The sequence below is a fragment of the Amycolatopsis sp. NPDC114505 genome, assembly GCF_055633615.1.
The window spans coordinates 224,445-452,611 of sequence record NZ_JBVKDV010000003.1; the positions used below are offsets into that span (position 1 = coordinate 224,445).

Here is a 228,167-nt window from a genome sequence, read left to right on the forward strand (position 1 = left end):
CGTGCGAGGTCGTCGCGACGGGGGAGCCGTCCTGGCGGCGCGCGGTCGTGACGGCCGCTCGCGAGACCGCGTCGGCGCCGGGGAACGCCCTGCTCCTGGCCGGGGCGATCGGCCTCGCGGTCGTGCTCGCGTGGATGCTGCCGATCCTGGCCCTGCTGGTCGCCGGGCCGCTGGCACTGGCCGCCGTGGCGACCGGCGGCCGCCGATGACCCCTGCGGTGGTGGTGTTCGGCACGACCGGTTACGCGCGCACGCACCTGCGCCGGGCCCGGGCGCTGCACGACCGGGGCGAGATCGTCCTGGCCGGCGCGTGCGACGTCCGCGAGCCGCCGGACGGGGCCGGCGAGCTGGTGCCGGTGTTCACCCGCGACCCCGCCGAGCTGCTGGCCCGCGTGCCGGCGGACATCGCCGTGATCGCCACTCCGCCGCACACGCACCTGCCCCTGGCCCGCCTCGCGCTCGCCGCGGGCTGCCACGTGCTCGTGGAGAAGCCGCCGGTGCTCGACCTGACGGCGTTCGACGAGCTGACCGAGCGGGCCCGCGGCCGGGCCTGTCAGGTCGGGTTCCAGAGCTTCGGCTCGCCCGCGGTCCCGGTGGTCCGGGCCGCGCTGGCCCGGGGTGCGATCGGGACGGTCACCGGGATCGCCGCCGCGGGCGCGTGGATCCGGCGTGACCGCTACTTCTCCCGCACCGCCTGGGCGGGCCGTCGCCGGCTTGACGGGCGGGCGGTCGTGGACGGCGCCCTGACGAACCCGTTCGCGCACGCCGTCGCGACCGCCTTGCTGCTCAACGGCACGGCCGGGGCGCTGCCCGAGCGCACGGCTGTCGAGCTGTACCGCGCCCGCGACATCGAGTCGGACGACACGGCGTGCGCCCGCCTGCGCTTCGCCGGCGCACCGGACGTCGTCGCCGCCGCGACGCTCGCCGCCGAAGCCGACCACGAGCCGTACGTGCTGATCCACGGCACCGAAGGCCGGATCCGGTGGCACTACAAGACCGACGTCGTCCTCGTCGGCGACGAGCCGGTGCCGGTCGGGCCGCCGCAGGACCTGCTGACGAACCTCGTCGAGCACCTGCGCGACGGCGTGCCGCTGCTCGCTCCGCTGGCCGCCACCCGCGCGTTCACCGCACTGGTCGAGGCGGTCCGCGACGCGCCGGAGCCGAGGCGGCTGCCCCAGGCCCGGGCCGTCGGCACCGGCCCGGAGCGCCGGTTCGTCGTGCCGGGCGTCGATCGGGCCGTCGACACCGCGGCCGAGCGGCTCGCGCTGTTCTCCGAACTCGCCCTGCCCTGGACCCTCGCCCGAGAGGAGACGTGATGGTGGTGCGCCGCTACGCGATCGTCGGCCTGGGCTCGCGCGCCCAGCTGTTCGCCCGCGCGCTGGCCGGCTCGCCGCGGGCCGAGCTCGCGGCCTTCTGCGACCACAACGAAACCCGCATGCGGGTCCACAATGGATGGCTCGGGGCTTCGGTGCCGGGCTACCGGCCGGCGGACTTCGCCGCCATGCTGGCGAAGGAGCGCGTCGACGTCGTCGTGGTGTGCACGCCGGACCACACGCACGCGGACTACGTCGTCGCCGCGCTGCACGCCGGCTGCGACGTCGTCACCGAGAAGCCGATGACGACGGACATCGACGGCGCGCGACGCATCCTCTCCGCCCGTCGCGAGACGGGACGCTCGGTGCGGGTCGCGTTCAACTACCGGTACAACCCGGTGCACCGGCGCGTGCGCGAGCTGCTGGCCGCGGGCGCGATCGGGGAGATCGGCTCGGTCGAGTTCAGCTGGCTGCTCGACACCGCGCACGGCGCCGACTACTTCCGGCGCTGGCACCGCGAGAAGGCGAACTCCGGCGGCCTGCTCGTGCACAAGTCCGGCCACCACTTCGACCTGGTCAACTGGTGGCTCGGCAGCGGCCCGGAGACGGTGTTCGCACTGGGCGGGCTGTTCTTCTACGGCGACGAGAACGGCCACCGGCACACCGATGACCGGTTCGCGCTGGACCTCGAGGCGTCGCCCCGGCTGCGCGCGCTCTACCGCGCCGCGGAGCACGAAGACGGCTACGTCCGGAACCAGGACGTGTTCGCACCCGGCGTCACGATCGAGGACGACGTGTCGGTGCTCGTCCGGTACCGCGGCGGGGTGGTCCTGAACTACCACCTGCACGCGTACTCGCCGCGGGAGGGATACCGCGTCGCGTTCTCGGGCAGCTCGGGGAGGCTCGAGCTGGACGTCCGGGAGAACGAGTACGCCACGGACTCCGGGGAAAGCGGCCGGGCCCGGCTGACTCGGCAACGACATTGGGAACCACCGGAAGTCATCCTGGACGAACCCCTCGGTGAGGGCCACGGCGGCGGGGACGAACGGATGCTCGCCGAACTGCTCGGCGACGCCGACCCGGACCCGCTCGGCTGCGCCGCCGACCACGACTCCGGTCTGCAGGCGCTGCTCACCGGGCTGGCCGCCAACCGGTCGCTGGCCACCGGCGCGCCGGTCCCGGTCGACGAGCTGCTCGGCGAAATCGGGGAACCGGCGTGAGCCGGGCGGCGGTCGGCAACGGGACGCTGGAGCTGGCCGAGGACGACGGCCGGGTGCGCGTCCAGCTCGGCGACGTCGTCCTGGCGGAGTACGTCGTGGCGCCGTCGACGCCGGCGGGGGACTCGCCGAAGCCGTACCTGCACCCGCTGCGCACCACCGCCGGCGAGACCGTGACCGCGGTCCGGCCGCACGACCACACCTGGCACAACGGCCTGCAGTTCACCATGGCCCACCTGTCGGGCGAGAACTTCTGGGGCGGCCGGACCTACGTGCGCGGACGCGGGTACACCCCGCTCGACAACAACGGCACCGTCGGCCACGTCCGCTGGGAGAGCGTCGTGAGCGCCGCGGAGTACTGCGAGCTGCGGCACGAGCTGGCCTGGCGCACCGCGGCGGGCCGGCGGTGGCTGACCGAGCACCGCACGCTGCGCTTCGGCGACGTCTCGGCGGACGGCTGGACCCTCACCTGGACGAGCCGGCTGTGCAACACCAGCGGCCGCGAGCTGCGCTGGGGGAGCCCGGTGACCGAGGGACGCGAGACCGCCGGGTACGGCGGGCTGTTCTGGCGCGGGCCGCGCTCGTTCGTCGGCGGCACGGTCCGCACGTCCGACGGCCGCTCAGCCGAAAGCGCGATGGGGCACCGCGCGCCGTGGCTCGCGTTCACCGGCCGGCACGACGAGAGCCTGCGGTTCTCGACGCTGCTGTTCGCCGACAGCCCGGCCGACCCCGGTTTCCCCACGGCCTGGTACGTGCGCGCCGAGCCGTTCCCGGTGGTCAGCTTCGCCACGACCTACCACCGGCCGTGGGTGTTCGCACCGGGGGACGAGCTGACGCTGACCCACCACGTCGTCGTCCTCGACGGCGATCCGGAGCCCGCCCGGCTGGCCGAGCTCGCGGCCCGGGCGGCCGAGTAGAAGGAGCCGACATGCGCTGGAAGGCCTTCGCGGGGTGCCTCGCCCTGCTCGGACTCACCCTCACCGCCGGGACGGCGGAAGCCCACGGCCACGACCCGGGCCGCGTCGTGCTCGGCGCGCACGACGGCTGGGGCGCGGGGACGACCGGGGGAGCGGCGGCCGCACCCGGCGACGTCCACACGGTGTCCCGGCGTTCGGAGCTGGCCGCCGCGCTGGCCGCGCACCCGGGCGCGCCGAAGATCGTCTACGTCCGCGGCACGATCGAGGGCAATGTGGACGGTCGCGACCGGCCGCGGACCTGCGACGACTTCGCCGACCCGGCCTACAGCCTGCCCGCGTACCTGGCGGCGTACGACCCGGCGACCTGGGGGAAGGTCGAGCCTTCGGGGCCGCTCGAGGAGGCGCGAGCCCGGTCGCAGGCGAACCAGGCGGCGCAGGTGGTGCTCGACGTCGGCCCGAACACGACGATCTACGGGCTCGGGGGTGCGACCCTGCACGGGCTGACGCTGCGGGTCACCGGGGACAACGTGATCCTGCGGAACCTGCGGTTCTCGGACGCGCACGACTGCTTTCCCCAGTGGGACCCCCTCGACGGCGCGGACGGGAACTGGAACTCCGAGTACGACAACGTCGACCTCGTCGGCGCGACGCACGTCTGGGTCAACCAGAACGAGTTCAGCGACGGCGGGAACACCGCGCAGCCCACGTACTTCGGGCGCAAGTACGAAGTCCACGACGGACTGCTGGACATCGTCAACGGCTCGGACCTCGTGACGGTGTCGGACAACCGGCTGCACGACCACGACAAGACGATGCTGATCGGCAACACCGACAAGCCGACCTACGACGTCGGGAAGCTGCGGGTTTCGGTGCACCACAACCTCTTCTCGGAGATCGGCCAGCGCGCGCCGCGGGTGCGGTACGGACAGGTGCACGTCTACGACAACCTTTATCTGGTGCGGGATCCGGCCGCCTACACGTATTCGCTCGGCGTCGGCGTCGAGTCGCGGATCTACGCGGAGAACAACTTCTTCCGGATCCCGGCGTCGGTGCCGCTCGGCGCGCTGGTGGAGTACTGGAAGGGGACGGTGCTGCACGCGACCGGGACGCTGGTTTCCTCCGGTGCGGCGCCGCCCCGGCCGGTGGATCTGCTGGCGGAGTACAACGCGGCCAACGATCCGGATCTGGGCCCGGACGTGGGCTGGACGCCGACGCTGGTCGACCACCTCGATCCGACGTGGGCGGTGCCCGCGCGGGTGCTGCTCGGCGCCGGTCCCGTTTTCTGAAAACGGCGGGCATCCGGGCGACAGGGTGATCCCTGCGGCCGGTGACATTGACACGCCGAACCCGGGAACCGGAGACTGAGAAAGCGCTTTCAGCACTCGCCAGGACCCTTTTCCGCAAGGGAAGACCCAAGGAGTGATGAGCATGTCCCCGATTTCCCGGGCCGCGGTCGTCGCCGCGCTCGCGGTGTCCACCGTGATCGTCGCCGGCCCGTCCGCGAGCGCCGCCTCGTGGCCGAGTCCCACCGCCAGTCAGGCGGTCGGCGCGACCATCAAGGTCACCAGCGGCACCTACGACGGCGGCCTCAAGCGGTTCTACGGCACCGGCGACCTCGGCACCGGCGGCCAGGACGAGGACCAGGGCCCGATCTTCGAGCTGTCCAACGGCACCACGCTGAAGAACGTCGTCCTCGGCAACCCGGCCGCCGACGGCGTGCACTGCCTCGGCACCTGCACCCTGCTGAACGTCTGGTGGGAGGACGTCGGCGAGGACGCGGCGACGTTCAAGGGCACCTCCGCCTCGCAGACCATGACCATCGACGGCGGCGGTGCGCGGAAGGCGTCGGACAAGGTGTTCCAGCACAACGGTCCCGGCACCATGTACATCCGCAACTTCCAGGTCAACGACTTCGGCAAGCTGTACCGCTCCTGCGGCAACTGCAAGACGCAGTACAAGCGCAACGTCGTCGTGGACAACGTCACCGCGACCGTGCCGGGCAAGACGCTCGTCGGCATCAACACCAACTACGGCGACACCGCCAAGCTGACCCGGATCACCATCGTCGGGGACTCGAGCCGCAAGATCGTGCCCTGCGAGAAGTACAAGGGCGTCACCAGCGGCGAACCGACCAAGATCGGCAGCGGGCCTGACTCGACCAACTGCCTCTACACCACCGCCAACATCACCTACCAGTAACCGTCCGGGGGTGCCGGCCGCCGTCCGGTACCCCCGGCGTCCCCGTGGAGGTGCCCCATGCTCGCGTTCCTCATCGCCTCGGCGCTGGCCGCGGCGACTCTCGCCCCACCCGCGGCCGCGAACGTCGTCGTCGCCAAGGACGGCTCCGGGAACTACACGACCGTCCAGGCCGGCATCAACGCCGTGTCCGCCGGTGGCACCGTGTCGGTCAAGCCCGGGACCTACCGCGAGGTGATCACCGTGCCCGCGGCCAAGACCGGGATCACCCTGCGCGGCACCACCGGCAAGGCGTCCGACGTCGTCGTCGACTACGACAACGCCGGCGGGACCCCGAAACCCGACGGCACGACGTACGGCACCACCGGCAGCGCGACCGCGACGATCGCCGCGAACGGCTTCACGGCGAGCGCGCTGACCTTCCGCAACTCCTTCGACCGCAAGGCCCACCCGGAGATCACGGCGACCCAGGCGGTCGCGGTCAAGACCACCGGCGACCGGATGGTCTTCGACAACGTCACGTTCCTCGGCCACCAGGACACGCTGTACGCCGACACCGCGGCGACCGGCACGGCCGGCCGCCAGTACTACCGGAACTGCGCGATCAGCGGGGACGTCGACTTCCTGTTCGGCCGCGCGACGGCGGTGTTCGACCGGGCGACGATCACCGCACTCGACCGCGGTTCGAACCCCAACGGCTACCTGACCGCGGCGAGCACCCGCCGGACGGACGCGTACGGCTTCCTGATCGTCGGCAGCAAGGTCCTCAGCCCGGCCGCGACCGCGAGCTTCTACCTGGGCCGCCCGTGGCACCCCGGCGGAGACGTCGACGCGATCGCGCAGGTCGTCATCCGCGAGACGGTCCTGCCGGCGGCGATCAAGCCGGTACCGTGGACCGACATGTCCGGCTTCTCGTGGAAGGACGCCCGGTTCTTCGAGTACCGCAACACAGGGCCGGGCGCCGGGACCGGCACCGACCGGCCACAGCTGACCGCGGCCCAGGCGGCGACGTTCACCGCGCAGCGCTACCTCGCGGGCGGCGACGGGTGGAACCCCGTGCACTGACGGGCCCGGTGCGTCCGGTGACGCACCGGGCCGCCGGGTCAGGTCAGCTTCTTCTTGGCCGCCTTGGCCTTGCCTTTCACGGTGCCTTTGGCGTCCTGGAGCGGGGCGTAGGTGCTGTAGAGCGCGGGGTCGGGTTTCGGAGCCGTGCCCGGGCCGCCGAGTGGTTCCGGTTCCATCAGGTACTCGATGTCCGCGTCCGTGGTCCAAGCCGTGCCCTTGGCGCCGTCGGGGCCGTCGGAAAGGTGCCAGATCGTGTGGTTGTGGGTCTGGTCTTCTTCGTCGAGGAGGGCGTTCGGCACGATTTCCTCTTCGAGGCCGTCGGCCTTCAGCTCTTCGATCGCGGCCAGCCACTGCTTCTGGTGGACGGTGTCGCGGGCGAGGTTGAACTGCAGCATCGCCTTGACCCCGGGGTCGTCGGTCATGCCGTAGAGCCGGGCGGTCTGCAGCCGGCCCTGGGCTTCGGCCGCGACGTTCGCGCGGAAGTCGGCGAGCAGGTTGCCCGAGGCGACGATGTAGCGGCCGTTCCAGGGGTAGCCGTTGCTGTCCGCCGGAAGCGCACCACCGCCGGCGACGATGGCCTGCTGGACGTCCATGCCGCCGAGCGTGGCGGCCATGACCGGGTCCTTGACGGCTTCGGCGGTCATCGTTGCGGGAGCGCCTTCGAGCAGGCGGGCGACCATGGTGGCGAGCATTTCGACGTGCCCGATCTCCTCGGTGGCGGTGTCCATGAGGAGGTCCTTGTATTTGCCTTCGATGCGGCAGTTCCAGCCCTGGAACAGGTACTGCATCGTCACGCTCATCTCGCCGAACGCGCCGCCGATGAGTTCTTGCAGTTTGTGGGCGTAGACGGCGTCGGGCTTTTCGGGCTTGGCTTCGAACTGCAGCAGCTTGGTGTGACGGAACACGCGAGGAATCCTTTGCTTCGGCGCCGATGGTTCCCGGGGCGGAACCGGTGGCCGGAAGCTGCGAATTCCCGGCCGCCCGGGCGATAATCACGAAAGCCGTGATTTCCCACATGATTCGTCGGGGAGCGGTCCTCACCGAGCCGCTTCGCCGAACCCGCGGGCCTCCTCCTCGGCCGCCGCCAGTTCGCTCGCCGCGGCCACCGCGTCCCCCGCTCCGCCGCGCCGGACCAACGCTTCGGCGTGGCGGCGGCGGGAGAACACCACCGCCGGCCAGTGGGCCAGAGCCAGGTTGTGCTGGACCGCCGCCCGCAGGTGGGCGACCGCGCGGTCCAGGTCGCCGGTCGTCAGGGCCGCCGTGCCGAGGGGGTAGTGGATCGAGCCGAAGCACGCGATGGCCAGGCTCGCCATCGCCGGCAGGTGGCCGAACGGCCGCAGCAGCTCGGAAACCCGCGTCGCCGTCTCGACGTCCTCCAGCAGGTATGCGGTTTCCGAGGCGCCGCACAGGGAAATCAGCCACGTGCTCGACCGCGGCAGCGCGCCCAGGTCGCCGCCGCACAGGCGGGCCAGGGCGCCCGCGGCCGTCCGGCGGTCGCCCGACGAAGCCGCCGCCACCGCCAGCGCCGCGTAGTACGAGTTGTCGATCGGGCTGAGCGTGGGGGAGTGCATCAGCCCGTCCAGCACCGGCACCAGCTCGCCGAGCCGGCCCTGGAACCACCGGATCGCCACCAGCTGCGCGCCGTACCAGCCGAGTGCGTCCAGGTCGCCGGCCGCCTGGCCGAGCTCCGCGCAGGCCTGCGCACCCTGCTCGGCCTCGCGGAACCGGCCCGCGCGGATGGCGAGCATGACCTTGACCGCGTCGGCGACGAACCCCGCGGCCAGGTGCTTGCGCGCCGCGAGGAGGTCGTCGAGCTCGCCGAGCCGCCGCTGGGCGTGCGGGTCGCCGGCGAGGAACAGGTCGACGGTGTCCCACAGCACGCCCATGACGAGGTCGGTGCGCCGCCCGGACCGCCCGCTCACCCCGACCAGCTCGGTGGCCAGCGCGTGCCGCCGGGCCGTGTGGTCGGGGCCGAGCAGGCAGTGGTGGGCCAGGCTCAGCGCCTCGGCGTGCGCGATCGGGTCGCCCGCTTTCCGGGTTTCTTCGGCCACGGCCAGGATCCGGTCGTGCCGCACGGCCTGGTAGTCCTCCTCGCCCGCGAGCCGCGTCCGCAGCCGGCGGGCGAGCGCCGACGCCGGGTCGACCTCCGCCAGCGCGTGCCGCAGGCGGGTCAGCAGCAGCTCCGACGCGGCGGCCGTCCGGTGTTCGTGCACCCACACCCCGCCCAGGCCGAGTGCCGCGCGGGCGAGTGCGTCCCCGTCCCCGGCCTGCTCGGCCCGGCGGTAGGCGGTCTCGAAGTGCTCGCGGCTGGTCCGCAGGTCGCCGTCCTCCAGCAGGGCGTGCTCGCCGGCGGCCAGCGCGTCGTCCGGGACGGTCACCACGGCGCCGGACCGGGCCGGGAGCAGCCCCGGGTCGTGGGCGAGCACCTGCCGGTGGACCTGGGCCAGCACCGGCGACGGCTCCACGCCGGACGCGGTGATCAGCCCGTGCCGAGCCCGGCGGAACGCCTCCAGCGCGTCGCCCTGGCGCCCGGCGCGGTAGAGCGCCGTCATCAGCTGTCCCCACAGCCGTTCGTGGCCGGGGAAGGCGGCGGTGAGCGACTCCAGCTCGGCGATCAGGCCGGTGTCCTCGCCGGTGGCCAGATCCGCGTCGATCCGGTCCTGGACGGCGTTGTGGCGCAGCCGGTCCAGCCGCATCCCCTCGGCCTGCAGGGTTTCCACCCCGGCGAACTCCTCGTACGCGGTCCCACGCCACAGCGCCAAAGCGGCGGCCAGGTGTTCGCGCGCGGTGCCGGGTTCGCCGGCGGCGAGCGCCCGGCGTCCTTCCGCGGCGAGCTGTTCGAACCGCGCCGCGTCGAGGGCCTCCGGCCCGACGCGCAGCACGTACCCCGGCGGGCGGGTCAGGATCAGGTGGGGACCCAGGGAGCCGCGCAGGCGTGACAGGTACGTCCGCACGGTCCGGTCCGCGTGCGCGGGCGGCCGCTCGCCCCACAGCGCGCGGCCGAGCGCGGCGACGCTCACGACGCGGCCCGCCTCCGCCGTGAGCACGGCGAGCAGGGTCCGCAGGCGCGGCCCGCCGACGTCCCGCGGTGCACCGCCGATCCGGACCTCGAACGGTCCCAGCACTCCGAGGTCCACTCCGCCGGTGGTGTTCCCGACCATCCCCGCCCCTCCGCCGCGGACGCGTCCGCGCTCAGGCGTACAGGAGCGGAGTGGGCGATGCGAGATACGTCGACCGGGTGAAAGGCGGACGATTCGTCGCCGGGCGCCTACGTGATCGGCACCGTCGCGACGCAGGACACCGCCCCGCTGTCGAACGTCGTCGACGCCGTGGCGCGCGCGGTGGCCGGGATCGCGAGCCCCGCCGGCAGCGACGTGGTGCCGTTGCTCGCCGGGCCGACCCGGGTGTAGACCGTGTGCGTGCCCAGCCCGTCCTGGTAGGAGATCTTCAGCGACTGGGTGCCCACGTCGCCGATGTACGGACCCGACGTGGTGTACGAGCCGAGCGGGTGGTGGAAGCCGCCGGAGGTGTCGTACCGCAGGGTGAACGTCCCGCTGAACGCCCCCGCACGGCAGATGCTCGTGACCTGCTTGATGGTCTGCGCCTGGGCCGGGACGGCGAGCGCCGCCGTGGCCAGCATCGCGACCAGCCCGGCTCGCACCACTGTCTTCATCTGATCCTCGCTCTCGGTCGCCGCCATCTTGCCGGAAGCCGCTTCCGTCCCGCTTCCCCTTTATCCGGCGGTGCGGACGAGCAGGACCGGGCACGCCGCGTGGTGCAGCAGCGCCTGGCCGGTGGAGCCGAGCAGCAGCCCGGGGAAGCCGCCGCGGCCGCGGTCGCCGAGGACGACCAGCTGGGCGGCCCCGCTGCGCTCGATCAGCTCCCGCCGGGGGTGGGCGTGGACGACGACCTGGTCGACCGCGACGTCGCCGAGGTCGTGGTCGCCGATCCGTTCGCCGAGCAGCCGGCGCCCGGCGTCGGTGACGCACCGCGGGTCCTGCCGCGGCGGCGGGACGTCGGTCCAGGCGTGCAGCACCACCAACGGTGCGCGGCGGACGCGGGCTTCGGCGAGCGCCGCCGCGAGCACGCGAGAACCGGCTTCGCTGCCGTCGATGCCGGTGACGACCGGGCGGTCTCCCGCGCCGGGCTCGTCCCAGCTGTCCCCGCGGACGACGACGGTGTCGCAGCGCGCGTGCGTCCCGACCGCCGCGGCCACCGAGCCCGCGAGGAGGCTGGTCAGCCTGCCGTGCCCGGCGGAGCCGACGACGAGCAGGGCGGCCGCCCGGGAAGCACCGATCAGCGCCTGGGCGGCGCGGTCGGGGTCGAGCCGGGTCGTCGCGCCGGGAACGCCTTGCGCGGCGGCCAGTTCCCGCGCGATCCGCAGCGCTCGCCGGCCGCGGGCGCGCAGCGCGTCGACCATCTCCTCGGGCGGCGGCACGACCCCGCCCGCGAGCAGGGCCGGGACGTCGAGGGCGTGCACGATCTCCAGGGGCGCGTCCCGCAGGCCGGCGGTCCGCGCGGCCCAGCGGACGGCGTCCAGGGACTCGGCCGACCCGTCCACCCCGGTGACGATCGGCGGCGCGGCTGCAGCGGTCATCCGCCGACTCTATGCCCGCCCGGCGGGCACCCACCCCTATTTGAACGTGTTCAACTCTTTCGGTACCGTGGTCTTCGGGCGGGCCGATGAGGGGGCTTCATGAAGATCGTGATACCGGGTGGCACCGGGCACCTGGGCCGGGTGCTGAGCCGGAAGCTGGTCGACCGCGGGGACGAGGTCGTCGTGCTCACCCGGCGGGACGCGCCGCCGGAACCGGGGGTGCGCCACGTCCGCTGGGACGGGCGCGCGGCGGGGCCGTGGACGGCGGAGATCGACGGCGGCGACGTCGTGCTCAACCTGGCCGGCCGGTCGGTGAACTGCCGCTACACCCAGGCGAACCTGCGGGAGATGTGGAACTCGCGGATCGACTCGGCGCGGGTCGTCGGCGGCGCGATCGAGCGCGCCGCGCGGCCGCCGCGGGTCTGGCTGCAGATGAGCACGGCGACGATCTACGCGCACCGGTACGACGCCCCGAACGACGAAACGACCGGCGTGCTCGGCGGCGGCGAGCCCGGGGTGCCCGCGTACTGGGCCTACAGCGTCGACCTCGCCCGCGCGTGGGAGCGCGAGCAGGAGGTGGCGGCCACCCCGCGCACCCGCAAGGTGGCGCTGCGGACGGCGATGGTGATGAGCCCGGAGCCCGGCGGCGCGTTCGCGATGCTGCTGCGGCTCGCCCGGCTGGGCCTGGGCGGCCCGGTCGCGGGCGGCGCGCAGTACCTGTCGTGGATCCACGAGGACGACCTGGTCCGCGCGATCGACTTCCTCGTCGCGCGGGACGACGTGCGCGGGCCGGTCAACCTGGCGGCCCCGGAACCCCTGCCGTCACGGGACTTCCTGCGCGCCCTGCGCACGGCGGCGGGCGTCCCGTTCGGGCTGCCGGCGACGCGGTGGATGGCGGAGATCGGGGCGTTCGTGCTGCGGTCGGACACGGAGCTGCTGCTGAAGAGCCGCCGCGTGGTGCCGGGCCGGCTGCTCGACGCGGGGTTCGCCTTCGACCACCCGTCCTGGCCCGCCGCGGCGGCGGACCTGCTCGATCGTCCACTGAGGACGGTCAGCTGAGGTCGCTGTTGTCCCGCAGCCTTCTCAGCATCAGCGCCAGGTGCAGCCGGAACCGGCCCGCGGGGGAGTCGACCTCGAAACCCAGCACGGCTTCGGCGCGGGACAGGCGGGCGGGCATCGTGCTGTGGTGGCGGTGCAGGACCGCCGCGGCCTTGCGGGCCGAGCCGGTCGCGCACAGGGCGTCGAGGGCGGCCAGCGTGTCGTCGCCGTGGGCTTCGGCCGCCAGCCGGTCGAGTGCGCGCACGTCGGGCAGCTCGGCCAGATCCGGCGCGGCGAGCTTGCCCGCGAGCGTGGCGAGGCTGCCGAGCCGGTCCCACCACACCACCGGCTCGGTGCCCGAGGTGAAGCGCAGCGCCGTCCGGGCCGCGGCCCAGGAGCGGGCCGCGTCGATGGCCGGCAGCTCCGGGCCGATCCCCGCCCGGCCGCCGTCCGGAACCGGGCCGGCCACGGCGTCCGCGAGGATCGCGCGCACCCCGCCCAGCTGCGCCGAACGCCCGGCGAGCCCGTCGACGCCGGTGCCGGCCAGCACGCGCAGCCGGGCCGCCGGCGAGATCCCCAGCAGGTGCAGGGCCCGCGACCGCTCGGCCGTCCCGGCGTCCTCGGACAGCACCAGCTCGACCAGCGCGGGGTCGCCCAGCTCGGGCCGGGGCACGCCACTCTGCTCGAGCAGGATCGCGGTGGCGATCGCGAACCGTTCGAGGAGCATGTCGTCGAGCGGGAGCGGCGGGCCGGCGCGGGCCACCCACACCTCGACGCCGCCCTCGAGCCGGCGGACGGCCGCGCCCGCGAGAGCCGTCCCCGGGGTGACGACGTCCTCGCCCGGGTCCGCGCGCAGCGACAGCCCTTGGCCGGGCGCGTGCACGCCGACGCGGCAGCCGGCGAGCTCGGCCGTGCTGCGCACCAGCGCGTCCAGGCCGGCGCGCCCGGTGATCAGGCGGTCGAAGAACCCGATCACCCGCACGGCGTTCTCGGCGTCGGCGTCGAGCCCGGACAGCCGCAGCAGCAGCCCCTTCATGCCGCCACGATAGGCGCGCCCGCCGCCGGATGGCGAGCTCCGGCCCGGCAACGCCCGCCGCGTGGCGGTGGCCGGAAGAGCCCCGGGCGGCCGAAGATCAGGTCATGACCTACGCGATCGATCCCGAGCTGCTGCCCTGGCTGGACATGCTCCCGGCCGTGACCCTGACCGACTACGAGGCACTGGTCGCCGCGCGCTCCTCGATGGGGCAGCTGGGCGAGGTCCTGCCGGCCTACGAGCCGGTGAACCCGGTCGACGTCCGCGACACGGCCGTGCCGGGGCCGTCGGACGCGCCGGACGTCCCGGTGCGCGTCTACTCCCCGGCGAACCGCACCGGCGCGGTGCCCGGCCTGCTCTACATCCACGGCGGCGGGTTCGTCCTCGGCGACCTCGACATGTTCCACGCGTCGCTGCTGCGGCTGGTCGACGAGCTCGGCATCGTGATCGTGTCGGTGGACTACCGGCTGGCGCCCGAGCACCCGTTCCCGGCGCCGGTCGAGGACTGCTACGCGGCCCTGCAGTGGGTCGAGGCCAAGGCGGCCGAGCTGGGCATCGACCCGGCCCGGCTCGCGGTGGGCGGCGAAAGCGCGGGCGGCGGCCTCTCGGCGGCGGTGGCGCTGCTGGCCCGCGACCGCGGCGGCCCGGCGCTGTGCTTCCAGTACCTCGGCATCCCGGAGCTGGACGACCGCCTGGACACGCCGTCGATGCGCGCCTACACCGACACGCCGCTGTGGAACCAGCCGAACGCGGTGTACAGCTGGACCAGCTACCTCGGCACGGAACCCGGCGGCGACGACGTTTCGCCGTACGCAGCACCTTCCCGGGCGACGGACCTGGCCGGCCTGCCGCCGGCGTTCGTCACGACGTGCCAGTTCGACCCGCTGCGGGACGAAGGAATCCAGTACGCGCAACGTCTCGCGCACGCGGGCGTGGCGACCGAGCTGCGTCACTACCCGGGCACGTTCCACGGCTCGTCGATGGTCGAGACGGCGGCGATCTCCCGCCGGATGTTCGCCGACGAGGTCGACGCGCTGCGCCGCGGGCTGCGGCTGAGCTGACTCAGGGCCCCGAGACGGCGCGCCGCTGAGTGCGGCGCGCCGTCCCACCCCCGGTCAGGGCACGACGTCGGTGACCGTGTCCTTGACGACCTGCCACCGGCCGTGGTCGCGCACCAGGGTCAGGCTGATCGTGTAGTGCCGGTCGATGCCGTGGGACGGCTCGAGGTAGTGCGCGTCGAGGATCGCGAAACCCATCTGGCAGTTCTCGACGACGGTGTGCACCACCGTCCACGGCATCGAGTACTCGTACGGCACCTTGAACTGCTCCAGCACCGGGTTCACGTTCGCGTCGTAGCCGAGGTAGAGGTTGCCCCGGCGGCCCACCGTGACCATGTCGCGGTGGATGATCGCGCGGTAGCGGGCGGCGTCGCGCTTGTTGTAGCTGTCCATGTCCTCCCACACCGCGTGGTCGAACGCCCGCCGGCAGTCTTGCCCACCCTGCCCGCCCGCTTCCCCGGCCGAAGCCGTGACCGGGACGGCGACCGCCGCCGCGGCCAGTGCCGTCCCCAACGCCGCGTAAGCCCACCTGCGCATCTGGTTTCCCTTCTTCGTGGTCCGGCCGGAAGGCTGCCGGGACGGCGCATCACAGCTGCATCACTTCCGCACCGGCGCCGCCCGGGGGGCCGTTAGCCTCGCTCGCGGGGTGAGCCATGGAGTTCCGCGTCCTGGGTCCGGTGCGAGTGCTCGTCGACGGCCGGCCGATCGGCCCGTCCGGGCCGCGGCAGGAACGCATCCTGGCGGCGCTGCTGCTCGGCGCCGGCCGGGTGGTGCCGGTGGCGCGCCTGGTCGACGTCGTCTGGGACGGCGAGCCGCCGGCGACGGCGGTGCGGCAGGTCCGCAACCTCACCACCGCCCTGCGCCGCACGCTCGTCGCGGCCGGCGCCACCCCCGGTGTCCTCACCGCCGACGGGCCCGGGTTCACGCTGCGGCCGGGCGCGTCCGACCTCGGCGCGTTCGAGGAGCACGCGGCGCGCGGCGAGTACCGGGAGGCCCTGGCGTGCTGGCGGGGTCCGGCGCTGGCCGGGGTGGACAGCGCCGCGCTGCGCCCGGACGCCGAGCGTCTGGCGGAGCGGCGGCTGGCCGTGCTTGAGCGGTGCCTGGCCGCCGAGATCGACGACGGCCCCGACGGTGACGCCGTCGCGGAGCTGACCGCGCTGGTCGCCGAGCACCCGCTGCGCGAAGGCCTGGTCGGGCTGCTCATGCGGGCGCTGCACCGGGCGGGGCGGCGGGCCGACGCGCTCACCGCCTACCAGCGCGCGAAGCGGCGGCTGGCCGAGGACCTCGGGGTCTCGCCGGGCGCGTCGCTGCGCACCCTCTACGAGCAGCTCCTGCACGAGGAGCCCGGCCGCTGCTTCCTGCCCTACGACGTCCCGGACTTCACCGGCCGCGCGACGGAGGTCGCCCGCGCGCTCGAGGCGTTGCGGGCCGGGCAGCCGGTGGTGGTCGACGGGATGGCCGGGGTCGGGAAGACGGCGTTCGCGGTCCGCGTCGCGCACCGGGCCGCCGGGGAGTTCCCGGACGGGCAGCTGTTCGTGGACCTGCACGGCCACACCCCGGCGCGGGACCCGCTCCCGCCCGAAGCCGCGCTCGTGGCCCTGCTGCTGCAGACCGGCGTCCCGGCGAGCCGCCAGCCGGACGGGCTCGACGAACGCGCCGCGCTCTGGCGTTCCCGTGTCGCCGGGCGCCGCCTGCTGGTCGTCCTCGACAACGCCGCGGACGCCGCGCAGGTCGTGCCGTTGCTGCCCGGCGACCGCGGCGTCGGGGTCCTGGTGACCGGACGGCGGCGGGTCGCCGAGGTCGACGGCGCGGTCGCGCTGTGCCTGGACGTGCTGCCGCCGCCCGAGGCCGAGGCGCTGTTCACCGCCGCGGCGGGCGGCCGGTCCGGCGCCGGGATCGCCCGGCTGTGCGGGTATCTGCCGCTGGCGCTGCGGATCGCCGCCGCCCGGCTCCAAGCACGTCCACTGTGGACGGTGGACGACCTGGCGGCGCGCCTCGGCTCCGAACGACGACGGCTGGGGGAGCTGCGCGCGGGCGGCCGGGACGTCGCGGCGGCGTTCGCCCTGTCCTACCGGGACCTCACGCCGCCGCAACGGCGGATGTTCCGGGTGCTGGGGTGCCACCCGGGCGGCGACTTCGCGGTCCCCGCGGCGGCCGCGCTGTACGGCACCGGCGTCGCCGAGGCCGAGCGGCTGCTGGAGGACCTGCTCGACGTCCACCTGCTCCGGCAGCCGGCCCCGGACCGCTACGGGTTCCACGATCTGCTCGCCGAACACGCGCGGGAAGTAGCAGAACCCGGTGAGGCCGCGGCGGCACTGGACCGGCTGCTGGACCACTACCGCGACGGCGAGTTCTCGTTCGCCGCCGAACGCGCCAACCTCGTCGCCGTCACCGCGCTCGGCGGCCGTGACGACCACGCCTGGCGCATCGCCGACCGCGCGGTGGCCGCCCTGCGCGAACAGGGGCACCGCGACGAGCTGACGGCGCTGGCCCGCGCCGGGGTCCGGGCCGCCGACCGGCTGGGCGACCCGCACGCGCGGCAGCTGAGCCTGGCGAACCTCACGATCGCGCACTGGGAAACCGGACGGCTCGCCGAGGCGGCGGCCACCACCGAGGAGCGGTTGCGCCTGGTCCGCGGGTCCGGCGACCGCGCGGCCGAAGCCGCGGCCCTCGCCCGGCTGGGCGCGGTGCACGGCATGCTCGGCCGCTACCCCGACGCGGTCCGGCTGTACCGGCAGGCATTGGTGCTGGCCCGCGAGACGGGCAGCCACGCCGTCGCCGGCCTGGTCTGGGCCAACCTCAGCAACGCCCAGGAGGTACTCGGGTCGTTCGAGGAGGCGTGGGTGTCGGCGTCGCGCGCCCGGGCGATCCGCGACGAGCTCGGTGACGGGGACGGCGCGATCCTGGCCGCGGCCCAGCAGGCCCTGGTGCTCGCCCGGCTCGACCGGCCCGCCGAAGCCCTCGACGTGGCGGAGCAGGCGGTGCGCGACGCGGTCGAGCGGGGCTATGCGTTCGGCGAGGCGTGGAGCCGCATCGACTGCGCGGAGGTGCTGCTGGTGACCGCGTGCCCGGAGCGGGCGCACGAGCACGCCGAGCGGGCGTGCACGATCCTGGCGCGGCTCAACCACCCGCTGCTGCTGGCCATGGCTACGAACAGCCTCGGCGCGGCGGCCCAGGCGCTCGGCGACCCGGCGGCGGCACTGGCGTCGCATACCACGGCCCTGACGACGTCGCGCCGCATCGGCTACCGCGCGCAGGAGGCGCGGGCACTGTTCGGCCTCGGGTCGGCGCACGCGGCGCTGGAGGAGCACACCGAGGCCCGGCGGCTGCTGCGGGCGGGCCAGGCACTGCACGACGAAATGGGTCTGCCACGGCTGGTCGTGAGTGGGAAACAGGGTTAGAACACTGTTTCTCACTCACGACGGGTAGGAAGGGAGCATGACCACTTCCGTCGGGTTGCTGCACCCCGGAGCCATGGGCGCCGCCGTCGGCGCGGTGCTCACCGCCCGGGGGACCCCGGTTCACTGGCTCCCCGCCGGTCGCGGGCCGGCGACGCGCCGCCGTGCCGAAGACGCCGGGCTCACCGAAGCCGGCGACCTCGCCGGCTGCGACGTGATCGTCAGCGTCTGCCCGCCCGCGGCCGCGCTCGACGTCGCCAGGTCGGTGGCCGGCTTCGAAGGCGTCTACCTCGACGCCAACGCCATCAGTCCCCGGCACGCCACCGAAATCACGCGGATCCTGGACAAGGCGACCGTCGTCGACGGCGGGATCGTCGGCCCGCCACCGCGGACGGCCGGGACCACCCGGCTCTACCTGTCCGGGCCCGCGGCCGCCGTCACGCGGCTGGAAGGTCTGTTCGCCGGCACCCGTCTCGAGCCCGTCGCGCTGGACGGTCCCGTCGGCAAGGCCTCGGCCCTCAAGCTGGCCTTCGCCTCCTACAACAAGCTCACCTTCGCGCTGGCCGCGCAGTCCCACGCCCTCGCGGAGCGCCACGGCGTCGGCGGCGAGCTGCGGGAGCTCGCCGCCGAGGTCCTGCCGCACACCCCGCTGGGCGCGCCCGCCGGGATCACCTCCGCCGGGCAGCGCGCTTGGCGGTGGGAAGGCGAAATGGCCGAGATCGCCGAAGCGAGCGCCGACGCCGGGCTCTCACCGGCCCTCGTGGCGGCCGCCGGAGCGCTGTTCGCCCGCTGGCGCGACCACCGCGACGACGACGGCGTCGCCCTCGACGACCTCCTTCAGGCGCTGGTCACCCCGCCGGGGTGACGTCGATGAGCACCTTCCCGGTCGCGCCTTCCTCGGACGCGATGTGGGCCTTCGCGGTGTCTTCGAGCGGGAAGCGGTGGACCGGCACGCCGCGGTCCTCGCCGAGCCGCAGCGCGCCGTCGGCGAAGGCCGCCGTGACGTCCTCGGCGCCGGCGCGGAGCTTGTCCGCCCCCACCGTGTAGAGCACCAGGAACTGGTACCGGGTGTTGAGCCACAGGTTCGCCCCGAAGTCGAGGCTGACCGTCCCGGTGCCGCGGTCGTCGCCGTAGATCGCGACCGTGCCGCGCGGGCGCAGGACCTCGGTGTGCAGCCTGGAGTTGACCCCGGCCGCGACCTCGACGACGAGGTCGACGCCGTCCGGGGCGACCTCGCGGATCCGGGTCGCGAGGTCCGGGTCGGGGTAGCGCAGCACGTGCTGGGCGCCGGCCGCGCGGGCGAGCGCGGCCTTCTCGTCGCTGCTGACGGTCGCGACGATCGTCGCCCCGGCCCAGCGGCCGAGCTGGATCGTGGCGTTGCCGACCGCGCCGGCGCCGCCGCTGACCAGCACCGTCCGGCCGGCGAGCGAGCCGGGAGCGAGCCGGGCGGGCCCGTCCTCGGCGACGGTCAGCGCCCGGTGCGCGGTCAGCCCCGGGACGCCGAACCCGGCGCCCTCGTCGAAGCCGGTGCCGTCGGGCAGGGGGACGACCTGCGCCGCCGGGAGCACGGTGTACTCCTGCGCGGTGCCCGCCGCCGGGCCGTGGGTGCCCGCGAGGATCAGCCACACGCGGTCGCCGGGAGCGAGCCCGGTGACGTCCGGGCCGACCGCGTCGACGACGCCGGCGCCGTCCTGGTTGGGCACCGTGTCGGGCGTTTCGGTCCCGGCTTCCGCGCCGCGGCCGAGCCGGGCCTTCCAGTCGGTGGGGTTGACCGCGGACACGACGATCCGGACGCGCACCTCGCCGGGACCCGGGTCCGCGACGGCCCGCTCCGACACCGACAGCACCTCGGGTCCGCCGTGGCGGCGGTAGACGACTGCTTTCATGCCGGGTGCAATCGCACGCCACCCGGGGTTATTCCCCGCGTCCGGAAATGAATCCGCGGTGCTTTTCCGCGTCGGCGGCCGGAAAAGGCGCGCCACGCGGGTGATCCCCCGGCCGGGCGATTTTCGGTGCTGCCCGAGCGAAAACGACCGCCGTCGCAGAAACTGGGCGCGTGGGAGAGGAAAAGCGCGGCCCGGGGGACGAACGGCCGAAGCGCGACGACGGAGAACCGACACCGATCTTCGACGCGGTGTTCAGTGCCACGCGCGCACGGGCCACTACGAAGAATCCACCGGGGGAGCCGGAGAAATCGGAACGCTGAATCGTGGGGGCTGCCCGGGCCGGAGACCGTCCTGAGGCAGTTTGTTCGACGTCCGCAGTGAACATGTAGCATGTCGGCTGCACGTGCATCTGCGGTTGAGGAGTGAGGCGTGGCCGGGGTCGTGAACAGCATGATCGCCGCCGAACACGCGGCCGGCGCGACGATCTCGGAGCTGGCCGAGCGCTGGGGCATCGACCCGCGCCAGGTGGTCGAGCGCTTGGCGGCGATCGCCGGGTCCTGACCGCCGCCGGCACCCTCAGATCGCGCGTTCCCCCTTGCCGAGCACGACGATCCCGCCCTCGCTGACGTGGTAGTGCCCCCGGTCCCGGGCCAGGTCGACCCCGATGTGCGCGCCCGGCGGCACCACGACGTTCTTGTCGAGGATGGCGCGGCGCACCACCGCGCCGCGGCCGACGCGGGCGCCGTCCAGCAGCACCGAGCCTTGGACCACCGCGCCCTGCTCCACGAGCACGTCCGGCGAGAGCACCGAGTCCACGACCTGCGCGCCCGAGATGATGCAGCCGTTGCTGACGATCGACTGGTTGGCCGAGCCGCCCTCGACGAACTTCGCCGCCGCCCGCTGGCCGGGGTGGGCCAGGATCGGCCACTTCCGGTTGTAGAGGTTGAAGATCGGGTGCGTCGAGATCAGGTCGGTGTGCGCGTCGTAGTAGCTGTCGATGGTCCCGACGTCGCGCCAGTAGCCGTGGTCGCGCTCGGTCTCGCCGGGCACGGCGTTGCCGTTGAAGTTGTAGACCGCCGCTTCGCCCGACTTGACCAGCGCCGGGATGATGTCGCGGCCCATGTCGTGGTGCGAGGCCGCGTTCTCGGCGTCGGCGTGCAGCGCCTCCAGCATCACCTTCGTCGTGAAGATGTAGTTGCCCATCGACACGTACGACTCCTCGGGGGAGTCCGGCAGCCCCGGCGGGTCGGCGGGCTTCTCCATGAACGCGTCGATCATCAGCCCGTCGGTGGTCCGGATGACGCCGAACGAGCTCGCCTCCGCCCGCGGGACGCGGATCCCGGCCACCGTCACGCCGGCGCCCGAAGAGATGTGGGCCTCCAGCATCTGCCGGGGGTCCATCCGGTAGATGTTGTCCGCGCCGAACACCGCGATGTACTCGGGGTCCTCGTCGTAGACCAGGTTGAGGCTCTGGTGGATGGCGTCGGCGCTGCCCTGGTACCAGCGCGGGCCCAGCCGCTGCTGCGCCGGCACCGGCGTGACGTACTCGCCGGTCAGTGCCGAGAGGCGCCACGTCGTCGAGATGTGCCGGTCGAGCGAGTGCGACTTGTACTGCGTCAGCACGCACAGCCGCCGGAACCCGCCGTGCACCAGGTTCGACAGCACGAAGTCGACCAGCCGGTGCACACCGCCGAAGGGCACGGCGGGTTTGGCGCGGTCGGCGGTGAGCGGCATCAGCCGTTTGCCCTCGCCGCCCGCGAGCACGATGCCCAGCACGTCCGCTCCAGTGTTCACGACGACCTCCCGCACGCTTCGTAGAGGGCGACCGTCCGCTCGGCGATCGCCTTCCAGCCGAACTCGCCGACCGCGCGCTCGCGGCCGGCCGTACCCATCGCGGCGGCCCGGTCCGGGGAACCCACCACCTCGTTCAGCGCGGCGGCCAGGCTCGCTTCGAACCCGCGCGCGTCCTGCTCGTCGTAGTGCACGAGCAGCCCGGTCCGGCCGTCGTCGACGACCTCCGGGATGCCGCCGACGTCGCTGGCCACCACCGGCGTGCCGCACGCCATCGCCTCGAGGTTCACGATGCCCAGCGGCTCGTAGACCGACGGGCAGGCGAACACCGTGGCGTGGGTGAGCAGCTGCACGACCTCGGGGCGCGGCAGCATCTCCGGGATCCAGCGGACGCCGGTGCGCGTCTTCTCCAGCTCGGCGACCAGCCCGCGGAACTCGGCGTCGAGCTCGGGGGTGTCCGCGCCGCCGGCGCACAGCACCAGCTGGGTGCCCGGGTCGAGCGACGCGGCCGCGCGGACCAGGTGCGGGACGCCCTTCTGCCGGGTGATCCGGCCGACGAACAGGACGTAGGGCCGATCGGGGTCGACGCCGTGCTTCACCAGCGCGTCGGTGCCGGGATCGGGGCGGTACAGGGTGGTGTCGATGCCGTTGTGGATCACGTGGACGCGCTCGGGCGGCACCGCCGGGTACGCGGCGAGGACGTCGCGGCGCATGCCGCCGCTGACCGCGACGATCGCGTCCGCGGCCTCGTAGGCCTCGCGCTCGATCCACGACGAGACGCGGTAGCCGCCGCCGAGCTGCTCGGCCTTCCACGGACGCAGCGGTTCCAGCGAGTGCGCGGTGACGACGTGCGGGATGCCGTGCGTCATCTTCGCCAGGTGCCCGGCCAGGTTCGCGTACCAGGTGTGGCTGTGCGCGAGGTCGTGGCCTTCGAGGGCGTTCGCCATCGACACCGCGATGTCCATGGTCGTGAACGCGGGCTGGCGGTACCCGTGCGGATCCGTGTGCCCGGTGGCGTCGGGGCGGTCCGCGCCCCAGCAGTGGACGTCGAGATCGACCAGCGGCCGCAACTCCCGGGCGAGGAACTCCACGTGAACCCCGGCGCCGCCGTAGACCTCCGGCGGGTATTCCCGGGTGAGCAGGCCGACCTTCATGACCGGAACCCTATGGCCTCACCGGCCTGTGGCGCAGTCTGGCGTCCAGGGGAATCTTCGGAGTTTTCGGTCACTGCTCAGATGAGCGCGGTGATCACCGCTCGCGGACGAGGGTGAAGTGACCGACGCCCTTCGCCGCCGACCAGACCTGCCAGCTGTCCGGTCCGGTCGCCGGGCCCGTGGCGTAAAGCAGCCGGTAGTCCGGCTTGCGCGGCGCGACCGAGCGGTCCAGCCAGTGGTAGTTGACCCGCAGCGCCAGGCTCATCAGCGGGCCCGCCTTGGCGATCCGCTGGTCGACGATCGAGACCGCCTGGCCGCGGTCGGAGAACTCGTCGAGGATCGCGCACTCGCAGTAGTAGGCGAGGGTGCCGATCTCGCCGGGACTGGCGACGCTCGCCCCGGCGAGCCGGGCGCCGAGTTCCTTCCCGACGCGGGCGTAGTCGGTCGAGCTGGCCCAGTTCCCGAAGATCACCGGCGACTTCCACGGCACGCCCTGCGCGGCGTCGACCCCGGCGCCGGCCAGCACCAGGACACCGGTCAGGCCGAGCGCGACCGCCGGGGGCCCGCGCCGCAGCGCCGGGCGTTCGCGCGCCTGCGCGGACCAGACGCCGAACGCGGCGACGGCGAACGCGCTCGTCGCGGTCACCGGGGCCACGTAGTACCAGTGGAACGGCCCGACCCCGAGGAACGCATACGCGACGTAGTAGAGGACCCCGCCTGCGGCCAGCGCCGCGACCGGACCGAGTGCGGGGAACTCCGGCCACCGGACCCCGAACCGCGCGGCGGCCCACCCGGCCAGCGCGACCACGCCGAGCGCCGCCGGGAGGAACGTGACGAGCACGGTGAACGGCTGGCCGGTGTAGTACATGACCGGCCCGGTGCTGAAGGTCCACGGCGCGAACAGGCCGCCCTGCGCCTGCTTGATCACCAGCGTGTCCGGCACGAACGACCCGAAGACGAACCAGCTGACGGCGAACCACGGCGCGGCCGTCAGCACCGCCCACCCGGCGGCGGGCAGCAGCCGGCGGCGGATTGCGGGCGTGCTCACCGCGATCACCAGGACGAAGACCACGAGGTCGAGCCGGGTGAGGACGGTGAGCCCGGCGGTCACGCCGAACAGCAGCGGCCGGCCTTCGGTCGCGAAGACGGTGAGCACCAGCAGCACCGCCGGGATCAGCAGGACCTCCAGCCCGATCGCCGACAGCACGAAGGGGTTGAGCAGCACGAGGGTGACGCCGAGGACGCCGGCGGCGAGCGGCAGGGCCAGGGTGCGGCTCAGGCGCTGCCACGCCCAGCCGAGTACGCCGCCGCACAGGGTGGTGAGGATCCCGAGCGCGATGACCGGGTGCGCGTCGCCGGAGATCCGCGTCACGACGGTCAGCGCGCCGAGGAGCAGGACGTTCAGCGGCGAGGTCGCGGAGTTCGCCGGCGAGCCGGGGATCAGGCCCCACTCACCGTGCAGGGCGAGGTTCTTCGCGTAGGCGAGGGTGATGTAGCCGTCGTCGGTCAGGCTGCCGCGGACGACGAGGAAGAGGGCGGCGCCCAGCACCGCCCCTAAGACCGGCAGCCACCGGCCTGCTGCGTTCCGGTGGTCCGCGGTCGTCCGTTCCGCGTCGGTTTCGGTTTCCGTTTGCGTTTCCGCCAGCACTTGTTCCCCTCGCGGAACCGTCGCCCGCTGTCCGACTGCCATGGCCCGGCACGGTAACGACGACGCGTTACCGGGGTGCTACGCCCGCGTCACGTCCGCCGGCTTCACCCGATGGTGACACGGCCCGGGCGGGCCCGCAGTGTGACTCCACTGTGGACGGGTGATCAACGTGTCCGTCGCCGGACGGTGACCAGGACCAGCGCGATTCCGCCGGTCAGGAGCAGGGCGCCGAGGCCGAGGATCGGGCCGAGGTCGACGCCGGTGTCCGGGAGGTTGCCGTTGCCCGGGGTGGTCGGCGCGGGGGCCGGGGTGGGTGACGTCGTGGTGGTCGAGGTCGATGGGGTTGTCGATGGCGTTGTCGTGGTGCTCGTGCTGGACGGGCTCGTGGTGGTCGACGTGGCCGGCGTCGTGGTGGCCGGGGTGCTCGTGTCGGATGAGGTGGTCGTGGACGGCTCGGTCGTGGTGGTCGAGGTCGTCGGCCCGGTGGTGGTGTTCGTGCTGGTCGGCGATGTCGTTGTCGCCGGCCCGGTCGTGGTCGGCGTGGTGGAGGTGCGCGTCGTGCTCGTGCCGGCGGTGGTGGTCGTCGTCGGTTTCGTCGTGGTCGGTTCGGGCTTGTCGTCGCACGAGGGCAGGTCGCCGACGAACGGGTACGCGTGGAACTCCTGGCCGCTGCCCGGCCCGGTGCTCGCGCCGTGCACGAGGCTGCCCGCCGTGAAGAAGCGGCCGTTGGTGCCGGGCAGCGTCACGGTCGTCGTCCCGGCGGGGTTGCCGGCCAGCACGCTGCCCTGGAAGCTGCCGCTGCCGATGAGGTGGACCGCCGTCGCGTCCGGGAAGTTCCAGAGCAGGCGGGGGCGCAGGCGGTTGAGCGGGTCGTTGTCGTCGAGGCCGCCGCTGTAGGTGTTGATCGTCCGAGCCGCGCCGGTGAGGTTGACCAGCACGGTCGCGCCGGCGGGGATGCCGGTGAACGCGATGCCCTGCGTGCCGCCGCCCGGCCCGGCGATGTCCTGGGTGACGATGAAGACCTGCAGCGCCGACTTCCCGTCGCCGGTGAAGAGCGTCTGGTGGTTCTGGTTCTGCACGGTCCCGGTGGCGGCGGCCCGCGCGTAGCACTCGCTCGCGGTGGTGAGCCGCTCCCGCAGCCCGGCGTACGGCTTCATCGCGGCGGCGTCGTGGACGAGCTTCCCGATGACGGTGCCGCTGACCGTCCCGGCGTGGCGGACCACCCCACCGGCCGAGTCGCCGACGGCATCGAGCCGCTGCCGCTCGGCGACCGTCAGATCCCCGCCGACGGTAAGGTAGTCGGCACCGTCCGGCGGCGGAACGCGGGAGCCGACCCCGGCGACCCCGACGTTGTAGATCGCCGAACCGGACGTCTTCCGCAGCGTGAAGCCACCACCGACGACCACCCGGCCTTCGGCCTCGGCGGCGCTCCCGGTGACCCGCATGCTGCCCCCGACGAACAGGTTGACAGCGTTGTCACGCCCAGCGAACGGCCCATTCCCGACCGGCGGGAAGGGATCGGGGCACGAACCGGGCACGCACGGCCCGAGACCACCGGGCAGCGGATCGGCGTGCGCGGACCGCAGGACCGGCACCGAGAGCATCACGAGCCCACAGGCCGCCAGCGCCGCGAAGGCGGCATGGGTCGCACGCACGGGACCTCCCCTGTCCACTGTGGACTCGTCAGTCCGGACGCTAGCGGCCGGTCACGCCGACCGCCCGCCTAGCCACCCGATCGAGGGCCCGCCGGCGTTCCGGAGGTGCAACCGCCCGGCACCGCAGCCCGCGGCCCCGGTCACGGCCCGTTCTTGACCACCGGCCACAGCAGCCGCCCGGCCCTTGGCCGCCGGCTGTGGCTGCCGCCCGGTCTTTGGCCGCCGGCCGCGGCAGTCGCCCGGTCCTAACCACCGGCCGCAGCAGTCGCCTGCCCCCTGGCTACCGGCCAAGGCAGCTGCCCGCCCTGACCACCGGCCAGTGGCCACAGCCGCCGCGCCTGACCACCAGCCACGGCAGCCGCCCGGCCCCTGGCTATCGGCCATGGCAGCCGCCCGGCCCCTGGCCATCGGCCATGGCAGCTGCCGGCCTCTGGCCCCGGCGACGGCAGCCGCTCGCCCGTGGGCCGTCGGCCGCGGCAGCCGCCCCGTCCCTGGCCGTCGGCCATGGCCGGTGCCCGGCCCCTGGCCGCCGGAGACAGCAGCCGCCCGCCCCTGACCACGCCAGCCGTCCGGCCCCGGCCACCGGCCACGCCAGCCGCCCGGCCCGCACCTCCCGTCGCCACCCACCCGCCTCCGCGGAGCGCCCGGCCACAGTGGACGGACCTGGGCCGATGAAATCCGGATGACCGCGACTTCCTCCCGGGGCGGGATGCGCCCGCACCGCCCCCTTCCTAGGCTGTCGGAGTGGGGGCGAGGGTGGTGAACGGGCTCCGGGCCCGCCTGGAGACGAGCCTCGGCCGCGCCGGGGTTGCGTTGCCGTGGTGGGTTCCGGTCGCCGTGACCGCCTTCGGGGTGGTGCTGGCGGTGGCGGCGGTGGCGCAACGAGGGGCGCTGACGCCGCCGGCACCGATCGCCCTGGCCGGGCTGCTCGCCGTCGTGACCGCGCTCGGCTGGGCCGTCACCGGACTGCTCGCGCCGCCGTGGCTCAAGGCGCTGACCGTGCTCGGCGCCGTCGGGATCCTGCTGGCTGAGCCGGTCGTGCCGGACTTCGCGCCGGTCGTGCTGGTGGTGCTGGCCGCCGAGACGGCCGCGATCGCCCGGCCGGTGGTCGCGTTCGGCGTCGCCGCCGCGAGCGTCGCGACGCTGAGCGTCGCCGCGGCCCGGGTCGGGCTGGTCGGGTTCCCGGTCTACGTCGCCGCCGTGCTGCTCGGCCTGGCCGCCGGGTTCATGCTCCGCTGGTACGTGCGCGCGCTGGCCGCCGAACGGGCCGCCCGGGACGCCGGGCGCGACCAGGCCGTCCTCGCCGAACGGCAGCGGATCGCCCGCGAGGTGCACGACGTCGTCGCCCACTCGCTGAGCATCACGCTGCTGCACCTGACCGGCACCCGGCACGCCCTGCAGCAGGACCGCGACGTCGAGGAGGCGCTCGAAGGGCTCGCCGAGGCCGAGCGCGTCGGGCGGACCGCGATGGCCGACATCCGCCGGACCGTCGGGCTGCTCGCCGAGGCGCCGGCCGGGACCCGCCCGTTGCCCGGCGCCCGCGACATCGCCGCGCTGGTCGAGCGCACCCGCGCCGCCGGGCTCGCGGTGGAGTACGAGCAGGAGGGCGACCTGGCCACCGTGCCGGACCTGGCCGGGCTCGGGCTCTACCGCATCGCGCAGGAGTCGCTGGCCAACATCGCCAAGCACGGCGGCGGCGCGCCGGCCCGGCTGCGGCTCGACGTCGGCCCGGCCGAAGCGCGGCTGGTCGTCCGCAACCGGCTGCCCGCCGGCGGTCCGCCCGGCACCGGCGGCTCGGGCCTCAAGGGCATGGCCGCGCGGGCCGGCCAGCTGGGTGCCGAGCTGACCGCCGGACCGGACGGCGCGGACTGGGTCGTCACGGTCGGCGTGCCCGCGGACGGCGCGCCGTGACGGCGGGCGAGGTCCGGGTCATGCTCGTCGACGACCAGGAGCTCGTGCGCTCCGGGCTGCGGCGGATCCTGCGCCGCCGCGACGGGTTCGTCATCGTGGGGGAGTGCGGCGACGGCGCGGACGTGCCCGCGGCACTGGCCGCCGCCGAAGCCGACGTCGTCGTGATGGACCTGCGGATGAAGCACGTCGACGGGATCGAGGCGACGCGGCGGCTCGGCGGCCGGCCGCCCGTGCTGGCCCTGACCACCTTCGACGACGACGAGCTGCTGGCGGGCGCGCTGCGCGCCGGCGCGGTCGGCTACATCCTCAAGGATTCGCCGGCGGAGGACCTCATCCGTGCCGTCCGGGCGGTCGCCGCGGGCGACGCCTGGCTCGACGCGGCGGTGACCGCCCGCGTCCTCACGACCTACCGGCGCGCACCCGCCGGCGACCCCGCGGGCCCGCCGCCGGGACTGCTGACGCCGCGCGAGCTGGACGTGCTGCGGGCGGCCGGGCGCGGGCTGAGCAACGCCGAGATCTCCGGCGCGCTGGTCGTCTCCGAGCTGACGGTGAAGAGCCACCTGAGCCGGATCTTCGCCAAGCTGGGCCTGCGCGACCGCGCCGCCGCGGTGGTCTACGCGTTCGACCACGGCATCGTCAGCCCGCGAGTGTCCATTGTGGACGACGCGCCGGTGCGGCCCGCCCTCGCCGAGCCGATTCCGGTACCGGGGCTGAGGTTCTCGGTGCTGGGGCCGTTGCGCGCGTGGCGCGGCGGCAGCCCGCTGGACCTGGGGCCGGTGCGCCAGCAGGCGTTGCTGGCGGCGCTGGTGCTGCGTCCCGGCGTCACGGTCAGCCAGAGCGAGCTGCTCGACGGCGTCTGGGGGCTGGAGCCGCCGGGCACCGGAGGCCGGGTGCTGCCGGTGTACGTCCACCGGCTGCGCAAGTGCCTGCGCGCGCCGGGCGAGCGGACCCCGGACTCGGTGATCGGCCGCACCCGCGGCGGCTACCGCTTCGACGGCGACGGCGTCCGCATCGACACGGCCCGCCTGGCCGAGCTGACGGCGGACGCGGGCGCGGCGGAGGAGGCAGGCGACCTGGCTGCGGCGGCATCATCGTGTTCGACGGCGCTCGGGCTGTTCCACGGAGAGCCGCTGTCCGGTCTGCCGGGCCCCTTCGCGGACGGCCAGCGGCTACGGCTGACCGAGCGTAGGAGCACGCTCTGGGCGCATAAGGCAAGGTTGCAGCTGCGGCTGGGCCGGTACGCGGAGACGGCCGACGAGCTGTCCGCGGTACTGGCTTTGGAGCCCTTGCGCGAGCCGTTGGCGGCGCTGCTGATGCGGGCGTTGCAGGCGACGGGCCGCCGCGGCGAGGCGATCGCGGCGTACGGCCGAATCCGCGACCGGCTGGCCGCGGACCTGGGTGTCGAGCCGGGCGAGGAGTTGCGGCGCATCCATCGGGCGGTGCTCGGTGACGGGCTGCGCCCGGACTTCCCGGGTTAGGCGACGCCGACCGCGTCGGACCAGGGGAGGCGCCGCGGTGGACCCGGACTTCCCGGGCTAGGAGACGCGACTGGCCGACGTCGCGGTGACCGCCGCGTGCGCCTCGGCGACTTCGGTGTGCAGCGGCAGCACCCGGTCCAGTCCGAGGATGGCCAGGGGCCGTGCGACCGCGATCCGGGCCGCCGCGATGGCGTACGGAATCTCGTGCGCCAGGGCCTCGCGGTACGACTCGACCAAGACGCTGAACACCGTCGAGTCGCAGAAGGTCGTCCCGGTCAGGTCGGCGATGACCGCCGTCGCTCCGCCGCGGAACGGGCCCAGCAGTGCGTCGCGGAGCCGGGGCTCCGCGGCCAGGTCGAGGTCGCCGGTGCAGCGGACGGTCACGACCCCCTCGGTGGTCGTCGTCGCGAAGCGGGGCAGGATGCGGTTTTCGGTCATCGGCGTTCCTCCTGCCCGGGCAGGTACCCAGCACGGCCGGGGTTCACTCGCCCGAGTGGGGCGAATCGCTCCGGCATCCGAGGGATAGCGATGCGCAAGCGTTGCGCACGGGTATAGCTTGGCCTGGCAGCACCCCTTCCGCCCCACGACTGGGCAGGCCGTGGCGGGTTGCCACACCCCGCGGCCGTCCGGATCCGGCTGACGCGGGCCGGATCCCCGGCGCCGGGCGGCGCCGAGGGGGACGCGGCAGGCCGACGCCCCGCCGCCGCGTTCCCCGTGGCCGCCGTTCCCGCCTCAATTGGGACTGCCGGCCGGCGGACAGCGGCACGACCAGCGGGACCGTCAGCCGGACAGCATCGGCGCGACCAGCCGGACGGGCATCGGCGCGATCGGCGACCTTGCCGCGAGCGCCGCGTGCTGGTCGGTCTCGCCCGGCCGGACGGCCAGCCGCACGGCATCGGCACGATCGGCGACTTCGCCGCGAGCGCCGCGTGGGGGTCGTTCTCGACTGGTCGAGGCGCGACCGACGACCCGCCCCGAGCGCCGCGTCCGGGTCGGTGAACGGAGGGCCACCGAACGTGGCTTCGGTTGCGGCGCGCCGGAGTTCGGGGGCCGGCCGTCGCCTGTGGATCTTCGCCGGGCGGTCCGGTGATCGCCGCGGCGGGGCGGAGCCGCCTGTCCCAGCCGGTCAGGTGGCCTGGCCGTCGCTAAGCTGCCGCGAGCGAGGTGAAGGGGAACGGTGGAACCGAAGAACGTCCAGACGGGTGCTTGGGCGCCGGGCAAGGTGGCCGAGCTGCTCGGCGTCTCGCCGGTGACCCTGCGCAGCTGGAGCGCGCGCTACGGGATCGGCCCGTCGGCCTCGACCACCGGACGGCACCGCCGCTACTCCGACGCCGACGTCCGCAGGCTGCAGCACATGCAGCGGCTCGTCGCGCGCGGGATGCCGGTGCGGGAAGCTGCCGCCGCGGCGTTCGGGGACTCGGCCGCCGAACCGCCAGAGGTACCGGCCGCCCGCCGGATGCGCGAGCTCGAGGACGCCGCCGACGAGCTGCGGTCCGCGTCGATCGCGGGACTGCTCGACGAAACCCTCGGCACCCTCGGCCCGGCCGCCGCCTGGACCGACGTCCTCGCTCCGGTCCTGCGCGGCCTGGGCGACCGCTGGCAGCGCGGCGACGTCTGCTTCGCGTCGGAATGGGCGCTGACGACGGAGATCTCGCTGGCGTACGAGCGGTTCAGCCGCGGCTTCCCGGCGGCCGTCCCGGGCCGGCCGGTGCTGCTGGCCTGCTGCCCGGCCGAGCGGCACTCCCTGCCGATGGAGGCCCTGCGCGCGACGCTGGCCGAGGCCGGGGTCCCGGTCGCCTACCTCGGTCAGCTCGTGCCGGCCGAGACGGTCGCCGACCTCGCCGAGCGCCTCGACCCGGTGCTGGTGCTGCTGTGGTCACTGGCGGCCCCGACGGCCGACGACCTGCTCGCCGCCCGCGTGCGCGACCTCGGCCGCGTGGTGGGCACGGCCGGCCCCGGCTGGCGGCACCTGGGCGACCGCGGCTTCGCCCGGGTCGACGACCTGGCGTCGGCGGTCGAGCTGGCAGTGGGGTACGCCGAGGCGTAGCGAGGAGCCGAAACCGAACTCAGCTCAGCCCTTCGAGCACCCGCTTCAACTCCGGCACCACCGCGTCCCCGAGCCGTTCGAACTCCCGCTTCAGCAACGGGCTCGCCAGTTTCGCCCATCCGTGGAACACGATCGTGGCGCGGTAACGGACCGTCGTCCCGTCCGGGCCCGCCGACAGGCCGAAGTCGTCGGTCGAGGTCGCCGTCTTGTTCTCGCCGACGAACGTCACGCGGCCGGCCTCGCGCCGGGTCAGGTGGTAGTCCAGCTCGGTCCGGCGGCCGCGGAACTCCGAGACGTTGTGCCACTCGGCGCCGACCGTGATGGGGCCGTCGCCGGTGCGGGTGCACGACACCGTGCCGGGGTCCCAGTCCTCGGTGTGCGCGAAGTCCGCGAGGTACTCCGCGACGCGCGCGACCGGCGTCCGCACCGTGACGGTGCGTTCGACCTGGACCATCGGACCTCCCGGAGTGGTTCGTTGCGCGGTCGCTGCAACCGTAACGGGCACCGCTCACCGGGGCACGGTGAACCACGCACCGACATCGATGTCATGTTTTCCGAATTCTTGTCTGCCTTGTCTTCTTGACGCTTCCGGCGCGCTCGGCGGAAGCTTCCTGGCAACGTTGTCATCCCCGCTCGCGGCGCCACCCCGCCAGGTCCGGCCGCCGCTCTCAGATCGGAGTCCGCATGGCGGAGGAGTACGGCATCACCGCGGATGTCGAGCCCGCGGAGGTGGCCGCCGTTTCCCGGCGGCACGTCCTGGCCGCCGGGACCGGCCTGCTGGCCGGGTTCGGCCTCGCGGCCGTCCTGCCCGGCGTCGCGTCCGCGGCGCCCGCCGCCGCCGAGGCCCAGGCGCAGAAGACCGACCTGGCCCTGTTCCGGCCGGTGCAGGTGTCCTCGACCGACTACGCCGCCACCCCGGCCGAGTTCGCCGTCGACGGCCTCGCCCAGGTCGGCGTCAAGGGCTCCGGCTGGCGCGCCACGGCGGGCGACGGCCAGTGGATCGTCGTCGACCTGCAGGGATCGTGCCGGATCGACTCGGTCGTGCTGACCTTCGAGGCGCGGCCCGGCGACCCGGCCTTCGACGGCGCCGCGTCCCGCAGCCACACCAGCGGTTTCGAAATCCAGTCCAGCTACGCGACGGCGTTCGACCTCGACGTCTCGGGCGACGGCAGGGCCTGGCGCACCGTCCACCACACCGACGCCGGCACCGGCGGCGTCGTGACGATCCCGCTCACCGCCGTCACCGCGCGCTGGGTCCGGTTCACCGCGTCGAGCCGCTCGACGACCAACCCGCTGGGCCTCAACGGCTTCCAGGTGTTCGGCACCGGCCCGCAGAACCGCCCGGCGGTGCACGGCTGGACCAGCTTCCCGGTCCGCCCGCACGACGACCCGCCCGCGCTCGCCGTCGCGGCCGACGGCACCGTGCCGCTCGAGTCCGGCTGGGTCCTCACCATGGACGACTGGGCGCCGGCCGGCGACGGCCAGGCGCTGTCCGGGGCGACGGTCGACACCCGCGGCTGGCTCCCGGCGACCGTCCCCGGCACGGTCCTCGCGTCGCTGGTCGAACAGGGCCAGCTGCCCGATCCGGTCTCCGGCATGAACCAGCTCCACGTCCCGGAAGCGCTGTCGCGCCACGCCTGGTGGTACCGCCGTCGCTTCTCGCTCCCGCGCGGCCTGGACACCTCGGCGGGCCGGCACGTCTGGCTCGAGTTCGACGGCGTCAACCACGAAGCTCAGATCTGGCTCAACGGCGCCGAAATCGGCACCCAGAGCCACCCGTTCGGCCGCGGCGCCTACGACGTCACGGCGGCCCTGCGCCGCACCGGCGACCAGGCGCTCGCCGTGAAGATCTCGCCGATGCCGCGGCCCGGCAGCCCCAGCGACAAGGGCTCGAACGGCAGCTCGTGGGTCGACGCCGGCAGCACGATGTTCGACAACTCGCCGACCTACCTCGCGGTGTCCGGCTGGGACTGGATGCCCGCGGTCCGCGACCGCGCGTCCGGCATCTGGGACCACGTGCGCCTGCGCTCGACCGGCGCCGCCGTCCTCGGCGACATCCGCGTCGACACGAAGGTGCCCGACGCCGCCACCGCCGTCGTGACGCTGACCGTGCCGGTGCGCAACGCCGCGTCGACGGCCCAGCGCGTCAAGGTCACGGCCGCCTTCGGCCCGGTGAACGTGTCGGCCACGGTCACCGTCCCGGCCGGGCAGACCACCGACGTCGCGTTCCCGGCGCAGCAGGTCAAGAACCCGAAGCTGTGGTGGCCCAACGGTTACGGCGACCCGAACCTCTACGACCTGACGCTCACCGCGGCGATCGGCGCGTCCACCAGCGACCGCCGGACGACGAAGATCGGCCTGCGCGAAATCGGCTACCAGTACGACCTGCCGATCGTCATCGCCGACGGCCGGGCCACCCAGTCCGTCGACCTCGCGCCGCAGAACGCCCGGTTCGTCCGGATGCAGGGCCTGAGGCGCGCCACGGGCTGGGGCTTCTCGCTCTGGACGATGTCCGTGGTCGACAGCAAGGCGCCGGACACGGACCTGGCGCGGGGCAAGACCGCGACGTCGCAGTCGGTCGCCGACGGCAACCCGCCCGAGCGGGCCTTCGACGGCGACCCGAACACCCGCTGGACGTCCGCCTACGAAGACAACCAGTGGCTGCAGGTCGACCTCGGCGCCGCGACCGCGTTCGACCGGGTCGTCCTGACCTGGGAGACCGCCTACGCGGCGACGTTCAAGATCCAGGTCTCGCCGGACGGTGACACCTGGACCGACGCCGCGTCGGTGGACAACAGCCCGAAGCCGCTGACCTTCCTCGTCAACGGCGTCAAGATCTTCGCCCGCGGCGGCAGCTGGGGCTGGGACGAGCTGCTGCGGCGGATGACGCCCGAGCGGACCGACGCCGTCGTCGCGATGCACCGCGACATGAACTTCACCCTGATCCGCAACTGGGTCGGCTCGTCGTACCGGCAGGAGCTGTTCGACGCCTGCGACAAGTACGGCATCCTGCTGTGGAACGAGTTCTGGGACGGCTGGTCGACCGACCCGGCCAACCACGACATCTTCCTCGCGCAGGCGAAGGACACCGTGCTGCGCTACCGCCACCACGCGTGCGCGACGGTCTGGTTCGGCTGCAACGAGGGCACGCCGCCGCCGGTGATCGACAACGCGTTGCGCGACATCGTCCACGAGAACACCGACCTGCTCTACCAGGGCAACTCGGCGGGCGGCGTGATCACCGGCGACGGGCCGTACTACTGGCAGGACCCGAAGCGCTACTTCACGGGCGAGGCGACCGGCGGCAAGTACGGGTTCTGGAGCGAGATCGGGCTGCCGACCGTGTCGGTCGTCGAGAGCATGCGCAACCTCGTCGGGAAGGACGACCCGGGCTGGCCGATCGGCGCGCCGTGGTTCCTGCACGACTGGTCGACGGGCGGCAACCAGTCGCCGCAGAGCTACCTGGCCGCGATCGACGCGCGGCTCGCGCCGTCGACGAGCCTGGCGGAGTTCTGCCGCAAGGCGCAGTTCGTCAACTACGAGAGCATGCGCGCGATCTTCGAGGCGTGGAACACGAGATTGTGGGCCGACGCGACCGGCGTGCTGCTGTGGATGTCGCACCCGGCGTGGCACAGCACGGTGTGGCAGACCTACGACTACGACCTCGACGTCAACGGCAGTTACTACGGCGCGCGCAAGGGCTGCGAGGCCCGGCACGTGCAGGCCGACCTGACGACGTGGCAGGTCCGGGTCGTCAACCACACGCCGTCGGCGTTGAGCGGGGCGACGGTCACCGCGCGGCTGTTCTCTTTGGACGGTGCCTCGCTCGGTGCTCCGGCGCAGCAGAAGCTGGACGTCGCGGCGAACGTCGGCGCGACGGCGTTCACGGTGCCGTTCGACGCGGCCCACCCGGACCTGCACCTGCTGCGCCTGACCCTGACCGACGCGCGTGGGGCGGTGCTGTCGGAGAACACGTACTGGCGCTACCGCGGCGACACGGCCATGCGCGCGCTCAACCAGCTCCCGGGCGCGCGGCTGACGTCGTCACTGAAGGCGGACGGCGACGCGTACACGGCGACGATCCGCAACGACGGCAAGACGGTCGCGGCGATGATCCGGCTCTCGCTGCGCGAGCGCAACGGCACCGACCGCGTCCTGCCGACCCGCTACGGCGACAACTACTTCTGGCTGCTGCCGGGGGAGAGCCGCGCGATCCGCGTCGAGCCCCGGCGGCGCGTGCCGGGCGCCCGGCTGCAGGTGGAGGCGTACAACGTGGCGGCGAAGCTGATCTAGCCGCGTTTTTGTCGGACCCCGCCGCTAGGCTCGCGGGGTCCGCGAGCGAGGAGTTCCGGTGCGTGGCTGTGGGTCGCGATCCGGAGCGAGTGGAGGGGTGCCGCGCGTTCCCCTCACCCTCCGCCGACGACCAGCCCGGAGCCGATCCGGGTCTCGGTTCTCCTCGCTCGCGGGCCCGACGCGGGGGAGGGGCGGTCATCGAAGAGCTGTACCGGACGGTACTGGCGAGGGCGGCGTACCAGGACGCGTTCTTCGCGTGGCCACAGCGGGAGCGGGAGCGGTACGTCTCGCTGATGCGGGTGGCGGATCCGTTGTGGGCGCCCGGGTTCCTGCACTGGCTGCGCGTCGCGACCCCGATGCGCTACCCGGCACTGGTCGGCGCGGCGGCGTTCGTGGCGGGAAGGCTGGAGCGGGGCGAGCACGGGGTGTCGCGGCAGGTGATCACGTCGGTGCTGCGCCGCGCCGACGACCCGGGGCACCTGCTGGCGTACTGGGCGGAAGCGTACGGGCCGTCGTTGCCGAAGCCGGTGAAGCGAGGGGTGGCGGACGCGGTGACGCGCTTGTACGACGAGCCGTCACTGCTGGCGTACGACGACGGAGGTCACCACTTCGAGCTGGGCTTCGTCCGCCGCGACCTGCCTCGGCATGGAGGGATCGGTACACCTCGGCCCGTCCGGTTCGGTGAGGTGATCAGGGTGGTCCACCCGCGTGCTCGCGATGGTGTGCAGGGTGATTTGTTTCGGTATGCGCTGGCGCGGCGGCATGGGAAGGTCCGTACGGTCCCGGCGACGTTGCCGCTGGTGCGGAGTTGGGCCGGGCTGGAGCCGCAGACCCTCGGCGCGGGGGACTTGCGGGGCGCGGGGGTTGCGGTGCCGGCCGTGGGAGGCGCCGGTGCGGCGGTCGCGGCGCGACCGATGGATGTGGCCCTGGCCGAGCGCGAGCGCCCGGCTGCCGATGCGGCTTCGCCGGGCCAGAGGGCTGCTGCCGAAGCGGCGGCCGCCGCTTCGGCGCTCGCCGACGCAGCGGTGCTGGCCGACTCCGCGGTGCTTGCCGATCCTGCGGTGCTCGCCGAGTCTGCGGTGGTTGTGGATCCGGCGGTGCCTGCGGACGCTGCGGTGCTTGCGAATCCTGCGGTGGTTGCCGATCGAGCGGTGCTTGCGGACCCTGTGGTGCTTGCTGATCCTGCGGCGCTTCCGGACTCTGCGGCGATTGCCGATCCTGCGGTGCTTGCCCACCCTCCGGTGCTTGCGGACTCTGCAGTACCCGCCCACCCTGCGTCACTCGCCGGGCCGATGCACCTCATCGCCGCACTGCGGCACGACACCGGCCACCCACCTCCCGGCCGGCTACTCGCCCGACTCCGCCGAGCCGGGACCGAAAACCACGCCCAAACCCTCCTCGCCACCCTCCCCATCCCCGACCTGGTGGCCGCGCCGGACAGTCTCGCCCGCCTCGAACCGCTCATCCCGCACCTGCCCCTCGCCACGCTGCTCGCCCACCTGCGCCGGTTGGACGCCGCCGGGATCGGGTTCGAAATCGCCATGGCCGTCGCCGCACGGATCTCCGACCCTGCCGAGGTCCGCGCTTCCGGGCTGGGGCCGCTGCGGTTCGCCGCGGCCTGGGGCGCCGTCGACAGCCGGCGGTGGGAACCCGCCCTGGCCGCCGGAGCCCGGCACAGCCTCGGTGCCGTTCCGCGCCTGCCCGGGCGCACCCTCGTCCTCGTCGAACCGCGCAGCGATACCCGGATCGTCTTCGGGCTCGCCCTCGCTCAGCGGTGCGAGGCCGCCGACCTCGCTGTCCTCGGCGGTGGGTGCTTCCCGCTCGATCCCGACGAATCACCGCTGCACGCCCTGATCCGCTGGCACTCCACCGACCTCCGCGGCGCGCCCGCCGTCCCCGCCGGGCACGATCGCGTCGTCCTCGTCACCGAGCAGTTCATCGAGGAGCCGGGCGTCCCCGCCGGGGTCCCGCTCTACGTCTGGGAGACCCGGCGGCACAGCGGGCACGAACACGAGCCGGAGTTCGCCGTCGGCTCGCGGCGCGGGTTCTTCCGCGGGCTCGGCGACGCTTCCTTCCGGATCATCCCCTGGTGGGAGGAGTTCGTCGCCGACGACAGAATCCAAAGCTGAATTCGTACCCGAAGACGAACTAGGCTGACGGTGTCGCGCCTAGCTTCGGGAGGTGCTCGTTTCGGTGAACCTGCGCCCGCACGCCAGCCTCGGCCGCGTCCTCGACGACCTGGGCGGCACCCTCCTGGACCTCGTCCTCGGGGACGCCGACCGCCCCGGTGGCATCGGTGGCGTCGCCATCCACGACCCCCTCGACGAGCCCGCCCTGCCCCAGCACGCCCTGATGCTGGGCGTCGGCCTCGCCGAACCCGACGAAGTGGTGCGCCAGCTGAGGACCCTGGCCCGCCACGACGCGGCCGGACTCGTGCTGCGCGCGCCCGTCACGGTCACCGCGGCGATCACCGCCGCCGTCGAGGAGACCGGCGTCGCGCTGCTGAGCCTGGCCCGCGGCGCGTCCTGGGCCCAGCTCGCCGCGATGCTGCGGTCGCTGCTGGCCGAGGGCGACGTCGGCGACGCCGAACCCGAGACCCTGGCCGGGCTGCCGTCGGGTGACCTGTTCGCCGTGGCCAACGCGATCGGGGCCCTCATCGACGCCCCGGTCACCATCGAGGACCGCCGTTCGCGCGTGCTCGCGTTTTCGGGACACCAGGACGAAGCCGACCCGTCGCGCGTCGAGACCATCCTCGGCCGGCAGGTGCCCGAGCGGTTCTCCCGGATGCTGGCCGACCGCGGCGTGTTCCGCGAGCTCTACCGCAGCGACCAGCCGGTGTACGTCGACCGGCCACCGGAAAGCCCCGACGGCTTCAAGATCCCGCGCGTGGCCGTCGCGGTACGGGCCGGCGACGAGATCCTCGGCTCGATCTGGGCCGCGGTGCGCGAGCCGCTGACGCCCGACCGCACGCAGGCCCTCTGCGACGCCGCCCGCCTGGTGGCGCTGCACCTGCTGCGCGTCCGGGCGGGCGCCGACGTCGAACGCCGGCTGCGCGCGGACCTGGTGAGCACGGCGCTCGAAGGCGGGGCCGCGGCGCGGGAGGCACTGAGCCGGCTGGGGCTGGCGGACCAGCCGGTCGTCGTGCTGGCGCTGGCGGTGCTCGAGCACGGTGCCGAAGACGCCGAAATCGCCACGGAGCGGCAGCGCCTGGCCGACGGACTGGCGATGCACCTGAGCGCGGTCCACCCGCGCTGCGCGGCGGCGCTGGTGGGGGACACCGCGTACGGGCTGGTGCCGGTGACCCGCGACGCCGACGGCGAACGCCGCGCCCTGCGCATCGCGAAGGACTTCCTGGACCGGGTGGGCGACCGCGTCCGCGCGGTGGTCGGGATCGGGCCGGTGGCGCGCAGCGCGGCCGAGCTGCCGGAAGCCCGCGACAGCGCCGACCGGGCGTTGCGGGTGCTGCGCTCGGGCAGCGGCCCGGGGCGCCGGGTCGCGTCCCTGGCCGACGTCCACGTCGAGGCGTTGCTACTGGAGCTCCAGGACCTGGTCGCCGCCCGCGGCGACCGCCCGACCGGCCCGGTCGCGCGCCTGCTGGACTACGACGAGCAGCACCACGCCCACCTGGTCGAGACGCTGCGGGCCTGGCTCGACGCCTTCGGCGACGTCATCGCCGCCTCGGCCGCGGTCCACGTACACCCCAACACGTTCCGGTACCGCCTCCGCCGCCTCGCCGACGTCGGCGGCTTCGACATGACGGACCCGGAAGCCCGGTTCGCGGCGATGCTCCAGCTCCGGGTGGTGGCCCCGCCCGCCTCCTGACCGTGCGCCAACGGGCATCACATGTGATCCGACAGGACACACGCGTGATCCCACGGGCATCACACGTGATCCGGGGGGCATCAGCGCGATGCCCGCTCAATCACGCGTGATGCCTGCCCGGACACGCGTGATGCCCCTTCGGTCACGCGGAAGGCCCGGCGTCCGAAATGTCGGTGATTAACTACCGACTTCTGGCCTGCACATGGTCAGTTACCTACTTTCGACCGGTGTGCGACCCCTTCGGGGCATGTGAACCTGCACGGACTTCACGTCAGGTGATCAAACTTCCACGGAGGTGTACCGGGTGTCACGCAAACGGGTCATCGCAGGGGCGGCGGCGGTGAGCGCGGCCGTCGTCGCGGTGTCGCTGCTCACGACCGGCTCGCCGGCCTACGCGACCATCGCGCAGCCGTCGATGCACGCGCTGAACTCCCTCGCGATGCCGTTCGGCAGCGTCGTGCGGTCGCAGCAGGAGATCGGCGGCGTGCCCGTGTTCGGCGGCCAGCTGATCCAGGTCCGCGACAAGGCCGGCGCGGTCCTCGCGACCCACGGCCGCACCACGAAGAAGACGGCGGGCGCGTTCCCGGCCGCCGCGACGGGTGCCGCCGACGCCGCCATCGCGGACGTCGCGAAGCGCACCGGCCTCGCCGCGAACACGCTGACGGCCGACGCGCCCCGCGCGTACTGGTACGACGCCACCCTCGGCGGCGCGAAGGGCGACGGCGTCGCGGTGCCGACCTACCAGGTCACCGTGCACGGCAAGAAGCTGAACGACAAGTGGACCGAGGTCGTCAAGGCCGGCACGGCGGACGTCCTGACGTCCTGGTCGGAGGTCCGCGAGGCCAACCGCGACGTCTGCGACGCCGACCACAAGGTCGTCAGCGGCAGCACCGCATCCGTCCGCTGCGGCACCGCCTTCGACGTCACCCGCAAGGAAGGCGGCGCGGAGTCGAGCGTCGCCGACGTCAACAACGTCTACACGTTCTTCGGCCAGGCCTCGGACTTCTATCAGAAGTACGTCAACGTCGACCTCTCGAGCCTCATCGGCGCCGACTACTCCGACGGCACCGGCAAGGCGCTGCGCGGCACCGTCCGGATCTGCGTCGACGGCGAGTGCCCGTTCGCGAACGCCTTCTGGGACGGCGAGCAGATGGCCTTCGGCGAGGGCGTCACCACCGACGACATCACCGGCCACGAACTCACCCACGGCGTCACCCAGCACACGTCCGGGCTGAGCGGCGGCCAGGCCGACTCGATCAACGAAGGCCTGTCGGACGTCTTCGGCAAGTTCATCGGCATCACCTCGAACGACCCCAACGACACCGGCGACAACCGCTGGCTGCTCGGCGCGGGCTCGTCGCTCGGCGCGATCCGCAACATGAAGGACCCGCGTTCGTCGCTGTCCCCGCAGCCGGACATGGTCAACGGCCCGGGCTGGCAGACGAACAACCCGGACGAGCACATCAACGACGGCGTCGTCAACAAGGCCGACTACCTGATCACCGACGGCGACACGTTCAACAACCAGACCGTGCGCGGGATCGGCCTCGAGAAGTCCGTCCAGGTCTGGTGGGGCGTCGAGAACACGCTCACCCAGAGCGCGACGTTCAAGGACGTCGGCGAGGCCCTCAACTCCTCGTGCGCGGCGCTCGCCAAGGCGGGCACCGCGGGCATCACCACCGACGACTGCACCCAGGTCGCCAACGCGGTGAAGGCCACGCAGCTGGACCAGGACCCGAGCTGATCCAACCCGCACGTCGAAGGCCGCTCCGGGAAACCGGGGCGGCCTTCGGCGTCGCGTAAACCGGTTGGCGGCCCGGGAAACCGACGTTATGCTGTGCGCCAGTCCAAGATCGAGGGGAGCCGGCCGTGCGCATCGCCGTCGCTCTCCGTCCTCGGTCCGAGGTGATCCTCGTGTCTTCGCGCTTCCGGTGTCCGCCGCGCGGCTGACACCGCTCCCGTGACGCGTTTCGTCGCGGCGAATTGCGCTGCCTTGACCGGATCGTCCACAAAGGACCGCGCCATGCGCACCCACGACCTGACCACCGTCCGCAACCTGGGCATCCTCGCCCACGTCGACGCGGGCAAGACCACCGTCACCGAACGGATCCTCCACCTGACCGGAGCCACCCACAAAACCGGCGAAGTCCACGACGGCACCACCGTCACCGACTTCGACCCGCAGGAACGCGACCGCGGCATCACCATCTTCGCCGCGGCCGTCACCTGTGCGTGGCGGGGCCACCGGCTCACCCTCATCGACACGCCCGGCCACGTCGACTTCACCGCCGAGGTCGAGCGGTCGCTACGGGTGCTCGACGGCGCGGTCGCCGTGTTCGACGCCGTCGCGGGCGTCGAGCCGCAGAGCGAAACCGTCTGGCGCCAGGCCGATCGCCACGGCGTGCCGCGCATCGCCTTCGTCAACAAGATGGACCGCGCGGGCGCCGATCTCGACGCGGCCGTCGAGTCGATCCGGGCGCGGCTGCACCCGGCGCCGCTGGTCGTGCAGCTGCCGATCGGGCGCGAGGACGGCTTAACCGGCGTCGTCGACCTGCTGCGCCTGCCGGCGGACGCTTCGGCCGAGGCGCGACGACGTCGTCGCGTGCTGGAGGAGGCCGTCGCCGAGCTGCACCCGCTGGCACTGGACGAGTTCTGCGCCGCCGGGACCGTCTCGGCGGAGACGCTGGAGAAGGCCCTGCGGGAGCTGACGCTCAGCGGCGACGGGCTCGTCGTGCTGTGCGGCGCGGCCTACCGCGACCGCGGGATCGAGCCGCTGCTCGACGCCGTCGTGGCCTACCTGCCGTCGCCGGCGGACGTCCCGCCGGTGCGCGCCGACCGGCCCGCCGACCCGGCGGCGCCGCTGGCCGCGCTGGTGTTCAAGGTCGTCGCGACGGCCACGGGACGGCTGACCTACCTGCGGGTGTACTCGGGAACGCTGCGGAAAGGAGACCAGGTAAGGGACTCGGGACGCACCGAGCGGATCGCGCGCGTCCTGCGCGTGCAGGCCGACCGTCAGGCGCAAGTGGACAGTGCGGTGGCCGGGGACATCGTGGCGGTGGCCGGGCCGAAGGCGACGCGCGTCGGCGCCACGCTCTGCGCGCCGGACGCCCCGGTGCTGCTGGAGCCGCCGCCGACGGCGGACCCGGTGGTCTCGGTGGCCGTCGAGGCCCGCCGGGCGGGCGACGGCGAGCGGCTGACGTCGGCGTTGGCGCGGCTGGCCGAGGAGGACCCGTCGCTGGTCGTTCGGGTCGATCCGGAGACCGGGCAGACGGTGCTGTCCGGCCTCGGTGAGCTGCACCTGGAGGTGGCGGTGGAGAAGCTGCGGCGCGACCGCGGGCTCGACGTCGCGGTCGGCCGGCCTTCGGTGGCCCACCGCGAGACCGTGGTCCGCGGGGTGTCCGGGCTGCTCTACCGGCACGTCAAGCAGGACGGCGGGGCGGGCCAGTTCGCCCACGTGGTCCTCGACGTCGCGCCGGCGGCCGAGGGGTTCGAGTTCGCCTCGGCGATCGTGGGCGGCCGGGTGCCGCGCGAGTACGTCCGCGCGGTCGAGGCCGGCTGCCGGGACGCGCTGGCCGACGGACCGCTCGGCGGGCACCCGGTGACAGGCCTGCGGGTGGTGCTGACCGACGGGGCGACGCACCCGAAGGACTCGTCCGACCTGGCGTTCCGGACGGCGGGACGGCTCGGCCTGCGGGAGGCGTTGCGCTCGTCGGTGCTGCGGCTGCTCGAGCCGGTCGCCGAGGTGACGGTGTCGGTTCCGGCCGACGCGGTCGGCGGCGTGCTCGGTGACCTGGCGGCGCGACGCGGCCGGGTGGCCGGCTCGGAGGTCCGCGGCGGCACGGCGTCGGTGACGGCGACGGTCCCGGTGGCGGAGCTGTTCGGCTACGCGACCCGCCTGCGCGGCCGCACCCAGGGCCGCGGCACGTTCACCGCCAGGCCCGCCGGTTACGCCCCGGTGCCGTAAGCGGTCGTGAGTGAGAAACAGTGTTCTAACCCTGTTTCTCACTCACGACCCGCCGCGGCAGACCTAGTTCCGGGGGAGGGACTTCACGGCGGCGAGGAGCGCGTCGACGTCGGCTTCCGTGGTGTACGGCGCGATGCCCGCCCGGACCGCGCCCGTGTCGCCGAGGCCGAGGTGGCGCGAGCACTCGATCGCGTAGAAGCTCCCCGCCGGCGCGTTGACCCCCTGCGTCCCGAGGTGCTCGTACACCGCCTGCGACGCGACCCCGCCGACCGAGAACAGCACCGTCGGCGTCCGGTGCCGCGAGGGGTCGCCGTACCGGGTCACCCCGGGGATCTCCGCGAGCCCCGCGTCGAGCCGGGCGAGCAGCGCGTCTTCGTGCTCGGAAAGCGCCGTCAGCGAAGCGACGAGACGCGCGCGGCGGAAACCGTCACCCGGGACGAGCGTCGCCAGGAAGTCGATCGCCGCGGTCGTGCCGGCCAGGAGCTCGTACGGCAATGTCCCCAGCTCGAACCGCTCCGGGACCGCGTCCGTCGACGGCAGCAGCTTGTCCGGGTGCAGCGTCTCCAGCAGCGCGGGTGCCGCCACGACCAGGCCGAGGTGCGGGCCGAGGAACTTGTACGGCGAGCAGGCGTAGAAGTCGGCTCCCAGTGCCGTGACGTCGACCGGCGCGTGCGGGGTCAGGTGGACGCCGTCCACGTACAGCAGCGCGCCCGCGTCGTGCACCGCCGCCGCGATCGCCGGGATGTCCGGCCGGGTGCCGAGGAGGTTCGACGCCGCCGTGACCGCCACCAGCCGCGTCCGCGAGGACAGCAGCTCGGTGACGGCGGACGGCGGCAGCAACCCGGTCTCGGGGTCGAAGTCCGCCCAGCGCACGGTCGCGCCCGCGGCCGCCGCGGCCTGGACCCACGGCCGGATGTTCGCGTCGTGGTCGAGGCGGGTGACGACGACCTCGTCGCCCGGGCCCCAGGTCTTCGCGAGCGTGCGGGAGAAGTCGTAGGTCAGCTGTGTCATGCTGCGCCCGAACACGACCCCGGCCGGGTCCGCCGCGAGCAGGTCGGCGACGGCCCGGCGCGCCTCGGCGACCACCGTGCTCGCCCGGCATTCGGCGGCCGTGACGACGCCGCGGTTGGAGATCCCGGAGCACAGCGTCCCGGCCACCGCCTCCCCGACGACGTCGGGCACCTGCGAGCCGCCCGGCCCGTCGAAGTGCGCGGCCGCGAGGGCGGGGAAGTGCTTGCGGATCGTCTGCACGTCGTAGCTCATGACGCCAGCGTGCCAGGAGTTCAGGCTCTCCGGACGGGGGTGGCCGCCGTGACGGGTAACTGCGGCGGTGCGGCCACCGGCCGCCGGACCGGAGCCGGGGTCTTCAGGTGACGCCGCAGCCGTTGCGTCGGCTTCTCGACGTACTCCCAGGACAGCCGGCCGACGACGTAGGAGGCCGGCACGGCCAGCAGCATCAGCAGCCACACCTGCCGCACGCCGGCGAGGATGAGCAGCTGCTGGATCGGGAAGCCCCAGATGTAGGTGCCGTAGCTCCCGTAGACGTGCGGCCCGCCCGCCTCCAGCCGCTTGGGCCAGTGCATCGCGAGCGTGATCGCGCCGTAGGACGCGCTGACCGCCAGCAGGTACCGGCCGGCCGGGGTCTGGCTCAGCGCCAGGTAGGCGGCGAACAGCACCACCGCCACCCACGGCCGGAGCGGGATCTTGTCCCGGTAGGCGTGCAGCACCATCCCGAGCACGAACGGCACCAGGAACGACACCGTCGACCCGAGCGGGACGAGCAGCAGCGAGCCGCCCGTGCTGTGCTGCTCGAACGTCGCCTGCAACACGCTGTCGGCGTAGACCATGCCGCCGAGGGCGAGGACGACGACCCAGCGCCCCGCGCCGGCCAGCACGACCAGGCCGGCGACGAGGACCAGGCCGTAGCCCAGCAGCTCCATCGGCAGCGTCCAGATCGCGCCGTTCACCGACCACGGGTACGGGTTGTCGGTGAACACGCCGGGCAGCAGGTGCTGCAGGTAGAACAGCACGGTCGTGCCGACCAGGTAGCGCCACGTCTGCAGGTTCGTCCAGTAGTCGGACGCCGTCGTCACCAGCGGGCCGATGACGAACACGGTCACCAGCACCACGACGAGCAGCGGCGGCATGATCCGCAGCAGGCGCCGCGCGGAGAACCGCCACCACGACGGGTCGCGCGCCCAGCTGTCCTGGATCTGGTAGCCGCTCATCGCGAAGAACGCCATCAGCGCGATGTAGCCCGGCGACATGTGCCAGGACGCGGGGAAGACCGTCAGCCGCTGCGGGTGCAGCAGCGGCATGCTGTGGTCGACGATGACGGTGATCGCGCCGATCATCCTCAGCCACGCGAAGCCGATGTTGGGATTGGCGTGAATTTTTGACGGGATCGGCACGGATCGCGATGTTAGCCCATCCGGCTCCCGCACCTGACCCGAACGGCGGAAATGCGGCTGCGCCTCAGGTCAGCGGCCGCGGTTGCGGGCGTGGTCGCGGGCCTGCCGCTCGTTGCCGTGCTTGTAGTTGCCGGTCGCGCGGGCCATCAGCAGCTGCTGGTCGTCACCGCGGTCGGCCGCGGCCAGGAAGCGCGCGGCGGCGGACCCGCGCAGCGTCCCGGCCGGACGGCCGTGGTGCGTGATCGTCACGGTGCCGTGTTCGTCGATGCGGTAGGTGAAGCCGGTCGGTGTCCCCATCCGCCCAGGCTGGCACGGCGGGCAAGCGGATTTCCGGAAGGGAGTCCGGGGGATTCCCGGATGGCGCTCCCGGGTGGACACGACAGAATGCGGAAGATGATCCGAGGGGGACGACAGGTGCGGGCCAAGCTGGGGAACGCGTACGTGCTGCTGGGCGCCCAGGTGCTCGTGCTGGTGGTGCTGCTCGTGTCGTACAACGACGGCAGGCTGCGGTTCCCCGCCTACCGCGTCGACCTGGACGTCTACCGGCTCGGCTCGGCGGCGCTGCTGCACGGCGACGCGCTGTACGGCACGCTGCCGCCCACCGGCGACGGCCAGCTCCTGCTGTTCACCTACCCGCCGTTCGCGGCGATCGTGCTGGCCCCGCTGGCGGTGCTGCCGTACTGGGCCGCCTGCCTCGTGGTCACCGTGGGCACGCTCGGGCTGCTCGCGGTGGTGCTGGTCACGGTGCTGCGGGCGCTGGGGGCGCGCAGCGACTGGCGTCGCGTCGGGGCGCTGCTGCTGGCCGCCGAGGTGCTCGAGCCGGTCCTGCGCACGGTGTACGCGGGCCAGCTCGACCTGCTGCTGCTCGCCCTCGTCGTGCTGGACGTCCTGGTCGACACGCCGCGGTGGCCGCGTGGCCTGCTGATCGGCCTCGCCGCCGCGATCAAGCTGACCCCGGCGATCTTCCTGCTGTACTTCCTGCTCCGCCGGGACACCCGCGCGGCCGTGACCGGCGTCGTCACGTTCCTCGCCGCGACGGCGCTGGGGTTCCTGCTCGCCGGGGCGGACTCGGTGCGGTACTGGACCAGCGCGCTCTGGGACACCGGCCGCGTCGGCGAGCCGACCTACGCCGGCGACCAGTCGCTGCTGGGGCTGCTCGCCCGGACCGGGGTGCCGGCGGACGCGCGGACCGCGTGGTGGCTGCCGCTGGTCGCCGTCGTGCTCGTGCTGACCGCGCTGGGGGTGCGGCGCGCGCTGGCGGCGGGGGAGAAGACCGTCGCGCTCGGCGTGAACGCCGTCGGCGGGCTGCTCGTCTCGCCGATCTCGTGGACGCACCACTGGGTCTGGATCGTGGTCGTGCTGCTCGGCTGGGCCGAGCTGGCGCGCCGCACCCGGCGACGCGGGTTCGCCGCGGTGGCCGGGGTGGGCGCGGTGCTGTTCGTCACCGGTCCGCAGTGGTGGTGGCCGCGCGGCGGCGAGGTGGAGCGCGACTGGACGTTCCTCCAGCAGCTGACCGGCAACGGCTATGTCCTCTTCGGACTCGCGGTGCTGGTCACCGCGGCGCTCGTCCGGTTCCCGCGGGCGGCGGACGACCTCAGCGGCGTCGTTCCGGCCGGCGCCACAGCCAGCCCGCTCCGAGGATGAGCATCGCCGTGCCGAACGCCAGCGCCAGGCAGATCCCGCCGGTGTTCAGCGGCAGCGCGTCCATCACCGCCTGGGGCAAGGGCAGCAGCCCGGCGAGGCCGACCACGGCGTAACAAGCCCCGGCGATGACGAGGAACCGGGCGGCCGCCCGCGAGGAGCGGGTGCAGAACACCGCGGCGGCGCCGGTCAGCAGGTGCACCAGCGTCCACGCCCCCGACACCGCGAAGACCCCGAACAGGGTCCGCGCGGACCCTTCGCCGACCGTGACCCCCGGAATCAGCTCGAGCGCGCCCAGCACCAGGAACAACAGGCCGATCAGCATGCCCATGCCCTGCACGGGAGCGGGGCCCGGCTTCGGCGCCCGGGCCTCGGGCTCGGTGGTCGTCATGCTTCCCGGATTCCCCGCGCGAGCTCTTTTAATGCACCGGTTGAGGGGTAACCGGGCAGAAATCGGACCGAGGAGCGAAACGATGACCGAGTACCGCCACACCGCGACCGCCGACGTCAACGCCGACGAGCTGTTCGCCTTCCTGAGCCACCCCGAGAACCTGCCGCGGTACTTCCCGGAGATGAAGGTCGCCGAGCCGAAGGGCGGGGACAGCGTGCACGTCGAGGCCGAGGTCCACGGCAAGCGGGTCGCCGGCGAGGCGTGGCTGCACACCGACGCGGCGAACCGCTCGCTGTCGTGGGGCGCGGAAGGTCCCGACGACTACCACGGCGAGCTGCGGATCGCCGAGGACGGCCCGGCGTCGTCGGAGATCACCGTGACGCTGCACAGCGTCCGCCAGGCCGGCGGTGGCGAGGTCCAGCAGGGCCTCGAACGCACGGTGGCCGCGATGACCCACGCGGCATCGGCCGACGCCGACGTCGAAGCCGCCGAGGGCCAGGGCGGCTGGACCTCCTACGACGCCAAGAGGGACTCGTCGAGCTGAGGCGGGAACGGCCCGTAGGCGTTGCTCCGCGCGCCACGGGTCCGGAGCGCGGGAACGGCGAACAGGAGCCTGAGCAGCGCCGGGGGTGCGGTGCCGCGGCCGCGTGCCCGCGCGGCGGCGGCCCGCTTCTCGACCCGCACCTGGTCGGCCTGGACGCGTTCGATCGCGCGGATGCGGTCGGCCTGGACGCGGGCGAGGACGTCCGGCCCGGCCTCGCCGGCGCGCAACGCCGGGATCAGGCGGTTCGCCGCCGCGACGGCGTCCTGGACCGCCATGAGGATCCCGTTGCCGCCGGTCGGGGAGATGACGTGCGCCGCGTCGCCGAGCAGGAGCAGGCCCGGGCGGTGCCAGCGCTCGACGCGGGAGATGTCCACCGACAGCAGCGTGGTCTGCGAGAAGTCGGTGAGCAGGGGGGCGCGGTCGGCCAGCCACGGCACGCGCTCGCGCAGGAACGCGCGGATCGGCTCGACACCGCCTTCGCACAGCGCCGGGTAGGCGCCCTTTTCGATGCTGTAGCCCACCTGCCAGTCGCGGACGCCGCCGAGGACGCCGACGTAGGCGTCGCGCCCGAAGTAGAGGTCGAGGTCGGCGTCGGGCGGGTCGCCGGGGGAGCGGGGCAGCCGGAACCAGAGCAGGTCGGTGGTGGCGCCGAGCGGCCGCGCGTCGAGGCCCGCGAGCCGCCGCACGGTGGAGAACCGCCCGTCGGCGCCGACGACCAGGGACGTCGCGAGCTCGCCGCCGCGGTACCGGACGCCGGTCACCTCGCCGTCCGCTTCGAGCAGGCCGGTCACCTTGGCGTTCGTCCGGAGCGTGAACGCCGGCAGCTCGGCCGCGCGCTCGGCGAGGAAGTCGAGGAACCGCACCTGCGGCATCAGCGCGACGTAGCCGAACGGCGTGTCCAGCCGGTCGTAGTCGGCGCAGCTGTAGACGCCCGACGGGGTGTGGAAGCGGAACGACCGCGCCTTGAAGTGGTCGAGCTCCAGGAGGTCGCCGGCCAGGCCGAGCCGGTCGAGGAGCTCGAGGGTGTAGGGGTGCAGCGAGTCGCCGCGGAAGTCGCGGTCGAAGTCGGAGCGCGCTTCGAGCACCGTGACCTCGATCCCGGCGCGGGCGAGCAGGTAGCCGAGCAGCAGCCCGCCGGGGCCGCCGCCGGCGATCGCGACGCTCACACTGTGTCCGAGGGGGTCCCAGTGTCCACTGTGGACAATCGGAACACCGCCATCCCGGGCACGTGCTCGAGGATCTGGGCGACACTCGCGTCCTGCGGGACCGGGAAGGCCTTGACCGCCCACGGCACCGACATCGCGGCCAGGTACGTCGCGACGACTCCGGCGGCTTCCTCGCCGTCGACGGTGTCGGCGCGGCAGTCCTGCCGTTCGCCGGCCGCGAGCAGCGCGCACTCCGGCGCGTCCAGGAGGTTCGCGACCCAGTCGCGGTCGCGCACGGGCGAGACGAGGTAGCGCCCGCCGTCCCGTGCGACGACGGCCAGCGGCACCCGCCGCGGCTCGCCGGTGCTGCGCCCGCGGGTCTCGACGACGCGCAGCGCGTACCCGCCCTCGGGCGGCGCCTCGCCGGGCGCGTCGATCAGCTTGGCGGTCATTTCGGCGTTCATCGCTCGGACGTCCACCCGGTTCACGGTAGCAAAACTCGCTAGATTGTCTAGCTACCATAGAATGACCAGGTGGAAGACAGCGTCGCGTTCCGGGTGAACCTCGCCCTGCGGGACCTGCTGGCGCTCGCCCACGACGTCCAGCTGTCCCTGGCCCGCCGGCTGGGCCTCGGCGCGACCGACGTGCAGGCCCTGCAGCACCTGGCCGCGGGCACCCCGATGGGCACGGTCGACCTGGCGCACGCCCTGAAGATCCGCTCCGCGTCGGCGACCGTCCTGGTCGACCGCCTGGAGGCCGCGGGCCACGTCCGCCGCGACCGCCACCCCAGCGACGGACGGCGGATCACGCTGGTCATCGCGGACGCCGCCCGCACCGAGGTCCGGGCGGCGCTGGCCCCGCTGGTCGACGCGGTGACCCGGCTGACGGCGGAGCTGGCGCCCGGCGAGGCCGAGGTGGTGGCGAAGTTCCTCGGCGACACCACGGAAGTGTTGCGAGCGTACGCGGACGAGTCGCCGTAGCCCCTCAGACGGCGCGCCGGTGGTAGACGGCGAGGCCGCGCCGAGATTGAGCGAGCGGAGCCGCCCGGGCCGGGTTAGCGTTCCGGCCATGCGAGACGAGCCCGCGCTCTGGCTGTTCGCCGACCAGCTCGGGCCGCACTTCCACAGCACCCCCGAACACCGCGGTCGCGACGTGCTGCTGATCCGGTCGGCCGCGGCGTTCGCCGCCAAGCCGTTCCACCGGCAGAAGCTGCACCTGGTCCAGGCCGCGCTGTACCGGCTCGCCGCCGACCTCGGCGACCGCGTCACCCTGCTCGACGCCCCGGACTACCGCACCGGCCTGCGCCGCTTCGGGCGGCCGGTGGTCGTGCACGAGCCGACGTCGCACGCGGCCGACGCCTTCGTCCGGCGGCTGCGCGACGAAGGCGTCGTCACGGAGATCCTGCCGACGCCCGGCTTCGTGCTGTCCAAAGAGGACTTCAAGTCCTGGGCCGACGGGCGCGGGCGGTTCGTCATGGAGGACTTCTACCGCGACCAGCGCCGCCGGTTCGGCGTGCTGCTCGAACCGGACGGCGGGCCCGAGGGCGGGCACTGGAACTACGACCACGACAACCGCCAGCCGCCGCCGAAGACCACCCGGCTCGACGTGCCCGCGCCCTGGCACCCGCGGGAGAACGAGATCGACGACCGCGTCCGGGCGGAGCTCGACGAAGCCGAACGCGCCGGGAAGATCCGGCCGGTCGGCGTCGACGGCCCGCGCCGGTTCGCCGTCGGGCACGACGAGGCGGGCCGCGCCCTGCGCCGGTTCCTCGAGCACCGCTTGCCCGTCTTCGGCCCGAACCAGGACGCGATGCTCACCCACGACTGGGCGATGGCGCACGCGCTGCTCTCGGTGCCGCTCAACCTCGGCCTGCTCGACCCGCTCGACGTCGTGCGGCGGGCCGAAGAGCGCTACCGGGCCGGTGACGCGCCGTTGAGCAGCGTCGAAGGGTTCGTCCGGCAGGTGCTGGGCTGGCGCGAGTGGGTGTGGCACCTGTACTGGCACCAAGGACCGGATTACTTGCGGCGCAACGCTTTGCAGGCGCACCGCGAGCTGCCGGAGTGGTGGCGTTCGCTGGACGCGGACGCCGTCGAGGCCGCCTGCCTGCGCACCGCGCTCACCGGCGTGCGCGACCGCGGCTACGCCCACCACATCGAGCGCCTGATGGTGCTCGGCAACCACGCGCTGCAGCGCGGGTACGACCCGGCCGAGCTGAACCGCTGGTTCGCCACCGCCTTCGTCGACGGGTTCCCGTGGGTGATGCCGGCGAACGTGATCGGCATGAGCCAGTACGCCGACGGCGGCATCGTCGGGACGAAGCCGTACGCCGCCGGCGGGGCCTACATCAGCCGGATGAGTGATCACTGCCCCGGTTGTGTTTTCGACCCGAAAAAGCGGACCGGGCCGGACGCGTGCCCGTTCACGGCCGGTTATTGGGCGTTCCTCGACCGCAACGCGGGCCGGCTGCGGGACAACCACCGGATGCGGCAGCCGTTGCGGGGCCTGGAAAAGCTCGCGGACCGTGACGAGGTTGTCGCCCGGGAGGCTGACCGTCGCCACTTCTGATTTCAAGCCAGTTGTTCACACTATTGTGTAACTAGCCGGGCGGGCTCCGCTCTTTTACGGTGATTGCCTCCCTTTCCCCGGCGAAGGCGATCCTCCGTGCCCGACGCAGACCAGCGCGCTGGCGTGCTGTCCAAACGCGCTTTGGTGACCGCGTCGCACGCGGTCGAACGCGCCGCGCTCGCCGACGGGACGGGTGCCGACACCGTCGTGTTCGCGCTGTTCCAGCGGTTGCCGTACTTCGAACGCGAACGCGACATGTACGCGCGGATCGCGCGGAAGGCGGCGGTCACGGTCGTCGGGATGGTCGACTCCGGCCGGCCCGACCTCCCGCACGGCGTCACGCCGGTGCTGCTGCGGCCCGACGAGCCGATGGCGCGGGAGTGGTCGGTCGCCGTGCTGTCGCCGACGTTCGGGGCCTCGGTCGTCGCGCAGGACCTGGACGAGGTCGACCCGCAGGCGACGTCGGTCGAGCGGGCGCGGCTGTTCCGCGGCCGCTGGGGGCTGCGCCGCGACGAGGCGTACGCGGAGGTCGTCCGGCTCCGCGACGCGATGGGCGACCGGCTGCCCCCGGCCGTGCGGCGGCGGGTCGGCGAGGTCCTGGAGTCGGTGGAGGCACCGGCGGCGGTCGACGTCGAGAGCCGGGCGGAGGCGGCCCTGCGGCACGTGGCGTCCCGGCTGGACGAGGCCCGCGCGTCGGCGCCGGCGGTCCCCGGCCCGGCCGTCGACCCGAACACGGGGCTCGAAACCCTGGCGGGCCTGACCCGGTGGCTCGGCGACGCGACCGACACGGTGCCGCTCGGGCTGGTGCTGGTCGCGGTCGACGATCTCGCCGCGGTCGAGCGGCGCCACGGCACCCGCGTCCGGATGCACACGGAGCAGAACATCGCCGACCTGCTGCGCGGGGGACTGCGCCCGCTCGACCGCGCGGTGCGGCTCGGGCCGGGGGAGTTCCTGGTGATCCAGCCGGCGGTGCCGGCGGCGGAGCTGACGTCCCGCAGCCGGAACCTGGAGCGCAGGCTGGCGGCGCTGCACGCGACGTACCCGTTCGTGGACCTGCACCCGCGGACGACGACGTTGCTGACCCGCCGGCGTCCGCTGCCGCTGCCGAAGCTCCGGGCTCAGCTGAGGGAGGTCCCGGCGATGACGCTGTGGCCGCCGAGCCAGGGGTCGTTGCCGATCCCGCCGGAGCCGCAGGGCCTGGCGATGCGCTCGGGAGCGGGCACCTGGTTCCGGTGACCTCGTACTCCGTATAACGACCTATACGGCCGGCGACGGTCCACGCTCGATCGCCGACACCCGCGCGCGAAGAGTCCGCTGACCACGCCGAGCACCCGGGTGCGTACCAGCCACGCCAGCCCGATCAGGCCGAACGCCCTCGCGGCCGCCTGGGCGTACGGCGAGCGATCGAAGCCGGGTCTGCGATCATGGCCGCGTGAAGCCCCGCCGCTGGAACCCGGACACCGTCGCGCCGCCGCTCGGGCGGTACAGCCACCTCGCCGAGGTGCCCGCCGGGCACCGGCTCGTCTTCCTGGCCGGGCAGCTCGGCGTGGCGCCCGACGGCACGCTCGCCGACGGTCCCGAAGCGCAGGGGCGGCAGATCTTCGCCAACCTCGAAGCGCTGCTCACGGCCGAGGGGGCCGGGCCGGAGCACCTCGTCAAGCTGCTGACGTTCGTCGCGGGCACCGAGCACCTCGCCGGCTACCGCGCCGCGCAGGCCGACGTGTTCGCCAAGTGGTTCCCGGACGGCGACTTCCCCGCGCAGACCCTCGCGGTCGTGGCGGCGCTGGCCGGCCCGGACTACGCCGTGGAGGTCGAAGCGGTCGCCGCCGTGCCCGGCTAGGCGAAGATCGCCAGCGCCAGGCCCGTGCCGACGATCAGCACGCACGCCGCGACCGTCGTGCGCCGGTAGTGGAGGATCAGCGCCGCGAACTCGCGCAGCAGCGCGCTCGGCAGGAAGTACCGCGCCGTCGGGGCCCCCGTCGCGTCGAACGGCAGGCCCAGGCGGCGGCACTCCACCGCCGTGCGGAACACGTGGTAGTTGCTGGTCACCGCCAGCACGCGGGGCGGCCGCACGCCGCCGGGCAGCAGCTCCGCCGAGAACGCCAGGTTCTCCTCGGTCGTCGTCGCGCGGTCTTCACGGCGGATCCGCTCGGCCGGGATTCCCCGCCCCTGCAGGTATTCGTGCATCGCCGCGGCTTCGGTCGTCGTCTCGCCGGGACCCCGGCCGCCCGACACCACCAGCAGCGGGGGAGCCGCTTCGCGTTCGTACAGCCGGATCGCGCGGTCGAGCCGGGCGGCCAGCAACGGCGTCACGCGGTTCTCGGCCAGCCCGCAGCCGAGGACGATGATCGCGTCGAAGCCCGTGCGCCGCCGCAGCCTGCCGTACAGGATCGAATACCCGAGCAGTGACGCGAACAGGAACCCGAAGTAGCACGCGAGCACCGCGGCCGTCGCCACCAGGGCCGAGCCCCACCGGCCGAGCGGCACGAAGAACAGCCCTTCGAGCGCCAGCATGCCGACGCCGAGCAGGAACGAGAGCAGGTTCGCGAGACTCCGGCCTTCACGCCGGACCATCCCGACGCCGTTGACGATCAGGGCCACCGGCAGCACCAGCGCGACGACCGCCACCAGCACGCCGACGACCGGGACGAGCCATTCCAGGTGCAGCGCCGCGCGCAACAGCCACAGCCCGGCCAGCAGGAGCGCGAGACCCAGCCAGACGGCGTTGCCGAGGCGACGCGGTTCGCGCACCAGCCGCACCGCGAACACCAGCAGGGCGGCCGCGGCGCCGCCGAGCAGCACGGCTTCGGTGACGTTCACCCTGCCTCCTCCCTCCCCCGGAGAGGCCAAGGTAGAGCACGCGGACCCGGTGTACGTCCACCGGGTCCGCGTCCACTGTGGAGCCGTCAGGCCTTGTGCTGCATGCTCGACCGCGCCGGGTTGCCCTGGTCCGCGGCCTTCGGGTCCTTCTCGTCGGCCTTGGCGCGCACGCCCGACTCGATCCGGTCGCCCAGGTCCTTGTCGACGTTGCGCCAGTAGTCGAAAGCCCGCAGCAGCACCGGTTCCGAGACGCCGTTGAGCAGGTGCCCGACGACGTTGTCGACGAGCCTGCCGCGCTGGTCGTCGTCGAGGACCTCGCGGACCATCGTCCCGGCCTGGCCCCAGTCGTCGTCGTCCTCGCGCAGCGTGTACGCCGTGCGGACCATGTCGCCGTCGGTGTGCCAGCCCGAAGGCTGCCCGTACTTCGCGACGTCCGCCTGCGGGCCGCCCTTGGAGTTCGGCGCGTACACCGGGTCCGACACCTTCGTGTACCGCATCGCGCCGTCCTTGCTGTAGCTGTGGACGGGGGAGACGGGCGCGTTGACCGGCAGCTGCTTGTAGTTCGCGCCGATCCGGTAGCGGTGCGCGTCCGGGTAGGAGAACAGCCGGCCGAGCAGCATCTTGTCCGGGCTCGCGCCGATCCCGGGCACCAGGTTGCTCGGCTCGAACGCCGCCTGCTCGATCTCGGTGTGGTGGTCGGTCGGGTTGCGGTCGAGCGTCATCCGGCCGACGTCGATCAGCGGGTAGTCGCCGTGCGGCCACACCTTCGTGAGGTCGAAGGGGTTGAAGCGGTACGTCTTCGCGTCGTCGAAGGGCATGACCTGCACCTTCAGCGTCCAGCTCGGGTGGTCGCCGGCTTCGATCGCCTCGTAGAGGTCGCGCGTGTGGTAGTCGGTGTCGGCCGAGGCCATCTGGTCGGCTTCGTCCTGGGTGAAGGTCTCGACACCCTGGTCGGTCTTGAAGTGGTACTTCACCCAGAAGCGTTCACCCGCGGCGTTGATCCACATGTAGGTGTGCGAGCTGTAGCCGTTCATGTGGCGCCAGGTGCGGGGGATCCCGCGGTCGCCCATCAGCCACGTCACCTGGTGCGCCGACTCCGGCGACAGCGTCCAGAAGTCCCACTGCATGTCGTGGTCGCGCAGGTTGTTGTCCGCGCGGCGCTTCTGCGACCGGATGAAGTGCTGGAACTTCAGCGGATCGCGGATGAAGAAGACCGGGGTGTTGTTCCCGACCATGTCGTAGTTGCCTTCGCTGGTGTAGAACTTCACCGCGAAGCCGCGCGGGTCGCGCCAGGTGTCGGGGCTGCCGCGCTCGCCGGCGACGGTGGAGAACCGGATCAGCAGGTCGGTCTTCGTGCCCGGCTGGAACACGGCGGCCTTGGTGTACGCGCTGACGTCGCCGGTAACTTCGAAGCGCCCGAACGCGCCGCTGCCCTTGGCGTGCGGCTGGCGTTCGGGGACGCGTTCGCGGTTGAACTGCGCCATCTGCTCGATGAGGTAGTTGTCGTGCAGCAGGATCGGGCCGTCGGGACCGACGGTCAGGGAGTGTTCGTCGCTTTCGACAGGGATGCCGGCGTCGGTGGTGGTCGGTTCGGTCACGGTGTTGCCTCTCTCCGGGAAGTGGTGGCGTGGCAGGCGGGGCAGACGCCCCAGAACACCACTTCCGCTTCGTCGATCAGGAAGCCGTGTGCGTCGGCCGGGGTCAGGCACGGGGCCGCGCCGACGGCGCAGTCGACGTCCTCCGTCCGCCCGCAGCGGCGGCACACGACGTGGTGGTGGTTATCCCCGGCGCGCCGTTCGAAACGTGCCGGGTGGCCCGGCAGCTCGATCCGCCGGATCAGGCCGGCCGTGGCGCACGCGCCCAGGACGTCGTAGACCGCCTGGGTGGACACCGATCCCAGCACCGAGCGGACCCCGGTGCCGATTTCGTCCACTGTGGAATGAGGATGCGCGGCCAGCCACGCGAGCACCGCCCGCCGGGGCGCGGTGACGCGCAGGCCGGCGGCCCGCAGCGTGGTGGTCACATCGCTCATGACACCCCACCGTGCGCGCTCTTCTGGATCGGGTCAAGTCCTCGGATGGACGGTTTCAGCGGCCGGAAAACGGGTAGAAGCGTGGCTTTCTGGCATGGTGAAGGGGTGAAACCGGCCTTCGTGCTGCACGAACACTGGCGCCCGCGCCACCACTTCGACCTCCGGCTCGAGGAGGACGGCGTGCTGCGGTCGTGGGCGGTGCCGCGCGGCCTCCCGCCGGACGCGAAGGGCAACCGGCTCGCGGTCGCCGTGCCCGACCACGCGCTGGACCACCTCGCCTACGAGGACGAGACGAAGAAGGTCGCCGACACCGGCTGGTGGGAGGAGCACGACCGGACGGACAAGCGGATCCTGTTCACCCTGCACGGGCGGAAGGAGTCGGTCCGGTACGCGCTGATCCGCACCGACCGCGACTGGCTCCTGCACCGCACGCGCGAACAGCCGGGTGACGCAGGTCAGGCCGTCCGGAGCTGACCGCCGGCCCGCATCGCCCGGTGGGCCCAGTGGCCGAGCACGGCGAGCAGCGCGATCTCCAGGACCATCATCAGGCGTTCCACCAGGCCGGTCGCCACGGTCGGGAGGTGGCCGCCGAGGACGACGTTCACCGCGAACGGCACGATGAACGGCAGGTAGAACGGGATCGCCGCCAGCGCCAGCCGTCGCGACCAGGTCGCGAAGCGGCGCCAGCGCGGGTCGTCGCGGTGGCGGCGGCCCAGCGACCAGCCGACGACCGGCAGGCTGAGGCACGTCACGGCCGAGGCGTACAGGTGGATCTTGCCGGTGGCCGTGATGGCGCCGCCCTGCGGATCCTTCGCGAAGACGGCGACCGCGAGCAGGCTGAGGCACCACAGCGCCTTCGCCGCCACCAGCGCCGGGTTGGCCAGCAGGCCGCGGCGGTAGAGCGCGACCAGCAGCAGCGCCGAGCCCGTGCTGGTGAGCAGCAGCGCGGCGTCCCACATCCAGCGGCCGGGGCTCAGCGCGTAGTCGCTGAGCATCGAGCTGACCGGGTCGAGCGGGGCGAGCCGCCGGTCCAGGTGCAGCACGACGAGCAGGCCCATCGCGAGGGCGAGCGTGGCCAGCGCACCCGGCACGAGCAGCCGGGCGGGGAGTGAGGGGCGGACCGGCGAAGACAACAGCATGTAAGGGGACACTCCCGGACGGCTCGGCTGGTTCAGGCGCAAGCCGGGGACGCTACCCGTGACCGTTTCGTGATCATCGCGGGACACGCCCGAGATGTGACGCAGGACACCGCCGGGGTCAGTGGTCGCCGTCCTGGGGGATCTCCGCGGAATCCGTGAGCCGCAGCTTGCGCCGCGCCCGCTGGTAGAACGTCGTCATCCCGAGCCGGACGACCCGCGCCGCGCTGGGCCGGGCGTGCAGGTCGAGGCGGTCGCCGGGGGAGACGTACCCCTGGACCTGGCCGTCGACCTCCACCGCCAGCCGGCCGCTGGTCGGCAGCAGCTCCAGCGTCACCTCGTCGTGCACCGACAGCACGATGCCCCGGCTGTACGCGGAGTGCGGCGCCGCGGGCGTGACCAGCAGCGCCTCCACCGACGGGCTGGTGATCGGGCCGCCGGCCGAGAAGCTGTACGCCGTCGAGCCCGTCGGGGTGGCGACGACGACCGCGTCCGCCGAGTAGCTGACGAACTGCTGGCCGCCGACGCGGACGGCGACCACCGCGCTGCCGTCGCCCGGCACGCGCACCACCGCGATGTCGTTGAACGCCGTGATCCGGCGTCCGTCCAGCACGGCGTCCACGGCCAGCCGCGGCTCCACCGTGAACTGGTGGTCGTCGATGGCCGAGAGCGCGCCGGGCAGGTCGGGGACGTCGACCTCGGCGAGGAAGCCCAGCTTGCCGAGGTTCACCCCGAGCACCGGCGCGCGCTGCCCGTCGGCCAGGCGCATGGCCCGCAGCATCGTGCCGTCCCCGCCCAGGCTGACCACCAGGTCGGACCGGCGGCCGAGCTCCTCGGGCGTCACCCCGATCGCCGCGCAGTTCAGGCGGACGATCTCGTCGGCGATGCCGAGGATCTCGATGTTGCGGTTGCCGGCCCAGCCGAGCACGGCCTCGACGGCGGCCGCCGAGTCGCGGCGGGGGTGCAGCACGAGTCCCGCGGAGTGCATGTCAGCGGTCCCGGACGAGCGAAGAGAGCGTCATGCGCTCAGTGTGCCCGCTCCCGCCTTGCGTCGCGAGAACCGGAGCGCGCCGTCGTCGATCCGGCCGTGCCGCAGTTTGACGACGTCGTGCGCGTAGCTCATGCCGAGCGTCCACGGCGCCCGCGAGCCGGCCTTCGGGAACTCGTCGATCGCCCGCAGCACGTAGCCCGCGTCGAAGTCGAGCAGCGGCCGCTCGGTGACCGCCGGGTCGTCGTTGACCGGCACGCACTGGTCGTACCCGCCGCGGCCGAGGTGGCGCAGGAGGCGGACGAAGTACTCGCCGACCAGGTCGGCCTTCAGCGTCCAGGACGCGTTCGTGTAGCCGATCGTGAAGATGAAGTTCGGCACGCCGCTGAGCATCATCCCCTTGTAGGCCATGGTTTCCGGCAGCTTGACGGGGTCGCCGTCGACGACCAGGTCGATGCCGCCGAAGGCCAGCAGCCGCAGCCCGGTGGCGGTGACGACGACGTCCGCGGCCAGCTCGTCGCCCGATTCGAGCCGGATGCCGGTCTCGGTGAAGGAGGCGATCCGGTCGGTGACGACCGAGGCGTCACCGCGCTTGATCGAGCGGAACAGGTCGCCGTCCGGCACCAGGCACAGTCGCTGGTCCCACGGCTGGTAGCGCGGCTTGAAGTGGGTGTCCACGGCGTACCCGGCCGGCAGCTGCTTCAGCGCGGCCTTGCGGATCATCGCCTTGACGACGCCGGGGCGGCGCCGGCTGAGCTGGTAGATGAGCGTGCTCACCGCGACGTTCTTCCACCGAGCGATCGGGTACGCGAGCTTCGGGCCGAGCAGCCCGCGCAGCCGGTTGGCCAGCGCATCCTCCGAAGGCAGCGAAAGGATGTAGGTGGGGGAGCGCTGCAGCATCGTTACGTGCTCGGCGCGGTCGGTCATGGCCGGCACCAGCGTCACCGCCGTCGCGCCGCTGCCGATCACGACGACCTTCTTGCCGGCGTAGTCCAGGTCCTCGGGCCAGTGCTGCGGGTGCACGACGGTGCCACCGAAGTTCTCGATGCCCGGGAACTCCGGCGTGTGGCCGCCCGCGTAGTCGTAGTAGCCGCTGCACAGGTAGAGGAACTTGGCGGTGAAGCGCACGGGCTCACCGTCGTGGGTGGCCTCGACCGTCCACAGTGCGTCCTCCGTGGACCATTCGGCGCGGACCACCTTGTGCCCGAAACGGATGTGCCGGTCGATGCCGGCGTCGGCCGCGGTGTCCCGGACGTACTGCAGGATCGACGGCCCGTCCGCGATGGCCTTCTCGCTGGTCCACGGCCGGAACCGGTAGCCGAGGGTCTGCATGTCCGAATCGGACCGGACGCCCGGGTAGCGGAAGAGGTCCCAGGTGCCGCCGATGGCGTCACGGGCTTCGAGGATCGCGTACGTCTTGCGCGGGAACGCCGTCCGCAGGTGGTGGGCCGCGCCGACGCCGGACAGCCCGGCGCCGACGATCAGGACCTCGACGTGCTCGGTCATCGCACGGCCTCCGTCCGCCGCGGGCGCCTCAGCAGGCGCGTGAGCACGGCGTTGTAGTGGGTGGGGGTGACGCGGGCGAGCGCGTCGAACAGGTAGGCGTCCGGGCCGACGAGGATCCGGGCCTTCCCGCGATCGACGCCGGTGTGGATGATCGCCGCGGCCTTGTCCGACGACGTCATCGTCATGGCCTCGAACTGCGCGGCCATCTCGTCGCGGGTCCGGCCGAGCCCGGTGGGGTCCTGGCGCACCCGGGCGTTGCGCGCGATGTTCGTCGTGATGCCGCCCGGGTGGACGGTGATCGCGCGGACGGCGCTCCCGGCCAGCTCCTGCCGCAGCGACTCGGTGAAGCCGCGGACGGCGAACTTCGCCGCGCAGTAGGCGCTCTGGTAGGGCACCCCGAGCAGCCCGTACACGCTGGAGGTGTTGACGATCGCGCCCTCACCCTGCTCGACGAGGATCGGCAGGAACGCCCGCGTCCCGTGCACCACCCCGCGGAAGTTGATGTCGTGCAGCCAGTCGTCGTCCTCGGGCACCGCGTCCAGCACGCTGGAGGTGACCGCGACGCCGGCGTTGTTAAAGACCCCGGCCAGCGGCGAAGGGAGCCACTCGCGCACCTCGCCGGCGAACCGGAGCTGGTCTTCGGCGTCGCGGACGTCGAGCACGCGCGTCAGGACCTTGCCGTGCAATGCCGACGCGGTGGCTTTCAGGCCGTCCGCGTCGACGTCGGCGATCGCGACCGGCGAGCCGAGCCGGGACAGCCGGGTGGCCAGTGCCCGGCCGATGCCGGACGCCGCGCCGGTGATCACCACCGGACGGCCGGTAAGGCTACGGGGCCGTGACATCGCTGCTCCTCACGTGCTTGTCGATGAGATCGAGCAGGGTGGGCCAAGCGCCTTCGGGCAGGTCGTGACCCATGCCGGGGACGGTTTCCAGGCGCGCGCCGGGAATCGCGCGGGCTGTCGCGGCGCCGCCGGTGGGGTGGACCATCCGGTCGCGGTCGCCGTGGATCACCAGGGTCGGCGCGGTGATCTTCCGCAGCCACGCCGTCCGGTTGCCGGACTTGAGGATCGCGCCGAGCTGGCGGCCCACGCCGCCCGCGGTCGGGTCGCGGTCCCAGCCCACCCCGGCCTTCTCGCGCACCCAGGCCTCGTCGAAGGGGAAGCCGTGCGAGCTGATGTGCCGGAACATCGTCACGGCGCTTTCGACGGCCTCTTCACGGGACTTCGGCGGCTTCGCGCCCATCAGCCGCAACGTCGAGAACGCCGGGCGGCCGAGCAGGCGGGACCCGGTCGTCGACATGATCGACGTCAGGGTCCGGACGCGCACCGGGTGCAGCGCCGCCACCGTCTGCGAGATCATGCCGCCCATGGACACGCCGGCGATGTGCGCGGTCTCGATGTCGAGCGCGTCGAGCAGGCCCACGGTGTCGGCGGCCATGTCCTTCAGGTCGTACTGCTCCGGCGGGAAGCGCCCGGCGAACATCGCGGGCAGGCTCGCCGGCCGGAAGCGCGGGTGGGTCGAGCGCCCGGCGTCGCGGTTGTCGAACCGGACGACCTCGAAGCCGCGCTCCGCGAGCCGCGCGCAGAACGCGTCCGGCCAGCTGTGCAGCTGCTGGCCCAGCCCGGCGACGAGGAGCAGCGGCTCGGCGTCGCGGTCCCCGATCCGTTCGTACGCCAGGGAAATCCCCCGGCCGGCGTCGGCGATCTCTTCGGTCACGAATCTCCTCCGGTGCTCCGGCGGCGCACGATCGCGCGGCCGCCCTTGGCGGGGGCGTAGGCCACGCCCCGAGAGTGCCAGCGTTCGCCGCGCTCGGCGGTCGGCACGAGGTCGAAGTCCCGCAGCAGCGTCCGCAGCACGACGGTCATCTCCATGGTCGCGAACGCGGCGCCGAGGCAGCGGCGGGTGCCGCCGCCGAACGGGATCCACTGGTACAGGTCCGGGCGCGCGCCTTCGAAGCGATGCGGGTCGAAGGTGGCCGCGTGCGGGAACACCGCGTCGTCGTCGTGGATCAGGGCGATGCTGACGAGCACCGCGTACCCCTTCGGCAACGTCCAGCGGCCGAGCCGGTAACCGTCCTGCTTGACCTGCCGGGCGGTCAGGTCGATGACCGGGCGGGTGCGCTGGACCTCGAGGATCGTGGCGTCGAGCAGCTTTCCGTCGCCGTTCTTCAGCTCTTCGAGCAGCGCGGGGTGGCGGCGGAGGCGTTCGACGGCCCAGGCCAGTGTCGTCGCGGTGGTTTCGTGCCCGGCGGTGAGCAGGGTGAGGAGCTGGTCGGCGATCTCTTCGCGGCTGAGCCCGGAGCCGTCGTCGTAGCGGGTCTGCAGCATCATCGCGAGGACGTCGTCTTTTTCTTCGACGCGGGCCTTGGCGATGAGCCGGTCGACGATCGCGTCGTACTCGCGGCGCATCCGTTCGAAGCGGCGCCAGGGGTTGAAGCGGCCCTTCTTGGAGATCGGCGCGACGGCCAGCCGGGAGCCGAGGGTGACGAACGGCGGGAGCAGCTCGCGCAGTTCGGCGAACTCGGCCCCCTCGGCGCCGAACACCGCGCGCAGGATGGCGTTGAGCGTGATCCGCATCATCGACGGCAGGGTGGCGAACGCTGTGCCGTCCGGCCAGCTTTGCAGCTCCCGGACGGTTTCTTCTTCGACGATCTTCTCGTAGGCGGCGAGCCGGCGGCCGTGGAAGGGCGGGACCAGGAGCTTGCGCTGCTTTCTGTGCTCGTCGCCGGAGAGGGCGAACATCGAGTGCGGGCCGAGCACCCGGCCCAGGTTGACCTCGAGGTTGTCGACGAGGTCGGGCCCGGAGGTGAAGAGCTGCTTGATCTCGCCCGGGTCGCTGATCACGACGGCGTGGCCGAAGATCGGCACGTTGACGGTGAAGGCGTCGCCGTAACGGTCTTTGAGCCGTCGCATGCCCCGGAGCGGTTGCGTCAGTGCGTAGGCGCCCTGGACGGCGCGGGGCGCGGCCGGCCCCGGCGGCAGCGTCACCGCGGTTGTCACGGTCGTCATCGACCCTCCCGAACTGGTGGTACGCGAGCGTACCGTCGGTACGGTACGCCGGTGTACCATCCCGTTTCAAGAGGAGGCTTGTACCGTGACTTCCGTGGACGTCGACACCCGCCGGCACCGGCAGCGGCTGCTGGACGGGCTGGCCGCGTCGATCACCGAGGACGGCTTCCGCGACACGACGGTCGCCGGCATCGTCCGCCGCGCCCGCACGTCCCGCCGGACGTTCTACGAGCACTTCGCGAGCCGCGAAGAGTGCCTGATCGCGCTGCTGGCGGACGCGAACCGCGCGATGATCCAGCAGATCTCCGACGCGGTGGACCCGGGCGCACCCTGGTCGCTCCAGGTGCGCCAGGCGATCGAGGCGTGGATCGCGTGCGCGGAGTCCGAGCCGGCGATCACGCTGAGCTGGATCCGCGACGTGCCCGCTTTGGGCGCCCCGGCGCGCGATCTGCAGCGCGACGCGATGGAGGGGTTCATCGCGATGACCCAGCGTCTGACGGACACACCGCCGTTGCGCGCTGCGGGGATCAGTCCGCCGTCCCGTCAGCTGGCGATCATGCTGCTGGGCGGGTTGCGAGAGCTGATCGCGACGACGGTGGAGGACGGCGGCCGGGCCGGCGACGTCACCGCGGTCGCGGTGCGAGCGTCGCTCGCGTTGCTCGGCCCGGCCTGACTAGCTGTATTGATCACGGAGGTTGGGTACGGGGCGACACGTGATCGGATGATCCTGGTGTGAGGGAGGACCTCCGGGTTCGGTGCGGATTGCGACGTCTACACCAGCCAACGGAGGCCCTGGTGACCCACGCTAACGCACCCCTGACACCCACCGGCAGACTGCGCGCCTGGCCCGCTGCGTCGTCGTCGACGACGACCGGCCGCTACGGCGAGCCGCCGAACGGTTCCCAGTGTCGGTCTCCACCGCCGCACGACGGGCCGGCCGCTACCGCAACCACGGCGAAGCAGGAATGACCGACCGTTCCTCGCGGCTCTGGACCAGCCCCAACCGGACACCCACCCGAACCGAACAACGCGTGATCAAAGTCCGGCTGGCTCGCCTCGCCCACCTCGACCGAGCCACCGGCAGCCCGGTCCGCCGCTACGAACACCCCGCACCCGGTGACCTGTCCACGTCGACATCAAAAGCTCGGCAACATCCCCGGACGGCGGCGGCCACCAGATCCACGGCCGCACCCCATCGGCGGACGCACCAGCGCCGCCCACCGCGACCCCGACCGGCCCCGCCGGATCGGCGGCCGCGCGAATCTGGGCTACAGCTACCTGCCAAACGCCGTCGACGACCACTCCCGGCTGGCCTGCACCGAGATCCTCGCCGAGGAGACCAAGGAAACCGCGGCCGCGTTCCGGACCCGGGCGCAGGCGTTCTTCACCAGCTGCGGGATCACCGTCGCGCGGGTTCTGACCGACAACGGATCCTGCTACCGCTCACTTCTCCGGCGCGACACGCTGCGCGAGCGGGCATCGTCGACAAACGCACCCGGCCTTACCGACCGCAGACCAACGGCGAAGTGAACGCTTCACCCGGACCCTGCTCGAGGAATGGGCCTACAGCCAGCCCTACCGCACCGAACCGAACGCCGAGCAGCGCTACCGAGCTGGCTGCACACCTACAACCACCACCGAGGACACACGTCACTCGCAGGTCAGCCACCCGCCAGCCGCGTCCCCAACCTCACGGGTCAATACAACTAGCCCACGTCGACGGTCAGTTTCGGCGGGTCGCGCAGTTCGCTGTCGACCTTGTCCAAGCGCGTGGTCAGCTCCTCGATCGCCGCGCGGGCGTCGTCGCAGATCCGGTTGGCGGCCACCAGGTACGCATCGCAGATCTCCCAGTAGTTCGCGCCGCCGATCGCCGCGGCGGGCTTGCGCTGCTGCGCGCCGTCGACCGCCTCGGCCAGCACCGTGTCCAGCTCGAGGATCTTGTCGAGCTCGAACGGGAACTTGCCCAGCACCCAGTCGCCGATGGCCTTGAAGACGGTCAGGCCGACCCGTTCGAACCCGGGGTCGGTGAACGTCGCGGCCTGCAACGCCCCGACGAACTGCTTCATGACCTTGACGATGTCGGCCCGCGCCTGCTCGAAGATCTGGGAGTACGCGATGAGGCACTGGCCGAGCTTGCCGACCGCGAGGATGTAGGGCTCGCTGTAGTTCTCGAGTTCTTCGCGGTAGGTCTGCACCCCCACCGCGACATCGCCTTCCCACCTCCCGAGTGCGGCACCGAGCGCGCTGTCGAGATTGTTGAGGACGTCGATGCTCGGGTGCTCTTCGCCGGCCGACTTGTAGCGCAGCCCGTCGATGGCCGGCCACGCCTGGTGCATGACCTTGATCTGCTGCTGCGCGATGACGTCGGACGGGTAGAAGAACCGTTCGAACGGGTAGTCGGCCCACCGGTCCGGGTGCGGACCGGTGGGACCGTGTTCGTGGAGCAGCCAGTCCACCCACCCGGCCACCCAGCGGGCCCAGAGCGCCACTTCGCCGCACTGGCTCTCGTACCGGTCGAACTGCGGGTAGTGCCCCGGCGGGCGGTCGGGGACGTACGGCGGCTGGTTCACCGGCTTCCCCCGTCCGCCCAGGATTCGCCGATGCGCCGCAAGTGCTCGCTCGCGGCCGCGTCGGTCTCGGCGTAGAGCTTGGACGCGCCCTGCAGGCCGCCTTCCAGCCGCCGGGCCGTGTCGACGAAGTTGTCGTTGTGCGAAATGAGCGTGTCGAAGATTTCTTTGAACTTGTGATCGAACCTCTCGCAGGCGTGGAAGAACACTCCGGCGTCGCCGTAGTCGCCCAGCAGGGCGGTATTCCCCTCGATCGTGGCCTGCGCTTTCTTGACGGCCGAACCGTGCGCTTCGAAATGCGTCACCGCCTCGGTCGCCCGCTCGGCGGCATGCTGCACCAGTTTGGGATCGACCTCGAAACCCTGCACCATCTTCCCCCTTCACGACCATGGGTCGTCGCCCGGACGTAATCCGGCAAATCGGTCTGAATGCTACGCCTGCCGAAGGCGTCCGGAGGGGGCTTCAGGCGAAACTCAAGCGTCCAGGTCCTGGGCGATCAGTTCGGCCAGTGCGTCGACGGACTCCCGAGCCGAGTCACCGTCGGCGGTCAATTCGACCTCGTCGCCATGACCGGCGCCCAGGGTCATCAACCCCAGGACGCTGGCCGCGTCGACCGGATCTCCGGCCACTCCGCCGGTGATCTTCGCGATGCGAACCTTCGCGGCCTGACCGGCGGCCGCGCGAGCGACCAGGCCCGCCGGGCGGGCGTGGAGCCCGACCGTGCTGGCGACGAGTGTGCGGCGTTGGTACACAGTGGACTCCTTCACGCGTTGACGGTCTGACCGGACACGGCGGCGGAACGTTCGGTCGCGCGGAAACGCACCTGCTTCAGCGCGATCACCGACCCGGCGGCCACCAAAGTCCCGGCCACCAGCGCCACCAGGAACAGCAGTGGGCTGCCGATCAGCGGGAGCACGAAGATCCCGCCGTGCGGGGCGCGCAGCGTCGCGCCGAATGCCATCGACAGCGATCCCGTGACCGCCGACCCGAGCATGATCGACGGGATCACGCGGAACGGGTCCGCCGCCGCGAACGGGATCGCGCCCTCGGTGATGAACGACGCGCCGAGCAGCCAGGCCGCGCGGCCGTTCTCACGTTCGGCTTCGGTGAACAGCTTCTTCCGGACGGTGGACGCGAGCGCCAGTGCCAGCGGCGGCACCATGCCGGCCGCCATCACCGCGGCCATGATCTGCAGCGACGCCGTCGCGCCGGTGGTCAGGCCGCCGACCGCGAACGCGTACGCCGCCTTGTTGACCGGGCCGCCCATGTCGAACGCCATCATCAGGCCGAGCAGCGCGCCCAGCAGCAGCGCGCTGGCGCCGCTGAGGCTGTTGAGCCAGTTCGTCAGCCCCGTCGTGGCCGCCGCCATCGGCTTGCCGACCACGACGTACATCAGCACACCGACCACAATGGACCCGAGCAGCGGGTAGACGACCACCGGCATGATGCCGCGCATCGCCTTCGGCACCTGGATCTTCTTCAGCGCCAGCACGACGCCACCGGCCAGCAGACCCGCGACGAGCCCGCCGAGGAACCCGGCGCCGACGGTGACGGCGATCGCGCCGCCCACGAAGCCGGGCGCGATGGCCGGGCGGTCGGCCATCGCGAAGGCGATGAACCCGGCCAGCACCGGCACCAGGAAGTCGAAGGCCGCGCTGCCGATCTGGAACATCAGCGCGGCCCAGCCGGCGACCGACCCCGCGTCGAAGTGCTCGGTGACCTTCGGCGCGTCGACGATCTTGTAGCCGCCCAAGGCGAAGCTCAGCGCGATCAGCAGCCCGCCCGCGGCGACGAACGGGATCAGGTAGCTGACGCCGGTCATCAGCCACTGGCGGACCTTGGTACCGGGCTTGTCGTTCGCGCCGACCTTCGACGTCAGCTCCGGGGCGGCAGCGGGGGCGACGGGCTCCCGGGCCGCGGCCTTCGCGCGTTCGAACAACCCGGCGGCGTCGTTGATCGCGGCCTTGACCGGCGCCTCGACGATCGGCTTGCCGGCGAAGCGGTCCCGGCCCCGCACCGCGAGATCCGCGGCGAAGATGACGGCGTCCGCGCTCGCGATGTCCTCGGCGGACAGCGGCTCGGACCCGGCCGAACCCTGGGTCTCGACGACGATCGTGTCGCCGTTGGCCTTCGCGGTCTGCTCGAGCGACTCGGCGGCCATGTAGGTGTGCGCGATCCCGGTGGGGCACGCGGTGATGGCGACGAACTTCATGGTCAGGACACCTCCTGGCGGATGTACGAAGCGACGTCGTCGGCGTCGGTGGCGTCGAGCAGGTTCTGCTTGAACTCCGCCCGGACGAGCCGGCGGGCGAGGGCGGCCAGGACCTTGAGGTGGTCGCTGCCGCCGCCTTCGGGTGCGGCGATGAGGAAGATCAGCGTCGCCGGGCCGTCCGGCGCGCCGAAGTCGACGCCCGCGGCGCTGCGGCCGAACGCCAGCGTCGGCGCGGTCACCGCGGCCGAGCGGCAGTGCGGGATGCCGATGCCGCCTTCGAGCCCGGTGGCCATCTGCTCTTCGCGCGCGGCGACGTCCTTGAGGAAGAGGTCGAGGTCGGTCACCCGCCCGGCGGAGACGAGCCGCTCGGCCAGCGAGCGGACGACGCCTCGCTTGTCGGTGGCGTCGAGTCCGAGGTCGACCAGGTCGGCGGTGATCAGGTCTGGGGTGGTCATGCGGCGGCTCCGCTGAGGGTGAGGGTGGGGTCGGTGTCGAGCACGCGCACCTGGTCGGGGTGCACGTCGTGCGGGGTGGGCATGCGGCTGCCCTCCTGCGTGACCGCGGCGGTGCCGTAGGCGACCGCGGTCCGCAGGGCTGTGGGGCCGGCTCCTCCCGCGTGGAGGAACCCGGCGAGCGCGGCGTCTCCGGCGCCGACGGTGCTGCGCACGGCGACCAGCGGGCCGAGCGCGTGGCAGGTCTCGGACTCCTCGACGAGCACCGCGCCGCGCGCGCCGAGGCTGACCAGCACGCGGCCGACGCCGCCGGAGATCAGCTCGCGGCAGAAGGCGACGACGTCGCCGAGCAGCGGCAGCGGGTGCCCGGCGAGCTCGATCAGCTCGTCGAGGTTCGGCTTGAGCAGGTCCGGGCCGCCCGCGCGGGCGGCGTCGAGCGGCGCGCCGGAGGAGTCGACCGCGACCTTCGCCCCGGCGTCGTGAGCCAGTTTCGTGAGCCGCGCGTAGAAGTCGTCGGGCACGCCGGCGGGGAGGCTTCCGCAGCACACCAGCCATTCCGCGCGCCCCGCCAGCTCGACGGCGCGGCGTTCGAGGGTCGCCAGCTCGGCGGGGGAGATCTCCGGGCCGGGCTCGTTGATCTTCGTCGTGGTCCCGTCGGCTTCGACGAGCGTGATGTTGCTGCGGGTCGTCCCGGCGATGGGCACCGCGACGACCGGGACGCCTTCGGGGGCGAGCAGGTCGGCCAGCCGTTCGCCGACCAGGCCGCCGGCGGGCAGGAGCGCGACGGTCGGGGTCCCGGCGGCGGCCAGCGCGCGGGCGACGTTGACGCCCTTGCCGCCGGGGTCGAGCCGCACGGCCTCGGCGCGGATCACCTCGCCGCGACGCAGCTCGGCGACGCGCGCGGTCCGGTCGAGGCTCGGGTTCGGGGTCACGGTGACGATCACGCCAGCACCACCTCCGGGCCCGCTTCTTCGAGTTCCGCCACGGCACCCGCGTCGAGGCCGCTGTCGGTGACCAGGACGTCGATCTCGGCCAGCCGCGCGAACCGGCTGAGCTGGTCGGTGCCGTACTTGCTGTGGTCGGCCAGCAGCACCCGCTTGCGGGCGGCGGCGACCACGGCGGCCTTCACCGCGGACTCGGCCAGGTCCGGTGTCGTGCAGCCGTGCTCGGCGGAAAAGCCGTTGGCGCCGAGGAAGGCGACGTCGACGAGCAGGCCGTCGAGCGCGTGCAGCGTCCAGGTTTCGACGGCGGCGAGCGTCGTCCCGCGGACGCGGCCGCCGAGGATGTGCAGCGTGATGCCCGGGCGGGTGGCCAGGATCGACGCGACCGGGATCGAGTTGGTGATCACCGTCAGCTCGCGGTCGGCGGGCAGGAGCGTCGCGAGCCTGCTGGTGGTCGTGCCCGCGTCGAGCAGGATCGAGCCGCGGTCGGGGACCAGGTCCAGTGCGGCCCGGGCGATCGCGTCCTTCTCGGCGGCGTTGGTCTGGTCCCGTTGTGCGACCTCGGGTTCGAAGTCGAGCCGGTCGACCGCGACGGCACCGCCGTAGACGCGGCGGACGACGCCTTGGCGTTCGAGGACGCCGAGGTCGCGGCGGATGGTCTCGGGGGCGACACCGAGTTCGGTGGCGACGTCGTTGACGTCGACCCGGCCGTCGCGCCGTGCGCGTTGTGCCAGGAGCTGATGCCGTTCGGCGGCGTACATGCCCGTTCCTCTCCGATGTTTGCCCGTTGCAGTTTGATTGTGCCCGTTGTTACCGTAGTGTCAATCCCTGGTTACTAGATCTTTTTCTCCCGGAGGTCTCGTCATGCAGTTGTCCGGAGTCGGAGTCAGCCCCGGCCGGGTCGCCGGTCCGCGCGTCGTCGTGGTCGCTGACCTGCGGGAACCCGCGGCTTTGCCCGTGCCGGACGATCTTCGGGCGGAAGCGGGCAAGATCGGGCCCGCGGCGGAGTCGGTCGCGGCGTCGCTGTCCGATCGTGCCCGTTCCGTGTCCGGCGATGCCCGATCGGTCCTGGAGACGACGGCGGCGATGGCGTCGGATCCCGCTTTGGTCGCGTCCGCGGAGAAGCGCGTGCTCGACGGTTCGCTGCCGGCACCGCGCGCGGTGTGGGAGGCGGCGGGGGAGTTCATGACGGCGTTGCGGGCGGCCGGCGGGTACATGGCCGAACGCGCCGCGGACGTCGCCGACGTGCGCGACCGGATCGTCGCCTCCTTGTCGGGCCTGGCCCCGCCCGGCGTCCCGGAGCTGACGTCGCCGAGCGTCCTGGTGGCGCGCGACCTCGCCCCGGCCGACACCGCCGGGCTCGACCCGGACCTCGTGCTCGCGCTGGTGACGGAAAAGGGCGGCCCGACGAGCCACACCGCGATCCTGGCGCGGGCGCTGGGGATTCCCGCCGTCGTCGCGTGCGCCGGCGTGCTCGGCCTCGCCGGGCCCGGGCTGGTGGTCGACGGTTCGGCGGGCACGGTCGCGCCGTCCGACGGCGAGGTGGTCGCCCCGGCGAGGACGTCCCGCCCGGAGTGGGACGGGGTCGGCCGGCTCGCCGACGGCCACCGCGTGAAGCTGCTGGCCAACGTCGGCTCGGCGTCGGACGCCCGCGCCGCCGCCGCGGCCGGAGCGGAAGGGATCGGGCTGTTCCGCACGGAGTTCTGTTACCTGTCGGCGACTTCCGAGCCGACGGAGTCGTCGCAGCGGGCGGCCTACGCGGCGGTGCTGGAGCCGTTCGGCGGAAAGCCCGTCGTCGTCCGGACCCTGGACGCCGGTTCGGACAAGCCGCTCGCGTTCCTGCCGATGGGCGCGGAGCCGAACCCCGCGCTCGGCGTCCGCGGGCTGCGGGTCGCGTTCGACCGGCCCGAGCTGCTGGACCGCCAGCTGACCGCGATCGCCGCGGCGGCGGGCGACACCGGCGTCGAGCTGTCGGTGATGGCCCCGATGGTCGCGACGGCGGCGGAAGCGGCCTGGTTCGCTTCGCGGGCGCGCGCGGCGGGAATCGCCCGTGTGGGTGTGATGATCGAGATCCCGGCGGCGGCGTTGTGCGCCGCGGAGATCCTGGCCGAGGTCGACTTCGTGTCCCTGGGCACGAACGACCTGGCGCAGTACGTGTTCGCGGCGGATCGCCAGCTCGGCGCGGTGGCCGCGTTGAACGACCCGCACCAGCCGGCACTGCTGCGCATGGTGGGCATGGTCGCGGAAGCCGGTGCGGTGGCGGGGAAACCGGTCGGGGTGTGCGGCGAAGCGGCGGCCGATCCGGCGCTGGCGCCGGTGCTGGTCGGGCTGGGTGTCACGTCGTTGTCGATGAACGCGGTGGCCCTGGCGGGCGTGGGCGCGGCGCTGCGCGCGGTCGACCTCGAGGCGTGCCGCGCGTCGGCTTGACGGGTGCGGAGGCCGGAGTCCGCGGAAACGTGCTGGCGATCGACGTCCCGCGGCGTCATGGCCCGCTATGCCTGAATCTCAAATTGCGACAGCCGGGCGGCGTCCCCGGTTCTAGCGTCGAGGGCGGCCGAGGCCCGGCCACGGGAGCCGGGCGGCCGACGGAGGCGACGATGAAGGCGCTGGTCTACCACGGTCCGGGTGCGAAGGCTTGGGAAGACGTCCCGGACGCCGCCGTCCAGGAACCGACCGACGTGGTCGTGCGCGTCGACACGACCACGATCTGCGGCACCGACCTGCACATCCTGCAGGGCGACGTCGCCGCGGTCACCGACGGCCGGATCCTCGGCCACGAGGCGGTCGGCACGGTGACCGCGGTCGGCGACGCGGTCCGGGCGTTCGCGGTGGGGGATCGGGTGCTGGTCCCGGCCATCACCCAGTGCGGGCGCTGCGAGTACTGCGGCCGCGGGATGCCGTCCCACTGCCAGACGGTCGGCGGGATCGGCTGGATCTTCGGCCACCTCATCGACGGAACGCAGGCCGAGCTGGTGCGCGTGCCCTACGCGGACACGTCGCTGTACGCGGTCCCCGACGGCGTCACGAACGAGCAGGCGATCTTCCTGGCCGACTCGCTGCCGACGGGGTACGAGGTCGGCGTCCTGGCCGGCCGCGTCCGCCCGGGCGACACGGTGGCGGTGGTCGGCGCGGGCGCGGTCGGGCTGGCGGCGATCCTGACGACGGGCCTGTGGGGCGCGTCGAAGGTGATCGCGGTGGACTCCAACAAGTTCCGCCTGGAGAAAGCTCTGGAGTTCGGCGCGACGGACGCGTTCGAAGCGGGTCCGGACACCCGCTCGGACGTGCTCGGCTTGACGGACGGCCTCGGCGTGGACGTCGCGATCGAAGCGGTCGGCTACCCGGAGACCCTGCTGACGGCGGCATCCCTGGTCCGCCCGGGCGGCCGCATCGCGAACATCGGCGTGCACGGCGTCCCGGTCGAGCTGCCGATGCAGGAGATGTGGATCCAGAACCTGACGCTGACGATGGGACTGGTGGACACGGCATCGATCCCGACGCTGCTGAAGATGGTGGTGTCCGGCCGCATCCCGGCCGAGCGCATGGGAACCCACCGGTTCACGTTCGCCCAGATGGAAGAGGCGTACGAGGTGTTCGCCAACGCGGCCGCGAACTCGGCGCTGAAGGTGGTCATCACGCCTTAGGTGACGGTGGGATCCCCGAGCGCGAGCTCGGGCGGCCGCCCCCGCCGCCGCGTGACGACGACGGCCGCGGAGCCGAAGGGCGACGCCGTGACGGCCGGCCGCGACATCTCGAGCCGGAGCTTCAGCGCACCGGTGACATCGAGGTCGATCGCGGCCGGCTTCCCGATGGCCACTTCGTGCTCGGATCGGGGCTTGCCGTCGACCAGCACGCGGAAGCGGCCGACCTGGAAGCGGTCGGCCGCGTCGTCGAGGACCCCGGCGATGGTCGAGAACCGCTGGTAGTGGCCGCCGAGGTCGACTTCGACGAACCCGGGTGCGGTGCCCGAGCGCAACACGATGCTGTCCTCGTACCGCCGGCCGTCGATCGAGGCCGCCATTCGCTGCACGCCCGAGCTGCTGCCTGTCCACCGCAGTTCACTCGCAGGGGTCGGGTGGAACTCCGGGGATTCGCCGTCGAGCCACCGGCCGCGCGCCGGCATGGGGTACTTGCCCCGTCCGGTGATCGCGGCGAGCAGCTCGGTGACACCCTCGTCGGTGAACGCCCCGATCTCGAACCGGGTCGTGGAGTAAGGAGCGAGGAAGGCGGGGATGTCGTCGATCGACCCGCCGGGCAGGACCACCGGGAGGACCCGGCGCGTGCCCTCGCGGTGGTCCTTGGTCAGCTTGTCGCGGATGATGGCGGTCTCGAACTGGGCCCCACGTCCTTCGTCCGGCGGCGCGTCGCCGTCGGCTCGCTCCCGGTACAGCGGAGACGCCACGACGATGATGAAGTCGGCCGCGGTGAGGTTCCGGGTGGCCCACAGCGACCAGTCGATGCGGATGTGGTCGTGCCACTGGTCGAGCACGACCTCGAGGCCGATCCGGCTGCGCAGGAAGGTCGCGAACGTCCGGACCTGGGCTTTGTGGTCCTCGGTGTCGTGTGAATAGCTGAAGAACACCCGGGGCGCCTCGTGGTCGGACATCGGTTCCTTTCGGGGATCGGTCGGTGATTCACCGATCCGGGAGATCGGTGTCGCGGAAATGCTTCGCGGCATCGTGCTCTACTGGTGCCTGTCGTCTATCCGGGCCCGGAAGATTTGTCAAGATGCATTCTCCGGCGGCACTTGAGGTGTGGCCAGTTATTGTCCTGGATCTGTCAGGTTTCCCGTCTTCTTTGCCGGTGTGCGGCCGATCTAGGATCGGATCCGCCTGGTGGGGAGCGGTGAGGAGCGTCGGCACGCGTGTACGAGTTCGACGTGTTCATCAGCTACCGGCGTGCGGCGAGTGACATATCGGCGTGGATTCGCCACCATTTTCACCCCCGCCTCCTGGAAGTGCTCGACAACAATCGGTACGAGGACGTCAAGATTTTCTTCGACGACCAGGTGCGGGTCGGAGCCGATTGGCCGGCGGAACTGAGTTCGGCGTTGCAGCGCTCGCGCGTGTTGCTCCCGGTCTGCTCGCCGAAGTACTTCCGGGACGAATGGTGCCTGGCCGAGTGGGCCTCGATGGAGGAGCGGGAGGCGCTCACCGCCGGCCCGCGGCGGGAACACGGGCGGCCCCTGATCTACCCGGTGATCTTCTGCGACTCCCGGAACTTCCCCGACTGGGCCCACGCACGGCGCCCGCGTGACCTGCAGCAGTGGAACCACCCCTTCGAACACTTCCAGACCGCGCCGGCCTACCTCGAGTTCAACCAGCAGATCAAGCAGATCGCGGCGGAGCTGGAGGAACTGATCGAACGAGCGCCGGAGTGGCGGGACGACTGGCCGGTGCGCACCCCGGCCCCGGAGCCGCCGAAGCGGGCGCGGATGCCGAGGTTCTGACCGATGCCGGGATCGATCTTCACCTTCTACTCCTACAAGGGCGGCGTCGGCCGGAGCTTCACCCTGGCCAACATCGCCGTGCTGCTCGCCCGGTGGGGTCACCGCGTGCTCTGCCTGGACTGGGACCTCGAGGCCCCCGGCCTCGGCGACTACTTCCGGCCGCGGCTGGCCACGCGGCCGAGCGGGGGCGTGGTCGACCTCGTCGACGACTTCCGGCAGGGCCGGTTCAAGCCGGAGGCGCACGTCCAGCGGCTGGCGGACGTCGGCGTGCTCGATTTCCTCGCGGCCGGCAGCGAAGAGCCCGGCTACGTCGCGCAGGTGCAGGAGATCGATTGGGACCGGCTGTACGACGACGGGTTCGGCGAGTACCTCGAGAAGTGCCGCGAGCAGTGGGTCGCGCGCTACGACTTCGTCCTCATCGACAGCCGCACCGGGATCTCCGACATCGGCGGGATCTGCACGGCGCACCTGCCGGACCACCTCGTCCTGCTGTTCACCGCGAACCGCCAGAGCATCTTCGGCGCGATGGAGGCGGCGCGGCGTGCCGACGTGGCGCGCAACCTGCTGCCGTTCGACCGCGCGCGGCTGACCGTCCTGCCGGTGCTGTCGCGGTTCGACAACCGGGAAGAGTACGACCGGTCGGAGACCTGGCGCCGCATCGTCGTCGACGAGACGGCCGAGCTGTACCGGCCGTGGCTCGACCAGACGGTGGAGCCCGCGACGATGGCCCGTCACCTCACCCTGCCGTACGTGTCGTACTGGAGTTTCGGCGAGCAGCTACCGGTGCTGTCGGAACAGACGCCGAGCGCCGACCAGATCGGGTTCGCACTCGAGACCGTCGCGGCGGTGATCGCCAGCCGGCTCGACCGCACCGACCTGCTGGCCGAGAACCGCGACGCCTACGTGGCCGCCGTGCGCGCGAGCCGGCGCGAGTTCAAGCACGACCTGCGGGTCAGCATCCCGCGTCCGGCGGTCGGCACGGCGGACGGGCTGGTCGCCGCGCTGAAGAAGCAGGGCGTCCGGGTGGTGAAATCGCTTTCCGGCGACCGGTCCCTGCTGGCACGGGCCGAAGACGACGCGCGGCACCTGTGCCTGCTCGTCGACGGCAAGGTGAGCCGCTGGCAGGCGGCCGAGGTCGAGCTGTTCCTGCACCGCACCCTCGGCCAGGACCGGCGTGTCATCCCGATCCTCACCGCGGGCACCGACGCGGCCGGGCTGCCGGGCTACGTCGGCAATCTCCGCTACCTGCGCCTCGGCGGCGCGCGCGGCCTGGACGGAGTCGCCCGCGACCTGGTCGGCCAGCTGAAGGGCTTCACCCAGCTCATCGACACGGACGACGACGTCGACCTCGCCGAAGTGCTCGGCCAGGCCCGCGACTCCCGGCTGCGCCCCTCCCGCTGGGACCTGGTGGACGAGCTGGTCACGGCCCTGCAGCCGGCGGTCGGCGGCGGCGACAGCGGACGAACCCGCGAACTGGCAGCGGACTTGGCGGTGGCGGTGAAGCCCCGCTTCCCCGGCGGCGACGACCACCACGCGGCCCCGCCGAGGGTCCGCCGCTCGATCGACTGGCTCCTGCGGACGCTGGACGCCCGCGCGCAAACCACGACGAAGCCGAACCACCGGAAGGATCTCGGATGACCGATCGCTTGAACCACAAGCAGACCGCGGCGATGTTCACGCTGATGGTGCTGGGCCGGGAGGTGCCGAACAAGGAACTGCAGGAACGGGTGGGCTTCACCCTCACCGGCAAGGACCGCACCCAGCTGAATGACAGCAGGTACGTCGCCAGCGAGAAGGTCGGGCGCTCGTTCGTCCACCAGCTGACCGACAGCGGATGGGCGTGGTGCGAGCAGGAGATCGGGACCGGGACACCGCCGCCGCCCCGGCCGCTGAGCACTCTCTGCTCGGCGCTTTACGTCGTGCTCGGCGGCTTCGACGAGTTCTTGCGCAGCCGCAAGCTGCGGCTGGCCGATGTCTTCACGCCTGGCGAGGGTCCGGTCGAGGCCACGCCGGTCCCCGAGCTCGAGGAACGCATCCGCGTCGCCTACCGCGAACTGGTGCGGGAACCCCGGGGCTGGGTCGGCCTGGTGGACCTGCGCCCGAAGCTCGGCGCACCCGCGGCGGAGGTCGACGCGGTGCTCAAGGAGCTCAGCCGCGCCGGCAAGGTGCACCTCGTCCCGGAGGACAACCGCAAGGCGCTCACCGCGGCCGACCACGAGGCGGCGATCCGCATCGCCGGCGAAGACAACCATTTCGTCGCTTTCGAGGCGTCATGATGGACGAGCTCAAAGCACTGGCGACGCTGAGCTTCGACTGGGCGGATACGCCGGACCACGTCTGGCGGGACTCGCCGTACCACGTCGACGGCTTGCACGACGACGCGCTCGCCGCGCTCGACACGGGCATCCGTGACGCCGTGGCCAGCGACGGGCCGAGCCCGATCGGGCTCGTGATGCAGGGGCAGAAGGGTGTCGGGAAGACTCACCTGCTGGGTCTCGTCCGGCGGCGGGCGCACCGCGCGCGAGGGTACTTCTTCCTCGACGACGTCACCGCGGCCGAGGCGTTCTGGGAGAACACGGCTGAGGCGCTGCGCCGGGGGCTGGCCCGCCCGGATGATTCGGGCGAGTCGCAACTGAAGAAGTTCCTGCTGCGAGTGTGCCTGCGTGCCCACGTCGATGCCGATGTGGAGGCGAGGATCAGGCGCGGACGCGGGCTCACACCTGAAGACGTAGAGGCATTCGTCGATGGGGTGGCGTCCCTGGATGAGATGGTCGCCGACGAGTGCGGGGACACCGCACGTGCCCTGGTACTGATCGCGAGCCGGGACCGCGGCGCCAAGTACATCGGTGAGGACTACCTCGACGGCGACGCCGAGCTGACGTCCGAGGCCCGCCAGTGGAACATCTACTCGCGGCCGAAACCCGCCCGAGTGCTCGTCCAGGAGATCACGCGGCTGCTCGCGCTCACGGGGCCGGTCGTGATCGCCGTGGACCAGCTCGACACCCTCGTCGCCCGATCGACGCAGGGCATGATGAAGGATGGCGTCGCGGATGACCTGCTCGTGGCGAAGATCGCCGACGGGCTCATGGGCCTGCGAGAGGTCACCCACAAGACCCTCACCGTTCTGGCCTGCTTGCCCAGCACCTGGGAGCAGATCAAGACGAAGGCGGCCGGCACCGTCCCGGACCGCTTCCGGGAGCAGGTGACTCTCGGACGGATCCTGGACCCCGAAGTCGGCCGGGCGCTGGTGGCGAAGCGGCTCGGAGTGGCTTACCAGGCCATGGGGTTCACTCCGCCGCACCCGACCTGGCCGGTCGCGTCCGAGGCGTTCGCGGGGCTCTGGGAGCAGTGGACACCTCGGCAGCTGTTGAAGCGCATCGGCGCGCACATCGAACTGTGCCTGCGTGCCGGGCAGGTCAAGGAACTCGCTTCCTTCGATGAGCAAGCCGTGGTGCCGATCGCTCCTCCCGTGCGGACGGCGGTCGAGACCGATCGGTTCGCCGATCTCGACACCGAGTTCGAAAAGCTCCAGGCGGAAGCGGAACCCGAGAAGCTGCTCGCCGAGAAGGCCGTGGACAAGGCGATGCCCGATCTCCTCTCCGCTGCCCTGCGCTGCTGGGTCACCGAGGTCGGGGACGACGACCTCGAATGGTCCTGTGAGCGCCAGAACGGGCGCAGTGAGGTGCACGCCTGGCTGTCCCGGACCCTCGACGAGGCCGCGGACCTGCAGGAGCACTGGGCGTTCCGGGCGATCGCGGCCCGGGATCCGCGGGCCGCGCTGAGCCGGTTCCGTAAGGCCCGGTCCGCCGCCGGGCAACTGCAAGGGGCCGACAACCGGCATCTCGTCATCCTCCGGGATGTTTGGGGGCGCGGAGCCAAGACGCGGGAGGAGGTCGAGAAGTTCACCGCCGCGGGTGGGCGGACGATCCGGCTCACCGACACGGATGTGCGGACCTTCTGGGCGTTGAAGACGATGCTCGGCACCGGTGGCCGTGAGCTGCACGAGTGGCTGATCGACCGGCGGCCCGCGAGCCGGTCCGACCTGCTCTCCGCGGTGCTCCCGGAGAAGCCGTCGGGGCAGCCCGCCGAAGGGACCCACCCGCCGCCGGCAACCGTGACGCCGCCGGTGACGGTGACTCCGCCGGCTGAAGGGGAGATCACGCTCGGCAGCGTCGTCGGCTCGGGGGCGCCGGTGCGGGTCGAGCTCTCCGCCCTCCGCAAGCACGCCGCCGTCTTCGCCGGGTCCGGTTCGGGGAAGACCGTGCTGCTCAGGCGGATCGTGGAGGAGTGCGCTCTGCTGGGGGTCTCCGCGATCGTCCTGGACCCGAACAACGACCTCGCCCGGCTCGGCGACGCCTGGCCCACGCCGCCCGACGGCTGGGGACCCGACGACGCTCAGCTCGCGAAACGGTACCTCGCCGAAACCGACGTCGTCGTCTGGACTCCGGGCCGGGCCACCGGGCGGCCGCTGGCGTTCCAGCCGCTGCCGGACTTCGGCGGCGTCCTCGACGACTCCGACGAGTTCGCGGCCGCGGTCGAGGTGGCCGTCGCGACCCTCGCACCGCAGGCCCGGCTGACCGGGACCACCGCGAAGACGAACATCGGCCTCGCGGTGCTGCGCCAGGCGGTCGTCCGGCACGCGCGGACCGGGTCGCGCAGCCTGCCCGAGCTCATCGAGCTGCTGACCGAACTGCCCGACGACGTCAGCAACCTCAACGACGCCCCGCGCATCGCGGCCGGGCTGGCCGAGGTGCTGAAGGCGGCGATGGTCAACGACCCGCTCTTCGCGGGCGGCGGCGAACCGGTCGACCCGGGCGTGCTGCTGACCCCGGCGGCCGGCAAGCGGGCCCGGGTGTCGGTGATCAGCTTCGTCGGTCTGCAGGCCGACGAGCAGCGGCAGAACTTCGTCAACCAGCTGCAGATGGAGCTGTTCGCGTGGATCAAGCGCAACCCGGCGGGCGACCGGCCGCTGGGCGCGCTGTTCGTGATGGACGAAGCCCAGACGATGGCGTCGTCGGGCAGCCTGACGGCGAGCACGCGCAGCACGATCGTGCTCGCGTCGCAGGCCCGCAAGTACGGTCTGGGCCTGCTGTTCGCCACCCAGGCGCCGAAGGGCCTGCACAACCAGGTGGTCGGCAACGCGATGACGCAGTTCTTCGGCCGCCTGAACAGCCCGGCCCAGATCGCCGCGGCCAACGAGCTGGCCCGGGCCAAGGGAAGTCCCGTCGCCGACATCTCCCGCCTGGAGCGCGCCCAGTTCTACGTGGCGGGGGAGGCGTTCGGGTTCCGCCAGGTGGCGACGCCGCTGTGCCTGTCCCACCACCCGGCCAGCCCGCTGAGGCTGGAGGAGGTGATCAGCCGGGCCCGCGGTGAGGAGGCATAGCGTGGCGGAAACACAAGGTGCCCCACTGGAAACCGGCGCCGATCGACGACACCACGTACGTGTCGCCGGTCGACACCGCGCCCGCTCCGAACCTCTCGTGCAACGCCGTGAACACGCCCGCCGAACCCGTGTTGCCCAGCCTCTCCACCGTCAGCGGGGCGCGGGCGCGGTCGACGCCGAGCTTGTCAAGGGCCGCCGTGATGATGTTCAGGTTCGCCTGGTGCAGGAAAGAAGTGCGTGACCTCCTCCACCGGCACGCCCGCGTTGTCCGTCGCGCGGAGCGGCCGTTCATCTTCAGGTACTCGCCCGCCGCCGGGATTTCGACGTCGTGGGACAGCTCCGAGCCGAAGTCCCAGCCCAGGAGGCCGCCCTGCGGTGAGGAGGCGCGCGTCAGGACCGCCGCGCCCGCCGCGTCGCCGAAGAACACCCTCGTCGTGCGGTCCTCCGGGTTCGTCACGCGGGACGCGCAGTCCGCCGCCAGCACCAGGACCGTCCGCGCCGCCGGCGTCTGCAGCAGGTGTGCGGCCAGGAACAGCGCCGTCCTTCGTGCCGGACGTGCCGATCATCGCCCGGGCGCCGAGGTGGTGGGCGGCGCCGACGGCCAGTGCGTTGAGGTACTGACCCAGCCCCAGTTTCCGGGCGCGGTGCTCGACCACGAGCCTGCTGTGCTCGAACACCTCCGCGGCCGGAAGTTCCTCGTAGCGCTCGCTGCCGAGGAACTCGCGCGACTGGTACGGCACGCCGGCATCCGGTGTGGACAGCCGGATGTAGCCGAGCGGCGGGCCGGCCGGGCTCCGCCGGGCGATGAAGTGCCACGCGCCGGAGTCGAGGGCCTGGTCGTCGACGTGGGTGTCGTCGGCGCGGCGGAAGTCCGGCCGGCGGCCGTGGTCGAACAGGATTCGCGCACGGAGCTCGCGGACGGTGTCGAGCAGCGCACGGTCGCCGCGGAACGCGGTGACGTGCCAGTCCGGCGTGGCCGACTTCGCGGCGGGGTGCGGAGGTCGCCCGGAAGAGGCCGGGCCGGACGACGTGGTCCGGACCAGGGCGGGCGAACAGCAGCAGCGCCCGCCCGCCTCGGCCCGATGGTGCGGACAGGGGTGGCGGACCGTTCCGGACGTCGATGAGCGCGCCGACCGGCGCTGAGTGGCTCACGACGATTCTTCACCCCGGCGGGGAGAGATCATCTCGCCGGGCGGTCGATCCGGGCGTCTCCCGTTCGACGCACTGGTGACGACGACACGGAGGAACCGATGACCGGACCGATCAGGCTGTACATGACCACGTCGCTCGACGGCTTCGTGGCCGGACCCGACGACCGGCCGGGTCAGGAGATGGGACGCGGTGGCTTCCGGCTGTTCGACTGGCTCGACGACCGTGACGGCGACGGGCCGAGCGGGCAGGTCTACGCCGAAGCGACGGCGACGGGCGCGCTGATCTCCGGCCGGCGGACGTTCGAGCTGGCCGGCCGCTGGGGCGGCGATCACCACGACGGCGTCCCGATCCACGTGCTGACCCACCACGTCGACCCGTCCGACGTGCCGCCCGGGAGCGCGCGGTTCTACACGGATGTGGTGGCGTGCGCGGAAGAAGCGCGCGCGGCGGCGGGCGACCGCGGAGTCATGGTCCACGGCGCGGGCGCCGCGCAGGCGTTGCTGAAAGCGGGACTGCTGGACGAGCTGGAGCTGCACGTGGTGCCGGTGCTGCTCGGCGGCGGCCGCCGGTTGTTCGGCGACGGGGACCGGGTCGAGCTGGACCTGGTGCGGCAGCTGGCGGATCGCGGCGTACTCCACCTGCGGTACGCCGTGCGCCGGTGACGGGGTGCCCGGTCCCGGGGATGCCGCCCCGGGACCGAGCGGGCGGTCAGTCGGCGTCCGGGAAGTGGATGTCGGCGACGTGGACGTCGACGGAGGCGACCTCCAGGCCCAGGTAGTCTTCGACGGCTTCGACCAGCTGGACGCGGATCTGCTCGGCCAGCGCCTTGACCGCGCGCCCGAACTCGACCACCAGCGTGACGGCGATCGTGGCGACCTCGCCTTCGACCTCGACGGAGGTGCCGGCCTCGTCCAGCTCGTACACGCCTTCGGCCTTGCGGGCGACGCGGATGACGATCTTGGAGACGACCCCGTCGGCGACCGTGGTGCTGCCGCGGTTGCCCGCGGCGGGCCGGGAACCGGCTTCTTCGGCCACGGCGGTCTCTTCGGTGGCGACCGCCACCGGCGCCTCCTCGGCGACCGCGGTCTCCTCCGCGACAGCTTCATCGGCGGTCTCGGCGGAGTCGATGTCCTCGTCGGACTCTTCGTCGGCGGCCTCGTCCGCGACCGCTTCGTCGGAAGCCTCGTCGGTGACGTCCTCTTCGGTCTCCGCCTCGACGGAGTCGGTGTCCTCGGTGGCGTCGTCGTCAGCGGAGTCGTCGGCTTCGTCCACGTCGGTCGTCTCGTCGACGGCGTCCTCGGTCTCGGTGGTGTCCTCGGCCGGCTCGACGGTCTCGGTGGTGTCGGCGGCCACGGTCTCGGTGGCGGCGGTGCCGTAGCCGTAACCTTCTGAACTGGGCGTTTCGTTCTGGGCGCGACCGAAGATGCTGTTGATGACGTCGGACATGTTTTCCCCTTTTCGGGAGCGACGACTGCGGATGGGGATCAGCGGAGACGGCGACACTATAGGGGTAACGACCGTGATCCCCGACACAGACCCCCGGGTTCGAGACTCGCTTGTGTCCCAACAGATATCCGGCGCGAGACAACGCTCTCCCGGTTGACTGGACCTGTGATCACGGTCCGTCAGGCCGGGGTGAGCGATCAGTGATGCCGACGCGGAAATGGCGTCCAGGAATTGTCCACTTTCCGGCCAGTGGGCATTCCGTCAGTCATTCCGGAATAGCCCTGCGGGAACGCTCGTGCCCAAAGCGCGATACCCGGCCGGGTTGAGGTGCAGGTGGTCGCCGACGTCGTACGCGGGCAGCAGGCGCGTCGGCGATGACGGGTCGCGGACCACGCGGTCGAAGTCCAGGACCGCGTCGAAATGGCCGCGGATCCAGGTATTCACCGTAATCCGGGCTGCCTCGCGCGAAGGGTTGTCGTAGGCGGAGTTGCCGCCGAACGGCGTCAACGTCGCGCCGTACACCTGGATGTCCGCCGCGTGGGCGCGGGTGAGGATCTGGTCGTACGCGTCGATCAGGTCCGACGCCGTGGCCGCGGCCGCGGCCGCGTCGGGGGCCGCCGTGCCGAGGTCGTTGATCCCCTCGAACACGATCGCCCGCGAAACCCCGCTCTGCGCCAGGAGGTCGCGGTCCAGGCGGGCCAGGACGTTCGGGCCCAGGCCGTCCTGCAGCACCCGGTTGCCGCCCGCGGCCTGGTTGACCACCGCCGACGACAGCCGCGACGCCAGCACGTCCGGCCAGCGGTCGTTGCCGTTGGTCGTCGAGCCGCGGCCGTCGGACAGCGAGTCGCCGATCACCGCGACCGCCGACGCCGGCGAGAGCACCTCGATGCCGCTCAGGAAGTACCAGTGGTCCACCGGGGTCGCGCCGGTCAGGTCCGCGGCGGCGACCTGGTTGCCCGGCACCAGGTAGGACGTCGTGCGGGAGCCCGGGTGGGAGGTGATCGACAGCGAACCCTGACCGTGCGCCAGGTACGCCGTCACCGTGATGTTCTCGAAGGGGCGCACCGGGAACGGCAGTGGGTCCGACACCACCTGCGCGCCCACCGGGACCGTCGCCGACGGCTTGCCGTGGAACGTCACCGGCAGCACGCCGCCGGGAGCCAGCGCCGAAACCCCCGCGCGCCCGTCGAGCGGACGGGCCACCGAGACGGCGGTCAACGGGAGCGGTGCCCCGCCGAAGGCGTTCGAGAACCGCAGGCGGATCCGCGGCCCACCCACCGTCACGTGCGCCGTCTGACGCAGGGAAGCGTTGTCCAGCACGCGGTCGGTGCCCGTGTACGGCGCCGGCGGCAGGTTCGACGGCTCGGTCAGCTGCGGCATCGACGTCCAGGTCGCCACCCAGCGCGAAGCGGGCGGGTGCCCGGACGCGCCGACGAACAACGCGGTCAACACGGCCAGGACGACGATGACCGCGGTCCGTCTCATGACCCGAACTCCGGCGCCAGGACGCGGTCGAAGCCGACGTAACGGCGATCCCCGGTGAGCGTGCAATGCAGGGTCGCCACGAACTGCTCGCTCGACGTCCCGACCCGCAGCTCGACGTCGCCGGGCTCGACCAGGCGCCGGCCCGACCTACCCGTGTACGACGTCAGGTCCGCGTGCAGGCCGATGTCGACGACGACCGTCGCGCCCGGCTCCAGCGAAACCCGGCGCGCCGCGATCAGCTGGCGCTCGGGGCGCACGACCTCCGCTACCGGGTCGTGCAGGTACACCTGGACGACTTCCGTCGCGGGCCGCGAGTGGTCGTTGCGCAGCGTCACGCGGACCCGGCAGACGCCGTCGGTCGGCCACAGCGAACCCGTCGCGCTCACGTCGACCCAGGTCGCGGGCGCGTAGGACAACCCGTGCCCGAACGGGAACAACGCCGTGGGGTCGACCGTGCTGACCTCGCTGCGGCGGCCGAGCGGCGCCGCGAGGTACGTCGAGGGCTGGCTCGCCCCGGCCGCCGGGAAGCTCACCGGCAGCCGGCCGGACGGGTCGATCCGTCCACTGAGGACACCTTCGAGCGCCGGAGCGCCCTCTTCGCCGGGGTAGAACCCGCTGACCACGGCGGCCAGCCGGTCGATCTGCCGGGAAAGCTCGTAGGGGCGTCCCGAGAGCAGGACCACGACGACCGGCGTGCCGGTGGCGAGCAGGGCTTCGAGGAGTTCTTCCTGCCGGCCCGGCAGCCGCAGGTCCGGCGCGTCACAGCCCTCCCCGGACGTCCCGCCGCCGAACAGCCCCGCGCGGTCACCGAGGACGGCCACGCAGACGGAAGAAGAAGCACAGGCCGCCACGGCTTCCTCGATCCCGGCGTCGTCGCCCCCGACGACCGGGACGCCCAGCGCGTAGGTGACGTCGAAGGACGACCGCAGCGCCTCCACCACCGTCGGCACCGAGACGCCGAACGGGACGTCCGGGTGGTGGACGCCGACGTGCAGCGGGAACGAATAGCAGCCGAGCATCGCGCCCGCCGTGTCCGCGCGCGGTCCGACGACGGCGACGGGGGTGCCGGGGGAGAGGGGCAACGTCCCGTCGTTGTGCAGTAGCACGATCGACTTTTCGGCCACCTCGCGCGCCAACGCCCGCGAAGGAGCGTCGTCCAGGTCGACCTCTTCGGGCACCTCCGGGGCCCAGTCCGCGTCGAGCAGCCCGAGCTCGCACTTCTGCCGCAGCACCCGTTCGAGGGCGCGGTCGACGGCGGCGGCGTCGACCGCGCCCCCTTCCACCGCGGCGAGCAGCGGCTCGCCGTAGCAGTCCATGGTGGGCAGTTCCACGTCGATGCCCGCGGTCAGCGCCTGGCCGGCCGCGTCGCCGCGGTCGGCCGCGACGCCGTGCAGCCGGTGCAGGAACGCGACGGAGAAGTAGTCGGCGACGACCGTGCCGGTGAACCCGTAGGTGTCGCGCAGCAGGCCGGTCAGCAGCGACGTGTCGGCGGCGGACGGAACGCCGTCGGTGTCGGTGTAGGCGTTCATCACCGACCGGGCGCCCGCGCGCAGCGCCAGCTCGAACGGCGGGAGCAGGACGTCGGCGACCTCGCGCGGCCCGGCCGAAACCGGCGCCAGGTTGCGCCCGGCGCGTGAGGCGGAGTACCCGACGAAGTGCTTCAGCGTCGAGATCACGCCGGCCGACTCGAGCCCGGCGACGTACGCGGCGCCGATCGTCCCGACCAGGTACGGGTCCTCGCCGATCGTCTCCTCGACGCGGCCCCAGCGCAGGTCCCGCGCGACGTCGAGGACCGGCGCGAGGCCTTGGTGCACACCCAGTCCGCGCATGGTCAGCCCGATCTGCGCCGCCATCCGCCGCACCAGATCCGGGTCGAACGTCGCGCCCCAGGACAGCGGGGCCGGGTAGATCGTCGCCTGCCAGGCGGCCAAGCCGGTCAGGCATTCCTCGTGCACGACGGCGGGGATGCCGAACCGGTTGCTGGAGACGATCTGGCGTTGCGTGCGCGCGAGGCTGTGCGCGCCGATCAGCGGGTCGACCGGCCGGGTGCCGAAGACGCGGGTCAGCTGCCCGATGCCGTGGCGGACGAGGTCGTCGAGGTCGACCGCGGCGTCGACGAAGTCGTGCTGGTGCGGCGCCATCTCCCCGCCGGCGTCGATGCCGACCCAGACGCCGTAGAGCTGGGCGATCTTTTCGCGCGGGGTCATGCGCCCCATCAGGGCGCGGACGCGTTCGCCCGGGTCGGCCGCGGGGTCGCGCCACGGCTCGGGGGCCGCGGCAGGCTGCGTGGTCAAGGCGTTCTGCCCTTCGTCAGGAGGGGGGTTCAGGGGAGGGCCCGGGTCGAGCTGCGCACCACCAGGCCGGTGTCGAGGGTGACGTGGGTGCGCTCGACCTCGTCGCCGTTGATCAGCGCGATGAGCATGCTGATCGCCCGGTGTCCCATCTCCCGGATCGGCTGGTCCACTGTGGTCAGTGGCGGGCTGCAGAGCGCGGACTCGGGGACGTTGTCGAAGCCGACCACGGAAAGGTCGTCGGGTACGGAAAGTCCCAGCTCGCGGGCCGCGCCGACGGTCGCGATGGCCGAGATGTCGTTCGCGGCGAACACCGCGGTGGGGCGGTCCGGGCCGGTCAGCAGGTCGTGGGCCGAGGCCGCGGAGACTTCCGGGTCGTAGGCGCCGATCCGGATCAGGTTCTCGTCGGCCGGCACGCCCGCGGCTTCCAGTGCCCGCAGGTAGCCTGCCTTGCGCAGCGACGCCGATTCGAGGTCGGGCCGGCCGGCGAGGAAGCCGATCCGCCGGTGGCCCAGGTCGAGGAGGTGCTCGGTGGCCAGCTGCGCGCCACGGAGGTTGTCCGAGTCGATGGTCGGCAGGTGCGACGGCCCGGTGTGCGGGTCGACCGCGACGACCGGCGTGCCGGGCACGGCTTCGAGCGAGACGGCGGGCGTGACGAGCACGGCGCCGTCGACGAGAGTGCCGGAAAGCCTGGACAGGTAACGCTTTTCCCAGCCCTTCGGGTCGCCGGTGCGCCCCCCGGCGGAGTAGACGACGAGCTCGAACCCGCTGCCGCGGATGGCGTCCGCGGCGCCCTTGAGCAGCTCGGTGGAGAACGGTTCGAGGTCGGCGACCAGGATCCCGATCACGTTGGTCCGGTGGTTTCTCAGGCTCTGCGCCACGAGACTCGCCTCGTACCCGAGCTCTTCGATCACCGCGCGGACCTTCGCGAGCGTCGCGGCGGAGACGCCATAGCGCTCGTTGATCACCTTGGAAACTGTGGCCACCGAGACGCCGGCGTGGGCCGCGACGTCACGGATGGTCACCCTCGAACTGGGCTGCATGGGGCTCAGACTAGCCATGTAAAACGTTATCGACAACGATTGACATCCGATTTGCCCGGGAGCAAACTCTTCGCCAACCCGGGTGCCGTCGCGCCCCGTCCTACTCGGCCGAAGTCGTCAGGAGTGGACCCACGATGTCTGTCAAACGCCGGATCCCCGTTCTCGCCGCCCTGGCGGCCGTCGTTCCGCTCGCGCTCTCCGCGTGCAGCGGGGGGAGCGACGCACCCGCGCAGCCGAGCGGTCCGGTCACCCTCACCTGGTGGCACAACGGAACCACCGACCCGATCAAGTCGATCTGGGAGAAGGTCGTCACCGACTACCACCAGGCGCACCCGGACGTCACGATCAAGGCCCAGCCGCTGCAGAACGAGGACTTCCCCACCAAGGTCCCGCTCGCCCTGCAGGGTGCCGAGCCGCCGGACGTCTACCAGTCCTGGGGCGCCGGTGACCTGGCCTCGCAGATCACCTCGGGCAAGGTCGCCGACATCACCGACGCCACGAAGCCGTGGATCACCCAGACCACCGGCAAGTTCGGCGAGAACTGGCAGGTCGACGGCAAGCAGTACGGGGTCCCGTTCGAGCAGCACTTCGTCGGCTTCTGGTACCGCAAGGACCTCTTCCAGCAGGCGGGGATCACCAGCCCGCCGAAGACGATGGACGAGCTGAACACCGCCGTCACGCAGCTGAAGGCCAAGAGCATCGCGCCGATCTCCGTCGGCGGCAAGGACCGCTGGCCCGACGCCTTCTACTTCAACTACTTCGCCATCCGCGAATGCTCGGTCGACGTGCTCAAGCAGTCGGTCAAGGCGGTCAAGCTCGAGGACCCGTGCTGGACGAAGGCCGGCCAGGACCTGAAGAGCTTCCTGGCCACCCAGCCGTTCCAGACCGGGTTCGCCGGCACGCCGGCCCAGCAGGGCGCGGGCAGCTCCGCCGGGCTCGTCGCCAACGGCAAGGCCGCGATGGAGCTCCAGGGCGACTGGGAGCCCGGCACGATGTCGGCGCTGACCGAGGACAAGCAGCTCGACTCGAAGGTCGGCTGGTTCCCGTTCCCGTCGGTGGCGGGCGGCCAGGGCGACCCGGCGGCCGTGCTCGGCGGTGGTGACGGTTTCGCCTGCACGACTCGCGCGTCCAAGGCGTGCGCGGACTTCCTGCAGTACCTGGGCAGCGAGCCGGTGCAGACGCAGCTCGCCGCGCAGGGGGCCGGCCTGCCGGTCAACACCGTCGCCGCGAAGTCGCTGAAGACCGACACGCTGCGAGCCGTCTACGACTACGGCACGAAGTCGCCGTACCTGCAGATGTACTTCGACCGGGCATTCCCGACCGCGGTCGGCGCCGCGCTGAACGACGCGGTGGCGAACATGTTCGCCGGCCAGGGCACCCCCGAAGGCATCGTGACCGCCGTCAACCAGGCCGCGGCGGGCAACAAGTGACCACGGCGACGACGCCGGTGCGGACGGCTGCCCGGCCGTCCGCACCGGCGGCGGGCCGCCGTGCGAAGCGTTCCGGCCTGGGCAAACGGCTCGAGCTGACGATCCTGCTCGGGCCGGCCCTGTTGGTGTTCGTCGGCTTCGTCCTGGTACCGATCGGGATCGCCGCGTTCTACAGCCTGTTCCAGTGGAACGGCTTCGGCCCGCTCGACGACTTCATCGGCCTCGACAACTACGTCGACGCCTTCAGCGGTGAAGTGTTCCAGGGCGCGATCGTGCACAACCTGATCATCGCCGGGCTGTCGATCGTGGTGCAGCTGCCGCTGTCGATCGGCCTGGCGATGCTGCTCAACCGCAAGCTGCGGGGACGCGCGGTGCTGCGCTCCCTGGTGTTCGCGCCGTACGTCCTCTCCGAGGCGATCACCGCGGTGATCTGGGTGCTCATGCTCCAGCCGGACGGGTTCGCCGACCAGGTGCTGAAGGGGGCCGGGCTCGGCGGCCTGGTCCACCAGTGGCTGGCCGACCCGGGCATCGTGCTCTACACGATGTTCGCGGTGATCACCTGGAAGTACATCGGCTTCGGCATCATCCTGCTGCTCGCCGGCCTGCAGGGGGTGCCCGCCGAGCTGCGCGAGGCCGCCGCGCTCGACGGCGCGTCGGCGTGGCAGACCACCCGGCACGTCGTGCTGCCGCTGCTCGGGCCGACCATCCGGATCTGGATCTTCCTGTCGGTGATCGGCTCGTTGCAGCTGTTCGACGTCGTGTGGATCATGACGCTGGGCGGGCCGGCGAACGCGTCGACGACGATGGCGACCTACCTGGTCGACCACGGCTTCAAGCGCTACGAGTTCGGTTTCGGTTCGGCGGTGGCGGTCATCCTCTTCGTCATCTGCTTCCTGTTCGCGCTGCTGTACCAGCGATTCGCACTGCGCCGGGACACCCAGGGCGCCCTGACGAGGATGGCGGGCTGATGCGGTCACGCAAGTTCGGCCTCTCGATCGGCTACCTCGCGGCGATCGTCGTGCTCGGCGTGACCGTCGTGCCGCTGCTGTTCGTCGTGCTCGGCGGGTTCCGCACCAACGCGCAGATCAACAACGACCCGGCCGGGCTGCCCGGCCCGTGGGTCATGGACAACTACGCTTCGGTCCTCGGCTCGGGCGCGTTCTGGGGGTTCCTCGGGAACAGCGCGCTGATCGCGGTGATCGCGACCGCCGTCGCCGTCGGCCTGGGGTCGATGGCCGGGTTCGCGCTGTCGCGGTACCAGTTCAAGGGCCGTGAAGCGCTGTACACGCTGTTCACGCTCGGCCTGTTGTTCCCGCTCACCGTGGCGACCCTGCCGCTGTACCTGTGGCTGCGCGAGCTGGGCATGCTCGAGAGCTTCTGGGGCGTGGCGATCCCGGAAGCGGCGTTCTCGCTGCCGGTGACGATCGTGATCCTGCGCCCGTTCATGCACGCCATCCCGGGTGAGCTGGAGGACGCCGCCGTGCTCGACGGCGCGAGCAGGCTCGGGTTCTTCTGGCGCATCCTGCTGCCGCTGTCGGCGCCGGCGCTCACCACGGTCGGCGTGCTCGCCTTCGTCACCAGCTGGAACGCCTACCTGTTGCCGCTGCTGGTGTTCAACGACTCCGCGCACTTCACGCTCCCGCTCGGCGTCGCGACGTTCCGGACCCAGTACTCCCAGGACACCGCCCGGGTGCTCGCGTTCACCGCGCTGTCGATGATCCCGGCACTCGCGTTCTTCGTGCTCGCCGAACGGCGCATCGTCGGCGGGCTGACCGGATCCGTGAAGGGCTGACTCAGGAGGTCTGCCGTGCCGTCCGAGGTCCACCGCCGTGCGTTCTTGCAGTTGATGGCCCTGGCCGGGGCGGGGTCCGCCGCCCTGCCCGGCCTCGCCGAGGCCGGGACCGGGTTCCCGTTGGTGTCGCGGGGAAAGGCCGCGACGATCGTGGTGGGGTCCGGTGATCTGCCGGGGGTCCGGCGGGTCGCGGGCGACCTGGCCGCCGACGTCGAGCGCGTCACCGGCATCCGTCCCGTCGTCGCCGAGGTGGCTCCCGCCGACGGGCCGGTGGTGCTGATCGGCACGCTCGGCCACAGCCCGCTCGTCGACTCGCTGGTCGCGGCCGGCCGGCTCGACGTCCGCGGCATCGCCGGGAAGTGGGAGACGTCGCTCAGCCAGGTCGTCGACGGACGGCTGGTGCTCACCGGCAGCGACCAGCGGGGCGTGATCTACGGCGTCTACGAGGTCTCGCGGCGCATCGGCGTCTCGCCCTGGTACTGGTGGGCCGACGTCCCGCCCGCCCGGAAGACGGAGCTGCACCTGCCGGGCGAGCGGTTCAGCCTGGGCACACCGCACGTGAAGTACCGCGGGTTCTTCATCAACGACGAGAACCCCGCGCTCGGCACCTGGGCCCCGGCGTACTTCGGGCCGGGTCTCGCTCCGGGCTATCCGGGCGGCTTCAACCACCTCTTCTTCGCCAAGGTCTTCGAGACGATGCTGCGGCTGCGGGCCAACTACCTGTGGCCGGCGGTGTGGGGCCGCGCGTTCGCCGAGGACGACCCGCTCAACCACGCGACCGCCAAGGAGTACGGCGTCGTGATGGGCACCTCGCACGAGGCGCCGATGATGCGCGGGATCGAGGAGTGGAACCGGCACGCGACACCCGGGCACGACCCGTACGGCGGCACCGGCGAGTGGAGCTTCCGCCGCAACGGCGAAGCGATCAAGGCCTACTGGACCGAGGGCATCCGCCGGATGGCGCGCGAGGGGTTCGAAGGCGTCGTCACGCTGGGCATGCGCGGAAACGGCGACGTCAGCCTCCCCGACGGCGACGGCATCGAGCTGATGCGCGAGATCATCGCCGCCGAGCGGGAGATCCTGGCACGCGAGCTGAGCACGGACGTCCCGCAGGTGTGGACGCTGTACAAGGAGGTCCTGCGGTACTGGGCGCAGGGCCTGCGCCCGCCCGACGACGTCATCGTGGTCTTCACCGACGACAACTGGGGCAACATCCGCAAGCACCCGGACCTCTCCCTGCCGCCGCACCCAGGCGGGTACGGGCTGTACTACCACTTCGACTACGTCGGCGGCGGCCGCAACTACAAGTGGGTCGACACGGCGCTGATCGCGAACACGTGGGAGCAGCTGCACCAGGCTTCGTCGTACGGGAACGACCGGCTGTGGGTCGCGAACGTCGGCGACATGAAGGGCAACGAGCTGCCCCTGCAGTTCTTCCTCGACTACGCGTGGGACCCGGCGGCACTGCCGGCCTCGCGACTGTCCACATGGGAGCGTGAGTTCGCGGCGGAGAACTTCGGTTCGGCTCTGGCGTCGGACATCGCCGGAGTGCTGCACGACTACGGGCGGCTGCAGTCCCGGCGCAAGCCCGAGCTGCTGAACCGGCGCATCACGCTCCAGCCGGACGGCACCATCGTCTACGACGACCAGGCGACGCCGTTCAGCCTGGTCAACTACGGCGAGCTGGACCGGGTCACCGACGAATGGCAGGCGCTGGCGACGCGGACGTCCCGCATCTCGGCGCGGCTGCCTTCCGGTTATCGGGACGCGTTCTACGAACTGGTCGGGTACGAGGTCACGGCGTCGGCGAACCTCTACGCACTGCGGCGCGCGGAGTTCACGAACCTGCTCTACGCGGCCCAGGGGCGGGCTTCGGCGAACGGGCTGGCGGCCGTCACCGAGGCCCGGTTCGCCGACGACCTCGCGCTGGCGGAGAAGTACAACACCGGGATCGCGGGCGGCAAGTGGAACGGGTTCCAGACCCAGCCGCACATCGACTACGGCGACGTCGCCCGCTACGGCCCGAACGCGCCCTGGCAGCAGCCGGAGCTGAACAACGTCGCGCTGCCGGACGTCATCTTCCCGGCGGTGCGACGGCTTTCGCTGCCGGCCGAGGCTTCGCTGGGGGTCGCCGTCGACGGGGCGTCGGAGGCGTGGCCGGGTGCCGCGGGACGTCCGGTGCTGCCGGAGTTCAGCCCGTACCAGAGCGCGCCGGCGCAGTACATCGACGTGTTCAACCGCGGCCGGACGCCGTTCCGGTGCACGGTTTCCGCCGGTGCGCCGTGGGTGCGGGTCGAGCCGCGCGGCGGCCGGGTGGGGGAGGAGCTGCGGATGACGGTGCGGATCGACTGGAGCCGGGCGCCCCGAGGCGCGACGACCGTGCCGATCACGGTGTCGGGCGCGGGGGAGTCGGTGGTGGTGGACGCGGTGGTGCGCAACCCGTCGGCGCCGCCGTTGTGGCGACGCGGGTTCGTCGAGGCCGGCGGGTACGTGTCGATGGAGGCCGAGCACTGCAGCGCGAACGTCGGTGCGCCGGACGCGTCGTGGCGCATGGTCCCGGACTTGGGGATGACGCCGTTCCCGGTGACGGCGGCGAGCCGGGCGGTGGGCGCGGGGCCGCGGCTGGAGTACCGGATGACGCTGTTCACGGCCGGCCCGGTGACGGTGTGGGCCCACTTGTCCCCGCGCAGCAACGTGTTGCCGGGCGACGGGCTGAGGTACGCGGTGTCGTTCGACGACGCGGCACCACAGGTCGTGAACATCACGCGCGCGACGGGTGCGGATGACATGACGATGAACCGCCAGTGGGAGCGGACGACGTCGGACAACGTGAACCTGACCTCGACGCGCCACGTGGTGGAGGCGGCCGGGCCGCACGTGCTGAAGGTGTGGATGGTCGACCCGGCGGTGGTGGTCCGGAAACTGGTGGTCGACACGGGCGGGCTGAGGCCGAGTTACCTGGGACCGCCGGAGAGCATGCGGTGGCCGGGATGAGCGCGACGGTCAGGCGGTCGGCGTGGCTGCTCCCGGCGACGAGGGGTTCGCGGCCGGGCTTGGTCCGTGGGGGAGCGCGGGTGGCCGAGCCGGGCCGGGTTGTCCTGCGAGTGGGACGTGGGCGGGGCCGCGGACGCGCGCGAGCGGCTGAGCGTGGCCGATTTGCCTGGGGTGGCCGAGGTGCGTTGGGCCGCGGATGCGCGCGTGAGCCTCGCCGAGGGGCCGCGGACGTGCGCGTGAGCCTCGCCGAGTTGTCTTGGCTGGCAGAGGCGCGCAGCGCCGCGAACACGCGCGAAGGGCTGCCCGTCGCCGGGTTGTTCTTGGCAGCGGACGTGCACCGGGGCGGGGTCCTCGCGGTGACAAGGCAGTCCGGCTCGCAACCCTGCCGAGCGGGCGCGCCCGTCTTCCACTCTACCGGTGGGCACCGACAGTTCCGGCGCCCGAAAGCCCATCGGCGCCCAGTTATCCCCGGCCGGCCGAGACCACCTCATGCGCCGGCGCGGCCGTACTGTGCCGGACCACCAGACTCGTCGCCAGCTCGAGCCGGTGGCTCTCGGGGTGCGTCCCCCTCGCCAGCGAAATCGCCAGCCTTGCCCCCGCGGCCGCCATCTCCTGCAGCGGCTGGCGGATCGTCGTCAGCTCGGGCGTCAGCCAGCGGGCCACCGGGAGGTCGTCGAAGCCGATCACGCTCAGGTCGTCCGGGATGCGCAACCCCGCGTCGCGGGCTGCCTCGTACACCCCCAGTGCCTGCAGGTCGCTGCCCGCGAACACCGCTGTCGGGCGGTCGGGGAGGGTCAGCAATGATGCCAGCTCGCGGTAGCCGGAGCGGACGTGGAAGTCGCCGCGGCGGACCAGGGCCGGGTCGAAGGCCAGACCCGCCGTCTCCAGGGCCGTGCGGTAGCCGTCGATGCGGGCTCGGCTGCACAGCACTCCGTCCGGGCCGCCGATCATCGCGATCCGGCGGTGCCCCAGCTCCACCAGGTGGCGGGTCGCGGTCAGGCCGCCCTGCCAGTTCGTGGCCCCGATCGAGGGCGTCTCCGGGCCCGGCGCGCCGGCCGGGTCGACCACGACCAGCGGGATGTCGCGGGCGCGCAGCTTCGCCAGCTGCCCGCCGGTGAAATCCGAACACACCGAAACGATGCCCACCGGCCGCCGCGCCAGGACGCTTTCCAGCCAGCTCTGCCCCGGCGTGTGGCGGCCCGACGATTCCGCGAGCACGACCGCCATTCCGTTTTCGCGGGCGACGCACTCGACCCCGCGGATTATTTCGAGCGCCCACGTGCTTTCGAGTTCGTGGAACATCAGTTCCAGCAGTCGCGAACGGCGGGACCGTTCGTCGGCGCGACGGCGGTAACCGTATTTGCCGATGACCGCTTCCACTCGGGCGCGGGTGCTTTCGGCGACGTCGGGACGGCCGTTGAGCACCTTCGAAACAGTCGGGACGGAAACGCCGGTCTCGGCGGCGATCCGGGCGATGGTGACCCGGGGGTCGGCAGTCTCGGGATCATCTGACTTCGTTGTCATGAAGGAGATTCTAGGTCATCGAAACCCGAATTGACACTCCTCGAAACTTTCGGAAAACGGAGGAAAACAGATGCTGAGAAGTATTCCTATTAAACGCGCTCTGGTGACGGTCGCGGTCGTCGCGGGCATTGCCGTGTGGCAGGCCCCCGCGGCTTCGGCCGCCGTTCCGCTGAAAGACATCACGCACCGCTACGTCGGCAGCGCGGTGGCGGCGGCGTACCTGGCGGACGAAAACGATTACCGGGCCGTCCTCACCCGTGAATTCGACAACGTGACGCCCGAGAACGAGATGAAATGGGGCACGGTCGAAGCCGTGCGCGGGCAGTACGACTGGTCGGGCGCCGACGCGATCGTCCGGTACGCGCAAACGCACCACAAGACCGTCCGCGGCCACACGCTCGTCTGGCACTCCCAGTTGCCGGACTGGGTGGCCGCGCTGCCCGCCGACGAGCTGAGACGCGTCCTGCGCGACCACATCACCACCGAAGTCAAGCGGTACAAGGGAAAGATTCGCGCCTGGGACGTCGTCAACGAGCTGTTCAACGAGGACGGCACGCGGCGCGACACGGTCTTCCGGCAGAAGCTCGGCGACGGGTTCGTCGCGGATGTGTTCCGCTGGGCGCACGCGGCCGACCCGTCGGCGACGCTCTACATCAACGACTACAACATCGAAGGCCGCAACCCGAAGAGCGACGCGGTGTACGACCTGGTGAAGACGCTCAAGCGACAGGGCGTCCCGATCGGCGGCGTCGGGGTCCAGGCGCACCTGTCGATCCAGTACGGCTTCCCGGGGGAGTACCGCGAGAACCTGACGCGGCTGACGAAGCTCGGCGTGGACGTCGCCATCACCGAAGCCGACGTCCGGATTCCGACCCCGCCGGACGCGGCGAAGCTCGACACACAGGCGAGCTACTTCGACCGGCTGTGGGACGGCTGCCAGGCGGTCCGGCGGTGCGTGGAGTTCACGACTTGGGGCTTCACGGACCGGCACTCCTGGGTCCCGGACGTCTTCCCGGGCGAGGGGGCGGCCTGCCTGTTCGACGAGAACCTCCGGCCGAAGCCGGCGTACCTGCGCATCAACCCCTGATCGGGACCGGGCGTAGGCCGCGGGCGGCGAGGGCCGCGAGGATCCGGGGTACCGCTTCGACCGTCGCCGGGCGGCCTTCGTGCATCAGGACGACGCCGCCCGGCTCGGCTCGCGACGCCGCGGCCTCGACCTCGTCCGCCGGGGCGCCCGCCCAGTCGCGGGTGTCGACGGTCCAGAGCACCTCGGTGAGCTCGTGTTCGGCGGCGGTCGTCCGGACGGCGTCGTCCGTGTCGCCGTAGGGCGGCCGGAACAGCGCCGGGCGCAGTCCGGTCAGCGTGACCAGGAGGTCCTGCGTCCGCCGGATCTCCTGGTCACGGGCCTCGGCGGACAGCCCGGTGAGGGGTGGGTGCGTCCAGGTGTGGTTGCCGATCGTGTGCCCCGCCGCGGCGATCGCCCGGACCAGGTCCGGGTGCGCCGCGGCGTGCTCGCCCCACAGGAAGAACGTGGCCCGCACCCCGCCGAGCGCGGCCAGCAGCGCCGGCGTCGTCGCGGGGTACGGGCCGTCGTCGAAGGTCAGCGCCACGGTGTCCATCCGGCGACGGTCACCCGGTACGGCCGCGGGGGCAAGGACTTTCGGCGTGCTTTCGTCAGCGGGCGAGGGCCGCCAGCCGCTTCGCGGTCGGCCAGCGGACGTTCCACGCCCAGCCGAGCTTCTCGAACGCCCAGATCACCCGGGCGGAGATGTCGATCTGGCCGCGCTGCGCACCGTGGCGGGCCGACGTCGGGTCCGCGTGGTGGGTGTTGTGCCACGACTCGCCCATCGACAGGATCGCCAGCGGCCAGAAGTTCGCCGAGCGGTCGCGGCTGGCGAACGGGCGCTCGCCGATCATGTGGCAGACCGAGTTCACCGACCACGTCACGTGGTGCTGGAACGAGATCCGCGCCAGGCCGGCCCAGAGGAACGCGGTCAGCGCGCCCCACCACGACAGCGTGATCAGGCCGCCGAGCAGCGGCGGCAGCAGCAGGCTCAGCACGATCCACAGCGGGAAGAGCCGGTCGACGACGCGCATGTCGCGGTCGGCCGCCAGGTCGGGGGCGAACCGGTCGATGTTGGTCTTGTCACGCCCGAAGAGCCAGCCCATGTGGGCGTGCCAGAAGCCGCGGGCCAGCGCCGCCGGGGACGTGCCGAACAGCCACGGCGAGTGCGGGTCGCCCTCGCGGTCGGAGAACGCGTGGTGACGGCGGTGGTCGGCGACCCAGCCGATCACCGGGCCCTGCGCCGCGAGGCCGCCGGCGACGGCCAGCGCGATCCGCAGCGCCCGCTTGGCGCGGAACGCGCCGTGGGTGAAGTAGCGGTGGTAGCCGACGGTGATGCCGAGCGTCGAGACGACGAAGAACGCGCCGCCGATGGTGAGGTCGAGCCAGCTGACGCCCCAGCCCCAGAACACCGGGACGGCCGCGGCGAGCGCGAGGAAGGGGACCAGCAGGAACGTGCGGATGGTGATCAGCTCGGCCACGGTCTGACGGCCGGAGAGCACCGGTTTCGCGGGGGGACGGGGAGCCTTCACGGAGGCTGTCATGCACTACTCGTTTCGGGGGTCGGCACGCGCGGAGCGAAGCTCACGCGCGGGAGGCCGGGGAGCGGGAACACCCGGCGGTCAGCGGTCTGCGGTGGGCCGGGCGTCACGCCGCTCCTGTCGGCGATCGGCCCGGTGCTGACCCGCGGTGTCGCCGCGGGCCGGGGCTCCGCCACCCGGAAGGGCGGTCGGCTGGCCAAGGTCGGGAGGGAAACCGGCGGGGCACCGGCGTCCGAGGGCTCTCGACCCTTCACATGTTACCGGACCGTTGTAAACCCGCAGTGTGGCCGACCACGAGAAAGGCCCCCGCCCCCCGGAGGGGGCGAGGGCCTTCGGTGCCTCGTGGCTCAGATAACGCTGACGCGCTGGGCCTGGGGGCCCTTCTGGCCCTGGCCGATTTCGAACTCCACGCGCTGACCCTCGTCGAGCGACTTGAAGCCGCTGCCCTGGATCTCGGAGTAGTGGACGAACACGTCCGGACCCCCGCCGTCCTGCGCGATGAAGCCGAAGCCCTTTTCACCGTTGAACCACTTGACACTGCCCTGAGCCATACCCATACCTACTCTTTTTTAGTGAGCCTGGGTGTCCCGTTCGGACACCCGGTCTCGGGACCATCCTCCCATTGACGGTCCGGACTGGCCAGCCCCGGTGGTCAAACTCCCCAATCGGGGCGCAGCGGCATCCTCATGCCGCCCTCGCTGTCGGTCCGCACCCCGAGAATCTGGTGCAGTTCGATCTCGCGGCGCTCGAACGCCAGGCGGCAAGCGGCCAGGTAGAGGGCCCAAACGCGGCTCCGGCCGGCCCCCGCTTCGGCGACCGCCTCGTCCCAGTGCTCGTCGAGGTTCGCGCACCACCCGGCCAGCGTCAGTGCGTAGTGCTCACGGAGGTTTTCCGAATGCCGGACCTCCAGGCCGGCGTCGTGCATGGCCGTGACGAGCTCGCCGGGCGCCTCGAGCTCACCATCCGGGAAGACGTAGCGGTCGATGAACCCGCGCGAGCGGTGGGCGACGCTGCCGTCCGGGTTGGTGATGCAGTGGTTGAGCAGGCGCCCGTGCGGCTTGAGCTTGGCCGCGAGGAACCGGAAGTAGCCGGGCACGTTGCGGGCGCCGATGTGCTCGGTCAGGCCGATCGACGAGATCGCGTCGAACCCGGTCTCGGTGACGTCCCGGTAGTCGAGGTGGCGGATCTCGGCGCGGTCGGCCAGGCCGAGGGAGACGATGTTCTTCTGCGCCCACTGGGCCTGCTCGCGCGAGAGCGTGACGCCGAGCGCCTCGACGCCGTAGTGCCGGACGGCGTGCGCGACCATCCCGCCCCAGCCGCAGCCGACGTCGAGCAGCTTCATCCCGGGTTCGAGGCCGAGCTTGCGGCAGACCAGGTCGAACTTGTGCTCCTGCGCCTGCTCCAGCGAGGCGCCGGCCTCCGGGTACACCGCGCAGGTGTAGGCCATCGACGGGCCGAGGACCAGCTCGTAGAACCGGTTGGACACGTCGTAGTGGCTGGCGATGGCCTCGCTGTCGCGGCTCTTCGAGTGCCGCAGTGCGGTCATCCCGCGCCGGATCCGGCTCGGGTGCTCCTCGGCGGGCGGCTTGACGACCCGCAGGTGGCGGGGGCCGAGCTTGCGCAGCAGCCACAGCCGGTCGGCCGGGGTGAGCTGGTCGACCTGGGCCGAGAGCGCGTGCAGCGCCGTGTAGAGGTCGCCGGTGACGTCGAGCGCGCCCGCGACGTACGCGCGGGCGAGGCCGAGGTCGCCGGGGGAGGACATGAGGTAGTCCAGCGCCAGCGGCGAACGGACCTGGATCGCGACCGGCGCGTCGGCCGGGCCGCTGCTGCTGCCGTCGTAGGCGGTGATCGAGACGGTCGCGCGGGGGCCGAGCAGACGCTCGAAGACCTCGCCGACCGGGGTGCTTGCCTGGGTCACGTTCTTTCCTTTCACCGGCGGCGGACACATTTCTCGTAGAGGCCGAGCAGCCGCTCGTCCGGGTCGTAGGTCCGCTTGAGCTCCCGGTAGGTGTCACCGTTGTAGAGCCGCCAGAACTCGTCTTCGGCGTAGAAGCTGTCCGAATAGAGCGACTTGTGCCCGCCCAGCCGGGTGACCTCGGCTTCGATCATCCGGTTGTGCACGCCGTCGCGCTCACCGGGGTCGAGCGGCACGGCCGACCAGAACCCGAAGTTGACGTAGAGCGCCTCGGGGTCCAGCTCGTAGAGCGGCCAGCGCACGCCGCCCGGGCGCTGCCGGAGCGGGCAGACCCACACCGGGCTGATCGGGATCTCCCGCTCGAAGAACTCGAGGAACTCCGCGGCGCGGCCGACCGGCACCTCGATGTCCTGCACGATCGTCTCTTCCGGCGGCATCCGCCGGAGCTTGAGCAGCCGCTCGGCGATCTTGAACCGGCGCTCGAGCGCCACGACCTTCCAGTAGACCGACGACCGCAGGAGCCGGCGGCCGAGCAGCAGCCGCGGCAGCCGGTGCTGGACGCCGAACGCGCGGGAGCACCAGAACCAGTCGGTGTCCCAGCGCCAGAGGTAGTCGCGGACGGTGAGGTGGTCGGTCTCCCGCTGCCGGATCGAGCGGTAGTAGATGTCCAGCCAGGTGTAGTCGCTGGTCGCGGGCGCCGTGTCGGCGAAGCTGGCCAGGGTCAGGTACAGCTCGTCCGGGCCGAACACCGTGCCGTCGACGAAGTCGTGCTCGCCGCTGTCACAGGCCTCGGTGAGGGCGCGGAAGTAGGTGTCCCGGTCGCGGTAGCGGACGTGGCGGAGCTCGACGAACGGCTTCACCGGCTCGAGGACGATCTTCAGGCGCAGCGCGTAGCCGAGGGTGCCGTAGGAGTTGGGGAAGCCGCGGAAGAGGGCCGCGTGCTCGTTGTCCGGCGTGGCGACGACGATCCCGCCGTCCCCGGTGAGCACTTCGAGCTCCAGCACCGACTCGTGCGGCATGCCGTTGCGGAACGACGAGGACTCGATGCCGAGCCCGGTGACGGCGCCGCCGAGGGTGATGGTCTTGAGCTGCGGGACGACCAGGGGCATCAGGCCGTGCGGCAGCGTCGCGTCGACGAGCTGCTCGTAGGTGACCATCCCTTCGACGTCGGCGGTCCGGGCCTCGGGGTCGACGCGCAGCACGTGGGAGAAGCCCGAAACGTCCAGTCCGGGGTGTTTCGCGGCGGCCCGGGAGCGGAACAGGTTGGACGTCCGCTTGGCGAGCCGGATGGTCGCGCCGTCACCCATGGCGGTGAGCTGCCGCCGCAGGGCGTCGACGCGGGCTTCGTGCTCGGGGAAAGCCGGGCCCGGACGGGCTTCCGGTACCCCGGCCTGATCGATGGTCACCTCTCGATCCTGCCTCACGGCGAAGGCGGGCGCACCGTCGTCGGGCCGCCACTTCCGGCACACTGGTCGGACGAGATGGGGGGCGAACGGGTGCTGACAGCGGAAACCGTGGTGGACCGGGCGATACCTCGTGAACCGCGGATCTCCCCGGACGGCCGGTGGGTCGTGTACGTCACGGCCCGGGTCGGCCGGGTGGGGGAGTACCCGGTGAGCGGGTTGTGGCTCGCGCCGGCAGACGGCAGTGAGCCGGCCCTGGAGATCGCGGGCGGCGAGGCCGGGCACCGGGCACCGCGGTGGGCGGCGGACTCGGGTTCGGTGTACTTCCTGTCGGACCGGGACGACCGCGGAACGTCGCAGCTGTACCGGATCGGCCTCGCCGGCGGCGCCCCCGAGCGGCTGACGGACCGGCCCGCGGGCATCAGCGGGCACGTCCCGCTGCCGGACGCCGTGGTGCTGATCGCGCCGGACCCGGACGAGCGTGGGGCCGATCCCCGGGTGCGGACCGTCCGGCCGGGCGGGGAGCGGCGGACCTGGGGCACCCGAGCCCGCCCCGACCGCCTCTGGCTGCTCGACCTCGCGACGTCCATCATCCGGCCGCTGGGCGACCTCGGCGACCGGCACGTCTGTGAAGTCGCCGTCCGGCCGGACGGCGCGAGCCTCGCCGTCTTGACCTGGTCCTGTGCCGATCGTGAGCCAGGGGTCTTCGAACCCGGCCTCCACCTCGTCGACCCAAGCACCGGCGAAACCCGCGACCTCGGCACCCCCGCCCTCGAAGCGTCCTCACCGGCCTGGTGGCACGACGCCACCGGCTGGCACCTCGCGCACCTCGGCCTGACCCCGCCCGGCCCGGTCGGCGGCACCGCCGTCTTCGCGGACGGCGCCAACCTCACCGAAGGCATGACGATCTGCCCGGCCGAACTCGTCCAGGTCGACGACGGCCCACCCCTCGTCCTGTTCGCCGAAGGCCTGGACACGACCATCCGCCGCCTCGGCCCCGCTTTCCCGCGGATCGCCGAAGTCCAGGGCGCGTCCCTCACCGCGAGTAGTGACGGCCGGACCATCGCCCTGGTGAAGAGCACCGCCACCGAGCCCGAGGACGTCTACGCCGGCACACCGCACGACCTGCGACGTCTCAGCTTCACCGCCCCGGACGGAACCTGGGGCACCCAGCACCGGCTGGACTACCGAGCCCCGGACGGCCTTGACCTCGACGGGCTCCTGGTCCTCCCGCCGGGCAAAACCAAGACCGACGGCCCCTTCCCCCTGGTCACCCTCGTGCACGGCGGCCCCCACGACCGGTACGCCGACCGCTTCCACCTCGGCTGGTACCCCTCGGGCCAGTGGCTCGCCGCCGCCGGTTTCGCGGTCTTCCTCCCGAACGCCCGAGGCGGCCTGGGCCACGGTCACGCCTTCGCGGCCAGCGTCGCGGGGGACGCCGGCGGCGCGGAGTTCACCGACGTCCTCGCCGGCATCGACCTGCTCGTGCGGGACGGCATCGCCGACGAGAGCCGGCTCGGGATCGGCGGCTGGAGCCACGGCGGCTTCTTCGCCGCCTGGGCCGTGACGCAGACCGACCGCTTCGCCGCGGCCCTGGTCGGCGCGGGCGTGATCGACTGGCCGGTGCTCGCGGCCACCGGCGAGCACACGCGGTTCGAAGCCGCGCTGGGCGGCGTGGACAACAGCCCCATCACCCACGCCGAGAAGATCCGCACACCCGTGCTCATCCTGCACGGCGAGGGCGACACCAACGTCCCGCTGTCGCAGGCGGAGCTCCTGCACCGCGCCCTCGCCGGCAAACACCACGAGTACGTCGTCTATCCGCGTGAGAACCACTCGATCCGCGAACGCGACCACCAGATCGACGTCCTGCACCGCACGCGCGCGTGGTTCTCAGACCTGCTCGCCTAGCTTGAACTCCGCTTCCCCGGCGCCGAAGGAGAACCCGTCCGCGCCGACGGTGACGTCGGCTTCGCGTGGCTCGGCCCGGGCGACGACCTCCCGCACCGCGCCGTCGAGGTCCAGCACCACCGACGCGTCGGTGTACCAGCTCGGCACCACCGGGTTGCCCCACCAGTCGCGGCGCTGGTTGTCGTGCACGTCCCAGGTGATCACCGGGTTGTCCGGGTCACCGGTGTAGTAGTCGTGCGTGTAGATCTCGACGCGGTGCCCGTCGGGATCCCGGACGTAGAGGTAGAACGCGTTCGACACGCCGTGCCGGCCCGGGCCGCGTTCGATCATGCCCGGCTTGCGCAGCGCGCCCAGGTGGTCGCAGATGTGCAGGATCTGGTGCCGTTCGTGCGACGCGAACGCGATGTGGTGCAGTCGCGGGCCGTCGCCGCCGGTCAGGGCGACGTCGTGGACCGTCGGCTTGCGGAACATCCAGGCCGCGTACACCGTGCCTTCGTCGTCCTGGATGTCCTCGGACACGCGGAAACCCAGGCCCTCGTAGTACTTCCGGGCCGCGGGGACGTCCGGGGTGTCCAGGTTGAAGTGGTCCAGCCGCGACAGCGCGCCGGCGCCGTGGACGTCGTAGCGCTGCGTGAACCGCTCGACGTGCTCGGCCTCGTGGAAGAACTCCACCGGGAACCCGAGCGGGTCGACGACGCGCACCGCCTCGCCGATCCCGCGCGTCGCCCCCGCCGCCCGGCGCTCGACCCGGCAGCCGAGCGCACGGTAGTACTCCTCGGCCAAGGCGAGGTCGGCGGCGCTCCGCACGCGGTAGGCGAGCACGGCCAGCGCGGGCGTGGATCCCTTGCGCAGCACCAGGGAATGGTGGAGGTACTCCTCGAAGGCCCGCAGGTACAGCGCGCCGGAATCCTCGTGCGTGACCACGAGCCCGAGCACGTCGACGTAGAACGCGCGGGACGCCGCCAGGTCGGTGACGACGAGCTCGGCGTACGCGCAGCGCAGGATGTCCGGCGGGGTCATGACTGTCCTTTCGGGACGCTGCCGAACCGGGCGGTGTGCACCGGCCCGAGCGAGACGTGGATCGCCTGCTGGTGGGTGTAGAAGTCGAGCGAGCGGTAGCCGCCTTCGTGGCCGAGCCCGGACGCCTTGACCCCGCCGAACGGCGTCCGCAGATCGCGGACGTTGTGCGAGTTCAGCCAGACCATCCCGGCTTCGACCGACTGCGCGAAGGTGTGCGCGCGCCGCAGGTCCGACGTCCACAGGTAGGCGGCCAGGCCGTACTTGACGTCGTTGGCCAGCGCCAGCGCCTCTTCTTCGGTGTCGAACGGGGTCAGCGCGACCACCGGCCCGAAGATCTCCTCCTGGAAGATCCGCGCGGACGACGGCACGTCGGCGAACACCGTCGGCGCCATGTAGTTACCACCGTCCAAACCGGATGGTCGGCCGCCGCCCGCGAGCAGCCGGCCTTCCGACTTGCCCAGCTCGACGTACCGCATCACCTTCTCGTAGTGCTCGGGGTGCACGAGCGCGCCGACCTCGGTGGCCGGGTCGTGCGGGTCCCCGACGACGATGTTCGCCGCCCGCGCGGCGTACCGCGCGCAGAACTCGTCGTAGATCGGCCGCTCGACGAGGATCCGGCTGCCCGCGGTGCAGCGCTCGCCGTTGAGGGAGAAGACGCCGAACAACGTCGAGTCGAGCGCGGCGTCGAGGTCGGCGTCGGCGAACACGATCGCCGGGGACTTGCCGCCCAGCTCCATCGACATGCCCTTGAGCCCGGCCGCGCAGTTGCGGTAGATCGTCTGCCCGGTCGTGGTCTCGCCGGTGAACGAGATCAGCGGGACGTCCGGGTGCTTGACCAGCGCGTCGCCTGCCTCCTCGCCGAAGCCGTTGACCAGGTTGAACACGCCGTCGGGCAGCCCGGCGCCGGCGAAGATCGCGGCCCACAGGCTCGCCGACAGCGGCGTGAACTCGGCCGGCTTGAGCACCACCGTGCACCCCGAGGCCAGCGCCGGCGCGAGCTTCCAGCTCTCCAGCATGAACGGCGTGTTCCACGGCGTGATCAGCCCGGCGACCCCGACCGGCTTGCGGTGCACGTAGTTCACCTGCCGCCCGGGCACCTGGTAGGTGTCGTCGGCCTGCGCGACGACGAGGTCGGCGAAGAACCGGAAGTTCTCGGCGGCGCGCTGGGCCTGCCCCAGGGCCTGGGTGATCGGCAGGCCGGTGTCGAACGTCTCCAGCTCGGCCAGCCGCCGGTCCTGGGCCTCGACGGCGTCGGCGATCTTGTTCAGCACCCGCGCGCGGGCCCGTGGCAGCATCCGTGGCCACGGCCCGTCGGTGAACGCCCGCCGGGCCGCCGCGACCGCCCGGTCGACGTCCTCGGCCTGGCCCGCGGCCGCGGTCACGTACGGGGAGTTCGACACCGGGTCGAGCACGTCGAACGTCTTGCCCGACACACTGTCGACGAGCTCGCCGCCGATGTAGTGCTTCAGCTCGCCCGGCAGTCCTTCCGGGACGTAGTGGGTCATGCTTTCCCTTTCACGGTGAAGCCTTCGGCCGGCGTCAGGTACTTCTCGCCTTCGGCCATGAAGTTCCGGATGCGGGCGAGACCGGCTTCGGTCGGCGTGATCAGCGGCGGCCGCACGTGGCCCGACGCGATCAGCCCGCGTTGCTCCAGCACCCACTTCCCGGGGGCCGGGTTGGTCTCGACGAACAGCAGGTCGACCAGCGGGTGCAGGCCGTAGTGGATCTCGCGGGCGCGTTCGTGATCACCCGACTGCCACGCGGTGTACATCTCGGCGCAGGCGGCCGGCGCGATGTTGGCCGTCGCGCTGACGAACCCGGCGCCGCCGAGCGCCAGCAGCGGCAGGCAGAGCAGCTCGATCCCGGACCACACGAGCAGCTCGCGGCCGCACAGGTGCAGCACCCGGGAGAAGTGCTCGAAGTCCTTCGTCGTCTCCTTGATCCCGACGAAGTTGTCGCACGAGCGGAACAGCCGGGCGACCGTCTCCGGCGCGAGGTCGACCGCGGTCCGGCTCGGCACGTTGTACGCGACGATCGGCAGGTCCGGGAACTCCCGGCAGACCGTGCGGTACCAGACGAACAGCGCGTCCTGCGTGGGCCGTGCGTAGTACGGCGTGATGACGAGTGCCGCGTCGATCCCCGCGTCGCGCGCGGCGGCGGTGAGTTCGAGCGTCTCGTCGAGCTTCGCCGAGCCGGTGCCGGGGATGAACGGGACGCGGTCGCCGACCTCCGCGGCCACCGTGCGGATCGCTGCGGCGCGCTCGGCGATCGTCTGCGACCCCGGTTCGCCGGTGGAGCCGCCGATCGAGATGCCGTGGGTGCCCGAGGCGAGCTGCCAGCGCACCAGGTTCTTCAGGCCGTCGTGGTCCACGGCGCCGTCGACGGTGAACGGCGTCATCAGCGGCGCGATCGACCCGCGGATGGCCTGGGGGTCGGAGCGGAAGCGCATGGGTTCCCTTTCTGCGTCAGGGATGGCGGTGGGCGAGGAAGGCGTCGAGCGTGGCGAGCCGGTGGGCGCGGACGGCCTGTTCGACGTCGGCGGCGGGAGCGCTCGCGTCGAGCAGGCGGAGGATCTGCTCGTGCTCGGCCACGGACTGCCGCGCGCGGCCGGGCACGAAGCTGAACGTCGAGGTGCGCAGCCCGCTGAGCCGGTCCCAGCCGCGCCGGACCAGGTCGAGGACCTGCGGGTTGGGGCAGGCGGCGAACAGCACGGCGTGGAAGTCCCGGTTGAGCGCGGTGAACCGGGCCGGCTCGAAATGCCCGAGGCAGTCTGCCAGGTCGGCGTTCAGCGCCCGGGCCTCGCCGAGCGCCCCGGCCGGCAGGTGGGGTGCGGCCAGCGCGGCGGCGTAGCCCTCGACCAGGGCGAGGGTCTGCATCGTGTGCTGGTATTCGCTCTCGTCGACCATGGCGACCTGCGCGCCGACGTGCCGTTCGAACGTGACCAGGCCTTCGGCCTCCAGCAGCCGGATCGCCTCGCGGATGGGGACCACGCTGACCCCCTGTTCCTGGGCGAGCTGGCCGAGCACGAGCCGGTAGCCGGGGGAGAAGGTGCCGTCGGCGATCCGGGCCTTGATCCACTCGTAGGCGATCCGCGACTTGCTCATCGCGGTGCCGTTCACCGTTTCGCGAGCCATGCGGCGTACCTCCCGCGCCAGTGCTCGTCCATCGGGTAGAGGCCTTCGACGCGCTCGCCCGCGGCGACCCGCTCGGCGATGAACGTCTCCCGCAGCTCTTGGTCGATCGCCGCGTCGACGACTTCCTCGACCAGGTCCGGCGGGATGACCAGCACCCCGTCGGCGTCGCCGACGATGACGTCGCCGGGGCAGACGGCCGCGCCACCGCAGGCGATCGCGACGTCGACGTCCCACGGCACGTGCCGGCGGCCGAGCACCGCCGGGTGCGGCCCGGCGTGGTAGGTGGGAATGTCCAAAGCGGACACCGCGGCGAGGTCGCGGACGCCGCCGTCGGTGACGATCCCGGCCGCGCCGCGCACCTGCGCCCGCAGCGCGAGGATGTCGCCGACCGTGCCCGTGCCGCGTTCGCCGCGGGCCTCCATGACGAGGACGTCGCCGGGCCCGAGGGCGTCGATCGCCCGCTTCTGGGCGTTGTAGCCGCCGCCGTGCTTTTTGAACAGGTCGTCGCGGTAGGGCAGGTAGCGCAGGGTCCGGGCGCGGCCGGTCAGCCGCGTGCGCGGGCGGGTCGACGTCAGGCCTTCGATGAAGACGTCGTCGAGCCCGCGCTTGCGGAGCTGGACGGAAAGCGTCGCGGTGCCGACGGATTCGATGCGTTCCCTGAGTTCCGCGGTCAGTTCGAAGTCCGATGTGGACGTCCCGTACGCGTCGGCTCGCTGCTGCTCGTCGGCGCGGGGGAGCGCGCCGTACGGCCCGAACGGGACGGTGCCCGCGGTGATCGGCGTGACCAGCCGCCCGGTGGTGTGCCCGGCGGTGTCGACCTCGACCTCGACGACGTCGCCGGGGACGGCGACCGAGGCGCCCGCGGGTGTGCCGGTCAGGACGACGTCGCCGGGGTCGAGGGTGATCAGCTGGGAGAGGTCGGCGACCAGGCGGCCGAAGCCGAACAGCAGGTCGGCCGTGGTGTCTTCCTGGACCAGCTCGCCGTTGAGCCAGGTGCGCAGCCGCAGCGCGGCGGGGTCGACGTCGGCGGCGGGCAGCACCGCCGGGCCGAGCGGGGTGAAGCCGTCGCCGCCCTTGGACCGCAGGTTGCTGCCCTTGTCGGCGTAGCGCAGGTCGTACACGCCGAAGTCGTTGGCCGCGGTGACGCCACCGACGTGGGACCAGCCGGCTTCGGGGGTGACGCGGCGGGCGGTGCGGCCGATGACCAGCGCGATCTCGCCTTCGAAGCCCAGCAGCTCGGTGCCGGCCGGGCGTTCGAGCGCCGCCCCGCTGGCCGCCACGGACGTCGGCGGCTTGAGGAAGTACGACGGCTGCTCCGGGACCCGGCCGCGCTGGGCGGCGCGCGAGCGGTAGTTGAGGTGCAGCGCGATGATCTTGCCGGGTCGCGCGATGCTGGTCATCCGGGGTTCCTGCCTGCCGGTACGGAAGATATCTCAAATGATATACGATCGGCGGCACAAGGGAACCCCCGATCGGGTTCCCTGCCTCGCGTGGGCTGCGCCGCTGGGGCGACTTGCGCCCGCCCGCAGGGCAGGAGCTTCCGCGTCCCTCGCCGCCGAGCCGAGTCGCGACCGCCCGCGTGGCCGGAGCCCCGTCGCCGGGGGTACTGATCGGCCCGCCTCCTGGCGTCCTCCCGCTCCGGCATGTGATCCTCGTCGGGGGAGGGGAGCGGGGATGGAGTCGTTCGGTACTCGGCTGCGCCGGCTTCGGCGGGCCGCGGAGCTGACCCAGGAGGCGCTGGCCGAGAAGTCCGGGCTCAGCGGCCAGGCCGTCGGCGCGCTCGAACGCGGGGACCGCCGCTACCCGCACCGCGAAACCCTCGACCGGCTCGCCGACGCCCTCGGCCTCACCGGCGACGAGCGCGCGGAGTTCGCCGCCGCGGCCACCAGGCCCGGCACTCCCGCCGGTACCAAGGTCGTCCCCCGGGAACTGCCTGGTGGGATCGCCGCCTTCACCGGCCGGGACGTCGAGCTCGAGCGGGTGCTCGGGCTGCTCGGCGAGGCACGTCAGGGCGTCGTCGTGGCGATCGCCGGGATGGCGGGCGTCGGCAAGACCGCGCTCGCCCTCGAAGCCGGCCATCGGCTCGCCCGGCGCTTCCCCGACGGCTCGCTGCACCTGGACCTGCGCGGACACGCCGCCGACCCGCCGGATCCGCTCGACCTGCTCGACCGGCTCGTCCGCGAACTCGGGGGCGAGCCGCCGACGCCGTTGTCGCTCGACTCCGCCGCCGCCCGCTTCCGGACGCTGCTCGCCCCGAAACGCCTGCTGCTCGTGCTCGACAACGCCCGCGACGCCGCGCACGTCGCGCCGCTGCTGCCCGGCTCCGGGGGCTCGGCGGCGATCGTCACCAGCCGCGTCGCGCTCACCGACCTCCCTCAGTCGCACCAGGTCCTGCTCGACGTCCTGCCCGAGCCCGACGCGCTGCGCCTGCTCGCGGCCGAGATCGGGGCCGAACGCGTCGCGGCCGAACCCACCGCCGCCCGGACGGTCGCGCGCCTGTGCGGGTACCTGCCGCTGGCGCTGCACCTCGTCGGCGCGCGGCTGGCGACCCGGCCGCGCTGGCCCGTCGCCCACCTCGCGCACCGGCTCGACGACGAACGCCGGCGGCTCGACGAAACCGGCGTCCGGACCAGCTTCGCGCTCGCCGTCGGCGCGCTGGACGACACCGCCGCCCGCGCGTACCCGCTCCTGTCGCTGCTCGACGTCCCGGAGCTGTCGGTGCCCGTCGCGAGCCGGCTGCTCGACGCGCCCGAGCCGGAGACGGAGGCGCTGCTGGAGCGGCTCACCGACGAGCACCTCCTGACCACGCCCGCGCCCGGCTGGTACCGGCTGCACGACCTGCTCCGGCTCTACGCACGGGAGCAAGCGCCGGCCGGCGAACGGGCCGCGGCGATCACCCGCGTCGTCGAGCTCTGCGCGGCGATGGCCTGGCGGAGCATGGCGCTCGTCTCCGCGGTTTCGCACCGCCACGACTGGGCGGCCGGGCGGTGGGCGGCCACCGGACCGGCCTCCGCCGACGAGGTGTTCGCCTGGCTCGACCGGCACCAGGCGCACCTCGTCACGGTCGTGCGGCAGGCCGCCGCGACGCCCGGGGTGCCGCCCGAGGCGATCGCCGCCGTCGGGCTCGGCCTGTACGAATACCACCGCGCCCGGGCCCGCTGGCGGGACGCCATCCAGGTCGACGAGGTCGCCCTGGAGCTGGTCGACGGCGTCGACCCGGTCGCGGCCGCGACCCTGCGCAACGACCTCGGGGTCGCCGAGGCCGAGCTCGCGCACGGCGGCGAAGCGGCCGGCTTCCGGCGCTCGCACGCGTTCCTCCGCCGGAGCCTCGCGGACTGGGAGGCGATCGGCGACGAGCGTCAGCTGGCGGGCATCCTCAACAACCTCTGCTTCGTCCACGGCCTCGGCGACGACGTCGACGCGGCGATCGGCTTCGGCGAGCGGAGCCTGGCGCTCAACCGGTCGCTCGGGCTGCGGCACGTCGAGACGCTCAACCTGGTCAACCTGGCGGTGCTGTACGGACGCCAGGGCGACCGTGCTCGCGAGCTGGCGTACGCGGCGGAAGCGGTGGCGGTCGGCGAGGAAACCGGCGATCTGCGCGGCATGGCGTACGGCCGGATGCGGATCGGGATCGTGCACCGGGAGCTGGGCCGGTTCGACGTCGCGGTCGAGGAGCTGAGCCGGAGCGCGGACCTCTGGCACGAGTCCGGGGTCCGGCTGTACGAGGCGATGGCGCTGGCCGAGCTGGGCCGCGCGCACGTCGGCCGCGCGGACCGCGACCGGGCGCGCGAGGTGCTCACGGACGCGCTGGAGCTGCTGCGGGAGTACGGCGGTGCGGAGCGCGTGGCCGAGGTCCGAGCGGAGCTGGACCGATTGTGACCACCGGCGTCAGGTAGGGCCGGGGACGGTGCACGGCGACGCACGAGATCAGGCCGTCGTGCTTCGCGCAGGCGACTTCGACGGTGTCGCGCACCCGCTCGACGACCACGATGTGCGTCCGCGCTTCCGCGGCCGCGGCGGGCACCGCGATGAGCGGGGACGCCGCGACGAGCGCGGTGAGAAGGATCCTCCAGGCTGCTCTCACCGGTGCCTTTCTCATCGGGAGTGGCGGCAGGAGTGATCTTCGCGGCGGGCGGCCCGGCGCGACAGCGACAACCTCTACGAAGGACCTCTACAAACGCGGCGTCAGGCGACCGTGTCCTCGGCCAACGTGCGCAGCAATGCCGCGAGACCGTCCGGGGCCCGGCCGTGCAGCCTCGCGCTCGTCACCACCGGCGCGCCCGACTCGTAGCAGCGGCGGAAGCCCGCCTGGCCGAGCCGGCGCCACAGGTCGTGGTCCTCGCCCGTCGCCCGGCGCCCGAAGCCGCCCACCCCGTCGAACGCGTCCGCGCGCACGCCCAGGTTCGCGCCGTACACCGACCCGTGGCCCTCCGTCGTGCGCGCGTGGTCGAGGACGTCGTCGTACCGCGAAAGGGCCCGGGCCGACGTGCTGAACGGGGCCGACAGCTCCGCCGTCCCGGCGATCGCGTGGTACCCCTGGCGGGCCCGGGCCAGGTGCGCTCGCGCCCAGCCCGGCGTCACGCGCGAGTCGGCGTCCGTGCTCAGCAGCAGCGTCCGCGCCGCCGGGGTGCCCAGCAGCGCGCGGACCCGGGTGACGCCCAGGTCGCGGACCTCCCCGATCGTCCACGCCGACCGGGAGACCACGACCACGCCGGGCACGGCACCGAACGCCGCGCGGGCCACCTCCGCCGTCGCGTCGCCGCAGCGGTCCGCGACGACGCAGACCGCGCGCGCGACTCCGGCGGGCAGCCGCCTCAGCGCGAGATCCACCGCGCGGACGCAGGCACCGACCAGTGTCGCTTCGTCGCGCGCGGGCACGACGACGCCGACCGCCGTGATCACCGGCGCCTCAGCACGTGCAGCAGGAACTGCTCGTCGGTGTGCTCGACCAGGGGCTCGAACGCGGGGTGCGCGAGCAGCCGCGCGTGCGCGTCCCGGGCATCGCGCGGTGCTTCGGGCGCCCACGGGAGCCAGTGCACGGCCAGCAGGTGCCCGCCGGGTCGCAGGGCCGCCGCCGACGCCTCGATCGTCTCGTCGAGCTCGCGATCGTCCAAGTAGTACAGAAGCTCGCTGTGGACCAGCAGGTCGGCCGGCCCTTCCGGGATCCCCGACGGAACCGCTCCGATGTGGACGTCCACATGGGACAGGTCGGCGACGGCCGCGCGGGTGCGCTCCACCGCCGCGGGCACCGGGTCGAACGCGAGCACGCGGCCGGCGCGCGCCGCGAGGTCGCGGGTCAGCACGCCCACGCCGCACGCGGGCTCGACGACCGTGTCGTAGTGCTCGTCGGGCAGGCAGGCCAGCACCATCGCCCGTTTCCGCCGCTCGTACCACTTCGTCCCCACCGACCACGGGTCTTCCGCGGCGGCGTACAGCGACGCGAACCGGCTCACCGGCGCCGACGTCCGCGGCGGCTCGCGGAAGAACACCTCGGTGTCGCCGCCGAAGTGGGCCAGCACCTCCTCCGGCAGGATCGGCTCCTCGCCGCGCGGGCCGGGCTCGAGCTGGGAGGTGAACGTCGCGATCGCGGCCGCCTTGGCGTGCCGCTCCGCTTCCGTGAGCCGCAGGGACCGCGCCCGGGGCCACGGGATGGCCGGGTCGTCGGGGCGCAGCCGGTGCCAGAGCCAGATCGGGTACGACCAGCACTGCGCCGGCACCGGCGCCGCGGCGAGCGTGGCCAGGGCGGCCGCCCGGTGGTCGGGGTGCGGGTCGTCCGGCCAGGGCAGCAGGCACAGGTCGCGTCCGTCCGCGTGCGGGCGCAACGCCGAGGTCAGCTCGTCGGCGTGGGACGCCAGGTCGGAGTCCGGCAACCCGAGCCACACCGGCTCGACGGTGGAAAGCCCCTGCGCCCGCAGGGAATCCGCCAGTTCGCGACGGCGCGTCCTGGCCAGCTCACGACGTTCGCCGGCACCGGAGGCGGGGAACGCGGCCTCGCCGTCGGTCGCCACGACGAGCGTCACCGCGGTCCCGGCGGCGTGCAGGCGCTGCAGGAGGCCGCTCGCCCCGAGCGTCTCGTCGTCCGGGTGCGCGGCCACGATGAGGGCGTGCTCGAACGGCTCGCCCGGCCAGTCCGGGGTCATGCCGCGCCCAGGACGGTGCGGCCGAGGGCGGCGAGATCGCGTTCCGCGTGGTGCTGCCGGACGTAGACCGGCAGGTCGGCGACTCGCTGCGCGAAGCGCCGGTCCCGGCAGGCCGGCGTCGGCCCGGTCACCTTCAACGCCCGTTCGAGCACCTCGACGGCGGTGCGCTCCGCCGCGGCGCGGCAGGTTCCCGCGAGCAGCGCGTCGACCACACCGGGAGCGGCGAGCGCGAGTACGGCTTCCGCGCAGCTCAGCGCGGTGTGCATCGCGCCGACGTGGGCCAGCTGGTGCTCGTCGGCGGCACCCCGGTCGCGCAGGTGGGCGAGGGCACCGTCGAGGACACCGGCGGCTCCGCCGAGCCAGACGGCCGCGACGCCGGCCCCGCCGAGCGAGAACCCGGGCCGGGCCACGTACCAGCCGGGCGGCCCGACGAGCGTGCCGGGCACGCCGTCGAACTCCACGTCCCCGCTGTCGGAGGCGTCCATCCCGACGGCCTGCCACGCGTCCGGGTGCCGCCGGACGCGCGGATCGGCGAGGTCCACTTCGACCAGCCGGTCGCCCGCGGCGACCAGTGCGCGTTCGAGCAGGGAGAGCCCGGAGCAGAAGCGGACCGTCCCGGTGAGCGCGCCGCCTTCCAGGACGGCCCCGGTGCCGCCCGACTTCGCCGCCCACACGCCGTAGAGCGCGCCGGCGGCGGGTGAGCGGCCTGCCTCGGCGAGGATGGCGACGGCGTCGGCGTGGCCCTCGGCGAGCCGGGCGAGCGTCAGGTCGCGGCGGCCGAACGCGGCCAGCGCCGCCCAGCGGTCCGCGGTCCGCGAACCACCGGGCAGGGGGAGGTCGAGCTCGCCCGCGGCGTGCAGCGAGCGCAGCTCGGCACCGACCGACGCGATCGTGCGGGGGAACGGCAGGGGTTTCGGAGGGGTCTCCGCCAGCAAGGCACTCACAAGATCAACGGTTACCCGTTTCGCCGCGAGTTACGCGGGAGTGTGAACAATTCGCCCGTCGGGCATCCTCGGACCATGACGAAAACCCGCGCCTACCGCGACGGCGTGCTGCACAAGGAAGACTTTCCCGTCGCGGAGGTCTCCGATTTCCTGGCCGAGCCGGACACCGCGGTGTGGGTCGACCTCTGCGAACCGTCCGAAGCGGACCTGACCGAGCTCGCCGGCGAGCTGGGCCTGCACCGGCTCGCCGTGGAGGACGCCGTCCAGGAGCACCAGCGGCCCAAGCTCGACCGCTATGACGGGCACGCCTTCCTGACCGCCTACGCCGTCCGGTTCGACGCGGAGACCGGCGAGGTCGAGACGTCCGAGCTGGCCGCGTTCCTCACGCGGCGGGCGCTGGTGACCGTGCGCAAGGACGACGGCTTCGACATCGACGCGGTCGTGCGCCGGTGGGACCAGAACACCGAGCTGGCGAAGTCGGGTGTCCCGTTCCTGGCGCACGGCCTGCTCGACGTCGTCGTCGACGGCCAGTACGAGGCCGTGCAGGCGCTCGACGAGCAGGTCGAAGCCCTCGAGGACCTGGTGTTCGACGACCGCCCGGACCAGTCTCTGCTGCAGCGGCGCTCGTTCCGGCTGCGCAAGAGCCTCACCGCGCTGCGCAAGGTGGTGCTGCCGATGCGCGAGGTGATCAGCTCGCTGATGCGCCCGGACCTGCGGCTGGCCGACGAGCTTACCCGCCCCTACTTCGAGGACGTCCACGACCACGCCCGGCAGGCCGCGGAGCAGACCGAAGCGCTGCGCGAGCTCGTCACCACGATCCGGGAGACGCAGCTCAACCTGCAGAGCAACCGGCTGAACCTGGTCATGAAGAAGGTCACCGGGTGGGCCGCGGTGATCGCGGTACCCACCGCGGTGACCGGGTTCTACGGCCAGAACGTCCCGTACCCGGGCTACGGCGCGACGAGCGGGTTCTGGGCTTCGACGGTCGTCGTACTCGTGCTTTCGGTGGGGCTGTACGCGCTCTTCAAGAAGAAGGACTGGCTATGACGCGGGCACCGGGTCGCCGCGCCGGATCAGCTCCCGGCCGCGCTCGTAGTCCTCGTCGGCTTCGTGGGTGAGGACGCCGACCGCCTTGCCGTCGCGTTCGTACCAGACCGTGAACCCGCCGTCGTCGCGCGGCAGCGGGCGGGCGCGGTCGAAGCCGTCACCCCACGCCGCGTACTTCAGCACCCGGTCGCCGACCACCGACCAGAAGCCCGGCACCTCGTCCCACACGGCGTCTTCGCCCGCCGCGGTCCGGCCGGCCACCTCGCCCATCGCGAGACCTTCGCCCCAGTGCTCGACGGCCAGCGCGCGGCCGGCCGCAGGGTTGTGGGCGAACGCGACGTCGCCCGCCGCGAGCACGCCGGGCGCGCTCGTGCGCAGGTGCTCGTCGGTGCGGATCCGCCCCTGCTCGACGGTGAGCCCGGCCGCCTCGGCCAGCTCGATCCGCGGCTGGACGCCGGTGGCGAGCACGACGAAGCCCGCGTCGAGGATCGGCACCAGGTCGGTGCGGATCCGGTAACCGCCCTCGATCGACGTCAGTTTCGTGCCGCGAAGCACGCTCACGCCCTCGGACTTGAGCCAGCGCAGGAGGAATTCGCCCGCCTCGTGACCGAGCCGCTTCTCCTGCGGGACGTCCTCCTGGCAGACGACGGTGACCTGGAGCCCGAGCCGGGAGAGGGACACCGCGGCCTCGCAGCCGATGAACCCGGCGCCGACGACGACTGCGCTGCGCACACCGGACGCGGCCGCGCGCAGCTCACGGGAGTCGGCGGCCGAGCGGAGGGTCCGGACGTCGGGGTGGTCGGCGCCGGGAATCCCGGGCCGGACGGGCTCCGCACCGGTGGCGAGCACGCAGGTGGTGAACCGGTGGACCGTGCCGGAGGCGGTGCGGAGCCGGCCCTCGCCCAGCTCGGTGACCGGGTCGCCGAGGGTGACGGTGACGTCGTGTTTCGCCAGGAAGCCGTCGTCGAGCGACGGAAGCCCGGCCTCGCCGCGCAGGAACTCCTTCGACAGCGGCGGGCGCTCGTAAGGCGGGTCGGCGTCCGCGGTGAGCAGGTGCACCGGACCACTGCCACCCGCTTCCCGGTAGGCACGGGCGGCGGACACACCGGCCGGTCCACTGCCGACGACGACGAGATTCTGGGCATCCATGCGGCGGGAGTACCCGGTCGGTGCGGCGCGCACACTTAAGTCCACAGTAGACGCTCCACTGTGGACATCGGAAGGAACGACCGGGGCTCGCGTCACCGGTCCCCGGGACGGCGTTCAGCCGAACGGGTCAATGCGGCCGGATGGCCTGGGGGGAAAGGAAAGGCTCGGGAGCACCGCCTGGAGAGCACGCACGGACACGGGTGCGGCTGGTTGCTCAACCGTTGCCGCTGAGCATAGTGCAGCTGCACTATGCTGGACCATCCCGGTGGGCACACCGGGACGGCGCCGGGGTGCCGACAAGCGAAGAAACGGGTGGCGGATGGGTGGGGCAATGGTCGAGGGGACGCGCCCGGGTGCGGGGGCGGACGCCTCGGGCGTCGGCGAGGCGGGGGAGCAGGAGCTGCGCCGGTTGCTCGCCGGCCTGACCGCGGTCCGCGACGGCGACTTCGGCATCCGGCTGCCCGGCGGGGCCGACGGCCTGCTCGGCGAGATCGCGACGGTCTTCAACGGCATGGCCGACCAGCTGTCGCTGTTCACCTCCGAGGTCACCCGCGTCGCGCGGGAGGTCGGCAGCGAGGGGCAGCTCGGCGGGCAGGCGAAGGTCCCGGGCGTCTCGGGCACCTGGAAGGACCTCACCGACTCGGTGAACGCCATGGCCGGCAACCTCACCACCCAGGTCCGCGACATCGCGCAGGTGGCGACCGCGGTGGCGAAGGGCGACCTGTCGCAGAAGATCGACGTCGACGCGCGCGGTGAGATCCTCGAGCTCAAGGACACCGTCAACACGATGGTGGACCAGCTGTCGTCGTTCGCCGACGAGGTGACGCGCGTGGCGCGGGAGGTCGGCAGCGAAGGCCGGCTCGGCGGCCAGGCCCAGGTGCCCGGCGTCGGCGGCGTGTGGCGCGACCTCACCGATTCGGTGAACTTCATGGCCGGGAACCTGACCGACCAGGTCCGCAACGTCGCCCAGGTGACGACGGCGGTGGCGAAGGGCGACCTTTCCCAGAAGATCACGGTCGACGCCCGGGGCGAGATCCTCGAGCTCAAGAGCACGATCAACACGATGGTGGACCAGCTGTCGTCCTTCGCGGACGAGGTCACCCGGGTGGCGCGTGAGGTCGGCACCGAGGGCCGCCTCGGCGGTCAGGCCGACGTCAAGGGCGTCTCCGGCACCTGGCGCGACCTCACCGACTCGGTCAACTTCATGGCCGGGAACCTGACCGACCAGGTCCGCAACATCGCCCAGGTCGCCACCGCGGTCGCGAAGGGCGACCTTTCGCAGAAGATCAACGTGACCGCCCGCGGCGAGGTCCTGGAGCTCAAGGACACGCTGAACACGATGGTGGACCAGCTGTCGGCGTTCGCGGACGAGGTGACCCGCGTGGCCCGCGAGGTCGGCACGGAAGGTCGGCTGGGCGGCCAGGCCGACGTCAAGGGCGTCTCGGGGACCTGGAAGGACCTCACCGAGTCGGTCAACGTCATGGCCGACAACCTCACCGCGCAGGTCCGCTCGATCGCCCAGGTCACCACCGCCGTCGCGCGCGGTGACCTGTCGCAGAAGATCCGGGTCGACGCCCGCGGCGAGATCCTGGAGCTGAAGGACACCATCAACACGATGGTCGACCAGCTCTCCGCGTTCGCGGACGAGGTCACCCGGGTGGCGCGCGAGGTCGGCACCGAGGGCAACCTCGGCGGCCAGGCGACCGTCCGCGGCGTGTCCGGGACCTGGAAGAACCTCACCGACAACGTCAACGTGATGGCGTCCAACCTGACCGGCCAGGTGCGCTCGATCGCCCAGGTCGCGACGGCGGTCGCGCGCGGCGACCTGTCCGGCAAGATCACCGTCGAGGCCAAGGGCGAGGTCGCGGCGCTGGCCGACGTCATCAACACGATGGTCGACACGCTGTCGGCGTTCGCGGACGAGGTCACCCGCGTGGCCCGCGAGGTCGGCACCGAAGGCATGCTCGGCGGCCAGGCGCGCGTGCCGAACGTCGCCGGCACGTGGAAGGACCTCACCGACAACGTCAACTCGATGGCGAACAACCTCACCGGGCAGGTCCGCAACATCGCCCAGGTGACCACCGCCGTCGCGCAGGGCGACCTGACCCGCAAGATCGACGTCGACGCCCGCGGCGAGATCCTGGAGCTCAAGACCACGATCAACACGATGGTCGACCAGCTCTCGGCGTTCGCCGCGGAAGTCACGCGTGTGGCGCGGGAGGTCGGCAGCGAAGGCCGCCTCGGCGGCCAGGCCGAGGTCGAAGGCGTGTCCGGCACCTGGAAGCGGCTGACCGAGAACGTCAACGAGCTGGCCGGGAACCTCACCCGGCAGGTCCGCGCGATCGCCGAGGTCACCAGCGCGGTCGCCGAGGGCGACCTGACCCGCTCGATCACCGTCGACGCCTCCGGCGAGGTCGCCGAGCTGAAGGACAACATCAACTCGATGGTCGGGTCGCTGCGCGAGACGACGCGGGCGAACCAGGAGCAGGACTGGCTCAAGTCGAACCTGGCCACCATCACCGGGCTGATGCAGGGCCGCCGCGACCTCGCCGTCGTCGCGGCCGCGGTGATGGACGAGCTGGTCCCGCTGGTCAACGCCCAGTTCGGCGCGTTCTACCTGGCCGACGACACCGCCGAGGTCCCGGAGCTGCGGCTGGTCGGCGCGTACGGCCACCCGGAATCCGGCGCTGTCGGGGACGGCCCCGCGATCCGGTTCCGGATCGGCCAGTCCCTCGTCGGGCAGGCCGCGCGCAGCCGGCGGCCGATCGCGGTCGACGACGTCCCGCCCGGCTACGCGACGATCTCCTCCGGGCTGGGCAGCACCGTGCCGGCCAGCCTGATCGTGCTGCCGATCGTCGTCGAGGACCAGGTCCTCGGCGTGCTCGAGCTGGCGTCGGTGCACGGCTTCACGGCGGCGCACCGGGCCTTCCTCGAGCTGCTGATGGAGCAGATCGGCGTCAACGTCAACAGCATCGTCGCCAACGCCCGCACCGACGAGCTGCTCGGCGAGTCGCAGCGGCTGACCGCCGAGCTGCAGACGCGGTCCGAGGAGCTGCAGGCGCGCCAGGAGGAGCTCCAGTCGTCGAACGCCGAGCTGGAGGAGAAGGCGGCGCTGCTCGTCACGCAGAACCGCGACATCGAGACGAAGAACCTCGAGATCGAGCAGGCGCGCCAGGAGCTGGAGGCACGCGCCCAGCAGCTGACGATCGCGTCGAAGTACAAGTCGGAGTTCCTGGCCAACATGAGCCACGAGCTGCGCACCCCGCTCAACAGCCTGCTGATCCTCGCCCAGCTGCTCGCGCAGAACCCCACCCGCAACCTCAGCGCGAAGCAGGTCGAGTACGCGGGCATCATCCACTCCGCGGGCTCGGACCTGCTGCAGCTGATCAACGACATCCTCGACCTGTCGAAGGTCGAGGCCGGGAAGATGGACGTCACCCCGGAACAGGTGTCGCTGCGCGGCCTGCTGGACTACGTCGAGGCGACGTTCCGGCCGATGACCTCCCAGCGCAACCTCGACTTCCGGATCACCGTCGCCCCCGGCTCGCCGCCCGAGCTGCTCACCGACGACTCGCGGCTGCGGCAGGTGCTGCGCAACCTGCTGTCCAACGCGGTCAAGTTCACCGAGGTCGGCGGGATCGAGCTGCACATCGAGCCCGTCGACCCGGACCGGCTGCCGCGGCCGATGCGCGTGCACGGCCCGGCCGTCGCGTTCCGGGTCATCGACACCGGCATCGGGATCGCCGAGCACCAGCTGGAGTCGATCTTCGGCGCGTTCCAGCAGGCCGACGGCACGACCAGCCGCAAGTACGGCGGCACCGGCCTCGGCCTGTCGATCAGCCGCGAGATCGCCCAGCTGCTCGGCGGGTTCATCACCGCCGAGAGCACACCCGGCGAGGGCAGCTCGTTCACGTTCTCGCTGCCGGTCGCCCGGCCGGACTTCGCGACGCTCCCCGCGGGCGAGCACCCCGGCACGGCCATCACGATCGGTGACGCCGGAGGCGCCCTGACGGCCTCGGTGCCGCGCGCCCACCGGCGGCTGCTGGTCGTGGAGGAGCGTCAGCACGGGCTGCTGACGCTCGTCGCCGAGAGCGCCGCCGCGGACCTGGCCGACAGCCGCGACATCGGGATCTCGCCCGCCGAGGTCGAGGTCGTCACGGCGGTCGGGACGCAGGAGGCCGCGGCCGCGCTCGCCACCGACGCCTACCACTGCGTCGTGCTGGACCTGGACCTGCCGGACCGCACGGCGTTCGGGTTCCTCGACGCGATGCAGGGCGACAGCGCGCTGCGGCTGGTGCCGGTGCTCGCGCACAACAGCCGCCGGCTCGACGGCGAGCTCGAGCAGCTGGTGCAGTCCCGCGCGGACGTGCAGTCGCTGGAGGTGCTGTCCGGTCTCGACGAGCTGCGCGAGCGGATCGCGCTGCACCTGTCGGCGGAGGAACCGGGGGCGGTGCTGCCGCTGGTCCGCCCGGACGAGCCGGCCGCGCCGGTGCCGGTGGCCGATGTGGACACGACCCTGGCCGGGCGCACGGTGCTGATCGTCGACGACGACCCGCGCAACGTCTTCGCGCTGACGGGAATCCTGGAGCTGCACGGCATGCAGGTGCTGCACGCCGAGGACGGCCGCAAGGGCGTCGAGACCGTGGCCGCGCACCCCGGCATCGACCTGATCCTGATGGACGTCATGATGCCCGAGATGGACGGCTACACCGCGACGGCGAAGATCCGCGCGATGCCCGAGCACGCCGCCATCCCGATCGTCGCGGTCACGGCGAAGGCGATGCCCGGCGACCGCGAGAAGAGCCTCGCCTCGGGGGCCACCGACTACGTCACCAAGCCGGTGGACGCGGACGACCTGATCGCCCGCATCAAGCGGCACGTGACGGCGTGATCGGCGACGAGCGGCCGGTCGAGGAGCAGGTCGTCCCGGTGCCGGCCGTGCAGGTGTCGGCCAACCTCGCCCGCCTCGCCGACACCGTCGCCCGCCTGCGCGGCGAGGTCGACCACGCCCACGCCGTCGCCGACGGCCGCGCGCTGATCGAGCTCGCCAAGGGCGTCCTGATGGAACGCCTGCACTGCACGCCCGCCGACGCCGCCCGGCAGCTGGACACGCTGGCGGCGCGGGCCGGGCTGACCCCGCTGGAGTTCGCCGCGGACGTCGTCGGCGAGGCCGCCGAGGACCGGATCACCGAGGTGACGCAGGAGTTCCTGGCGCGCGCCGAGGGCGAGGAGTCCGTCGCGGTGCGGCTGCGCACCGCCGAAAGCGGCGTGCTCGCGGCGGGGGACACCCAGCGCGTCGCGGAGTCCATTTTGGAGCACGCGCTGCGGCCCCTCGGCGCGACCGCGGTAGCGGTGTGGCTCGCCGGGCCGGACGGGTCGCTCACGCTCGCCGGGTCGGCCGGGTTCTCGGCCGAGGAGGCGGCGCGCTGGCGTTACGTCCCGCCCGGCGTCGCGACCCCGGCCCGCAACGCGCTGTTCGAGCGCGACACGGTTTGGTACCCGACCCTGTCCGGTGGCGGGCTGCCGTCGATCGGGCAGCACACCCTCGCCGACGGCGGCCGCGTCGCGGTGCCCACCGGCACCGGCGGCCGGATCATCGGCGTCGTCGAGATGTGCTGGCCGGACCCGCTGCCCGCCGAGCCGGGGCGCCAGCGCAAGCAACTGGAGGCCTTGGCGGAGCTGTGCGCGCACACGCTCGACACCTGGGACGGCGTCCTCGCCCCGGTGGCCGGCGGGTCGGGGGACTTCCTCGGCGAGCTGGTGGACTTCGTCGACGGGCTGCACGACCCGGCCGTGCTGCTCTCGCCGTGCCTCGACGGCGGCCGGCTGAGCGACTTCCGCATCCACCACGCCAACGTCCGGTTCGCCGACCCCGGCGGGCGGCCGCGCAGCAGGCTCGTCGGCGCGCGGCTGCTGGAGACGTACCCGCTCGCGGCCGGGGAGAGCGGCCTGCTGGACAAGATCCAGCGGGTGTACGCGACCGGGGAGCCGTTCCGCGCCGACAACATGGCGATCACCACGCTCGTGGACCAGGTGCCGCTGACGGTCCTCACCGACATCAGCGTGACGCGGTTCGCCGGCAACGTGCTGCTGATCCTGCGCATCCAGGACGACGCGGCGAAGCTCGCCGTGCTGCTGCAGCACGCCCAGCGGCTCGGCCGCATCGGCGGCTTCGAAGAGAACGTCGTGACCGGCGCGATCACCTGGAACACCGAGCTGTTCGCGTTCTACGGGCTGCCGCCGACCGCGACGCCGCTGTCGCTGAACGAGCTGGCCGCGCACGCCCACTCCGACGACGCGCAGGCGATCGGCCGGTTCCTGCGCGCGGTGCTGCACCACCGGCGCCCGGCGTCGACGGCGTTCCGGCTGCAGCGCTCCGACGGCGTCGCCCGGCACATCCGGGTGGTCGCCGAGCCGGTCGTGGACGGCCGGGGCGAGCTCGTCGCGGTCCGCGGCGCCTACCAGGACGTCTCGGCGCAGCACTGGACCGAGGTGGCGCTGGCCGCGACGCGGGACAGGCTGGCCGAGACCGAGCAGGAGGCGATCGAGCGCAACCGGCTCGCCCTGCAGCTGCAGCACGCGATCATGCCGCCGGCCAAGGGCCCGATCGACATGCCGGGCCTGCGGGCCGCGGTCCGCTACCGGCCGGCCGAGAAGGAGCACCTGGTCGGCGGCGACTGGTACGACGCGGTCGCGCTGCCGACCGGCGAGGTGCTGCTGTGCGTCGGCGACGTCGCCGGGCACGGCATCGACGCGGCCACCGGGATGGTGAGCCTCCGCAACGCCCTGCGCGGCCTGGCGGCGACCGGCGCCGGGCCCGCGCAGCTGCTCACGTGGCTCAACCTGGTGGCCTACCACCTGACCGACCACGTGACGGCGACGGCGGTCGCGGCGGTGTACGACCCGGCGACGGGCAAGCTCCGCTGGGCCCGCGCGGGGCACCTGCCCCCGATCGTCCGCCACCGCGACGGCGGCGCGACGACCCTCCCGCTGCTGCGCGGCTCCCTGCTGGGCGCGGTCCGCGACGTGGTGTACCAGGAGGAGGAGCTCCAGCTCGACGAGGGCGACATCCTGCTGATCTACACCGACGGGCTGATCGAGCGCCGCGACCGGCCGGTCCAGGAGACGGTGTCGCGCCTGGTGAGCCTGGTGAAGGGCCACGAGGGCGGGCTGGAGCACCAGCTGGACACGTTGCTGACGTACAGCACGGCCGACACCGACGACGACACGTGCGTGGTGGGGATCGAGGTAACAAGGGGCACTTGAGTCGCCGATCGTATCATCGCAGGATGACCGACGACCGCGTCAAGCGTCTTCAGCATCTCCTGGAAACACCTGCCGAAGCAGAGGTATCAACGGTAGAGATACTTGAGTCGAACGTGTTTGCAGCGCAGGTGATACAGCTTTCGCGCCTCACAGCTGTCGTAGGTGCTCATGGTTCTGGGAAGTCGCTGTTATTGCGTACCATTGAGGTTGCCCTTGGACATGAGCGATGGCTGCAGATGCCGCCCTTCATGCGCGGACATTTTCATGTTGAAGACGCTCAACCGTCGGTTATTGCGGGTGTAGTGCGGGTGACGGTAACAGTCGACGGTGCTCGAACGACTTGTGACGTCGACATCGCTAAGTCGGCCAAAGCTCGCCAGGAATCGTGGGCTAATGCGGGAATAGAGGAGTTCGGCGCATGGTACACGAGCGCGCCCGAAGCCCTGAGTGAGCTTTTCATGTACTATCAAGAGTATCCGTACTGCAAGGATCCGAAAAACTTCGATGAAGATATAATCCGGTACAGCTCAGCTGACCTGAAGGGAATTCGAAGTATTCTTGGGAAGAAGTACGAAGAATTCGAAATTAAGGCTACGACTGATAGTCCTGGTATCGGCGTCGAGCCGCACATGATCGGAACTTTTCAAGGCGGTGAAGTCGATGCAACCATGATGAGCCTGGGGGAGATTTGGACCCACTATGCACTGGGTTGGACAATGGGGCGGTCTGGTTGTGAGCCAGTTCTCATCGATGAGCCTGAATCTTTTATTGCGAGAGGAGCGCATCGCGCATTCATTAATGAGATTGTCAGAAAGTGTTTGGTCAATAAATCTCAGGTTGTGGTCGCCACGCATTCTCCTGAGCTGCTGAGCGGGATTCCTCTGGAGTGTGTCCGGATTTGTGTTCCGACGAGCAAGGGTGTCTTGCTTACAAAGCCGAGTTCGGTGCTGCAGATCATGGATTCTGTGGGCATGAGATTTCCGGTGAGAGCACTGGTTCTCGTCGAGGACGCCTTCGCGAGTTCCGTCTTCGGGGTACTTGCAGGCAAGTATGACCCGCCGCTTGCTCGTGAGGTGGAGATCTTGAAGGGGGGTGGCACGTCGGAGGTCTTGGCGGCGATGAAGGTTATGCGTGGAGCTCGCCGGTTGTCGTGCCTGGCCATCCTCGACGGTGACGCAAGGGAGATCGCCGCTCGCAGGTCCGGCGATGGTGCCCGCGTGTTGTTTCTGCCCGGTGCCGCAGCTCCGGAAGATGAATTGGCGCGAGCCGCGGAGCTGCACTGCGAGTGGGTCGCCGAACAGCTCTCCTGTCGACCAGAGGATGTTCTTCTGGCTCTGCACTCATGCTCGACGCTGGATCACCAGTACTGGCCGGAGGCGATGGCGACCCGTCTAGGGAGTAGTGATGAATCGCTCGTGCGCATTCTGGTCCTGGCTTGGCTGAGGGACGACGCGATCCGAGAGCAAGCCGTGGCGTTGGTTGGCGAAATTCGAGAAGTCATCGACAGTTTACCCCGTGGATGAACATGTGAGGACGTCTGACAGTTGAGATCAGGGGTTGACGGCCAGCACCAGGAACCCGGCCAGCAGCACCAGGTGCACGCCGCCCTGCAGGCGCGTTGCCCGGCCCGGCACGACCGTCAGCACGCTCACCACCACCGTCAGCGCCAGCAGCACGATCTGCGTCGAACCGAGGCCGAGCAGCAGCTCGCTCGGCAGCCACACCGACGCCAGCGCGATCGCCGGGATGGTCAGGCCGATGCTCGCGATCGCCGAACCGTAGGCGAGGTTGAGGCTGATCTGCATCCGGTCGCGCTGGGCCGCGCGCGTCGCCGCCAGCGTCTCCGGGAGCAGCACCAGCAACGCGATCACGACACCGACGAACGACTGCGGGAACCCGGCCGCGCGCACGCCGGCCTCGATCGCCGGCGACTCCACCTTCGCGAGGCCGACCACCGCGACCAGCGCCACCAGCAGGAGCGCGAGGCTGCCCAGCGCCGCCCGGTTGGTCGGCGGCTCGGCGTGGTCGTCCTCCTTGACCTCGCCGTCGGCCGCCACCGGGAGGAAGAAGTCGCGGTGGCGCATGGTCTGCGTCAGCACGAACGTCGCGTACAGCGCCAGGGACGCGATCGCGGCGAAGGTCAGCTGCGCCGTCGAGAACGCCGGACCGGGGGTGCTGGAGGTGAACGTCGGCAGCACCAGGCTCAGCGTGGCCAGGGTCGCGACCGTGGCCAGCGCGGCGCCGCTGCCTTCGGAGTTGAACAGCGTGACGCCGTAGCGGCGCGCGCCGACGAGCAGGGAGATGCCGACGATGCCGTTGGTCGTGATCATCACCGCGGCGAACACGGTGTCCCGCGCGAGCGATCCCGCTTCCGGGCCGCCCGAAACCATCATGGTGACGATCAGCGCGACCTCGATCACGGTGACGGCGACCGCGAGCACGAGCGACCCGAACGGTTCGCCGACGCGGTGCGCGACGACCTCGGCGTGGTGCACCGCGGCCAGCACCGTCGCGCCGAGCGCGATCGCGACGAGGGCCACGAAGAACGGGCCGAGGTCGCGGCCCCAGGCGAGCGCCAGCACGAGCAGGCCGAGCACGGGGGTTACGGAGGTCCAGGACGTCAGGAAGGATCTCAGCGTGGCGGCCATGTCACCACCCTGTCACACCGGCGGTCACTTTGCGTGGTCGTACGGCCATTCTCACATCGTCCCTTGTGGACGGTCGAGGCCGGCGGCGAGGACGTACCGCCGGAAGGTTTCGCTCAGCGGCGGGAGAGTCCGCCCGGCCGCCCACCCCAGGCCGATGTCGCGCGCGGCGTCCACATCGGTCAGCTCCAGGTGCGGCGCCGGGGATTCCGCCGCATGCGGCAGCGGCAGCACGGAAACGCCGAGCCCGGCGGTGACGAGCCCGCGCAGCGTCTCGACTTCGGCGCCCTCGAACCCGATGCGCGGGGTGAACCCGGCTTCGGCGCACAGGCGCTCGGTCGTTTCGCGCAGGGCGTAACCCGGGCGCAGCAGGATGAACGTCTCGTCCGCGAGGTCGGCGAGGCGGGCCCGCCGCCGCCCGGCGAGCCGGTGGTGCGGCGGGACCGCGAGCCGCAGCGGCTCGACGAGCAGGCGGTCCCAGTGCAGCTGCGGGTGCCCCGGGTCGCCGCTGGTGAGGACGAGGTCCGCGGTGCCGTCGAGGAGCTCCGCTTCCAGCCCGGCCTCGCCGTGCTGCCGCAGTTCGAAGCGGGCGCCGGGGTGCTCGCGCAGGAAGCCGCGCAGCACCGAGGGCACGAGCCAGGTGCCGAACGTGTGCAGGAAGGCCAGCGGCACGACCCCGGTGCCCGGCGCGACGATCTCGCCGACCTCCCGCAGGCCCTGGTCGAGCTGGTCGAGCACAAGGTCGACGTGCCGCCTGAAGGCGTGCCCGGCCGGGGTCAGCCGCAGCATGCGCCCGGACCGGCGGAACAGCTCGGCGCCCGCGTCGTGCTCCAGCCGCCGCAGGGCGCGCGAGAGCGCCGGCTGGGTCAGGTGCGCGCCGGCCGCGGTCTCCGTGACGGTCGCGCCGCCGGCGACCTCGCGGAAGAGCCGCAGCGTCTGGACGTCCATGCCTCCAGTGTATGGATGTTCATCCCATCAGGCATTGGACGCATCGGTCGGCACGGTCCACGCTGGAGGTATGGCAACCGTGGCAGAACAGCTGGTCAGGACCCTGCGGGACGCGGGCGTCGAACGCATCTACGGCATCGTCGGCGACAGTCTCAACCCGATCGTCGACGCGGTCCGCCGCACCGACGGCATCGAGTGGGTGCACGTCCGCCACGAGGAGACGGCCGCCTTCGCCGCGGCGGCCGAAGCGCAGGTCACCGGCAAGCTCGCGGTGTGCGCGGGCAGCTGCGGGCCCGGCAACCTGCACCTGATCAACGGCCTGTTCGACGCCCATCGCTCGGGCGCGCCGGTGCTCGCGATCGCGTCGCACATCCCGTCCAACCAGATCGGCACCGGCTTCTTCCAGGAGACCCACCCGGACCGGCTCTTCGCCGAGTGCAGCCACTTCAGCGAGGTCGTGGCGGACCCCGCGCAGCTGCCGAGGCTGCTGCGGATCGCCACCCAGGCCGCCGTCGGCAAGGGCGGCGTCGCGGTGCTGACCATCCCGGGCGACCTCGCCGACCGCAAGGCCACCGGCCCGCTGACCGAACGCCTCCCGCTGGTGACGCCGTCGCCCGCGGTGCCGTCCGCGGAGGTCGTCCAGGAGCTCGCGGACCTGCTGAACTCGGGCGAGAAGGTGATGCTCTTCGCCGGCGCGGGAACGCGCGGCGCGCACGACGAGGTCATGGCGGTGGCGGAGAAGCTCGCCGCGCCGGTCGGGCACTCGCTCGGCGGCAAGGAGTGGATCCAGTACGACAACCCGTTCGATGTCGGCATGAGCGGCCTGCTCGGCTACGGCGCCTGCTACGACGCGATGCACGAAGCCGACCGGATCCTGTTGCTGGGCACGGACTTCCCGTACGACAAGTTCCTCCCGCAGGCCCGCACGATCCAGCTCGACCACGACGCCTCACGTCTCGGCCGGCGGACGCCGCTGGAGCTGGCGGTGCACGGCGACGTGCGCGAGACACTGCGCGCGCTGCTCCCGCTGCTGCGGCCCCGTACCGAGCGCGTGTTCCTCGACCGGATGCTGCGCGAGCACGTGCGGAAGCTGGAGAAGGTCGTCGGCGCGTACACGGGGAAGATCGAGCAGCGCCGGCCGATCCACCCGGAGTACGTCGCCTCGGTGCTCGACGAGGTCGCGGCGGACGACGCCGTGTTCACCGTCGACACCGGCATGGGCAACGTCTGGGCCGCGCGGTACCTGACGCCGAACGGCCGCCGCCGGGTCATCGGCTCGTTCCGGCACGGCAGCATGGCCAACGCGCTGCCGCACGCGATCGGCGCGCAGCTGTCCCAGCCGGGCCGCCAGGTCGTGTCGCTCTCCGGCGACGGCGGCCTCGCGATGCTCATGGGCGACCTGCTGACGCTGCCCGCCTACGACGTCCCGGTCAAGGTCGTGGTGTTCAACAACGCCACGCTCGGCATGGTGAAGCTGGAGATGCTCGTCGACGGCCTCCCGGACTTCGGCACCGACCACGCGCCGGTGAACTTCGCCGCGATCGCCGCCGCGTGCGGGATCTTCGCCGAGCGGGTCGAGGACCCGGCCGACGTCCGCGGCGCGCTGGAGAAGGCGTTCGCCCACCGCGGCCCGGCCGTGGTCGAGGTGGTGACCGACCCGAACGCGCTGTCGATCCCGCCGCGGATCACCGGCGAGATGGTGCGCGGGTTCGCCCTGGGCGCCACGAAGACGGTGCTCAACGGCGGCGTCGGCAAGATGGTCGACCTGGCGCGCACCAACCTGCGCAACGCGCCGCGTCCCTAGGGGTCGGCGACGATGAGGCCCGTGTCGGCCAGGGCTTCCAGGTCGGCGAGGATCCGCGCCCGCCGGGTGCCGCCCAGCTCCGCGGCGTCGAGTGCGTCGCGGAGCGAGGCGTGCATCGCCAGCGCGCGGACGAACCGCACCAGCTCCGGGCACGTCAGGTAGGACAGCTCTCGCTTGCCCGCGTGGTAGGCCTGCGCCCCGAACGGCTCGGGGCGCAGCGCCACCAGCGGGTTCAGCCGGTACGCGATGTCGAGGTCCATTGTGGACTTCGGAGCACCGGCTATGCGGAGTGGACGATGACGCCGCGGATGTTCTTGCCGTCGCGCAGGTCCTGGTAGCCCTCGTTGACCTGCTCGAGGGTGTACTTGCGGGTCACCAGCTCGTCGAGCTTGAGCTTGCCGGCGTCGTAGAGCCGCAGCAGCCGGACGATGTCGTACTGCGGGTTCGCCGACCCGAACAGTGTGCCCTTGATCGTCTTTTCGAACAGCGTCATCACGCCGCCGGAGACGTGCACGGTGAGCTTTTCCGGGTTGGCGAGGCCGGTGATGACGACGGTGCCGCCCTTGCCGACGACGTTGAACGCCTCGCTGACGACGTCCTCTTCGACCGTGCCGACGGTGATCAGCGCCTGGTCGGCCAGCTGGCCCCAGGTCAGCTCGTTGACCTTCTCGGCGGCCTCGGCGGCGGTCGCGAAGGCGTGGGTGGCGCCGAACTTGAGTGCCGCCTCCCGCTTGAACTCCACAGGGTCGACCGCGACGACGTACTTCGCGCCGGCGTGCGCGGCGCCCTGCACGGCGTTGATGCCGATGCCGCCGATGCCGTAGACGACGGTGGTGTCCCCGGCGCGGACGCCGCCGGCGTAGTTGGCGGTGGCCCACCCGGTCGGGACGCCGCAGCCGACCAGCACGGCGGTCTCCAGCGGCAGCCAGTCGTCGACCTTGACGACCGAGTGCTGCGAGATGGTGGCCCGCTCGGAGAACGTGCCGAGCATGCACATGGCGCCGAAGTCCTGGCCGCCGCCGTGGAAGCGGAAGGTGCCGTCCGGCAGGTGGCCCTCGAGGATGGTGGCGCCCATGTCGCACAGGTTCTGGCGGCCGGTCGAGCAGTAGCGGCAGGTGCCGCAGTTGGGGATGAAGCTGCAGACGACGTGGTCACCGGGCTGGACCTTGGTGACGCCGGGGCCGACGTCCTCGATGATCCCGGCTCCCTCGTGGCCGCCGATGATCGGGAAGCGTGGCACGAGGTCGTTGTCGATGAGGTGCAGGTCCGAGTGGCACAACCCGGCGGCGGTGTACTTGATGAGCACCTCGCCGGGGCCGGGGCCGTCGAGGTCCAGCTCCATGATCTCGAACGGCTTCCCGGCATCGAACAGTACGGCTGCCTTGGTCTTCACGGCCATCTCCTCCACGTGCGGCGGTGCACCTTCGTGCCCTCGATTGTGTGCAGCCGCCGGTTCCGTGAAGTGTCCGAATCCCGGACACCGGTGCTCAGCGGACCCGCAGCGCCCGCATCCGGTTGTAGAGCGTCGAGCGGCTGATGCCCAGCTGCTTCGCCGCCCGCACCTTGTTGCCGTCGCACGCGCGCAGCGTCCGGACGATCACGTCGTACTCCGCCTGCTCCCAGCCGCTCAGTGCCGCTCCCGGGGCCGTGTCCGCGCAGCCCAGGTCCGCGGCCGCCAGGTCGCCGGCCGAGCGGCGGTCGGCCGCGCTCGCCAGGACTCCCGCCAGCTCGCGCAGGTTGCCCGGCCACTGCTGGGACCCCAGCAGCTCCAGCGCCCCCGGCGTCAGCCGGAGCGAGCCGCGGAAATCGCGGAGCAGCGCACGGGCGATCGCCGGGATCTCGTCGCGGCGCTCGCGCAGCGGGGGCAGCTCGATCCGCCGGTGCACGCGGGCCGCCAGCGTCGCCTGCTCGCCGCGCAGCTCCGAAAACGGGCCGCTGAGCAGCGCGAACCACGCCGTCGACGTGTCCAGGAGCCGCGCCAGGCGGACCGCCGCGAGCGGGGGCAGCAACTGGATGCCGTCGATCACCAGCAAGCCCCGCGACGACGCCGCGGCCTCCACCCGCGCGCACCACTCGGCCGCTCCGGCGACGACGTCGGAGGCGTCGAACTCGTGCACCGGCTCGTCCCCGGCGACGACCCGGGCCGCCGTCGTCCGGCCGGCTCCCGGCTCGCCCGAGATCAGCACTCGCCGCCGGGCGCGGCCCGCGCTGCGGAGCCGCTCGTCGATCTGCGCGGGGAAGAGGCCGTGCGAGCTCGGCGGCGGCGACACGACCGGGCTCGACGTCCGCACCGGCGCCAGCTCGAACAGCAGACCGGCGCTCGCCGACACCGCTTCGACGCGCACCTCGACCGGTGTGCCCGACGTCAGCCGGAGGCGGCCGAGGCCGCGCTGCGTGCGGCCCAGCTCGCGCAGCAGCCGGTGGTCGGCGGTGTCGACCAGCTCGGTCGCCGCGGTGTTCGCCAGCACGACGTCCTGGCCGAGCGCCAGCACCGCGCACGCCCGGTGCTGCACCGACTGGAACGCGGCCAGCAGCTGCTGCTCGGCGAGCTTGGCGCCGTCGAGCAGCCGCCGTTCGATGTCGGCGACCGCGCGCCGCAGGAACGGCCCGAGCAACGGGTTCGCGTCGCCGGCCGGGCCGGTGATGTCGAGGACGCCGGCCAGCCGCCGCGTCGTCGGGTGCACGACGGGGTGGCCGTAGCAGGTGAACTGCTTCATGGCTTCGAGGAAGTGCTCGTCGCCGTCGACGGAGACGCCGCGGCGGGTCTCGAACGGCGTGGCGAGGGAGTTCGTCCCGGTCCGCTCCTCGAGGAACTGGCAGCCGGGCACCGCGCTGATGTTCTCCAGCGCCACCTCGACCGACCGCTCGGAGAACCGCCGGGCCACGATCCGGCACTCGTCGTCGGCGAGCACGACGCAGAACCGCGTGCCGGCGAGCTGCCGGGCCAGCTCGTCGAGCACCGGCGAGGCGGCTCGCAGGAGCCGGCTGCGGCTGTCGACGTCGGTGACGTCCAGCCGGTCGACCGACGACGCCGGCGAGAGCCCGGACAGCTCCGCCCGCCGCCATGACTGCGCGATCTCGGTCCGCAGGTCCACTCGCACTCCTCGCCGAGCCGATCGGTGTCCCCGGATTTCCATCATCACACGGCGCGCAAGCGCGGTGGACCTCTCCGATCGGGCAGGTGCCCGCCCGCTCCGTCCGGACGGTTCCCCCGCCCCGCCCGGACGGTTTCCGCGGCGAGCTGTTTCCCCGGTGCCGCACCGCAAATAGCGTCGGCCGGGCACCAGCCGCTCGCGAAGGGACGCACCATGCAGGTCGACGAACTGATCAAACCGTTCCCGCTCAAGGAGTTCCACCCGATGCCGCGGGCGCTGCTCGGTCCGGGCGCGCACGAGATGATCGGCCCGGAGGCCCTCAAGATGGGCATGAAGCAGCCGCTGGTGATGACCTCGGGGCTGCGCGGCACCGGCATCGTGCACAAGATCTTCGAGTCGCTGAAGTACCACGGCCTCGACCCGGTGCTCTACGACCAGGTCGAGTCCAACCCCAAGGACTACAACGTGATGGACTCCGTCGCGCTGTACCAGGAGAACGGCTGCGACGGCTTCGTCTCCATCGGCGGCGGCTCCTCGCACGACGCCTGCAAGGGCGCCCGGATCTCGGTCGCGCACGACGGGCGCAACATCAACGAGTTCGAGGGCTTCAACAAGAGCGAGAACCCCAAGAACCCGCCGCACATCGCGGTGTCCACGACGGCGGGCACCGGCTCCGAGACGTCGTGGGCCTACGTCATCACCGACACCACGACCGACCCGGACAACCCGCACAAGTACGTCGCCTTCGACGACGCGTCCGTCGTCACCCTCGCGGTCGACGACCCGGTGCTGTACTACGACTGCCCGTCGCACTTCACCGCCCAGTGCGGGTTCGACGTCCTCGCCCACGCGTCCGAACCGTACGTCTCCCGGCTGAACTTCATCCCGTCGCTGGGCAACGCGCTGTACTCGGCGGAGCTCGTCGGGCAGCACCTGCGGGCCGCGACCTGGCACGGCGACAACCTCGAAGCCCGCGAAGGCATGATGTACGCCCAGTACACCGCGGGGCAGGCGTTCAACTCCGGCGGCCTCGGCGTCATCCACTCGGTTTCGCACGCGGTGAGCGCGTTCTACGACACCCACCACGGCCTGAACAACGCCATCGCGCTGCCGCGGGTGTGGGCGTGGAACCTCCCCGTCGCCTACCAGCGCTACGCGAAGCTGGCCGGCGCGCTCGGCGTCGACACCACCGGCATGACCGAGGTGAAGGCCGCCGACGCGGCGGTCGCGGCCGCCATCCGGCTGCTGCGCGACGTCGGCATCCCGGAGAAGTTCACCGACGTCACGCCGGACACGCACCCGAAGAACCGGCTCGGCACCGGCCCGACGAAGTACTACGAGCAGGCGGCCGTGATCAAGGGCGACGACCACGACGTCGACCGCGTGTCCCACCACATCCTCGGCGACTCCTGCACGCCGGGGAACCCGAAGGAGACGACCTTCGAAACCGTCCGCCCGGTGGTCGACCACTGCTTCAACGGCGACCTGGACGACTTCCTCTCCTGAATCTCCGGAAAACCGGCCCGCGGGTGCTCGGGAGCACCCGCGGGTCCCGGCTTCGAAAGGGACACCCGTGACGAGTTTCGCTTCGGTCGACGACGTCGCCGCGCGGCTGGCCGAGGTCGGCTACCTCGCCGACCGGCGGCTGGCCACCACCGTGTTCCTGCAGGCCGAGCTGGGCAAGCCGGTGCTGCTGGAAGGCCCCGCCGGCGTCGGCAAGACCGAGCTGGCCAAGGCGCTGGCCGCGGCGACCGGGCGGCGGCTGCTGCGCCTGCAGTGCTACGAGGGCCAGGACGAGACCAAGGCCCTCTACGACTGGGACTACGGCAAGCAGATGCTCTACACGCAGCTGCTGCGGGAGAAGATCGGCCAGATCGTCGACGACGCGGCCGACCTGCGCGAGGCGGTCGACCGGATCGCCGCCCAGGACAGCGTCTTCTTCTCCGAGCGTTTCCTCGCCGCTCGGCCGCTGCTGGAAGCCGTGCGGTCGCCGGAGCCGGTCGTGCTGCTGGTCGACGAGGTCGACCGGGCCGACGAAGCCCTGGAGGCCGTGCTGCTGGAGATGCTCGCCGAGCAGCAGGTGTCGGTCCCCGAGCTGGGGACCTTCGTCGCCGAGCACCCGCCGTACGTCGTGCTGACGTCCAACAACACGCGCGACCTTTCCGCCGCGCTGAAGCGCCGCTGCCTGCACTTGTTCCTCGACTACCCGTCGGCGGCACGGGAGCTGGAGATCATCCGGAGCAAGAAGACCGGACTGGCCGACGCGCTCGCCGAGCACCTCGTCGACGTCGTCCGCGGGCTGCGGACGCTCGGCCTGCGCAAGCCGCCGAGCATCTCCGAGACCATCGACTGGGCCCGCACCCTGGCCGTCCTGGGTGCGACCGAACTGGAACCCGGCCTGCTGGAAGACACGATCTCGGTGGTCGCGAAGTACGACAAGGACGTCGAACGCGCGGCGGGCGCCCTGCCTCGGCTGGTCGCGGGGGAGCGGGTCGAGGCGGAGAACGAAGGCGCGGCGCTGCGCGGGGAGCGTGACCGCCCCGGGCGTCACGGACCTGGCTACTACGGCGAGAAGCAGGCGCCCGCCGACGAGCACGCGCGCGTGCGGCAGGTCAGCACCAGCCAGGGCTCGCGGTCGTTCACGGCGAACCTCGGCCGGCACCGGCGGGCGTGATGGAGGCGACCGTCCACCGCTTCGCGCGGCTGCTGCGGGCGAGCGGCGTCCGCGTCTCCGTGTCCGAGACGCTCGACGCCCTCGCCGGCGCCGCCGCGCCGGGAATCCTCGCCGAGCGCGGCCTGTTCCGTGAGGTGCTGCGGACGTCGCTGGTCAAGGACCACCGCGACGACGACCGGTTCGAGGAGCTCTTCGATGCCTTCTTCACCCTCGTCCGGTTCTCCGGCGAGCCGTCGCGGCGCCGGGCCCGGGACCTCGGCGAGTTCACGATCGCCGACGAGCTGGGCCAGCGCCCGCCACGCGCGGACATGGAGAGCCCGGACGCCGAGGCCGGCGACCTGTTCGACCGGTCGAAGCTGGTCGAGCGCCACAGCCCGCACCCCGAGCTGAACCCGATCGTCCTCGACAGCGACACCACCGACGAAGTCGTGTTCTCCCAGCAGGAAGTCGGCTCGCTGCCGGACTCGAACTCCGTCCGGCTCGACGTCGACCGGACGCACGGCGCCGACCCGGGCGCGGTGAGCGCCGCGCCGGGGACCCGGCTGGACACCGAGCTGAGCCTCACCGAGCAGGACGCGCTGCTCGGCTGGCTCGACGACGCCGCCGACCCAAGTGGCGACGAGGACGACGCCGCGGCCGTCCGGGCCCGCCTCGCCGGGGTCCTGGCCGGCCTGCCGGAAGCGCTGAAGCGCCACCTCGAGTACCTGATGACGCTGCAGCACACCGTGGAAGGGCGCCGCGTCGCACCGGTCGGCGAGCTCGGCGGCCGCGAGCAGGACCAGCTCGAAGCCGCTGTCCGACGCCTCGTGCGGAGCCTGCGCGGTGCCCCGACGCACCGGAAGCGCGAAGCGGCGCGCGGGCGCGTCGACTCGGCCCGGACGATGCGCCGGAACCTGCGCTACGACGGCGTCCCGTTCCGGCCGGTGACGGTCGCGAAGGCCGAGGACAAGCCGCGGCTGGTCGTGCTCGCCGACGTCAGCCTGTCGGTGCGCGCGACCGCCCGGTTCACGCTGCACCTGGTGCACCGGCTGCAGGGGATGTTCGGGCCGGTGCGGACTTTCGCGTTCGTCGCGGACCTGGCCGAGATCACCGGACTGTTCGGGCAGTACCACGTCGAGGAGGCGCTGGGGCTGGTGTTCGGCGGTGACGTCCTCGACATCGACGCGAACTCCGACTACGGGCGCGTCTTCGGCGCGTTCCTCGACGAGTACGGCTCGTCGGTCACCCGCCGCACGACCGTGCTGGTGCTCGGCGACGGCCGCGGCAACGGCAACGACCCGAACCTGCCGGCGTTCGAGGAGCTGACCCGCCGGGCCCGCGAGACGATCTGGCTGACGCAGGAGCCGCGCTACTCGTGGGGGCTCGGCCCGTGCGACCTGCCGGCGTACGCGGAGTTCTGCGACCGCGTCCGCGTGGTGCGCGACCTGTCCGGTTTGGACAGTGCGGCCACCGACTTCGCCAGGACCGGCCGATGACCGCGATCCTGGACCCGCTGGCCCCGGGCCACCGCGGCTGGTGGGAGAGCGGCGAGCTGCTGGTCTGCCACGAGGACGGCGTAGCGGTGCCGAACGCGCTGACCGCCCGCCTGGCGCCTTCGCACGTGACGTCGCATTTCCGGGTGTACTCGCTGGGGCGGCGGACGGTGGTGTCGCACCGCTACCGCGGTGACGAACTGGACGACGACCTGGCCGGCCACCTGGCGGCCGAGCTGGGGTTCCTCGCGGCGCACTTCGAGGAGCTCTTCACGGGGGTGGTGCGCACGACGGTCCACGACCCGCTGCTGGCGTGGACGGTGTTCTACGCGAACACGTTGGCGGCCTTGCGGCGCCCGGGTCCCGTGGGCGCGATCGCATCGTTCGCCCCGGTGCACTCGCGGGCATTGGAGCTGGTGCGCGGGCGTTCGGTGCTGGATCTGGGGTCCTGCTTCGGGTTTTTGCCGCTGCAGATGGCTTCCCGCGGGTTGCGGCCGATCGCGTCGGACATTTCACCTGGCTCGATGGGGCTGCTGTCCCGGGTGTCGTCGTGGTTCGGGACTCCGCTGCCGGTCCTGGCCTGCGACGCGGCCGCGGTCCCGCTGGCTTCGCACAGCGTCGACACGGTGACGGCGATCCACCTCCTGGAGCACGTGCCGCCGGAGCACGGAAGGGCGGTGCTGCGGGAGATGCTCAGGGTGGCGCGGCGCCGGGTGGTGGTGGCGGTCCCGTTCGAGCGCGAGCCGAACCCGGCGTTCGGCCACGTGCGGTGCTTCGACGCCGCGGCACTGCGCGAGTGGGGCCGGGCATCGGGGGTGCCGTTCACGGTCTTCGAGCACCACGGCGGCTGGCTGGTCCTCGACGTCGGTCGTGAGTGAGAAACAGTGTTCTAACCCTGTTTCTCACTCACGACCCCGGGCACGCTCAGATCAACGCCCGCTTCGAGGCCGCGTACACCGCTTCCGCCCGGCTGCCCACCTCGAGCTTCCGCATGATGTTCCCGACGTGGAACTTCGCCGTCGTGGGCGAGATGAACAGCTCGGCGCCGATCGCCTGGTTCGACAACCCCTGGGCCAGCAGCTTGAGCACCGTCAGCTCCCGGTCGGTCAGCCGCTGCACGTCCGGCTGGGGCCGCCCCGAGAGCGTCCGGACCACCGACGTCACGCTCCGCGAGTCGAACGCGCTCTCGCCGCGGGACACCGCCTTGATCGCGTTCGCCAGCGCCGTCGTGTCGACGTCTTTGACGACGTACCCGCGGGCGCCAGCCTGGACCGCCTCCATCACCAGGTGGTCTTCGAGGAACGTCGTCAGCACCAGCACCGCCAGCGCCGGGTACGCCGCCGTCAACGACCGGCACAGCACCAGACCCTCGGAGTCGGACGACATCGACAGCTTCAGGTCCAGCAGCACCACCGCCGGCCGGTGGGCGGCGATCACCGCCTGGGCTTCCGACGCCGTCGACGCTTCGCCCACGATGCGGAACAGCGGGTCGCGCTCCAGGACCGACCGCAGGCCCTGGCGCAGGATCGCGTGGTCGTCGACCAGCACGATCGTGATCGGCTCAGCCAAGGGGCACCCCCACCACGATCTTGACGCCGCCGATCCGCGACCGCCGCACCGAGAACGTGCCGCCCAGCTCGCGGGCGCGGGCGTCCATGTTGGCCAGGCCGCGGTGGGCGCCGTCGAGGTCGTGCCCGCCGGCCACCTGCAGCACCCGGCGCAGCACCTCGGGCTCGCCGCAGCCGTCGTCGGACACCGCCAGCACCACCTCGTCGGTGCGGTAGTTCAGCCGGATCAGCGCGCGACGCGCGTGGCCGTGCACCGCGCTGTTGAACAACGCCTCCCCGCAGATCCGGAACAGCGAGTGCTCGGCCGCGGCGGGCAGGTCGACCGGCTTGCCGCCGATCCGCAGCTCCACCACCAGCTCCGTCGGCAGGTGCACGCTGGTCAGCTGTTCCAGCAGCTCGGGCAGGCTGGTGTGCGGGCCGTCCCGGTCGTGGCTGAGCGCGTGGATGACCGACCGCAGCTGGTCGACCGCGCCGCGGGTGAGGTCCTTGGCGACGGTCAGCCGTTCCGCCGCCTCGCCGGTGGCCTCGGTCCGGCACAGCTCGACCTGCATGCCCGCCGACAGCACGGACTGGGTGACGCTGTCGTGCAGCTCGCGCGCGATCCGGTGCCGTTCCGAGTCGATCACCTCGCGCTGGCGGGCGGCCAGCAGCTCCTGCTGGGCGCGTTCGCTGCGCCGGTGCAGCGACGAGTTGTGCAGCGCGACCACGCTCTGGCTCGCCAGGATCCGCAGCACGGCCTCGTCGGTCGTGTCGATCTCGCGCCCGTGCGGCGCCCACAGCAGCAGCCCGCCGACGACCTCGCGGTCGAGCGTCACCGGCACGCGCAGGTGCCGGCCGGGCTGGCTGTCGGGCGCCTCGAAGTCGAGCCGGCCGGCGAGCATCCGGGTCAGGCAGCTGCGCACGTAGCCGGGCATCGGGTCCACAGTGGACAGCTGACGGCCGCCGGGCCCGATGATCGTGCACCGCGGCTCGGCCTCCGGCAGGACCGAGTCGGCGACGGCGAACAGCGCGTACTCCGCGTCGACGTGCTCGGCCGCCGTCCGGACGGTCGCGCGCAGCAGGTTGTCCTGCTGCTCCACGGACCGCACGAGCGTCCGCGAAATCCGGTCCAGCGCGTGGATCACGCCCTCGAGGCGCTCGATGGACGTCACGTACGCCGGGTAGAACGACCGCTTGCCCGAGCGGACGCCGGTCAGCTCGGCCAGGTACCCGGGCCGGTCGTGGTCGCCGAGCGGCGCGCGGGTCACAGGGCCGCCCGGAACAGGGCTTCGATCTCGGCCACGTCGGCCGTCCGCGGGTTGGTCGCCAGGCACGCGTCGTGCAGGGTGTTGCGCGCCAGCACGGGCACGTGGGCCGCGGTCACGCCGAGCTCGCCCAGCCCCTTCGGCACGCCGACGTCGTCGGCCAGTGCCCGTACCTGGTCGGCGACGGCGAGACCGGCCTCTTCCGGCGGCGTCCCGTCCGGCGCGAGCCCGAGGGCGCGGGCGATCGGCACGTACCGCTCGGGGTGCGCGCGGGCGTTGAACCGGACGACGTGGGGGAGCAGCACCCCGTTGATCACGCCGTGCGGCAGGTCGAGCAGCCCGCCGACCTGGTGGCTCATCGCGTGCGCGGCGCCGAGGATCGCGTTGGTGAACGCCAGTCCGGCCTCCAGGCTGGCCTGGGCCATCAGCATCCGGGGCGAGCGCTCGCCCCGCCGGTCGATGCTGCGCACGAGATTGCCGTGCACCAGGGCGATCGAGTTGAGCGCGTGATGGTCGGTGAGCGGGTTGTGCGCCTTCGACACGAACGCCTCGATGCCGTGCGTCAGCGCGTCGAGCCCGGTCGCCGCGGCCAGCCAGTCCGGCATCGTGGTGAGCAGCCGCGGGTCGGTCACCGAGACGTCGGGCACCAGGGTGCGGCCGATGATGGTGATCTTGGTGTTGTGCGTGGTGTCGGTGACGATGCAGAACTGCGAGACGTCGGCGCCGGTGCCCGCCGTCGACGGGATCATCACCATCGGCGGGATCGGCTGGCGGCTGCGGTCGACCCCTTCGAAGTCCAGGATGTCGCCGCCGTTGGCGGCCAGCAGCGCGACGCCCTTGGCCGCGTCGATCACCGAGCCGCCGCCGAGGCCCATGATGACGTCGCAGCCCGCCTCGGCGTAGCGCGCGTGCCCGGCCGCGATCTCGTGGTCCTTCGGGTTCGGCGTCGGGTCCGCCCAGACCGTCGGCGTCAGCCCGGCGGCACGCAGGTGCCCGATCAGCTCGTCGACCCACGGCGTCGTGAGCAGCCCGGCGTCGGTGACGAGCATCGGGCGTCGCGCGCCCAGCCGCGCGGCGACGTGGCCGGCTTCGGTGAGGGCACCGTCGCCGAACATGATCTCGGGGGCGTGGAACTTGGCGATGGCGAGCCCCTCGGGCTCGGCCGCCGGTGCCGCGGCGCTGTACAGGCCGGCGGGCTGGGTGAGGCCGGTGTCCGGCCAGGCGCCGCCGTCGTCGGCCACCCGGGAGGGCGAGGGCCGGCGAGTGAGGACCACGGGCACTCCCGATGACGCGTCGGCGATGACTTCCGGCCAGGCTACCTCGCCGTCCCGGCCCGCCGACCCGTCCGATCGGGTAGGTCGGCCCACTCCGGCAGCCGGACGCCGTGCAGGCCGCGGTAGGCCGCGCGCTCCGGTTCTCGCCAGCCTTCCAGCAGGTCGGGGCGGGGTTCGAAGACCTCGACGCCGATCGGGTGGCAGACGTCGATCGGGTCGCGGGCGCCCGGTCCCCAGAGCGGGACGGAGAGGTCGCCGCCCGGGCAGGTGGACAGCGCGCACAGCAGGTCGACCTCGGCGAAGAACTCGAAGTGGTCGCCCGGGCGCGCCGGGCAGGCCTTCATGAAGTACCGGTCTTCGTCGTTGAGACCGGTGCACTGGAAGACGTTCAGGACGTCGTGCACGTCGAACTCGGTCAGCCCGAACGGCGCGACCGCGCGCACGAGGTTCGAGTGGCAGTGGAAGTCGAAGTCCTCGCCGGTGAGCAGCCGGTTGACGTAGGGGTCGCAGCGGGTGCCGAGCAGGTCGTGCACGCGGCCGCCTTCGGAGTCCTCACCGTGGTCCTCGAGGGTGTCGGCGGTGATGGTCGCGAGCGGGCGGAGGAAGGGGAGCGTCGACCAGAGCCGGTCGAAGGTGCTGACGTGGGCGCGCTGGAGCTGCCGGGTGCGCGCGGCCCAGAGGCGCTCGCGGGGGTCGTCGGCGTGCCACAGGTTGAGGTCGCCGACCTGCGGGCCTTCGACGGTGCTGAGCCGGCAGAGGTGCCCTCGGGGGACCCGCCAGGCGCGGCCGGAGCGGACGGGGATTTCGAAGGACTCGGTGAGCCGCCGGCCTTCGTCCTGGGCGAGCCGCCGGTAGAACGGCCGGTCGACGTCGAGCGCGCGGCCTTGGTAGGCGGCTGGGGGCATCGGGGTCTCCCTCGTGCGGGTGCGGGTGCCGGCTCCAGCATGCCCGCAGTCACGCACGGTGGCGTTCGACCACTCGTTCGGCTGCTGGGGCGGCGACGGGTCGGGCTCTTACCGTCGAGGGAGTTGTTTTCCCGGGAGGAGTGACCGGCGGTGCTCGTGAGCTTCCAGCGCACCGGCGACGAGCGGCGCCTACCCGCCGCGGCGGCGCACCTGGTGGGATTGCTGCGTTCCTGGGGGCCGGGACCAGCACATTTGACGGGGTTGGCACTGGCTGGGATCACGCTGCCGAGCCGTCTCGGGCCTCGCTTCGTGGACGCGCTGGTGTTCACCCGGTCGGGGGTGGTGGTGATCGCGGCGCACTCACCGGGCCTGTCGCCGGGACCGGCGGAGCGAGCCGAGGCCGGAGTGGCGGCGGCAAAAGGGGCATTGGCGGCCCATGACGGCGGGCGGTATGTGACGGGGCTGGTCGCGGTGGTTCCGGAGGCGGGGTCGCCGGCGGTGGTGGCGGTGGCGGAGCGGCAGGACCGGGTGGCGGAGCCGGGCGAGGGCGGCTCGGTGGCGGGACAGCCGGCGGCTGCGGTGCCGGAGCATGACTCGGCAACGGGCTTGCCCGTGGCTGGGGCGGCTGCGGTGCCGGAACAGCAAGATCGGGTGGCCGAGCCGGGTGAGCGCGACGTCGCGGCGGGTCCGCCTGCGGCTGAGGTGGCTGCGGCCGAGGCGACCGCGGTGCCGGAGCAACGAGACCGGACAGCGGAGCCGGGCGAGAGTGGCGCGGTACCGGAGCAGCAAGACCGAGTGGCCGAGCCAGCCGAGCACAACTCGGCGCAGGGTCTGCCCGCCGCAGTCCCCGAGCCCCGAGAACCCCCGGCGGAGTCGCTTCTCCCGGGACCCGGTGAGCGGGACCCGGATTCGGTCTGGCGCGAGCCGGACCCGGACCACCACGCCCCCGACCCATTCTGGCCGGAAGCCTCCGTCCCCGGCGTCGCCGTCGTGCTCGCCGAGCCCCGGGGTCTTCGGCGGATCATCGGGCAGCACAACCGGTGGCGGACCGTCTGGTCGGCCGACGACGTCCTCGACGCCTGCTACGCCCTCTCCCTCGCCCACCTCGCCCCGCCGCGGGCCGCGCTGCTCGCCGATGGCTTTCCCGCGCGGCTCCCCACTCGATCCGCCCTCCCCGTACTGCCCGCCGTCGTGCCGCTGCCGCCCGATCCGCCCGCACCCGCCGTCGAAGAGGTGCCCGGGCCGCGGGTGCTGCCGAAGCGGGGGACGGCCGTCTTCCCCCGGCAGCGGCCGATCCGGGAGGTGCCGTGGGGCCTGCTCTTCGTGCTGGGCCTGCTCGTCACCGTGGGCGTGATCGCCGCCGTTTTCGTCGCACAGGTCTTCCACGGCTCGTGAGTTTCGCGCCAACTAGGCCATCTGCACCGTTTCCCCGCCGCGTCGCCTGGGCACCTCCCGGTAGACGTGAAAGGGGTTCACGATGCCGCGCACCCGAGCGCTCGTCCTGCTGGCCGTCCTCACGGGCGCGTCCCTCACCGGCTGCAAGGTGCCCGACGGACTCGCGTCCGGGTCCACCGGGGCCCAGCCCACCGGCACCGCCGCCGCGGCGCCGGTCGCGCCCGCCGAGGCGCGGGCCGAGCTGGCGAAGCTGAAGGTCGCCGTGCGCGGCACCATGGACGGCTACAGCCGCGACAAGTTCCCGCACTGGGACAAGGTCGAGGGCGCCTGCGACACCCGCGAACAGGTCCTCAAGCGCGACGGCAAGGACGTCACCACCGACGCGCAGTGCGCCGCGAAGTCCGGTACCTGGGTCAGCGCCTACGACGGCGAGACCTGGAAGAAGGCGTCCGATGTGGACATCGACCACATGGTGCCCCTCGGCCAGGCCTGGGTCAGCGGCGCGAAGTCGTGGACGCAGGAGCGCCGCGAGCAGTTCGCGAACGACCTGACCCGACCGCAGCTGCACGCCGTCACCGACAACCTCAACGAGCAGAAGAGCGACAAGGCCCCGGACCAGTGGAAACCGCCGCTGGTCTCCTACTGGTGCACCTACGCCACCGACTGGATCGTGGTCAAGAACGCCTACGCCCTCACGATCACCGTCCCGGAGAAGACGGCCCTCGAAAGCATGCTCGGGCACTGCTAGAACGAGCGCGCCGCGGCCACCGCCTGCCCGGCGTACGACCGTCCGAACAGGACGGTGTGCACGAGCAGCGGGAACAGCTGGTGCAGCCCGATCCGCCCGGCCCAGCCCTCGGCCAGTGGCGCGACCTCCTCGTACGCGCCCAGCACGCTGCCGAGGTGCGGGCAGCCGAACAGGTGCAGCATCGCCAGGTCCGTCTCGCGGTGCCCGCCGTGGGCGGCCGGGTCGATCAGCCACGCCTCGCGTCCGTCCCACAGGACGTTGCCGGTCCACAGGTCGCCGTGCAGCCGGGCCGGGGGTTCGGCCGACGCCGGGATGCGCTCGCACGCGCGCTCGAACAGCGTAACGTCGTCCGCGTCGAAGGTCCCCGCGTCGAACGCCCGCCGGACGTAGGGCAGCACGCGGTGCGACGCGTACCAGGCGGCCCAGTCCTCCCCGGGCACGTTCGCCATCGGCGCCCGGCCGATCCACGCGTCGGCGGGCCCGCCCGGGGGAGCCGCGCCGAACGCCGGCGCCCCGGCCGCGTGCAGCCGGGCCAGGCCCCGCCCGAGCCGTTCGGCCGCCGGCGCCGACGACCGGCCCGTGGTGACCCGGTCGACGACCAGCAGGTTCTCGTCGTGGCCGGCCACCGACGGCACCGGGACCGCCTCCGCCGAAGCCAGCCAGCGCAGGCCCGCCGCCTCGGCCGCGATCGCGCCCGGGCCGTGCCCGCGCTTGACCACGACCACGCGGCCGTCGTCGAGGACGGCTTCGCGGAGATCGCCCGCCATCGGACGCCACTCGGTGACGGAGTGCCCGGTGAGGCGGGCCATGGGCACGGTCATGTCCCGCACGCTACCGGCGCGCTACGGTGGGCCGGTGCAGGACTTCGAACGGGTGCTCGGCGAGCTGGCGGACGTCGAACGGTCCGAAGCACGCGACTACTCGTCGTTCAGCGTGCGCGGCAAGCGCTTCGGGTACTACTGGCCGCGGACGCGGACCCTCGGCCTGAAGCAGACGATCTCCGAGCAGCTGGCCCTGGTCTCCGAACGCCCGGACGTCTTCGAGGTGCAGTTCACCGCGGGCGGCTTCGGCTGGGTCGTGGTGTACCTCGACGGCGTCGAGCCCGACGAGGTCGCCGAGCTGATCTACGAGGCCTGGCGGCTCTCCGCCCCGGACGACCTCGTCGCCGAAGTGCCCTTCACCAGGATCGCCCGGGCGTAGAGCAGGTCGAACCCCTGCCGCTGCACGTTCTGGTGCGACTTCGACCCCGGCTGCGTGGTGACGACGGCGACGTCGCACCCGGCCGCGGTGGCCGCCGCGAGCCGGGCCCGCAGCAACGCCGTCTGCACGCCGCGGCGGCGGTGGGCCGGCACGGTCGCCGCGCCGGTGAACTGCGCGATCCCGTCGGTGACGCGGAAACTCGCGCCGCCGGCGAACTCGCCGTCGCGCCACGCGGCGTACCGCGTCACCCCGGCCATGTCCCGCATCGCGTTGACGACGGTCTCGCGCGGGAAGTCCTCGTGCGAAGGCAGGCCTTCGGTGTCGGCCACCGCGACGGCGTCGGCGACCTCGGACAGCCACCGCTCCAGCTCGTCGTCGCGGCTGAGCCGGACGTCGCCGGGGAAATCGGCGTCGTCGAGCCGCCGGCCCAGCACGTTCTCGAACGACTCGAGGCGGTAGCCGCGCTCGGTCAGGAACGCGCCGACCGAGGAGTCGGCGAGCTGGCACAGCTCGACCTGCACCGGCGCGCCCAGCTCGGCGAAAGCGGCTTCGACCTCGTCGAGCGCGTCCGGCAGGCCGTCGAAGCCGAGCCCGATGACCTTGTTGAACGGCGAGTCCGCCTCGGCGAAGCTGGCGACGCCACCGGCGAGCGGCCGCGCGAACCCGACCGCGTCACCCCGGCGTGCCCGCGCGGCGTCGCTGCTTTCCGCCGTCAGCCGCGCTTCGGCGCGTTCGATCCGCGCCGCCAGCGCGATGTCGCAGAAGAGTCGTTCCCCGCCCATGCGCCCAGCGTGCCGGACGCAGGGGCGGGGAACCAACCGGTTTAGCCCTCGACGCGGTGCGTGGCCCAGAACGACGTCAGGTCGGTCGACCCGGCCGCCGCCTGTGCCGCGGCCTTGAACTCGGCCGTCGTGGACACGCCGTACCAGTGCGACTGGGCGTACGACTTCAGCAGGTTCGCCATCGCCGTGTCGCCGATCAGCCGCCGCAGGTCGTGCAGCGTGCACTTGCCGTAGTTGTAGACCACCGTCGAGTAGCGGGACGAATGCGCGTCCCAGTAGGCCATCGAGTTCGTCAGCTTCTCCGCGCTCGACTGCCACGTGATGCCGCAGCCGCTGCCGGTGACCCCGCGGTAGAGGTCGGTGGCGTAGTCGGTGAAGCTCTCGTCCAGCCACGGGGCGTTGTACTCGTCGTCGCCGACGATCCCGTAGAACCACTGGTGCGCCAGCTCGTGCGGCAACGCGGTCGTGGACACGAGGTCGAGCACGAAGCCCGGGTACTCCATGCCGCCGAACCAGAAGTTGTTGTCCAGCACCACGTCCACCTCGCCGTACGGGTAGTCGCCGAAGCGGCCCGAGTGGACGTCGATGGAGTCGGCGGCCAGTGTCAGCATCTGGTTGGCGCTGCTCGTGGAGATCCCGCTGACCGAGTAGACGTTCACCCGCACGCCCTTGCCGGACGTCGTGGTGATCTTGGCGAACGGTCCGGCGGCCCACGCGAAGTCACGGACCTTCGACGCGGTCGCGTGCGTGGTGGTCGTGGTGCCGCTGGTCGTCTCGGTCGACGAGCCGGTGGCCGGGGTCAGCAGCGACGTCGGGTGCACCAGCGTGACGTCGAAGTCGCTGATCACGGTGTAGAAGGACTCGCCGTTGTTGGTGTAGGGGTCGAGGTGCCAGCCCGCGCCGTCGCGGACCGCCAGCACTGGCAGAGCGTTGCCGATCATGTTGTACGCGCCGTCGTGGCCGAACCGGTCGGCGCCGCTGGGCACGACGATGCTCAGGTCGAACCCGATGGTCGCCGACTGGCCCTGCGCCAGCGGGGTCGGCAGCGTGATCTTCATGGCGGTGCAGTCGACGCTGAGCGCGGACGCCGTGCCGCCGGTGACGTTCGTGACCGTGATCGGCGTCGTCGGGCAGCTGCCGTGGTAGTTGTCCCAGAGCCGCAGGTAGACCTCGGGCAGCGTGGACGCGGAGCCGTTGGTGAAGCTCACGCTCTGGTGGCCGGTCCACGTCGTGCCGGCGGTGTTCGAGGTGAGGTTCACCGTGTAGGCGGGGTTGATCGGTGTCCGCGTGGAGTCCGCGGGCGCCGTCGTGACCGTCCAGGCGAACGTGGCGCTGCCGCTGTTGCCGGCCGGGTCCTTGGCCGTGACGGTCACCGACGACGTCCCGGCGGTGGTCGGCGTGCCGGTGATCTTGCCGGTGCTCGCGCCGATCGCCAGCCCGGCGGGCAGGCCGGTCGCGGTGTAGGTCAGCGCGTCGTTCTGCGGGTCGCTGGCCTGGACCTGCAGCGACACGGCCTGGCCGACGGCGCTCGACTGCGCGCCCGGCGACGTCACGACCGGGGACTGCGGGTTGCTCGTGCCGGTCGTGGTCAGCGAGAAGTCGTCGAGGAGGAAGTTGGTCGCGAGGCTCGAGTCCTCGGTGCCGGTGATCTTGAGGGTCACGGTCTGGCCGAGGTAGCGCGAGACGTCCACGGTGCGCTGGACGTAGCCGGTGTTCTTGTCGAGGTTCGAATAGCTCGCGAGGGTGTCGGTCCCGGCCTGCACGACGAGCTTGTCGTAGGCCGTGGTCGTCGACGTCTCCTTGGTGTCGATGTGCGACCACCAGGTCAGCGACGCCGAAGCGCAGCCCGCCGGGAGCGTCAGCGCCTGGGAAAGGGTGTCGGTGTGCGTGCTGCCGTAGCCGTCCAGCCAGGCGTCCATCGTCCCGCCGTGCGCGGGCTCCGCCGAGGTGGCGGCGGAGATCACGCCACTGGTCTGCGTCCACGGGGTGGTACCGCTCTCGAACCCGCCGTTGCCGACGACCTGGTCACCGCAGACCGCGGCGGCTTCGGCCGGCGCGGCGACGACGACTGCGCCCAGCAGGCCGACAGCGGCACTGAGCGCAGCAGAAAGCACCCTCGATCTCATGGGGGAGTCCTTTCCCGGCCCCGCCGGTCGGGGCCAGGAGAAGCGTGCGCTGCCGCCGGGGCGGCAACAACCCGCCATGAGTCGGGTTCGGTGAATTAGGCCTGCTGGAGCACGTTGAGCAGGATGAAGAGCAGGACGAGGGCGCCGGCCACCGCGAGCAGGGCCGAAACCCCGGACCGGATCATCTCCCCGAACCCCTTGGCCGTGCGGGCCCGGTAGGCGGAGTAGTTGGCGCGGGCCTCGCGGGCGCTGTGGACGCGGCTGCCGACGAACAGCCCGGCGCCCAGGGCGAGCAGAACGGCGAGGAAAACGGACACGGGAGGATCCTTTCGGGGTTCGGGAACGAGGAACGGCCTCATTACTAGACCCGACGGACGTCGCGCGCCATGGCTTTTGGCTATCTCGTTTCCGGGCCGGTCGGCCCTGGTGGGACAGTCGTCCCGCGTTCCTCGGAAAGCGGCGCCGGTGACCCGACGGTATCCGTGGTCTTCCCTGGCACGCAAGGAGTTTTCGGTGGCTCAGCCCTCGGTCGCGAGTCCTTTGTGCCGCTCCCGCAGTTCCCGTTTGACGATCTTCCCACTGGGATTCTTGGGAAGCCGGTCCGCGAACACGACGTACTTGGGACATTTGTAACCGGCGAGGTGTGCCTTTGCGTGGTCGACCACTCGCGCAGCGTCGAGAACGACGCCTTCGCGCGGCACGACGACGGCCGTCACCGCTTCGATCCAGTGTGGATGGCCGATCCCGAACACGGCCACCTCGGCGACGCCGTCGAGCAGGTACAGCGCTTCTTCGACTTCGCGGCTCGCGACGTTCTCGCCGCCGGTCTTGATCATGTCCTTCTTGCGGTCCACGACGGACAGGTAGCCGTCTTCGTCGACGACGCCGAGGTCGCCGGAGTGGAACCAGCCGGCGCGGAACGCTTCGGCGGTCTTGGCCTCGTCGCGGTAGTAGCCGAGCGTGGCGTGCGGGCTCCGGTGCACGATCTCGCCGACCTCGCCCGGCGCCACGGGGTTGTCCTCGTCGTCGACGATCCGGGTCTCGACGTTGAGCGACGGCCGCCCGGCCGAGCCGGCCCGGTCGAGCTGTTCGTGCGGGCGCAGGATCGTGGCCAGCGGCGCCATCTCCGTCTGGCCGTAGAAGTTCCACAGGGCGACGTCGGGCAGGCGCCGGCGCAGCTCGCGCAGCACCTCGACGGGCATCGCGGACGCGCCGTAGTACCCCTTCCGCAGACTGGAGAGGTCGGTCCGGTCGAAGTTTTCGTGACGCAGCAAGGAGATCCACACCGTCGGCGGCGCGAACAGCTTCGTCGCGCGCTCCCGCTCGACGGCGGCGAGCAGCGCGGCGGGGTCCGGGCCGGGCAGGATCACGCTGGTCGCGCCGAGGTAGACGTCGACGGAGAAGAAGCAGTCCAGCTGGGCGCAGTGGTAGAGCGGCAGCGAGTGCACCTCGACGTCGTCCGCGCTCATGCCGCCGTCGATGACGCACGAGACGTACTGCGCGAGCAGCGACCGGCTCGACAGCAGCACCCCTTTGGGGCGCGACTCGGTGCCGGAGGTGTACATGATCCGCAGCGGGTCGTCGTCGGCGACGAGGACGTCGGGCGCTTCGGTGTCCCCTTCGGACAGCCAGGTACCGACGTCCTCCCACGCACCGCCGCCGCTCTTCGGGATCCGGGCGCGCACGACGTTGCCGAGTCCGGCCAGTTCCAGGGCCTTGGCGGCGGTCGGTTCGAGAGCGTCCTCGGCCACGAACGCCGCGACCTCGGCGTGACGGAGGATGAAGGCGATCTCTTCGGCGCCGAGCATGAAGTTGACCGGCACGAGGAGGACCCCGAGTTTTGCGGCGGCGAAGGCGAGGACGCCGTACTGCCAGCAGTTGTGGCTCAGCAGCGCCAGCCGGTCACCCTTGCGCAGTCCCCGCGCGGCGAGCGCGTGGGCACAGCGGTTGGCGGCGGCTTCGAACTCGGCGAAGGTGAGCTTGACGTCACCGTCGACGACGGCGAGCTTGCCCGGCAGCCGCAAGGCGGTGCGGCGAAGCAGATCACCGAGCGAGTGCTGCCGGGCGCGGTCGACGAGGTCCTGGTCCATTCCGGCAGTCTCGATCGCGATGGGCCGACTGGCAAGAGTGGCCCGCCGGCGCTGACCGCGGGGATGCTGTTGGGGCCGCCCGGCGCGTTCCCGGCGGCCGACTCGGCACCGCGTTCTTCAGCCGGGCAGCTTCGCGAGAACCTGTGCCGCTCGCGTCTCGAGGGGACGGTAGCCGGACTGGGCCGCGAGCTTCGCCGCCGCCTCGCCGTGCAGCCGGGCCTGGCCGGCGTCCCCGGTCGCCAGCGCAGCCTCCGCCAAGCCCGTCAACGCCGCCGCTTCGCACCACGTGAAGCTCGTCTCGCGGGCGATCTCCAGCGCCGCGGTCAGGGGCTCGGCCGCCGGCTCGCCCAGCCGCACAGATGCCTCGCCGAGCGCCGCCAGCGCCGAGGCCTCGGTGCCCCGGTCGCCGATGCGGCGGGTCAGCTCCACCGCTTCGGCCGCGTCGGCCAGTGCCCGCGTTCCGTCGCCCGCCCGTGCCTCCAGGACCGCGCGTCCGGACAGGGCCGCCGCTTCGCCGTACTGGTAGCCGAGCTCGCGGTTGGCCGTCAGCGCCCGCTCGTAGAGGTCGGTGGCGGACGCGTTCCCGAGGTCGCGGTGGATGTGGGCGAGGTCGACCAGCACCACCGCCACGCTGAACCGCGCGCCGTCGCGTTCGGCGATCTCCAGCGCGCGGCCGAAGTGGTGCAGGGCCGCGTCGAGGTCGCCGACCTGGCCGCACGCGAAGCCGAGGTTGGCCAGTGCCATCGTGACTCCCGGAATGGCCAGTTCCTCGCACAGCCGCAACGACTCCTCGCCGCACGCGATGGCCTCGTGCGGGTCGCCGAGCCGCTGGTGCACGGCGCTCAGGTTGTTGAGCGCCGCCGCGCGCCCGGCCGGCCAGTCCGCCGCCAGCCCGCCGTCCAGGACGGTCGTCAGGTGGCTGCGGGCGTCGGCGTAGCGGCCGTTGTTGACGCCGGCGAGCGCGATGGACAGGCGCATCGCGGCCTGCGCCTGCCGGTCCCCGGCGGCCTCGGCCGCGGCCAGCGCCGTCGTCGCCGTGTCGATCCACTCGGTGTGGTGACCGCGGTGGTGGAAGAACGCCCGCAGCGCGTCGGCCAGGTGCCAGGCGTACTCGCGGGCCGCGGGGTGCTCGACGGCGGCCGCGAGGTTCGGCCACTCGGTGTCCAGCCAGGCCAGCGCGTCCTCGGTGCCGTCGAAGACCTGCTCGGGATCGGGCCGGGGCAGGCGGAGGAAGTGCGGGATCAGCCGCCGCCCGGCCGCGTCGGCCGTCGTGAGGTAGTGGTCCAGGAGCCGTCGCCGGGCCGCCCCGGCGTCGGCGGGGGAGTCGTCGGCCGCGACCCGGCCGCTGGCGTAGCTGCGCAGCAGGTCGTGGAAGCGGTAGCGCCCGGGCAGGTGCCGCTCGACGAGGTGGGCCGCGGCCAGCGCCTTGAGCTGGTGCCCGGCCCGCCCCTCGGTGACGTCCGCGAGGCCCGCGGCCGCGGGTGCGGTGAACGTCTGGCCCGGCACGAGCGCGAGCCGCCGGAACAGCAGGCGGTGCTCGGCGGGCAGCGCGCGGTAGGACACCGAGAACGCCGTCGTGACGGCGCTTTCCTCGGCGCCGTCGACGGTCAGCCCGGACAGGGGATCGCCGTCGGCGAGTTCGCGGGCGAGCTCGGCGATCCCGTCCCCGGCTTCCAGGTTGGCCGCGGCCAGCCGCAGGGCCAGGGGGAGGTGCCCGCACAGCCGCGCCAGTTCCGCGGCCGCCGCGGGTTCGGCCGCCACGGCGGGCTCGCCGAGGACGTTTTCGAGGAGCTGCCGGGAGTCGTCCGCCGGCAGCACGGACAGCGGAACCGGGCGCGCGCCGGTGCGGGCGATCAGGTCGCCGAGCCGCTGGCGGCTGGTCACCAGCACGGTGCCTGACGGCGGCAGCAGCGGCGTCACCTGTGCGCTGTCGCGGGCGTTGTCGAGCAGGACGAGCACGCGGCGGTCGGCCAGCAGCGAGCGCCACAGCGCCGTGCGCCCGGCCGGGTCCGGCGGGAGCGCGCGCGGGTCGGTGCCGAGGGCCCGCAGCAGCTGCGCGGCGGCGACCGCCGGCGTGAGCGGCTCGTGGTCGGGGTCGAAGCCGCGCAGGTCGAGGTAGAGCTGGCCGTCGGGGAAGCGGTCGCGGACGCGGTGCGCCCACCGGACGGCCAGCGCGGTCTTGCCGACGCCGGCGGTGCCGGTGACCACGCGGAGGTCGAGGCCGGCGTCGGCGGGCTCGTCGAGCCGGGCCAGCTCCGCGGTACGGCCGGTGAAGCCGCGGACGTCGTGCGGCAGCTGGGCCGGGCGGACCGGGACGGCTTCCAGCGCGGGGTCGGCGGCGAGGACGGCGTCGTGCAGGCGGACCAGCTCGAGCGATGGGTCCAGGCCGAGGTCGGTCGCGAGGCGGGTCCGCAGGTCGCGGTACGCGGTGAGGGCGGCGTCGGTGCGGCCTTCGCGGTGCAGGGCGAGCATCAGCTGGCCGACGAACCGCTGCCGCAGCGGGTGCGCGGCGACCAGCGTCGTCAGCTCGGCGAGCACATCCCGGCCGCGGCCCAGCCGCAGCTGCGCGTCGATCCGGTCTTCCAGGGCGCTCCAGCGGGCTTCGTGCCACCCCGCGAGCAGCCGGTCGGCGAGGTCGGCGGAGGCGGCGCCGGCCAAGGCGTCGCCCCGCCACAGCGCAAGTGCCTCGTCGAGCAGCGTCACGGCGGTTTCGTCGCCGGCCTCACGGGCTCGCCGGACGAGCGCGGTGAACCGGTGGGCGTCGATCGCTTCGGCGTCGGCGCGCAGGACGTACCCGGGACCTTCGGTGGCCAGCTCGGGGCCGTTCGCAGCGCGGAACACCGCGCGCAGCCGCGAAACCAGCGCCTGGACGGTGTTGCGCGCGCTCGCCGGGGGAGCGACGGGCCAGAGCAGATCCACGAGCCGGTCGAGCGACACCGGGCGGCCGGCTTCGAGGAGCAGGACGGCGAGGACGAGCCGCTGCTTGCGGGAACCGAGGTCGACCGGGGCGCCGTCCGCCGTCGCCTCGACGGTGCCGAGGATGCGGAACTCCACCCCGTCACCTCCGTTCACCCGGCCGGGTGACCACCGTACTGCAAGCGGGGTGCAAGCTTGATCGATGATGCTGGCCCGGTCGACGGACATCACCCCGACGATGTCCACGGTCGGCTCACCTCGCCGGCACGGATCGGCGGGCTGCCGCTCCCTCAGGCGGCGCGAGCTGGGGGTAGGGCCACCCCGGCGACCTTCCACCCCCGGTCGCCGTGGTGGCCCTTCGCGCGTTCAGCGGGCGCTGTCGTCGATCTGCACGGGGTAGCCGGCCCGCAGGACGGCGATCGTGGCCGGCGGGGTCAGCACCGGGACGGTCCCTGCCGTGGGCAGCAACTGTTTCCGGCCGTAGCCCGACGTCGTCCACGGGGTGAGGTGCCCGTCGACCTTGAGCTCGGGGTGGTCGCCGCGGAGGACGAAGACGCCGTCCGGCAGATCGGCCCAGCCCAGTTCGTGGAGACGCCTGTCGTGCGTTCCGCGGACCAGGCGTTCGGCGTGCAGCCGCCGGTTCATCGCGGTCGCCGACGGCGTGCCGGGCCAGGCGTCGCGGTAGGCGGTGTACGCGGGGCGGCGGCACTCGCCGCAGGGCCGGTGCCCGGCGGCGAACGAGACGGCCTCGTCGTGGAAGTACAGGTGCGTGTAGCGGTTCGGCAGCCACTGCTCGCGCCACCGGCCCCGGAACGCGAGCGCGCAGGTGATCCACAGGTCGCCGCCGTGGAAGCGGACGATCTCGCGGCCCTCGTGCAGGACGCCCCGGTTGCCGGTCCAGGCGCCCCGCAGCGGGACGTCGACGATCGCTCCGGCGGGTGTCACGCGGTTGCGCACCAGGTCACCCGCCTTCCGGAGTGGCGGCGCGGCCGGGCGCGACGCAGAATGCGCGCATGCAGCCGACGGTCGTCCGGGTGGCGCGCCTGGCCGACCCGGCCGGGCCCGCCGACGGCGTCCGCGTGCTCGTCGAACGGCTCTGGCCGCGCGGCACCGCCCGCACGGCGGTGGTCCTGGACGGCTGGTACCGCGGGCTGGCCCCCTCCGACGAGCTGCGCACCTGGTACGGCCACGACCCCGAGCGGTTCGCCGAGTTCGCTTCGCGATACCGGGCGGAGCTGCGGGAGCCCGAGCGAGCGGCGGCGCTGGAGCGGCTGCGAGAGCTGGCGGCGGGTGGCCCGGTGACGTTGCTGACGGCGAGCGGGTCGCCCCCGATCAGCCAGGCGGCGGTCCTGGCGGAGATCCTCACCGGCGGCGGGTGACGGGGAGGTCGCCGCGAGCTTCCGGCTGGTCGGCGAGGTGGGCCGCCAGGCCGTGGGCGACGAGGCCCCCGCGGCGAGCCCACCGCTCGGCCGGCGGCGAGGCCCCGCTGCGAGCCAACCGCCCGGCCGACGGCGACGTCGCGGCGGGCCCCCGGCGGCGATGCCCGAGACCTCGCTGCGGCCGGTCATGTGCGCGGCCCGGTTTCCGAGCCACTCGCGGTCGTCGTCACCGTCGCGGTCGCCGTTCCCAGGGTGTCGTGGTGGGCGGTCAGCGTCAGCGTCCCCGGCGGCCCCGCGAACGGCCGTAGCCACACCGCCGCCGCGCCGCCCGTCGCGCCCAGGTCCATCCTGGTGTCTCCGACGAGCTCGCCCGGGCCGGTCAGCGTCACCGTCACCGGACCGGTCGCGCCCGCGCGGATCGTCCCGAACCGGTCCAAGGCGGACACCACGACCCGGGTCGCGTCGCCGCCGTCGGCGCGGAGCTGGGTGTCGTCCGGGACGCAGCCCAGCACGTCTCGGGTCCGGTCGCCGCTGAACCGCCGGGAGACGACCAGCCGGTCACCCACGTAACCGTCGATGCGCAGCTGGGGACGCTGTCCGCGCGGCACCGTCAGGTCGACGGCGAACGGCGGGTACTTCAGGTGCGGGAACTCCGCCCGCCGGCTGCGCGCCTCACCGGCGGGCCGGTCGTCGAGGAACAGCACGAGCCGGTCGCAGTTCGACCAGATCGTCGCGGCCCGCCCCGGCCCGGACGGCGACGCGGTGAAGTCCCAGGTGAAGCCGGGTTCGACGACCGCCCGCGCCCGCGGGTCGCCTTGCGAGGCGTAGAACGCCGCCGCGGGCTTGGGGATCCGGAAGAAGTCCGAGACGCCGCAGTACTTCGACCCGCCCATCGAGCGTTGCCAGCCCGACGGGTAGTCGAACGCGCACCACGCCAACAGCCCGCAGTACCGGTCGTCGGCCGCGGCCAGGTCGTGGGCCTTCGCGTGCAGCTCGGCCTGCAGCTGCTGGGTCGCGTCGGGGTCGGTCCGGCGGTAGGCGCGGGCGCCGGCGATGGTGCCGATCGTCTCCGTGACCAGGTACGGGACTCCCGCGTGCGGCGGGCGCAGCTGAAAGGGCGCGCCGCGGCGGGCGGTGTAGTCGTTGTAGGCCAGGATCTCGACGTCGCTGCCGGCGTACCGCGCGCCCGTCGAACTGGCCAGCGCGCCGCTCGTGGGCCGCGACGGGTCGAGCTTCCGCGCGAGCCGCCCGGTCCGGTCGTACATCGCCGTCGTGCCGTTGGCCTCGTTCACGCGGGTGCCCCACACGATGATGCTGGGGTGGTTGCGGTCCCGGGTGATCATCCCCGAGACGTCCCGGAAGTTCTGCTGCTGCCAGGCCGCGTCCCCGATCCGGCCCCAGCCGGGGATCTCCTCCCACACCAGCAGGCCCAGCTCGTCGCAGGCGTCGAGGAACGCGCTCGACTGCGGGTAGTGCGAGCAGCGGACCATGGTGCAGTTCAGCTCGCGCCGCAGGATCTCGGCGTCGCGCCGCTGCACGCGGTCGGGCATCGCCCCGCCCGCGAACGGGTACCACTGGTGCCGGTTGAGGCCGAACAGCTTGAGCCGCCGTCCGTTGAGGAAGAAGCCGTCGGGGGTGAACGTGGCTTCGCGGAACCCGATCCGCACCGTCCGCTGGTCGAGCACCACGGGCCCGGACCGCACCGTGACGACGACCTCGCACAGCGCCGGATCCTCGACGTCCCACAGCCGGGCCGCGCCGAGCCCGCAGATGTCGAACGCCACCGTGCGGCTGCCCGGCGGGACCGGCGCGCCACCGCGGGCCAGCTCGCGTCCCGCCTGCCGCACGGACGCGCTCACCTGGGCCGCGGCCGGCGCGTCGAGCGTGCACTCCACGTGCAGCGACCGGGCGGGGGAGAGCACGTCGTCGGGCCGGGCGAAGACGTCGGCCAGCCGGGTCCGCGGCACCGGGCCGACCGTGGCCGGGCGGTAGATCCCGGCCGGCTGGTAGAAGTCGATCACCGACGGGCCCGCGCTGTTCGGCAGGTTGGGCGGCACGTCCAGGGCCCACCGCCCGTCGACGACCACGGCGAGCACGTTGTCGCCGTCCACGACCCCGGGCAGACCCACCTCGAAGGGCAGGTAGCCGCCTTCGTGGGTGGCGACGAGGGTGCCGTTGAGGAACACCGCCGCGTTCGTCATGACGCCGTCGAAGCGGGCGGCGCACCGCTCGGCCGCGGTCGCGGTGAAGTGCTTGCGGTAGATCCACCGGTCCTGCCAGGACGCCGGGTCCCAGCCGGTCCACGACAGCGGGGTCACGCAGTGGGGCAGTTGCACGGGGGAGAGGTCGATCTCGTCGAAGCCGAGGTCGGTGCAGCCGTCGGAATACCGCCCGAAGAGCCAGAAATCGCCCAGCCGCACGCTGTCCGGACCGGGAGCGGCGTGTCCGGCCGAGCCGACGGCGGCCACCCCGAGCAGCGCGGCCCCGCCGGCGGCGAGGAACCCACGCCGCGTCAGGCGCGGCTTCTCCTCGGCCATCGACGACCTCCGTGCTCGGTGTCCTACCCGGGAATCGCTTCTCACCACTCAGACGTGACAAGCGATCAAAGGGTTGGCTCTCAGCGCAGAGTCGAGGCGCGGACCACCAGCTCGGGGGTGAAAACGACCTGCCGGTGCTCGTGATCCGGTTCGGACTCCGCCAGCAGCAGCTCCGCCGCCGTGCGGCCGAGGCGCCGGCGGGGCTGGCGGACCGACGTCAGCGGCACCGCGGCCGCCGCCGCGAACTCGATGTCGTCGTACCCGACGATCGCCATGTCCTCCGGGACGCGCATGCGGAGGTTCGCGCACGTCTGCAGCAGGCCGAGCGCCACCAGGTCGTTGGCGCAGAACGCCGCGGTCGGGCGGATCGAGGCCGGCAGCCCCGCCAGCCGCTCGCCCGCGCCGCGCCCGTCGGCCACGGTCAGGGCCGTCGTCGTCAGGTCGACGAGGTGGTCCGGGCCGAGACCGGCCGCGCGCAGGGCCCGCAACGCGCCCAGCCTGCGGTCGCGGACCTGCCCGACCGTCGTGTGGTTGCCGATGAACGCGATGCGGTCGTGGCCCTGCTCGACCAGGTGCCGCACGGCGATCTCGCCGCCGTAGACGTCGTCGACCGCGACCGAGCAGTGCGCGGTGCCGCCGGGGGTCCGGTCGACGACGACCACCGGCGTCCCGCGGTGCGCGATCTCGTGCAGCAGCGGGGCGTCCGGGTCGACCGGGGTGATGAGGATGCCCTGCACCCGCTGCTGTTCGAGCCGGCCGAGGTAGGCCGCCTCGCGCGTGGCCTGGTGGGCGCTGTTGCAGAGGAACAGCGAGAGGTCGCCGGCGTCGGCGGTGTCTTCCATGCCGGCCGCGACGTCGGTGAAGAAGGGGTTGCTGCCGTCGAGCATCACGTACGCGAGCACGCGGCTGCGCCCGGCCCGCAGCTGCCGCGCGGACTCGTTGCGGACGAACCGGAGCTCGGCCATCGCGGTCTCGACCTTCACGCGGGTGGCGGGGCTGACGCGGTCGGGCCGGTTGAGCACGTTGGACACCGTGCCGAGGGAGACGCCCGCGGCGGCGGCGACGTCCTTCATGCCTGCCGACTTCGGCTCGGCACCGGACTCCTGGACCGACATGGAACCCCCTCATTGAAACGTAACATCGCCACGAACAGTCCGGCCTTGAAGACGTTCGGCCACGGTTCGGCTGATTCATTGACTTGTTCTTCGCTCGCATAGTAGCGTCACCGCACCAGATTTGTGAAACCTTTCAATCCGGAGGTCGCGATGACGCGGCAGGACTCGGACCGACCGCCTCTGCTGGAGGTGCGCGGCGTGACGAAGTCGTTCGGCGCCGTCGCGGCGGTCGCCGGGGTGAGCTTCGGCCTCTACCCCGGCGAAGCCCACGCGCTCGTCGGCGAGAACGGCGCCGGCAAGTCCACGATCGTGAAGATGCTCGCCGGGGTGCACAAGCCCGACGACGGCACGCTGCTGCTGCAGGGCCGGCCGGTCGAGTTCGGCTCACCGGCCGACGCCAAGGCCGCCGGCATCGCGGTGATCTACCAGGAGCCGACGCTGTTCCCCGACCTGTCGGTCGCGGAGAACATCGTGATGGGCCGTCACCCGCGCAAGAGCATGGGCCGCATCGACCGCGCGGCGATCCGGGAAGAGGCCGAACGGCTCTTCACCCGGCTCGGCGTCCGGATCGACCCGGGCCGCCCGGCGCGCGGGCTGTCGATCGCCGACCAGCAGATCGTGGAGATCGCCAAGGCGCTCAGCGCCGACGCCCGCGTGCTCGTGATGGACGAGCCGACCGCCGCGCTGAGCCGCGTCGAGGTCGACCGGCTCTTCACCGTCGCGCGGACGCTGCGCCAGGAAGGTGCGGCGATCATGTTCATCTCGCACCGCTTCGAGGAGATCACCGAGCTCTGCCAGCGCGTCACGATCATGCGCGACGGCAAGCACGTCTCCACCGACCTGGTCGCCGACGTCACGGTCGACGACATGGTCAAGCGCATGGTCGGCCGCGACCTCGACGCCCTGTTCCCCAAGCAGGACGTCGAGCCCGGTGCGGTCGTCCTCGAGGTCGAAGGCCTGGCCCGTGAAGGCGTCTTCCGCGACATCTCCTTCTCGGTGCGCGCGGGGGAGATCGTCGCGTTCGCCGGGCTCGTCGGCTCCGGGCGTTCCGAAGTCGTCCAGGCCGTGTTCGGAGTGGACGAACGGGACGCCGGCGTCGTCAAGATCGGCGGCAGAAAGCTCAAGGCGCACTCGTCGCGGGCCGCGATGGCCGCCGGGATGGCGCTGGTCCCCGAAGACCGGCGCCAGCAGGGCCTGATCATGGACCTCTCGATCGAGCGGAACGTGACGCTGCCGCGGTCCCGCGCGCTCTCGAAGCTCGGCTTCCTGACCGGCGCGAGCGAGCGCCAGGAGGCCCGGCACTGGACTGAGCGCCTGCGCACCAAGTACCGCCGCCTCGGCGACCCCGTCGGCACGCTTTCCGGCGGCAACCAGCAGAAGGTCGTGCTCGCCAAGTGGCTCGCGATGGCGCCGAAGGTGCTCATCGTGGACGAGCCGACGCGCGGGATCGACGTCGGCACGAAGGCCGAGGTGCACCGGCTGATGTCGGCGCTCGCGGCCGAAGGCGTCGCGATCGTCATGGTGTCCTCGGAGCTGCCGGAGGTGCTCGGCATGGCCGACCGCGTGCTCGTGATGCGGGAGGGCAGGCTCGTTGCCGAGCTCCCGCGCGCCGACGCGACCGAAGACGCCGTCATGTTCGCCGCGATGGGCCAGGGAGCCGCCGCATGACCGTGACCAAGGAGGCCCCCGTGACCGGGGAACCGACCGTCCACAAGCGACAGTCGTGGACCGCGAACGTGTTCAAGGCCCGCGAATCCGGCATCGTCCTCGCCCTGATCGTCCTGGTCGTGTTCACCGCGACGCAGAACTCGCGGTTCCTGTCCGGCCAGAGCATCCGCGACATCCTGCTCGGCACGGCGATCCTGGCCGTGCTCGCCGTCGGGCAGGCGATCGTGATGATCACCCGCAACATCGATCTGTCGGTCGGCTCGGTGCTCGGCCTCGCCGCCTTCGCCGTCGGCTCGCTCATGCGCGACAACCCCGGCCTGCCGGTGATCGTCGCGCTGCTCGTGGGTCTCGGCGTCGGCGCGGTCTGCGGGCTCGTGAACGGCTCGCTGGTGCGCTTCGGCCAGGTGCCCGCGCTGGTCGTCACGCTGGGCACGCTCTACGCCTTCCGCGGCGTCAGCTTCTTCTGGGCGGGCGGCCAGCAGATCAACGCCGACAAGCTGCCCGCGTCCTTCCTGGACTTCGGCACCTCGTCGGTGCTCGGCGTGCCGTGGCTGGTGCTGATCGCCGTGCTCGTCCTGGTCGTCGCCGGGATCGTGCTGCGCAGCTACCCGGCGGGGCGCGAGCTGTACGCGATGGGGTCGAGCCCGCAGGCCGCGCAGCTGGCCGGCATCCGGGTCGGCCGCAACACCACCGCGGCGTTCCTGGTCAGCGGCGCGCTCGCCGGCGTGGCCGGAGTCCTGTTCGCCGCCCGGTTCGGCACCGTGGACGCGGCCGCCGGCACCGGCTACGAGCTGAACGTGGTCGCCGCGGCGGTCGTCGGCGGGGTCGCGGTGTTCGGCGGCAGCGGCTCGGTCTGGGGCGCGGGCCTCGGCGCGCTGCTGCTGACGGTCATCGGCAGCGCCCTCGCCGTGCTCGACATCAACCAGTTCTGGCAGCAGGCGATCGTCGGCGCGCTGATCCTGCTGGCCATCGGCGCCGACCGGCTCGTCGCGGTCCGGGTCGCCAAGGCACTGAAGAAGAGGGACTCCCATGTCTGACCAAGGGAACCGGCTCGGCCGGCTGCTGAGCTGGGACGCCGCCGTCGTCCTGGTGACGGTCATCGTGCTGATCATCGCCTCCGGTGCCGTCGACAACTTCGGCACCAGCCGCAACTTCACCTTCCTGCTGCTCGACCTGCTGCCGATCGCCCTGGTCGCGCTGCCGATGACGTTCATCATCGTGACCGGCGAGATCGACCTCTCGGTGGCGAGCACGCTCGGGCTGACGTCGGCGGTGATGGGGTCGCTGTGGGACGCGGGCCTCTCGATCGAGACGATCATCCCGCTCTGCATCCTGCTCGGCGCGGTCCTCGGCGCGCTGAACGGCTTCTTCGTCACCGTGCTGAAGCTGCCGTCCCTGGCCGTCACGATCGGCACCCTGGCCCTCTACCGCGGGCTGGCCTTCGTCGTGCTCGGCGACGGCGCGGTCGCGGACTTCCCGCGGGCCTACACCACCTGGGTCACCGGAACCATCGGCGACGGGCCGATCCCGAACGTGCTCGTCCCGCTGCTCGTGGTGGCCCTGATCTTCGGGGTCGTGCTGCACGCGACCCCGATCGGCCGCGGCGTCTTCGCGGCCGGCGCGGGGGAACAGGCGGCCCGGTTCGCCGGGATCCGCACCGGACGGCTCAAGTTCTGGCTGTACGTCGTGAGCGGCGCGGTCGCGGGGCTCGCCGGGATCCTGTGGACCCTGCGCTACTCCAGCGCCCGCGCCGACAACGGCTACGGCATCGAACTGGCCGTCGTGGCCGCCGTGCTGCTCGGCGGCGTGTCCATCTTCGGCGGCAAGGGCACTCTGCCCGGCGTGCTCGCCGGAGTGGTCCTGCTGGCGTCCCTGCAGAACGCGTTGCGCCTGCAGGACGTCTCCAACGAGGCACTCAACATCGTGACCGGCGTGCTCCTCATCGTGTCGGTCCTGCTGCCCAACATCGTGTCCTCGGCCCGTACGGCGCTCCGGCGCCGGAGTCGAGCGACTGCTCCGGTTTCCCCAGAAAGGTGACGAAGATGTCCCGACGGTTCCTCACCGGCGCAGTGTCGGCCGGGCTGGTGCTCGTGCTGGCCGCCTGCGGCGGCACCACCAAGGACGACAGCAGCGGCTCCGGCGCGCAGCAGCCGTCCGCCACGGCGAACCCCAACGCCGCGGCCAAGGAAGGCGTCAAGATGGCCTTCCTGCCCAAGCAGCTCAACAACCCCTACAGCGACATCGAGGTCAGCGGGGGCAAGGCCGCGCTCGAAGAGCTGAAGGGCGAGTACAAGCTCGTCGGGCCGAACGACGCCAGCGCGTCGTCGCAGGTCAGCTACATCAACACGCTGATCCAGCAGCAGCAGAACGTGATCGGCATCGCCGCCAACGACCCGAACGCCGTGTGCCCGTCGCTCAACCAGGCCCGCAGCGCCGGCATCAAGGTCGTCGCGTTCGACTCCGACGCCGCCAAGGACTGCCGGGACGTCTTCATCAACCAGGCCACCACCCAGGGCATCGGCGAGGCGCTGGCCAAACAGGCCAAGGACCTCTCCGGCGGCTCCGGCGAGATCGCGGTCCTGTCGGCGACGCCGAACGCGACCAACCAGAACGCCTGGATCGAGGTCCTGAAGAAGGAGCTGGCCAAGCCGGAGTACGCGAACATCAAGCTGGACAAGGTCGCCTACGGCAACGACGACGACCAGAAGTCGTTCCAGGAGGCCCAGGGCCTGCTGCAGTCCTTCCCGAACCTCAAGGTGATCGTCTCGCCGACGACCGTGGGCATCGCGGCCGCCGCGCGCTACGTCAGCTCGTCCAGCTACAAGGGCAAGGTCGCGGTGACCGGGCTCGGCACGCCGAACCAGATGCGCGCCTTCGTCAAGGACGGCACCGTCAAGCAGTTCGCGCTGTGGAACCCGGCCGACATCGGCTACCTCGCGGCCTACGCGGGCGTCGCGCTGAGCTCCGGCCAGATCAGCGGCAAGGAAGGTGAAACGTTCAAGGCGGGCAAGCTCGGCGACTACAAGATCGGCGCGAGCGGTGAGATCGTCCTCGGCCCGCCGACGACGTTCGACGCGAACAACATCGACAAGTTCAACTTCTGACGAGTCTCCGCGGCCGGACCGGATCGCCGCCCCGGTCCGGCCGCGGGTTCCACAAAGGACTGACTGTGCCCCGTTACTGCTTTAGCCTGCAGGTGAAGCCGGACCGGAGAGCCGAGTACGCGCAGCGGCACCGCGCGGTGTGGCCCGAAATGCGGCAGGCACTGCTCGACACCGGCTGGCGCGACTACTCCCTGTTCCTGCGCGAGGACGGCCTCCTGATCGGCTACGTCGAAGCCGACGACCTCGACGCCGCGCAGGCGGCCATGGCGAAGACCGAGGTCAACGCCCGCTGGCAGGCGGAGATGGCGGAGTTCTTCACCGGCCTCGACTCCCGTCCGCCCGACGAAGGCTTCCAGCTGCTCGAAGAGGTCTTCCACCTCGAACCCCCCACCGTCGCGGAAGGACAGTGATCGCCGTGGGCGACTTGACGGCCGTGAAACAGGCCCTGCGGGCCCAGCGCATCGAAACGCCGTCGTGGGCGTACGCGAACTCGGGCACCCGGTTCAAGGTGTTCCCCCAACCCGGTGTCCCGCGGACACCCGAAGAGAAGATCGCCGACGCCGCGACCGTGCACCGCTTCACCGGGGTCGCCCCGGTCGTCGCGCTGCACATCCCGTGGGACAAGGTCGACGACTACGGCGCCCTGACGGCGTACGCGCGTGACGCGGGTGTCGAAATCGGTGCCATCAACACCAACGTGTTCCAGGACGAGGACTACAAGCTCGGCTCGGTCACCAACCCGGACGCGGGCATCCGCCGCAAAGCCACCGACCACCTGCTCGAGGCCATCTCCATCATGGACGCGACCGGCTCGCGCGACCTCAAGCTGTGGTTCTCCGACGGCATCAACTACCCGGGCCAGGACGACATCCGCGACCGCCAGGACCGGCTGGCCGAGGCGCTCCGCGAGGCGTACGACCGGCTCGGCCCGGACCAGCGGATGCTGCTGGAGTACAAGCTCTTCGAGCCCGCGTTCTACGCCACCGACGTCCCGGACTGGGGCACGTCGTACGCGCACTGCATCGAGCTGGGCGAGCGGGCGACGGTGTGCATCGACACCGGCCACCACGCACCCGGCACGAACATCGAGTTCATCGTGGCGTTCCTGCTGCGGGCCGGGAAGCTCGGCGCGTTCGACTTCAACTCGCGCTTCTACGCCGACGACGACCTCATGGTCGGGGCGGCGGACCCGTTCCAGCTGTTCCGGATCATGTACGAGATCGTCCGCGGCGACGCGCTCGACCCGGCGTACGGCATCGCGTTCATGCTCGACCAGTGCCACAACATCGAGGCCAAGATCCCGGCGATCATCCGATCGGTGATGAACGTCCAGGAGGCCACGGCCAAGGCACTGCTCGTCGACCGCCCCGCGCTGCGCACCGCCCAGCAGGCGGGGGACGTGCTCGGCGCGAACGCCGTGCTGATGGACGCCTACAACACCGACGTCCGGCCGCTGCTGGCCGAGCTGCGCGAGGACTCCGGGCTCGACCCGGACCCGGTCGCGGCCTACCACCGCAGCGGCTACCAGGAAAAGATCGTGGCCGAGCGCGCCGGCGGCACGCAGGCCGGATGGGGAGCATGACGATGACCGTGCCGGAGCAGCTCATCGCGCGCAGCAACGCGCTCGGAGCCGACCCGCGCAACACCAACTACGCCGGCGGCAACACCTCCGCCAAGGGTGCCGTCACCGACCCGGTGACCGGCGCGCCGACGGAGGTGCTGTGGGTCAAGGGATCCGGCGGCGACCTCGGCACGCTGAAGGAGTCCGGGCTCGCCGTGCTGCGGCTCGACCGGCTGCGGTCCCTGGTGGACGTCTACCCGGGCGTCGAGCGCGAGGACGAGATGGTCGCCGCGTTCGACTACTGCCTGCACGGCCGGGGCGGTGCGGCGCCGTCGATCGACACGGCGATGCACGGCCTGGTCGAGGCCCCGCACGTCGACCACCTGCACCCGGACTCCGGCATCGCCCTGGCCACCGCGGCCGACGGTGCCGCGCTGACGAAGGAGTGCTTCGGCGACCGCGTCGCGTGGGTGGACTGGCGGCGGCCCGGCTTCCAGCTGGGCCTCGACATCGCCGCGGTCAAGGCGGCGAACCCGCAGGCCATCGGCGTCATCCTCGGCGGGCACGGCATCACGGCTTGGGGTGCGTCCTCGGAAGAGTGCGAGCGCAACTCCCTCGACATCATCCGGACCGCCGAGGCGTTCCTCGCTTCGCGCGGGGTGGCCGAGCCGTTCGGCCCGGTCGTCCCGGGCTTCGAGGCGCTTCCCGAAACCGAACGGCACGCCCGTGCCGCCGCGTTGGCGCCCGTCGTCCGCGGGCTCGCCTCGACCGACCAGCGGCAGGTCGGGCACTACACCGACAGCGACGTCGTGCTGGAGTTCCTGGCCCGCGAGAAGCTCGCCGCGCTGGCCGCCCTCGGCACGTCGTGCCCGGACCATTTCCTGCGCACCAAGGTCCGGCCCCTGGTCGTGGACCTCCCGGCGACCGCGCCGCTGGACGACGTCGTCGCGCGGCTGAAGGAGCTGCACGCCTCCTACCGCGAGGAGTACCGCGCCTACTACGAGCGGCACGCCGTCGCGGATTCGCCCGCGATGCGCGGTGCCGACCCGGCCATCGTGCTGGTGCCGGGCGTCGGGATGTTCTCCTTCGGCAAGGACAAGCAGACCGCGCGCGTGGCGGGGGAGTTCTACGTCAACGCGATCAACGTCATGCGCGGCGCCGAAGCGGTCTCCACCTACGCCCCGATCGCCGAAAGCGAGAAGTTCCGGATCGAGTACTGGGCGCTGGAAGAGGCGAAGCTGCAGCGGCTGCCGAAGCCGAAGCCCCTCGCCGGACGGATCGCCTTGGTGACCGGAGCCGGGTCGGGCATCGGCAAGGCCATCGCGCTGCGGCTCGCCGCCGAAGGCGCCTGCGTCGCGATCGCCGACCTGAACGGCGACGCCGCGGCCGAGGTCGCCGCGGAGGTCGGCGGTGTCGCGGTGACCGCCGACGTCACCGATGCCGAGGCCGTGCAGGCCGCGGTGGACGCCACCGTGCTCGCCTTCGGCGGCATCGACCTGGTGGTCAACAACGCCGGGCTGTCCATCTCGAAGCCGCTGCTGGAGACCACCGAACGCGACTGGGACCTGCAGCACGACGTCATGGCCAAGGGCTCGTTCCTGGTCGCGCGAGCCGCGGCCAAGGCGATGATCGACCAGGGGATCGGCGGCGACATCGTCTACATCTCGTCGAAGAACTCGGTGTTCGCGGGCCCGAACAACGTCGCCTACGGCGCGGCCAAGGCCGACCAGGCCCACCAGGTGCGGCTCCTGGCCGCCGAACTGGGTGCCCACGGCATCCGCGTCAACGGCGTCAACCCCGACGGCGTCGTCCAGGGCTCCGGCATCTTCGCCGGCGGCTGGGGCGCGCAACGCGCCGCGGTGTACGGCGTCGAGGAGGAGAAGCTTGGCGAGTTCTACGCCCAGCGGACCATCCTCAAGCGCGAGGTGCTGCCCGAGCACGTCGCGGCCGCGGTGTTCGCGTTGACCGGCGGCGACCTCACCCACACCACCGGCCTGCACGTCCCGGTGGACGCCGGGGTGGCCGCCGCGTTCCTGCGCTGAAGGAGAACTCATGACGCTCGACCGCATCACCCCGCGCCGGACCCGCGTCGGCCTCGTCGCGGGGGGCCTGGGCGCCTACTGGCCGCAGTTCCCGGCCCTGCTGCCGCAGCTGCAGGCGTCGGCGCGGCGCGTGTCCGACCGACTGTCCGAAATGGACTGCGAGGTCGTCGACGTCGGCTTCGTGTCGGACGCGCAGGAGGGCGCGGCCGCCGCGGAGAAGCTGCGGGTGGCCGGGTGCGACCTGATCGTCGGGTTCCTCACGACGTACCTGACGTCCAGCATGCTGGCGCCGGTCGCGCATCGCTCGGGCGCGCCGGTGCTGCTGCTGAACCTCCAGCCGACCGAGGTGATGGACCACGAATCCTTCGACACCGGCGCGTGGCTGGCCTACTGCGGGGCCTGCCCGCTGCCGGAGATGGCGAACGCGTTCCGCCGCGTCGGCGTCGAGTTCCGCTCGGTGTCCGGCTACCTCGAGGACCCCCGGGCGTGGACGCGGATCGAGCGGTGGATCAAGGCGGCGGGCGTCCGCGCGGCGCTGCGGCACGGGCGGCACGGCCTGCTCGGGCACCTCTACCCGGGCATGATGGACGTCTCGACCGACCCGACGCTGGTGTCCGGCCAGCTCGGCGGGCACGTCGAGATCCTCGAGATCGACGACCTGCGCGTGCGCGTCGAGAAGGTCACCGACGACGAGACCGCGGCCCGGGTCGCGCTGGCCCGCGACGTGTTCACCGTGGACGAGTCCGTGGTGGACGAAGACTTCGCGTGGGGCGCGCGGGTTTCCGTGGCACTCGACCGGCTGGTGTCGGATTTCGACCTGGATTCGCTGGCCTACTACCACCGCGGTCTCGACGGCGAGACGCACGAACGCGTCGGCGCCGGGTTCATCCTCGGCGCGTCGCTGCTCACGGCGCGCGGCATCCCGGCGGTCGGCGAGTACGAGCTGCGGACGTCGCTGGCGATGCTGGTCATGGACCGGCTCGGCGCGGGCGGCTCGTTCACCGAGCTGCAGGCGCTGAACTTCCGGGACGACGTCGTCGAGATGGGCCACGACGGGCCGGCCCACCTCGGCATCAGCGCGCGCAAGCCGCTGCTGCGCGGCCTCGGCGTCTACCACGGCAAGCGCGGCTGGGGCGTGTCGGTGGAGTTCGACGTCAAGCACGGGCCGGTGACGCTGTGCGGGCTGGCGCAGGGACTCGACGGGACGTTCAAGCTCGTCGCGTCCGAAGGCACGGTCGTGCCCGGCCCGCTGCTGCGGATCGGCAACACGACGTCCCGCGTCGACTTCGGGTGCGACCCGGGGGAGTGGACCGACGCGTGGTCGGCCAGCGGGATCGCCCACCACTGGGCGCTCGGCACCGGTCACCGGGTCGCCGAGCTGACGGCCGTGGCGGACCTGCTCGGGTTGGAGCTGACCGTGGTGCGCGCGTGAAGCGAGTCGCGGCCGTCGACCTCGGCGCCTCCAGCGGGCGCGTGATGGCCGGGACGGTCGGGCCGTCGGTCCTGGAGGTGTCCGAGGTACGGAGGTTCGCCAACGGCGGAGTGCGGGCGGGCCCGGTGCTGTACTGGGACGTCCTGGGTCTCTACCGCGAGACCCTGGCGGGGATCCGCGAAGCCGGTCGCTTGGACGGCGTCGGGATCGACTCGTGGGCGGTCGACTACGGCCTCCTGGACGAGCGGGGCGCGTTGCTCGGCAACCCCGTCCACTACCGCGACTCGCGGACCGACGGGGTGCCGGCCGCGGTGGCCGCGTCGGTGTCCGCCCGCAAGCTGTACGACGTCACGGGGTTGCAGCAGCTGCCGTTCAACACGCTGTACCAGCTGGTGTCCGAGGGCGACCGGCTCGACGCGGCGCGGACGATGCTGCTCATCCCGGACCTGCTGAACTACTGGCTGACAGGCTCGGTCGGTGCGGAGCGCACCAACGCGTCGACGACCCAGCTGTACGACGTGCGCGCGCGGACGTGGGCTACGTCGCTTGCTGCGCAGGTCGGGATCCCGCCCCGGTTGCTGCCGCCGTTGCGCGACCCCGGCACGGTGGTGGGTACAGCGGCGGATCTGTCCGGGCTGCCGGTGGTCGCGGTGGGTTCGCACGACACGGCGTCGGCGGTGGTCGCGGTCCCGGCTTCCCCGGGGACGAACTTCGCCTACATTTCCTCGGGCACGTGGTCCCTGGCGGGTCTGGAGCTACCCGCGCCGGAGCTGAGCGATGCGGCTTTGGCGGCGAACTTCACGAACGAAGGCGGCGTCGACGGCACGATCCGGTTCCTGCGCAACGTGATGGGCCTGTGGGTGCTGTCGGAGAGTTTGCGGACGTGGTCCACTTCGGACCTTCCGGGGTTGCTTCGCGCGGCCGCCGATTCGCCGGGTTTGGCGGCGGTGGTGGACATCGACGCCCCGGAGTTCCTGCCACCGGGGGACATGCCAGCCCGTCTCGCGGCGGCCTGCTCGGCGACGGGGCAGCGTCCGCCGTCGTCGCGGGCGGAGGTGGTTCGGTGCATCTTGGACAGTTTGGCGTTGGCGTACCACCGGACCCTTCGGGCGGCGTCCGCGGTGACGGGCCGTACGGTCGACGTGGTCCACATCGTCGGGGGTGGGGCGCGGAACTCGTTGCTGTGCCAGCTGACGGCGGATGCGTGCGGGGTGCCGGTACTGGCGGGGCCGGTCGAGGCGGCGGCGCTGGGGAACGTGCTGGTCCAGGCTCGGGCGTTGGGGGAGGACCTGCCGGATCTGGCGGCGATGCGGGCGCTGGTGCGGGAGACGCAGGAGGTCCATCGGTATGAGCCATCGGGAGCGGGCGACTGGGATGCGGCGGAGGCACGCCTGACCCGCTGAGGCGGATTCCTTGCCGCGCCGGCGTGCTCGCTCGGCCAGGGGCGCCCGCACTGCTCGCCCGGCCGGTGTGCCGGCCCGCCCGCACCGCTCGGTCCGCACTGCTTGGCCCGCTCGGCCACCCGCACCATGCGCGTTGCCGGTCTGGCCGCACCGCTTGGCCCGCTCGGCCAGCCGTATCATCCGCGTTGCCGGTCTGGCTGCACCGCCTAACCCGCCCCGGCCGATCCGCCCGCACCGGTCCGCACCTCGCACCGCCTGGCCTGTCCGCCCAGCCCGCCAACCGCCGGCTCGCGCTGCCAACCCGCCCGACCGGCCGGCCCGGCCCGCTCGCCCCACCTGGCCTGCCTGCTCGCCCAGTCCGCTCCGCCTGGCCGGACCGCTCGGCTGGCCCGTCCCGGCCGCGAGTCGTTCACCGCATCCCCGGCCCCCCGGAATTCGCGCATCCTCTGTCCGCAGTGCCGCTCACCGGACAGAACTGCGCGGAAGTCCCCTTCTCCCCGCGCTTTCCGGGCACACTCCTCGCAGCACGGTTGCGGGCCCGAGGCGCCCGCGGCGAGCCTGAGCACGGATCCCGGTCGGAAACTTTCCGACCAAGACCGAGGGAGTACCGCGATGGCGCACCGAACCCGCACCCTGACCGCCGCTGCCGCCGTGGCCGCCCTCTGCGCGCTGGCGTTCCCGGGCGTCGCCGCCGCCGATCCGCCCGGTGCCCTGCCCGGCAACGCCTCCGACTTCGAAAAGACCTTCCAGCCCGCCTTCGACTACGACAAGGACGGCTGCTACCCGACCCCGGCCATCGGCCCGGACGGCACCATCGCCCCCGGCCTCTCCCTCGGCGGCGACACCAACGGCCACTGCCGCGACTCCTGGGACCTCGACAACACGAACTCCTACTCGCGCCAGAAGTGCGACAACGGCTGGTGCGCCGTCATGTTCACCCTCTACTTCGAGAAGGACCAGGCCTCCCTCGGCCCCGGCAGCGCCGGGCACCGCCACGACTGGGAACACGTCGTCGTGTGGGTCAAGGACAACCAGGTCGAGTACGTCGCGACGTCGCAGCACGGCGGCTTCGCGATCCACGACCGCGCCAGCATGCGCTTCGAGGGCACGCACGCGAAGGTCGTCTACCACAAGGACGGCGGCTCGACGCACTGCTTCCGCGCCGCCAACGGCAACGACGACCCGCCGGAGAACCACAAGGGCACCTGGCAGTACCCGACGCTCGTCGGCTGGGACGGCTATCCCGCCGGGATCCGGGACAAGCTGACCCAGGCGAACTTCGGCAGCGCCACCTTCGGCATCAAGGACGACCAGTTCGCCGGCAACCTCGCCAAGGCCAAGCCGTCCGGGATCCCGTTCGACGAGAACGCCTAGGTCGTCACCGGCGCGCCGCGGCCGCGCTTCAGCTCGAAGAACCCGGGCGTGCCGGTCACCAGCAGCACGCCGTCCCACAACCGCCCGGCTTCCTCGCCGCGCGGGACCGGGCTGACGACCGGGCCGAAGAACGCGTTGCCGTCGACGTGGATCGCCGGGACGCCGAGGTCCTCGCCGATCGGGTCGAGCGCCGCGCGGTTCCCGGCGCGCAGGTCCTCGTCGAGCTCCGGCGATTCGGCGGCGTCCGCGAGCGAGGCCGGCAGGTCCACCGACGCGAGCGCGGCGACGATGGTCTCGCGGGTGACCGGCGCCTTGTCGTGGTGGAACCGCGTGCCGAGCGCGGTGTAGAGGTCGCGCAGCACCCCGTCGCCGTGCGCCCGCGACGCGGCCAGCGCGACGCGCGCGGGGCCCCATCGCTCGTCGAGCCACTTCCGGTACCAGTCGTCCACCGGGCGGCCTTCGTTGTGCAGCGCCAGGCTGAAGACGTGGAACCGCGTCCGGACGTCGCGGACGGCCTCCACCTCCAGCAGCCAGCGCGAGGCGATCCACGCCCACGGGCAGACGGGGTCGAACCACAGGTCAACGGTTTTCACCGGGCTCACGCTAAGCGGGGGAGCGGCCCGGCAGAAGATCCAATTCCGGCGGGCCGGACCGGGCCAATCAGAGCCAGCCGCGCTCGTCCGCGATCCGCACCGCCTCGACGCGGTTGCGCGCGCCGGTCTTCGTGATCGCCGCCGAGACGTAGTTGCGGACCGTGCCTTCGGACAGGTAGAGCCGCGACGCGATCTCGGCGACCGTGGCACCGGTCCGGGCGGTGATGAGGACGTCCCGTTCCCGCGCGGTGAGCGGTGATTCGCCCGCGGCCAGCGTGGCGACCGCCAATGCCGGGTCCACCACGCGTTCCCCGCTCCGGACGCGGCGGATCGCGTCGGCCAGGACGTCCGCGGGGGCGTCCTTGACGACGAACCCGGCGGCGCCCGCGTCCATCGCGCGGCGCAGGTAGCCCGCGCGCCCGAACGTCGTGAGCATGACGACCCGGCAGTCCGGCACCTGCGCGGCGAGCACCGCCGCGGCCGCGAGCCCGTCGAGCCCGGGCATCTCGATGTCCAGCAGCGCCACGTCCGGCCGGTGTTCGCGCGCGGCCGCGACGACCTCGTCGCCGCGGCCGACCGACGCGACGACCTCGAAGTCGTCCTCGAGCGCGAGTAGCGCGCACAGGGCCTGACGCACCAGCGCCTGGTCGTCGGCGAGCAGCAGGCGGATGGTCACAGCGTCACCCGCAGCCGCCAGCCGCGCGGCCGGACCGGTCCGGCTCGGAACTGCCCGCCGGCGGCCTTGACGCGTTCGCGCAGGCCCGCCAACCCGGAGCCCTCCTCGGGGGTGCCGCCCACGCCGTCGTCGACGACCTCCACAGTGGACTCCGTGAGCGTCACCGCGCACCGTGTCGCGCGCGCGTGCCGGGCCACGTTGGTCAGCCCTTCGCGGACCACCCAGCCGAACAGCTCCTGCCGGGCCGGGTCCACGACGTCGGCCGCCGTCGGCAGGTCGGCGGTGACGCCGCACGCGCGCAGCAGCTCACGGCCGCGGGCCAGCTCGCCGGCGAGCGTGACGTCCCGGTAGCCCGACACCGCCGCGCGCACGTCGGTCAGCGCCTGGCGGGCGAGGTTCTCGACCGCCGTCATCTCTTCGCCGGCGCGGGGGCTGTCGGTGTCGAGGAGCCGCCGCGCCAGGGTGCTCTTCACGGTGATCGCGGTCAGCGAATGGCCGAGCAGGTCGTGCAGGTCGCGGGCGATCCGGGTCCGTTCGGCCTCGGACGCCAGCCGCGCGACCTCGGCCCGGGCTTCGACGAGGGCGGCGTTGGCCCGGACGGCTTCGGCGAAGACGTGGACGACCAGCACGGTGAACACGAGCGCGACCGTCTGCGTCCACCCCGCGGTACCCCACGCCACCCACGGGACGACCAGCGCCGCGAGCGCGGCGACGACCACGAGCGCGCCGGAGTGGCGCGGGAGGCGGGGTACGGCGAGGGACACGACGACCGTGGCGAGGAAGAACGCCTCGGCGTGGGCGAAGGGGAGTGCGGCGGCGAAGAGGACGGCCAATACCCCCAGGAGTGGCCAGAACCGGCGCGGCGCCCGCTGCGCCGCGGCCCGCGCCGTGAGGACGTAGCAGCCGACGAAGACGGCGACGAGCACGCAGCCCGCGACCGCCGCGCGGCCGGTGGAGTGCTGCAGCACCCCGGGCACGGTCACCGCCGGGTAGACGAGCATGCCCGCGTCGAGCACCATCACCCGCCAGCCGCGCACCCAGCGCTGCACGTCGGCCGGTTCCGTCCTGTCCATCACCGGCACGCTACCGGCCCCGCGCCCGCCGGCCGTTGACGAGCACCGTGACACCCAGCAGGAGCAGCCCGCAGACGGCCTGTTCGATCCGCAGCCACAGCGGGAACAACCCGGGCAGGGCGACGATGACGACGATCGCCACGAGCATCACCGCGGCGACGATCCGCAGTCTCAGCAGCCCTTTGCGCGACCCGCGGGCCGCGCTACGGGCGAAGGCGAACGTCAGCAATGAGCTGGCGACGACGAGGGTGGCGCGCACCCAGACGGCGTCGGTCACCATCGCGTGGTCGTTCCGGAAGAGCACGATCGCGATCAGCGTGAGCACGGAGAGCGTGGCGTAGCCGCCGGTGAGCAGCAGCACCGGCCGGAAGCGGACGGGTTCGGTTCGAGTCGTGGTGGTCATGCCGGAAATGCTCGTCGCGAGGGGTGTCCGGACGGCAGTGCCGTCCCGCAGCGGCTGCCCATGACATTTGTCATCGGCGCGGCACTGGGAGAGCGCTCTCACAGCGTGCTACAAAGAAGGGGTGACGACGCATCCGCCCCCGGCGCCGCCGACCCTGGAGGACGTCGCGCGGGTCGCCGGTGTCTCCCGGGCCACGGTGTCCCGCGTGGTCAACAGCGTGCGCAACGTCGACCCGAAGCTGCGGGAGACCGTCGAACGCGCCATCGCCACCACCGGGTACGTGCCGAACCGCGCGGCCCGGTCGCTGGTCACGCGCCGGACCGGTGGAGTGGCGCTGGTGGTGTCCGAGCCGGAGCGGCACGTCGAGGCGTTCACCGGCGGCGTGTTCGGCGACCCGTTCTTCGGCCGGGTGGTCGAAGGTGTCGTCGCCTACCTGCGTCCCCGGGGGATGCACCCGCTGCTGATGCTCGTCGACAGCGACGAGGAGCGCGAGAAGCTCGTGGCGAAGCTGCGGCAGGAGCAGGTGAGCGGGGTGCTGCTGATTTCGCTGCACCCGGCGGAGGACCCGTTGCCGCGCATGCTGACCGACGCGGACGTCCCGACGGCGTTGTTCGCGCGCCCCGGCCGCCCGGCCCCGGTGAGCTACGTCGACGTCGCCCACCAGGACGGCGCCCGGCTCGCGGCGGACAGGCTGGTCGAGCGGGGCTGCGCCCGGGTCGCGACGATCGCGGGCCCGGCGGGCACGCCGGCGGGCCAGGACCGGCTGGCAGGGTTCCGCGACGCGATGGCAAGGCATGGCCACGCGTACGTGGCGGTCGCGGAGGGCGACTTCACCGAGCACGGCGGCGAGCGCGCGATGGAGCGGCTCTTGGCGGAGGAACCGGCGCTGGACGGGCTGTTCGTGGCGAACGACCTGATGGCGTACGGAGCGTTGACGGTACTGCGCGAAGCGGGCCGGCGAGTGCCGGAAGACGTGGCGGTGATCGGCTTCGACGACAGCCGGGTGGCCCTGAGCTGCCGCCCCCGGCTGACGACGGTCCGCCAGCCGGTGGAGGAGATGGGCGCGGCGATGGCGAGGATGGTCCTGGACCGCATGGCCGACCCGGCGGGCCGAGCGGAGTCGGTGATCTTCGACCCGGAGCTGGTGGTCCGCGACTCGGGTTGAGTGAGGGATGGCGCCGGTTTTGGGTTCCGGCCCCGGCGCGGGGGTGGGTGGTTCGCCCGGTTACCGACTCCGGCTACAGACCTCGGTCGCCGCGCTGCTAGCCGCCGACTTCTGCTGACAGGCCGCCGACCCAGCTTGGCCCGCGGAGCCCTGAGCGCGGCTCCGGCGCCGGTGCGGTCCCCGGCTTGAGGCCGGTTGGTCCGGCCGGCATCCCGGGGCCATCACATGCCGATCATCGACGCTGGCCACTGAGCTGCCAGCTGCCGCGCCACCAGCCGCCGCTCGCCGGGGCGCCAGCCGCCAGGCCGCCGATTGCCGGCCCGTCGACCGCGAGCCGCCGGGTCACCGTGGCCACCGCACGTCGGGCCAGCCCTGGCTGCCGACCACCAAGCCGCCGACTCCGGCCGCGAACCTCGGCCGCCGGGCCAACGGCAGCCTGCCACCAGCCCGCCGGCCGCGGGCCCGCCGACCGCCAGCCACCGGGTCACCGCCACCACTGGGCCGCCAGCGGCGGGTCACCAGCCGCCAGTCGCCGGGCCGCCGACCGCCGGGCCGCCGATCACCCCTGGTCGCTGACCACCAGCCGCCGAGCCGGCAACCCACGCAACCGCCGCCCCGATACTCCGGCCGCGTGGCCTGCCGGGCAAGGAACCCGGCCTGTCCGGACAGTTCCGCCTCATGGTCTGGACATCCGGCCGATCACTGTGCTCAGATCGAAACCGCCTTTTCCAACGTTGTAAAACTGGCTGGGTCCCCCTGACCGGAACGGAGTTCCGCCGTGCGGACGAGAGCACCGAAAATCCTCCATCTAGTGAGCGTCCTGGCCGTCGCCGCGGCGGTGGTCGCCGTCGGGACGCCGGCCGAGGCCGGGCATGCCGCGCGGCAGTCCGTCACCGCCGGAAACGCGCGTTTCCAGGTCCTCTCCCCGACCCTGATCCGCACGGAGTACGCGGGCGACGGCCGCTTCACCGATGCCGCCACCTTCAACGCCGTCGGCCGCGGCTCGTTCACGCCTCCCGCGTTCACCTCCACGACCTCGAACGGCGTGCTGACCATCCGCACCAGCGCGACGACCCTCACCTACAAGCTGGACTCCGGCCCCTTCGACTCCTCGAACCTCCAGATCCGCACCACGGCCGGCGCTCCGGTGACCGCGGCACCCTGGCGTCACCTGACCTGCGCGACCGGCGCCCTCTGCGAGGCCGAAGACCTGACCGCCGACGGGCTGGGCGTCGCCACCGACCACCCCGGCTACACCGGGGAAGGCTTCCTCGCCGGCTTCGAGAGCACCGGCACCTCGGCCACCGCCGACGTCCTCGCCGCCACGGCCGGGACCTACAACGTCACCGCCCGGTTCGCCAACGGCCAGGGCGGGGACGGCCAGCACGTCACGCGCACGCTGAGCGTGTCCGTCGACGGCGGCGCCGCGCAGAAGCTCACCCTGCCCACGACGGCCGACTGGAACAGCTGGGCCACCGCGTCCGTGCCGGTCACCCTCGGCGCGGGGCGGCACAACCTCCGCCTCGAGCGGACCGCGACCGACTCCGGGAACGTCAACATCGACGCCCTCGCGGTGCTGACCGCCGGTGCGGCCTTCCCGCCCGCCTCGGCCCGCGCGTTCACCGGGTGCGCCCTGGATGTCAGCTGCGAAGCCGAAGCCGGCCTCCGCGCGGGCTCGGCCGTCGTCGCGACCGACCACGCCGGGTACGCCGGACGCGGGTTCGTCGCCGAGCTCAACCGCGGCTCGGCGCTGACCCACCGGGTCGTGGCCGTCCCGTCCGCCGGCACCTACCAGCTGGACGTCCGCTACGCCAACGGCACCGGCGGCGACGGTCTGCACCAGACGCGGGCCGCGACGGTCGCCGCGTCCGGCGTCACCCGCACGCTGTCCATGCCCGCCACCGCGAACTGGGACACCTGGGGGAGCGCGTCGGTCCCGGTCGACCTCAAGGCCGGCACCAACGACGTCGTCCTCGGCTGCCCGGACGACGCCAGCTGCCACGTCAACATCGACACCGTCGCGGTCACCCGCGCCGGGGCGGCGGTACCTCAGCCGCACCTGACGCTCGGGGGCTACCGGCGCGGGCTCGACGGCGTCAACGGCGTCAACGGCACGCCGTCGCTCACCGAAGGGCTGCTGCACCAGGACGGCTGGTACCTGCTCGACGACACACCCTCGGCGCTCTACGACACCGCGGCCGGCAAGGTGACGCAGCGGCCGTCGCACGGCGGGAACCCCTACCAGGACGGCTATGCCTTCACCTTCGGCCACGACTACAAGGCGGGCCTGCGGGACCTGGCGACCCTGACCGGGCCGTCGGAGCTGCTGCCGCGCTGGGCCTACGGCGTCTGGTACTCGGAGTACATCGACCGCACCGCGGCCGACTACCGCGACAAGATCCTGCCGAAGTTCCGCAGCGAGGGCGTCCCGCTGGACGTCCTGGTGACCGACACCGACTTCAAGGCGCCGGACACGTGGAACGGCTGGCAGTTCGACAAGAACAAGTTCCCGGACCCGGCGGGGTTCTTCGCCTGGTCGGCGTCCCAGGGCCTGCACAACACCCTGAACATCCACCCGAGCATCATGGGCTCGGACCCGCAGTTCGCCCGCGCGCAGGCCACGGCGAAGGGCAAGCTGGCGAAGTCCGGGTGCGGCACCGACTGCTACGTCTTCGACTGGGGCGACCCCGACCAGCTCAAGGCCTACCTCGACCTGCACGGCGACATGATGAAGCAGGGCAACGACTTCTGGTGGCTCGACTGGTGCTGTGACGCCGCGAAGTCGAGCCTGCAGGGTGTCACGCCGGACGCGTGGATCAACCAGAAGTACGCCGACCTGTCCGCACCGGCGGTCGAGCGGGGCTTCGTGACGTCGCGGGCGTACGGCTCGCTGCAGGCCGGCGGCTACGGCGGCCCGGTCGGGCTGTCGACGGGACCGTGGGCCGACAAGCGCAGCACCGTCCACTTCACCGGCGACACCTCGTCGACGTGGGGCACGCTGCGGATGGAGGTCGGGATCACCCCGGCCGAGTCGGCCGCGACCGGCCTGTCGCCGATCAGCCACGACATCGGCGGCCACAACGACACGACCGGCCTGCGCGGCAGCGAGACCTACACCTCGGGCGGCCAGCAGCACCAGACGTTCAAGCTGCCCGACGACCTGTACGCGCGATGGGTCCAGCTCGGCACGTTCCAGCCGATCGACCGGCTGCACAGCAACCACAGCGACCGGCTGCCGTGGCAGTACGGCGACGCGGCGAAGGCGTCGGCGACGAAGTTCCTGAACCTGCGCGAGACCCTCGTTCCCTACACCTACACCCTCGCCCAGCAGGCGGCGGCGACCGGTGTCCCGGTGGTGCGGCCGACGTACGTGGAGTACCCGGACGAGCCCGCCGCGTACGCCGCGGCCGGGAGCGAGTACTTCTACGGGCCGGACATGCTGGTGGCGCCGGTGACGTCCGCCGGGACGTCGGCGACGACGTCGGTCTGGTTCCCGCCGGGCCAGTGGACGGACTACTTCAGCGGCAAGTCCTACGCGGGCGGCACGACGCAGCAGGTCACGTCGGACCTCGGCACGATGCCGGTGTTCGTGCGGGCCGGTGGCATCGCGGTGACGCGGACGGCCGACGTCCCCAACGACGTCCAAAGCCCGCTGAACCAGGCGACCATCACGGTGGCGCCGGGCGCGTCGGGGTCGTTCTCTCTGTACGAGGACGACGGGACTTCGGCCAAGCACAGCTCGACGACCCGCATCACCTACACCGAGCGGCGCGGCGCCCACACGGTGACGGTGGAGCCGACGCGGGGCCGGTCCCAGGTCGCGTCACGGGACTGGACGGTCAAGTTCCTCGGCGTGACCTCGGCACCGTCCCGGGTCCGGGTCGGCGAGGGCTGGGCACCGTCGCGGAGCTGGAAGTGGGACGCGGCGACGCAGACGTTGACGGTGACGGCCCACGGCGGGCACGGGCCGGTGACCGTGGCGTACTGAGACTACCGGCGGGCGGAGCCGGTATGGCCGTCGAGGCCACCACGTGGGGTGGTGGCCTCGACGGCGCCCGGCTCGGCCACCCTGTGGGATGAGTGGCCTCCACGGCCCGAGCCGCGCGTGCTCGACGCGCGGCTCGGGCCGTTGCTTTGTTGCCGGGTCACTCGAGCCCGGTCAGCACTTTCTCCTGTCGCGTTCCTTCGGAGCCGGTCTCGCCCGCGAGCCGCTTCGTCTCGGCGTCCGCACCCGAGTTCTGTTCGCCCTTCGCCAGGACCACGACCTGCGCCGCGTGGGCCCGCAGCAACGCGACGAGCCGCCGGTCGAACTCGGCGCCGCCGGTGCGCAGGGCCACCAGGTCCGCTTCGGTGACCATGCCCGGCATCTTGTGTCCACTGTGGACGTCGGAGGCCGGCAGCCCGGCCCGGTCGCGAGCCGCCTTCAACCGTGTCAGCAACCGCTCCGACGGCGTCGCGACCGACTCCGCGGCCGAGCGCACTGCCGGGTCGGCCGCGTGGGCGGGAGCCAGCCGCGCCGCCGCCAGGGCGTTCTCGGTCATCGGCACCACGAGCTCCAGCCACGCGACGTCCGTCGGGTTGAACGGCGAAGTGGGGCCGGCGGTGGGGGCGGGGCCGGTGGTGGCGCACCCGCCCATGGTCGCCACCACCGCCGCCCCCACCAGGAGCAGCCGTCTCACGGACGGCCGGGCAGCCGGTAGTTCGGCCCGAGCACGGTGCCCCGGTCCGGCTTGTACAGGTCGAACCCGCGCGGGTCGCACTGGAGCCCGCCGTTGATGCAGTGCGTCACGAGCGCCGCCAGTGTCGCGGGGTCCCACGCGTTGAAGAAGTCGTAGTGCCACGAGTACCCGCGCCCGCTGGCCAGGTGCACGGCGGACATATCGCCGCTCACGGGGAACGCCATCTTGAACTCCAGCATCGGCACCGGCACCGGGTGGTCGCCCGGGCACGTCAGCGTCGCCCGGTCCGGGTACGCCATGTGACTCTTGTGGTCGGCCGAGTCCAGGTGGACGCCGTCCCAGCAGCTCGGCGCCTGGTAGCGGATGTTCAGCTGGCTACCCGGCGTGCACTGCACCGGGATGTCCCAGTTGTGGAAGCTGTCCCCGCACTCCCAGCCCTCGATGGCGCCGGGCGCGTGCTGGAACTCGTCCTGCGTCGCCGTCACGCTCCCGGCGACGTAGCGCAGGCCGGGCGGGAACGGCACGACCTTCGTGTAGTCGAGGATGCCGGACTTGTAGTAGACGACCTGCGCGAAGTTCGGCAGCACCACCTGGTTCCCGTTGTAGACCGTCGGGAACCAGTACGCGGACAGGTCGTCCGGCGCCAGGCACGTGGTGTTGCCGACGCCCGAGTTCTGCAGCGACTGCAGGGTCGTGGCCGCGTTGGTGGTCTTGTTGCCGATGAACGTGTGGTCGTGGGACGCGCCGGGCAGCCCGGGAAAGACGATCGGGTCGTCCGGCTGGTGGTGGCTGGGGGAGCAGTTGACCTGGAACTCGTGGTGGGTCACGAGGTCGTCGGCCCCGGCGGGCGACCAGGTGGCCGCGGTCAGGAAGGCGCCTGCCAGCACGGTGGCGGCGGTGCAGGCGAGGAGCGCGGCTTTCGTTGCCAAGGGTCCTCCACGGTGAGGTGCCAAGGATGGGAGAGCGCTCTCCCACAGCATGCGCAGCGAGCCGCCGCCGTGTCAAGGACCGCCCGGATGCGCGACCGGACAGCCATTGTCCGATTCCCGGCCGGGATCTTGACAACGCGAGGCGCGGTGACGAACCATCGGAAGTCCTGGAGAGCGCTCTCCAATCTCCGTCCCCTGTCGTACGGGAGTCATCGTGGACCGACCGTCGCTCCTCCGTGCCGTCCCGGCACTGGTGGCCCTGCTGGTGCTGGGGCTGCTGGCCGGCCCGTCCCCGGCGCACGCCGCCACGCTGCTTTCCCAAGGCAGACCCGCGACCACGTCGAGCAGCGAAGGCGCCGGTACCGCGGCGTCGGCGGCGGTCGACGGCGACGCCGGCACCCGCTGGGCGAGCGCCTGGAGCGACCCGCAGTGGCTGCAGGTCGACCTCGGCGCGCCGGCCGACATCAGCCAGGTCACGCTGAACTGGGAAGCCGCCTACGCGACCGCCTACGAGATCCAGGTTTCGGACAATGCCGCGTCTTGGCAGACTGTGTACAGCACGACGACGGCGACCGGCGGGATCCAGAACCTCGCCGTCTCCGGTCATGGCCGGTACGTGCGCTTCTACGGCACCCACCGCGTCGGCGGCTACGGCTACTCGCTCTGGGAGTTCCAGGTCAGCGGCACCCCCGGCACGTCGACGCCGGGCGGCCCCGGCGTCACGAAGGTGACCGGCAGCCAGGGCAACTGGCAGCTGAGCGTCGACGGCGCGCCGTGGACCGTCAAGGGCCTCACCTGGGGACCGCCGGTCGGCGAAGCGGCCGCGCGGATGCCCGAGCTGCACGCGATCGGCGTCAACACCGTCCGCACCTGGGGCACCGACGGCAGCAGCCAGCCGCTGTTCGACGCCGCCGCGGCCAACGGGATCAAGGTGGTCGCCGGCTTCTGGCTGCAACCCGGCGGCGGCCCGGGCAGCGGCGGCTGCGTCGACTACACGACGGACACGAACTACAAGAACACGATGCTCGCCGAGATCCAGAAATGGGTCACCGCGTACAAGGCGAACCCCGGCGTGCTGATGTGGAACGTCGGCAACGAGTCGGTCCTCGGGATGCAGAACTGCTACTCCGGCACGCTGCTGGAGCAGAACCGGATCGCCTACACGCGCTTCGTCGACCAGGCCGCGCAGGCGATCCACGCCCTCGACGCGAACCACCCGGTCACCTCGACCGACGCCTGGACCGGCGCGTGGCCGTACTACAAGGCGTACGCGCCGAACCTCGACCTCTACTCCGTCAACTCCTACGCCCAGGTCTGCCAGGTCAAGCAGGACTGGCTCGCCGGCGGCTACACGAAGCCGTACATCATCACCGAGACCGGCCCGGCCGGCGAGTGGGAGGTGCCGAACGACGTGAACGGCGTGCCCGCCGAGCCGACCGACCAGCAGAAGCGCGACGGGTACGTCAATGCCTGGAACTGCGTCCTGGCCCACACCGGCGTGGCGCTGGGCGCGACGCTCTTCCACTACGGCACCGAGGGCGACTTCGGCGGCGTCTGGTTCAACATCACCACGGGCAACGAGAAGCGGCTGTCCTGGTACGCCGTCCGCCGGCTCTACAGTGGACAGACGAGCGGCAACACGCCGCCGGTGATCTCGTCGATGAACCTCAGCCGGACCACCGACGTCCCGGCGGGCGGCACGTTCACCCTGACCGCCGGGGTGTCCGATCCGGACGGTGACCCGATCACCTACACCATGGGCTACAACAGCAAGTACATCAACGACGCGGCCGGCCTGATCCCGGCGCAGTTCACCGGGACCGGGACGTTCACCGTCACCGCGCCGCAGCAGCTGGGCGTGTGGAAGATCTACCTCTACGCCCGCGACGGCCACGGCAACGTCGGCATCGAGACGCGCTCGCTGCGCGTGGTCGCCCCGCCGGTGCCGGGCACGAACCTGGCCCGCGGCGCGGCGACCACGGCGTCGACCTACCAGGCCGACGGTCCCGGCGCGCCCTACCCGCCGCAGGCCGCGACGGACGGCAACACCGCCACGCGCTGGGCGAGCGCGTGGGCCGACCCGCAGTGGCTGCAGGTCGACCTGGGCAGCCGGCAGGCGTTCGACCACGTCCAGCTGGTCTGGGAGTCCGCCTTCGGCAAGGCCTACGAGATCCAGGTCAGCGACGACGCGGCGAACTGGCGATCGGTCTACGCGACGACGACGGGCGATGGCGGCGCCGACGACCTGGCGATCTCGGCCACGGCCCGGTACGTGCGCATGTCCGCGACCCAGCGCGGCACAGCGTACGGCTACTCGCTGTACGAGTTCGGCGTCTACCGTCGCTGACACCCGGTCGGCGCCACCAGCCCGGTGGCGCCGACCGCGCGTGATGCCCCCGCAATCACGCGTGATGCCCGCCCAATCACGCGTGATGCCCGCCTGATCACGCGAGATGCCCCTCCGGGCACGGACCGTCCCCATTCCACTGCGCACCGCACCCGACCGGAGTCCGTTGCCAGGACGGTACTTTTGCCGCACCGCCCCGAAATCCGACTCTCTACGCTCCGATCCATGGCGGACACCCCGACTCCCGAGGTACCGCTTTCCCGCGCCCGCCGCTGGACCTGGGTGCTCGTCGCGGTCGCCGCCGCGTACGGCGGCTGGCACGGCTACGGCATCACCGTCGCACCGGAACGCCCCTTCTTCTGGCTCGGCGTGGCGTTCGACGTCTTCGTCGGCGTCGTCGCCTGGCTGCTGGGCCGCGCCTGGCCGCCGGTGGCGCGCTTCCGCCCCGACGCCATCGCCTTCGACCACGACGTGCTCCCGTACGCCGAGATCACCGAGGTCCGGCGGGGAGCCGTGTCGGCCAAGCCGTTCTGGCTCGCCTTCTGGCTGCCGACGTCGCTGGTGATCGGGCTGATCGTCGCGCTCCGGTCGCCCGGGGACTTCGACCGCGAAGTCGTCGAGCTGCACACCGGCCGCGGCGCGCGGCTGCGCACGCGCTGGCGTCACTACCGAGGGGCGGATGCGTTCCTCGCCGCACTGCACGACAAACGGCCCGACCTCGAAGTCCGCTACGGCGTCGACGCCGGCATCTACGCGCGGGACCACGCGCCGCGGCTGGGTGTCGGCGGTGGCTTCCTCGCCTTCGGGCTCGGGCTCTGGCTGTTCTTCGGCAGCTGGTTCGGGGTGCAGCTGCTCGACCAGTCCCTCGATCGCGGTCCTTACCCGGCCGGGCCGACGTCCGCCGCGATCACCCGGCTGACCTCGGACCTCTCCGGCTTCGCGCCGCTGCCCGGCGTCGCCCGCGACTTCACCGAGTGGCCCTGCGACCGCACGAACGACCTCATCCTCGGGCCGGACCCCGGCGCCGCCGATCTGCACCTGAAGCTCGAGGGCCGCACGGCACAGGCCGGCGCCGTCGAAGCGCGGCTGCGGCAGGCGGCCGGGATGGACGTGGGCCAGTACCTCGACCGGCTCGGCCCGGACGACCTCGACTTCGAGCTCGACATCCCCGAAGACGACGACCTCTACATCGAGTTCTCCACGGGCTGCGTCACCGACGACGCGGTACCGGGCCTGCGCGACGACTTCACGAAGCTGGCCGCGGCCTTGGGAGTGCGCTGAGGTGGGGCGGCGCGGCGGGAACGGGAGCTGGGCGCGTGGCCACCCCCAGCGGCCACGTGACTTCGCCCCGCGGCCGCTGCGCCACCCCGGGGTCCGATGTCCTGTTTTCGAAACACCGAACGGGAGTATCGTAGTCTTTCCGGGACAGGCCGTGTCAAGTTTTCGGAACAGCTACGCTGACGGTTGTCACGTTTCCTGGATGAAGGTGGTGTGTGGTGAGCGATGAGCGCAGTTTCGCCGAAAGACTGGCGCACCTGATCGCGACCGTGCACCCGCCGGACCGCAAGCCGTACTCCTACCGGGAGATCGCGCACGGCGTCGCCGAGCAGACCGGCGTGACGATGTCGGCGACCCACGTCCAGCAGCTCGCCGTCGGCGCGCGCAAGGATCCCAAGCGCTCGCACATCCAGGCGCTCGCCCAGTTCTTCGGTGTGCCGGTGACGTACTTCTTCGACGACGAGGTCGCCGGGCAGGTCGATCGCCAGGTCGGGGACGTCGTGGCGTGGCGTGACAGCGAAGCGCGGAACCTGGCGCAGCGGGCCATGCAACTCTCGCCGCGTGACCGCGAGACCGTGACGGCGCTGCTCGACCAGCTGGCCGGCTACGACGAAACCCGGCGCCGCGATCGCCGGCGGAAGCCCGAGTGACGACGGAAGGTCGGCTACGATGACCTCGTCCGTGCTGGCGCCCCGGTGCATCCGGCTGGCGCCCGGTGACCGGGGAGGACCCATCGACGAGCGCGGCCTGACGGACCTCCGAGTCCGGGCCCGGCAGCGGGTGCGGACGGTGCTCGCCGCCGTCCCCTTGCCCCGGCCGTGGTCGATGAACGCGTGGGTCGACGGTCTCGAGGCGTGGCGTGGGCGCGAGATCGACCTCGTGCCGGTGGAGTACCGGCCCGGCCGGCCCTCCGGCGCGTGGCAGGCCCGCCCGGACTACGACCTGATCGCCTACGTCGAGCACACGTCGGCGCTGCACCAGGACCACATCATCGCCCACGAGCTCGCCCACATGCTGTGCGCGCACACCGGGACCTGCCAGATTTCGGAGACCGAGGCCGCGCAGCTCGCCCCGGACCTGGCGCCGCGGGCGCTGTCGCACCTGCTGACCCGCGTGACGACCGGAACCGACGAGTACGAGGCCGAGCTGATCGCGGTGCTGCTGATGAGCGCGGCGACGAGCGAACCGCCCGCCGTTCAGCCGGGTGCGTCCGGCCGGGCGGCGGATCAGGCTAGGCGGCTGGCCGCACTCCTGGGATAGTCGCGTCTCGTGATCGACATTCTGTTCGTCGGGGTCGGGCTCTTCGCGTTGGCCATCGGGATCTGGCGGGCGGTCCGCGCCCGGCGCACCGGCGCGGGCATCGGCCTGGCCGTCTCGCTCATCGCGCTCGGAGCGGCGTTCTGCTTCCTGTCGAACCGCGCGCAGGTGTTCGAGAGCGAGATCCACCCCAGCCTCGGACGGCTGCTGTCGAACCTCGCGACGATGGTCGCGGCCTACGGCATCGGCCTGACCGTTGCGGAGATCAGCGGCACCCGCGACCGCGGCCGGCGCACGCGGCTCGTCGCGCTGGGCGTCGCGTTGACCCTGCTGACGGTGATGTTCTTCAGCACGTCGGGGCTGCCGCGCGGCATCGGCCTGTTCGACGAGCTCTACCGCACGCACCCGACGCTCGTCGTCTACGTCTTCGTCTACACGGTGTACCTCGGGCTCGCGGTCCTCGACATCGGCGTGGTGGCGGCCGTGACGATCCGCGCGAGCGGCGGCGCGCTGCGGGCGGGGCTGACGTTGCTGCTGCTGGCGTCGGCGTTCGCGGTCGCCTACCTCGGGGGGAAGATCGTCGCGACGATCCGGGCACTGCAGGACGACCACCCGGCGAAGGCGCTGTGCCGCGGGCCGTTCTCGACGCTGCCGTGCACGCTCGACGTCGGCTTCCCGGCCGTCTCGGTGCTGCTGATCGTGGTGGGGCTGACAATCCCGTCGATCCCGGGGCTCGTGGCCGGCCGCCGCGACGCGAAGACGCTTCGCCTGATCCGGCCGTTGCGTGAGCACCTGACGCGGCGGTTCCCGGAGATCGTCCGCATCGACCCGGGCGGGCCGTCCCGCCGTGAGCGGTTGCTGACGGCGATGAGCGAAACGAACGACGGCCTGATCCTGGCCGGGGTGACGCCGGAGCTGGCGCCGCCGACGGCGGCGAGGCTGGTGCGCGACCTTCCGGACGAGCCGGGGGAGGAGGCCCCGCCGGTCGCTCAGGCGGAGCCGTTCGCCGCGGACGTCGCCCGGCTGCGGGCGATCGCGCGTGCGTACCGCAAGGTGGACGGCGGGACGGTGGACGTGGTCACCAGCCCGGCCCGGTGACGCGGCTCAGCCGGCGAAAGCCGCCTCGAGCCGCGGCTCCCAGCCGCGGTCGGTGAGCGCCACCAGCTGCAGCGCCGTCGCGCGCCCGGTCAGCGGCAACAGCGGCCGCACCTCGTCACCCACCCGCGAAAGGGTCTCGTCATCGCCGCCCATCGCGACGGTGACGTGCGCCGGCGGGCGAGGCCCGAACCGTCCGCCGTAGGGCGAGATCTCCGGCCATCGAGCGCACACCGCGTCGGTGATCGGCTGGAGCGACGGAGCCGGGAGCGCCGCGAAACCCGGTGCGCTCAGGAACTCGCCGAGCCGCACCTCGGTCGGCGACACGGCCGAGGCGAGCGACCGGACCGCGTCCAGCACCGCGGAAGTCAATTGAGCATCCGGCAAGAAGGGGTACAGCGCCGTCACGTGCGCGGGCAGACCCGGGCGGACCAGAGCGGGGTCGACGAGCCGAGCCGCGTCCAGCGCGGGTTCGGCGGCGGGCAGCAGGATCACCAGCGCGGTGGTTCCGGGTTCGGGCACCCCCGCATCATGGCAGTCAGGCGGCCGCGCTCTCCGAGAACCGCCCGTCGCGGGCCAGGGCCAGGCTGCGCCGGCACAGTTCCACGAGCTCCAGGTTCGCGCGGCTGCGCGGGCTGCGGCCGCAGAGCCCGCACTCGATCACGACGTCGCCGGTCAGCTCGTCCACCGCGACCAGCGCCTGGTGGTCGCAGCTGCGGCACCAGCGGTAGCCGATCGCCGGGTTCGTGTGCACCGGGGACGACACGCAGTCGTGCAGCCAGCGGCGGTGCGTGCGGCACGTGACGCGGTCGGTCGGGTCGATCCGGCCGTCGTCCTCGGCGTGGTCTTCGCCGGCCAGCGTCGCCGCGAGCAGTGGCTGCCGCGCCGCGGCGGGCCGGTCCTGCGGGTTCGGACTGGCCCACGCGTGGTGGTCGCCGCATCGGCACTTCTCGGACATGTCGCCCCCAGTGGTCGGGTGGTTCGATCCGTCGAGTGTGACCGCGGCAACAGAGGGTGGACAACCGGGAAAACGCTCAGTTTCGACCAGCGGCAGGGGTGTCGCGGCGGGCGGATGAGCGGACTTCGGCCCCCGTGTATGCGAACATATGTTCTATGACCGACGAGGGGCCCATCCTGCATGCCGACCTCGACTCGTTCTACGCGTCGGTCGAGCAGCGCGACGATCCGGCGCTGAAAGGGCGGCCCGTCATCGTCGGCGGCGGGGTGGTCCTGGCCGCGAGTTACGAGGCCAAGGCCTATGGAGTGCGCACGGCGATGGGGGGTGCGCAGGCCCGGCGGCTGTGCCCGCACGCGGTCGTCGTGCCGCCGCGGATGTCGGCCTATTCGGCCGCGAGCAAGGTCGTCTTCGAGGTCTTCCACGACACCACTCCGTGGGTGGAAGGCCTTTCGATCGACGAAGCCTTCCTCGACGTCGGGGGGTTGACCAGGATCGGCGGACGGCCCAGCCACATCGCCGAACGGCTGCGCGTCGCCGTCGCCGAGCGCGCCGGGCTGCCGATCACCGTAGGGGTTGCGCGGACGAAGTTCCTCGCGAAGGTGGCCAGCCGCGTCGCGAAGCCGGACGGCCTGTTGGTCGTCCCGCACGACGCGGAGCTGGAGTTCCTGCACCCGCTGCCGGTCGGCGCGCTCTGGGGCGTCGGCAAGGTGACCGCCGAAAAGCTGCGCGCGCGGGGGATCACGACGGTCGGTCAGCTGGCCGCGTCCGAGCCGGTGGACCTGGTGAGCATGCTCGGCCGGGCGGCCGGCGGCCACCTGCACGCCCTGGCGCACAACCGGGACCCGCGCCGCGTCGAGCTCGGCCGGCGCCGCGGGTCGATCGGCGCCCAGCGGGCCCTCGGGCGCGGCCGGCGGACCCCGGCCGAGCTCGACGTCGTGCTGGTGGCCCTGATCGACCGGATCGCCCGCCGGCTGCGCGCCGCTCACCGCGTCTGCCGGACGGTGACGATCCGCCTGCGCTTCGCCGACTTCACGCGGGTGACGCGCTCCCACACGCTGAACGAACCGACCGCGGGCACGGGCGTCCTGCTCGCCGCGGCGCGGGAGCTGCTCGTGGCGGCGCTGCCGATGATCGCCGACCGCGGCATCACGCTGCTGGGCGCGGCGCTGTCCAACCTGGCCGACGAAGACCCGTTCCAGCTGGCGCTGCCGTTCGAGCGGCAGCGGGCGACCGAGCTCGACACGGCGCTGGACGCGGTGCGGGACCGGTTCGGCAAGGCGGCGGTCACCCGGGCGGTCCTGCTCGGCCGCCCGGACGACCTCGAAGTGCCCCTGCTGCCGGATTGACGCGCGAAAGCGCTTCAGCTCCCGCCGTCCGCCATTCCGGGCCGATCGGGAATGCGGGCGTGCGCGAGCGCGGAAAGCGCGGCGGGCCGCAGCGCGTCGGTGCGGTTCCACAGCCGGGGGTCGACGCTCTCGCGCTGCCCCGCCTGTTCGACGACTTCGAAACCGGCTTCCCGCAGGAGGCCTGCCATCGCCGCGGGGGAGAGGAAGGTGCGCCAGGGCTCGCCCTGTTCCGCCGCGACCGGCGCGACGGCTTCGGCGTAGCCGTTTCCGGCCGCGTCCCGCAGTTCCGCGGGAAGCAGGTGATCGGTGACGATTTCCGATCCGGGTGCGAAACCGCCGAGATCCGTCAATGTGGCGAGAATCGCCTTCCGGGTCAGGTACATGGTGACACCGAGCCAGCTGACGAACACGGGGCGAAACGGGTCGAGTCCACTCTGGACGAGCCGTTCCCGGAGCGGATCGGCTTCGAAGTCGACCGGGACGAAGGTGACCGAAGCGGGCACGGCGACGCCGGCGCCCCCGAGCAGTTCTCGTTTGGCGGCCTGGGTCGCCGGCCGGTCGACCTCGAACACGCGGAATCGTGCGGGCGCGTCCCGATAGGCGAACGAATCGAGCCCGGCGCCCAGAATCACATACTGGTCTATACCGGAATTGGCGCGCCGGAGCCGGTCTTCGGTGAACCGGCTCCGGCACACCGCCTGGGCGCGGGCGCCGGCCAGGACGGGATGGGTACCGTGGAGGTGGTGATAGGCCAGGAGTTCTTCGGCGTGCGCGCCGAGGAGAGCCGCGGCGAGGGTGTCGGAGAAGACGATCGGCTCGGCGTCGACGAGCAAATGTGCCGCCCGCGCGGCGGCCGCGGTGAACGCCGTGCGACTGACGCGAGGCGCAATACCGGGAAAATCGGCAGTGGTCATGCGCACACGGTACCGATTCGATTTCGACTATATCACAAAAACAAATATTCAACAAGATGACGCGCATTTCGGCTAGGTTGCGGTCATCCTGGACGAGGGCGAGGCGGCCACCGGGCGGCCATTGTGGACGCTTCGCGGGTGTCGGGCGTGCCGGACGGGATTCGACAGGTTAAGGTCTGTCCGACCGTGTTCTGGAGAAGATGAGGAACCACGAACCATGGCACAACGGGTGCACGTCGAGATGGTGGACGACCTCGACGGGAGCGAGGCTTCGCAGACCGTCCCCTTCAGCCTCGACGGCGTGACGTACGAGATCGACCTTTCCGAAGACAACGCGTCCGCGCTCCGGGACGAGCTCGCCCGCTACGTCGCCGTCGCGCGCCGCATCGGCGGCCGCAAGGTGCGGCTGGCGACCGGTCAGTCGCTGTCGGGCTCGTCGAGCTCGGGCACCGACCGCGAGCGCAACCGCCAGATCCGCGAATGGGCGCAGGTCAACGGCTACGAGGTCGCGGAGCGAGGCCGTCTGTCGAGCGAGATCATCGCGGGCTTCGAAGCGGACGAGGCCGCGGCCGCCGAGCCGGCCGAAGCCAAGCCGGCGCGCAAGCGGGCGTCGCGCAAGAAGGCCTGACGCCGGAACCGGTTGCGGGACAAGGAGTTCTCGCGGCCGTGCGGTAGTGGTGTTTCGCGCGCCCGGGGTCGGGGAGATCCCGGGCGCGATACGCATGCTCGTTTGTTTGTTTCCCACCGGGCCGGCTTCGTCGGCGACTGTCCTGATCGGCTCGTCCTGGGGCGCGCGGCCGGTCTTCCGTCGCGTGTGGATCTTCCGATTCGTGTCGCCAGCGCGAAAAAACGCGGCGAGCGGACATTTCCCGGCCGGTAAAGCTTGTCGGAGGGTGGGTCCGATGGCCAGACTGGCAGTGCTCCACGCGGCCGGTACCGCGCCGGAGCACGGCCCGGTGGCCGCCTCCTCCCTCGATGGCCACCGGGCCGCCTTACTCTCGCCCCTCCGGGCACCGTCGCCGCGAAGCGCTTTCCGCCTCTCGCGTGCCGCCGTTCGGGCATTTCTGTAGACAATCGACCGCGACGAGCGCACACTCAGACTACTCCATACTGTATACAAACTTCAGTCGAGGGTTCTGAGGAGGCGGTCGCGATGACCGAAGTCCGCGAGCTCCGGGACGTCTACGGACGGCGGTACCGCGTCGGGGAGTCCGACCGGGAGCTGCTCGGCCGGCCGCGGACGTGGATCACGTGGCTGGCCGCGGCGTCGATGCTCGCCGCCGGGGTGCAGCAGTACGGCTTCGGGGCGATCGTCCCCGCGCTGAGCCGGGACCACGGCTGGACGTTCGGCGGGATCGTCCTGTCGCTCGCCCTCTGGGCGATCTGCCAGGCCGGCACGGCTTTCCCAGCCGCCTGGCTGCGGGAACGCGGCCTGCTTCCGGCCCCCGCGGCGATGGCGGCCGGCGCGGTGCTGTGCGCCGCCGGGCTCGTGACGCTCGGGCACGCGACCAGCCTGCCCGCCGTCTTCCTCGGCTATTCGGTGCTCGGCGGGCTCGGCACCGGCCTCGTCTACGCCACCTGCGTCGGCGCCGTGCTGACCTGGTTCCCGGACCGGACGGCGCCGAGCGCGGGCATCGTGAGCGGCGCGTTCGCCTACGGCAGCGTCCCGTTCGTCGTGCTCGCCGCCGCGTTGCCGGGCGCGCGGCCGGTGCTCCTGGACGTGACCGCGGGCGTCGTGCTCGCCGTGATCGCCGGGTGCGCCGTCCTGCTCCGGTACCCGCCGCGGCACTGGTGGCCCGCGACGCCCGAGCCCCGCACCTGGGCGCTCGACCGCGCGCACAACCGGCGGCCGGCCGTCCGGCACTACCGGCCGGCGGAGCTGTTCCGGTGCGGGACGACCCTCGCGCTGTACCTCGTCGTCGTGCTCGCGGCCGCCGTGCTGCTGTTCGACCTCGCCTACCTGGCGACCTTCGTCGCCGAGCGCAGCGGGCCCGGGCTCGCCGCGGCCGCGTTGGCGCTGCTCGCCGCGGCGACCGGCAGCGGACGGGTCCTCATCGGCCGCCTCGCCGACCGGCTCGGCCGGCACCGCATCCTGCGGTTCGCCCTGCTCGCGGGCGGTGTCGCCCAGTTCGTCCTCTTCTACTCGGGCGAGCACCGGCACGCCGTCGGGCTGTTGCTGGGTGTCGCGCTCGCCGGCCTCGGGAACGGCTGCTGCTACACGCTGCTGCTCGGCCTCGTGCGCGAGTTCTTCGGCGAGGAGTCGCCGGCGCAGAACTTCGGGATCCTCTATTCCGCCAAGGCCGTCGGTGCGGTGGTCGGGATCGGGCTCGCCGCGCTCGTCGTGACGTCGCACGGGTTCGTCGGCGCGTTCGCCGCGGCCGGGGTGCTGAGCCTGGCCGGCGCGGTCCTGTCCGGGCGGCTGACCCAGCCGGGCCGGCCCAAGTCGCTGCTGCCGGCGGCCTGACGTGGGGCGGATGACCAGCCGTCGCCGGGTGTTGCGCGTCCGCGACGGCGTGCCGACCGCGCGCCCGGACACGCTGACCGTCGAGGAGCCCCTGGAAATCCGGGTGACCGGGAAAGCGCTGTCGATCACGATGCGGACCCCCGGCGACGACTTCGACCTCGCCGCCGGGTTCCTGGTCGGCGAGGGCGTGGTGCGGGCGGCTCCGGACGTTCACTCGATCCGCTACTGCGCCGGAGCCACGGCCGACGGCGGCAACACGTACAACGTGCTCGACGTCGTGCTCGCGCCAGGCGTCGCGCCGCCGGACGCGTCGGTGGAGCGCAACTTCTACACGACGTCCTCGTGCGGCCTGTGCGGCAAGGCGAGCCTGGACGCCGTCCGGACGACGGTGACGTGGCCGATCGCGGACGACCCGTTCAGAATCGACCCGGCGACGCTCGCCGGACTGCCGGACGAACTCCGCGCGGCACAACGGGTTTTCGACCGCACGGGCGGCCTGCACGCGGCGGGGTTGTTCGACGCGAACGGGAAGCTGCTGTGCCTGCGCGAGGACGTCGGCCGCCACAACGCGGTGGACAAGGTGATCGGCTGGGCGACCCGCGACGGCCGCCTACCGCTGTCCGGAACGGCGCTGATGGTGAGCGGGCGGGCGTCGTTCGAGCTGGTCCAGAAGGCGGCGATGGCGGGGATACCTTTGCTGGCAGCGGTTTCCGCACCGTCGTCACTGGCGGTGGACCTGGCCGGAGAGCTGGGGCTGACGCTGGTGGGCTTCCTGCGTGGCACGTCGATGAACGTCTACACGCGACCCGACCGGCTCGGGTTTCAGCCGAGCTGAGCGAGCAGCGCGGCGACCGCGGGGGAGGGATCGCCCCGGTGCAGTGCGGCAAGCTGCCACGACGGCGGCCGATCGAACCGCCGGACGGTGAGATCGGGAAACCGCGAGGCCGCCGACGCGGGTAGAACACAGGCGGCCAGCCCGGCCCGGACGAGCCCGGCGGCGACGCCGAGATCATCGACTTCGAGCGAGAGCCGTCGGCAGGGAAACGCCCGGTCGACGGCTTCCCGGATGGCCCAGCCGAGCGGGAAGTCCACAAGGGACAGCTCGGAGAGATCGGCGGGAGCGGACCGCGACCCACCGGGCGCGGTGGCGAGGACGAGTTCTTCCGCGGGGAGCGGAGTGGCGACCAGCCCGGGCGCGAGTGCCGGATCTCGTGTCGCTGACCCGGCCGCGAGCTCGGCACCCGGCACGGCCGCGAAACCGTGCAGCACGGCCGCGAAACCGTTCAAGCTCGCGGAATCCGCGGCCGCACCACACCCCGCACCCACCGTCAGCACCACGTCCACCGTGCACTCCGCCAACAACCGCTCCACCTCACCGGCCTGAACCTGCCGCACCTCCACCACCAACCCCGGGTGCACGTGCCGCAACGCGGCCAGCACCCGGTGCAAGTCCGCCAGCAACCCCGGGCACACCCCCAACCGGACCCGGCCGCCCACCGGGGACACCGCCGCCCTGGCCCTCGCCACCGCCTCCAGAGCCGCCCGCGCGGCGGGCAGGAACGCCTCGCCGGCGGGCGTCAACACCACTCGGTGCGTCGTGCGGTGGAACAACGGGGTCCCCAAGTCACGCTCCAACGCCCGGACCACCGTGGACACCGTCGACTGGACCGTCCGGAGGCGGTGCGCGGCCGCCGTGAAGCCGCCTTCCTCCGCGACCGCCACCACCACCGCCAGCTGACGCAACTCCATCACGGCACCTCGTCCAGCGCCCCGGTCCGCTCGTCCAGGACGTAGCCGCGGACCACCTCCGTATGAGACAGGAACGGCGACGCCCGCAGCCGCGCGATGCACTGGCGGACGTCCTGGGCCGGGTCGGTGAACGTCTCCGCCGCCCAGCCCGGCCGCATCCCCGTCGACGACTCCAGGCGCCGGGCGAACTCCGTGTCCGTGAACGTCCGCATGCCGCAGTCGCGGTGGTGGATCAGCACGATCTCGCGCGTGCCCAGCAGGTGCTGGCTCACCGTCAGCGAGCGGATCGCGTCGTCGGTCACCGCGCCGCCCGCGTTGCGGATCACGTGCGCGTCGCCCTCGCCGAGCCCGAGCAGCCGGTGGACGCTGAAGCGCGCGTCCATGCACGCGAGCACCGCCAGCTTCAGCCGCGGCTTCGCGGACATCAGCCCAGCACCTCCCGGACCAGCGCCGCCGTCTCGCTCGGCGTCCGTCCGACGCGGATTCCCGCGGCCTCCAACGCTTCCTTCTTCGCCGACGCCGTCCCGGCCGAGCCGGAGACGATCGCGCCCGCGTGGCCCATCGTCTTGCCCTCCGGCGCGGTGAACCCGGCCACGTACCCGACGACCGGCTTCGAGACGTTGGCGCGCACGAACTCCGCCGCCCGCTCTTCGGCGTCGCCGCCGATCTCGCCGATCAGCACGATCAGGTCGGTCTCCGGGTCCTTTTCGAACGCTTCGACGGCGTCGATGTGCGTCGTCCCGATGATCGGGTCGCCGCCGATCCCGACGCACGTCGAGAACCCGATGTCGCGCAGCTCGTGCATGAGCTGGTAGGTCAAGGTGCCCGACTTCGACACCAGCCCGATCCGCCCGGGGCCGGTGATGTCGGCCGGGATGATCCCGGCGTTGGACTTGCCGGGGGAGATGATGCCCGGGCAGTTCGGCCCGATGATCCGGGTCCGCCCACCCGCGGCGACCGCGTGTGCCCACAGCCGGGCGGTGTCGTGCACCGGGACGCCCTCGGTGATCACCACCGCGAGCCCGATCCCGGCGTCCACCGCCTCGACCACGGCGTCCTCGACGAACGGTGGCGGCACGAACAGCACGCAGACGTCGGCCCCGCTCGACGCGATCGACTCCGCGACGCTGCCGAACACAGGCAGCGAACGGCCCGAGATTTCCACGTGCTGCCCGGCTTTGCGTGGGTTCACCCCGCCGACGACGTTCGTGCCGGCGGCCAGCATCCGGCGGGTGTGCTTGGCGCCTTCGGACCCGGTGATGCCGGAGACGACGATCCGGCTGGTCTCGTCCAGGAAGATGGCCACGTCAGACCTCCGCGATCGCGAGCTTCGCCGCCTCGCGGGCGGCGTCGTCCATGGTGGCCACCACGGTGACCAGGGGGTGGGCGGCTTCGGCGAGGATCCGCCTGCCTTCGGTGACGTTGTTCCCGTCGAGCCGGACGACCAGGGGTTTGGTGGCGCGGGAACCGAGGATCTCCAGCGACCGCACGATCCCGGTCGCGACGGCGTCGCACGCGGTGATCCCGCCGAAGACGTTGACGAACACACTGCGCACCTGCGGGTCGCCGAGGATCACGGTCAGCCCGTTCACCATCACCTCGGCCGACGCGCCGCCGCCGATGTCGAGGAAGTTCGCCGGCCCCCGCGCGCCCGCTTCGAGAGCGGCCGCCGCCACGACGTCCAAAGTGGACATCACCAGGCCGGCGCCGTTGCCGATCACCCCGATGTCGCCGTCGAGCTTGACGTAGTTGAGGCCCAGAGAATGCGCTTCCCGTTCCCGGGGGTCGCCGTCCAGCGGGTCGTCGTAAGCGCCGGATCGGCGGAAGGACGCGTTGTCGTCCAGGGTGATCTTGCCGTCGAGCGCGACGATCCCGGTCGACGTACTGGCCAGGGGGTTGACCTCGACGAGTGTGCAGTCCTCGGCGACGAACACGTCCCACAGCTTTTCGACGACGCCGGCGACCTCGCCGCGGACGTCGGCGGGGAACGCGGCGGCGACCGCGGCCGAGTCGACGCCGGAGAGGGGGTCGACCGGCACCCGGACCAGGGCGTCCGGCCGGGTGGCCGCGACCTCCTCGATCTCCATCCCGCCTTCGGTCGACGCCATGGCGAGGAACGTCCGCCCGGCGCGGTCGAGCAGGAAGGAGATGTAGTACTCGTCGGCGATCTCGCTCGCTTCGGTCACCAGGACGCGGTGCACGGTGTGGCCCTTGATGTCCATGCCGAGGATGTCGTCGGCGGCCTGCTCGGCGTCGTCGGCGGTCCGGACGACGCGGACGCCGCCCGCTTTGCCGCGCCCGCCCGTCTTCACCTGGGCCTTGACCACCACCGGCCCGCCGAGTGAAGCGGCCGCAGAACGGGCCGAGGCGGGATCGGCGGCGACCCGGCCGCGGGGGACGGGTATGCCGTGCTTCTCGAAGAGATCTCGGGCTTCGTGTTCGAAGAGGTCCATGCGGGGGCGTCCTTTCCGTGGCGGGGCAGGGCAAGGGCGTGAAGTGGTGGTCCGCGAGGGCGGGAGCGAGGCCCGGAAAAACCCTGCGGATAGCCCTGGACACGGGCTGCTTGAGGAGTGACTATATGCCTACCCCATACGGTATGCAATCTACAGTCTGCCGCGGCGAGGCCGCTGACCTCGACGGACGCCGGCAGCGGCGATGAGCGGACCGGATACGGAGCGCCGGACAAGAGAGATCCGGCGGCGGACCAGAGGAGTTGAGCAATGGCGCTGACAACGACCGGCACCACCGCGGGGGAGAGTGCCCGAGCGACGAACGGCGCCGAGCCCGCGCCCGCCGAGATCTCCGGCGGCCACCTGGTGGCGAAAGCGCTGAAGGCCGAGGGAGTCGACACGATCTTCACCCTGTGCGGTGGCCACATCATCGACATCTACGACGGCTGCGTCGACGAAGGCATCCAGGTCATCGACGTCCGCCACGAACAGGTCGCGGCCCACGCGGCCGACGGCTACGCGCGGATCACCGGCAAGCCCGGCTGCGCGGTCGTCACGGCCGGCCCCGGCACCACCGACGCCGTCACCGGCGTGGCGAACGCCCTGCGCGCGGAGAGCCCGATGCTGCTCATCGGCGGCCAGGGTGCCTTGACGCAGCACAAGATGGGGTCCCTGCAGGACCTCCCGCACGTGGACATGATGACGCCGATCACCAAGTTCGCCGCCACCGTGCCGCACACCGCGCGGGTTGCCGACCTCGTGAGCATGGCCTTCCGCGAGGCCTACGCCGGCGCACCCGGGCCGTCGTTCCTGGAGATCCCGCGTGACGTCCTCGACGCGCGCGTGCCGCTCGCGAACGCGAGGATCCCCGAGGCCGGCCGCTACCGCGCGTCGACGAGGAACGCGGGCGACCCGGCCGACATCGAGAAGCTCGCCGACCTGCTGGTGCACGCGAAGAAGCCGGCCATCCTGCTGGGCAGCCAGGTCTGGACGACGCGCGCCACCGAACCGGCCGTGGACCTCGTGCGCACGCTGAACATCCCGGCGTACATGAACGGCGCCGGCCGCGGCACCCTGCCGCCCGGCGACCCGCACCACTTCCAGCTTTCGCGCCGGTACGCCTTCGACAACGCCGACCTCATCATCATCGTCGGCACCCCGTTCGACTTCCGGATGGGCTACGGCAAGCGGCTGTCGAAGGACGCCACCGTCGTGCAGATCGACCTCGACTACCGCACGGTCGGCAAGAACCGCGACATCGACCTCGGCATCGTCGGCGACGCCGGCCAGGTCCTGGCCGCGGTGGCCGAAGCCGCGTCCGGGCGCACCGACAACGGCGCCGTCGGCCGCAAGGCCTGGCTCGAAGAGCTGCAGGCCGTGGAGGAGAAGGCGAAGCAGAAGCGGCTGCCGCTGCAGCACTCCGACGCGAGCCCGATCCACCCCTACCGGCTGGTCCACGAGATCAACGAGTTCCTGACCGAGGACTCGATCTATATCGGCGACGGCGGCGACATCGTCACGTTCTCCGGCCAGGTCGTGCAGCCCAAGTCGCCCGGCCACTGGATGGACCCGGGTCCACTCGGGACACTCGGCGTCGGCATCCCGTTCGTCATGGCGGCCAAGCACGCGCGGCCGGACAAGGAGGTCGTCGCGCTCTTCGGCGACGGCGCGTTCAGCCTCACCGGCTGGGACTTCGAGACGCTGGTGCGGTTCGACCTGCCGTTCGTCGGGATCGTCGGCAACAACTCGTCGATGAACCAGATCCGCTACGGCCAGGCCGCGAAGTACGGCCTGCCGCGCGAACGCATCGGCAACACCCTCGGCGACGTCCGCTACGACGAGTTCGCGCGGATGCTCGGCGGCCACGGCGAAGAGGTCCGCGACCCGGCCGACATCGCGCCGGCGCTGCAGCGGGCACGGGAGTCGGGCAAGCCGTCGCTGATCAACGTCTGGGTCGATCCCGACGTGTACGCCCCCGGAACCATGAACCAGACCATGTACAAGTGAGCGGAGGCCTAGGCATGGGTAAGGCACTGGAGGGCGTGCGCGTCCTCGACATGACGCACGTGCAGTCCGGACCGTCCTCGACGCAGCTGCTGGCCTGGCTCGGCGCGGACGTGATCAAGCTCGAGACCCCCGGCCGGGGCGACATCACGCGCGGCCAGCTGCGCGACCTCCCCGGCGTCGACAGCCTCTACTTCACGATGCTGAACTCCAACAAGCGCAGCATCACGCTCAACATGAAGAGCGATGAGGGCAAAGAGGTCTTCGAGAAGCTCGTGTCCGGAGTGGACATCCTGGTCGAGAACTTCGGCCCGGGTGTCGTCGACCGGTTCGGCTACCCCTGGGACAAGCTCTCGGCGCTCAACCCGCGGCTGATCTACGCCTCCATCAAGGGGTTCGGCCCCGGCCGCTACGCCGACTTCAAGGCCTACGAGGTCATCGCGCAGGCCATGGGCGGCGCGATGAGCACCACCGGCTTCGAGGAGGGGCCGCCGACCGCGACCGGCGCGCAGATCGGCGACTCCGGCACCGGCATCCACCTGGTGGCCGCCATCCTCGCCGCGTTGTTCCAGCGGACCACCACCGGCCGCGGCCAGCGCGTCCAGGTCGCCATGCAGGACGCCGTGCTCAACCTCTGCCGCGTCAAGCTGCGCGACCAGCAGCGGCTCACCCACGGCCCGCTCGGCGAGTACCCGAACGACCAGTTCGGCGACGAGGTCCCGCGCTCGGGCAACGCCTCCGGGGGCGGCCAGCCCGGCTGGGCGGTCAAGTGCGCGCCCGGCGGGCCGAACGACTACATCTACGTGATCGTCCAGCCACCCGGCTGGGCGCCACTCGCCCGGCTGATCGGCAAGGACGAGCTGGCCGAGGACCCGGCGTGGGCCACGCCCGAGGTCCGCCTGTCCAAACTGGACAAGATGTTCGCGCTCGTGGAGGAGTGGACCGAGAAGCACACCAAGTGGGAAGTGCTGGAGAAGCTCAACGCCTGCAACATCCCGTGCGGCCCGATCCTGTCCACGAAGGAACTGATCGAGGACGAGACCCTGGCCGAGCTCGGCTCGGTCGTCGAGGTGGCGCACCCGGAGCGCGGCAGCTTCAAGACCGTCGGCTGCCCGCTCAAGCTGTCCGACTCGCCGGTCGACATCGAACGCTCGCCGCTGCTGAGCGAGCACACCGACGAGGTCCTGTCCGAACTCGGCTACAGCGAAGCGGAGCTCGACAAGTTCCGCGCGGCGGGGGTGATCTGAGTGGCGGATCGCGCGGCGGTCGAGAAGATCCTCGACCAGGCGGCGGCCGAGGGGCGGTCCTCGCTGACCGCGCCCGAGGGGCGTGCGGTCTGCGAGGCCTACGGCATCCCGACCCCGGCCGAGCGCCTGGCCGCCACGACCGACGAGGCCGTGGCCCACGCCCAGGACATCGGGCTGCCGGTGGTGCTCAAGATCGTCTCGCCGGACATCCTGCACAAGACCGAGGCCGGCGGTGTCCTCGTAGGCCTGAAGGACGCCGAAGCGGTGAAGGCGGGCTTCGAGAAGATCATCGAGAACGCGAAGGCGTACAACGCCGGCGCGCGGATCCTCGGCGTCCAGGTGCAGCAGATGCTCACCGAAGGCCAGGAGGTGATCATCGGCTCGGTCACCGACCCGACGTTCGGCAAGATCGTCGCGTTCGGCCTCGGCGGCGTCCTGGTCGAGGTGCTCAAGGACGTCACCTTCCGGCTCGCGCCGACGAGCACCGAGGAAGCGCTGTCCATGATCGACGGTATCCAGGCGGCGGAAATCCTCCGGGGCGTCCGTGGCTCGGATCCTGTCGACCGTGACGCGCTCGCCGCGGTGATCACCGGGCTCGGGCAGCTGGTCGCCGACTTCCCGCAGCTGTCCGAAGTGGACCTCAACCCGGTGCTCGCGACGGCGACCGGGGCCACCGCGGTCGACGTCCGGATCCTGGTCGACCCGGACGCGGCGAAGGAGCCGGTCCGGTTCACCCAGGAGGAGATCCTCGCCTCGATGAACCGGATCATGAAGCCCGCGTCGATCGCGGTGATCGGCGCGTCGGCCGAAGCCGGCAAGATCGGCAACTCGGTGATGAAGAACCTGGTCAACGGCGGCTACGCGGGGGAGATCCACCCGATCAACCCCAAGGCGACCGAGATCCTCGACCGCAAGGCCTACGCCAGCATCACCGACGTACCCGGTGACGTCGACGTCGCGGTGTTCGCCATCCCGGCGAAGTTCGTCCCCGCCGCGCTGGAAGAGGTCGGCAAGAAGGGCGCGGCCGGCGCGATCCTCATCCCGTCCGGCTTCGGCGAGACCGGCAACATCGAGCTGCAGGACGAGGTCGTCGCGATCGCGCGCAAGCACGGCGTGCGCATCCTCGGGCCCAACATCTACGGCTACTACTACACGCCGGAGAACCTGTCCGCGACGTTTTGCACCCCGTACGACGTCAAGGGCGGCGTGGCCCTTTCGTCGCAGAGCGGCGGGATCGGGATGGCGATCCTCGGGTTCAGCCGCTCGGCGAAGATGGGCGTGTCCTCGATCGTCGGCGTGGGCAACAAGGCCGACATCGACGAGGACGACCTGCTCACCTTCTTCGAGCAGGACGACAACACCCAGCTCGTCGCGATGCACCTCGAAGACCTCAAGGACGGCCGCTCGTTCGCGGAGACGGCGAAGCGCGTCTCGAAGCGCAAGCCGGTCGTGGTGCTCAAGGCCGGGCGGACGTCGCAGGGCGCCAAGGCGGCCAGCTCGCACACCGGCGCGCTGGCCGGCGACGACAAGGTCTACGACGACATCCTCCGCCAGAGCGGCGTGATCCGGGCGCCCGGGCTGAACGACATGCTCGAGTACGCCCGCGGCATCCCGCTGCTGCCGGCGCCGAAGGGCGAGAACGTCGTCATCATCACCGGTGCCGGCGGCTCGGGCGTGCTGCTCTCGGACGCCTGCGTCGACAACGGGCTGGACCTGATGGAGATCCCGCCGGACCTCGACACGGCGTTCCGGAAGTTCATCCCGCCCTTCGGCGCGGCCGGCAACCCGGTGGACATCACCGGCGGCGAGCCGCCCTCGACCTACCGCAACACGATCGCGCTGGGCCTCGAGGACGACCGGATCCACGCCCTGATCCTGGGCTACTGGCACACCATCGTCACCCCGCCGATGGTGTTCGCGGAGCTCGTCGCGCAAGTGGTCGAGGAGTACCGCGCGAAGGGGATCCACAAGCCCGTCGTCGCGTCGCTCTCCGGTGACGTCGAGGTCGAAGAGGCGAGCGACTACCTCTACGACCACGGGGTCGTCGCGTATCCGTACACCACCGAAAAGCCCGTCGCGGTGCTCGGTGCGAAGTACCGCTGGGCGCGGGCCGCGGGCCTGCTTTGAGCGTCCTCCACAGGGGCTGGCTCGCCGAACGAGAAAGGACGAAGATCCACCGCACGACGGCAACAGAGGGACATGAGTCAACGGTGACGAAAGAGAACTCTTATGACCGCAGCTACGTACCAGGAGATCACTGACGAGAACGGACGGGTGTACCGGATAGGGGAGTCACCGCACGACATCATGGGGCGCTCCCGGAGCTTCATGGTCTGGCTGCCCTGGATCGCCATGATGGCGGTCAGCGTGTTCGAGTACGGCTGGGGCGCCGTCGAAGGCACCCTCGAGGAGAAGTACGGCTGGTCGCTGTCGGACGCGTTCTGGCTGGCGAGCATCTGGGCGGTGTTCCAGGCCGGGGTGGCGTTCCCGGCGGGCCGGCTGAGGGAGAAGAACCTCGTCTCGGCCAAGACGGCGATGCTGATCGGTGCCGTCTGCAGCGGCATCGGCTACTTCACCATCGCGCACAGCGGGAACCTGACGCTGGCGTTCATCGGGTACTCGGTCCTCGGCGGCACCGGCGCCGGGCTCGTGTATGCGACCTGCATCAACATGGTCGGCAAGTGGTACCCGGAGAAGCGGGGCGCGCGGACCGGGTTCGTGAACGGCGGCTTCGCCTACGGTTCGGTGCCGTTCATCTACCTGTTCAGCGCGTTCCTCGGGCACGAGAACGTCACCGGGGTGCTCGACGGGATCGGCCTCTACATGCTGATCGTCGTCGGCGTCTGCGGGTTCCTGTTCAAGGACCCGCCGAAGAGCTGGTGGCCGAAGGAGGTCGACCCGCTGACCTGGGCCAAGAACAGGACCGGGGTCAAGACGCTGGCGAAGAACCCGCCGGCGGTCCGGCAGTTCACGCCGATGGAAGCCATCCGGACCGGCATGCTCCCGCTGATGTGGGTGAGCCTGGTGATCATCGGCGGCGTCTCGCTGTTCGGCATCAACTTCCAGGTGCCGTTCGCCAAGGAAAGCCACTTCGGCGCGTTCGTCGCGGCTTCGTCGGCCGGCGTACTGGCGATCGTGAACGGCACCGGGCGGGCGGTCGTCGGCTGGGCGTCGGACAAGCTCGGGCGCAAGCAGACGCTGACGCTGGTGCTGGTGATCGCGGCGCTGGCGCAGTTCGGCGTGCTGTACGCCGGGAACACGCACAACCTGGTCCTGTTCATGGTGTTCGCGTTCCTGACCGGGTTCGGCGGCGGGGCCTTCTACCCGCTGTTCGCCGCGCTCGTGCCGGACTACTTCGGCGAGAACAACAACGCGTCGAACTACGGCCTGGTCTACAGCGCGAAACTGGTCGGTGGCGTCGGCGGCGGCGGGCTCGCCGCGGGGGTCATCAGCGCGTGGGGCTACACCGGTGCGTACATCCTCGCCGGGTGCATCGCGCTCCTGTCGGCGGTGCTGACGCTGTTCCTGCGCCAGCCGGGCCGGCCGCGCAACCAGCTCGCCGAAACCGAGCTGGTTGCACGGCCATCCGCCACGGCGGGCGGCTGATCCGGTTGCCTGCTCCCCGGTCCTGCCTCAATCAGGATCGGGGAGCTTCCGGACGTTCGTGGTAGGCCTGGCGGGTCCGTTCGGTGTGCCTGGCCATGATCTCCTCCGCGGCTTCGGCGTTCCCGTACGAGATCGCGTTGATCAGCTCGTCGTGCTCGTTCCACGCGTCCTTTCCGCGCGGGCGGGCGATCGGCGTGTAGTACCAGCGGACCCGTCGGTCGACGAGGCCGATCATCTCCGCCAGCACGGCGTTCCCCGACAGCTGCGTGATAAACGCGTGGAGGGCGGCGTTGGCCGCGACCAGGCCTTCGGTGTCCTCGGCCTTCAGGGCCGTGATGCCCGCCTTCTGCAGCTCCCAGAGACGTTCGACGTCGTCGGCCGTCGCGTTGCCGGCGGCGAGCTTCGCGGAGTGCGTCTCCAGCACGCTGCGGACGCTCAGCAGCTGGTCGGCCTCTTCGTCGGTCGGCAGGTGCACGAACGCGCCCTGCGCGGGCCGGAGGTCGACCCAGCCTTCGCTCTGCAGACGCTGCAGGGCTTCGCGGACGGGCTGCCGGCTGACGCCGAGGTACTCGGCCAGGTCGGCCTCGACCAGGTGCTGCCCGGGTTCGAGCGTGCGGTTGATGATCAGCTCGGCGAGCGCCTCGTAGACGACCTGGCGCAGCGGGGCGGGGCGTTCGACGCGCTTCGCGGCGGTCGAGCTGAGCGAGCCCTTGGCCGTGCGGCGGCCGCCGGGGCCGCGGTCTTGGAGCGGGGAAGCGGGCTGGCTCACGGGACACCTCGATAGGGAGAGGAACGCGAAGATCTGTGATCAGGATACAGGTTTTGGTATGCAAAATCCCAGAACTCACCCTGTCGGGAGTTTCACGCGGTCTCCGGCCAGGAAAACCTGGTCTCAATACCGGATCCAGGATACTGTATGCAATCACGTGCTGGACCGAAGTGGGAGGCACATCATGAAGGTGGCAGTTCTCGGGGCCGGGGCGATCGGCGCCTACGTCGGGGCCGCGCTGCACCGCGGCGGGACCGAGGTGCACCTGATCGCCCGGCGGGCCCACCTCGCCGCGATGCGCGAGCACGGCGTCCGCGTGCTGAGTCCGCGCGGCGACTTCACGGCGCACCCGCACGTCACGGACGACCCGGCCGAAGTCGGCCAGGTCGACTTCGTCTTCCTCGGCCTGAAGGCCAACTCCTACGCCTCGTGCGAGCCGCTGCTCGCCCCGCTGCTCGGCCCGGACACCGCGGTCGTGGCCGCGCAGAACGGCATCCCGTGGTGGTACTTCCACGGACTGGCCGGGCACCCGCTCGAGGGGCATCGCGTCGAGACCGTCGACCCGGGTGGCTCGGTGACCGCCGTGCTCGAGCTGCGGCGCGCGATCGGCTGCGTCGTCTACTGCTCGACGGTGATCGAGGAGCCGGGCGTGATCCGGCACCTCGAAGGCACCCGGTTCTCCCTCGGCGAGCCGGACGGCGAGATCTCCGCGCGCTGCAAGGTGCTCAGCGCGGCGATGATCGCCGGCGGGCTCAAGGCACCGGTCGAACCACGGCTGCGCGACGACATCTGGATCAAGCTGATGGGCAACGTCGCCTTCAACCCGCTCTCGGCGCTGACCCGGGCGACCATGGCGCAGATGTGCGAGCACGACGACACGCGCGCGCTCGTCGCCACGATGATGACCGAGACCCTCGCCATCGCCCGCGCGGCGGGCAGCGACCCGGGCGTCTCGGTCGAGAAGCGCATCGACGGCGCCTGGCGCGTCGGCCACCACAAGACGTCGATGCTGCAGGACCTCGAAGCCGGCAAGCCCCTGGAGATCGACGCGATCATCGGCGCGGTCGTGGAGCTGGCCGGCCTCACCGGGGTGCCCGCACCGGCGCTGCGGCACGTCCACGCCGCCATCTCGCTGCTCGACCACACCAGCAACCCGCCCGTCCCCGTCGGGGCGCACTGAACCGGAGGTGCCCGTGAAGCGCAAGAAGACCGAGCCGTACGTCCGGCTCACCCAGCCACTGGTCCGTGACTCCGGCGTGCTGCGGCCGGCGACCTGGGACGAAGCCCTCGACCGGGCCGCCGCCGGGATCCGCCGGACCCTCGAGACCCAGGGCCCCGAGGCGTTCGGGATGTTCTCGTGCGCCCGCGCGACCAACGAGATGAACTACGTCGCGCAGAAGTTCACCCGCGCGGTGATCGGCACGAACAACGTCGACTCGTGCAACCGCACCTGCCACGCGCCGAGCGTCGCCGGGCTGGCGCGGGTGTTCGACAGCGGCGGCGGGACGTCGTCCTACCAGGAGATCGAGGACGCCGACGTCATCGTGATCTGGGGCGGCAACCCCCGCGAGGCGCACCCGATCTTCTTCCAGCACGTGCTCAAAGCCGTCCACAAGGGAGCGAAGCTCTTCGTCGTGGACCCGCGGCAGACGAGCACCGCGCAGTGGGCGCACCGGCAGCTGCAGCTCGAGGTCGGCACCGACATCCCGCTGGCCCACGCGATCGCGCGCGAGATCATCCACTCCGGACTGGCGAACACGACGTTCATCGAGCGCGCCACCGAGGGGTTCGCCGAGTTCGCCGCGTCGGTCGAGCCGTGGACGCTGGAGGTCGCGGAGAAGACCACCGGCGTGCCGGCCGAGCTGATCCGCGAGCTGGCCCACACCTACGCGCGGGCCGACCGCGGGCAGCTGTCGTGGACCCTCGGCATCACCGAGCACCACAACGGCACCGACAACGTCCTCGCGCTGATCAACCTGTCGCTGCTGGCCGGGCAGGTCGGCCGCTACGGCGCCGGGCTGAACCCGCTGCGCGGCCAGAACAACGTCCAGGGCGGCGGCGACATGGGCGCCATCCCCGACCGCATGCCGGGCTTCCAGGACATCCTCGACGCCGGCGTCCGGGCGAAGTTCGACGCCGCGTGGGGCTCGTCGATCCCGGCGCACAAGGGCCTCAACCTCACCCAGATGCTCGACGCGATGGAACGCGGCGCCCTGACCTGCGTGTACATCATCGGCGAGAACCCGGTCCAGTCCGAAGCGGACTGCGAACACACGATCAAGCGACTGTCCAACGTGGACCACCTGGTGGTGCAGGACATCTTCCTCACCAAGACCGCGCAGCTGGCCGACGTCGTGCTGCCGGCGTCGGCGGCCTGGTGCGAGAGCGACGGCACCTTCACCAACTCCGAACGCCGTGTCCAGCGCGTCCGCAAGGCCCTCGACCCGCCGGCGGGCGCGCGCGACGACATCGAGCTGCTCTCGGAGCTGGCCCGCCGGCTCGGCCACGACTGGCACCACACCGGCGGCGAGGAGGTCTGGGACGAGCTGCGCTCGCTGTCCCCGATGCACGCCGGGATGTCCTACGCGCGCCTCGAAGAGCTCGGCGGCATCCAGTGGCCGTGCTACTCCGAGGACACCCTCGAGCCGACGTTCCTGCACGGCCGGCTGTGGGCCGAGGACCCGGCCGAGCGCGGCCGCCCGGCGCCGTTCACAGTGATCGAGCACAGCCCGCCGGTCGACCTGCTCACCGAGGAGTTCCCGATCCGGCTCACCACCGGCCGGCGGCTCGACTCGTACAACACCGGCGTCCAGTCCGGCGGGTTCCCGTCGCCGCTGCGGCAGGGCGAGACCCTCGACCTCTGCCCCGAGGACGCGCGTGCCCTCGGCGTGGCGCCCGACGAGCTGGTCCGGATCTCTTCGCGACGCGGGGAGATCGTGGCGCCCGTCCGGCTCGACAAGGGCCTGAAGCCGGGGCTGGCGTTCATGACGTTCCACTTCCCGGACGAGGTCGACGTCAACGTCATCACCATCGAGGCGACCTGCCCGATCGCCGGGACCGCCGAGTACAAGGCCGCCGCGATCCGCGTCGACAAGCTGCCGGTGGAGGTCTGAAGTGGACCTCAAGCTGCTGGACGCCGTCGCGTCGCGGGAAGAGCGGGAGGCCGTCGCCGCGTTCGCCGGCGGCGGGCGCGACCAGCTGCTGCCCGCCCTGCACGCGGTCAACGACCGGGTCGGCTGGATCAGCCAGGGCGCGCTCAACCTCATCTGCGAGGCGCTGCACGTGCCGCCCGCCGACGCGTACGGCGTGGCGAGCTTCTATTCGCTGTTCGCCCTGGAGGAGCGGCCGGAGCGGGTGGTGCACGTGTGCACCGACCTGGCGTGCCGGCTCAAGGGCGCGGACACGGTGTGCGACGTCCTCACCGAGCACGTCGGCGCCGCGGGGAAGGCGCGGGGCGGGGTCACGTGGCTGCGCAGCCCGTGCGTCGGCGTCTGCGAACGAGCCCCCGCGGCGCTGACGTTCCAAGCCGGCGAACCGGCCACCACCGAGCTGCTCGCCCCGGCGACCGGCGCGTCGGCCGTGCTGGCCGCGCAGCGGGAGCTCGCGGGAGACGGCTCGCCGCCGGTCATCCACCAAAAGGACGGACTGCGGCTGCTGCGCCGAGTCGGCGTGGTCGATCCGTCCAGTTTGGACGACTACCGCGCGGCGGGCGGGTACGCGGCACTGCGCAATGCCCTGCGCATGGGCGAGGCCGCGGTGATCCGCGAGGTCACCGACTCCGGCCTGCTCGGGCGGGGCGGCGCCGCGTTCCCGACCGGGCGCAAGTGGGCGGCCACCGCCGCCCAGCCCGCCGGGCCGCACTACCTGGTGTGCAACGCCGACGAGAGCGAGCCCGGCACGTTCAAGGACCGGGTGCTGCTCGAAGGCGACCCGTTCGCGCTGGTCGAGTCGATGACGATCGCCGCGTTCGCGATCGGCGCCCGGCGGGGCTACGTCTACCTGCGCGGCGAGTACCCGCGGGCGTTGCGGCTGCTGCGCAACGCGCTGGACGTCTGCCGGGAACGCGGGTTCCTCGGGGTGGACATCATGGGCCACGAAGGGTTCTCGTTCGACGTCGAGATCCGGCGCGGCGCGGGTGCGTACATCTGCGGCGAGGAGACCGCGATCTTCAACTCGATCGAAGGCTTCCGCGGCGAACCCCGCACGAAGCCGCCGTTCCCGGTCGAGAAGGGGCTGTTCGGCAAGCCGACCGTGGTCAACAACGTCGAGACGCTGGTGAACGTGCCGCTGATCCTCACCGAGGGCGCGGCCGCGTACCGGGCGCTCGGCACCGAGGCCTCGGCCGGGCCGAAGCTGTTCTGCCTGTCCGGGAACGTCGAGCGGCCCGGCGTCTACGAGGTGCCGTTCGGCACGACGCTGCGTTCGCTCCTCGAGCTGGCCGGGGGAGTGCCGGAGGGGCGTTCGCTGCGCGCGATCCTGCTCGGCGGTGCCGCGGGCGGGTTCGTCCGGCCCGACGAGCTGGACCTGCCGCTCACGTTCGAGGACGCGCGGGCGGCGAAGACGACCCTCGGCTCGGGTGTCGTCCTGGTGCTCGACGACCTGGCCGACCTCGGCGGGTTCCTGCTGCGGATCGCGTCGTTCTTCCGCGACGAGTCGTGCGGGCAGTGCGTCCCGTGCCGGATCGGGACGGTGCGGCAGGAGGAGGCGATCCAGCGTGTCCTGTCGGCCGGATCGGACGAACGGCCCCTCCTGCGCGAGGTCGGGCAGGTGATGCGGGACTCGTCGATCTGCGGCCTCGGCCAGACCGCGTGGAACGCCATCGAATCCGCCATCGACCGGCTGGGAGCGCTGCAATGACCATTGTGGACATCGGGATCCCGCGCCGGCTGGTCGAGTTCACTGTGGACGGTGAGTCGGTCCGCGTACCCGAGGGCTCGACGATCCTCGACGCGTGCACGGCGGCGGGCAAGGACATCCCCACGCTGTGCTACGGCGACACCCTGGAACCGGCGAACGCCTGCCGCGTCTGCATGGTGGAGGTCGAGGGCTCGCGGACGCTCGTGCCGTCGTGCTCGCGCAAGGCCGAACCGGGCATGGTGGTGCACACCGACTCCGAGCGGACGCGCACCAGCCGCAAGGTGGTGCTGGAACTGCTGGCGTCCGCGACGGATCTGTCGACCACCCCCGGCGTCGCGGAGTGGATGGAGGCCGCGGGCGCGGAACCGGACCGCTTCGGCCCGGACGCGGCGACGGTCGCGCAGCCGGCCCTGGTGGACAACGAGCTGTACGTCCGCGACTACGAGAAGTGCATCCTCTGCTACAAGTGCGTCGACGCGTGCGGCGACCAGTGGCAGAACTCGTTCGCCATCAGCGTGGCCGGCCGCGGGTTCGACGCGCGGATCTCGACGGAGTTCTCGAACCCGCTGCCGGACAGTGCGTGCGTGTACTGCGGCAACTGCGTCGAGGTCTGCCCGACCGGGGCACTGAGCTTCAAGCGCGAGTACGACAAGCGCGAGGACGGCACCTGGGACGAGTCCCGCCAGACGGCGACGACGACCGTGTGCACGTTCTGCGGGGTCGGCTGCAACCTGACGCTGCACGTCCAGGACAACGAGATCGTCAAGGTGACCTCCCCGCACGAAAGCTCGGTGACGCACGGCAACCTCTGCATCAAGGGCCGCTTCGGCTGGCAGCACGTCGAGAAGAAGTAGCGGCACCGGGGCCGCCGTTGACCTCGTCGCATGTCAGAGGCTATTCTCGATATGCGAAAGAAAGATTCCGTATAGCGAAATTCGAGGTCGCGATGCCAGAAGAGGGTCACTCCCTGCCGTACGTCGCCAACCTGTCGATCCTGTTCAAGGAGGTACCGCTCCTCGAGCGGGCCGCCGCCGCGCGGGAGGCCGGGTTCACCGACGTCGAGTACTGGTGGCCGTTCGACACCGCGGTCCCCGCGCGCGACGAGGTCGACGCCTTCGTGCGGAGCCTGGACGGCGTGCGGCTGCGCGGGCTGAACTTCTTCGCCGGCGACATGGCCGCGGGGGAGCGGGGCCTGGTGTCGTGGATCGGCCGCGAGGCCGAGTTCGCCGACAGCCTCGTCGTGGCGCTCGACATCGCCGAACGCACCGGCTGCCGCAGCTTCAACGCGCTCTACGGCAACCGGCTCGACGGCGAAGAGCCGGCCAAGCAGGACGACCTCGCGCTGGTCCACCTCGCCACGGCCGCGGAGGCCGCCGCGAAGATCGGCGCGCAGCTGGTCCTCGAACCGCTCTCCGGCGCGGACCGCTACCCGCTCAAGACCGCCGCGGACGCCGTGGCCGTGCTCGACGACCTCGGGCGCGACAACGTGCGGCTGCTGGCCGACCTCTACCACCTGGCAGTCAACGGCGACGACCTGGACGCATTGGCGACGACGCACATCTCCCGGATCGGGCACGTGCAGATCGCCGACGCACCCGGGCGCCACCAGCCCGGCACCGGCTCCCTGGACCTCGACGGGCACCTCGCGAAGCTGCAGAACGCGGGCTACTCGGGGTTCGTGGGGATCGAGTACGTCCCGGAACCCGACACCGTCACCTCGCTGAACTGGCTGCCGATCACCCGAAGGGGACGAGCATGAAACTGGGATTCATCGGACTGGGCGTCATGGGTGCGCCGATGGCCGCGCACCTGGTCGCGGCCGGGCACGACGTCAGCGGCTACGACGTCACCCCCGCCGCGGGGGAGAAGCTGCGGGCCGCCGGCGGCCGCGCCGCGACCGGCGTGGCCGACGCGGTGGCCGGGGCGGACGTCGTGATCACGATGCTGCCGAACCACCCGCAGGTCGAGGAGGTCGTGCTGGCGGCGGGCGGCGTGCTCGACGCCGCGGAGCCCGGCACGCTCCTGATCGACATGAGCACGATCCGGCCCGAGACGTCGATCGCGATCGCGGAAGCCGCGCGGGACAGGAAGATCCGCGTCCTCGACGCTCCCGTGTCCGGCGGCCAGGCCGGCGCCGAGCAGGCGGCACTGTCCATCATGGTCGGTGGATCCGAAGAAGACTTCGAGGCCGCGAGGCCGGTGCTCGAAGCGGTCGGCAAGACCATCGTGCACGTCGGCCCGCACGGCGCGGGCCAGGTCGTGAAGGCGGCGAACCAGCTCGTCGTCGGCGGCATCTACGGCCTGGTCGCCGAGGCGATCGTGCTGCTCGAAGCGTCCGGTGTGGACGCTTCGACGGGGTTGGACGTGCTCGCCGGGGGACTGGCGGGCAGCCGGATCCTCGAGCTCAAGCGCAAGTCCATGGTGGACCGTCAGTTCGCGCCCGGGTTCCGGATCGACCTGCACCACAAGGACATGGGGATCGCGCTGGCCGCCGCCCGGCAGGCCGACGTCGCGCTCCCGCTCACCGGGCTGGTCGCCCAGCTCGTCGCCGCCGGTCGCGCCATGGGCCACGGCTCCCTGGACCACTCGGCGTTGCTGAAGGTCGTCGAACAGCTGTCGGGCCGCGTTCCGGCGGCTACTGTATAACGCCCTATAAGGCCGGGCGTGAGCCCGCGTGACCACGGCCGTCGTACGAGACCCTGACCTCGTGCGACGGCCTTTCCGCGTCTTCGATCAAGCGGTTGTCGGAAAGTACAAACCGGGGCCGTAAATTCACCCGTCTTTCAGGGGTTTTGCCGTGGTCGCGGCCACACCTCAGCGTGTGTACTTCTTCACGAAGCAGCCCCGAAAGGACGTCCACAGTGGAATTCCTCCGACCCGCCACGCTCGCCGACGCGCTCGCCGCGAAGGCCGCGAGCCCCGGTGCGGTCCCGATCGCCGGCGGCACCGACGTGATGGTCGAGCTCAACTTCGACCACCGCCGTCCGGAGTCCCTGCTCGACCTCGGCCGCGTCGCCGAGCTCCACGAGCACGGCACCGACGACGGCCGGATCCGGATCGGCGCGGCCGTGCCCTACACCCGGATCATCGCCGAGCTGGGTACACAGCTGCCCGGCCTCGCGATGGCCGCGCGGACCGTCGGGTCCCCGCAGATCCGCAACCGCGGTTCCGTAGGGGGCAACCTGGGCGCGGCTTCGCCCGCGGGCGACTCGCACCCGGCGCTCCTGGCGGCCGACGCGGAGGTCGAAATCGCGTCGGTGCGCGGCACGCGGATCGTCGCGGCGAAGGATTTCTACGTGGGGGTCAAGCGCAACGTCCTCGAGCCGGACGAGCTGATCACCGGCGTGCTGCTGGCACCGGCCACCGGGCCGCAGCAGTTCAGCAAGATCGGCACGCGCAACGCGATGGTCATCGCCGTGGCCGCCTTCGGGCTGGCCCTGCACCCCGCGGAGAAGCGGGTCGGCACCGGTGTCGGCTCGGCCGCGCCCACCCCGCGGCGTGCCCTCGAAGCCGAGGAGTTCCTGGCCGGAGAGCTGGACTGGGACTCGCCGAGGGCGCTCAACGACTCGGTGAAGCGCCGCTTCGGCGACCTGGTCGCCGGGGCCGCGTCGCCGATCGACGATGTCCGGGGGAGTGCGGCCTACCGCCGTCACGCCCTGGGTGTGATGGCGCGCCGGACGCTGACCTGGGCCTGGACCGAATACTGCGAAGGGAGCGCGAAGTGCGCGTGAACGTCACCGTCAACGGCGAGTCCCGCCGGGCGGACAACGTCTGGGAAGGCGAGAGCCTGCTCTACGTGCTGCGCGAGCGGCTCGGCCTGCCGGGTTCGAAGAACGCCTGCGAGCAGGGCGAATGCGGGTCCTGCACGGTCTACCTCGACGGCGTCCCGGCGTGCGCGTGCCTGGTCGCGGCCGGGCAGGCCGAGGGCCGCGACGTCGTCACGGTCGAAGGGCTCGCCGAGGGCGAGGCCCTGGACCCGGTGCAGGAGTCGTTCGTCGAGCAAGGTGCCGTCCAGTGCGGGTTCTGCACGCCCGGACTGCTGGTCGCCGCGCACGACCTGATCGAGCGCGTCCCCGACCCCAGCGACGTCGAGATCCGCGAGGCCCTCGCCGGGAACCTCTGCCGCTGCACCGGCTACGAGAAGATCCTCGACGCCGTCCGTGACGCGGCCGCGAAAAAGGCCGTCCGATGAGCGCGCCGGCCCATTCCCCGCAGGAGCTGCACGACACGATCGCCGGCGGCATCGGCGAGAGCCCGCTGCGCCCGGACGGCACGCTCAAGGTCCGTGGCGAGTTCGCCTACTCCTCGGACCTGTGGCACGAGGACATGCTCTGGGGCGCCACCCTGCGCAGCCCGCACCCGCACGCCCGGATCGTCCGCCTCGACGTCTCCCGCGCGCTCGCCCAGCCGGGGGTGCACGCGGTGCTCACGCACGAGGACGTCCCCGGCGAGAACGTCTACGGCCTCAAGTACCAGGACACCCCGGCGCTGGCCGCGGACCTGGTCCGCTACCAGGGCGAGCCGGTCGCGATCCTCGCGGCCGACCACCCGGAGATCGCGCGGCAGGCGCTCAAGGAGATCGTCGTCGAGTACGACGTCCTCGAGCCGATCACCGACCCCGAGCGGGCCGCGCACGACGACACCCTGCCGAAGCTGCACCCGGACGGGAACCTGGTGCGCCACCAGCGGATCGTCAAGGGCGACCCGACCGCGACCGCGGACGTCGTCGTCTCCGGCGTCTACGAGATCGGCATGCAGGACCAGGCGTTCCTCGGGCCCGAATCGGGCCTCGCGGTGCCGGCCGAGGACGGCGGCGTCGACCTCTACCTGGCCACCCAGTGGCTGCACGTCGACCAGCGCCAGACGGCGAAGGCCCTCGGCCTGCCGCTGGAGAAGGTGCGGCTGACGCTGTCCGGCGTCGGCGGAGCGTTCGGCGGCCGCGAGGACCTGTCCATGCAGATCCACTCGTGCATGCTCGCGCTGCGCACCGGGCGGCCGGTGAAGATGAGCTACAACCGGCTGGAGTCGTTCTTCGGGCACGTCCACCGCCACCCGGCGAAGATGTACTACGAGCACGGCGCCACCCGCGACGGCAAGATCGTCTACGTCCGGGCGAAGATGTACTTCGACGGCGGCGCGTACGCGTCCAAGACCCCGGTCGTGGTCGGCAACGGCACCACGCTCAGCGTCGGCCCGTACGACGTGCCGAACGCGCACATCGAGGGCTGGGGCGTCTACACGAACAACCCGACCTGCGGCGCGATGCGCGGGCTGGGCGCGGTGCAGCCGACGTACGCGTACGAGTCCCAAATGGACAAACTCGCGGCGGCATTGGGGATGGATCCGGCGGAACTGCGGATCCTCAACGCCCTGAGCGAAGGGTCCACTGTGGTCACCGGCCAGGTCGTCGACTTCCCGGCGCCGGTCGCCGAGCTGATCCAGCGGCTGCGGGACCTGCCGCTGCCGCCCGAACCGGCCGGCGAACGCGACATCCGGGAGCTGCCCGGCGGCGCGTCCAACACCACGCACGGCGAAGGCGTCGTCCGGGGCGTCGGCTACGGCGTCACGATCAAGAACATCTCCTACGCCGAAGGCCTCGACGACTACTCGACCGCGCGCGTGCGCCTGGAGGTGCTCGGCGGGGAGGCGGTGGCGATGGTGCACACCGCGGCGGCCGAGGTCGGCCAGGGGCTCGTCACGCTGCAGCAGCAGATCGCCCGCACCGAGCTGGGCCTGACGCGGGTGACCGTGCACCCGGCCGACACGAGCGTCGGCGACGCCGGCTCCAGCTCGGCGTCGCGCCAGACCTACGTGACGGGTGGCGCGGTCCGCAACGCCTGCCGTGCGGTCGCCGAGGCCGTGTACGCGCTGCTCGGGGTGCCCGCCGAAGGCATGTCCCTGACGGGCGGCAAGGTCGTCGCGGCCGACGGTGAGGTGGTCGCGGACCTGGTGGAGCTGCTGGGGGAGACCGCGATCGAGGAGACCCGCGAGTTCCACCACCGCAGGACCTACCCGCTGGACCCGGAGACCGGGCAGGGCGACGCCCACGTCCAGTACGGCTTCTCGGCCCACCGTGCGGTGGTCGACGTCGACGTGGACCTCGGCCTGGTCAAGGTCGTCCAGCTCGACTGCGCCCAGGACGTCGGCAAGGCGATGAACCCCGACGCCGTCGTCGCCCAGATCCAGGGCGGCTCGGCGCAGGGCCTCGGCCTCGCCGTGATGGAGGAGATCCTGGTCAAGGACGGCAAGGTGCGGAACCCGTCGTTCACCGACTACCTCATCCCGACCATCCTCGACATGCCGCCGATGCGCGTCGACGTCCTCGAGCGGCCCGACCCGCACGCGCCCTACGGCGTCCGCGGCGTCGGCGAACCACCCACGATCTCCGCGACCCCGGCGATCGCCAACGCCATCCGCGCGGCCACCGGCCTCGAGCTGCCGCGCGTCCCCATCCGTCCCGAACACATCACCGGAGTCTGACGTGACCACCTCCCTGACCACCGAGACCGAGTGGCTGGCGGAAGCCGTCCGCATCGCGGCCACGAACGTCGCGAACGGCGGCGGCCCGTTCGGCGCCCTGATCGTCCACGACGGGCGGATCGTCTCGACCGGCGTCAACCGGGTCACCGCGAACCTCGACCCGACGGCGCACGCGGAGGTCGTCGCGATCCGCGCGGCCTGCCAGGCGCTGGGGACCTTCAAGCTGGACGGCTGCGTGCTCGTGTCGAGCTGTGAGCCGTGCCCGATGTGCCTCGCGTCGTCCCTGTGGGCGCGGGTGGACAAGATCGTCTACGCCGCCGACCGCGACGACGCGGCCAAGGCCGGCTTCGACGACCGGGCCTTCTACGAGCTGTTCGACCGTCCTCGCGAGACCTGGACGGTTCCCGTCACGCGACTGTCCACAACGGACGGATTCGCGCCCTTCGCGGCCTGGCTCGACAAGAGCGACCGCACGGATTACTGACCCACGAGGCCAGCTGACCGGAGCACCCACAACCCCAGCACGTCCCGCTCGCCCAGGCACGGCGTTGTGCCTCGGCCTGGCCGAGCACACCCACCGGCAAGGGCAGGACGCATGACCCAGGTAGAAATCCACGAACCCGAAGTCGACGAAGTACCCGAACCCGCCCGCCGCACGTTCTTGGACCGCGTGTTCGAGCTGCGGGCACGGCAGAGCACGGTCGGGCGCGAAGTCCGTGGCGGCGTCACGACGTTCGTCGCGATGGCGTACATCGTGCTCCTCAACCCGCTGATCCTCGGCGCTTCCGCCGACATCACCGGCGCCCGGCTGTCCGCCGCGCAGGTGACCACGGCGACCGCGCTGGCCGCCGCGGTGATGACCATCCTGATGGGGGTCGTCGGCAACGCGCCGCTCGCGCTGGCCGCCGGCCTCGGCATCAACGGCATCGTCGCCTTCCAGATGGCCCCGTCGATGACCTGGGCGCAGGCGTTCGGGCTGGTCGTGCTCGAAGGCGTGTGCATCGTGCTGATGGCGGTCAGCGGTGTCCGGGAACGGATCATGAACGCCATCCCGCGGCCGCTCAAGATGGCGATCACCGTCGGGATCGGGCTCTACATCGCCCTGGTCGGGCTGGTCAGCGCCGGATTCGTGACCCGGATGCCGGACTCGGCGGAGACCACGGTCCCGGTGCGCCTCGGGGCGAGCGGGCACCTGCACGGCTGGCCGATCGTCGTGTTCTGCTTCGGTCTGCTGCTGATGATCGTGCTGATGGCCCGCAAGGTCCCGGGTGCGGTGCTGATCAGCATCGGGGTCTCCACCGTGTTCGCCGTGGTGCTGCACCAGGTGTTCGGCGTCGGCGGCTGGGGCCTCACCACCCCGGCCTTGCCCGACCACGTCGTCGCGGCACCGGACTTCGGGCTCTTCGGCCACATCGACCTGTTCGGCGGCTTCGCCTCGGCGGGCGCGCTCGCGGCGACGGTGTTCCTGTTCACGCTGGTGCTGTCCGGGTTCTTCGACGCGATGGGCACGATCACCAGCGTCTCGGACGAGGCCGGGTTGTCGAAGAACGGCAAGGTGCCCCGGATGGGCCGGATCCTGCTGGTCGACGGCGCGGGTGCGATCGCCGGCGGCGTCACGGGTTCGTCGCCGAACACGGTGTTCCTGGAGTCCGCGGCGGGCGTCGGTGAAGGCGCCCGGACGGGTCTCGCGAGCGTCGTCACCGGGCTGCTGTTCGCCGGGACGCTGCTGTTCACGCCGCTGGCGGGGGTCGTCCCGGCCCAGGCGGCGGCACCCGCGCTGGTGGTCATCGGCGGCATGATGGTCGCGCAGTGCCGGCACATCCCGTGGAACGACCCGGACTACACGATCCCGGTGTTCCTGACGGCCGCGTTGATCCCGTTCACCTACTCGATCACCAACGGCGTCGGCGCCGGCCTGATCGCGTTCGTGCTGATCAAGATCGGCCGCGGCAAGTGGCGCGAGGCCGGCTGGCTGCTTTCCTTGCTGGCACTGGTGTTCGCGGTGTACTTCGCGGTCGACGGCGTCGAGGCGCTCTTCCGCTGAGCGGGGATGGCACATCGAGAGCGTCTCGATGTGCCATCCCACGGGCTTACTTCTCGCTGTCGAGGTGGTCCAGCTGGGCGGCGGCATAGCGGTCACCCGCGGCGGCGCCGGCCGGGACGGCGGCTTCGATCGCGGCCAGGTCATCGGCCGTCAGCTCGAGGTCGGCGCCCAGTGACTCGGCCAGCCGGGCGCGGGTGCGGGCCCCCACCAGCGGGACGATGTCCTCGCCCTGGGCGGCGACCCACCCGATGGCGAGCTGCGCGGTCGTGACGCCCTTGCCCGCGGCGAGCTTGCCGAGGGCGTCGGTCAGGGCCAGGTTGCGGTCGAGGTTCTCGCCTTGGAACCGCGGGCTGTAGCCGCGGAAGTCGCCCGCGGTGAGTTCCCGCGACGGCGTCCAGTGGCCGCTGAGCAGGCCGCGGGACAGGACGCCGTAAGCGGTGACGCCGATGCCCAGCTCACGCGCGACGGGGAGGATGTCCGCCTCGATCCCGCGCGAGAGCAGCGAATACTCGATCTGCAGATCGGAGATCGGGTGCACGGCGGCAGCACGCCGGAGCGTCTCGGCACCGACCTCGGACAGGCCGATGTGCCGGACGTAGCCCGCTTTGACCAGCTCGGCCAAGGCGCCGACCTGGTCTTCGATCGGCACGGCGGGATCGAGCCGGGCCGGCCGGTAGACGTCGACGTGGTCGGTACCGAGGCGCCGCAGGCTGTAGGCGAGGAAGGTCTTGACGGACTCCGGGCGGCTGTCGTTGCCGAGCCAGGAACCATCCGGCCCACGCAGAGCGCCGAACTTGACGCTGATCACGGCCTTCTCGCGGTTGCGGCCGCGCAGGGCATCGCGCAGCAGCATTTCGTTGTGGCCCATGCCGTAGAAGTCACCGGTGTCGAGCAGGGTGACACCGCCATCGAGGGCGGCGTGGATGGTGGCGACCGACTCGGCCTCATCGGCCGGGCCGTAGAGGTCGGACATGCCCATCAGGCCGAGCCCGAGGGCGCTGACGGCCGGACCGGTCCGGCCGAGGGTGCGGGTGTGCATGGGGTTCTCCCTGTTTCCGTTGTTACCCGACCGACCGTATCATCGATACCGAACAAGTGCTACTCAGGATTTGTTATCATCGGAACCATGGCAACGAAGACGGCACTGGACACCCGCGAGCGAATCCTCGAAGCAGCAGCGGCGCTCCTGGTGGCAGAGGGCCGCGACGGCCTGTCGACCAGAGCGGTGAGCGCGGCGGCGGGCGTCCAGCCCCCAGCGCTGTACCGCCTGTTCGGCGACAAGGACGGCCTACTGGACGCGGTGGCGGCGTACGGGTTCGACGAGTACCTGACAAGCAAGCGAGAGCTGGGTTCGACGGGCGACGCGGTAGAGGATCTCCGCCGAGGCTGGGACCTCCACGTCGAGTTCGGCTTGTCCCGCCCGGAGTTCTACGTACTGATGTACGGCGACGCACGCCCAGGCCGCACATCGCCGGCAGCACGCGAAGCGGAGGCGATGCTGCGAAGCATCGTGGAGCGAGTAGCGGAGGCAGGACGCCTGCGGGTGAGCGTCGAACGCGCAGCAAGACTGGTACACGCAACAGGCATGGGAGTGGTCCTGAACCTGATCGCAACGCCGGAAAAGGAGCGCGACCAGGAGCTGTCGCCAACGGCCCGAGAGACGGTACTGACCCGAATCCTGACAGGAGCAGAGGAGCCACAGGGCTCCGACCTGCCAGAGCGAGCAATAGCACTGCGAGCAGGCCTGGACGGCGCGAAGGCGCTGAGCGAAGCGGAGCGAGTCCTGATGGCGGAGTGGCTAGACCGCATAGCCGACGCCTAAGCACGCACCGGGCGGGTGCCCAGACCCTCCCGCAACCCCGATCCGAAGCCCCAACACGGCCGCCGCCACCGGGTCAAGGCATCTTTCCCGCCTTGACGCGGTCGCGCCGGCCGTAGTCACAATCGGGCATCGGGGTGGCGGAGAACCTGGAAGGTCCCGAGACCTGAACCGATCCAGCCCGATCGGACATTGCCTGTCATCCCCAAAGAGCCCAATATGTTGCGGCCCACAACATATCGAACGACAACGCCGTCGGAGGGTCTCGATGATCAGGTGGAAAGCAGTCCTGGCCTGCGCGGGAGCAGGAATCCTCCTAGCCGCAGCCCTACCGGGAACGGCCCAAGCGACGGGCACGGCAACAGACTGCTGCGGCGGAGGAGCCTCCTGGGCAACGGGCAACAAATCAGGCCTGGGCACCTCGACGACAACAGCGAGCCCAGTCTGGTTCACGATCGCCGACGGAGTGACATCCGAGGTCTTCTACCCCCGAGCCGACATCCCGAACATGCAGGACATGCAGTTCGTGATCACGGACGGCACAACGTTCGTGGACCTGGAGCGCGACGCCACCAACCACGTAGTGACGATGCCGGACGAGAAAGCCCTCCAGTACACGGTCACCAACGCGGCCAAGAGCGGCAAGTACCGCATCACGACCGACTACGTCACGGACCCAGCCCGCTCGACGCTAGTTCGGAACACCCGATTCCAGTCCCTGGACGGCGGAACCTACCGCCTCTACCTCCTGGCCAACCCATCAATGGCCGGCGGCGGCGCGAACGACAACGCGTGGTGGGACGGCACCGGCCTCATCGCGAGCGGAACCGAAACACTATTCGGCGGCACAGCCACAACGGTCGTCTCAGCACTACGCGTCTCGACAGGCTTCACCGCCCACGACAACGGCTACACCGGCGCGGCGAGCGACTGCCTAACCGACCTACGCGCAGACAAAACCCTGAACAACCAGTTCGACAACATCTCCGGAACGGGCAACGCAGTCCAGTGCGGCCAGATCCCGGTAGGCACGGACACAACGTTCACCGTCGCACTAGGCTACGGCGCCACCGCAACAGCAGCCACATCAGCGGCGACCGGCTCTTTGAGCAGCGGCTTCTCCACGGTGGCAACGTCCTACCGCAGCGGCTGGAACTCCTACGTGAGCAGCCTGAAACCCGCCCCGGCGAGCGTCTCCGGCGACACGCAACGACGCCGCGCCTACTACGTCGCGGCAATGGCACTCAAAACCGCCGAGGACAAACAGCACCCGGGCGCGAGCGTCGCAGGCCTAGCAACACCATGGGGCAACTTCACCAACGGCGACCAGCTCAACGACGGCTACCACCGAGTCTGGGGCCGTGACCTCTACCAGCAGGCGACGGGCCTCCTGGCCGCCGGCGACAGCGCCCAGGCCAAGCGGATGGCCCAGTTCCTCTGGAACTCCCAATGGATCGGCAGCCCGACGGCCGGCGACGGCATGACGTACCCGGCAGGCTCCTTCCCCCGCTACAGCCCGGTTTCCGGCGTCGCGGGCGCCAGTCCCCAGCAGCTCGGCTGCTGCGAACAGCTCGACCAGGACGCCGACGCGATCCTGCTGGCCTGGCTGACCGGCGTCACCGACGCCTCGACGTACGCCAAGGTCAAGACGACGGCGAACCACATCACCGCGACCGGCCCGGACACCACGGAGCGGTGGGAAGAGCAGTACGGCAAGTCGCCGTCGTCGGTCGCCGCCGAGATCGCCGGGCTGATCGCCGCGGGCGCGATCGCCCGGGCCAACGGCGACACCGCGAGCGCGACGTCGTGGGAGTCCACAGCGGACTCCTGGCGCACCTCGCTGGCCGGCTGGACCGTGACGACGTCCGGCTACTGGGGCGGGCACACCTACTACGAACGGCTCGACCGCGCCGGGAACCCGAACGACGGCGCGACGATCTGCTTCGACGAAGGCTGCTTCTACGAACACGATGTCACGGACTTCGGCTTCCTCGACCTGGTGCGGCTCGGCATCCGCCCGGCCGGCGACGCGACGATCGCGAACTCGGTCGCCCCGACCGCGGCGGCGTCCGACGGCAACGCGTCGATGCAGGTGACGCTGCCCAACGGCGACGTCTACTTCCACCGTTACCCGCACGACAACTACGGCGAGAGCACGACGACGTGCAACGGCTGGCCCGCGGGCGGCAGTCAGCGGTTCGGCCGGCTGTGGCCGGTGCTGTCGGGGGAGCGGGGGCAGTACGAACTCGCCAACGGCCGCTCGGCGGCGGTGTACCTGAAGTCCATGGCGGACTCGGCCAACGACGGGTACTTCGTGCCCGAGCAGGTCTGGGACCGCGGTGACGTCGGGTGCTTCGGCCTGGGCCGCCCGACCGGCAGCGCGGGACCGCTGATGTGGGCCGAAGGTCAGTACCTGCGCCTCGCGCAGAGCATGGACGCGGGCCACAACCTCGACACGCCGTCGGTCGTCAAGACCCGCTACGGCACCTGAGCGGCCAGCTTGCGGGTCCGGGTCAGCAGCTTCTCGACCCGGGCCCGCAGCTCCGGGGTCTCCCGGCCGAGATCCGGCAGCAGGTTCGTGTAGTCGGACACCAGGGTCCGGTAGCCGCGCGCGAACTTGCTCTTGCCGCGGTCGCGCGCGTACCGCCGGTCCAGGTCGATGATCTCCTGCGCCAGCACGGCGGCCGCCGCGGCCAGCTCGGTGTGGGCGTCCGCCTCGGCGTCCCGGCGTTCGCGGCGGGCGAGCGCGGTCCGGGCGGCCCGGCGGGAGGCCAGGTACAGCGCCGCCGCGCCCAGGAGCACCGCCCCGACCGCGGCCGCCGCGACGAGGTACCGCGGCAGCGACGGGCTGACCGTGCGGCCGCCGTCCGGGATCGAGCCGGTCTTCACCAGGAGGTCGTAGTTGACGACCATCACCTTCAGCGCGTCGACGGGCCGGTCGGTGAACGCGTCGATGCCGTTGCCGATCATCGACTCCGCGACGAACGCCTTGCCGAAGTTCTCGTCGTCCCCGCCGGGCAGCCGGGAACAGCCGTACTTCTGGTAGTCGTCACCGTCGCGGCTGAGCATCACGGCGAGGGTGCCGTCGGCCGCGCCGCCCAGGCTGTCGCACGCGTCGCTCAGGTCCGTGCCCGGTTCGAGGAACGCGACGACGAGCCGCCGGTTGCCGATCACGCGTTCGGCGGCGGGCTGGTCGAGGGTGACTCCGGGCGCGGTGTAGATCGACGCCGTCCGCAGCTGGCGGGCGACCGGGCCGTCGAAGATCCCGGCCGACCACACCGCCCAGCCGGCGAGGACCAGGCAGCCGAGCACCGCGACGCCGAACGCGGAACCGAAGAGCCGTTTCACGCCAGCCTCCCCTGCAGGAACGCCGCCGGCCGGTAGTCGGCGCGGCCCAGCAGCCCGGCCGCGGTGTCCAATTCGGACTCCGCGTGGTCGAGCAGGCCGTGCACGTGCCGGTCCGGCAGCTTGTCGTCGAACGCTGCGCGGGCGGCCGTCAGCTGGGTGATCCCGCGGGTGAGCGCCGCGGCGGACGCGCCGTCGGTGAGCCCGGAGATCTCGACGGCCAGCGCGGTCAGGCCGGCCAGCCGCGCCGGGACGCCGGTCCGGACGAGCCGGCGGCCCGGCCGCAGCACCCGCCGGGCGGAGAGCGCGAGGAACCCGACCGCGCAGCCGGCGAACAGCCACGGCAGCGCGGGCAGCGCGACCCGCAGCGGGTCGAACGGGGTGTAGGGCAGCGGCCGGTCGAACAGCCCGGCGTAGCGGATGGCCGTGACCCGGTCGAGCCACGCGCCCAGGACGTTGCGCTGCGGGTAGGCGTACTCGCTGAGCCGGTCGGCGAACTGGCCGTAGAAGCTCGCCGTCGCGACGTCGGAGAAGGCGGCGGCCGACGGCCCGTCGTACTCGACCCACGAGCCGTACAGCACGACGATCGGGCGGCCGGGGAACTCCCGCGCCAGCGCCGGTCCGAAGTGGACCAATGGCCGGTCGGCGGGCTGCTGCGGCAACGCGACGTACAACGGCTGCGCGCCGGGGAACGCGGCCGTCGTCGCGGGCGCGTCCTTCAGCGTCGCTCCCGGCGCGATGAACCGGCCGGTGCCGCGAAGCGCCGTGGTGGCCGTCGCCAGCTCCTCGGCCGTCGGGTCGCGCCGAGCGATCGCGGCCTGGTCCGGCGGCTCGGGCTGGTGGTTCAGGTGGGCGATCAGCGTCGTCAGCGACTCGGTGACGTCGCCGGTGGCGAACTGGTGGATCCACTCGGTGCCGCGATCGGCCGACGCCTGGAGAAACCCGCCGCTGACCTCGGTGCCGATCACGCGGACGGTCGCGTCGTCGACGTCCCGCACCCGGTCACGCGCCTCTTTCGGCAGGCCCGGCGGCGCGACGAGGATCCGGTAGGCGGTGCCGCCGGCCGCGGCTTTCACGGCCCGGTCGTTCCAGGTCGCGATCGAGCCCGGCAGCCGCACGACCGGGGAAGCCTTGACCATCGCCGTCAGCTGCTCGGCCGAAGGCACGGTCGCGCCGCTCAGCTCACCGGCCGAACCTTCGGGGATCGGGTCCGTCGCCGCCGGCGCCTGGCCGTAGCTGACCGCGGTGCTCTGCTGCTGCACGAGGAGGAACGTCACCAGCACGGCGACGGCCGCGGCGAGCAGGACCCAGCGAACCCGGTCAGCCACGGGCGGCCGTCCGCCAGAGCGCGTCGGCGCGGCGCGCGTGGTCTTCGGCCGCCTGGGCCGCACGCGGACCGCCGTGCGCGGCCGCGATGGTCTCGGCCCGGGTCAGCAGCTGCTCGGCTTCCGGCAGGGGAGCTGCCGCCGCGTCGCGGCTCACGGCGGCGCTGTCGATCGCCGCCCGCGCGGCCGACCAGGCGGTCCGCCGGCGCACGTCCCGATCCCGCCACCGCGGCACGGCGACCACGCCGAACCCGGCGACGGCGACCACCACCGCGGCGAGCACCCACACCACCCACGTCATCCCGGCCACCTCCGATCTCCGGCGAGGAGATCATTCTGGCTGTCGACGGCCGTGAGTGTGACAACGTTGCCGCATTGTGTCCCGGTCGGTCACCGGACCAAGTGGACAGTCTTCGCGGCGGGGACGAACGTCGCCGTCTGGCCGCGGGTGAGGGCGACCTTGTCGGCTTCGAGGCCGTCGCCGAACGCGACCAGGCGGTCGGATTCGACCTCGACGGTCAGCGGCGCCGACGTCAGATCCCCTTCGGTGCACGTGGTTCCGGTCGTCGGGGACGGCCACGCCTCGCGCACGAACCAGATCAGCCGGGCCTCGCCGGGCGCGGGCAGCCGGAGCCCGCTCGCCCGTTCCCGCCACACCGACCCGCACCAGCCGGTCGCGCCGGTGCCCGTCCCGACCAGGATTCCCGACGACGCCTGGCGCTCCGCCGGCCCGCCACCGACCCCCAGCCGGTAGCGGGCCGTCTGGTGCCCGGCGTGGCCCAGGTAGATCTCGTTGAGCGCGAGCAGCCGCTGGCCGTCGTCCGCGGTGAGCTCGGCCATCGTCCGGTGCTCGACGTCGCCGGTGGACCGCACCAGGTCCGCGACGGCGGCCGCGGGGTGCTTGACGAGGACGCCGGGCGCGCCGGGCGTCACGCCGATCACCGGCTGGCCGTCGAGGTACTTGGCGACGTTGGCGATCAGCCCGTCCTGCCCGACCACCACGACGACGTCTTCCGGGGTGAACAGGAAGCGGTCGAGGTCCGCCCGCTCGACCTCGCCGCGGCGCCAGTCGAGGGGGATCGCCGCCGACGCCGTGGCGAGCGCCGCGCGCACGGCGGCGTCCGCCTCGGTGACCTCGGCCAGGTCACGGCCGCGCGTGCGCAGGAAGAACTCCGCCTGCCCGCGCGTGCCGTGCCGGGCGAGCAGCTCGTCGAGCTCGGTACGCCGGTGCACCAGCACGACGCGCGGGGCGAGGCTCACGACCGCACGCCCAGCTTGGTCAGCAGCGGGGCGAGCAGATCAGGGGTCACCGTGAGACTGTCGATCTGGGGCAGGTTGCCGGCCAGCTCCTTCAGCGCCAGCCCGGTGAGCACGCCCTCGGGCAGGTCGCGGTACGCCGCGAGCCGCGCCGTCTCGCCGGCCGCCTCCGCCTCGCCCAGCAGCCGCTTGCCTTCGGCTTCCACGAGCGTCAGGCGTTCCTTGCGCGACGCCTGCGCCTCGGTCTCGATCCGGTTCGCCGCCGCGGCTTCTTCGGCCTGCCGGCGGGCGTTCGCGCCGCGCTGGGTGACCAGCTGCTCTTCGCGGCGGGCCAGCTCGATCTGGTTCTGCAGCTCGTTCTCCCCGATCGCCCGTTCGCGTTCGACGGCCAGCGCGCGCCGTTCGAAGGTCGCCCGGTCGGCCTCCTGCTGCACCTTTTCCCGCGCGGTCGTCTGCAGCGCCTTCTCGACCTCCGGCTCGGCCCGGACGGCGACGACGCGGACGTCGACGACCGCCGAGCCGGTCTGCGCGAGCCGGGTGTCCTCCTCGGCGAGCCCGGCGCGGATCCGGTCGCGGACCGCCCGGACGCCGTCGACCAGTGCGGTCTCCAGGGGAGTGCGGGTCAGGACCTCGACGGCGTACTGCTGGACGTTCTCGGTGAGCAGCCCGCTGATCTGGGCGAGGGGGTCGCTTCTCCAGCGCCCGGTGTCGGGGTCGATGGAGAAGTCGATCCGCTGCGCGGCCAGCGAGGGATCCTCGATCCGGAAGGTCAGCGCGAGCTGCACGGTGACGTCCTGGAAGTCGGCCGTGCGGGCGTGGAACAGCAGCGGCAGCTCGCGGTCGTCGACCGGGACCTCCGAGACGACCGCGGTGAGCGGCCGGTACCAGAACGACAGCCCGACGCCGTCGTGCGCGAGCTTGCCGCGGCGGTAGTGGCGGATGTGCACGGTGGGTGCGCCACGCAGGTGCCGGAACCCGAAGCGGCGGTCGATGTCGGCCATGAGCCCTCCTCTTATCGTCGGTGTGACGATATGCGGAGGACGCCCTAATCGTCAAGCTGACGATTAGCGGGTAGGGTGGTGGCATGGGTCACCCGCCGTTCGCCGTCACCGTCGACCTCGTCGTGCTCACCCTGACCGGAGACGAGCTGTGCGCGCTGGTCGTGCGCCGGGGAGTCGAGCCGTACAAAGGGGAGTGGGCGCTGCCGGGCGGGTTCGTCCGCGCGGACGAAGACCTCTCGGACGCGGCGCGCCGGGAACTGGCGGAGGAGACGGGACTGGCGCCGGGGACCGTCCACATCGAACAGCTCGCCGGCTACGGCGCCCCGGACCGGGACCCGCGGATGCGCGTGGTGACGGTCGCGTACCTGGCGCTGGCCCCGAACCTGCCGACCCCGAGCGCGGGCACGGACGCGGCGGAGGCCCGCTGGACCCCGGTGCGGTCCCTGACCGGCGAGCACCTGGCGTTCGACCACGACCGCATCCTCGCCGACGGCCTCGAGCGGGCCCGGGCGAAACTCGAGTATTCGCCGCTGGCGACGGCGTTCTGCGCACCGGAGTTCACGGTGGCGGAGCTGCGGCGGGTGTACGAGCTGGTGTGGGACACGCGCCTGGACCCGCGCAACTTCCACCGCAAGGTCACGGGCGCCGAGGGACTGCTGGAGCCGACGGGCCACACGACGACTCGCGACGGCGGCCGGCCGGCACAGCTGTACCGGCGGGGGAAGGCGGAGCTGCTGTACCCGCCGATGCTGCGAAGCTGACCGGAGAAGGGGACTGCCGTGGGTGACCGGAAGACCGAGCCGATCGCGCACTGGGGGTTCGCCGCCGACACGGCGGAGAGCTGGGTGTGGGGACAGCTCCTCCTGCGTGCCGACGGCGTGCTGCTGCGCCGCTACGGCGGCTCCAGTTACGACGGGATGACGACCTACCGCTACCGGCCCTGGGGCGAAGTGCCGTGGTGGCCCGGCATCACCGACCGCGACGAGGCGATTCGCACCCTGCGCGGCCGCGGCTACGACCTGACCGAGCCCGGCCCGGTACCGCCCGGCCAGGACTCGGCGGGCCCCTTCCCCGGTCTGCCGAAACGGGCCGGGCCGATCTGATCGGCCCTAGGCGGCGCGGGCGGGCACCAGCCGCCGCGCGGCCGTCACCAAGGGCAGCAAGCGCGTGCCGAAGTTGCGGGCCACCAGCCCTCCCCGCGTCGCCGGGATCAGCAGGGCCGCGGCTGTGGAAACGTTGCGCTGCTTGGGTTCCACCAGCTTCCGGTGCGCTTCCTCGTACCGGCGGAACGCCGACGCCACGTCGCCCGGCGTCCGGCCCAGCTCCTCGGCGAGGGTGTACGCGCCCGCCATCGCCAGCGTCGAACCGTCGCCGAACAAGGACACGCACGACGCCGCGTCGCCGGCCAGGGCGATCCGCCCCTTCGCCCAGCCGTCCATCCGCACGCGGCTCACCGAGTCCAGGTACAGGTCGTCCGCTTCGCGCACGCGCTCCAGCAGCTCCGGCACCCGCCACCCCGCCCCTTGATACGCCGAAGCGAGCATGCGCTTGTGCAGCGCCGCATCCCGGTGGTCGAAGCCCGGCACGGCGTCGCCGCGGAACATGAACGCCGCGATTCCCTTGCCGCGCGCCGGGTGCACCGCGACCGCGCGGCCGGGCGAGTTGTACATCACCAGCTCCGTGCGGTCGGCCGGCGGCTCGGCCAGCGGCAGCGTCGCGATGTAGACGCCCATGTGCTCGACGAACGCGTGCTCCGGCCCGAACGCCAGCCGCCGCACGGCCGAGTGCAGGCCGTCCGCGCCGATCACCAGGTCGAAGCGTCGCGGGGCACCCCGCTCGAACGTGACGTCGACGCCGCCGTCGTCCTGGTGCAGCTCGGTGATCGAGTCGTGGAAGACGAACTCGGTGTCTTCCCGCGCGGCGCCGTGCAGGATCGCCGCGAGGTCGGTGCGGGGCAGCTCGATGCCGGCGTCGCCGCCCATCGTGACCCGGCCGGTGCGCTGGCCCGCGTCGTCGACGAACTTCAACGACGTCACGGCGGTGGCCGCTTCCCGCAGCTTCGTGGTGATGCCCATGCGGTCGGCGACGTGGGCGGCCGGTCCGCGGACGTCGACCGGGCTGCCGCTCGAGCGCAGCTCGGCGGCGCGCTCGACCACGGTCGGCCGGAAGCCCGCGCGA

Annotated in this window: 190 protein-coding genes and 1 pseudogene (2 of these 191 cut by a window edge); 96 read left to right on the forward strand and 95 right to left on the reverse strand. The window is 72.2% G+C overall.

Annotation, left to right across the window (positions count from 1 at the left end; all coding sequences use genetic code 11):
* The 7 genes from ACZ7OU_RS30365 to ACZ7OU_RS30395 all read left to right on the forward strand — a co-directional run.
* A protein-coding gene (locus ACZ7OU_RS30365) for a DUF624 domain-containing protein (RefSeq protein WP_470257823.1) crosses the window boundary here: on the forward strand, positions 1-209 show its 3' end. The gene continues 352 nt to the left of window position 1, outside the view; only the last 209 of its 561 coding nucleotides appear in the window; its start codon lies beyond the left edge, outside the window; the stop codon is at positions 207-209.
* Positions 206-1,315 carry a Gfo/Idh/MocA family protein gene (locus ACZ7OU_RS30370; protein WP_470257824.1) on the forward strand — a complete coding sequence of 370 codons (1,110 nt, stop codon included), beginning with the start codon at positions 206-208 and terminating at the stop codon, positions 1,313-1,315. The genes ACZ7OU_RS30365 and ACZ7OU_RS30370 overlap by 4 nt, the downstream gene beginning before the upstream one ends.
* The gene (locus tag ACZ7OU_RS30375; protein WP_470257825.1) at positions 1,315-2,532 is read left to right on the forward strand and encodes a Gfo/Idh/MocA family protein; all 1,218 of its coding nucleotides are present in this window, start codon (positions 1,315-1,317) and stop codon (positions 2,530-2,532) included. The genes ACZ7OU_RS30370 and ACZ7OU_RS30375 overlap by 1 nt, the downstream gene beginning before the upstream one ends.
* Positions 2,529-3,446, forward strand: coding sequence for a DUF6807 domain-containing protein (locus tag ACZ7OU_RS30380; RefSeq protein ID WP_470257826.1), 918 nt, complete (start codon positions 2,529-2,531; stop codon positions 3,444-3,446). The genes ACZ7OU_RS30375 and ACZ7OU_RS30380 overlap by 4 nt, the downstream gene beginning before the upstream one ends.
* A gap of 11 nt (positions 3,447-3,457) precedes the next feature.
* Positions 3,458-4,732 (forward strand): pectate lyase family protein, encoded by a 1,275-nt coding sequence (locus ACZ7OU_RS30385; RefSeq protein ID WP_470257827.1) that lies wholly within the window; start codon positions 3,458-3,460, stop codon positions 4,730-4,732.
* Positions 4,733-4,874: 142 nt separating this feature from the next.
* Positions 4,875-5,645 carry a pectate lyase gene (locus tag ACZ7OU_RS30390; RefSeq protein ID WP_470243856.1) on the forward strand — a complete coding sequence of 257 codons (771 nt, stop codon included), beginning with the start codon at positions 4,875-4,877 and terminating at the stop codon, positions 5,643-5,645.
* Between the two features lie 57 nt (positions 5,646-5,702).
* Positions 5,703-6,707: a pectinesterase family protein gene (locus ACZ7OU_RS30395; protein WP_470257828.1), complete on the forward strand. Its 1,005-nt coding sequence runs from the start codon at positions 5,703-5,705 to the stop codon at positions 6,705-6,707.
* A gap of 38 nt (positions 6,708-6,745) precedes the next feature.
* Here the strand turns inward: ACZ7OU_RS30395 and ACZ7OU_RS30400 are convergent, their stop codons facing one another.
* From ACZ7OU_RS30400 to ACZ7OU_RS30415, 4 genes are all read right to left on the reverse strand, one after another.
* Entirely contained in the window at positions 6,746-7,612 is an 867-nt protein-coding gene (locus ACZ7OU_RS30400; protein ID WP_470243858.1) for a manganese catalase, read from the reverse strand.
* A gap of 132 nt (positions 7,613-7,744) precedes the next feature.
* Entirely contained in the window at positions 7,745-9,868 is a 2,124-nt protein-coding gene (locus ACZ7OU_RS30405; RefSeq protein WP_470257829.1) for an AfsR/SARP family transcriptional regulator, read from the reverse strand.
* Between the two features lie 107 nt (positions 9,869-9,975).
* A complete protein-coding gene (locus ACZ7OU_RS30410) occupies positions 9,976-10,380 on the reverse strand; it encodes a hypothetical protein (protein WP_470257830.1) in 405 nt (134 codons plus the stop codon).
* 60 nt (positions 10,381-10,440) lie between these two features.
* On the reverse strand, positions 10,441-11,304 hold the full coding sequence (locus ACZ7OU_RS30415; RefSeq protein WP_470257831.1) for a universal stress protein: 864 nt from the start codon (positions 11,302-11,304) through the stop codon (positions 10,441-10,443).
* Positions 11,305-11,403: 99 nt separating this feature from the next.
* Here ACZ7OU_RS30415 and ACZ7OU_RS30420 point away from each other — a divergent pair, with 99 nt between their 5' ends.
* Positions 11,404-12,363 carry a TIGR01777 family oxidoreductase gene (locus tag ACZ7OU_RS30420; protein WP_470257832.1) on the forward strand — a complete coding sequence of 320 codons (960 nt, stop codon included), beginning with the start codon at positions 11,404-11,406 and terminating at the stop codon, positions 12,361-12,363.
* Here ACZ7OU_RS30420 and ACZ7OU_RS30425 read toward each other — a convergent pair.
* Positions 12,356-13,378: a helix-turn-helix domain-containing protein gene (locus ACZ7OU_RS30425; RefSeq protein WP_470257833.1), complete on the reverse strand. Its 1,023-nt coding sequence runs from the start codon at positions 13,376-13,378 to the stop codon at positions 12,356-12,358. The genes ACZ7OU_RS30420 and ACZ7OU_RS30425 overlap by 8 nt on opposite strands.
* 104 nt (positions 13,379-13,482) lie before the next feature.
* Here ACZ7OU_RS30425 and ACZ7OU_RS30430 point away from each other — a divergent pair, with 104 nt between their 5' ends.
* On the forward strand, positions 13,483-14,436 hold the full coding sequence (locus ACZ7OU_RS30430) for an alpha/beta hydrolase (RefSeq protein WP_470257834.1): 954 nt from the start codon (positions 13,483-13,485) through the stop codon (positions 14,434-14,436).
* Positions 14,437-14,490: 54 nt separating this feature from the next.
* Here ACZ7OU_RS30430 and ACZ7OU_RS30435 read toward each other — a convergent pair whose 3' ends face one another.
* The gene (locus ACZ7OU_RS30435; protein WP_470257835.1) at positions 14,491-14,970 is read right to left on the reverse strand and encodes a hypothetical protein; all 480 of its coding nucleotides are present in this window, start codon (positions 14,968-14,970) and stop codon (positions 14,491-14,493) included.
* A 116-nt stretch (positions 14,971-15,086) separates the two neighbouring features.
* Here ACZ7OU_RS30435 and ACZ7OU_RS30440 point away from each other — a divergent pair, with 116 nt between their 5' ends.
* Both ACZ7OU_RS30440 and ACZ7OU_RS30445 read left to right on the forward strand, forming a co-directional pair.
* Positions 15,087-17,834 carry an AfsR/SARP family transcriptional regulator gene (locus ACZ7OU_RS30440; protein WP_470257836.1) on the forward strand — a complete coding sequence of 916 codons (2,748 nt, stop codon included), beginning with the start codon at positions 15,087-15,089 and terminating at the stop codon, positions 17,832-17,834.
* A gap of 37 nt (positions 17,835-17,871) precedes the next feature.
* Positions 17,872-18,696, forward strand: coding sequence for an NAD(P)-dependent oxidoreductase (locus tag ACZ7OU_RS30445; RefSeq protein ID WP_470257837.1), 825 nt, complete (start codon positions 17,872-17,874; stop codon positions 18,694-18,696).
* Here ACZ7OU_RS30445 and ACZ7OU_RS30450 read toward each other — a convergent pair.
* Positions 18,680-19,717 (reverse strand): NADPH:quinone reductase, encoded by a 1,038-nt coding sequence (locus ACZ7OU_RS30450; RefSeq protein ID WP_470257838.1) that lies wholly within the window; start codon positions 19,715-19,717, stop codon positions 18,680-18,682. The genes ACZ7OU_RS30445 and ACZ7OU_RS30450 overlap by 17 nt on opposite strands.
* Before the next feature lie 429 nt (positions 19,718-20,146).
* On the opposite strand from ACZ7OU_RS30450, the gene ACZ7OU_RS30455 reads away from it, so the two are divergent.
* Entirely contained in the window at positions 20,147-20,278 is a 132-nt protein-coding gene (locus ACZ7OU_RS30455) for a hypothetical protein (RefSeq protein ID WP_470243869.1), read from the forward strand.
* A 15-nt stretch (positions 20,279-20,293) separates the two neighbouring features.
* On the opposite strand, the gene glgC is transcribed toward ACZ7OU_RS30455, so the two are convergent.
* The 4 genes from glgC to ACZ7OU_RS30475 all read right to left on the reverse strand — a co-directional run bounded on the left by glgC (position 20,294) and on the right by ACZ7OU_RS30475 (position 25,965).
* On the reverse strand, positions 20,294-21,511 hold the full coding sequence (gene glgC, locus ACZ7OU_RS30460; RefSeq protein WP_470243870.1) for a glucose-1-phosphate adenylyltransferase: 1,218 nt from the start codon (positions 21,509-21,511) through the stop codon (positions 20,294-20,296).
* A complete protein-coding gene (glgA, locus tag ACZ7OU_RS30465; protein WP_470243871.1) occupies positions 21,508-22,662 on the reverse strand; it encodes a glycogen synthase in 1,155 nt (384 codons plus the stop codon). The genes glgC and glgA overlap by 4 nt, the downstream gene beginning before the upstream one ends.
* A gap of 94 nt (positions 22,663-22,756) precedes the next feature.
* On the reverse strand, positions 22,757-24,352 hold the full coding sequence (locus ACZ7OU_RS30470; protein WP_470257839.1) for a glycosyltransferase family protein: 1,596 nt from the start codon (positions 24,350-24,352) through the stop codon (positions 22,757-22,759).
* 122 nt (positions 24,353-24,474) lie between these two features.
* Entirely contained in the window at positions 24,475-25,965 is a 1,491-nt protein-coding gene (locus ACZ7OU_RS30475; protein WP_470257840.1) for a choice-of-anchor A family protein, read from the reverse strand.
* A gap of 744 nt (positions 25,966-26,709) precedes the next feature.
* Between ACZ7OU_RS30475 and ACZ7OU_RS30480 the strand changes: the two genes are divergently transcribed.
* On the forward strand, positions 26,710-27,876 hold the full coding sequence (locus ACZ7OU_RS30480) for a sensor histidine kinase (protein ID WP_470257841.1): 1,167 nt from the start codon (positions 26,710-26,712) through the stop codon (positions 27,874-27,876).
* 20 nt (positions 27,877-27,896) lie between these two features.
* Positions 27,897-29,354, forward strand: a complete 1,458-nt coding sequence (locus ACZ7OU_RS30485) for a BTAD domain-containing putative transcriptional regulator (RefSeq protein WP_470257842.1) — start codon at positions 27,897-27,899, stop codon at positions 29,352-29,354.
* Between the two features lie 57 nt (positions 29,355-29,411).
* On the opposite strand, the gene ACZ7OU_RS30490 is transcribed toward ACZ7OU_RS30485, so the two are convergent.
* Positions 29,412-29,792, reverse strand: coding sequence for an STAS domain-containing protein (locus tag ACZ7OU_RS30490; RefSeq protein ID WP_470257843.1), 381 nt, complete (start codon positions 29,790-29,792; stop codon positions 29,412-29,414).
* Positions 29,793-30,531: 739 nt separating this feature from the next.
* Here ACZ7OU_RS30490 and ACZ7OU_RS30495 point away from each other — a divergent pair.
* Positions 30,532-31,401 carry a MerR family transcriptional regulator gene (locus ACZ7OU_RS30495; protein ID WP_470243876.1) on the forward strand — a complete coding sequence of 290 codons (870 nt, stop codon included), beginning with the start codon at positions 30,532-30,534 and terminating at the stop codon, positions 31,399-31,401.
* Between the two features lie 19 nt (positions 31,402-31,420).
* On the opposite strand, the gene ACZ7OU_RS30500 is transcribed toward ACZ7OU_RS30495, so the two are convergent.
* A complete protein-coding gene (locus ACZ7OU_RS30500; RefSeq protein ID WP_470257844.1) occupies positions 31,421-31,855 on the reverse strand; it encodes an SRPBCC family protein in 435 nt (144 codons plus the stop codon).
* Between the two features lie 230 nt (positions 31,856-32,085).
* On the opposite strand from ACZ7OU_RS30500, the gene ACZ7OU_RS30505 reads away from it, so the two are divergent.
* From ACZ7OU_RS30505 to fusA, 5 genes are all read left to right on the forward strand, one after another.
* Positions 32,086-35,694, forward strand: a complete 3,609-nt coding sequence (locus ACZ7OU_RS30505) for a discoidin domain-containing protein (RefSeq protein ID WP_470257845.1) — start codon at positions 32,086-32,088, stop codon at positions 35,692-35,694.
* 356 nt (positions 35,695-36,050) lie between these two features.
* The gene (locus ACZ7OU_RS30510) at positions 36,051-37,823 is read left to right on the forward strand and encodes a hypothetical protein (protein ID WP_470257846.1); all 1,773 of its coding nucleotides are present in this window, start codon (positions 36,051-36,053) and stop codon (positions 37,821-37,823) included.
* A gap of 52 nt (positions 37,824-37,875) precedes the next feature.
* Entirely contained in the window at positions 37,876-39,516 is a 1,641-nt protein-coding gene (locus tag ACZ7OU_RS30515; RefSeq protein ID WP_470257847.1) for a PucR family transcriptional regulator, read from the forward strand.
* A gap of 304 nt (positions 39,517-39,820) precedes the next feature.
* On the forward strand, positions 39,821-41,260 hold the full coding sequence (locus tag ACZ7OU_RS30520) for a M4 family metallopeptidase (RefSeq protein ID WP_470257848.1): 1,440 nt from the start codon (positions 39,821-39,823) through the stop codon (positions 41,258-41,260).
* Between the two features lie 279 nt (positions 41,261-41,539).
* Entirely contained in the window at positions 41,540-43,480 is a 1,941-nt protein-coding gene (gene fusA, locus ACZ7OU_RS30525) for an elongation factor G (protein WP_470257849.1), read from the forward strand.
* A 63-nt stretch (positions 43,481-43,543) separates the two neighbouring features.
* Here fusA and ACZ7OU_RS30530 read toward each other — a convergent pair whose 3' ends face one another.
* The 3 genes from ACZ7OU_RS30530 to ACZ7OU_RS30540 form a co-directional block, all read right to left on the reverse strand.
* Positions 43,544-44,743 carry a cysteine desulfurase-like protein gene (locus ACZ7OU_RS30530; protein ID WP_470257850.1) on the reverse strand — a complete coding sequence of 400 codons (1,200 nt, stop codon included), beginning with the start codon at positions 44,741-44,743 and terminating at the stop codon, positions 43,544-43,546.
* Positions 44,744-44,763: 20 nt separating this feature from the next.
* Positions 44,764-45,891 (reverse strand): acyltransferase family protein, encoded by a 1,128-nt coding sequence (locus tag ACZ7OU_RS30535; protein ID WP_470257851.1) that lies wholly within the window; start codon positions 45,889-45,891, stop codon positions 44,764-44,766.
* A gap of 69 nt (positions 45,892-45,960) precedes the next feature.
* Positions 45,961-46,188, reverse strand: coding sequence for a hypothetical protein (locus tag ACZ7OU_RS30540; RefSeq protein WP_470243885.1), 228 nt, complete (start codon positions 46,186-46,188; stop codon positions 45,961-45,963).
* 96 nt (positions 46,189-46,284) lie between these two features.
* Between ACZ7OU_RS30540 and ACZ7OU_RS30545 the strand changes: the two genes are divergently transcribed.
* The gene (locus ACZ7OU_RS30545; RefSeq protein WP_470257852.1) at positions 46,285-47,535 is read left to right on the forward strand and encodes a glycosyltransferase 87 family protein; all 1,251 of its coding nucleotides are present in this window, start codon (positions 46,285-46,287) and stop codon (positions 47,533-47,535) included.
* Here the strand turns inward: ACZ7OU_RS30545 and ACZ7OU_RS30550 are convergent.
* Positions 47,486-47,923 carry a DUF4383 domain-containing protein gene (locus ACZ7OU_RS30550; protein WP_470257853.1) on the reverse strand — a complete coding sequence of 146 codons (438 nt, stop codon included), beginning with the start codon at positions 47,921-47,923 and terminating at the stop codon, positions 47,486-47,488. The genes ACZ7OU_RS30545 and ACZ7OU_RS30550 overlap by 50 nt on opposite strands.
* Before the next feature lie 82 nt (positions 47,924-48,005).
* Here ACZ7OU_RS30550 and ACZ7OU_RS30555 point away from each other — a divergent pair, with 82 nt between their 5' ends.
* Complete coding sequence (locus ACZ7OU_RS30555) at positions 48,006-48,467, forward strand: SRPBCC family protein (protein ID WP_470257854.1); 462 nt, start codon at positions 48,006-48,008, stop codon at positions 48,465-48,467.
* Here ACZ7OU_RS30555 and ACZ7OU_RS30560 read toward each other — a convergent pair.
* Positions 48,437-49,633, reverse strand: a complete 1,197-nt coding sequence (locus ACZ7OU_RS30560; RefSeq protein ID WP_470257855.1) for an FAD-dependent oxidoreductase — start codon at positions 49,631-49,633, stop codon at positions 48,437-48,439. The two genes, ACZ7OU_RS30555 and ACZ7OU_RS30560, sit on opposite strands and share 31 nt — an antisense overlap.
* The gene (locus ACZ7OU_RS30565; RefSeq protein WP_470257856.1) at positions 49,630-50,091 is read right to left on the reverse strand and encodes a nitroreductase family deazaflavin-dependent oxidoreductase; all 462 of its coding nucleotides are present in this window, start codon (positions 50,089-50,091) and stop codon (positions 49,630-49,632) included. Before ACZ7OU_RS30565 ends, ACZ7OU_RS30560 begins: the two co-directional genes overlap by 4 nt.
* A gap of 54 nt (positions 50,092-50,145) precedes the next feature.
* Here ACZ7OU_RS30565 and ACZ7OU_RS30570 point away from each other — a divergent pair, with 54 nt between their 5' ends.
* The 4 genes from ACZ7OU_RS30570 to ACZ7OU_RS30585 all read left to right on the forward strand — a co-directional run bounded on the left by ACZ7OU_RS30570 (position 50,146) and on the right by ACZ7OU_RS30585 (position 54,017).
* Positions 50,146-50,592, forward strand: a complete 447-nt coding sequence (locus ACZ7OU_RS30570; protein WP_470243891.1) for a MarR family winged helix-turn-helix transcriptional regulator — start codon at positions 50,146-50,148, stop codon at positions 50,590-50,592.
* 88 nt (positions 50,593-50,680) lie between these two features.
* On the forward strand, positions 50,681-52,177 hold the full coding sequence (locus ACZ7OU_RS30575; RefSeq protein ID WP_470257857.1) for a cryptochrome/photolyase family protein: 1,497 nt from the start codon (positions 50,681-50,683) through the stop codon (positions 52,175-52,177).
* A gap of 96 nt (positions 52,178-52,273) precedes the next feature.
* Positions 52,274-53,413 (forward strand): DICT sensory domain-containing protein, encoded by a 1,140-nt coding sequence (locus ACZ7OU_RS30580; RefSeq protein ID WP_470243893.1) that lies wholly within the window; start codon positions 52,274-52,276, stop codon positions 53,411-53,413.
* 196 nt (positions 53,414-53,609) lie between these two features.
* The gene (locus ACZ7OU_RS30585) at positions 53,610-54,017 is read left to right on the forward strand and encodes a RidA family protein (protein WP_470257858.1); all 408 of its coding nucleotides are present in this window, start codon (positions 53,610-53,612) and stop codon (positions 54,015-54,017) included.
* Here the strand turns inward: ACZ7OU_RS30585 and ACZ7OU_RS30590 are convergent.
* The 3 genes from ACZ7OU_RS30590 to ACZ7OU_RS30600 form a co-directional block, all read right to left on the reverse strand.
* Positions 54,014-54,997 (reverse strand): YdcF family protein, encoded by a 984-nt coding sequence (locus ACZ7OU_RS30590; RefSeq protein ID WP_470257859.1) that lies wholly within the window; start codon positions 54,995-54,997, stop codon positions 54,014-54,016. The genes ACZ7OU_RS30585 and ACZ7OU_RS30590 overlap by 4 nt on opposite strands.
* Positions 54,998-55,083: 86 nt before the next feature.
* On the reverse strand, positions 55,084-56,595 hold the full coding sequence (locus ACZ7OU_RS30595; protein WP_470243896.1) for a catalase: 1,512 nt from the start codon (positions 56,593-56,595) through the stop codon (positions 55,084-55,086).
* Positions 56,592-57,029 (reverse strand): Fur family transcriptional regulator, encoded by a 438-nt coding sequence (locus tag ACZ7OU_RS30600; protein WP_470257860.1) that lies wholly within the window; start codon positions 57,027-57,029, stop codon positions 56,592-56,594. Before ACZ7OU_RS30600 ends, ACZ7OU_RS30595 begins: the two co-directional genes overlap by 4 nt.
* A gap of 105 nt (positions 57,030-57,134) precedes the next feature.
* Between ACZ7OU_RS30600 and ACZ7OU_RS30605 the strand changes: the two genes are divergently transcribed.
* Positions 57,135-57,503, forward strand: coding sequence for a DNA polymerase ligase N-terminal domain-containing protein (locus ACZ7OU_RS30605; RefSeq protein ID WP_470257861.1), 369 nt, complete (start codon positions 57,135-57,137; stop codon positions 57,501-57,503).
* On the opposite strand, the gene ACZ7OU_RS30610 is transcribed toward ACZ7OU_RS30605, so the two are convergent.
* The 6 genes from ACZ7OU_RS30610 to ACZ7OU_RS30635 all read right to left on the reverse strand — a co-directional run bounded on the left by ACZ7OU_RS30610 (position 57,485) and on the right by ACZ7OU_RS30635 (position 63,667).
* Positions 57,485-58,168, reverse strand: coding sequence for a DUF998 domain-containing protein (locus ACZ7OU_RS30610; protein ID WP_470257862.1), 684 nt, complete (start codon positions 58,166-58,168; stop codon positions 57,485-57,487). The two genes, ACZ7OU_RS30605 and ACZ7OU_RS30610, sit on opposite strands and share 19 nt — an antisense overlap.
* Before the next feature lie 118 nt (positions 58,169-58,286).
* Positions 58,287-59,153: an NAD(+)/NADH kinase gene (locus tag ACZ7OU_RS30615; protein WP_470257863.1), complete on the reverse strand. Its 867-nt coding sequence runs from the start codon at positions 59,151-59,153 to the stop codon at positions 58,287-58,289.
* A gap of 30 nt (positions 59,154-59,183) precedes the next feature.
* The gene (locus ACZ7OU_RS30620) at positions 59,184-60,659 is read right to left on the reverse strand and encodes a flavin-containing monooxygenase (RefSeq protein WP_470257864.1); all 1,476 of its coding nucleotides are present in this window, start codon (positions 60,657-60,659) and stop codon (positions 59,184-59,186) included.
* Positions 60,656-61,501: an SDR family NAD(P)-dependent oxidoreductase gene (locus ACZ7OU_RS30625; RefSeq protein ID WP_470257865.1), complete on the reverse strand. Its 846-nt coding sequence runs from the start codon at positions 61,499-61,501 to the stop codon at positions 60,656-60,658. Before ACZ7OU_RS30625 ends, ACZ7OU_RS30620 begins: the two co-directional genes overlap by 4 nt.
* A complete protein-coding gene (locus ACZ7OU_RS30630) occupies positions 61,485-62,375 on the reverse strand; it encodes an alpha/beta fold hydrolase (protein WP_470257866.1) in 891 nt (296 codons plus the stop codon). Before ACZ7OU_RS30630 ends, ACZ7OU_RS30625 begins: the two co-directional genes overlap by 17 nt.
* Positions 62,372-63,667: a cytochrome P450 gene (locus tag ACZ7OU_RS30635; protein WP_470257867.1), complete on the reverse strand. Its 1,296-nt coding sequence runs from the start codon at positions 63,665-63,667 to the stop codon at positions 62,372-62,374. The genes ACZ7OU_RS30630 and ACZ7OU_RS30635 overlap by 4 nt, the downstream gene beginning before the upstream one ends.
* 85 nt (positions 63,668-63,752) lie before the next feature.
* On the opposite strand from ACZ7OU_RS30635, the gene ACZ7OU_RS30640 reads away from it, so the two are divergent.
* Positions 63,753-64,340: a TetR/AcrR family transcriptional regulator gene (locus tag ACZ7OU_RS30640; protein ID WP_470257868.1), complete on the forward strand. Its 588-nt coding sequence runs from the start codon at positions 63,753-63,755 to the stop codon at positions 64,338-64,340.
* 122 nt (positions 64,341-64,462) lie between these two features.
* A pseudogene (locus ACZ7OU_RS30645) lies at positions 64,463-65,377 on the forward strand (integrase core domain-containing protein).
* Here ACZ7OU_RS30645 and ACZ7OU_RS30650 read toward each other — a convergent pair.
* From ACZ7OU_RS30650 to ACZ7OU_RS30680, 7 genes are all read right to left on the reverse strand, one after another.
* A complete protein-coding gene (locus ACZ7OU_RS30650; protein ID WP_470257869.1) occupies positions 65,374-66,237 on the reverse strand; it encodes a hypothetical protein in 864 nt (287 codons plus the stop codon). The pseudogene ACZ7OU_RS30645 and the gene ACZ7OU_RS30650 overlap by 4 nt on opposite strands.
* The gene (locus ACZ7OU_RS30655; protein ID WP_470243907.1) at positions 66,234-66,605 is read right to left on the reverse strand and encodes a hypothetical protein; all 372 of its coding nucleotides are present in this window, start codon (positions 66,603-66,605) and stop codon (positions 66,234-66,236) included. The genes ACZ7OU_RS30650 and ACZ7OU_RS30655 overlap by 4 nt, the downstream gene beginning before the upstream one ends.
* A 102-nt stretch (positions 66,606-66,707) precedes the next feature.
* Positions 66,708-66,986: an HPr family phosphocarrier protein gene (locus tag ACZ7OU_RS30660; protein WP_155544522.1), complete on the reverse strand. Its 279-nt coding sequence runs from the start codon at positions 66,984-66,986 to the stop codon at positions 66,708-66,710.
* A gap of 11 nt (positions 66,987-66,997) precedes the next feature.
* A complete protein-coding gene (locus ACZ7OU_RS30665) occupies positions 66,998-68,446 on the reverse strand; it encodes a PTS fructose transporter subunit IIC (protein ID WP_470257870.1) in 1,449 nt (482 codons plus the stop codon).
* 2 nt (positions 68,447-68,448) lie between these two features.
* Positions 68,449-68,901: a PTS sugar transporter subunit IIA gene (locus tag ACZ7OU_RS30670; RefSeq protein ID WP_470257871.1), complete on the reverse strand. Its 453-nt coding sequence runs from the start codon at positions 68,899-68,901 to the stop codon at positions 68,449-68,451.
* A complete protein-coding gene (pfkB, locus tag ACZ7OU_RS30675) occupies positions 68,898-69,842 on the reverse strand; it encodes a 1-phosphofructokinase (RefSeq protein WP_470257872.1) in 945 nt (314 codons plus the stop codon). The genes ACZ7OU_RS30670 and pfkB overlap by 4 nt, the downstream gene beginning before the upstream one ends.
* On the reverse strand, positions 69,839-70,600 hold the full coding sequence (locus ACZ7OU_RS30680; protein WP_470257873.1) for a DeoR/GlpR family DNA-binding transcription regulator: 762 nt from the start codon (positions 70,598-70,600) through the stop codon (positions 69,839-69,841). The genes pfkB and ACZ7OU_RS30680 overlap by 4 nt, the downstream gene beginning before the upstream one ends.
* Positions 70,601-70,703: 103 nt before the next feature.
* Here ACZ7OU_RS30680 and ptsP point away from each other — a divergent pair, with 103 nt between their 5' ends.
* Both ptsP and ACZ7OU_RS30690 read left to right on the forward strand, forming a co-directional pair.
* Entirely contained in the window at positions 70,704-72,266 is a 1,563-nt protein-coding gene (ptsP, locus tag ACZ7OU_RS30685; protein WP_470257874.1) for a phosphoenolpyruvate--protein phosphotransferase, read from the forward strand.
* A gap of 170 nt (positions 72,267-72,436) precedes the next feature.
* Entirely contained in the window at positions 72,437-73,480 is a 1,044-nt protein-coding gene (locus tag ACZ7OU_RS30690) for an alcohol dehydrogenase catalytic domain-containing protein (RefSeq protein ID WP_470257875.1), read from the forward strand.
* Here ACZ7OU_RS30690 and ACZ7OU_RS30695 read toward each other — a convergent pair.
* Positions 73,477-74,442, reverse strand: coding sequence for an SEFIR domain-containing protein (locus ACZ7OU_RS30695; RefSeq protein WP_470257876.1), 966 nt, complete (start codon positions 74,440-74,442; stop codon positions 73,477-73,479). The genes ACZ7OU_RS30690 and ACZ7OU_RS30695 overlap by 4 nt on opposite strands.
* 273 nt (positions 74,443-74,715) lie before the next feature.
* Here ACZ7OU_RS30695 and ACZ7OU_RS30700 point away from each other — a divergent pair, with 273 nt between their 5' ends.
* Genes ACZ7OU_RS30700 through ACZ7OU_RS30715 form a run of 4 tightly spaced genes read left to right on the forward strand, consistent with a single transcriptional unit; the run spans position 74,716 to position 80,668 of the window.
* Entirely contained in the window at positions 74,716-75,285 is a 570-nt protein-coding gene (locus ACZ7OU_RS30700) for a TIR domain-containing protein (protein ID WP_470244713.1), read from the forward strand.
* 3 nt (positions 75,286-75,288) lie between these two features.
* Positions 75,289-76,923: a CATRA system-associated protein gene (locus ACZ7OU_RS30705; RefSeq protein ID WP_470257877.1), complete on the forward strand. Its 1,635-nt coding sequence runs from the start codon at positions 75,289-75,291 to the stop codon at positions 76,921-76,923.
* Positions 76,920-77,561: a hypothetical protein gene (locus tag ACZ7OU_RS30710; protein WP_470257878.1), complete on the forward strand. Its 642-nt coding sequence runs from the start codon at positions 76,920-76,922 to the stop codon at positions 77,559-77,561. The genes ACZ7OU_RS30705 and ACZ7OU_RS30710 overlap by 4 nt, the downstream gene beginning before the upstream one ends.
* Entirely contained in the window at positions 77,561-80,668 is a 3,108-nt protein-coding gene (locus ACZ7OU_RS30715) for an ATP-binding protein (RefSeq protein ID WP_470257879.1), read from the forward strand. The genes ACZ7OU_RS30710 and ACZ7OU_RS30715 overlap by 1 nt, the downstream gene beginning before the upstream one ends.
* On the opposite strand, the gene ACZ7OU_RS30720 is transcribed toward ACZ7OU_RS30715, so the two are convergent.
* On the reverse strand, positions 80,640-81,152 hold the full coding sequence (locus tag ACZ7OU_RS30720) for a 3-oxoacyl-ACP synthase III family protein (RefSeq protein WP_470257880.1): 513 nt from the start codon (positions 81,150-81,152) through the stop codon (positions 80,640-80,642). The two genes, ACZ7OU_RS30715 and ACZ7OU_RS30720, sit on opposite strands and share 29 nt — an antisense overlap.
* A 766-nt stretch (positions 81,153-81,918) precedes the next feature.
* Here ACZ7OU_RS30720 and ACZ7OU_RS30725 point away from each other — a divergent pair.
* Entirely contained in the window at positions 81,919-82,482 is a 564-nt protein-coding gene (locus tag ACZ7OU_RS30725; protein WP_470257881.1) for a dihydrofolate reductase family protein, read from the forward strand.
* A 46-nt stretch (positions 82,483-82,528) separates the two neighbouring features.
* Here the strand turns inward: ACZ7OU_RS30725 and ACZ7OU_RS30730 are convergent, their stop codons facing one another.
* The 4 genes from ACZ7OU_RS30730 to ACZ7OU_RS30745 all read right to left on the reverse strand — a co-directional run bounded on the left by ACZ7OU_RS30730 (position 82,529) and on the right by ACZ7OU_RS30745 (position 88,085).
* Entirely contained in the window at positions 82,529-83,266 is a 738-nt protein-coding gene (locus ACZ7OU_RS30730; RefSeq protein WP_470257882.1) for an Asp23/Gls24 family envelope stress response protein, read from the reverse strand.
* A 261-nt stretch (positions 83,267-83,527) separates the two neighbouring features.
* Entirely contained in the window at positions 83,528-84,751 is a 1,224-nt protein-coding gene (locus ACZ7OU_RS30735; protein WP_470257884.1) for an SGNH/GDSL hydrolase family protein, read from the reverse strand.
* Positions 84,748-87,045 carry a beta-xylosidase/alpha-l-arabinosidase gene (locus ACZ7OU_RS30740; protein WP_470257885.1) on the reverse strand — a complete coding sequence of 766 codons (2,298 nt, stop codon included), beginning with the start codon at positions 87,043-87,045 and terminating at the stop codon, positions 84,748-84,750. The genes ACZ7OU_RS30735 and ACZ7OU_RS30740 overlap by 4 nt, the downstream gene beginning before the upstream one ends.
* Before the next feature lie 29 nt (positions 87,046-87,074).
* Positions 87,075-88,085: a LacI family DNA-binding transcriptional regulator gene (locus ACZ7OU_RS30745; RefSeq protein ID WP_470243923.1), complete on the reverse strand. Its 1,011-nt coding sequence runs from the start codon at positions 88,083-88,085 to the stop codon at positions 87,075-87,077.
* A gap of 134 nt (positions 88,086-88,219) precedes the next feature.
* Between ACZ7OU_RS30745 and ACZ7OU_RS30750 the strand changes: the two genes are divergently transcribed.
* Genes ACZ7OU_RS30750 through ACZ7OU_RS30765 form a run of 4 tightly spaced genes read left to right on the forward strand, consistent with a single transcriptional unit; the run spans position 88,220 to position 94,301 of the window.
* Complete coding sequence (locus ACZ7OU_RS30750) at positions 88,220-89,515, forward strand: extracellular solute-binding protein (protein ID WP_470257886.1); 1,296 nt, start codon at positions 88,220-88,222, stop codon at positions 89,513-89,515.
* Entirely contained in the window at positions 89,512-90,483 is a 972-nt protein-coding gene (locus ACZ7OU_RS30755; protein WP_470243925.1) for a carbohydrate ABC transporter permease, read from the forward strand. Before ACZ7OU_RS30750 ends, ACZ7OU_RS30755 begins: the two co-directional genes overlap by 4 nt.
* Complete coding sequence (locus ACZ7OU_RS30760; protein WP_470243926.1) at positions 90,483-91,307, forward strand: carbohydrate ABC transporter permease; 825 nt, start codon at positions 90,483-90,485, stop codon at positions 91,305-91,307. Before ACZ7OU_RS30755 ends, ACZ7OU_RS30760 begins: the two co-directional genes overlap by 1 nt.
* A gap of 15 nt (positions 91,308-91,322) precedes the next feature.
* Entirely contained in the window at positions 91,323-94,301 is a 2,979-nt protein-coding gene (locus tag ACZ7OU_RS30765; protein WP_470257887.1) for a glycosyl hydrolase 115 family protein, read from the forward strand.
* Between the two features lie 462 nt (positions 94,302-94,763).
* Here the strand turns inward: ACZ7OU_RS30765 and ACZ7OU_RS30770 are convergent, their stop codons facing one another.
* Positions 94,764-95,825 carry a LacI family DNA-binding transcriptional regulator gene (locus ACZ7OU_RS30770; protein WP_470257888.1) on the reverse strand — a complete coding sequence of 354 codons (1,062 nt, stop codon included), beginning with the start codon at positions 95,823-95,825 and terminating at the stop codon, positions 94,764-94,766.
* Positions 95,826-95,928: 103 nt separating this feature from the next.
* On the opposite strand from ACZ7OU_RS30770, the gene ACZ7OU_RS30775 reads away from it, so the two are divergent.
* Complete coding sequence (locus ACZ7OU_RS30775) at positions 95,929-96,912, forward strand: endo-1,4-beta-xylanase (RefSeq protein ID WP_470243929.1); 984 nt, start codon at positions 95,929-95,931, stop codon at positions 96,910-96,912.
* On the opposite strand, the gene ACZ7OU_RS30780 is transcribed toward ACZ7OU_RS30775, so the two are convergent.
* The 5 genes from ACZ7OU_RS30780 to ACZ7OU_RS30800 all read right to left on the reverse strand — a co-directional run bounded on the left by ACZ7OU_RS30780 (position 96,902) and on the right by ACZ7OU_RS30800 (position 101,750).
* A complete protein-coding gene (locus ACZ7OU_RS30780) occupies positions 96,902-97,444 on the reverse strand; it encodes a polysaccharide deacetylase family protein (RefSeq protein WP_470257889.1) in 543 nt (180 codons plus the stop codon). The genes ACZ7OU_RS30775 and ACZ7OU_RS30780 overlap by 11 nt on opposite strands.
* 55 nt (positions 97,445-97,499) lie before the next feature.
* A complete protein-coding gene (locus ACZ7OU_RS30785; protein WP_470243931.1) occupies positions 97,500-98,432 on the reverse strand; it encodes an acyl-CoA desaturase in 933 nt (310 codons plus the stop codon).
* Between the two features lie 344 nt (positions 98,433-98,776).
* On the reverse strand, positions 98,777-98,980 hold the full coding sequence (locus ACZ7OU_RS30790; protein ID WP_004558414.1) for a cold-shock protein: 204 nt from the start codon (positions 98,978-98,980) through the stop codon (positions 98,777-98,779).
* A 101-nt stretch (positions 98,981-99,081) separates the two neighbouring features.
* Positions 99,082-100,377 carry a class I SAM-dependent methyltransferase gene (locus ACZ7OU_RS30795; RefSeq protein WP_470257890.1) on the reverse strand — a complete coding sequence of 432 codons (1,296 nt, stop codon included), beginning with the start codon at positions 100,375-100,377 and terminating at the stop codon, positions 99,082-99,084.
* Positions 100,359-101,750 (reverse strand): FAD-binding oxidoreductase, encoded by a 1,392-nt coding sequence (locus tag ACZ7OU_RS30800; protein ID WP_470257891.1) that lies wholly within the window; start codon positions 101,748-101,750, stop codon positions 100,359-100,361. Before ACZ7OU_RS30800 ends, ACZ7OU_RS30795 begins: the two co-directional genes overlap by 19 nt.
* Before the next feature lie 90 nt (positions 101,751-101,840).
* On the opposite strand from ACZ7OU_RS30800, the gene ACZ7OU_RS30805 reads away from it, so the two are divergent.
* Positions 101,841-103,658 carry a S9 family peptidase gene (locus tag ACZ7OU_RS30805; protein ID WP_470257892.1) on the forward strand — a complete coding sequence of 606 codons (1,818 nt, stop codon included), beginning with the start codon at positions 101,841-101,843 and terminating at the stop codon, positions 103,656-103,658.
* On the opposite strand, the gene hpaD is transcribed toward ACZ7OU_RS30805, so the two are convergent.
* From hpaD to ACZ7OU_RS30830, 5 genes are read right to left on the reverse strand one after another with little or no spacing between them, the layout of a single operon-like run.
* Entirely contained in the window at positions 103,641-104,678 is a 1,038-nt protein-coding gene (gene hpaD / locus ACZ7OU_RS30810; RefSeq protein ID WP_470243935.1) for a 3,4-dihydroxyphenylacetate 2,3-dioxygenase, read from the reverse strand. The two genes, ACZ7OU_RS30805 and hpaD, sit on opposite strands and share 18 nt — an antisense overlap.
* Complete coding sequence (hpaE, locus tag ACZ7OU_RS30815) at positions 104,675-106,183, reverse strand: 5-carboxymethyl-2-hydroxymuconate semialdehyde dehydrogenase (RefSeq protein WP_470257893.1); 1,509 nt, start codon at positions 106,181-106,183, stop codon at positions 104,675-104,677. Before hpaE ends, hpaD begins: the two co-directional genes overlap by 4 nt.
* Positions 106,180-107,127 (reverse strand): 4-hydroxy-tetrahydrodipicolinate synthase, encoded by a 948-nt coding sequence (dapA, locus tag ACZ7OU_RS30820; RefSeq protein ID WP_470257894.1) that lies wholly within the window; start codon positions 107,125-107,127, stop codon positions 106,180-106,182. The genes hpaE and dapA overlap by 4 nt, the downstream gene beginning before the upstream one ends.
* A gap of 16 nt (positions 107,128-107,143) precedes the next feature.
* Complete coding sequence (locus ACZ7OU_RS30825; RefSeq protein ID WP_470257895.1) at positions 107,144-107,812, reverse strand: GntR family transcriptional regulator; 669 nt, start codon at positions 107,810-107,812, stop codon at positions 107,144-107,146.
* Positions 107,794-109,212, reverse strand: coding sequence for a fumarylacetoacetate hydrolase family protein (locus ACZ7OU_RS30830; protein WP_470257896.1), 1,419 nt, complete (start codon positions 109,210-109,212; stop codon positions 107,794-107,796). The genes ACZ7OU_RS30825 and ACZ7OU_RS30830 overlap by 19 nt, the downstream gene beginning before the upstream one ends.
* A gap of 274 nt (positions 109,213-109,486) precedes the next feature.
* Between ACZ7OU_RS30830 and ACZ7OU_RS30835 the strand changes: the two genes are divergently transcribed.
* Positions 109,487-111,691 carry an ATP-binding protein gene (locus ACZ7OU_RS30835; protein WP_470257897.1) on the forward strand — a complete coding sequence of 735 codons (2,205 nt, stop codon included), beginning with the start codon at positions 109,487-109,489 and terminating at the stop codon, positions 111,689-111,691.
* A gap of 306 nt (positions 111,692-111,997) precedes the next feature.
* Here the strand turns inward: ACZ7OU_RS30835 and ACZ7OU_RS30840 are convergent, their stop codons facing one another.
* Genes ACZ7OU_RS30840 through ACZ7OU_RS30850 form a run of 3 tightly spaced genes read right to left on the reverse strand, consistent with a single transcriptional unit; the run spans position 111,998 to position 114,896 of the window.
* Positions 111,998-112,714, reverse strand: a complete 717-nt coding sequence (locus ACZ7OU_RS30840) for a glycosyltransferase family 2 protein (protein ID WP_470243941.1) — start codon at positions 112,712-112,714, stop codon at positions 111,998-112,000.
* Entirely contained in the window at positions 112,711-113,952 is a 1,242-nt protein-coding gene (locus ACZ7OU_RS30845; protein ID WP_470257898.1) for a bifunctional PIG-L family deacetylase/class I SAM-dependent methyltransferase, read from the reverse strand. Before ACZ7OU_RS30845 ends, ACZ7OU_RS30840 begins: the two co-directional genes overlap by 4 nt.
* Positions 113,949-114,896, reverse strand: coding sequence for an acyl-CoA dehydrogenase family protein (locus tag ACZ7OU_RS30850; RefSeq protein WP_470257899.1), 948 nt, complete (start codon positions 114,894-114,896; stop codon positions 113,949-113,951). The genes ACZ7OU_RS30845 and ACZ7OU_RS30850 overlap by 4 nt, the downstream gene beginning before the upstream one ends.
* 75 nt (positions 114,897-114,971) lie before the next feature.
* On the opposite strand from ACZ7OU_RS30850, the gene ACZ7OU_RS30855 reads away from it, so the two are divergent.
* Positions 114,972-115,943, forward strand: coding sequence for a magnesium transporter CorA family protein (locus tag ACZ7OU_RS30855; protein WP_470257900.1), 972 nt, complete (start codon positions 114,972-114,974; stop codon positions 115,941-115,943).
* Here ACZ7OU_RS30855 and ACZ7OU_RS30860 read toward each other — a convergent pair.
* The gene (locus ACZ7OU_RS30860; protein ID WP_470257901.1) at positions 115,938-117,092 is read right to left on the reverse strand and encodes an NAD(P)/FAD-dependent oxidoreductase; all 1,155 of its coding nucleotides are present in this window, start codon (positions 117,090-117,092) and stop codon (positions 115,938-115,940) included. The two genes, ACZ7OU_RS30855 and ACZ7OU_RS30860, sit on opposite strands and share 6 nt — an antisense overlap.
* Before the next feature lie 331 nt (positions 117,093-117,423).
* On the opposite strand from ACZ7OU_RS30860, the gene ACZ7OU_RS30865 reads away from it, so the two are divergent.
* From ACZ7OU_RS30865 to ACZ7OU_RS30875, 3 genes are read left to right on the forward strand one after another with little or no spacing between them, the layout of a single operon-like run.
* Positions 117,424-121,983: a HAMP domain-containing protein gene (locus ACZ7OU_RS30865; RefSeq protein ID WP_470243946.1), complete on the forward strand. Its 4,560-nt coding sequence runs from the start codon at positions 117,424-117,426 to the stop codon at positions 121,981-121,983.
* Positions 121,980-124,358, forward strand: coding sequence for a SpoIIE family protein phosphatase (locus ACZ7OU_RS30870; RefSeq protein ID WP_470257902.1), 2,379 nt, complete (start codon positions 121,980-121,982; stop codon positions 124,356-124,358). Before ACZ7OU_RS30865 ends, ACZ7OU_RS30870 begins: the two co-directional genes overlap by 4 nt.
* A gap of 23 nt (positions 124,359-124,381) precedes the next feature.
* Positions 124,382-125,881, forward strand: coding sequence for an ATP-dependent nuclease (locus tag ACZ7OU_RS30875; protein ID WP_470257903.1), 1,500 nt, complete (start codon positions 124,382-124,384; stop codon positions 125,879-125,881).
* Between the two features lie 27 nt (positions 125,882-125,908).
* On the opposite strand, the gene ACZ7OU_RS30880 is transcribed toward ACZ7OU_RS30875, so the two are convergent.
* The gene (locus ACZ7OU_RS30880; RefSeq protein ID WP_470243949.1) at positions 125,909-127,006 is read right to left on the reverse strand and encodes a calcium:cation antiporter; all 1,098 of its coding nucleotides are present in this window, start codon (positions 127,004-127,006) and stop codon (positions 125,909-125,911) included.
* A 51-nt stretch (positions 127,007-127,057) separates the two neighbouring features.
* The gene (locus tag ACZ7OU_RS30885) at positions 127,058-127,951 is read right to left on the reverse strand and encodes a LysR family transcriptional regulator (RefSeq protein WP_470243950.1); all 894 of its coding nucleotides are present in this window, start codon (positions 127,949-127,951) and stop codon (positions 127,058-127,060) included.
* A 70-nt stretch (positions 127,952-128,021) separates the two neighbouring features.
* On the opposite strand from ACZ7OU_RS30885, the gene ACZ7OU_RS30890 reads away from it, so the two are divergent.
* Positions 128,022-129,755 (forward strand): pyruvate dehydrogenase, encoded by a 1,734-nt coding sequence (locus tag ACZ7OU_RS30890; protein WP_470243951.1) that lies wholly within the window; start codon positions 128,022-128,024, stop codon positions 129,753-129,755.
* On the opposite strand, the gene mftB is transcribed toward ACZ7OU_RS30890, so the two are convergent.
* The 3 genes from mftB to ACZ7OU_RS30905 all read right to left on the reverse strand — a co-directional run bounded on the left by mftB (position 129,752) and on the right by ACZ7OU_RS30905 (position 132,850).
* Entirely contained in the window at positions 129,752-130,015 is a 264-nt protein-coding gene (mftB, locus tag ACZ7OU_RS30895) for a mycofactocin biosynthesis chaperone MftB (RefSeq protein ID WP_470243952.1), read from the reverse strand. The genes ACZ7OU_RS30890 and mftB overlap by 4 nt on opposite strands.
* 20 nt (positions 130,016-130,035) lie before the next feature.
* Entirely contained in the window at positions 130,036-131,148 is a 1,113-nt protein-coding gene (locus ACZ7OU_RS30900) for an NDMA-dependent alcohol dehydrogenase (RefSeq protein ID WP_470243953.1), read from the reverse strand.
* A 94-nt stretch (positions 131,149-131,242) separates the two neighbouring features.
* A complete protein-coding gene (locus ACZ7OU_RS30905) occupies positions 131,243-132,850 on the reverse strand; it encodes a sigma-54-dependent Fis family transcriptional regulator (protein ID WP_470257904.1) in 1,608 nt (535 codons plus the stop codon).
* 213 nt (positions 132,851-133,063) lie between these two features.
* Between ACZ7OU_RS30905 and mdo the strand changes: the two genes are divergently transcribed.
* From mdo to mftM, 4 genes are all read left to right on the forward strand, one after another.
* A complete protein-coding gene (gene mdo / locus ACZ7OU_RS30910; protein ID WP_470257905.1) occupies positions 133,064-134,356 on the forward strand; it encodes an NDMA-dependent methanol dehydrogenase in 1,293 nt (430 codons plus the stop codon).
* A gap of 67 nt (positions 134,357-134,423) precedes the next feature.
* Positions 134,424-135,524 carry an AAA family ATPase gene (locus tag ACZ7OU_RS30915; RefSeq protein ID WP_470257906.1) on the forward strand — a complete coding sequence of 367 codons (1,101 nt, stop codon included), beginning with the start codon at positions 134,424-134,426 and terminating at the stop codon, positions 135,522-135,524.
* On the forward strand, positions 135,524-136,999 hold the full coding sequence (locus ACZ7OU_RS30920) for a VWA domain-containing protein (protein WP_470257907.1): 1,476 nt from the start codon (positions 135,524-135,526) through the stop codon (positions 136,997-136,999). Before ACZ7OU_RS30915 ends, ACZ7OU_RS30920 begins: the two co-directional genes overlap by 1 nt.
* A complete protein-coding gene (gene mftM, locus ACZ7OU_RS30925) occupies positions 136,996-137,874 on the forward strand; it encodes a mycofactocin oligosaccharide methyltransferase MftM (protein ID WP_470257908.1) in 879 nt (292 codons plus the stop codon). The genes ACZ7OU_RS30920 and mftM overlap by 4 nt, the downstream gene beginning before the upstream one ends.
* Positions 137,875-137,920: 46 nt before the next feature.
* On the opposite strand, the gene ACZ7OU_RS30930 is transcribed toward mftM, so the two are convergent.
* From ACZ7OU_RS30930 to ACZ7OU_RS30945, 4 genes are read right to left on the reverse strand one after another with little or no spacing between them, the layout of a single operon-like run.
* Entirely contained in the window at positions 137,921-138,565 is a 645-nt protein-coding gene (locus tag ACZ7OU_RS30930) for a MadR family response regulator transcription factor (RefSeq protein ID WP_470243959.1), read from the reverse strand.
* Positions 138,558-139,811, reverse strand: coding sequence for a sensor histidine kinase (locus ACZ7OU_RS30935; RefSeq protein WP_470243960.1), 1,254 nt, complete (start codon positions 139,809-139,811; stop codon positions 138,558-138,560). Before ACZ7OU_RS30935 ends, ACZ7OU_RS30930 begins: the two co-directional genes overlap by 8 nt.
* Positions 139,808-141,082, reverse strand: coding sequence for an iron-containing alcohol dehydrogenase (locus ACZ7OU_RS30940; protein ID WP_470243961.1), 1,275 nt, complete (start codon positions 141,080-141,082; stop codon positions 139,808-139,810). Before ACZ7OU_RS30940 ends, ACZ7OU_RS30935 begins: the two co-directional genes overlap by 4 nt.
* Before the next feature lie 41 nt (positions 141,083-141,123).
* Positions 141,124-141,987 (reverse strand): urea carboxylase-associated family protein, encoded by an 864-nt coding sequence (locus tag ACZ7OU_RS30945; protein ID WP_470257909.1) that lies wholly within the window; start codon positions 141,985-141,987, stop codon positions 141,124-141,126.
* Between the two features lie 150 nt (positions 141,988-142,137).
* Between ACZ7OU_RS30945 and ACZ7OU_RS30950 the strand changes: the two genes are divergently transcribed.
* Positions 142,138-143,382 carry a hypothetical protein gene (locus ACZ7OU_RS30950; RefSeq protein WP_470257910.1) on the forward strand — a complete coding sequence of 415 codons (1,245 nt, stop codon included), beginning with the start codon at positions 142,138-142,140 and terminating at the stop codon, positions 143,380-143,382.
* A gap of 82 nt (positions 143,383-143,464) precedes the next feature.
* Positions 143,465-144,130: an HNH endonuclease family protein gene (locus tag ACZ7OU_RS30955; RefSeq protein WP_470257911.1), complete on the forward strand. Its 666-nt coding sequence runs from the start codon at positions 143,465-143,467 to the stop codon at positions 144,128-144,130.
* Here ACZ7OU_RS30955 and ACZ7OU_RS30960 read toward each other — a convergent pair.
* The gene (locus ACZ7OU_RS30960; RefSeq protein ID WP_470257912.1) at positions 144,127-144,951 is read right to left on the reverse strand and encodes a fructosamine kinase family protein; all 825 of its coding nucleotides are present in this window, start codon (positions 144,949-144,951) and stop codon (positions 144,127-144,129) included. The two genes, ACZ7OU_RS30955 and ACZ7OU_RS30960, sit on opposite strands and share 4 nt — an antisense overlap.
* Between ACZ7OU_RS30960 and ACZ7OU_RS30965 the strand changes: the two genes are divergently transcribed.
* Positions 144,950-145,330, forward strand: a complete 381-nt coding sequence (locus tag ACZ7OU_RS30965; protein WP_470243966.1) for an MmcQ/YjbR family DNA-binding protein — start codon at positions 144,950-144,952, stop codon at positions 145,328-145,330. The genes ACZ7OU_RS30960 and ACZ7OU_RS30965 overlap by 2 nt on opposite strands.
* Here the strand turns inward: ACZ7OU_RS30965 and ACZ7OU_RS30970 are convergent.
* The 6 genes from ACZ7OU_RS30970 to ACZ7OU_RS30995 all read right to left on the reverse strand — a co-directional run bounded on the left by ACZ7OU_RS30970 (position 145,255) and on the right by ACZ7OU_RS30995 (position 154,201).
* A complete protein-coding gene (locus tag ACZ7OU_RS30970; RefSeq protein ID WP_470257913.1) occupies positions 145,255-146,112 on the reverse strand; it encodes a GNAT family N-acetyltransferase in 858 nt (285 codons plus the stop codon). The two genes, ACZ7OU_RS30965 and ACZ7OU_RS30970, sit on opposite strands and share 76 nt — an antisense overlap.
* A gap of 41 nt (positions 146,113-146,153) precedes the next feature.
* On the reverse strand, positions 146,154-148,238 hold the full coding sequence (locus ACZ7OU_RS30975; protein WP_470257914.1) for a putative Ig domain-containing protein: 2,085 nt from the start codon (positions 148,236-148,238) through the stop codon (positions 146,154-146,156).
* A gap of 95 nt (positions 148,239-148,333) precedes the next feature.
* Entirely contained in the window at positions 148,334-148,555 is a 222-nt protein-coding gene (locus ACZ7OU_RS30980; RefSeq protein WP_155543862.1) for a hypothetical protein, read from the reverse strand.
* Between the two features lie 201 nt (positions 148,556-148,756).
* Positions 148,757-150,328, reverse strand: coding sequence for an acyl-CoA synthetase (locus ACZ7OU_RS30985; protein WP_470257915.1), 1,572 nt, complete (start codon positions 150,326-150,328; stop codon positions 148,757-148,759).
* Positions 150,329-150,445: 117 nt separating this feature from the next.
* Positions 150,446-153,382 (reverse strand): AfsR/SARP family transcriptional regulator, encoded by a 2,937-nt coding sequence (locus ACZ7OU_RS30990; protein ID WP_470257916.1) that lies wholly within the window; start codon positions 153,380-153,382, stop codon positions 150,446-150,448.
* A 228-nt stretch (positions 153,383-153,610) separates the two neighbouring features.
* Positions 153,611-154,201 (reverse strand): hypothetical protein, encoded by a 591-nt coding sequence (locus tag ACZ7OU_RS30995; protein WP_470257917.1) that lies wholly within the window; start codon positions 154,199-154,201, stop codon positions 153,611-153,613.
* A 56-nt stretch (positions 154,202-154,257) separates the two neighbouring features.
* On the opposite strand from ACZ7OU_RS30995, the gene ACZ7OU_RS31000 reads away from it, so the two are divergent.
* Entirely contained in the window at positions 154,258-154,623 is a 366-nt protein-coding gene (locus tag ACZ7OU_RS31000) for a DUF488 domain-containing protein (protein WP_470257918.1), read from the forward strand.
* A gap of 185 nt (positions 154,624-154,808) precedes the next feature.
* Here ACZ7OU_RS31000 and ACZ7OU_RS31005 read toward each other — a convergent pair whose 3' ends face one another.
* Both ACZ7OU_RS31005 and ACZ7OU_RS31010 read right to left on the reverse strand, forming a co-directional pair.
* The gene (locus tag ACZ7OU_RS31005; protein ID WP_470257919.1) at positions 154,809-157,160 is read right to left on the reverse strand and encodes a glycoside hydrolase family 2 protein; all 2,352 of its coding nucleotides are present in this window, start codon (positions 157,158-157,160) and stop codon (positions 154,809-154,811) included.
* A gap of 80 nt (positions 157,161-157,240) precedes the next feature.
* Entirely contained in the window at positions 157,241-158,275 is a 1,035-nt protein-coding gene (locus ACZ7OU_RS31010; RefSeq protein ID WP_470243974.1) for a LacI family DNA-binding transcriptional regulator, read from the reverse strand.
* Positions 158,276-158,425: 150 nt separating this feature from the next.
* Here ACZ7OU_RS31010 and ACZ7OU_RS31015 point away from each other — a divergent pair, with 150 nt between their 5' ends.
* From ACZ7OU_RS31015 to ACZ7OU_RS31060, 10 genes are all read left to right on the forward strand, one after another.
* Positions 158,426-159,943 (forward strand): sugar ABC transporter ATP-binding protein, encoded by a 1,518-nt coding sequence (locus ACZ7OU_RS31015; protein WP_470257920.1) that lies wholly within the window; start codon positions 158,426-158,428, stop codon positions 159,941-159,943.
* Positions 159,940-160,980, forward strand: a complete 1,041-nt coding sequence (locus ACZ7OU_RS31020) for an ABC transporter permease (protein ID WP_470243976.1) — start codon at positions 159,940-159,942, stop codon at positions 160,978-160,980. The genes ACZ7OU_RS31015 and ACZ7OU_RS31020 overlap by 4 nt, the downstream gene beginning before the upstream one ends.
* Positions 160,973-161,980, forward strand: a complete 1,008-nt coding sequence (locus tag ACZ7OU_RS31025) for an ABC transporter permease (protein WP_470243977.1) — start codon at positions 160,973-160,975, stop codon at positions 161,978-161,980. The genes ACZ7OU_RS31020 and ACZ7OU_RS31025 overlap by 8 nt, the downstream gene beginning before the upstream one ends.
* Positions 161,981-161,985: 5 nt before the next feature.
* Positions 161,986-163,047: a rhamnose ABC transporter substrate-binding protein gene (gene rhaS, locus ACZ7OU_RS31030; protein ID WP_470243978.1), complete on the forward strand. Its 1,062-nt coding sequence runs from the start codon at positions 161,986-161,988 to the stop codon at positions 163,045-163,047.
* 65 nt (positions 163,048-163,112) lie between these two features.
* Complete coding sequence (locus tag ACZ7OU_RS31035; protein ID WP_470243979.1) at positions 163,113-163,457, forward strand: L-rhamnose mutarotase; 345 nt, start codon at positions 163,113-163,115, stop codon at positions 163,455-163,457.
* Positions 163,454-164,629 (forward strand): L-rhamnose isomerase, encoded by a 1,176-nt coding sequence (gene rhaI / locus ACZ7OU_RS31040; RefSeq protein ID WP_470257921.1) that lies wholly within the window; start codon positions 163,454-163,456, stop codon positions 164,627-164,629. Before ACZ7OU_RS31035 ends, rhaI begins: the two co-directional genes overlap by 4 nt.
* Positions 164,630-164,631: 2 nt before the next feature.
* The gene (locus ACZ7OU_RS31045) at positions 164,632-166,650 is read left to right on the forward strand and encodes a bifunctional aldolase/short-chain dehydrogenase (protein ID WP_470257922.1); all 2,019 of its coding nucleotides are present in this window, start codon (positions 164,632-164,634) and stop codon (positions 166,648-166,650) included.
* A 10-nt stretch (positions 166,651-166,660) separates the two neighbouring features.
* A complete protein-coding gene (locus tag ACZ7OU_RS31050; RefSeq protein WP_470257923.1) occupies positions 166,661-168,082 on the forward strand; it encodes an arabinose isomerase in 1,422 nt (473 codons plus the stop codon).
* Between the two features lie 44 nt (positions 168,083-168,126).
* A complete protein-coding gene (locus ACZ7OU_RS31055; RefSeq protein WP_470259014.1) occupies positions 168,127-169,485 on the forward strand; it encodes a rhamnulokinase in 1,359 nt (452 codons plus the stop codon).
* Between the two features lie 612 nt (positions 169,486-170,097).
* A complete protein-coding gene (locus ACZ7OU_RS31060) occupies positions 170,098-170,859 on the forward strand; it encodes an NPP1 family protein (protein WP_470257924.1) in 762 nt (253 codons plus the stop codon).
* On the opposite strand, the gene ACZ7OU_RS31065 is transcribed toward ACZ7OU_RS31060, so the two are convergent.
* From ACZ7OU_RS31065 to ACZ7OU_RS31080, 4 genes are all read right to left on the reverse strand, one after another.
* Positions 170,856-171,452 carry a mycothiol-dependent nitroreductase Rv2466c family protein gene (locus ACZ7OU_RS31065; protein ID WP_470257925.1) on the reverse strand — a complete coding sequence of 199 codons (597 nt, stop codon included), beginning with the start codon at positions 171,450-171,452 and terminating at the stop codon, positions 170,856-170,858. The two genes, ACZ7OU_RS31060 and ACZ7OU_RS31065, sit on opposite strands and share 4 nt — an antisense overlap.
* A gap of 67 nt (positions 171,453-171,519) precedes the next feature.
* Positions 171,520-172,128 (reverse strand): response regulator transcription factor, encoded by a 609-nt coding sequence (locus ACZ7OU_RS31070; protein ID WP_470243985.1) that lies wholly within the window; start codon positions 172,126-172,128, stop codon positions 171,520-171,522.
* Complete coding sequence (locus tag ACZ7OU_RS31075; RefSeq protein WP_470257926.1) at positions 172,125-173,201, reverse strand: sensor histidine kinase; 1,077 nt, start codon at positions 173,199-173,201, stop codon at positions 172,125-172,127. The genes ACZ7OU_RS31070 and ACZ7OU_RS31075 overlap by 4 nt, the downstream gene beginning before the upstream one ends.
* Positions 173,202-173,211: 10 nt before the next feature.
* Positions 173,212-173,604 (reverse strand): hypothetical protein, encoded by a 393-nt coding sequence (locus ACZ7OU_RS31080; RefSeq protein ID WP_470257927.1) that lies wholly within the window; start codon positions 173,602-173,604, stop codon positions 173,212-173,214.
* Positions 173,605-173,725: 121 nt separating this feature from the next.
* Between ACZ7OU_RS31080 and ACZ7OU_RS31085 the strand changes: the two genes are divergently transcribed.
* Both ACZ7OU_RS31085 and ACZ7OU_RS31090 read left to right on the forward strand, forming a co-directional pair.
* Positions 173,726-174,769, forward strand: coding sequence for a LacI family DNA-binding transcriptional regulator (locus ACZ7OU_RS31085; RefSeq protein ID WP_470243988.1), 1,044 nt, complete (start codon positions 173,726-173,728; stop codon positions 174,767-174,769).
* Positions 174,770-175,580: 811 nt separating this feature from the next.
* Positions 175,581-178,757, forward strand: coding sequence for a TIM-barrel domain-containing protein (locus tag ACZ7OU_RS31090; RefSeq protein WP_470257928.1), 3,177 nt, complete (start codon positions 175,581-175,583; stop codon positions 178,755-178,757).
* Positions 178,758-178,914: 157 nt separating this feature from the next.
* Here the strand turns inward: ACZ7OU_RS31090 and ACZ7OU_RS31095 are convergent, their stop codons facing one another.
* A complete protein-coding gene (locus ACZ7OU_RS31095; RefSeq protein ID WP_470257929.1) occupies positions 178,915-179,448 on the reverse strand; it encodes a DUF305 domain-containing protein in 534 nt (177 codons plus the stop codon).
* Complete coding sequence (locus tag ACZ7OU_RS31100) at positions 179,445-180,377, reverse strand: DUF1996 domain-containing protein (protein ID WP_470243991.1); 933 nt, start codon at positions 180,375-180,377, stop codon at positions 179,445-179,447. Before ACZ7OU_RS31100 ends, ACZ7OU_RS31095 begins: the two co-directional genes overlap by 4 nt.
* 214 nt (positions 180,378-180,591) lie before the next feature.
* Here ACZ7OU_RS31100 and ACZ7OU_RS31105 point away from each other — a divergent pair, with 214 nt between their 5' ends.
* The 5 genes from ACZ7OU_RS31105 (at position 180,592) to ACZ7OU_RS31125 (ending at position 186,357) form a co-directional block, all read left to right on the forward strand.
* Positions 180,592-182,724 carry a discoidin domain-containing protein gene (locus ACZ7OU_RS31105; protein ID WP_470257930.1) on the forward strand — a complete coding sequence of 711 codons (2,133 nt, stop codon included), beginning with the start codon at positions 180,592-180,594 and terminating at the stop codon, positions 182,722-182,724.
* Positions 182,725-182,949: 225 nt separating this feature from the next.
* Positions 182,950-184,005: a hypothetical protein gene (locus ACZ7OU_RS31110; RefSeq protein ID WP_470257931.1), complete on the forward strand. Its 1,056-nt coding sequence runs from the start codon at positions 182,950-182,952 to the stop codon at positions 184,003-184,005.
* A 215-nt stretch (positions 184,006-184,220) separates the two neighbouring features.
* Entirely contained in the window at positions 184,221-184,652 is a 432-nt protein-coding gene (locus ACZ7OU_RS31115) for an XRE family transcriptional regulator (protein WP_470243994.1), read from the forward strand.
* Between the two features lie 19 nt (positions 184,653-184,671).
* The gene (locus tag ACZ7OU_RS31120) at positions 184,672-185,262 is read left to right on the forward strand and encodes a hypothetical protein (RefSeq protein ID WP_470243995.1); all 591 of its coding nucleotides are present in this window, start codon (positions 184,672-184,674) and stop codon (positions 185,260-185,262) included.
* A gap of 9 nt (positions 185,263-185,271) precedes the next feature.
* Positions 185,272-186,357 carry a hypothetical protein gene (locus ACZ7OU_RS31125; RefSeq protein ID WP_470257932.1) on the forward strand — a complete coding sequence of 362 codons (1,086 nt, stop codon included), beginning with the start codon at positions 185,272-185,274 and terminating at the stop codon, positions 186,355-186,357.
* 6 nt (positions 186,358-186,363) lie between these two features.
* Here ACZ7OU_RS31125 and ACZ7OU_RS31130 read toward each other — a convergent pair whose 3' ends face one another.
* Positions 186,364-186,876: a 2'-5' RNA ligase family protein gene (locus tag ACZ7OU_RS31130; protein WP_470257933.1), complete on the reverse strand. Its 513-nt coding sequence runs from the start codon at positions 186,874-186,876 to the stop codon at positions 186,364-186,366.
* A 16-nt stretch (positions 186,877-186,892) separates the two neighbouring features.
* A complete protein-coding gene (locus ACZ7OU_RS31135; protein WP_470243998.1) occupies positions 186,893-187,312 on the reverse strand; it encodes a hypothetical protein in 420 nt (139 codons plus the stop codon).
* 155 nt (positions 187,313-187,467) lie between these two features.
* Here ACZ7OU_RS31135 and dinB point away from each other — a divergent pair, with 155 nt between their 5' ends.
* Positions 187,468-188,658, forward strand: coding sequence for a DNA polymerase IV (gene dinB / locus ACZ7OU_RS31140; protein WP_470257934.1), 1,191 nt, complete (start codon positions 187,468-187,470; stop codon positions 188,656-188,658).
* A 14-nt stretch (positions 188,659-188,672) separates the two neighbouring features.
* On the opposite strand, the gene ACZ7OU_RS31145 is transcribed toward dinB, so the two are convergent.
* Complete coding sequence (locus tag ACZ7OU_RS31145; protein ID WP_470257935.1) at positions 188,673-189,572, reverse strand: class I SAM-dependent methyltransferase; 900 nt, start codon at positions 189,570-189,572, stop codon at positions 188,673-188,675.
* Positions 189,573-189,789: 217 nt separating this feature from the next.
* Here ACZ7OU_RS31145 and ACZ7OU_RS31150 point away from each other — a divergent pair, with 217 nt between their 5' ends.
* The 3 genes from ACZ7OU_RS31150 to fdhD all read left to right on the forward strand — a co-directional run bounded on the left by ACZ7OU_RS31150 (position 189,790) and on the right by fdhD (position 192,871).
* Positions 189,790-190,200 carry a histone-like nucleoid-structuring protein Lsr2 gene (locus ACZ7OU_RS31150; protein WP_470257936.1) on the forward strand — a complete coding sequence of 137 codons (411 nt, stop codon included), beginning with the start codon at positions 189,790-189,792 and terminating at the stop codon, positions 190,198-190,200.
* A gap of 525 nt (positions 190,201-190,725) precedes the next feature.
* Positions 190,726-192,036: an OFA family MFS transporter gene (locus ACZ7OU_RS31155; protein WP_470257937.1), complete on the forward strand. Its 1,311-nt coding sequence runs from the start codon at positions 190,726-190,728 to the stop codon at positions 192,034-192,036.
* A gap of 1 nt (position 192,037) precedes the next feature.
* Positions 192,038-192,871 (forward strand): formate dehydrogenase accessory sulfurtransferase FdhD, encoded by an 834-nt coding sequence (fdhD, locus tag ACZ7OU_RS31160; protein WP_470257938.1) that lies wholly within the window; start codon positions 192,038-192,040, stop codon positions 192,869-192,871.
* Here fdhD and ACZ7OU_RS31165 read toward each other — a convergent pair.
* From ACZ7OU_RS31165 to sucC, 4 genes are read right to left on the reverse strand one after another with little or no spacing between them, the layout of a single operon-like run.
* Complete coding sequence (locus ACZ7OU_RS31165; RefSeq protein WP_470257939.1) at positions 192,859-193,785, reverse strand: LysR family transcriptional regulator; 927 nt, start codon at positions 193,783-193,785, stop codon at positions 192,859-192,861. The two genes, fdhD and ACZ7OU_RS31165, sit on opposite strands and share 13 nt — an antisense overlap.
* Entirely contained in the window at positions 193,785-194,210 is a 426-nt protein-coding gene (locus tag ACZ7OU_RS31170) for a beta-class carbonic anhydrase (RefSeq protein ID WP_470244005.1), read from the reverse strand. The genes ACZ7OU_RS31165 and ACZ7OU_RS31170 overlap by 1 nt, the downstream gene beginning before the upstream one ends.
* On the reverse strand, positions 194,210-195,091 hold the full coding sequence (gene sucD / locus ACZ7OU_RS31175; RefSeq protein ID WP_470257940.1) for a succinate--CoA ligase subunit alpha: 882 nt from the start codon (positions 195,089-195,091) through the stop codon (positions 194,210-194,212). Before sucD ends, ACZ7OU_RS31170 begins: the two co-directional genes overlap by 1 nt.
* A gap of 1 nt (position 195,092) precedes the next feature.
* On the reverse strand, positions 195,093-196,238 hold the full coding sequence (gene sucC, locus ACZ7OU_RS31180) for an ADP-forming succinate--CoA ligase subunit beta (RefSeq protein ID WP_470257941.1): 1,146 nt from the start codon (positions 196,236-196,238) through the stop codon (positions 195,093-195,095).
* Between the two features lie 267 nt (positions 196,239-196,505).
* Here sucC and ACZ7OU_RS31185 point away from each other — a divergent pair, with 267 nt between their 5' ends.
* From ACZ7OU_RS31185 to ACZ7OU_RS31200, 4 genes are all read left to right on the forward strand, one after another.
* Positions 196,506-198,242, forward strand: coding sequence for a thiamine pyrophosphate-binding protein (locus ACZ7OU_RS31185; protein ID WP_470257942.1), 1,737 nt, complete (start codon positions 196,506-196,508; stop codon positions 198,240-198,242).
* Between the two features lie 14 nt (positions 198,243-198,256).
* Positions 198,257-199,486, forward strand: coding sequence for a formyl-CoA transferase (frc, locus tag ACZ7OU_RS31190; protein ID WP_470257943.1), 1,230 nt, complete (start codon positions 198,257-198,259; stop codon positions 199,484-199,486).
* On the forward strand, positions 199,487-201,613 hold the full coding sequence (locus tag ACZ7OU_RS31195) for an acetate--CoA ligase family protein (protein ID WP_470257944.1): 2,127 nt from the start codon (positions 199,487-199,489) through the stop codon (positions 201,611-201,613). It begins immediately after the preceding gene.
* A gap of 102 nt (positions 201,614-201,715) precedes the next feature.
* The gene (locus ACZ7OU_RS31200) at positions 201,716-203,092 is read left to right on the forward strand and encodes an OFA family MFS transporter (RefSeq protein ID WP_470257945.1); all 1,377 of its coding nucleotides are present in this window, start codon (positions 201,716-201,718) and stop codon (positions 203,090-203,092) included.
* A 31-nt stretch (positions 203,093-203,123) separates the two neighbouring features.
* Here ACZ7OU_RS31200 and ACZ7OU_RS31205 read toward each other — a convergent pair whose 3' ends face one another.
* Positions 203,124-203,861, reverse strand: a complete 738-nt coding sequence (locus ACZ7OU_RS31205; protein ID WP_470244012.1) for a GntR family transcriptional regulator — start codon at positions 203,859-203,861, stop codon at positions 203,124-203,126.
* Between the two features lie 184 nt (positions 203,862-204,045).
* On the opposite strand from ACZ7OU_RS31205, the gene ACZ7OU_RS31210 reads away from it, so the two are divergent.
* From ACZ7OU_RS31210 to ACZ7OU_RS31260, 11 genes are all read left to right on the forward strand, one after another.
* Positions 204,046-205,041, forward strand: coding sequence for a 2-dehydropantoate 2-reductase (locus ACZ7OU_RS31210; protein WP_470257946.1), 996 nt, complete (start codon positions 204,046-204,048; stop codon positions 205,039-205,041).
* 13 nt (positions 205,042-205,054) lie between these two features.
* Complete coding sequence (locus ACZ7OU_RS31215; protein WP_470257947.1) at positions 205,055-206,974, forward strand: molybdopterin oxidoreductase family protein; 1,920 nt, start codon at positions 205,055-205,057, stop codon at positions 206,972-206,974.
* Position 206,975: 1 nt separating this feature from the next.
* A complete protein-coding gene (locus ACZ7OU_RS31220) occupies positions 206,976-208,718 on the forward strand; it encodes an NAD(P)H-dependent oxidoreductase subunit E (protein WP_470244015.1) in 1,743 nt (580 codons plus the stop codon).
* Complete coding sequence (locus ACZ7OU_RS31225; protein WP_470244016.1) at positions 208,715-209,572, forward strand: 2Fe-2S iron-sulfur cluster-binding protein; 858 nt, start codon at positions 208,715-208,717, stop codon at positions 209,570-209,572. The genes ACZ7OU_RS31220 and ACZ7OU_RS31225 overlap by 4 nt, the downstream gene beginning before the upstream one ends.
* Positions 209,573-209,664: 92 nt before the next feature.
* A complete protein-coding gene (locus ACZ7OU_RS31230) occupies positions 209,665-210,477 on the forward strand; it encodes a hydroxypyruvate isomerase family protein (RefSeq protein WP_470244017.1) in 813 nt (270 codons plus the stop codon).
* Positions 210,474-211,364, forward strand: a complete 891-nt coding sequence (locus ACZ7OU_RS31235; protein WP_470244018.1) for a 2-hydroxy-3-oxopropionate reductase — start codon at positions 210,474-210,476, stop codon at positions 211,362-211,364. The genes ACZ7OU_RS31230 and ACZ7OU_RS31235 overlap by 4 nt, the downstream gene beginning before the upstream one ends.
* 215 nt (positions 211,365-211,579) lie before the next feature.
* On the forward strand, positions 211,580-212,449 hold the full coding sequence (locus ACZ7OU_RS31240) for an FAD binding domain-containing protein (RefSeq protein ID WP_470244019.1): 870 nt from the start codon (positions 211,580-211,582) through the stop codon (positions 212,447-212,449).
* On the forward strand, positions 212,440-212,910 hold the full coding sequence (locus tag ACZ7OU_RS31245; protein WP_470244020.1) for a (2Fe-2S)-binding protein: 471 nt from the start codon (positions 212,440-212,442) through the stop codon (positions 212,908-212,910). The genes ACZ7OU_RS31240 and ACZ7OU_RS31245 overlap by 10 nt, the downstream gene beginning before the upstream one ends.
* On the forward strand, positions 212,907-215,198 hold the full coding sequence (gene pucD, locus ACZ7OU_RS31250; RefSeq protein WP_470244021.1) for a xanthine dehydrogenase subunit D: 2,292 nt from the start codon (positions 212,907-212,909) through the stop codon (positions 215,196-215,198). The genes ACZ7OU_RS31245 and pucD overlap by 4 nt, the downstream gene beginning before the upstream one ends.
* A 1-nt stretch (position 215,199) precedes the next feature.
* Entirely contained in the window at positions 215,200-215,682 is a 483-nt protein-coding gene (locus ACZ7OU_RS31255) for a nucleoside deaminase (RefSeq protein WP_470244022.1), read from the forward strand.
* A 111-nt stretch (positions 215,683-215,793) separates the two neighbouring features.
* A complete protein-coding gene (locus tag ACZ7OU_RS31260; protein ID WP_470244023.1) occupies positions 215,794-217,242 on the forward strand; it encodes an NCS2 family permease in 1,449 nt (482 codons plus the stop codon).
* A gap of 46 nt (positions 217,243-217,288) precedes the next feature.
* Here ACZ7OU_RS31260 and ACZ7OU_RS31265 read toward each other — a convergent pair whose 3' ends face one another.
* The gene (locus ACZ7OU_RS31265; protein ID WP_470257948.1) at positions 217,289-218,281 is read right to left on the reverse strand and encodes an aldo/keto reductase; all 993 of its coding nucleotides are present in this window, start codon (positions 218,279-218,281) and stop codon (positions 217,289-217,291) included.
* An 87-nt stretch (positions 218,282-218,368) separates the two neighbouring features.
* On the opposite strand from ACZ7OU_RS31265, the gene ACZ7OU_RS31270 reads away from it, so the two are divergent.
* Together ACZ7OU_RS31270 and ACZ7OU_RS31275 are read left to right on the forward strand one after the other, a co-directional pair.
* Positions 218,369-219,064: a TetR/AcrR family transcriptional regulator gene (locus tag ACZ7OU_RS31270; protein WP_470257949.1), complete on the forward strand. Its 696-nt coding sequence runs from the start codon at positions 218,369-218,371 to the stop codon at positions 219,062-219,064.
* A 265-nt stretch (positions 219,065-219,329) separates the two neighbouring features.
* The gene (locus ACZ7OU_RS31275; protein WP_470257950.1) at positions 219,330-221,552 is read left to right on the forward strand and encodes a glycoside hydrolase family 15 protein; all 2,223 of its coding nucleotides are present in this window, start codon (positions 219,330-219,332) and stop codon (positions 221,550-221,552) included.
* Here the strand turns inward: ACZ7OU_RS31275 and ACZ7OU_RS31280 are convergent.
* From ACZ7OU_RS31280 to ACZ7OU_RS31300, 5 genes are all read right to left on the reverse strand, one after another.
* The gene (locus tag ACZ7OU_RS31280) at positions 221,540-222,409 is read right to left on the reverse strand and encodes a hypothetical protein (RefSeq protein ID WP_470257951.1); all 870 of its coding nucleotides are present in this window, start codon (positions 222,407-222,409) and stop codon (positions 221,540-221,542) included. The genes ACZ7OU_RS31275 and ACZ7OU_RS31280 overlap by 13 nt on opposite strands.
* Positions 222,406-223,734 carry a hypothetical protein gene (locus ACZ7OU_RS31285; protein ID WP_470257952.1) on the reverse strand — a complete coding sequence of 443 codons (1,329 nt, stop codon included), beginning with the start codon at positions 223,732-223,734 and terminating at the stop codon, positions 222,406-222,408. Before ACZ7OU_RS31285 ends, ACZ7OU_RS31280 begins: the two co-directional genes overlap by 4 nt.
* Positions 223,727-224,032: a DUF6403 family protein gene (locus ACZ7OU_RS31290; RefSeq protein ID WP_470257953.1), complete on the reverse strand. Its 306-nt coding sequence runs from the start codon at positions 224,030-224,032 to the stop codon at positions 223,727-223,729. Before ACZ7OU_RS31290 ends, ACZ7OU_RS31285 begins: the two co-directional genes overlap by 8 nt.
* An 89-nt stretch (positions 224,033-224,121) precedes the next feature.
* Positions 224,122-224,991, reverse strand: a complete 870-nt coding sequence (locus tag ACZ7OU_RS31295; RefSeq protein ID WP_470257954.1) for an NAD(+)/NADH kinase — start codon at positions 224,989-224,991, stop codon at positions 224,122-224,124.
* A complete protein-coding gene (locus tag ACZ7OU_RS31300; RefSeq protein ID WP_470257955.1) occupies positions 224,988-225,989 on the reverse strand; it encodes an SPFH domain-containing protein in 1,002 nt (333 codons plus the stop codon). Before ACZ7OU_RS31300 ends, ACZ7OU_RS31295 begins: the two co-directional genes overlap by 4 nt.
* An 83-nt stretch (positions 225,990-226,072) precedes the next feature.
* On the opposite strand from ACZ7OU_RS31300, the gene ACZ7OU_RS31305 reads away from it, so the two are divergent.
* Together ACZ7OU_RS31305 and ACZ7OU_RS31310 are read left to right on the forward strand one after the other, a co-directional pair.
* A complete protein-coding gene (locus ACZ7OU_RS31305) occupies positions 226,073-226,750 on the forward strand; it encodes an NUDIX hydrolase (protein ID WP_470257956.1) in 678 nt (225 codons plus the stop codon).
* A gap of 18 nt (positions 226,751-226,768) precedes the next feature.
* Complete coding sequence (locus ACZ7OU_RS31310) at positions 226,769-227,092, forward strand: hypothetical protein (protein ID WP_470257957.1); 324 nt, start codon at positions 226,769-226,771, stop codon at positions 227,090-227,092.
* Between the two features lie 6 nt (positions 227,093-227,098).
* On the opposite strand, the gene ACZ7OU_RS31315 is transcribed toward ACZ7OU_RS31310, so the two are convergent.
* On the reverse strand, positions 227,099-228,167 hold the 3' portion of the coding sequence (locus ACZ7OU_RS31315; protein ID WP_470257958.1) for an FAD-dependent monooxygenase. The gene runs 68 nt beyond the window's last position; 1,069 of the gene's 1,137 nt are visible here — the last part of the coding sequence; its start codon lies off the right edge, out of view; the stop codon is at positions 227,099-227,101.

What these genes read in the sequence shown, in the direction of transcription:
- ACZ7OU_RS30370 (WP_470257824.1), top strand. Translation starts at nt 206, where the DNA reads ATGACCCCTGCGGTGGTGGTGTTCGGCACGACCGGTTACGCGCGCACG.
- ACZ7OU_RS30375 (WP_470257825.1), top strand. Translation starts at nt 1,315, where the DNA reads ATGGTGGTGCGCCGCTACGCGATCGTCGGCCTGGGCTCGCGCGCCCAG.
- ACZ7OU_RS30385 (WP_470257827.1), top strand. Translation starts at nt 3,458, where the DNA reads ATGCGCTGGAAGGCCTTCGCGGGGTGCCTCGCCCTGCTCGGACTCACC.
- ACZ7OU_RS30390 (WP_470243856.1), top strand. Translation starts at nt 4,875, where the DNA reads ATGTCCCCGATTTCCCGGGCCGCGGTCGTCGCCGCGCTCGCGGTGTCC.
- ACZ7OU_RS30395 (WP_470257828.1), top strand. Translation starts at nt 5,703, where the DNA reads ATGCTCGCGTTCCTCATCGCCTCGGCGCTGGCCGCGGCGACTCTCGCC.
- ACZ7OU_RS30405 (WP_470257829.1), bottom strand. Translation starts at nt 9,868, where the DNA reads ATGGTCGGGAACACCACCGGCGGAGTGGACCTCGGAGTGCTGGGACCG.
- ACZ7OU_RS30410 (WP_470257830.1), bottom strand. Translation starts at nt 10,380, where the DNA reads ATGAAGACAGTGGTGCGAGCCGGGCTGGTCGCGATGCTGGCCACGGCG.
- ACZ7OU_RS30415 (WP_470257831.1), bottom strand. Translation starts at nt 11,304, where the DNA reads ATGACCGCTGCAGCCGCGCCGCCGATCGTCACCGGGGTGGACGGGTCG.
- ACZ7OU_RS30420 (WP_470257832.1), top strand. Translation starts at nt 11,404, where the DNA reads ATGAAGATCGTGATACCGGGTGGCACCGGGCACCTGGGCCGGGTGCTG.
- ACZ7OU_RS30425 (WP_470257833.1), bottom strand. Translation starts at nt 13,378, where the DNA reads ATGAAGGGGCTGCTGCTGCGGCTGTCCGGGCTCGACGCCGACGCCGAG.
- ACZ7OU_RS30430 (WP_470257834.1), top strand. Translation starts at nt 13,483, where the DNA reads ATGACCTACGCGATCGATCCCGAGCTGCTGCCCTGGCTGGACATGCTC.
- ACZ7OU_RS30435 (WP_470257835.1), bottom strand. Translation starts at nt 14,970, where the DNA reads ATGCGCAGGTGGGCTTACGCGGCGTTGGGGACGGCACTGGCCGCGGCG.
- ACZ7OU_RS30440 (WP_470257836.1), top strand. Translation starts at nt 15,087, where the DNA reads ATGGAGTTCCGCGTCCTGGGTCCGGTGCGAGTGCTCGTCGACGGCCGG.
- ACZ7OU_RS30445 (WP_470257837.1), top strand. Translation starts at nt 17,872, where the DNA reads ATGACCACTTCCGTCGGGTTGCTGCACCCCGGAGCCATGGGCGCCGCC.
- ACZ7OU_RS30450 (WP_470257838.1), bottom strand. Translation starts at nt 19,717, where the DNA reads ATGAAAGCAGTCGTCTACCGCCGCCACGGCGGACCCGAGGTGCTGTCG.
- glgA (WP_470243871.1), bottom strand. Translation starts at nt 22,662, where the DNA reads ATGAAGGTCGGCCTGCTCACCCGGGAATACCCGCCGGAGGTCTACGGC.
- ACZ7OU_RS30470 (WP_470257839.1), bottom strand. Translation starts at nt 24,352, where the DNA reads ATGGCAGTCGGACAGCGGGCGACGGTTCCGCGAGGGGAACAAGTGCTG.
- ACZ7OU_RS30485 (WP_470257842.1), top strand. Translation starts at nt 27,897, where the DNA reads ATGCTCGTCGACGACCAGGAGCTCGTGCGCTCCGGGCTGCGGCGGATC.
- ACZ7OU_RS30490 (WP_470257843.1), bottom strand. Translation starts at nt 29,792, where the DNA reads ATGACCGAAAACCGCATCCTGCCCCGCTTCGCGACGACGACCACCGAG.
- ACZ7OU_RS30500 (WP_470257844.1), bottom strand. Translation starts at nt 31,855, where the DNA reads ATGGTCCAGGTCGAACGCACCGTCACGGTGCGGACGCCGGTCGCGCGC.
- ACZ7OU_RS30505 (WP_470257845.1), top strand. Translation starts at nt 32,086, where the DNA reads ATGGCGGAGGAGTACGGCATCACCGCGGATGTCGAGCCCGCGGAGGTG.
- ACZ7OU_RS30510 (WP_470257846.1), top strand. Translation starts at nt 36,051, where the DNA reads ATGCGCTACCCGGCACTGGTCGGCGCGGCGGCGTTCGTGGCGGGAAGG.
- fusA (WP_470257849.1), top strand. Translation starts at nt 41,540, where the DNA reads ATGCGCACCCACGACCTGACCACCGTCCGCAACCTGGGCATCCTCGCC.
- ACZ7OU_RS30530 (WP_470257850.1), bottom strand. Translation starts at nt 44,743, where the DNA reads ATGAGCTACGACGTGCAGACGATCCGCAAGCACTTCCCCGCCCTCGCG.
- ACZ7OU_RS30540 (WP_470243885.1), bottom strand. Translation starts at nt 46,188, where the DNA reads ATGGGGACACCGACCGGCTTCACCTACCGCATCGACGAACACGGCACC.
- ACZ7OU_RS30545 (WP_470257852.1), top strand. Translation starts at nt 46,285, where the DNA reads ATGATCCGAGGGGGACGACAGGTGCGGGCCAAGCTGGGGAACGCGTAC.
- ACZ7OU_RS30550 (WP_470257853.1), bottom strand. Translation starts at nt 47,923, where the DNA reads ATGACGACCACCGAGCCCGAGGCCCGGGCGCCGAAGCCGGGCCCCGCT.
- ACZ7OU_RS30555 (WP_470257854.1), top strand. Translation starts at nt 48,006, where the DNA reads ATGACCGAGTACCGCCACACCGCGACCGCCGACGTCAACGCCGACGAG.
- ACZ7OU_RS30575 (WP_470257857.1), top strand. Translation starts at nt 50,681, where the DNA reads ATGCGAGACGAGCCCGCGCTCTGGCTGTTCGCCGACCAGCTCGGGCCG.
- ACZ7OU_RS30600 (WP_470257860.1), bottom strand. Translation starts at nt 57,029, where the DNA reads ATGAGCGATGTGACCACCACGCTGCGGGCCGCCGGCCTGCGCGTCACC.
- ACZ7OU_RS30610 (WP_470257862.1), bottom strand. Translation starts at nt 58,168, where the DNA reads ATGCTGTTGTCTTCGCCGGTCCGCCCCTCACTCCCCGCCCGGCTGCTC.
- ACZ7OU_RS30615 (WP_470257863.1), bottom strand. Translation starts at nt 59,153, where the DNA reads ATGCACTCCGCGGGACTCGTGCTGCACCCCCGCCGCGACTCGGCGGCC.
- ACZ7OU_RS30620 (WP_470257864.1), bottom strand. Translation starts at nt 60,659, where the DNA reads ATGACCGAGCACGTCGAGGTCCTGATCGTCGGCGCCGGGCTGTCCGGC.
- ACZ7OU_RS30625 (WP_470257865.1), bottom strand. Translation starts at nt 61,501, where the DNA reads ATGTCACGGCCCCGTAGCCTTACCGGCCGTCCGGTGGTGATCACCGGC.
- ACZ7OU_RS30635 (WP_470257867.1), bottom strand. Translation starts at nt 63,667, where the DNA reads ATGACGACCGTGACAACCGCGGTGACGCTGCCGCCGGGGCCGGCCGCG.
- ACZ7OU_RS30655 (WP_470243907.1), bottom strand. Translation starts at nt 66,605, where the DNA reads ATGGTGCAGGGTTTCGAGGTCGATCCCAAACTGGTGCAGCATGCCGCC.
- ACZ7OU_RS30665 (WP_470257870.1), bottom strand. Translation starts at nt 68,446, where the DNA reads ATGAAGTTCGTCGCCATCACCGCGTGCCCCACCGGGATCGCGCACACC.
- ACZ7OU_RS30670 (WP_470257871.1), bottom strand. Translation starts at nt 68,901, where the DNA reads ATGACCACCCCAGACCTGATCACCGCCGACCTGGTCGACCTCGGACTC.
- ACZ7OU_RS30680 (WP_470257873.1), bottom strand. Translation starts at nt 70,600, where the DNA reads ATGTACGCCGCCGAACGGCATCAGCTCCTGGCACAACGCGCACGGCGC.
- ptsP (WP_470257874.1), top strand. Translation starts at nt 70,704, where the DNA reads ATGCAGTTGTCCGGAGTCGGAGTCAGCCCCGGCCGGGTCGCCGGTCCG.
- ACZ7OU_RS30690 (WP_470257875.1), top strand. Translation starts at nt 72,437, where the DNA reads ATGAAGGCGCTGGTCTACCACGGTCCGGGTGCGAAGGCTTGGGAAGAC.
- ACZ7OU_RS30695 (WP_470257876.1), bottom strand. Translation starts at nt 74,442, where the DNA reads ATGTCCGACCACGAGGCGCCCCGGGTGTTCTTCAGCTATTCACACGAC.
- ACZ7OU_RS30705 (WP_470257877.1), top strand. Translation starts at nt 75,289, where the DNA reads ATGCCGGGATCGATCTTCACCTTCTACTCCTACAAGGGCGGCGTCGGC.
- ACZ7OU_RS30710 (WP_470257878.1), top strand. Translation starts at nt 76,920, where the DNA reads ATGACCGATCGCTTGAACCACAAGCAGACCGCGGCGATGTTCACGCTG.
- ACZ7OU_RS30715 (WP_470257879.1), top strand. Translation starts at nt 77,561, where the DNA reads ATGGACGAGCTCAAAGCACTGGCGACGCTGAGCTTCGACTGGGCGGAT.
- ACZ7OU_RS30725 (WP_470257881.1), top strand. Translation starts at nt 81,919, where the DNA reads ATGACCGGACCGATCAGGCTGTACATGACCACGTCGCTCGACGGCTTC.
- ACZ7OU_RS30730 (WP_470257882.1), bottom strand. Translation starts at nt 83,266, where the DNA reads ATGTCCGACGTCATCAACAGCATCTTCGGTCGCGCCCAGAACGAAACG.
- ACZ7OU_RS30735 (WP_470257884.1), bottom strand. Translation starts at nt 84,751, where the DNA reads ATGAGACGGACCGCGGTCATCGTCGTCCTGGCCGTGTTGACCGCGTTG.
- ACZ7OU_RS30745 (WP_470243923.1), bottom strand. Translation starts at nt 88,085, where the DNA reads ATGCAGCCCAGTTCGAGGGTGACCATCCGTGACGTCGCGGCCCACGCC.
- ACZ7OU_RS30750 (WP_470257886.1), top strand. Translation starts at nt 88,220, where the DNA reads ATGTCTGTCAAACGCCGGATCCCCGTTCTCGCCGCCCTGGCGGCCGTC.
- ACZ7OU_RS30760 (WP_470243926.1), top strand. Translation starts at nt 90,483, where the DNA reads ATGCGGTCACGCAAGTTCGGCCTCTCGATCGGCTACCTCGCGGCGATC.
- ACZ7OU_RS30770 (WP_470257888.1), bottom strand. Translation starts at nt 95,825, where the DNA reads ATGACAACGAAGTCAGATGATCCCGAGACTGCCGACCCCCGGGTCACC.
- ACZ7OU_RS30780 (WP_470257889.1), bottom strand. Translation starts at nt 97,444, where the DNA reads ATGGACACCGTGGCGCTGACCTTCGACGACGGCCCGTACCCCGCGACG.
- ACZ7OU_RS30785 (WP_470243931.1), bottom strand. Translation starts at nt 98,432, where the DNA reads ATGACAGCCTCCGTGAAGGCTCCCCGTCCCCCCGCGAAACCGGTGCTC.
- ACZ7OU_RS30790 (WP_004558414.1), bottom strand. Translation starts at nt 98,980, where the DNA reads ATGGCTCAGGGCAGTGTCAAGTGGTTCAACGGTGAAAAGGGCTTCGGC.
- ACZ7OU_RS30795 (WP_470257890.1), bottom strand. Translation starts at nt 100,377, where the DNA reads ATGTGTCCGCCGCCGGTGAAAGGAAAGAACGTGACCCAGGCAAGCACC.
- hpaD (WP_470243935.1), bottom strand. Translation starts at nt 104,678, where the DNA reads ATGACCCCGCCGGACATCCTGCGCTGCGCGTACGCCGAGCTCGTCGTC.
- hpaE (WP_470257893.1), bottom strand. Translation starts at nt 106,183, where the DNA reads ATGACCCACTACGTCCCGGAAGGACTGCCGGGCGAGCTGAAGCACTAC.
- dapA (WP_470257894.1), bottom strand. Translation starts at nt 107,127, where the DNA reads ATGCGCTTCCGCTCCGACCCCCAGGCCATCCGCGGGTCGATCGCGCCG.
- ACZ7OU_RS30825 (WP_470257895.1), bottom strand. Translation starts at nt 107,812, where the DNA reads ATGGCTCGCGAAACGGTGAACGGCACCGCGATGAGCAAGTCGCGGATC.
- ACZ7OU_RS30830 (WP_470257896.1), bottom strand. Translation starts at nt 109,212, where the DNA reads ATGACCAGCATCGCGCGACCCGGCAAGATCATCGCGCTGCACCTCAAC.
- ACZ7OU_RS30835 (WP_470257897.1), top strand. Translation starts at nt 109,487, where the DNA reads ATGGAGTCGTTCGGTACTCGGCTGCGCCGGCTTCGGCGGGCCGCGGAG.
- ACZ7OU_RS30845 (WP_470257898.1), bottom strand. Translation starts at nt 113,952, where the DNA reads ATGACCCCGGACTGGCCGGGCGAGCCGTTCGAGCACGCCCTCATCGTG.
- ACZ7OU_RS30855 (WP_470257900.1), top strand. Translation starts at nt 114,972, where the DNA reads ATGACGAAAACCCGCGCCTACCGCGACGGCGTGCTGCACAAGGAAGAC.
- ACZ7OU_RS30860 (WP_470257901.1), bottom strand. Translation starts at nt 117,092, where the DNA reads ATGGATGCCCAGAATCTCGTCGTCGTCGGCAGTGGACCGGCCGGTGTG.
- ACZ7OU_RS30865 (WP_470243946.1), top strand. Translation starts at nt 117,424, where the DNA reads ATGGTCGAGGGGACGCGCCCGGGTGCGGGGGCGGACGCCTCGGGCGTC.
- ACZ7OU_RS30875 (WP_470257903.1), top strand. Translation starts at nt 124,382, where the DNA reads ATGACCGACGACCGCGTCAAGCGTCTTCAGCATCTCCTGGAAACACCT.
- ACZ7OU_RS30880 (WP_470243949.1), bottom strand. Translation starts at nt 127,006, where the DNA reads ATGGCCGCCACGCTGAGATCCTTCCTGACGTCCTGGACCTCCGTAACC.
- ACZ7OU_RS30885 (WP_470243950.1), bottom strand. Translation starts at nt 127,951, where the DNA reads ATGGACGTCCAGACGCTGCGGCTCTTCCGCGAGGTCGCCGGCGGCGCG.
- ACZ7OU_RS30890 (WP_470243951.1), top strand. Translation starts at nt 128,022, where the DNA reads ATGGCAACCGTGGCAGAACAGCTGGTCAGGACCCTGCGGGACGCGGGC.
- mftB (WP_470243952.1), bottom strand. Translation starts at nt 130,015, where the DNA reads ATGGACCTCGACATCGCGTACCGGCTGAACCCGCTGGTGGCGCTGCGC.
- mdo (WP_470257905.1), top strand. Translation starts at nt 133,064, where the DNA reads ATGCAGGTCGACGAACTGATCAAACCGTTCCCGCTCAAGGAGTTCCAC.
- ACZ7OU_RS30920 (WP_470257907.1), top strand. Translation starts at nt 135,524, where the DNA reads ATGGAGGCGACCGTCCACCGCTTCGCGCGGCTGCTGCGGGCGAGCGGC.
- mftM (WP_470257908.1), top strand. Translation starts at nt 136,996, where the DNA reads ATGACCGCGATCCTGGACCCGCTGGCCCCGGGCCACCGCGGCTGGTGG.
- ACZ7OU_RS30945 (WP_470257909.1), bottom strand. Translation starts at nt 141,987, where the DNA reads ATGCCCCCAGCCGCCTACCAAGGCCGCGCGCTCGACGTCGACCGGCCG.
- ACZ7OU_RS30955 (WP_470257911.1), top strand. Translation starts at nt 143,465, where the DNA reads ATGCCGCGCACCCGAGCGCTCGTCCTGCTGGCCGTCCTCACGGGCGCG.
- ACZ7OU_RS30965 (WP_470243966.1), top strand. Translation starts at nt 144,950, where the DNA reads ATGTCCCGCACGCTACCGGCGCGCTACGGTGGGCCGGTGCAGGACTTC.
- ACZ7OU_RS30960 (WP_470257912.1), bottom strand. Translation starts at nt 144,951, where the DNA reads ATGACCGTGCCCATGGCCCGCCTCACCGGGCACTCCGTCACCGAGTGG.
- ACZ7OU_RS30970 (WP_470257913.1), bottom strand. Translation starts at nt 146,112, where the DNA reads ATGGGCGGGGAACGACTCTTCTGCGACATCGCGCTGGCGGCGCGGATC.
- ACZ7OU_RS30975 (WP_470257914.1), bottom strand. Translation starts at nt 148,238, where the DNA reads ATGAGATCGAGGGTGCTTTCTGCTGCGCTCAGTGCCGCTGTCGGCCTG.
- ACZ7OU_RS30985 (WP_470257915.1), bottom strand. Translation starts at nt 150,328, where the DNA reads ATGGACCAGGACCTCGTCGACCGCGCCCGGCAGCACTCGCTCGGTGAT.
- ACZ7OU_RS31000 (WP_470257918.1), top strand. Translation starts at nt 154,258, where the DNA reads ATGCAGCCGACGGTCGTCCGGGTGGCGCGCCTGGCCGACCCGGCCGGG.
- ACZ7OU_RS31005 (WP_470257919.1), bottom strand. Translation starts at nt 157,160, where the DNA reads ATGGCCGAGGAGAAGCCGCGCCTGACGCGGCGTGGGTTCCTCGCCGCC.
- ACZ7OU_RS31010 (WP_470243974.1), bottom strand. Translation starts at nt 158,275, where the DNA reads ATGTCGGTCCAGGAGTCCGGTGCCGAGCCGAAGTCGGCAGGCATGAAG.
- ACZ7OU_RS31015 (WP_470257920.1), top strand. Translation starts at nt 158,426, where the DNA reads ATGACGCGGCAGGACTCGGACCGACCGCCTCTGCTGGAGGTGCGCGGC.
- ACZ7OU_RS31020 (WP_470243976.1), top strand. Translation starts at nt 159,940, where the DNA reads ATGACCGTGACCAAGGAGGCCCCCGTGACCGGGGAACCGACCGTCCAC.
- ACZ7OU_RS31025 (WP_470243977.1), top strand. Translation starts at nt 160,973, where the DNA reads ATGTCTGACCAAGGGAACCGGCTCGGCCGGCTGCTGAGCTGGGACGCC.
- rhaS (WP_470243978.1), top strand. Translation starts at nt 161,986, where the DNA reads ATGTCCCGACGGTTCCTCACCGGCGCAGTGTCGGCCGGGCTGGTGCTC.
- ACZ7OU_RS31045 (WP_470257922.1), top strand. Translation starts at nt 164,632, where the DNA reads ATGACCGTGCCGGAGCAGCTCATCGCGCGCAGCAACGCGCTCGGAGCC.
- ACZ7OU_RS31050 (WP_470257923.1), top strand. Translation starts at nt 166,661, where the DNA reads ATGACGCTCGACCGCATCACCCCGCGCCGGACCCGCGTCGGCCTCGTC.
- ACZ7OU_RS31055 (WP_470259014.1), top strand. Translation starts at nt 168,127, where the DNA reads ATGGCCGGGACGGTCGGGCCGTCGGTCCTGGAGGTGTCCGAGGTACGG.
- ACZ7OU_RS31060 (WP_470257924.1), top strand. Translation starts at nt 170,098, where the DNA reads ATGGCGCACCGAACCCGCACCCTGACCGCCGCTGCCGCCGTGGCCGCC.
- ACZ7OU_RS31075 (WP_470257926.1), bottom strand. Translation starts at nt 173,201, where the DNA reads ATGGACAGGACGGAACCGGCCGACGTGCAGCGCTGGGTGCGCGGCTGG.
- ACZ7OU_RS31080 (WP_470257927.1), bottom strand. Translation starts at nt 173,604, where the DNA reads ATGACCACCACGACTCGAACCGAACCCGTCCGCTTCCGGCCGGTGCTG.
- ACZ7OU_RS31110 (WP_470257931.1), top strand. Translation starts at nt 182,950, where the DNA reads ATGGCGGACACCCCGACTCCCGAGGTACCGCTTTCCCGCGCCCGCCGC.
- ACZ7OU_RS31120 (WP_470243995.1), top strand. Translation starts at nt 184,672, where the DNA reads ATGACCTCGTCCGTGCTGGCGCCCCGGTGCATCCGGCTGGCGCCCGGT.
- ACZ7OU_RS31135 (WP_470243998.1), bottom strand. Translation starts at nt 187,312, where the DNA reads ATGTCCGAGAAGTGCCGATGCGGCGACCACCACGCGTGGGCCAGTCCG.
- dinB (WP_470257934.1), top strand. Translation starts at nt 187,468, where the DNA reads ATGACCGACGAGGGGCCCATCCTGCATGCCGACCTCGACTCGTTCTAC.
- ACZ7OU_RS31145 (WP_470257935.1), bottom strand. Translation starts at nt 189,572, where the DNA reads ATGACCACTGCCGATTTTCCCGGTATTGCGCCTCGCGTCAGTCGCACG.
- ACZ7OU_RS31150 (WP_470257936.1), top strand. Translation starts at nt 189,790, where the DNA reads ATGGCACAACGGGTGCACGTCGAGATGGTGGACGACCTCGACGGGAGC.
- ACZ7OU_RS31155 (WP_470257937.1), top strand. Translation starts at nt 190,726, where the DNA reads ATGACCGAAGTCCGCGAGCTCCGGGACGTCTACGGACGGCGGTACCGC.
- ACZ7OU_RS31165 (WP_470257939.1), bottom strand. Translation starts at nt 193,785, where the DNA reads ATGGAGTTGCGTCAGCTGGCGGTGGTGGTGGCGGTCGCGGAGGAAGGC.
- ACZ7OU_RS31170 (WP_470244005.1), bottom strand. Translation starts at nt 194,210, where the DNA reads ATGTCCGCGAAGCCGCGGCTGAAGCTGGCGGTGCTCGCGTGCATGGAC.
- sucC (WP_470257941.1), bottom strand. Translation starts at nt 196,238, where the DNA reads ATGGACCTCTTCGAACACGAAGCCCGAGATCTCTTCGAGAAGCACGGC.
- ACZ7OU_RS31185 (WP_470257942.1), top strand. Translation starts at nt 196,506, where the DNA reads ATGGCGCTGACAACGACCGGCACCACCGCGGGGGAGAGTGCCCGAGCG.
- frc (WP_470257943.1), top strand. Translation starts at nt 198,257, where the DNA reads ATGGGTAAGGCACTGGAGGGCGTGCGCGTCCTCGACATGACGCACGTG.
- ACZ7OU_RS31200 (WP_470257945.1), top strand. Translation starts at nt 201,716, where the DNA reads ATGACCGCAGCTACGTACCAGGAGATCACTGACGAGAACGGACGGGTG.
- ACZ7OU_RS31210 (WP_470257946.1), top strand. Translation starts at nt 204,046, where the DNA reads ATGAAGGTGGCAGTTCTCGGGGCCGGGGCGATCGGCGCCTACGTCGGG.
- ACZ7OU_RS31225 (WP_470244016.1), top strand. Translation starts at nt 208,715, where the DNA reads ATGACCATTGTGGACATCGGGATCCCGCGCCGGCTGGTCGAGTTCACT.
- ACZ7OU_RS31230 (WP_470244017.1), top strand. Translation starts at nt 209,665, where the DNA reads ATGCCAGAAGAGGGTCACTCCCTGCCGTACGTCGCCAACCTGTCGATC.
- ACZ7OU_RS31235 (WP_470244018.1), top strand. Translation starts at nt 210,474, where the DNA reads ATGAAACTGGGATTCATCGGACTGGGCGTCATGGGTGCGCCGATGGCC.
- pucD (WP_470244021.1), top strand. Translation starts at nt 212,907, where the DNA reads ATGAGCGCGCCGGCCCATTCCCCGCAGGAGCTGCACGACACGATCGCC.
- ACZ7OU_RS31260 (WP_470244023.1), top strand. Translation starts at nt 215,794, where the DNA reads ATGACCCAGGTAGAAATCCACGAACCCGAAGTCGACGAAGTACCCGAA.
- ACZ7OU_RS31265 (WP_470257948.1), bottom strand. Translation starts at nt 218,281, where the DNA reads ATGCACACCCGCACCCTCGGCCGGACCGGTCCGGCCGTCAGCGCCCTC.
- ACZ7OU_RS31270 (WP_470257949.1), top strand. Translation starts at nt 218,369, where the DNA reads ATGGCAACGAAGACGGCACTGGACACCCGCGAGCGAATCCTCGAAGCA.
- ACZ7OU_RS31275 (WP_470257950.1), top strand. Translation starts at nt 219,330, where the DNA reads ATGATCAGGTGGAAAGCAGTCCTGGCCTGCGCGGGAGCAGGAATCCTC.
- ACZ7OU_RS31290 (WP_470257953.1), bottom strand. Translation starts at nt 224,032, where the DNA reads ATGACGTGGGTGGTGTGGGTGCTCGCCGCGGTGGTGGTCGCCGTCGCC.
- ACZ7OU_RS31300 (WP_470257955.1), bottom strand. Translation starts at nt 225,989, where the DNA reads ATGGCCGACATCGACCGCCGCTTCGGGTTCCGGCACCTGCGTGGCGCA.
- ACZ7OU_RS31305 (WP_470257956.1), top strand. Translation starts at nt 226,073, where the DNA reads ATGGGTCACCCGCCGTTCGCCGTCACCGTCGACCTCGTCGTGCTCACC.